This window comes from Campylobacter hyointestinalis subsp. hyointestinalis (assembly GCF_013372145.1).
GTDB lineage: Bacteria > Campylobacterota > Campylobacteria > Campylobacterales > Campylobacteraceae > Campylobacter > Campylobacter hyointestinalis.
Window position 1 is genome coordinate 857,318 of sequence record NZ_CP053827.1, and the last position, 230,686, is coordinate 1,088,003.

Sequence of the window (230,686 nt, forward strand, 5' to 3'; positions counted from 1 at the left end):
ATTATTGCTTAATAATCTCGATAAAATGGTAAATATTAGCATATTTTTTTACTTTAAAACAATAATTTTATATTATTTTAAAGAAATATATTTGTTTAATTTTGATATAATTTTTCATAAAACTTGAACTTTTGGAAGTTATAATGAATGATGATAAATTTAAAAGAGTGCGCTATCTAAGAGCTTTGGAGAAATACAGCAAGCTTGTTATTAGAAATTTAAAGCGAGAAGATTTTGATATGGATAAATTTACCACTCTTGTTAAGAAAAATCTTGAAATTTTATTAAAGGTAGAACCGGCATTTTTAGATCAACCTTATACTAAATCACTTTGTGACTTTGCAAATCTAACTTCAAGATCTACAGACAAAGAGGAGCTTTTAAGGGCTGCAAATAACCTAGAAAAGCTAAAAAATTCAAAAACTTATAAAAAAGAAAAACATAAAAAAGGTGGCTTAGATGAGTATTAAATGTGTTATTTTCGATATGGACGGTACTCTTATAGATAGTAAAAAAGCTATCTGCAAGACGATAAATCATATGAGAGCTTGTATGCAGATGCCTGAATTAGATGATGATTTCATAATGTCTATTATAAATGATCCTCAAAAAAACTCTATCAAAGAATTCTATGGTTTTGATGAGATAACTACCGATATGAGGTTAAAATTTGAAAAAGAATTTAATAAAAACTATGAGCTTTACGCTGTAGTTTATAAAGAAGCTATGGAGCTTTTAGAAGCTTTAAAAGAAAAAGATTATCTGCTTGGAGTAGCTACAAACGCGCCACACGCAACTATAGAAAATATCCTTAAAAATTGTGGCATTTTGGGGTATTTTGAGACTATAGTAGGAGCAAGTAAAGGCATTGCACCAAAACCAGATCCTGCTATGTTAAACATCATAAGAGATAAATTTGGCGTAGAATGTGCATTTATCGGAGACAGCGCGAAAGATTACTTGGCTGCGAAAAATGCCGATATGCGCTATATCCACGTTATATGGGGTAGAGATGAGATCATAAGCGAGATACAAAACTGTAAAACTGCAAAAGACGTCATAGAAGCTTTGCATTAAAATTCGGTAATGAGTCCAAAAAAAATAACTTAATTTTTTATAAAAATAAAAAATAAATAGGCTAATGGATATAAAAATTAACAAAATGTTTGATAGAATTATAAAAATTTAATAAAAAAGGAAAAAAATGGCTGATATAATCTACACTTACACAGACGAGGCGCCAGCACTCGCGACTTACTCTTTGTTCCCTATCATAAAAGAGTTTTTGTCACGCGGCGGCATTGATATAGAAACTATGGATATTTCTTTAGCAGCAAGAATACTTGCAAACTTTCCAGAATACCTAAAAGAAGAGCAAAAAGTACCTAATTTCTTAGAAATTTTAGGTGAAATGACAAAAGAAAAAACTGCAAATATAATCAAGCTCCCAAATATTTCAGCGTCACTTCCACAACTAAATGCTGCTATAGCAGAGCTTCAAAGCAAAGGTTACGCGGTTCCAAATTATGTTGAAAATCCTAGTAATGACAAAGAAGCAAGCATAAAAGCTAGATATGCAAAAGTGCTTGGAAGTGCTGTAAATCCAGTACTTAGAGAAGGCAACTCAGATAGAAGATGTGCTGCGGCTGTTAAAGCGTATGCAAAAGAATTCCCACATAAAAACGGAGCTTGGAGCAAAGATATAAAAACACGCGTATCATATATGAATGGTGGTGATTTTTACTCAAATGAAAAATCAGTCATAGTTAGCGGAGATACCAAATTTAAGATAGAATTTGAAGATGCTCATGGCAAAAAAGAGCTATTAAAAGACGGCATAAAAGCCGGACGTGGGGACATTATTAGCGCTACATTTCTAAGTGCTAATAAACTTGATAAATTTATAGAAGAAAGTATAAAAGACGCTAAAGACAGTGGTTTGCTTTATTCAGTACATCTAAAAGCTACTATGATGAAAGTCAGCGATCCTGTGATTTTTGGACATTTTGTAAAGGTATTTTTTAAAGAGATATTTGAAGAGTTTGCAAGTGAGCTTAAAGAGGCTGGAGTAAACCAAAACAACGGGCTAAAAGATCTATTTGCAAAAATAGAAAATCTACCTTGCAAAGCAAAAATTCTAGCTAAATTTGATGAAATTTACGCCACTAGAGCAGATCTTGCTATGGTAGATAGCGACAAAGGTATCACAAACTTGCACGTTCCAAGCGACGTTATAATCGACGCTTCGATGCCTGCAATGATAAGAAATAGCGGTAAAATGTGGGATAAGAAAGGTGATGCTAGAGATACTTTGGCCGTTATCCCAGATAAGACTTACGCTACCATATATGAAGCAACTATCGAAGATCTAAAAGCAAATGGAGCTTTAAATCCAGCAACCATAGGAAGCGTTTCAAACGTTGGGCTTATGGCAAAAAAAGCTGAAGAGTACGGAAGCCACGATAAAACTTTTATAGCAAAAAGCAATGGTAAATTTATAGTAAGTAGCGATAATGGCGATAATATGGAGTTTAAAGTAGAAGAGGGAGATATATTTCGCGCTATAGAGGCTAAAGATGAAGCGATCAAAGACTGGATAAAACTAGCAATAAATAGAGCTAAAGCTACGAAGTCTCCTGCTATATTTTGGTTAGATGAAAATCGTGCCCATGATGCAAATATGATACAAATCGTAACAGATGAACTAAAAAAATATGATCTTTCAAATTTAGATATAAGTATAGCTGAGCCGACAAAAGCTATAAAACGAAGTATATCTATCATAAGAAGCGGAAAAGATGCTATAAGTGTGACAGGAAATGTGCTAAGAGATTATTTAACTGATCTTTTCCCTATACTTGAGCTAGGAACTAGTGCAAAAATGCTATCTATCGTACCTTTGCTAAATGGAGGTGGACTTTTTGAGACTGGAGCTGGCGGAAGCGCACCAAAAATCGCATGGCAACTTATAGAAGAAAATCACCTTAGATGGGATAGCTTGGGTGAATTTTTAGCTCTTGGGGCAAGCTTAGAACATCTTGCAAATATAAGTGGTAAAAAAGAGGCAAAAATCTTAGCAGATACTCTTGATAAAGCAATCCAAAGTTATTTAAAAAATGACAATTCTCCACGTAAAAATATAGGTGAAAATGATAACCGCGGAAGTCATTTTTATCTTACTCTTTATTGGGCAAATGAACTAGCAAATAGTGAGCTAAAAGATAAATTTAGTGCTATGGCAAAAGAGCTTAGCGAAAATAAAGAAAGTATCGTAAATGAGCTAAATAAAGCTCAAGGCAAAAGAGTCGAAATAGGCGGATACTATAAATTTGATGATAAACTAGTGTCAAATATAATGAGACCTAGCAAACTTTTCAATGAAATTTTAGGAAAATGATTTGAAAATCGCAATTATAGGCGCTGGAAATGTTGGGGCTTGCACAGCAAGTTTGCTTATTTCCAGACAAGTGTGTAAAAAAGTAGCACTTATAGATATAAATAAAAATCTTGCGACTGTTAAAGCTATCGATCTAGCTCAAATGGTCGCTGCTTTAGATCTTGATATAGATGTAGTCGGCGGTGATGACTACTCTTTGATCAAAGATTATGATATAGTTGTCATAACAGCAGGTTTTGCTAGAAGAGAAGATCAAAAAAGAGAAGATCTAATAGCCACAAACGCCAAAATAGTAGCTTCTAGCGCGATTAACATTGCTAAATGGGCGCCAAATTCTATTATAGTAGTAGTGACAAATCCACTTGATATAATGGTATATGTAGCCTTAAAAGCTAGCAAATTTAGTCCTTTAAAAGTCATAGGTATGGCAGGAGAACTAGATAGTGCAAGGCTTAAGTATGAGATATCTTCAAAACTAGGAACGTCGTCCGCAAAATGCTTTGCAAAGTGCGTGGGAACACACAATAACGATATGATATGCTTAGAATCGTCTATGAAATTTGAAGATAAAAGCATAAAAGATATCTTTGATCCAGATGAGATAGAAGAAATAAAACAAAGAACCAAAAACGGTGGTGCAAATATAGTAAAATTAATGGGAACTTCAGCATTTTACGCACCTAGTGCAGGTGTTCTAAAGATGTGCGAAAGCATAAAAAACGGCGATGAAAAGCCTCTTAGTTGCTCTGTATTTAGTAAATTTGGCGAAGATGAAGTATCTATTGGACGCTTAGTAAAACTTGACAATAACGGTATCAAAGAGATCTTGGAGTTAAATTTAACACAAAAAGAGATGAAAAACTTTAAAGATAGTATCGAAAAAGTTATTAAAATTATAAGCTATATAAATATATAACCGTTGAATATTAATAATTTATAAAATAGATAATCTAGTTCTTAACTAATGCTTTTTTATCAACTTTTTTAAGTTAAATTTACATAAGCACAAAGCTTGGTGGAATCTATAGAATATCCATAGTTTTTAGACTAAATTTCCTTAAAGGATTTTGGGAGATTTTAGCCTTGATATTTTTAGATGGTTATAAAGTCCTTGGTAATGAGATCAAAGAATTAATAGGAGAATGATATGAAAGAACAACCAGTAGGTATGGCTGTTTGGGTAGATGAGGACAGATGCAAAGCTTGCGATATCTGTGTTAGCTACTGCCCAGCAGGAGTTTTGGGCATGAAAGAAGATATTCATGCTGTTCAAGGTATGATGATAGAAGTAAGTCATCCTGAATCCTGTATAGGATGTAGGGATTGTGAGCTTCATTGTCCTGATTTTGCTATCTATGTTGCCGACAAAGGCTTTAAATTTGCGAAAATTACCCCAGAAGCAAAAGAGAGAGCTGCTGCTGTAAAAGCAAATCATTTTAGGAAACTTAAATAAGTATAGCAAATGAGAAGTATAATAACAACAGGAAATGCACTTGTATCACGTGCAGCTGTGGATTGTGGTTGCAATTTTTTTGGCGGTTACCCTATAACACCATCAAGTGAAGTAGCACACGAATTAAGCGTTTTATTGCCTAAAAACGGTGGTAAATTTATACAAATGGAAGATGAGATAGCTGGTGTTTCAGTTGCTCTTGGCGCTAGTATGAGCGGTGCTAAGGCTATGACCGCTAGCTCAGGACCTGGTATTTCACTAAAATCAGAGCAGATAGGTCTTGGATTTATAGCTGAAATTCCTTTGGTTATAGTAAATGTTATGCGTGGCGGTCCATCTACTGGTCTTCCTACTCGCGTTGCTCAAGGAGATATTCTTCAAGCAAAAACTCCTAGCCACGGTGATTATTGCTCTATTGCAGTAGCCCCTGGTAGTTTGGATGAAATTTATACTGAAACAGTAAGAGCATTTAACCTTGCAAATCGTTTTAGTACTCCGGTTTTTTTGCTTCTTGATGAGACTATCGGGCACATGCAAGGAAAAGCCGTAGTTCCGGAGGTTGCAGATCTAAAGATAGAGCCACGTCGTGAGTTTAAAGGAGATCCAAAAGATTATAAGCCTTATGAAGCAAAAGAAGACGAACCAGCTACTTTAAATCCGTTTTTTAAAGGTTATCGTTATCACATAACAGGTCTTCATCACGGTGAAACAGGCTTCCCGACTGAAGATGGAAAACTAGTAGACTACAACATAAAAAGACTATTTAATAAAATAAAAGGTCATATAGATGAAATATCAAACTATGAAGAGTATAAATTAGACGACGCTGAAATTTGTATAATCTGCTACGGTAGCGTAAGCTTAGCGGCAAAAGAAGCAGTTGATAAACTAAGAAACGAAGGCATAAAAGTAGGTATTTTTAGACCTATTACTTTATGGCCAAGCCCAGAAGCCAAACTAAAAGAGATCGGCTCTAAATTTAAAAAGATTTTGGTGACAGAGCTAAATTTGGGTCAATATTTAGAAGAAATACAAAGATGTACTTTAAGAAATGATTTTAAAACATTACTTAAAGCAAACGGTCGTCCGCTTAGTCCAAGCGAAATCATAAATAAAGTTAAGGAGTTTTAAGATGGCTTTTAACTATGATAATTATCTAAGAACAAGTAAAATGCCTACACTTTGGTGTTGGGGTTGTGGTGATGGTGTCATCTTAAAAAGTGTTATAAGAGCTATAGACGCTATGGGTTGGAATATGGATGATGTGTGTGTAGTAAGTGGTATAGGCTGCTCAGGTAGATTTTCAAGTTATGTAAACTGCAACACAGTTCACACAACTCACGGTCGTGCGATAGCCTATGCAACAGGTATCAAACTAGCAAATCCAGAAAAACACGTAATCGTCGTAACTGGAGATGGTGATGGTCTTGCGATCGGTGGAAATCATACAATACACGGATGTAGAAGAAATATAGATATAAACCATATCTTAATAAACAACTTTATCTATGGTCTTACAAACTCTCAAACAAGCCCTACGACTCCACAAGGCTTTTGGACAGTTACGGCTCAATGGGGAAATATAGATCCAAATTTTGACGCCGCAAAGCTCGCAACTGCTGCTGGAGCTACATTCGTTGGGCGTGAAACTGTGATAAATCCTACTAGAATAGAAAAACTTCTAGTAGAAGGATTTAAACACGAAGGATATAGCTTTTTTGATATTTTCTCAAACTGCCATATAAATTTAGGTAGAAAAAATAAAATGGGTGAAGCTACACAGATGATAGACTGGATCGATCAAAGAACGATTTCAAAAGTTAAATTTGACGCTCTTAGCGATGAAGAAAAACATGGGAAATTCCCAACTGGTGTGCTTCATAAAGACGAGAGTCATATAGAGTATTGCAAAGCTTATCAAAAAGTTATTGAGGCTGCTCAAAACAAAACAAAAATCAACTTTGAGGAGATAAAATGAGTTCAGCAGAGTTAAGATTTGTCGGAGTAGGCGGACAAGGCGTTATCTTGGCTGGAGAGATTCTCTCAGCTGCCAAGATAGAAGCAGGTGGATACGGCGTAAAGGCTTCAACTTATACTTCACAAGTACGTGGCGGTCCAACAAAAGTTGATATCATATTAAGTGATGAAGAGATAAGATATCCTTATGCAAATGAGGGTGAGATAGAGTTTATGTTAGCTACAGCGCAAAAAAGCTATGATACTTTTAAAGAAGGCGTAAAAGACGGTGGTATCATCGTAGTAGAGCCGAATTTGGTAAAACCTAGCGAAGAAGACAAAAAACGCTGGAAAATATATGAGATTCCTATCATTTCTATAGCTAAAGATGAAGTTGGAAATGTCATCACTCAAAGCGTAGTAGCTCTTGGTGTAGCTATCAAATTTACAGGCGTAATGGACGCTGAGATAGTTCGTGCCAAAATGCTTAGTTCAGTTCCTGATAAAGTAAAAGAGGCTAATAATAAAGCCTATGATCTTGGGCTTGCATACGCTTCTAAATACTTATAAAATTACTCAAAGCCCTATATATGGGCTTTGTACTTCTATGATATTTTTCCGTAATATTTTAATATTGTTTAAGCACAATTTTTGTCTTATTTAGATATAATTCCACGAAATTTTATTTTTAAGGATGAAATATGTCAAAAATAGGCGTTATTTACGGTTCAAATGGTGGCGATACAAAAGAAGTTGCAGAGTATATAGCCAGTAAATTTGATAGCGAAGTTATCGATGTAAAAGATTTAAGCGTTGATTTTTTCGATAAATTCGATAAATTTATATTTGCAGCTTCTACTCACGGACACGGTGAGCTTCAAAAAGATTTCAAAGCTAAATTAAATGTAGTTGCTGAAGCAAGTTTTATAAATAAAACAGTTGCACTTGTAGGAGTAGGTGGTCAAGTAAAACATCCAAGTACATTCATAGACGGTTTAGTAGAGTTTTTACCACTGATTCGTGGAGCAAAACTTGTGGGTGCTAGTGATGTAGATGGATATAAATTTACACACTCATTAGCATTTATAAATGGTAAATTTGTAGGTGCTGCGATAGATTTCAAAAATGATCCAGAATGGAAAACAAGAGCTGACAAATGGGTCGCTTCTGTAAAAGGTGAGTTTTAAACTCGCTAAGGCTTAGCTATTTGCTAAGCTAAATTCTACAATCAAAACAATATGATTTTAAAACTTCATATGATTTAACTCAGAATATCAAATTTAGCCTAATTCTTGTTAGTTATTTATCTATTTTTTACTGCTATGATCTATATAATTTTCTAAATAAATGTAGTTTTATATATGTTTCGAGTTTAGGCTAAATTTGCAAAACGCAAGTAGTCAAAGCCACTGCGTTTTACTTATCTGAACTTACGCCCCTATAATGCCGCCATCATCTTTAGTTATCATTACGACTGCTGATTTTGGAGTATGAGAGCCGCCCTCTGGCCAGTGTGAGCCTTTTAACTCTTCACCTGGGTGCTGGACACTGATAAACATAGTCTTATAATCATCGCTAAATGCGATCCCAGTAAGCTCACAAGCCCTTGGACCAGTGGCAAATCTCTTGACCTCCCCACTATAAGGATCAGCGCAAAGTAGCTGGTTATTTCCCATATCTTCGTAATCCCCAGTATTTGAGTAATCCCCATCAGTAGCTATCCACAAACGACCGTCTTTATCAAAAGCAAGACCATCTGGAGAGTTAAACATATTATTTAAATTTATGTTATTACTACCTTTATAAAGTCCGTTTTTGATCTTTGGGTTTCCAGCCAAAATAAATGTTTCCCACGTAAAGTCGCCATTTGCATGATCGCCGTTTTTTGGTGCCCATTTTAGAATTTGACCATATTTGTTTTTTGCTCTAGGATTTGGAGCATCTACTTCTTGTCTTATTTTATTGTTTGTAAAAGTGGCATATAAAAACTCAGAGTTTGGATCCTTGCTTATCCACTCACACCTATCCATGGGAGTAGCTCCTACGAAAGTGCCTGCTTGCCTAGCTCTTATCAAGATATCTGCTTGTGAGATGAAGCCATTTTCTTTAGTAAGTCCGTTTTTGCCAAATGTTAGCTCTATCCATTTTAATTTACCTTTAAACTCTCCAAACTCACCTTCAAATTTAGCTACATAAAGCGTACCAAACTCAAGAATATCTAAATTTGCTTTTAAATTTGTTCTATTAAATTTATTTTTTGCGACAAATTTATAAACGAATTCGTTGTTTTCGTCATCGCCGCTGTAAGCTACTACGTTATCAAATTTATCTACTACTATTTCACAATTTTCGTGTTTAAAACGTCCTAACGCAGTGCGTTTTTTTGGCATACTTTTTGGATCAAACGGATCTATCTCCACTATCCAACCAAAACGATTTGCTTCATTTGGAGTGGCTTTTATGTCAAATCTATCATCAAAAAGGTGCCACCCATATACATCACCTTTTGCTTTTATACCATATCTTTCAAAACTTTTGCTAGGCGTAAATTTACTATCTTTTGATCCAAAAAAATCATCGAAATTCTCTTCACAAGTCAGATAAGTACCCCAAGGAGTTTTTCCGCATCCACAATTATTTAACGTGCCAAAAACAAGCTCTCCTTTTGGATCTGTGGCAGTTTTAAGAGCGTCATCGCCTTTTGCTTCTCCTGTTATCAAAATAGGTGTATTCATATTTATAAGGCGGTTATATTTGCCATCTATCTCGTATTTATAAAAGTTTGAGCCGTCTCTTTTGATGTTTAGTATGGTTACGCCAAGGCTATTTTGTTGATATTTTATATCATTTGCACTCATATTTTTACCATTGTGATTAAACATAAGTTCTGGATTGACGTATTCATTATTTGTAACTAAAAGTCCTTCTTTTGAGCCATTTATTGCAAAGTATTTTTGCCCATCGGCATTATCGCCAAATACAAAATTCGCATTTTTTACATAGTCATCGTCTATGTTTTTACTCTCATCAAACTTTCTTGCGTGACTAAAGATCGGATCGCTCCATTTTACAAGAACCTTTGCGCTGTAGCCTTTAGCTACCTTAAAATCATCATCTGTACTAATGGCGATCTGTTCAAATCCTATTAAACTTTTAGTATTTGCACCAAGTAAAGAACTGGTAAAAAATCCACTCATTAGCCCTAAGCTACCTAGTTTTAACACACTTCGTCTTTGCATTTTGTCTCCTTTAAGTTTTGTAAGAGAAATTTAACAAACCAAAGAAACAAAATGGATACATTTTTATAAAATGTCATACTTATATTGAAGAATAGGATATATATAAAGAAAGAATGGACGATTTTTATAAAACTTTATGCCCTAAGCGCTGCAAAATAGGGCATAAATAATGAGTTTAGAGGGTTATCTATTTCCAGTTTTTTCACTCTTCCTATGAGTTTGGTTGGTAGTTGTATGAAGCGACAAAATCTTTGTCCAAAATAGCGAACTTACCGCTAACTTAGTATCTCTTTTATTTATAAATTTCATTTATACAAAATCGTTCCAAGACGAATCATATTTGAGCCACATTTTATAGCTAGTTCGTAGTCACTGCTCATTCCCATAGAGCAGATCTTTGCTCCATATTTTTGCAAATTCTCATAAATTTTATATGTGCTCTCAAAGCTTTTTTGTATCTCTTTTATGTCATCACTATGAGCACCGATGCTCATCACTCCTACTAAATTTAGATTTTTGCAACTCTGTTTGATACGTAAAAATTCATCTATAGCTACATTTGGATCTACGCCTTGTTTACTCTCTTCGTGAGCCGAGTTTATCTGAAGCAAGCAATCCAAAGTATAATCAAGCCTTTTATCCACAGCTAGAGCCATAGAAAAACTCTCGCAGCTTTGCCATAAAGTAGGGTGTAGAGCTAGAAGATGATTGATTTTATTTGCTTGTAAACGACCTATAAAATGCCAGTTTAAATTTAGATTATGCAATACATCTTTTTTACGCTTTAGCTCTTGAACTCTGTTTTCCCCAAAGTCCATTTGACCTTGAGAGTATAGCTCCAAAACCTCGTTTTCGGTAACGTTTTTTGAAACAGCGATAAGTTTTGTACTTCCTATTTTGTTTAAAATTTCATCTAATCTCATTCATAAACTCCTGCAAGTCTTAATATATCATTTAATATAGTAAACGCCATCAACGCGAATAAAAACGCCATAGAACCGTAGCTTAACGCCGTAAAAACCTTTTCATTTACCGGTCTTTTAAACACCATCTCATAAAGGTTAAAAACTATATGTCCGCCATCAAGTACTGGAAGCGGAAGCAGATTTAAAACGCCTAAATTTACAGATATCAACGCCACTATCAAAAATAACACCGAAATGCTTATAGTTGAAGCTTTTGTCGTGATATCAGCCATAGCGACTATGCCGCCCATCTCTTTGATAGGAACTACGCCAGTTATCAGCTTTTCAAGCCCTTTATAAATGAGCTTTGAGCTTTCTAAAGTTTCATTAAATGCGTAAGAAATACTGCTTAAACCAGAGTTATACACTTTTGTTATCTCGCCGCTTGGGCTTATGCCTATGAGTGGAGTTTGAATTTTTTCTCTAAACATACTCATACTTTCGCCGATTTTAGGCGTTAAATTTATAGATAAACGCTCACCATTTCTATCGATGACTATATTTATCGGTTCAAGTTTAACTTGCTTTTTGATGTCATCCCATTGCTTTATAGATACGCCATTTATGCTTATTATCTTATCATCTTTTAAAATTCCTGCGCTCTTAGCAGCAGAGTCTTGCTGGATAGCTCCTACGACAGGAGCTAACTTATCTACGCCGATAAATCCTAATGCGATATATAAGAAAAATGCTAACAAAAGATTAAAAAACGGACCTGCAAAAAGTATGGCTATACGTTTTATAGGGCTTAAAACATTGTAGCTATCGCTATCATAATTTTTTAGCTTTGGGTCTAAATCGTCCTGTCCTTTAAGCTGTACATAGCCACCAAGCGGAATAGCGCTTAAACAATAATCAGTACCCCCGACTCTTTTTGTGTAGATTTTCTCACCAAATCCAATGCTAAAAGTATTGACTTTAACGCCAAAAAATCTAGCAACTAAAAAATGACCGAGTTCGTGGAAAAATATAAGAAAAGATATGGCTAAAATAGTCACTCCAAAATGCACACCCCAATACCAAAAACTAGCTATCAATAGGGCCAAGACTAAAAATATACTCTTCAAATTCATCCTTTTTTATTTTTAGTATAACATAAAATTGTAAAGAAGCTTTCAAGAGATATATTGTTTTATCTGAATTTATGCAATTAAATTGTAAAATTACGGCTTGAAAGGTAAAAAATGTATGTAGCACCAAGTATATTATCGGCAGATTTTGGAAGGCTAGATGACGAAGTAAAGGCTATCTGCGAGGCAGGAGCAGACTTAGTTCATGTAGATGTGATGGATGGGCATTTTGTGCCGAATTTAACCATAGGACCACTTGTAGTAAATGCAGTCGCAAAATCGTCCACAAAGCCTTTGGATATTCATTTAATGGTAGAAAACGTACCGTTTTTCGTAGATCTATTTTTGCCGCTTAAACCTAAATTTATAAGCTTCCATATAGAAGAAGAAAAACATCCTTTAAGACTCTGTGATCACATAAGAAAAAATGGCGTAAATCCTGCTATAGTGTTAAATCCACACACCCCTGTTTCTAGCTTAGAATACATAATAAACGATGTGGATATGGTGCTTTTAATGAGTGTAAATCCCGGCTTTGGCGGACAAAAGTTTATCCCATCAGTCTTAGATAAAGCAAAACAACTAAGAGAACTCATAGAATCCAAAAACGCAGCTTGTCTTATAGAAGTCGATGGAGGCGTAAATGGACTAAACGTTAGCGAACTTGATGAAGCGGGCGTAGATATAGTAGTAGCTGGAAATTTCGTATTTAGCTCAAGTGATTACGCAGAAGCTATCAAAGCGTTAAAATTATAAAAAGTTATAAATTTGGAACAAAAGCTAGAAAACTTTATAAATTTACTCGGCAAAAGTAGCTTAAATCATTATGATTTTTTACAAAAAGCCAACGATATAGATAGTATCAAAGAGCTCATTAATATAAAAAACTTTGATGATTGGCATATTTTGGGATTAGATCTTATAAGAACTGAAACCAAAAAAGTTACCCTAAAAACTAGATATACAGACTTTAAGGATCAAGTTTTTTGTGTAGTTGATATAGAAACAAATGGTGGTATCAAAGCAGGTCAGATCATCGAAATAGGGGCGCTAAAACTACTTGATGGTAAAGAAATAGACCGTTTTGAGAGCTTTATTTATGCTCCTGATATTCCAGAAAATATCAGTGAGCTTACAGGGATTTATCCTACAGATCTTATAGGCGCGCCCAGTCTTGCGAGCGTACTTGAAAAGTTCAAGCTGTTTTTAGGAGATAGTGTATTTGTAGCACATAATGTTAAATTTGACTATGATTTTATAAGCGTTAGCCTAGAAAAACAGGGCTTTGGTATGCTTTTAAATAGACGAATTTGCACTATAGATCTAGCTCGCAGAACCATACCTTCGCAAAAATACGGACTTGGTACTTTAAAAGAACTTTTAGGCATAAACAATGCTCATCATAGGGCTTTAAATGACGCTATAGCTGCGTCTGAGATCTTTAAAGAGTGTATAAAAAGAGTGCCTTGGAGTGTTCAAAGTGTTGAGGATCTTATAGTTTTTAGTAAAACTGCAAAAAGCCTAAAACTACCAAATATGATAATAAATCAGTAAATTTAGTTGAAATTTACCGGATCTATATCCACATTTGCAAAGTACTGCCTAGCTATCTCACCGGCTTTTAAGAGCGGTATATGCGAGCAAGAGCGTAGCATTATCTCGCGTCTGTACTTAGATGATATCTGCTCGATGAGAGCTTTTCCGTGTCCTATTATTTCCAAATTTTCTATGTTTTTTATTGAATTTAGTATATTTTCTTCAATGTGTACTGCGTTTACTTCATTTTTGTCTTGTATTATTATCCTAAGCAAACGACTAAATGGCGGATAGAGCGGATTTCTGTACTCTAACTCGTCTTGTATAAATTTATCGTAATTCTCTATATACTCACTAAAAAATTCACTTTGCAAGCTTTGCAAAACGACTCTAGCATGACCAGCTCTACCAGCTCTACCAGCTACTTGCATAGCTAGAGCCAGAGTTTTTTCTCTAGCCCTAAAATCGCAGTATTCTAAATGCTCATCAAGTCCCATTATAACGGCTAATTCTACGTTATGATAGTCGTGTCCTTTGCTTAGCATTTGTGTACCGACTAATATATCTATTTTTCCATCGTTAAATTTTTTAAGCAGGTTTATTAATTTTGAATGCGTAGTTATCTCGTCTTTGTCAAATTTGGCGATAGTAGCGCTAGGAAATATCTTTTCTAACTCACTTACTAACTCGCTAGTACCCATTTTTTTTGCTTCGAGCATTTCATTCCCGCAGTTTGGGCAAGTTTTTGGTAAAGGCAATGCAAAGCCACAGTAGTGACATTTCAAAGCATTTGCTTTTTTATGCATACTCATAGAAACACTGCAATATGGACATTTTATAGTAGAAAAACACTCTTTGCATACTATAAATTTAAAGTTTGCACGAGTAGGCAAAAACACGACTGCTTGCTTTTTTAGCTCCAAAGTACGCCTTAACTCATTTATGATAGTATTAGAAATACAAGTTTGATTGGCGTCGTAAATAAACTCCTTTTTCGATGAGAAAAATGTGCCTTTGAGACGAAAATATGGAAATTTATATACGCTCGTGATACTTGGAGTAGCGCTTCCTAAAATGACTTTTATGCCGTTTTCTTTTCCTAGATAAACACTAAGATCTCTAGCATTATAGTATGGTTTTGAGCCGTTTTTATAGCTATCGTCATGCTCTTCATCTACGATGATAAGACCTAAATTCCAAAATGGTAAAAACAGAGCCGACCTTGCTCCTGCGATGAGTTTTATCTCGCCATTAAAAAATCGCTCGAGTAAAATTTGCTTGTTTTTAGGCGAAATTTTAGAGTGCCAAACTCCAACCGATCCTCCAAAGTAATCCTCTAAACGTTTTTGCATTTGAGGTGTGAGCGAGATCTCAGGCATCAAAAGTAAAGCTTGTTTTCCACTATTTAAAACCTCTTTAATGCTTGTTATATAGACTTCACTTTTTCCACTTCCGGTGTCTCCAAAAAGCAATGATATATCGTTTGCATTGATGAAATTCAAAGCATCTTTTTGAGCATTGCTTAAATTTGGAGCTTTTATGAAAGATATATCTTTGTTTTTATACTCGCTAATAGGCTCAAACAGAGCCAAGCTCACGCCTATCTCGCAGAGATAATAATGCGATATGAACTTTGCTAAGCTTATTTGCATATCTGTGAGTTTTGTTTTTAAAATTTGAATTACATCTAGAGTTTTAAACTCAGGTTTACAAACGTTTTGCAAAACAAAACCGTTTTGGATACGATTTTTAACTCGGACTTTGACTTCGGTAAAAGGAGCGATGAACTCATCACTTTGATATGTCAGCGGCTTTAAATCCAAACCGCTTATAGCGATTTCATAATAGTTCATTTGAGTTATTTGTCTAAAAATTTACACAAATCATCGTTAATGTCGCATTCAAATTTTCCATTATTTTTGTCATAAGTAAAAGTAACACTTTTACTTGGCGTAGAAAAAGTGTATTTGTCGCCACTTTTGCTCCAGCCGTATTTTTGATCTGTTTTTGCTTTTATGGGACTATCTAATACTGCTGAAAACAGACCTTCTTTACCTTCTTCTTCTAAATTCGGATATTCTTGGCTTCCGCTGAGTTTTTTTTCATTTGCATAAAGCTGAATTTTAGTTCTGATAGTCGCGACTTGCGTTTTAGCTTTTACTATCTCTGCATCATCGCTGTTTCCAACTAGTTTTGGTACTGCAAGACTAGCTAAAACTCCTAGTATCACTATAACAAAAACTAACTCTATAAGTGTAAAAGCTTTTTTCATATTTTTACCTTTTTTTGATTTATAAATTTAAGATTTATTATAAGATATCTCGCCTATTTTAGAACATTTTTCAACTGTATCAGTACATAAAAAAGTACCATAAAGAGTATTTTTATTGCCTTTATCGTCTTTATCATTATAGCTAAAAGAACAAACTTGCGGATTAGAGCTACCTTTTTCTGTAGATTTTGAGCAGCAATCAAAACGTATACGTTCGCTTTTATCTGTTGTTCCAGGAAGTGTTAGAAAATACCTACCGGCAAAAGTGAGAGTAGCTCCACTCGTAGAATTGTTTCTTCTGCTCCAACCTATTAATTTTGTCAAATCTTCTTTTACATTAAATTTAGCCTTGGTGGCAATTATTGGTTGCGATAAGATATTGTTAAATAATTCATCGCTTTCATCTTTATCTTTTTCTAAATATAACGGATATATGTCGCTTTCTCCGGCTAAAATTTGTTTATTTACGTACGAGGTTATGCCTGCTCGTATCTGGGCTATTTTGGCTTTTGCTTTTTTTATTTCTACTTCATTTTTATTTGTAGCGAATTTAGGTATAGCTATACTTGCAAGTACACCTAACATCGCGATAACAAAAACAAGCTCAAGAAGCGTAAATGCTTTTTTCAAAGTTGCTTTTCCTTATTCAAATTTACCACCAAATAGCTCTTTGCAACCGCTTTCACATGTAAATTTACCGTTTGAGCTGTTATATTTAAAAGTAGCATTTTTGCCGCTTAAATTTATAGTGTAAGTATCGTTTGTAGTTTTGCTCCACTCTTTAAGAGCAGCGCCGGACAAAACTTTTGAAAAAAGCTGAGTGTCACCATCTTCTAAACTACTTGGATATGAGTCTTTTTCGTTCAGTTTATTACTGTCATTGTAGTTTTTTATGCCGGTTCTTATAGCCGATATCTGCTCTATGCTTTTAGCAATTAGAGCATCATCTTTACCAGTAATGAGCTTTGGGACTGCAAGACTAGCTAAAACTCCTAGTATGATTATCACGAAGACTAACTCTATCATAGTAAATGCTTTTTTCAAAATTTGACCTTATTTTAATGTTTTGTCTAAACTACCTAAAATTTGATCCATTTGAGAGCCTTGAGTGTAGCTTTCGTGGCATTTTTGGATAAATGCCGTTAGTAGATCTTTTACGCCAAATTGATATTTGTTTTGCAAAAGCTTTTCTATATCTTTAGAAAAAGCATCTGCAAAATCATCTTCTAGGCGGATAGTATAGTCTTTAGAGGCGATTGTTAGGACGATTTGTTTCATCTGCCAAGAACTGCTTCTACTTGTTTAAGAAGATCATCACTAGCTAAATTTTGTGTTTTTAGCTCTTCTTCAAGACGCATGATTTGGTTTGTTTTAGCTTCGTTTTGAGCTTTTACGCTAACTAGCTCGTTTCTTAAGGCTTCAGCTGTTTCGCAAGCTTCTTCGTACTTTAGCATCAACTCTGTTACTTTTGAAGCTAGGGTATTTAAAACTTTTTCATTTTCAAACATAATCATTCCTTTATTTTTTAAAAATATAATCTAATTTTAGCATACTTTTGTTCATAATTATCTGAAAATAGATATGTTTTTATAAAACTATAAGCCACATATAATGCAAATTTTTTATATTAGATTAATGTGTTTGTAATTATAATTTCGTTTGTAATATATTCTTAATAGATATATTATATATTTTTTATTTATATTTTTATAAATAACCAACAAATCCAAAAGGAGAAAAACGTGTTTGGCAGAAAACCAGAAGTCATAATCCCTAAAGAAGAAAAGCCCAATCCTGAAATAGACGAAGCTAAATTTGAAGCTTTAAGGCTGGAAAACGAGACTTTGAAAGCTCAAAACGAACTTTTGAAAGCTCAAATGGACATAGTTCATTTAATGATCAAAGGTGAAAAATCAAATTTTTCTTCTATACAAAAGAATTTAGAAAGACTCTCAAGAGTAAAATCGATAGCTCAAAAATCAGATCAATGCTTAGACGTGACAAAAGAATTAAGCGAGCTTACTAACGATCTTATAAAATCGATAGTATCTATAGCAGAAGCGACAAATAGATCAAAAGATGTAGCTTCAAATTTAAATAGAAGTGTAGAAGAGATAACAAACATTATAAATTTGATAAAAGATATATCAGATCAGACAAACTTACTTGCTCTAAATGCAGCTATCGAAGCGGCGCGTGCAGGAGAGGCTGGAAGAGGATTTGCCGTAGTGGCAGATGAAGTAAGAAAGCTTGCCGAAAAAACACAAAAGGCGACTGGGGAAGTTGAAGCAAATATCAATATCCTAAAACAAAATGCCGTAGAAATGATAGAAGTAAATAATAACGTAGATGCGAGTGCGAGCTTGGCAAATGAAAGTATAAGTGGCTTTAAGCTAAACGTAGATCAAGTTTATGATATATCAGATATGATAGGATTTGAGTCTATGTGCGCTTACTACGAGATATTTATATCACTAGCAAAATGCGACCACGTAGTTTTCAAAATAAACGGCTATAACAACGCTATAACGTATCCAAATAGCCTTGGAGATCATAAAAACTGTCGCCTTGGAAAATGGTATTTGGCGGATGCAAAAGAGGTTCTTGGAGACGCGACAAACTACGCACTCATAGATGAACCTCACGCAAATGTCCACAAATACGTAAATGGCGGACTAGATATAATAAACGAAGAGGGCAACCTAAGATCTGCTATAGATATGTTTAACTATGCAGAAGAAAACTCTAATCGTCTATTTGAGATACTAGACAACTTAGTTAATGAGATCATAGAAAAGAAAAGCAAAAACTACAAAAGCGCACATTTGGATTAGCAAATTTAGATTATGTTAGTAAGTTTTAAATTTACTAACATAACTTACCGTTTATTTCTACAATTTAAATTTAAATAATAACTTAGCTATAATTTCACAAAAAATAAAAAAGAGAATATATGGATAAATTTGAGATATCTAGTAAATTTAAGCCAAGCGATGATCAAGAAAAAGCCGTAACAAACATAGTTGATAGCATAAAATCTGGAAATAAATTTAACGTCCTCTTAGGAGTAACTGGAAGTGGCAAGACTTTTACGATGGCAAACGTGATAAAACGCCTAAATATGCCAACTCTCATTATGACACATAACAAAAGCTTAGCAGCACAACTTTATAGCGAATTTAAGGGCTTTTTTCCTAAAAATCACGTTGAGTATTTTATAAGCTACTATGATTATTACCAACCTGAAGCCTATATACCGCGTCAAGATCTTTTTATAGAAAAAGATAGCTCTATAAATGATGAGCTTGAGCGTTTAAGACTTAGTGCGACTGCAAATTTGCTCGAGTTTGATGATGTGATAGTAGTGGCTTCTGTATCTGCAAACTACGGTTTAGGAAATCCTGCTGAGTATAAAGGTATGGTTTTGTTACTAAACATAGGTATGAGCTTAAATCAAAAAGAGCTACTTTTAAAGCTTGTTGATATGGGATATAAAAGAAATGATTCGTACTTTGATCGTGGGGATTTTCGAGTAAATGGCGACGTGGTAGATATCTATCCGGCGTATTTTAATGACGAGGCTATAAGGCTTGAGTTTTTTGGAGACGAGCTTGACGCGATGTATCACTTTGATGTGTTAGAAAACAGACGTACAAAAGACGTTAGTAAATTTATACTATATGCGACAAGTCAGTTTGTAGTCGGAGAAAATAGACTAAAACAGGCGATAAAAGATATCGAACTTGAGCTTGAAGATAGACTTGCATTTTATGAAAAAGAAAATAGATTAGTCGAGTATCAAAGACTTAAGCAAAGAGTGGAGTTTGACCTCGAGATGCTCTCAAGCACCGGAAGCACAAAAGGCGTGGAAAACTACGCACGTTACCTAACTGGGCAAAAGCCTGGAGAGACGCCATACTCTTTGTTTGATTACTTTGAAGTCAGTGGCAAGGACTACCTTGTTATAGTAGATGAAAGTCACGTGAGCTTGCCGCAATTTCGCGGAATGTACGCAGGCGATAGAAGCAGAAAAGAAGTTTTGGTTGAGTATGGTTTTAGACTTCCATCAGCGCTTGATAATAGACCTTTGAAATTTGATGAGTTTATAGCAAAAAAGGCAAACTATCTGTTTGTTTCAGCCACCCCAAACGAGTATGAGATGGATCTCGCAAAAGGTCATATTTATGAGCAAATACTTAGGCCTACTGGACTTCTTGATCCACGTATAGAAGTCATAAGCAGCGATAATCAAGTAGAAGTTTTGTTTGATAGAGCTAAAGTTGTCATAGCAAGAAATGAGCGAGTACTAGTAACTACTCTAACTAAAAAGATGAGTGAAGAGCTAACTCGATATTACCTTGAGCTTGGTATCAAGGTTAAATATATGCACTCAGACATCGACGCAGTAGAAAGAAATGAGCTTATAAGAGGTCTTAGAAAAGGTGAGTTTGATATGCTTATCGGTATAAATTTGCTTCGTGAGGGGCTAGATCTACCAGAAGTCTCTTTAGTAGCAGTTTTAGACGCCGATAAAGAGGGTTTTTTAAGAAGTCGCACGAGCCTTATACAAACTATGGGAAGAGCAGCTAGAAACGTGAATGGAACGGTTATATTATTTGCAAATAAAATAACAAATTCGATGAAAGAAGCGATTGAAATAACCGAGGCTAGGCGAAAATATCAAGATGAATACAACAAAAAGCATGGCATAACTCCACGCTCAGCTAGTAGAAATTTAGAAGATAGCCTAAAAGAAGAAGATCTACCAAATTTATATAATAAAGCCAAAAAACTAGAAAAAATGCCAGTAAGCGAGCGAGCAAAGATCGTAAAAGAGCTAAGAAAACAGATGCTTGAAGCGGCCAAGAATTTGGAATTTGAAAAAGCTGCGGCCTTGAGAGATGAGATAGCAAAACTCAGAGAACTTTAAGGCTTATTTTAAAAGACATTACAAATTCAAACGACTATTTGGCTGTTTTATCAGCCTTTAAATTTACTTTTTATACAATGTCACATTTAAATTTGGAACTAATAATGATAAATCAAAATACGCTAGGCAAGCAAATTTCGCAAGATACGGATCAAAACGAAAGTCTTTTGCCAAGTATAAAACACAATAGAAAAAGCAAGATCATCAAACTTTATGTGAGCATAGCTCTTGCGATGATAGTTTGGTTTTTACCTAGGTCGATTTTTCCTTTTGAAGTAACGATAGTAGAACAAAGAGTTGCGGCGATATTTGTTTTAGCGGCTTGTCTTTGGATCACAGAAGCTATTGCCATCTGGACAACTTCTGTTATGGTTATAGTTCTTATGCATTTAAGCGTTTCTACTAGTAGTTTTAAATTTTTTATGCCCCCAAAAGACGCTTCTAGCCAAATTTTAAATCAATACGGTACTTTTATTTATTACAAAGACATTATGGCGACGTTTGCTGATCCTATCATTATGCTTTTTATGGGCGGTTTTATCCTTGCGATCGCAGCTTCAAAATACAAGCTTGACGTAGGGCTTGCAAAAGCACTTTTAAAACCGTTTGGAACCAACTCACAAATGGTTCTTTTAGGTTTTATCATTATGACAGCATTTTTTTCTATGTTTATGAGCAACACTGCAACTGCAGCGATGATGCTTGCGATACTCTCGCCTGTTTTGATCTCGCTTCCATCTGATGGTAAAGGTAAGATAAGCCTAGCTCTTGCTATCCCTATAGCCGCAAACGTCGGCGGTATCGGTACTCCTATCGGAACACCGCCAAATGCGATAGCTATCAAATACATAACAGAAAAATTAGGTACCGATGTAAGCTTTTTAGGCTGGATGATGGTTATGGTGCCAATTATGCTTATAATCTTACTATTTTCATGGTGGATTTTAAAAACGTTATTTCCTTTTAAACAAAAAGAGATAAAAATTCAGATACAAAGTGGATTTGAAAAGTCTTCAAAAGCTTATATCGTTTATGGGACTTTTGCACTAACCATACTTCTTTGGATAACAGATAAAATAACAGGCGTAAATGCAAACGTCGTAGCACTCATACCATTTGGTATCTTTGCAGTTACTGGAGTTATCACAAAGCAAGACTTAAAGCTCATAGACTGGGACGTGCTTTGGCTAGTAGCAGGCGGATTTGCTCTTGGAGTAGGGCTGAATGAAACTGGACTTGCCCAAAATTTAGTACAGCACATACCGTTTGACTCATGGCCTGCGATGCTGATGATGATAGGAGCAGGGCTTTTATGCTGTCTTATGTCTACTTTTATGTCAAATACTGCAACGGCGGCACTTTTGATACCTATATTAGCAGCAGCAGGAACTAGTATGAAAGATAGCCTTGACGCATTAGGTGGAATTCCTGCTTTGCTTATCGGTTTGGCTCTTTCAGCTTCTTTAGCTATGGCGCTTCCTATAAGCACTCCGCCAAATGCTTTAGCTTACGCAAAAGGCTTTATCAGACAAAAAGATATGGCAACAGTAGGTATAATAATCGGTGTTTTTGGTATGATAGTAGGCTACTTCATCTTGATAATGCTCGGTAAATTTGGATTATTATCGTTTTAGTATGATGCTGATATTTATATTAAATAACATTTTGTATAATTACTTAAATTTAAAAAGGTGTGATTTATGATGACTTACCGTTATACTTGTCAAAATAAATTGTATCTAAAACTAAATTTATACATACAAGCCATCAATGGAGTTTATTAGCGTTTTATTTTTTAAATAGCAACAAAATTTAAAAAATATGAGTTAATATGGACTTTAAACCTACAAAATTATTTATAAAATACGCTTTTCCAAATATGATAAGTACTGCTTTCATATCATTTTATTTTACGGTAGATACTATATTTGTCGGGCAGATGATAGGCACAAAAGCACTTGGTGCTATGGGGCTTACTATGCCTTTTATAATGATAAGCTTTGCACTCATAGATATGATAGCAGTAGGCTCATCCGTACAAATAGCGCTGCGCCTTGGAAGCGGTAGATTTAAGCAAGCTTGTGGGATATTTAGCTTTAGTTTGATGTCAGTTTTTATCTTTTCGTGTTTTGTGTTTTTATTTGGTATTTTCTTTATAGAACCGATTACTAATTACTTGATATACGATAAAGAATTAGCAGTTCTTGCTTCGCAATACACCAAAGTTTTTGCACTGTTTTGCCCTGTCATAATGCTATGCTTTATGCTAGATAATTACCTTAGAATTTGCAAAAAGCCTATGTATAGTATGTGTGTAAATATCTTTGTAGCATTTGTAAATGTTGTACTTGATTATATTTTTATAGTAGTTTTAGGTTGGGGACTTTTTAGTGCTGCTTTGGCTACTTGTATTGGACTTAGTTTAGGAACTTTGCTCGGATTTGCACCGTTTGTATTTGGAAACTTAGAGCTAAAACTAAGCAAAGCGTTTATAAATTTAAAAATTATAAAAAACATAATATACAACGGAAGCTCCGAGTTCTTGACAAATATCTCAACATCACTCTTTGTCATCGTAGCAAACGCTTTACTGCTAGATATCGCAGGAGTACAGGGCGTGGCGATACTTGAGGTAATTTTTGCTATAAATAGCCTTATGGCATCATTGATATTTAGTATGTGCGACGGCATTAGCCCACTTGTTACTTACTACTATGGCGCGAAAAATTTAAAATTCGTAATGGCTCTGTTTTGGCGTACATTTATAGGATCTATGATGATTGGGGTGATCATTATGAGCATAGTATTTTTTGGCGGAGATCTTATGATATCGTTTTTCAGTAGAGATAGCGATTTTATCACAGCTAGCAAAGAAGCTTTGATCATTTTTTCACCGATTTATCTATGTTCGTGGTTTATCGTATTTGCCAACTCGTTTTTCACGGCTTTAAATAAACCTGCTTGTTCTCTTGCCATATCTTTAAGCGCAAATTTATTACTGCCTTTACCATTTTTGTTTGCATTGTCAAGTTTTTTTAATGTAAATGGAGTATGGCTAACTCCTTTTGCGGCTAATTTTTGCGCTGTTTGGCTGGCTGTATATTTTTTAAAAAAGACGATTAAAGGTCTAAATTAGACCTTTAAATTTATAAAATTACCACCTGAATTTACACAATTTAATGACAATTCTATTTTAAATTTAAATATTAAGTGAATTTTTCACTCATTTTTAGTATAATCATCTCAAATTTAGAAGGGTTGAAATATGGAAAACAGAGATATTTTTATCAATCGCGAACTATCTTGGCTAAGATTTAATTCGCGCGTACTAGCTCAATGCGAAAAAGATCTTCCGCTACTTGAAAAGCTCAAGTTTATAGCTATTTATTATACAAATTTAGACGAATTTTATATGATCAGAATAGCTGGACTAAAGCAACTTTTTGCCGCTGGGGTCGTAGTAAGCGGAAATGATGAAATGACTCCGCTTGATCAGCTAAGAGAGATAAGAAAATACCTAAAAGATGAGCAACAAATTTTAGAAGATTACTATAAAGATACTGTTTCAAAACTAGCAAAAGCAGGGTTATACATCAAAAAATACGAAGATCTAGACTCAGATATCAAGCTTAGGGCTGATGAGTACTTTTTCTCAAATATTTTGCCAGTTATCGTTCCTATCGCAGTCGATGCGACCCATCCTTTTCCACATCTAAACAACCTTAGTTTTGGACTTGCAGTGAAACTTTGCGATGACGCTCATCCTGAGATAATAAAATTTGGAATGATACGTATCAGCCGTGTGCTTCCTAGATTTTACAACGCCGGAGATGGCATATATGTACCTATAGAAAGCATAGTTCATCGTCACGCAGAAGAGATATTTCCAGGATACAAACTACTTGCAAGTTGCGCATTTAGGGTAACTAGGAACGCCGATATGGTGATCGAAGAAGAAGAAGCGGACGATTTTATGATGATACTAGAACAAGGCTTAAAACTCCGCAGAAAAGGCGCTTTTGTTCGTTTACAAATCGAAAAAGATCCAGATCCAGAGATACTTGAGTTTTTAAATTTGCATATGAAAATATTTTATAAAGATATATATGAATATAGCATTCCTCTAACCCTTGGAGCTTTGTGGCAGATCATCGGCGATAAAGAGTTTTCAAATTTACTCTTACCTCAATATACGCCAAAGACACTTCCTCCATTTGGACAAAATGTTTCGATGTTTGATGCTATAGATAAAGAAGACGTTTTACTTTTTCATCCGTATGAAAGCTTTGATCCAGTAACTCAGTTTATCAAAGAAGCAGCAAAAGATCCAAAAGTAATATCTATACGTATGACGCTTTATAGAGTTGAGAAAAACTCAAGCATCATTCAAGCTCTCATAGACGCTGCAAGTGATGGCAAACAAGTGACCGTGATGGTAGAGCTAAAAGCTAGATTTGATGAAGAAAACAATCTTCACTGGGCAAAAGCGCTTGAAAACGCAGGAGCACACGTGATATATGGTATTACAGGATTTAAAGTTCACGCAAAAGTTTCTCAAGTCATACGCCAAATAGGCGACAAACTCAAATTTTATATGCATCTTGGTACTGGAAACTACAACGGAAGTAGCGCAAAGATCTACACAGACGTGAGCTACTTTACTAGTAGAGAAGACTTTGCAAAAGATACTACTACTTTTTTTCACATACTATCTGGATTTAGCAAAAACAGACGTCTAAACTCACTTTCTATGTCTCCTATGCAGATAAAAGAACGTGTTATAGATATGATAAAGAATGAAGCAAAAATGGGTGGCGAGGGCAAGATCATCGCCAAAATGAATGCTTTAGTCGATAGCGACGTCATAAAAGAGCTTTACAATGCAAGTAAAGCAGGGGTTCAGATAGATCTTATCATAAGAGGAATTTGTTGTCTTAGACCTGGTGTAGCTGGCATAAGTGAAAATATCCGCGTTCGCTCTATCATAGGAAAATACCTTGAGCATGCCAGAATATTTTATTTTAAGCATGCAAGTCCTAAATTTTATATATCCAGCGCGGACTGGATGCCACGAAATCTAGAGCGCAGACTTGAGCTTATGACTCCTATATACGAGCCTATGCTTCAAGATAAACTAAATGAAATTTTACGTTTACAACTTAGTGATAACGAGCTTGCTTACGAGCTTGGAAGCGATGGAGAATACACAAGTGTCATAAAAAAAGATAATGAAAAAGAGCTAAATAATCACGAATTTTTTGAGAATCATCTAAATAGAGTCTTTAAAACGCTTAAAAAAGATAGCGATCAAGATAAAGCTCAAATTTTAGCTTCAAAACTATTTAAAGAAAGCTAGTCGATTTAGCTAGCCAAATCGACTAGCTAAATTCCTTTTTATTTCGTACTGATTTTGATAACTAGAAAAATGCTCTACAAATATTTTATTTTCAGTCAAATTTTATATTTTTTTAGTTACAATCATCAAACTATTTTAAAAGTATAAAAAGGCGTAAGTATGAGTTGTCCCATGTGTATTAGCCTACAAAGCGATAAGCAAAGCACTAAAAAATAAAAAAGATTTCAAATTTATATTTAACTTAGAATTTACTTTTATAAGTGTATTTTCATATCTAGCTTTTATCGTTACGTTTCCTATCCATTGCAACTGTATTTTTAAACGCAAAACCCGCCTTACACTATTACATAAGCATTTTTTCTTATACTTAGATGATGATAAATTATTCTATAAACTCCACGGATTAAAACCGCCGTTAGTTCTTTTTGAAATGCGTAAATTCTACTAAAATAAACATTATATTTTTTAAATTTAGTTGGTCTAAGACCTTTTACACTATAATTATGTATTTTAATAAAGGATTAAATATGTCAAAAAGTTTTATAACAGGATTTCCTAGGATAGGTGAACAAAGAGAGCTTAAATTTGCGCTTGAGAGTTTTTGGGCTGGTAAGAGTGATTTTAGTGAAGTTGAACGCGTAGCAAAAGAACTAAAAGCGAGACACTGGAAGTATCAAAAAGACGCACATATAGATTTTATAAGTGCAAACGACTTTTCTTATTATGATTTGATGCTTGATAATATTATAACTTTTGGAGCGATCCCGCCGAGATTTGACGGGCTTAGTGGAACAGAGCTATACTTTTCAATGGCAAGAGGAAACAAAACAAGCGTAGCTATGGAGATGACAAAATGGTTTAATACAAACTACCATTATATTGTTCCAGAACTTAGCAAAGAGACTAAATTTAGTCTAAATCCTACAAAAATATTAAATGAATATAAAGAAGCAAAAGCTGAAGGCATCACTCCAAAGATAAATTTGATAGGACCTATAACGTTTTTAGCGCTTAGTAAAACAACTGATGGAAGCTGCGCACTTTGTCATTTAGACGCCCTAGTAGAGCAGTATGCTAAGCTTTTAGTTGAAATTTCTAAGCTTGATAATGAAATCGTAGTTCAGATAGACGAGCCTATCTTTGTCACTGATAAAGCTGAAAAACTAAAAGATAAAATAGCCCCTGTTTATGACAAGCTATGCGCCGAAGATAATGTTAAAATTATATTTATGACGTATTTTGAGCATGCAAACGAAGCCGTAAAAGAGATCGTAAAAACTAAAGTTTGGGGCGTTGGACTTGATTTTGTACATACAAGCTGCCAAAAAGCTTCTTTAGAAATCCTAAAAAATAGCGATAAAGTTCTATTTGCTGGACTTATAGATGGTAGAAACGTTTGGGTAAGCGATCTTGATGCTAAACTTGAGCTAATAAATAAGATCAAAGAGTATATCCCAAGCGAACGCCTAAATATAGGTACTTCTTGCTCACTTTTACACGTCCCATATACTCTAAAATACGAAGAAAAACTAAGCATAAAAGAGTGGCTTAGCTTTGCGTTAGAAAAACTAACAGAAGTAAATTTACTAAAAAAATTAGCAAACGGTGAGCATTTTTGTGAAGTAGGTGAGGGCTTGCTTGCTAAAAATAGATCGGCTATCGCTTCAAGAAAGACTTCTGAATTAGTAAACGATAAAGCTGTTCAAGAAAGAGTAAAAAACCTATCTAAATTTGAAAGAGATACTCCTTATGAAGAGCGTATAAAGGTTCAAAAAGCTAAATTTAATCTTCCAGAGCTTCCAACTACAACTATAGGTAGTTTCCCGCAGACTCCAGAGCTTCGTCAAGTAAGAAATGCTTATAAGAAATCACTAATCTCACAAGAAGCTTATGAAAAAGATATCAAAAAATACATCGACGAGTGCATAGCTTTTCAAGAAGAGTGCGGCTTAGACGTGTTAGTCCATGGCGAACCTGAGCGTAATGATATGGTTGAATACTTTGGAGAGCAACTAAAAGGATATGCATTTAGTACTAATGGCTGGGTACAAAGCTATGGTAGTAGATGTGTTAAACCACCACTCCTTTTTGGTGATGTTAGTCGTCCAAAAGCTATGACCGTAAACTGGATAAGCTACGCTCAAAGCAAAACAAGCAAGATCATGAAAGGTATGCTAACTGGACCTGTAACTATCCTAAACTGGAGCTTTGTAAGAGATGATAAACCAAGAAGCGAGATAGCAAAAGAGCTTGCGCTTTGTATTTACGATGAGATAGACGATCTTCAAAATGCAGGTATCAAAATCATACAAGTAGATGAAGCTGCGTTTAAAGAGGGTTATCCGCTTAGACGTGAAAACGTATCTGCTTATGAAAAATTTGCAGTAGATTGCTTTAAACTAAGCGTTTGCTCAGCAGGAGTGCAGACTCAAATTCACACGCATATGTGTTATTCTGAGTTTAATGACATCATAAAGACCATTGAAGCGATGGATGCCGATGTTATCAGTATAGAAACTGCTAGAAGCGGAAATGAGCTACTAAAAATCTTTAAATCAGTTGGCTATAAACAAGAAGTAGGACCTGGAGTTTATGATATCCATAGTCCAAGAGTTCCTAGCGTAGAAGAGATAGCTACTCAAATTCACGCTTTACTAGAAGTTCTTCCAAAAAGCCAACTTTGGATAAATCCAGATTGTGGTCTAAAAACAAGAAAATGGGAAGAGGTTAAACCTAGCCTTAAAAATATGACCGCAGCCGTTAAAATCGTTCGTCTAAGCTAAACAACTTGTCCCTTTTTGGGACAAGCCCTAAAGGTTTATCAATGCTAAAAGATAAGATCAAAGAAAACAAACCGGGCATTTTGCTTTACGGTATCACTCCGCCAAAAATAAATTTAAGTAAAGATGAAGCTTATCAAATAGCCAAAAAACAACTAGAAAGACTAGAAAACACCGGCATAGATGGACTTGTGATATATGACTTGCAAGATGAAAGTGCGCGAAATGACGAGAAGCGTACATTTGAGTTTTGCGGAACTATCAAGCCCGAGATCTACCATAAAGAGTTTTTAAAACTATCATATCCAGCAGTCATCTATAAAGCTGTAGGAAACTACACCAAAGAAGAATTTGCTAACTTTTTAAATACTTCTAATAATGATATGTTATCCGTTTTTGTAGGAGCAAGCTCAAAGAATGACTTGCTTAAATTTAATCTAAATGAAGCCTATAAACTCAAAAAAGAGCAGGGTGGAAACGTAACAGTAGGTGGGATCTGTATACCTGAAAGACATGAAAAAAAAGGCGATGAAGATCTAAGAGTGGCTTCAAAAATCATCAAAGGATGTGAATTTTTTATCACACAAGCGGTTTATAACATAGAAAATGCAAAGCGGTTTTTAGACGACTATGCAAATTTAGGAATAAAAAAAGTACCTATAATATTTACATTTACGCCTTGCGGTAGCCCTAAAACGCTTGAATTTATGAGATGGCTTGGTATTTCAGTGTCTAAACAGTTTGAAGATAGACTGTTTGAAAGCGACGATCCACTTAGTGCTTCTGTTGGACTAAGCCTTGATATGTTTGAGTTTTTATATAAATATGGACGTGCAAAAGGTGTAAGCGTTGGGGCTAATGTCGAGAGCATATCCACAAGAAAAGTAGAAATAGAAGCTTCTATAAATCTACTTTGCGGTATAAAAAATATCATACAAAATGAAAAAGAGTGCAATCTAGAAGAACTCATACAAAGCGCATCTAAATTTTACGAATAATAAATTTGGAGTTTTTTAGCTCCGAATTTATTTCTTGATTTATTTCTAGCAAAAATTGTATAAATATAAATCTATAAGATATACTATAAACATTTAGTTAAATTTACAAGATAAACGTCTTTAAATTTCTACAAAAGTAAACCATATAAAAAACTAAGCTTGTATAAAAAGTACGCTTATTTTGCTTAAAAAAGTAAAATACATGCTATTTTTATTATTTTGTATTGAAAACTATAATTTTCAAAGTTTTATAAATATACTCTTCTATCCCTATCTGCATATCAGCAAAGCTATGTTTTTATGAGTATTTGATGAGATTTACTTTTTGAGTTTTTAGAATTTATCCATTAAATTTATCATAGTTTTTTGATTTATACTATACATACTATTTTACATATTTTTATACGTATACTCTTCATCTAATTTTTTGATATTTTAATCAATGATTACATATTTATAAAAACCATAAAATTGAACCCTTCAATTTTATATATAAATATAAATAGATTTGGTATTTTTTCTAAAGAACTAGTTTATGTCAACTATAGATTTGAGAATATGATTTCGTGATATTTAGTTTTTGACCTTATATGGATTTTTATTAAGCAAAGATCAAAAAATGCAAGATACAAACTTGATTTTAAGTGTATTTATTTTTTGTTTTTATAGTAAAATGCCATAAAAACGGTTTTTGAGCTATCCCCTATTTTCTATCATTTGCACAATAAATCAAAGATGCTTTTTAGGATAGTCAAAAAATAGAGCATGTCCATGATGTGCTTTTAGATCTTTAAAACTACAACAATCAAATTTTATACAAAAGATTCCGCCAGTAGGTATATTTCCGATATCAGAATCACTTAAAAGCTCTGAGATTTGTGTTATACTAGGATTGTGACCTACAATAAAAATAGCATTATATTTATCATCAATAGAGTTTATGAACTCAAGCATATTTTCCAAACTTGCATTATATAGATCTTTGACTTGGATTATATCTTTTTTAAATTTAGTCTCACGCGCTAGTAAATTTGCACTTTTTATGGCACGTTTTGCAGGAGAGGCAAATATCATATCTGGAAGTACTTTATATTTTTTTAATCTTTTACCCATAAATTCGGCATTTTGTTTGCCTTTTTCAGATAGGTCTCTATCAAAATCACTGCTTCCTTCTTTTTTAGCCTTTGAATGTCTTATAAAATATATAGTTTTAACACCAGCTTCACTTGCTTTAAAAGGGCTTATAGACTGTTCTGTTGTGACTGCTTTGCTGGTATTTATACAAACATCAGCCTTTAAAGACTTTTGGCTTGTTTTTACGCACATACCGTTTTTTGTAGTTTCATTTTTCACTATTTATCCTTTTGTAGATACGAAATTTTTGTGATTTCAGACTCACTAAAACCGGCAAGAAGCCTATGTTTTTTATCTAGAACTCTTTTGGTGCTAAATGCGTTTGGATAATGTTTTAAAACTATATCTATCCATGAATTTGGATCTATACCGCACTTTGCAGATGCAAATTTAAACCACTTATCACCTTTTTTGACGTGATCTATCTCTTCGGCATGTATCACTTTTAAAACCTCCAAAAGATATCTTTTTTTAGAATCCGCTCCAAGCTTGCTCATCATAAATAAATTTGCGTCCAGCCCGTTTGCTTCCATATATCTTGGTAAAACCGCCATTCTATCTATGAGCGAGTTTTGCGTTTTTTGCATCGCTATAAAAAGCCCATTATGTACGCCAAAATCACCATATTTAGATCCTGACTTTTCTAGAAGCTCATTTATCATCTTAAAATGTTTTATCTCGTCATTTGCTACTTCTAACCAGTCAAAATAATACTCTTTTGGAAGCTCTCTAAATCTATAGCAAGCATCAAGAGCTATATCTATCGCGCTGTACTCGATATGTGCTATAGAGTGTAAAAAAGCTGCATTTTTGTTTTCGTTTTTATGATTTTTTAACTCTTTCATCTCATATACGGCGCAGTTTAGTGCGTAACTTGGAGCTACTAAAGGATTTGGCTTAGATACTGAGTTTAGATCGTAAAAACCAGAGTTAAAATCTGCAAATATACGTTCAAATCCACTAAATTTGCTTTCTAAATTTCCATCATTTTGAATTTTCCAAATATCTTCAAAAAAGTTCATCTAAAAACCTTTAAAAATCCAAACAGATAGCCTATACCAAATCCAAATATATGCGCATACCAAGCTATATTTACACCTAGTAAAAGCGGAGCGAAACTCATCAAAATCACTGCGATGAAGAGTCCTTTTCTATTGTATCTATCTAAGTTTGCCATAAAACCCAAAAGAACGCATATCGCACCGCTTGCACCCACTAAATTTACGTTTGCAAAAGCAAGATAACTAAGGCTAAGCAAGCTAGTAACGATACCGCCGCCTATATAAAGTAGCATAAATTTAAAACTACCAAGATATCTTTCTAAAATCGTACCGAACTGATAAAGTACAGCCATATTCATAAGTAGATGCATAAGCGATCCGTGCAAAAACATAGTAGTCAAAAGCTGCCAGTAAGCACCCAAAAAAAACAGTTCATTTAGCCCAAAATACATACCAAATACGTCGTTATTATAAACGTAATATTCTAAAAAATACACTACACAGTTTATAGCTATGAGCACTGGAGTCGTAAGCAAATTTATCCTTGAAACTATCAAATTTAGTCTATTTGAACGAATTTATCCACTTTACCAAATCCGGCGAATTTATTCGAGATAAGGCAAGCTGGGGTTTGACATTTTAGTATGATGTACGCATTGATTTTTTTACCATTTAGCTTATGTGTATTTTTGTGCTTTAAATTCATAACGCTTTTTATATTTTTACCATTTATATTATGTACAAAAGTTATGGTGCCGTTTGATTCTACTTTATCTATAATGCCAAGATGTGTTATGGCTTTATTTTTTGATTTATTAGTCCTAGAAGTAGTATTGTTGAAAAATACTAAATCTCCCGGTTTTGGATCTGTGTATGAAATTTTATTTTGTGATTTATAAAGATTGAAAATGGCTTGTGATTTTCTACCATTTTTATCATAAAAATTATTTACTATATTCTCATCAAAATACAAAGATTTGCTATCTTCATTGACTAAAGATACAAAACCAGAGCAATCATTTCCTAGTTTTTTATTAAGATATTTGCTTAAATTTATATTGTAAAACTCATCAGCGGCTTGACTATAATTAAAATTATATCCGCTTGTAGTGTCGTTTTTTTGATATTTTGAGCCTATATTATCGTAGCTGTTTTGTTCCCCATATGGATCTATGCTTTTTGTAGAACAACCACTTAAGATAAGTAACAAAGCAGATATGGTTAAAACTCCTTTAAACCACATAGTTTATCTCCATTTTTAAGTCATTTTGATGATTTTACCAAATATTTTCTTAAAATAAAAATATAAGAATAAGTATTGTATAATCACCATATTTTTTAAAGGCTGATAATGGATTATTTAGAGATAAAAGGCGGAAATAGACTTAGTGGCAAAGTGGATATTAGCGGCGCAAAAAATGCAGCTTTACCACTCATTGCTATGAGCATTTTAGGTAAAAATAATACAGAGTTTTCAAACATTCCGCGCGTTGCAGATACGCAGACTTTAGTAAAATTACTTGTAAATTTAGGCGCAAATGCTAAATTTGATGACTCAAATTTAGTTATAAATACATCAACTATAAATTCCACAAAAGCGACTTATGATATCGTACGAAAAATGAGAGCTTCGATCTTAGTTTTGGGACCGCTTTTAACACGGTTTGGACACTGCGAAGTTTCGCTTCCAGGAGGTTGCGCTATCGGAGCAAGACCTATAGATTTACATCTTAGCGCACTTGAAAAAATGGGTGCAAATATCGAGATAAAAGACGGATATGTCGTAGCAAAAGCTACTGGTGGACTAAAAGGCGCAAATATAGTTTTTGATAAAATAACAGTAACTGGAACTGAAAATATAGTCATGGCTGCAGCCTTGGCTAAAGGTAAAACAACTATATTAAACGCAGCAAAAGAGCCTGAAGTCGTGCAAGTCTGTCAAATTTTAAATGATAGCGGTATTAAGATAGAAGGTATAGGCACGAGTGAGCTTATAATACACGGAAATGGCGGAGAGCTTTTAAATTTAGCTAAAATTTGCGTAATACCAGACCGTATTGAGGCTGGCACTTATCTTTGTGCTTGTGCTATAAGTGGCGGAGAGATAACGCTAAATGGCGTAGAGCCAAGCCACTTGGTTTCAGTCCTTGATAAACTTAGCGATATGGGCGTTAGATTTGAATTAGAAAAAAATAGCATAAAGGTCATATCTGATGCCAAATTAGCCCCGGTAAATATAATTACTACTGAATTTCCAGGATTTCCTACAGATATGCAAGCGCAGTTTATGGCTTTAGCCGCGGTCGCTGATGGCGTAAGTACCATAGATGAGCGGCTTTTTGAAAACAGATTTATGCACGCTAGTGAGCTTAGTAGAATGGGAGCTGATATAAAACTAAACGGGCATATCGCGACTATCAGTGGATCAAGCTTAAATGGAGCGGATGTTATGGCTACTGATCTAAGGGCTAGTTCAGCACTGGTTTTAGCCGCACTTAGAGCAAACGGAATCACTAGAGTTCATAGAATTTATCATTTAGATAGAGGATATGAAAACCTTGAGAAGAAGTTACAAAATCTCGGCGCAGATATAAAACGACTAAGTGAATAAAGGATAAAATTTGTTAGTAGATGAAGCGTTAAATGTGATAAATTCCATAAAAGCACTAGATTATTGCGAAATCATCAGCTTAGAAAAAGCAATAGACAAGATCTTGTTTGAAGATATTTATGCTAAAAAAGCATTGCCCTGCTTTGATAACGCAGCACTTGATGGTTACGCTATAAATTACGATGATAGAAATTCGCCTCTAAACATAAAAGGAACTATATTTGCAGGAGATAAAGCCAAATACGAAATAAATAAAAACGAATGTTATAAGATAATGACCGGAGCTATTTTTCCTAAAGGAGCAAACAGCATAGTTATGTTAGAAGATGAAAAATTTGATGAGCAAGGAAGACTTTTAGTGCCTTCAAATTTAAAACAAGACAATGCAAGACGCATAAAAGGCGAAGAAGTGAGCGTAGGCGATATCTTACTTAAAGCAAATAACCGCTTAGACTCTGCTAAAATTATGCTTTTAGCGTCTCAAGGTATAAGCTACGTAAAAGTATATGCTAGACCTAAAATCGCCGTTTTTAGTAGTGGAGATGAGATAAATGAGCCTTGGGAGTTTTGCGATGAAAGATCCATATATAACGCAAACGCTTCTGGGATAATGGCGCTTTTACGAACTCACGGTTTTAAAAGCGAGTATAAAGGCATCTTAAAAGATGATAAAGATATTTTAAAAGCTCAAATAAACCTGCATGCTCATTATGATGCGATCATCACAAGCGGCGGCGCTAGTAAAGGCGAAGCCGATTTTATGCGAGAAGTTTTACTTGATCTTGGCTTTGAGGAAATGTTTGGGAGCCTAGATATCAGACCAGCAAAACCAACAAAACTATATAAAAAAGGCTCTCAGATAGTTTTGTTATTACCCGGAAATCCTATGTCGTGCTTTGTGGCTTGCTTTTTAGCCGGTATCCCTGCTCTTAAAAAATTAAGCGGACAAGCAAACTTCGCACACGAAACTTTTTTTGCTAAATTTAAAGGCGATATCGTTATGAAGAATAGTCGTGCAAATATAGTCATCGGACACTATGAAAATGGAGAATTTACTCCTATAAATGACAATAAATTTAGCCCTGCTATGATAAAACCTCTTGCTATGTCAAATGCCATTTATCTCTCAAAGATAGGAGAGTCATGGATTTCAAACGAAAATATCATAAAAATCTTAAAGCTATCTTGACATATGAATAAATTTATGATACAATCACTCTCTTTAAAAAAGATAAGCGGGAATAGCTCAGGGGTAGAGCATAACCTTGCCAAGGTTGGGGTCGCGAGTTCGAATCTCGTTTCCCGCTCCATTTTACTTTTTATATTTATCTCATATATTTTTTCAAATTTAGTTTTTGGCGCGACTTTGCATGATATTATAAAAGATAAAATTCAAAAAGAAATTCCAAATATCACTATAAATTCGTTATCCATACTAAAGCCAAACTCTATTCCAGAAGATTTTGACAAATACATTCTTATGGATGTAGTTTTGCTATCTATGAGAAATGAAGACGGAAATGTCAAAGCGATATATAAAATGCCAAATAATCTAAACAGAAGTATATTTTTTAAATTTAAAATAGATGCTACAGTAAGTGTTTTTGTCTCGCTTATAGATATGGATAAGGGACACATTTTAAATTTTAACGATTATAAAAAAACACAAATCAGCTTAAAAAATTTCGATAAAGACTCGATTTTAAGCATTCCAAAAGTAAGTCTTATCACAAAAACACGTATAAAAAGAGATAAAGTCCTAACAAATAGGCAGTTTAAAACTCTAAGCGATATAAAAAGAGGAGATACGATAAATGCCATTATAGTAGATGGCGGACTAAAAGTAGAAATTCAAGTAAAAGCACTTGAAGATGCAAATATCGGTGAGATAATCCAGGTAAAAAGCGATAATAATCAAATTTTTAAAGCAATCATAGTAGCAAAAAATAGAGCAATCATAAGGTAAAAATAATGAATAAATCTTGTATATATCCAGGGACTTTTGATCCTATCACAAACGGACATATGGACGTCATCAAACGAGCTTGTAAAGTTTTTGACAAAGTCATAGTAGCAGTTGCACTAAATGAGAGTAAAACGCCCTATTTTTGTTATGATAAAAGATTGCATTTAGCAAAAATAGCGACTAGCTCCATATCAAACGTAGAAGTCATGGGCTTTGATAACTTGCTTGTTGATTTTGCAAAATCAAATGGTATAAATACCGTAGTTAGGGGTCTTCGTGCAGTAAGTGACTTTGAGTACGAGCTACAAATAGGCTATGCAAACGCTTCTTTATGGAGTGAGTTCGAAACTATATATTTTATGCCGAGCCTTAAAAACGCATTTATATCAAGCTCCATAGTTCGCTCAGTTCTCACGCACGGTGGCGATATAACAAATTTAGTTCCAAAAACTGTTTTAGACAATATAAAGGGTGAAAAATGTTAATAACATTTGAAGGTATCGACGGTGTCGGAAAATCTACACAAATTTCTCTTTTAAAAGAATTTAAACCTAGCGCCATTATCACCAAAGAACCCGGCGGAACCGAGTTTGGTTCTTGGGTAAGGGAATTTTTACTTAAAAATGCCAGCAAAGTCTGCAATAAAGCTGAAATTTTACTATTTTTAGCTGATAGAGCCGAACATTACGAAAAAGTTATTAAGCCAAATTACGGAAATTTGGTTTTAAGCGACAGAGGATTTATATCTGGGATAGCTTATGCTATGGCAAATGACGATAATCTTGATATAAGCGAACTTTTAAATTTAAATAAATTTGCATTAAACGGAGATCTAGGAGATAAATTTATCTTTTTAAAAGCAAGCGAAGAGCTTATCAAAGATAGACTTTTTACGCGTGGAAATAGTGATGATATCGAAAAACGAGGCGTTGAATATTTAATGAGAGTTCAAGGATTTATGAGTATAATATTCGCCGACTTAAAATTTAATGTTTTAGAGATAGACGCAGGGCTTAGCGTAAGCCAAATACAAGAAGAAATAAGGAAATTTATATGATAAATGCGCTTCGCGGAATGAAAGATCTACTTGATGATGATGGAAAACTTTATAAATTTATAATAGAAATTTGTGAAAGTGTTGCCAAAAATTACGGTTATGAATTTTGCGAAACTCCCAAAATGGAAGAAACCGGGCTTTTTAAAAGAAGCGTAGGCGAAAGTAGCGATATAGTTGGCAAAGAGATGTATCAGTTTATCGACAAAGGCGGTAATGACGTATGCTTAAGACCAGAAGGAACTGCTGGAGTAGTTCGCGCATTTTTAGAAGCTAAATTTGATAAAGCCGGTGGAGTTAAAAAATACTTCTATCACGGAAGTATGTTTAGATACGAAAGACCGCAACGAGGACGTTTGCGCGAATTTCATCAGTTTGGTGTAGAGTGTTTTGGCGAATCTAGCGTATATGAAGATGCTAGCGTTATACTAATGGTAAGCGAGATCTTAAACAAACTCGATATAAAAGCTACCCTAAAACTAAATTCGCTAGGAGATAGCGACTGTATGCCAAAATATAGACAAAAACTTATTAAATTTATAGAAGCAAATAAAAATGAACTATGCGAAGACTGTAACAGAAGGCTTGAAACAAATCCGATCCGCATACTTGATTGTAAAAAAGAGCATTGTCAAATGTTGTTAAAAAACGCTCCACTTATCACTGAAAATTTAAATGAAGAGTGCGAAAAAGACCTTTCAAATTTAAAAGAAATTTTAATACAAAATGGAATCGAATTTGAAGTAGATCCTAAGCTCGTGCGTGGGCTAGACTACTACTGCAAAACTGCTTTTGAGTTTGTGAGCGATGAGATAGGCTCTAAAAGTGCAGTCGCAGGTGGCGGAAGATACGATAAACTCACGGAGTTCTTAGGCGGAAAACCTACTCCTGCCATAGGCTTTGCTATGGGTTGTGAGCGCATAATGGAGATACTCAAGCAAAAAGAGTTTGCTCCAAAAAGAGATGGAATTTATATCTGCGCTTTAGATGAAAAATATATAAAACAAATTTATTCTCTTGGATTTAATCTTAGAAAAAAACATAAAGTTGAAATTTCTTATGAAGCAAAAAGTCCAAATAAACATCTAAATTTAGCAGACAAAAAACTTGCTAAAATATTTTTATGTATAGGCGAAGATGAAGCCAAAAACGGCGAAATTTGGTATAAAAATTTAGAAAACAGAGATGAAAAACGTCTAAGTTTGGATGGTCTTAAGGGAGTGTTATGATAAATGATTATGGGCTTAGCCTTTGGGGGGATTCTAATTTTATAATTGATAGCGGGAAAATTTGCCTAAATACCGACTTTAAACCAGCTATCATCGACATAGTAAAAGACATAAGAAACGACGGATACAGAGGTCCTCTTTTACTAAGATTTCCACACTTGATTAAAAAGCAGATAGTTCAAGTCTATACTAGTTTTGATCGTGCAAAAAAGGAATTTGATTATTCTGGAAGTTTTAACGCGGTTTATCCTTTAAAAGTAAATCAATACCCTGGTTTTGTCGAAAATTTGACTAAACTAGGAGAGCCTTACGGATATGGCTTGGAAGCAGGAAGTAAAGCTGAACTTCTGCTTGCTATGGCGTATAACAATCATAGCGCGCCGATCACAGTAAATGGCTTTAAAGATAAAGAGCTTATAGATATCGGCTTTATCGCTGCTGAAATGGGACACAACATCACTCTTACCATAGAGGGATTAAATGAACTTGAAGCCATCATCGCGACTGCAAAAGAGAGATTTAAGCCAAAACCAAATATAGGACTTCGCATAAGACTTCATAGCAGCGGAACTGGTGTTTGGGCAAAAAGTGGCGGTATAAACTCTAAGTTTGGGCTGACTTCTACCGAGCTTATAGAAGCGGTAAATTTGTTAAAAGAAAATGGGCTTATCGAACAATTCACAATGATACATTTTCATATCGGAAGCCAAATAAATGAAATCCATCCACTCAAAAAAGCACTAGCAGAAGCCGGAAATATATACGCAGAGCTTAGAAAAATGGGAGCTTCAAATTTAAAAGCTATAAATTTGGGCGGCGGTTTAGCTATAGAGTATTCGCAGTTTAAAGAGCATCCTAGCAGAAACTATACGTTAAAAGAGTATGCAAATGACGTCGTTTATCTACTAAAAACTATAGCAAATCAAAAAAACGAGATCGAACCAGATATCTTCATAGAAAGCGGTAGATATATAGCTGCAAATCACGCTGTTTTAGTAGCTCCCGTACTTGAACTATTTAGTCAAGAATATACAGAAGAAAAGCTTGTGCTAAAAAAGAATAATCCTCCTTTGATCAGTGAGCTTTACGATCTTTATACCAGTATAAAACCTAGTAACGCCATAGAGTATCTTCACGATAGTATAGCCCATATGGAAAGCGTTTTGACGTTATTTGACCTTGGCTATGTCGATCTACAAGATCGCTCAAACTCTGAGATCTTAGTGCATCTCATTATGAAAAAATCGATCTCAATGCTAGGTAATAAACAAAACTACGCTGAGCTTCTTAAAATTCAAGAAGAAGTTCAAGAAAAATACCTAGTAAATTTCTCAATGTTTCAAAGTTTACCTGATTTTTGGGGTCTTGGACAAAACTTTCCAGTAATGCCTTTAGATAGACTTGATGAGCGCCCTACTTTATCGGCGTCCATTTGGGATATAACTTGTGATAGCGATGGAGAGATAAGCTTTGATGCAAATAAAAATCCGCTATTTTTACATGATGTAGATGTAGAAAAAGAAGAGTATTTCTTAGGATTTTTCTTAGTTGGGGCGTATCAAGAAGTACTTGGTATGAAGCACAATCTCTTTACTCACCCTACAGAAGCAACAGTGTATTTAGACCAAAGCGGAGGATATGAGATAAAAAATATATTAGAGTCGCAATCCATCATGGACATCTTAGAGGATTTAGACTACGATATACACGCTATCAGAGATACTTTAAACGAAAAGATAGAAAACTCTACTTTAGTAGATGAAAAACAAAAAAAACATATTTTAGGTGAATTGTATCTATTTTTAAATGATAATGGCTACTTAAAAACGATAGGATAAATATGGGTTTTTGGAATATTGTAAAAGAGGATTTAAATCAGCCTAAAGTGCAAGACCCTGCATATAGATGCTTTTGGGAGCTTGTATTTAACTATCCAGGTGTTTGGGCTATAGTAAATTACCGTTTTACTCATCTTTTATGGGAGAAAAAATGGCACAATATGGCCAGAATGCTTGCTGGAATTAGTAATTTTTTAACTAGAGTAGATATACATCCTGCCGCAAATATAGGCAGAAGAGTTTTCATAGACCACGCAACTGGAGTCGTGATAGGAGAAACTGCTGTTGTAGGAAATGATTGTTTAATATATCAAGGCGTTACTCTTGGCGGAGTTAGTCTTGATAAAGGTAAAAGGCACCCTACTTTAGAAGATGGCGTAGTAGTAGGAGCTGGAGCTAAAATACTTGGAAATATAACCATAGGAAAAGGCTCTAAGATAGGAGCAAATTCTGTCGTCGTAAAAGATGTAGCACCTAATTGTACCGCCGTGGGAGTTCCTGCTAGAGCAGTCGGCGGCTGCGCTAAGCCGTTAGAACACAACAAACTTCCAGATATAACAAAAGAGATGCTTGGATATCTTATAAAAAAGATAGAGTTGTTAGAAAAAGAGGTTTCAAAAAATAGTAAAAATATTTGTAAATCCGAAAATGATTTAAATGAGTGTTATAAGCAGTATATAAATTCGATAAAGGAGTAAAATAATGTTGTCTAAAAAAATAGGAGTGCTTTCAGAGAGCCTAACTATAGCTATCAGCTCAAAAGCTAAAGAGATGAAAGCAAATGGGCAAGACGTCATAAGCTTTAGTGCTGGCGAACCTGATTTTGATACACCAAATGTTATAAAAGATGCGGTAAAAAGAGCATTAGACTCAGGTTGCGGAAAATACACTCCGATCCCAGGACGCCCTGAAGTATTAAAAGCCATAGCTACAAAACTAAAAAGAGATAATGGCTTAGAGTACAAAACAAGCCAAATCATTACAAACGTAGGAGCTAAACACTCTTTATTTAATATCTTTCAATGCATCATAGATGAGGGAGATGAAGCCATCATCGCGTCTCCATACTGGGTAAGCTATCCTGAGATAGTTAAATTTAGCGGCGGAACTCCTGTCATAGTTCAAACAGATGAAAGTAGCAAATTTAAACTCACAAGTGAAGCTTTAAAAAAAGCTATCACTCCAAAAACAAAAGCTATTGTGCTAAACAGCCCTAGCAACCCATGTGGCGGCGTTTATACAAAAACTGAACTCGAAGCTATAGCAAAAGTTTTAGAAGGTACAAATATCGTTGTTCTAAGTGATGAAATTTATGAAAAACTTACATATAATGGCGAGTTCGTAGCCACAGCTAGCATAAGCGAGGATATGTTCAAACGCACCATAACTATAAACGGTCTTAGCAAATGCGGAGCTATGCCGGGCTGGAGATTTGGATATATGGCTAGTGTTATGGATGATATAAATGCAGCAGTTAAAAAACTACAAAGTCAAAGCACTAGCAATATTTCAAGCATAGTTCAAGACGGAGCCGTGCCTGCTTTGCTTGGCGAAGCAGATAAAGATATAGAGTTCATGCGCTCTAAATTCATAGAACGTCGCGACTACGCAGTAGATGCCATAAATGCCATAAAAGGACTTAATGTCGTAAAACCTGATGGTGCTTTTTATTTATTTGTAAATTGTAAAGAAGTAGAGCCAGACTCTATGAAATTTTGCAAAGATATGCTAGAAAATGCCCTTGTAGCCACAGTACCAGGCATAGGATTTGGTATGGATGGATACTTTAGACTAAGTTTTGCTTGCGATATGGATAGTATAAAAAAAGGAATCGACAGAATAGCTAAATTTGTAGAAAGCTATAAAAAATAGTGCCGAAAATCAGCGTGATAATCCCTTGCTTTAACGCGGAGGGATTTTTAAAAGAGTGTTTAGAATCACTGCTAAATCAAAGCTTTAAAGATATAGAAGTCATAACGATCAATGATGGAAGCAGTGACGATACTCTAAAAATCTTAAATAAATTTGCTATTATTGATAGCCGCCTTGTTATCATAGATCAGAAAAACAGCGGCGCGAGTGCAGCTAGAAATGCCGGTATAAAATTAGCCAAAGGCGAGTATTTAGCGTTTTTAGATAGCGATGATTTTGCCGCAAAAGATAGCTTATCTAAATTTTATGAAGCAGCAAAAAAATACGATGCCGACACTATTTTTGGAGATTTTAATACCTACAAAGATGGATATACTACTAAAGTAAATAATTATATTTGTGATGGTGGATTACTTGATAAAGAGAGCTTTTTATTTGATTATTTTACTATCAACAATGCTAAAAGCATATTTCCTACAATGTGCGCTAAACTCATAAAAACTAGCCTTATAAAAGAAAACAATCTACTATTTTTAGAAGATATCTTTATAGCCGAAGACTCAAATTTAAGTGCAAAAATACTCTGGCTTTCGCAAAAAATCGTAAAAATAAACGAAAGCGTTTATAGCTACAGAGTTGGTCTTAATAACAGCTCTAAAAGTATGAAGTTTAAAAACTTTGAAGATGTTAGAAAATGCGAACTTGACCTAAGAGAATTTTTTTCTAAATTTAAAAAAACAAAAAAACAAGAAGAGTATTTGGAATGCTACTTTTTACATCTTCGCTATGACGCTGCTTTAATTATAGAACCATATAGCTTTAAAGAGTATCAAAAAGCATTAGAGTTTGCTTGTGCAGATATAAGATCAGCTTTTAAAAGCAAAGGATTTAAATATCTTAGTTTAAAGCTAAAGATTCTTTACTATCTATATAGATTTTTTCCAAAATTATACCCAAAAATAATCAAGCTCAGATATAGATAGCTTATTTTTTCTTTGGTCTAAAAGCCTTTATTTTGCTTTCGTCAGTCTGCAAATATGCAGCACCTATCAAATCTAGGCAGTAAGGCACAGCCGGAAATATAGGCTCTAAACATTCTTTTATGGCTTTTGGCTGCCCAGGTAGGTTTATGATAAGAGTTTTGCCTCTGATACCAGCAGTTTGTCTAGAAAGTATAGCTGTAGGGACGTATCTAAGGCTAGTAGATCTCATAAGCTCACCAAATCCGGGCATCATTTTATCGCAAACTGCTTCAGTCGCCTCTGGTGTAACATCACGTCTAGCAGGACCTGTTCCTCCTGTTGTTAGTACAAGATCGCACTTTATATCATCACACATATTTTTTAAATTTAAAACTATCTGATCAAATTCATCAGGTATAACTTGGTATTTAAATTCTACTTCGCTAGTTATCCACTGACTTAAAATATCTTTTATAGCAACACCGCTTTTATCTTCGTAAATTCCAGCGCTTGCTCTATCGCTTAAAGTAAGTATTCCGATTTTTGCTTTCATTAACCCTCTTTTATTATATTTTTCATAGTTTGTATATCTATACTCTCGTTATTAAAAAGATAATTGCTCACTTTAAATAACTCTGCTTGCGTTTGAGCCATAAACTCAAGCATATCTTTATAGCTAGCACATAGCAATGAGCTAACTTCGGCATCATTTGACGAAAACTTTTCATTCATAGAGTAGTCAAGGATCAGCTTTTTAGCAATCTCTTTAGCAGCAATTAAATCCAAATTTGAGTTTGTGTAAAGCTCATTTTTATAAACTCTAAGCGCAGCCATACCAGCTAGTAAAACTTTTATCTTTGATAACAAAATAGTTTTTGACTCTAAAAAATCATCACTTTGTAAAATATGATCTTCTAAAATAGAAATTCGTTCAAATTTAATACCGAATTTATAAGCAGCAACCGCTCTTGCAGCTTTATATAAAGATTGGATCTCTTTTTCATCTTTGCTTAAAGAATGCAGTTTTTTCTTTCCAAAAAGCACTCTATTTTTAACTTCGTTAAAATCATCTTCATTTAAAAAATCTCTTTTATTTCTAAAAGCATTGATAGCAGCTTCATTTGTCAAAGTCGCAAGCCCTGCTCCGCTAAAACCTGTAGTATTCATAGCTAAATTTACTATATCTACTTGATGCTTTTTATCTTTAAGATATGATTCTAATATAGCCGTTCTATCTTTAAGATCAGGAAGTCCTAAAAATATACGCCTATCAAAGCGACCACTTCTAAGCAGAGCTTCGTCTATAACATCTATCTTGTTTGTTGCTGCTATGACTATGACTCCGCTGTTGTCTTCAAAGCCGTCCATTTCAGTAAGAAGCTGATTTAAAGTGGCTTCTCTCTCATCACTTCTACCGCCGCCCCTTGTCTTTCCTGCAGCGTCTATTTCGTCGATAAATATGATACTAGGAGCGTAAGCTTTAGCTTTTGCAAATAGCTCTCTTACTTTTTTTGCACCCATTCCGACATAGATCTGCACAAAGCTTGCTCCACTTTGGTAAAAAAATGGTACATTTGCCTCTCCTGCGACTGCTTTTGCCACAAGCGTTTTACCGACACCAGGAGGTCCTACCATTAACACGCCTTTTGGCATTTTAATACCCAAATCTTTATATGCTTTTGGATTTTTTAAGAAATCAACTATCTCCATAAGCTCAACTTTTACTTCGTCTATCCCAGCAACATCTTTAAACATAACGTTTGAAATAGAAGGCGTTATGGCAGATGTGACCATAGAGCTTAAATCATCTTGTGGCAAACTATTTTTAGTTTTTTTTGGTAAGTCTTTTTTTATAAATTTAAAACCAAAAAAGGCAAAAATCAAAGATGCAAAAAACAAGATCCAAATAAAAATATTAAAATCTCCAGATGATTTTATAGCCACTTTTTGACCAAGTTCATTTAAATTTATAGAATCTTTAAGAACGCAATAACTCCTACTCCCAACTTTAAGTATAACTTCATCGCCATCTACAACCGCATTTTGGATAGAATTTGACTGCAAAAGATTGTCATACTGCATCAAATTTATATTTTTAGGACTATTGCGAACTGCTACAAAAGTAAGCAACAAAAAAAGTATAATTCCAACTACTATAATTGTATTTTTTTTATTTAATTCAAATTTCGGCATAATTGACATCACTTTTTACCTCATAATTTTCGATTTTAATCCACTCTTTTGAAATATCATTGTTAGATTTGATCTTTATCTTGTTATAAAACTGATCAAATCCATCGTAAAGCCCATTTGCTTCTTGCTTTTCAACTAAAATTTCAAGAGCTGTTTTGACTTTTTTTCTAAATTCAAAATTATTTACGCTAACAATATCCTTTAAAATATTTAATCTTTTTTTCGCAGTTATACCATCTACGTCCATTTTCATCTGTGCTGAAGTAGTGCCACTTCTAGGGCTATAGATAAAAGCGTGAAGATGAGTGAGCGGAAATTTTTTAAAATTTATTAGAGCCTCATCCCATAACTCCTGGCTCTCTCCTGGATGCCCTACGATAAAATCAGTCCCCAAAGCAAAACCTAAATTTGAAAGCTCATTAAAAAGTTCGATATCTTTAAAAGCTTTATTTCGTCTTTTCATGATATTAAGCATTCTTTGGCTTGTATGCTGAAGTGCTATATGTAAGTGTTTTTCTAGCCAAGTTTCACTTAAAATTTCTTTAAAACTATCATCTATCTGACTTGGTTCTATACTGCCAAGACGAATTCTTTTTATGCCATTTATCATTCCTAGTTTTTGTAAGAGTTTTCCTAAACTAGAGTTATTTGTATAGCCGTAACTTCCTATATTTGTACCGGTCAAGACTATTTCGTTGTAGCCATTATTAGCTAGCATCATAGCTTCTTTTAAAATGATCTTCTCATCAATGCTTCTGCTAGAACCTCTAACTGAAGGTATGATGCAATAACTACATTTAAAATCACAACCTTCTTGAATTTTTATGAAAGCTTTTGTGTGATTTTCATAGTTGCTAATTATATTTTTATCTATAAAATTCAGATCCCCAAGCTCGAAAAATGGTTTATCTGAGTTTAAAAGATCATTGATTTTTGATTTATGACTTGCTCCAAGTACGCCAAAAACCGAACTGTTTTTAAATAGCTCTTCACCTTTACTAACAGCACCACAACCGGTCAAAATAACCTTTTTACCGATATTTTTCATACCATTTATATAGCTTCTTACTCCGCTATCTGCACCATTAGTTACCGTACATGAATTTACTATGATGATATCGGCTAGATTTTCGTCGTTTGTGATAGTTGCATTTTTGATATAGCTTTTCATAAGCTCGGTGTCGTAGATATTTGTTCTGCAACCAAAAGTTTTAAAATACACTCTCAATATAATATTTCCTTACTAACATCTGGTAAAGTTCTCACTTGATCAATAGGTTTTGCACCAAAATAAAGTGTCTGAGTAGGGAACGCGATCTTTATATCGTCTTCTAAATTTAGGGCTTCTACTATCTCACTACTTATAGTACTCCTAAGAGCCAAAGCGGCGTATGAGTTTGTCATATACCAAACGCTTATATTTATACCATAAGGCTCAAAAAAGCTATAAATTCTAGGCTCCACGTTTGGATTTTTGATGCTATACTGATCTCTTAGCTTATTCATCTGCTTTTTGGCTATGTCGGTATAGCCTTTCGAGTATTTTCTAGTGATATTTTTGATGATATACATAGCTTTTTTATGATTGCTATCAAAACTAAGCATTATGTCTATACCATCCCATACAGTTTTCATACCACTATGAGTATAATTTGCAATGAGTTCGGTAAATATATAGTTATTTGGTATAAAAACTATACGTCCGCTACGTCTATTTGTACGGTAGGTAGTAAGCGTGATATCTTCATATATAGTCATTCTAAGCAAACTTATATCGATGATATCGCCTACATAATCGCTATTTTGATAACGTACTCTTATACGATCTCCTACGTGAAAAGTACCGCCAAAAATGATAACGCTCCAGCCGAGCAAACTCATAAACATATCTTTCATAGCAATAGCAAGACCAGCCGAAGCAAAACCTAAGATAGTCACCATATAGCTTACGTTTTCTATATAAGCAAAAAGTAGAATAAAGATAATAATCGTGAAATTTAAAACATTTATAAATTTATTTATAGTATAAATTTTTTGATTATCGGAAATGTATTTTTTAGTTATAATCTTACATAAAAATCCAAGCAAACTCACTATAATGATAGATAAAACTATACTAAAAGCCTGTTTTATCTGATCTTTTACTTCCAAGCTGGCTCTATTTATGGCTTCATCAAGCTTTTTTTGGTACACACCAAATGTCGTAGTAGCTATGTCTTTTGCTATTTGAAACTCATTTATTTCTCTGCGTACTTCATATAATTTTGATGAGTTTAGACTTGTTTGATTTAGATCATAAAGCTCTTTAAACAAAATCTCTTTTTGTTTGAAAGATTCTAAAGCGTTTTCTAGCTGAAATAGCCTGTTTTGATAGTCATCTTTTTCATTTTTTAGCTTTTTTATATATGAAAAACCGCCTATCAAGGCCACTGGGTTTGTTATTTTTCCTATCTCCTCGATATCTGGGACTACTAACATACTTTGAAACGGAGATTTTTCATACTCTTTTAGAAATTCGATCTGCTCTTTTAAACTAGCGATTTTAGTCTTTAGCTCATCTATTTTTTGCATATCTTTTTTATCTGCCGACTCTAGCTCAGATCTTACTCTTTTTATCTCTGTTAGCAAATTTTGATACGTGTTATAGTTCGAATACCTAATAAGCCAAATATTATTTTTTAGTTTAGTATCATAATCTTTGATCTTGAGATTTATCTCTTCTATTTTGTCTGTTTGGCTACTATTTGTTTCTGCAAAAACACTAAAAACCACAAAGAGTAAAAGAACGATCAGCCGTTTCATTTAAATTCCCTCAAAGTGTCTAAAACTATCTCTTTAGAGATGTCGTTTTTCATACAAAAATCCCCAATACCTTTTGGTAGTATAAATTTGATCTTGCTATTTTGACTTTTTTTATCTAAGAAAAAAGCGTTGTAAAACTCAAACTCATCTTTTATCTCATAAGTCACAGGAAGTCCAAATTTACAAAGTAATTTTTTTACCGTTTCTAACTCATCTTTTGAGATAAGCCTAAGTTTAAGAGCCAAATGATTTGCCATATTTATACCGATCGCGACAGCTTCTCCGTGCAAAAACCCTGTATAATTCGTCTGCATTTCTATAACGTGGGCAAATGTATGACCGTAGTTTAACACCGCTCTTATACCACCCTCTTTTTCATCTTTTGCTACTACTGCGGCTTTTAAACTTACACATTTTGCTATGACATTTTTTAGGGCTTCATCATCATTAAGATCACTGTTTTGCATAAAATAAAAAAGATCTTTATCGAACATAACAGCCATTTTTATAGCTTCTGCAACTCCTGCGCTAAACTCCCTAGAAGGCAGTGATTTTAAGAATTTAGTTTCGCAATAAACAGCGCGCGGTTGATAAAACGTACCGATGAGATTTTTACCGAATTTATTATTTACTCCTGTTTTACCGCCCACGCTAGCATCTACTTGAGCTAAAAACGTAGTGGGTATATTTATAAATTTGATTCCGCGCTCATAAATGCTTGCTACAAATCCAGTCATATCACTTATAACTCCGCCACCAAGAGCTATTAACGTACTATTGCGCTCAAGTTTAGATATGAAAAGTTGCTCTAAAATTTGCTCGATACTAGAAAGATTTTTGTATTGTTCGCCATCAGGCAGAGTAACTACAAAAATTTCATCGGCTTTTATCAAATTTAAAATATCTTTAACGTACAGTCCGCCGACTTTTGAGTTTGTTATGATCGCAACTTTACCGCCGATATTAAGGGCTTTTAGCTCATCTATAAAAACTGGGTAGCTATTTTCTTTTAAATCAATATTGATTTGCATATTTTCCTCTTTGTAATTTTTATAATTATTGTATCAAAATCACATTAAAACATAGATATCTATTTTAACTAAAATTTATAAACACTATCAGAATTAAGCATTTATAGCATATATTTTTTTTCTCTCGTTTGAGCTTGCTATGCCTAGCATTTTTCTATATTTTGTTATGGTTCTTCTAACTAGCTTTATATCAAACTCTTTTTCTATAGAGTTTAAAATACTCTCATCGCTTAGCGGTTTTTGGCGATTCTCGTTTTTTATAAGATTCTTTAAGAATTCTTTTAAGGCAGCGTTTGATATCTCCTCGCTAGCAGCAGCAGCAAAAAAACTCTTAAGCGGTACAACTCCTCTTTGCGAACTAATAAATTTATTTTGTATGGCGCGACTTATGGTTGAAGGATTTCGCCCAAGGTCATCTGCTATGTCTTTTAGCTTCATAGGTTTTATATCGCCACCAAAAAAATAGTCATACTGATACTCTATAATCATAAGTCCTATCTTATAAAGAGTGGATTTTCTCATCTCTAAAGCATCAATCAAGTCTTTTGCTTCTTTGATTCTAGAAGATACAAAATCACATTTTTCATCTACGCCATCTACATCGATAATTATATCTGGATAATACTCGTCATTTATTTTAACTTCTATAGATCCATTTATATTATAAACAAAGATATCAGGGATGATCTCTCTTTCATCTTCAAGGTACCCTATGGCAGGCGGATTTTTAAATTTTTTTATGATCTTTAGTGCCGCTTCATAATTTTTATCTTTTGTATAAGAGCCGATATTTTCCATATCGCAAATGATTGTTTTTGCTAAAGCATAAATTTTTTCATCATCACACAATTCTTCAAGTTGAAACAAAAAACTCTCTTTGTAATCTTTAGCACCAACTCCAGTCGGCTCAAGATATGCAAATCTCGCTCTGATACGCTCTACTTCGTCTATACTAAATTCTTTTAAAATTTTATCGTCCCACTCAAAATACCCTTCGTTGTTTATACATTCGATGATTAAATTTGCTATTTTGCAAGACTTCGTAGTTGGAAAAAGTGGAGCATTGATCTGAGAATAAAGCTTTTCATATAAGCTTTCATGGTGTAAAGCTTGGCTTTCTAAGCTTTCATTTGGCGAACTTTTATAAAGCTCATTATAAAAGTTTTTAGGAAATCTACTCTTGTTTTGTTCTATACTAGCAAATGGATTATCTTTAATAAACGGCTCCAAAGCCTCTTTTAGCTCATCAACTGGTGCTTGAAGTATCGGTAACCAACTTCTTAGAGTTTGGTTTAATTTTGCTTTTTGAGTGAGCTTTTGTGTAAGTTTCATTAGTCTAAAAGTTTAAACTCTTCGCCAAGATAGTGAGTTCTGACAAGTTTATTATTTGCGACCTCACTAGAAGTTCCACTAGCAAGCAAGCTTCCACTTTTTATGACATACGCTCTATCACAAATAGCCAAAGTCTCCCTAACATTGTGATCTGTGATAAGTATGCCAATTCCTAGCTTCTTTAGATCTTTTATAATGCTTTGGATATCAGCGACTGCGATAGGATCAACTCCTGCAAACGGCTCATCAAGAAGCAAAAACTTAGGCATAATCATAAGACTTCTAGCTATCTCGCAACGCCTTCTTTCTCCACCACTAAGACTAAGTCCTTTTCTAGCCCTAATGGGCTCTATATTTAACAAATTTAGCATTTCGCCGACTTTATGATGGATCTCTTCTTTATCTTTATAAAAAATTTCAGCTGCTAAAGTCAAATTTTCTTCTACACTTAGATCCTTAAATATGCTACTTTCTTGCGGAAGATATCCTATGCCTTGTCTAGCTCTTTTATGCAACGGCGTTTTTGAAATATCCATATCATCAAGATAAATACTCCCGCTAGTTGGTGAAATAAGCCCACATATCATATAAAACGTAGTTGTTTTACCAGCGCCGTTTGGACCTAAAAGCCCTACTACTTCTCCGCTTTTTACATTTAGAGAGATATTATTTATAATTTTAGTTTTTTTGATAGTTTTTTCTAAATTTTTTACTTCAAGTTTATGCAAAGCTCACCTCGTAAATTCTTTTATTTTCTTTAGCCGTGATATCTACTATACACACGTCGATACCGTATTTTTTAAGCAAACGTACCAAATTTTCATCACCCCATTCAACTATATGAAGCCCATCTTCAAATAAATTTTCAAACAAACCATTTGCTTTTAGACCTTCAAAACCGTTTTGATATATGTCGTAATGATATATATTTTCATAATTTTGCATTATGCTAAATGTAGGCGAAGTCACGTTTGCTTTAATACCAAAAGATGCGACTATAGCTTTTGTAAGTGTAGTTTTACCGCTTGCAAGGTCTCCTCTAAGCACGATAACGCCAGTTTTAGGAAGCTTTTGTACTATAGCATCTAACTCATCAAGCCCAAGCTCAAATACACTTTGCATATTTTTCTTGCTCACTTTTTGGTACGGTTTTTAAATTCGGTATCCCTACGACTTCGTAATTTACGACTCTAGTAAGAAAAGTTATGGTTATCTTATCCCCTACTTTTACCTCTTTGCTAGGTTTGGCAACGACTCCATTTACTGATACGACGCCACTTTTGCACATATCTTCGCTTATGGCTCTTCGTTTTGTGATATTTACGGTATTTAAAAATTTATCTATTCTCATAAGATTTATTTTAGCTAAATTTGGCTGAATTTTTTATTGATAGTGTGGGGATTTTAGTAATTTTAAAGATCAAATTATAGTGGTAAAAAGTAAGTCTAAGCAAAAAGATCCCCTCTTAAAGAAGGGATTAAAAATCGGATTATTTCTTTTTAGATGCGCATTTTGAACTACCGCAGCTAACTTTAGCTACTGCATCTTTAAGGTTTTTTCCTACTTTGAATTTAACAGCTTTTTTAGCTGGAACTTTGATCTCTTTGCCTGTACTAGGAACTTTTGCTGTTCTAGCAGCGCGTTCAGTTATACCAAAAGTACCAAAACCAACAAAAGTTATACTATCACCTTTAGTTAGTACTTCACTAATGCTTTCTAAAAAGCCATCAAGTGCAAGTTCAGTATCTTTTTTTGTAAGACCAGCTTTAGAAGCGACCAAACCAACGAATTCTGCTTTTGTCATTTTAAATTCCTTTGATTAAAAATTGTAGCTAGTATTCTACACTATTTTTCAACCAAATTCAAGTATTTAGGCAGTTTTTGAGCACAAATCAGTTAAAAACTAATTTTTTATATTAAATTGTAACACTTCGGCTATAATTTTCTCAGCACCACCCTCTAAAATCGTATTTTTAAGAGAATTAGAAATAAAGTTTATATCAGTTTGAAATATAATATTAAGTATATGTTCGCTATTTGCATCTTTTTGTTCGCAAATAGTAGCCAGCTTTTTATCTTGTAAAAACTTAGCGTTAAAAAACTGATGATTTTTAGCAGCGTATGGAAACGGTATAAAAATGCTAGGAAGCGCGTTGGCTGCTAATTCCCAAAGAGTGCTTGCCCCTGCTCTACTTACGCAAATATCTGCTTTAGACATAAAGCACTCAATATTTGGACTAAATTTAAAAAGCTCCACTTTAATACCTAAATTTTCATAAGATTTTTGCAGGCTATCAAAATCTTTTTCTCCACATTGATGGATGATGTTGATATTTTTTTGATCTAATCTCGGCGCCAAACTTAAAGCTAGTGAATTTATAAAACTAGCTCCTTGCGAACCGCCTAAAAAAATTACCGTTTTTAAATCATTTCTTACCCTAGAAACCGCGAAAAATTTCTTATCCACCGGATAATCATAAGGGTTATTTCCATACGAACTAAAAAATTTCGTACAAAACGGCTTTAAAATTTGATTTAGTCTTCCGCAAATAGCATTTTGTTCATGTATAAAAAACTTTTTTCTAAAAAATAGAGCGGCAAATGAAGCAGGAGCAGAGCTGTATCCACCAACACTAATCACCAAATTTATATTATGTTTTTTAAAAATTTGACCACATTTTATTGATAATTTTAGTATATTTAGCAAGCTAGTTAACTTGCTTATGCCTTTTTTATTTACTACGCCACTACTTGATAAAAAGTACTTAAATTTAAAAATATTGTCATTTTCAAACCACATCTTATCTTGACCTCTTGATGAGCCTATAAATACTGTTTGAAAACCCCTATTATGTAGTTCTATAGCCAAAGTCTTTGCTATAGCTAGATGACCGCCCGTGCCTCCGCCTGTGATCGCTATCATGATAAATCCGCCTTTTTACTGATCATTAAAACCATTCCTATGCCGACGCATAGCGCTAAAACAGAACTTCCTCCATAGCTCAAAAACGGTACTGCAATACCTTTTATAGGTGTGATAGAAGTAATACCATAAGCGTTCATCAAAAACGCTAGCGTGATGATAGAGCCAACACCAAGAGCAAACAGATGATAAACTTTATTTTCACTTCTGGATGAAACTCTAAATATCCTATAAATGATATAAATCATAAGATAAGTTATAGCTAAAATTCCCACAAAGCCTATCTCTTCTGCGATACCTGCTAAAACAAAGTCTGTATGCACTTCACTCAAAAAACCGAGTTTAAACGTACCATTTCCAAGTCCAACGCCAAAAAAACCACCGTGATATATGGCATTTAAAGAGTGGGTTATCTGATAAGGCTCCTCAGCGTCACTTATCCGCATAAACTCAGCAATATTGCTAGGCAAGATAGATAGTATAAAGTCTTGATTTGTCACCCACCATGACTGAAAACGCCTGATTCTGTGAGGTTGAGATATGATAGCAAGAACTACAAGTATGATACCAACTACGCCTATAGTTCCAAAAAACTTTTTGCTAGTCCCAGCAAACGTGGCTAGTATCATCAAAACTAGAGTTAAAACGACGACTTGTCCTAGATCTTTTTGTAATATAGCTATCAAAAATACGGCCATACCAAAAAGTATAAAATACGGAAAAAGTATCTTAAACTCATCTTTAAGACGTTTTTTATTGTTATCTATTTTTCTAGTAAAACTCCAAGCTAGAAAAAATACAAAGCCTATCTTGAAAAACTCAACCGGAGATAAAGATATGCCCCCAAGCCTTATCCACCTCTTTGCTCCACCAGTTACAGGCACTATAGAAGCTGGCAAAAACTGCATAATAATCATAAGTAAAAATGAGCTAAAAAATATAAAAAACCCTATGACTTCAAAAGTACTTAAATTTCCAAGTATGATTCTATTTGGATTTAATCTTGATATAAACCAAATGATAAAAATTCCCAACATTCCAACTATTAGTTGCCTTATAAAAAAGTGGTAACTCGCATAATCTAAATATAAAACCGTAAATGCAGACAAAGAAAGCGAAAATACAATCCCGATTGCGATTAGAGCACTGATAGCATAAAATAATTTTATATCGGCGAACAAATTTGTCCTTATTTAAATTTAGGGATAGATTATACTCTGATTTGGCTTTAAAATGAATAAATCAGCGATCATTTAGATCCTCGGCTACTTTAGCAGCAAGCTTGAGTTTATCGCTATCAAAGTGAGTATATATCCTAGAAGTATTTAAGCTAGCGTGACCAAGAGCTTCTTGAACCAAAACAAGATCTTTCTGTTTTTTGTAGAGCATAGTAGCAAATGTGTGGCGAAGCATATGGGCGCCGTTTTTTTCTTTGCGGATTCCTGCTTTAAAAAGTATCTGCTCGACTATACGACTTATATAAGCTTGCGTGAGCTTAGTGCCTTTTTTATTTACAAAAAGATATCCGTCTTGATTTATGTAATTTATAGCTATATTTTGGAGATGTTCTTCTATGAGATGTTTTTTTATCATAACTACGCGGTATTTATTTCCTTTACCACGTATTCTTATGATAAATAGATCGCCATCTTCACTAAGATCTTTTCTTTTTAAATTCAGAGCCTCGCTTACACGAATTCCCGTAAAAATAATAAGTTTTATGATAAGTTTATTTCTGTTCCCATTTTGCTTAAAATCAGCTTCATCTATGGCTTTTAAAAACTCTTTTACTTCATCTTCACTCATAAACTCAGGCAGTTTTTGCCCTTTGTTTCCGGTGATCCCACCCCAATTTTTAAGCTCAATATCAAAAAGATGGGCTTTACCATCTTCTTCGTTTTGTTTTTCTATAAACTCAAAAAAGTTTATCACGGCGATCCGGTAGTTTTTCTTTGTGGCGTCACTGAGATTTCCAGTAGTACTTGCTAAAACTTCACTTATTAGCTCTTCATCGATCGAGGCAAGGCTTGTTAATTCATAAAATTTAAGTACTTCATAAATCTTTTTTAATGGATTAAAATACGTATTTATACCAGTAAGTCCTGCGTTTCTAGCCTTTTTTGCTAGACCATCAAGTTCATCTATGTTTTTTACACCTTTTGTAAGTGCAAAATTTACTGCAGCAAGAGCGGAGCCATCTTGAAGCTCTTTGTTTGAGAGTGAGTTTAGCTTATATTTGACAAAACGAGTCAGCCAAAACAAAAATGAGCTTTCAAAACTCTCTTTACAGTCTAATTTGTATTTCATATGTACTAAATTTACTCCAAATTTATGCTAAAAACTCATTTAAGTTTATGCCAAGTTTAAGATAAAAATAGCCTATATTTAGACTATTTTTATTTAAACTTTATAAAACGTTTTTAAATTTTAATACAAATTTTAACAAGCAAATAATTATTTCAGATTATTTGCTTTTTTGCCAAAATTTACGTCCATTTTTTCCAGCGATTATAAAGCGTAAAGCGTTAAGTTTTATAAATCCATTCGCGTCTTTTTGGTCATAAACGCTATCTTCTTCAAACGTGCAGTAGGCTTCATTAAATAGATTATCGGTCTTACTATCTCTACCGATCACCATAACATTGCCTTTATAAAGCTCAACCCTAACACTGCCATTTACGTTCTTTTGGCTCTCATCTATCGCAGCTTGAAGCATTTTACGCTCAGGCGAAAACCAGTATCCATTATATACTAAACTAGCATATTTTGGCATAAGTTCGTCTTTTAGATGTGCTGCTTCTCTATCCATAGTAATGCTCTCTATGGCTCTATGAGCTTTTAGCATTATAGTGCCTCCTGGGGTTTCATAACAACCTCTACTTTTCATACCTACATAGCGATTTTCTACGATATCAAGGCGTCCGATCCCGTGTTTTGCGCCTAGTCGATTTAACTCTGTTAAAATTTCATATGGCTTCATGATTTTGCCATTTATCGCAATGGGATCTCCATTTTTATATTCTATTTCGATGATTTCGCTCGTTTCAGGAGCATTTTTTGGACTGACACTCCATCTCCACATATCTTCTTCGGGAGCGTGATTTGGATCTTCTAAAACAAGTCCTTCATAAGATATATGAAGTAAATTTGCGTCCATAGAGTATGGAGATTTACCTTTTTTCTTGCTTATATCAATGCCATTTTTCTCTGCATACGCTAGAAGTTTTTCACGGCTATTTAGATCCCACTCTCTCCAAGGAGCGATAACTTTGATATTTGGATTTAGGGCGTAAGCTCCTATCTCAAAACGAACTTGATCATTTCCCTTACCAGTAGCACCATGACTTACACAGTCTGCTTTTGTGGCAGCAGCTATCTCGACAAGACGTTTTGCGATAAGAGGACGAGCGATAGATGTGCCTAAAAGATACTCGCCCTCATATATAGCATTTGCTCTAAACATAGGAAATACGAAGTCTCTTACAAACTCTTCACGTAAATCCTCTATAAAGATATTTTCAGGTTTTATACCTAAACTTATAGCTTTTTTGCGAGCTGGCTCGACCTCTTCTCCTTGACCGATATCGGCTGTGAAAGTCACAACTTCACATTTATACTCGTCTTGTAGCCATTTTAAAATGATACTTGTATCAAGTCCGCCGCTATAAGCCAAAACAACTTTTTTAACATCCTTCTTTTGCATCTACTGACCTTTGTGTAAAATTTCTAAAAATTGTAGCTAAAAATTTATAAAGGCGAAATAAAAAATTTAAAAAATACTTAATATTTGAAATTCATTTATAAGCTTATCAAGTGGAATTTTATCGCCGAAAATAGCATAAATTTCCATAGATACTATAAAGACTAAAGTCGGCAAAAGCACCGTTCTTTCAAAAGCTGAATTTGTATAAAATCTAAATTCCACAGGCAACAAAGCAAAAACTTTGCCTTTAAAAAATGGATAAAACGCATCTTTTATACCGCTTTTTGTAAGTGCGTCTCCTAAAATATGTAAAAAATATCCTATTATAAATCCAGCTCCGGCGACTGCTAAATTTAAATTTTTAGGTAAAAATAGTAGAAAAACTAGAGTAAAAATAGTCGGAATTATAAAAAAATGCGTAACACCTCTGTGTCCAAACACAGCTTTTATCAAATTCGATACACCAGTAAATTTACGGCCTATTTTTGAGCTTGGCTCATCTATATCAGGAAATAATGAACCTAAAAAAACGCTAGCCATAAAAATCCCAAGAAGTTCCCTATCTATCTCAAAATCAAGTGCAAAACTAGCTAAACTAATAGGTGCTAAAGCTACGCAAAGAGCGAAACTAACGTGAGTTTTTGCTATCATTTTGCTTTATTTATCTCTCTTATATGGCTTTCGTAGCTTTTGCTAAATGTATGTTTGAGCGTTTTTGGATTACGCACAAAGTATAAGAAATCTGTTTTTTTAGGAAAAATAGCCGCTTTTATAGCATCTAAACTCACGTTACAGACTGGACTAGGCGGAAGTCCTTCGTAAAGATAGGTGTTATATCTGCTTTTATCTTCCTTTATGCGCTCACTAGTAACTTTATCGTGGGAGTACAAATCATAGTTTAACGTTCCGTCCATTTGAAGCTTCATACCTTTTTTTAACCTATTATAGATGACTGATGAAACGATAGGCATTTCGCTCGCATCAGCAGCCTCTTTTTGGATAACTGAAGCTATAATTAAGAAGTTAAACCATTTTTTTTCATCCCACTCACCAAATATTTTTTGACTGATCTGGCGATGATATTTTGTGGATAAATTTACCATATAATATATCAAATGTTTCTCACTGATCCCTTTTGGCACTTTATATGTTTCAGGGACAAGGTAGCCCTCTTTTATAGGAGACTGCGCTTCATACTCTTTTATAAGAACAGTATAATTAAGATCTAGTTCGCCTGCGATCTGCTTTAAAAAATACTTAGTCGTTTCTCCTGGTATCAGTGTAATGCTTTGCATAGCAGCTTTTGCAGTCGTAAGCTTGTATAAAAAGTCAAATTTGCTTAATTTTTCAGAGCCGATCTCTATCCAACCAGACTGTGGAAAACCCATAAAAACTAAAACATATTTGTCAAATTTATTGACATTAAAGTTGCGCTGAGTTAAATATGATATAATTTCTCCTACACTTCCACTTGGAAGATACACAACTTTGCTAGTATATATAGGTCTTGCAAGCGTTGCAAATAAACTTAGGAAAATTATGAGCACGATTTCAAAAATTATCAAAAAAATACGCTTCTTTTTTGCACTATTTATCATTATAATATCTGCCTTGCTTCTAACTTTGATCAACGGAATAAAAATAGACAATTTTCATTCAAATATAATTGATATCGAAAAATTATATATAAAATTAGATAAAAAACTAATTGTAAATTTAAAAAATTTAGAAATTCATAAACAAAAAAATCAAAAAAAGAGCAACAAAGAGCTACTTGATATAAGCGATAATATAATTTGGCTAAATAGGCTATTTAAAGAGATAAATATAGAAAATTTAACTTACGGCGAAGTTAGTATTAAATTATTATATAAAGACAATATATTTTATATCGATACACCAAGGCTTACCATAAATACAGCCATAGAAAATAAAAACAAGATTTTGATAGTAAGTGCGAAAGAGATCAAATTTAAAGATTACAACGTTACTATTTGGGGAGATTTTAAAGCCGATATAATAGAAAATAAATATAGCTTTTTGGGAAATTTTACCTCTTATGAACTAAGTGGAAAGCTGTATTTAAATTTAAATAACGATATTTTGGATTATTACGTTTTTGATACAAAAGCAGATAGTTTAAAAAACTTTATAGAAAATTTAGCTATAAAAACTGGTCTTGACGAAGAGATAAAAAACTGGATATACGGATATATTATAGCAAAAGAATATGTATTGTATGAATTTGGTGGAAAGATAAATTTAAACAACTTAGAGTATTATCCAAAACAGATGTATGCAAAAGCAAGAGCCAAAGATCCGGTGGTAAAATTTCATCAAAACGTAACTCCAGCAGTAGCTGAGTTTGTAGATGTGACTTTGAAAAACGATACTCTTAGTTTTGCGCTTTCAAACCCAAAATTTAAAGATAAATCTATAAATGGAAGTAGCGTAAATATATATAATCTCCTAACTCAAAACTCGCATTTAGTACTAAATTTAAAAACAAATTCTTTGCTTGATTATGATATCCACGAAATATTAAAAGCTTATGAGATAGACTTTCCAGTAAGCCAAGATAGTGGAAAAATGGACGCAAATTTAACATTAGATATAAATTTTGATCCGTTTTTTATAAATAGTTATGGGGAATTTAAAGTAGAGAATTCAAACATTGATATAAACGGAGCTAAGTTTTATAGCAAACAAGGGCTCGTATATTTAAAAGATAATATCATAGATATAAAAAGCTCAGATCTCAAAAATGATATCTTTGAAGCAACTGTATCTGGAGCCATAGATACAAATACTAGTAACGCTAAATTTGGCACGTATTTTAAAAATATCTGTATAAATGAATGCAAGGTACTTGATATCAAAGATCAAAACGCCACTGTAAATTTGGACTTCAATGATGAAGTAAAACTCTCATCGCCAGAGCTAAACTTTAATATGAATATAACCAAAAAAACTATAAATTTAACAAACCTTGCAAATTTAAAAAAGAGTTCTCAAATAATGCAAGAGTTAGGTATTGAAGACGCAAATTTGAGTCTCAAAACAGATGATTTTTCTAAATTCAATATAAATCTTACGGGTACTAAATTTGATATGTCGCTTCAAAAACGTGATGGTACACCTTATAAAGAGGATGATTTTAGCATAAATTTAAATAAAGATATAAACATAACTAGCAAAAGTGAGCTTATGAAATTCGATATCTCAGGTAACTTGATAAAAGCGTATTTTAAAGATCTGATTCTCGTAGTAGATAAAAATATGAGCAATCAAAACGAGCAAAAAGATATCAAATTTTTTGCTACGAATTCTGCTTTATACTTAAAAGACTCAAACCGCACAATATCGTTTGATAAATTTAGCGGAAGTATTACTAAAAACGAGTTGGTATTTGATGGAAATAACAGTTTTGATTCAAATATAAGAGTGATAAAGAAAAACGGTGATTTAAAAATATTTGGGCAAAATCTCAGCTCTGGGTTCGCAAATGACTTTTTAGGACTAAACTCATTTAACGAGGGTAATTTTACTATAAAACTGTACGGCAAAGATTTTGATACCTTTCAAAGCGAAATAAAAGTAAAAAATACATATTTAAGTAGCTATAAATTCTATCAAAAATTTCTAAGCTTTATAAATTCCATCCCATCGCTTTTGATATTTAAAGTTCCTGATTTTAATGATAAAGGATTTACCGTAAATGATGGCGTGATGTTCATAGAGCGCGATAACAACAAACTAAATATAAAGGCTTTAAATTTAACCGGAAGTAGCGCAGATATCGCAGGACGTGGAAGTATAGATTTAGATAGCAAAGATGTAAATATAGATTTTGAGCTAAAGCTATTAAAAGACGCGAGTTCTATTATAAGCAAGATTCCATTAGTAGGTCATATATTTTTAGGAGATGATAAGACTATCTCAACTGTTATAGAAGTAAGAGGAACTTTAGATGAACCTAAATTTGAAACACAAATCATCAAAGACATCATCAAAACGCCGTATAATATCATAAAAAATACCTTACAGCTTCCATTTACTATATTTGACTAATTCAGAAATAAAATGATAAATTAGAGATGAAAAACTATTCCATCTCAAGGCGCATCAAATACATATCTTCACCAGCTACAACATCGAGCTTATTTGCACCGCATTTTGGACATAAAAAGCTATTTTCTAAGAGCACTCCTTCAAAACCGCAATCGCCGCATTTTACAATAACGTCTTGCGTACTAACGATGAGCTTTGCGTCATTGCAGATAGTGTTTATCTTAAAAGCATCAAATGCACTTTGTAGGTAGTGAGCCTCCACTCCACTTAATCTACCTATCTCAACTTCTACTTTAGTTATCTTTGTAGCATTATGCTTCATCGCATTTGTCTCACAAAGCTTAAACAGATCTTGAACTATAGCTAATTCGTGCATAATATCTCCTTTAGCAAATTCTAGGTAGCAACTCGCCCTTTGGCAGCTCCATAAATCTAGTGGCTCCATAGCTATTTTGTATAATTACATTTGATTTATTACTATCTAAAATCTCGCCAATGCTATTTGCGTTTGAGTTAAATTCTTTTAAAATCTCAACCGCTCTTATCTCATCTTTAGGCTCAACAGCTAAAAGAAATGTCCCCTCATTAGCTAGCTCATAAGGCTCAAAACCAAGAATTTCGCAAATCCCCATCACCTCATCACTCACAGCGATACTATCTTGGATAATTTTAATATCTCTCCCACAAGCCTTCGCCCACTCATTTAATACAGCTGAGAGTCCACCACGCGTAGCATCTCTCATAGCAAGGGGAGCAATACCAGCATTTAAAAGTGCTTCTACAATTTTGTATAAAGGCTTACAATCGCTTTGTAAATCGCTTTGTAATCTTAGCTCATTTCTACTTGCTAATACCACAGCACCATGCCTACCTACATCGCCACTTAATAGAATTTTAGCGCCACTTTTTAAATTCTCTATTCTAACTTCTTTGATTATCTCTCCCACGCCTGAGGTATTGATAAAAATTTTATCACAACTTCCCTTGCTAACAACCTTAGTATCGCCGCAAACTATAGCTACTCCAGCCTCATCAGCCGTGCTTTTCATACTAGATAAAATATCTTTAAGCTCATTTATATCAAATCCTTCTTCTATGATTAAAGCACAACTAATATATCTAGGCTTTGCTCCTACCATAGCTAGGTCATTTGCCGTCCCGCAAACTGCGATTTTACCAATATCTCCACCTAGAAATTTAGTAGGACTTACCACAAAGCTATCAGTGCTAAATGCTAGTTTTCCGCTTAAATTTAAAATCGCACTATCATTATTTTGAGATAAAATTTCATTATTAAAAATCTTAAAAATCAACCCATTAATAAGATCATTCATCTCTTGCCCACCACCACCATGAGCTAACATTATCTTTTGCATCTACCCTCTTTTACTATATTTATAATACGCCGCACAAGCACCCTCGCCGCTTACCATACAGCTACCAATTGGATTTTGTGGATTACAAACCTTACCAAATACCTTACAATCATATGGCTTAGCTTTACCACGCAAAATTTCACCGCAAATACAGGCTTTGGATTCTTTAGACTCGCCTACTTCTACATTAAAATATTTTTTAGCATCCAAATAATTAAACTCATCTCTTAGCCTTAATCCGCTATCTTTGATAACGCCTAGCCCTCTCCACTCAAAATCACACGGCTCAAAATACCTATTTATCAGCTCTTTAGCCTTTTTATTGCCATCTTTGCTAACTACTCTAGCATACTCATTATAGACTTTATAGGTGCCATTTTGGTGTTGATTTACTAAATTTAATATACTATCCATCAAATCTAAAGGCTCAAAGCCACTTACGGCAATTGGGGTCTTAAACTCATTAGCAAGCTCTTCATATATCTTACTACCAGTAATCACACTTACATGGCTTGGCCCTAAAAATGCATCAATTTTCACATCTTTATCGCTCATTATAGCCCTTACTGGAGCTGGGACTGTTACATGATTTAAATGTATAAATAGATTTTGTAAATTTAAATTTATGGCTTGTTCTACCACCACAGCACTCATAGGAGTAGTAGTCTCAAATCCAATAGCAAAAAATACAACTTTTTTATCTGGATTTTCTTTGGCTATTGTGATTGTATCAAGTGGAGAGTATAAAGCCCTAATATCAGCCCCACCAGCCCTAATATCAGCTAAAGAGCCCTTACTTCCAGGCACTCTTAACATATCAGCTAAAGTGCAAAATATCACCCCTTCTATACTAGCAATTGCTATAGCCTCATCAATGCGACTTCTAGGCATTATACACACCGGACATCCTGGGCCGTGAATGAAATTGATATGCTCCCCTACTAATTGCGGTAGGCCAAATTTCATTATACTATGAGTATGACCGCCACAAATCTCCATAATATTTAATGACCTTTTACTTCTTTGTTTAATTATCTTGCTTAAGGCTAAAATCTTATCTTTATCTCTAAAACTATTTATTAAATCCATTATCTGCCTAATTATTAAATTTAATCTTTCAACGCTGCTAGACCCATATCGCCTTCATCGGCTGATATTTTACCACTACTCATATCATCTGCTATTTGCTTATAAATCTCTAAGCTCTCTAAAGCATATTTAGTATCGATCTTTTCCATCGCAAATCCCACATGTATAAGCACATAATCCCCCACCGATACAGGCTCAGCTATCAAGTCTAGGCTCACTCCACGCCTAACTCCCATAGTATCAACTATGGCAAAATTATTCTCATCTATTGATATTACTTTTGATGGTATGCTAAGACACATTTTTATCCTTATTTTCACGCATTAAAAGCACTAATTCTAGCAAATATTTTTTTAATTTTCAATACGCTTTATTTACCAAAAGCTACGCAATAATCGTAAAATTTGAAATTCCAATCTAGAATTCCTAGAAAATTTGCTATAATTCCTGCTTCAAAGGATAAATGCTAGATTGTGCTAACTTGATGTGTTTTGTTTTAGCGACTTTAGTCTGCTATATTTGTTTATCAGTTAGTGCTTAGAGTTCGTTATCCTTTGGTTTTTAGTCCTTTATCACTTCTTTTGTAAGACTATATTTTTGACTAAATAGCTATCCACACCTTTTATACACTCTTTACTAATAGCTTTTATGAAGTTTTCCATAAAATCAAAATCTATTTCGCCGTTTTGGGTTGTTGGTAGTTTGATTTGAATATTTTTCGCTATACTCCAATGTCTAGCATATCCTAAATTTGGAATTCCTTTTTGCCAAATAGTAATTATAAACAAAATAGATTTTATATTAAAATTTTTTGGTTCTAAAACTTTTACATTATCAGCTACACAAAAATCATTTTTTGCTATGTTAAAAGCTCTCGTGTGGTCTCCAAAAATTACAAAAAAAGGTTTTTCATTACTAATCGTAAAAGCTGGAATTTCATTACAATATCCACAAATACCACCATTTTGACTTTCTGCTGAATAAATAGGGAATTTCCCATTTTCTACACTATCTTTTTTGCTTAATTTTTGTGAAGTAGTTTTAATATCAAACAAATCCCCGATTTTAAACTCTTTCCAGGTTTTAGAATTTAGCTCATACCCCCCCCCATTTTGCTTTTTATGCTTGTAGAATTCTAAAATTCCACGCTGTTTTTGTTCTATTTTATCAATAAAATTTTCCATAAAATCAAAATCAGGTTTATTGTTTTTTATAGGCAATTTAATTTGAGCTACTGCTATTTTTGATGAAACAAAAGCATCAATATAATTATAATTGCTAGAAAGAGAGTTTATTATAGAACAAATAAAAAGAGCAATTTTGCGATTAAATTTAATTTTAAAATCATCTTTTAGATATAGACGATATATTTTATTGCCTGTAAGAAAATCTTTTTCTTGATAAAAAGCTTTTGCGCTTTCAGCACCTATTATAATACAATTTGCTTTATATAATGTTTCTTTTGTATCAATATATTGGGTTATTCCATTATTAAAAATAGTTCTAGCTACATAAGGAATTTGTCCATCATTATACAATTTTGGATTATGATATTTTGAACATTCTATATCAAAAATATCACTTATTCTAAACTCTTTCCACTCGCTACTATTTATCATCTTTTTTAGCCTTAAAAGTAAAAGTAAAATTCTCGTTATCTTGCTTTATATCGCTATCATAAAGCAGGCTTTCTAGCATAGTGTTTTCAAAGTCTTTTTTATCTATTCCGTTTTCAAAAAGCATGTAGTCTAACACTACTTTTTTAAAGTCTTTTTCGCTTATTTCAAACTCTGGCTGTGGCTCTGCGTAGCATAGATTATCATTTGGGCTTATCCATTGACAGCTATCATCGCCACTTTGTTTATAAATCACATCCACCCAGTAGTCCTCTAAGGTTTGCTTCCAAATGCCTTTGCTGTCTTGGCGACCTTGATTTTTGATAGTTTCTAAGCCGTCTTTTTCTATATAACAAGCAAAAATAGGCTTATTGTTTTGTGGCTCGTGAGCTTTGAAAATAAAAATAGAAGTATCGCTATGACCTTTATTTGCTCTAAATAGCTCTGGTGGTAATTTTATTATTTTTAAAAGCGAGTGCTTTTTTAGCCATTTTGTGGCTAAATTTTTCTTTACTACTAATTTATTGCTAGGCAAAATAAAAGCACAAATTGCGCCATCGTTTACATTGTTTAGCACATTTTCTACTATTAAGCAACAGCCAAATTTTTCTTCATAAGGCGGGTTCATTAGCACCCTTGTAATGCCTTTTTCTTTTATCCATTTAGCTATTTCATCACTTCTAGCATCGCCGTGAGTTATGTTTGTTTTGCCATCTTTGTGTATTATCATATTCGCACAAGATAGAGCAAAAAGCTCTTTATCAAATTCCACACCAAAAAGCTTTTCGTTTTGAATTTGTGCCAATTTATCCTTTACATTTTCGCCGCCGATTTCATTTATCATATTATTCATAGCTTTTACCAAAAACGCACCAGAGCCGCAAGTAGCGTCTAAAACTTTATCTTTATAGCTAGTGGCTGTTATGCGATAAATAAGGCTTGTAATGTGGTCTGGCGTAAAAACTTGACCTACTTCACTTTTACCTTTGTAACGAGTAAATTCGTTAAAAAATATACCCATTACATCCTCGCCGTTCCACTCGCTAGATTTTATAAAACCTGAAATTTTAGCCACATCATCTATAAAATCATTTATAGCTTTTTGATTTTCTGTGTAGTTGAAATTTATAATATTAAATTGTTCTTTTATAATATTTAGTTTTATATTTTTAGCTATTTCTGCGCTGTATGATTTTTCTAGCGTTTTTATAATCTCACTTCGCAAAGTTTCAAAATCTCTGTTTTTTAGGCTTTTTAAATCTGCTCCATTTTTATCTGCCACCAAAGCACAAGCTGTAAAAATCATTCTATGTTTTAGATTATTTATGCCAAAATTGCCGTGTAAATTATCATTTATTGACTTTGTAAAATTATAAATTGCTACTTTATCAATACTAATGTTATTAAATAAGTTAAGATAATAATTTTTATCAAAAAGTTCTGTGGTTAAGCTATAAAGCTTCTCATCTTTATAAACAGCTACATCAAAGCCATTATACGAAATTCCAACTACATTTTTATATTTTTGTCTAGCGATTTCAATGTATTTTTTGATTTGTTCATCTTTTTTGATAAGGTCAGTTTTGCTATTAGCGCATTCTAACACTATAGCTGGGTGCGTGGTGTCCTTTGGAAAATACCAGCCATCAGGTTTATTTGGATTGCCTTTCCAATAATTTTTGTCTAAATTATTAAAAGTAGTTTGCTGACCTACGCCAGAAATTGCATTTTGTTCATCATAAAAATTCAAAAGCTCTCTTGCTTTATCTCTTACTTTATCTTCTTCGCACATTTTGTAGCCTTGATTTTTTTTTAAAAACTAAGATTATAGCTAAATTTTTTAAGCTATTTGTAAAAAATAAAATTTAGTTATGGAATTCTAGTTTCTAAAATTTTTGGAATTCCAAATTCTAAAATTTCTAAAAATATAAAAAAGAAAACCCCCGTACCCCCAAGAAAAAGATACTAATAAATTCTAGAATTCCCTAGAAATTTACTTTTTTAGCAAGGCTTTTTGCTCAGCGATAAACTCTATCCATGCTTAACACCAAGAGTATCAACTATGGCAAAATTATTCTCATCTATTGATATTACTTTTGATGGTATGCTAAGACACATTATCTAATCTCTTTTTTAAATTTAATATAATTTATCCATTTATCAATTCCAGCCCCGCTCTTGCTATCAACCTCTATAATATCAACCTTTGGATTTAGCTTTCTAGCTTCTTTTTTAACCTCGTCAATATTAAAGTCAAAATGCTCTAAAAGCGAAGTTTTAGTGATAATAACTATATCAGCAGCCCTAAACATAACAGGATATTTTGCTATTTTATCGCTCCCTTCTGGCACGCTGATTAAAACAGCATTTATATGAGCGCCGACATCGTAACTTGCTGGGCAAACAAGATTACCTACATTTTCTATAAATACAAAATCAAGATCATTTAAAGGTAGATGATGAAGTCCTTCATGAACCATAAAAGCATCTAAATGACAAGTCTGCCCAGTAGTGATCTGGTGTGCCGCAGCTCCTGTTTTTCTTATCCTATCTGCGTCTTTATTTGTCTCAAGATCACCCTCTACGACTCCGATTTTAAAAGAGCCATTTTTTATAGTGGCTTCTAAAAGAGTTGTTTTTCCAGCTCCTGGGCTACTCATTAAATTTATACAAAAAATACCTTTTTCATCTAAATGAGCTCTATTATGCTCTGCTTCATTATCATTTTCTTGCAATATTTTTGTTATAACTTCTACTGTCTTTTTCTCATTTAAAGCAGGATGAGAATGCTCGTGAGAGTGCCCACCAGTATGCTCGTGCGAGTGAGTAATGCCGCCATGGGTATGTTCAAGTGCACTATTTCCCATACTGCAACCACAATCTTTACACATATTTTATCCTTTAAATTTATATTTAATGTTTTGGCACTGCTGCTCTAGCAAGTTTTGAAAACTTAACACCTTTAAGACCAGCAATACTGTCGCTAAAAGCCTCTATTTCTTTAGCTTTACCTTTTAAAACCATATTTTCCAGACAATTATGATGATCTATATGAATATGATTCGTACATATAATATTTACGCTAGCATCATGTTCTATACTCATTTTTTTAGTCATTAGATCACCTTGATGATGATCATAAACTATAGTAAGGACACCTATGAGATCTTCTTTTTCATTTGACCAGCTATCTTGTACTATCTTTTCTCTAATAAGATCTCTAGTAAATTCGCTTCTACTAGCGTAATTTTTTGTCTTTATCATCTTGTCTAATTCGTCCAAAAGCTCTTCTGGCAAAGAGACACTAAATCTTATAACCTTATCTTCTTTATCCATCATACAACCTTTTTACTATTTATTTGAATTATAACCCAAAAAGTTTAAACCATAGTAAATTTGCCCCATAGCCAACCCTGAGTCATTTGCAGGCTCATCTTTAGGTAGATAAAACGTAATGCCCGCTTGCTTTAAATTTGATATCGTCTTAGTTAGTAAAGCTCTATTTTGAAAAACTCCACCACTAAGAACTAACGGCTTTTTATACATAAGCGCAACGTTTAATATAAGATCGGCTAAACCGTTTATAAATCCGGTCGCCAAAACTCTTGGACTGCCACTTAAAGCATTCAAAAACACGTCTTTATAAGTTATAACGTCATTTTCTATCTCAAATTTATATGAAATATCTAAATTCTCATCATACAAAGCTTCTAAGCTCATAGCAGCCTGCGCATCGTAACTTACAGTATCTATCTTAAGAGCTAAGCAGGCAAATGCGTCAAATATACGTCCAAGCGAGCTTGTTTTTACTAAATTTATATTGCGACTTAGTACCTTGTCTAAATTTAAAAGAGTTTTCTCATCAAATCTACTTTTAAATTCCGGCGCATCGATATCGTACTTTCTAAGAATTGCATAAGCCAAATAATATATATTTTTGATAGCCTTATCACCGCCTATAAGCTCAAACTCATCAAAATGTAAGATCCTTTTATAACCCTTTTGATCACATAAAAACAGCTCTCCACCCCAAATCTCTCCATCATCACCGTAGCCAGTGCCATCAAACGCTACTCCAAGTACTTCACTACTAATATCATTTTCTATCATTACACTAAGTAAATGCGCCCAGTGATGTTGGGCTTTATATAGCTTAAATCCTTGCTTTTCAAAATACTTTGTGTGTAAAAAATGTGGATGTAGATCGCCGATTATAAAGTCAAATTTAAAATCATAAGTTTGGCTAAATTTCTCAACTAAATTTAGAAATCTTTCAAAAGTAGCTATATTTTTTAAATCCCCGATATAAACAGAGCTAAATATCAATCCATCTTTATAAATAGCAAATTGATTTTTAAGCTCACCACCAAGAGCCAAAAAACAGCCTTTTTGACTAAATTTAGAGCGGATTATTTTTGGTTTTATACCCCTTGAAGTACGTATCCATTGAAGTCTATCATCTGCAAAAAAAGCGATACTATCATCACTTGGATTTATGATCTCTCTATCATTGTCAAGGATGAGATGAACTACGCCTCCTAGCTTTTTAACTATATCTATGGAATTTGTAATGATAGGCTCGCCGCTGATATTTGCGCTAGTTGCAACGATAGGGAAATCTATATATTCAAAAAGCAACAGATGAAGAGCGGTAGGAGCTAAAAATATTCCTATTTTTTGAAGTCCTGGCGCAAGCTCTTCTGGAAGAGCATTTAAATTTGAAGCTAAAACTATAGGCTTAATGTTTGAGTTTAAAAGTTCTAACTCTTTTTTACTAAATTTAGCATATTTTAATGCCATTTTTTCATCTTTACACATAAGCGCAAATGGTTTGCTTGGGCGCTGTTTTTTTTGTCTAAGAGTTCTTAAAACTTCGCTATCATCGGCTCTACAAACAAGATGAAAACCACCTATTCCTTTTATGGCTATGATCTTACCTTTTTTTAGCCAAGTAGCACATAGTTTTACCGCCTCTTCGTTTTTAGCCAAAATCTCTTCACTCATATCTTTTAAATAAACTTTTGGTCCGCAAGCATTACAAGCTATGGGCTGAGCATGATAGCGACGGTTTAAGGGATCTTTATATTCAGTCTCACACTTATCACACATTTTAAAGTTTTTCATAGTAGTGTTTTTGCGATCATAAGGCAAGGATTTGATGATAGAAAATCTAGGACCACAGTTCGTACAGTTTATAAATGGATGATGATAACGCGGATTAGTATGGTCATAAAACTCGGCTTTACACTCATCACAAATAGCAAAATCAGGAAGTATCGGGTTTAGTTTTTGGGTAAATTGTGAATTTACTATCTTAAAAGTATCAAATTTAAGCTCACTATGTAGTACTTTGAAATCATCAATCCTAGCAAGTGGCGGAAGTTCGTCAAATATAGCCTTGCAAAACTGATCGCAAATTTCATCTTTAGCGTAAATATCTATTTTAACACCTTCACAGTCGTTAAAAACTCTACCAAAAATCCCAAATCTAAGAGCAAGATTGTATATAAAAGGACGAAAACCTACGCCTTGAACTAAACCAAAAACTTCTATTCTAAGAGATTTCAAGAGGGTATTGCTCGCTAAATCTCGTTTTATAGTTTGAATTTGAATATTTTAAAACTAAATTTGCTATGGTTTTATGGCTAAAAAGTTCGCCGCTAAGTAAGAAATTTTGACATTCAAACTCATCTTTGATGATATCTCCAAAATCACTGACAAAAAAAGCCAAACTTTCAAAACAACCAAAACTAAGATTTTTAGGCTCTGCCCCGGCTAATCTAAAACTCATAGCAGAACGTATCAAAGCAATGACGTCAAATTCATTCTTACTTTTCATTTTATAGTCTATCCTTACGCCTTTTGAGCCTCCAAAATCTCTAGCAAAGTCAAATAACTTTCCATCAAAGCCCAAAATCTCATCTAAAATAGTATAAATAGAATAAAAGTTGTTTGGCAAACTAAACTTACCACTAGGTAAAAGAAAACTTTTTTTATAGTTTTCAAGCAGTCTATCTCCACCATTAAACGTAGCTATTTGCTCATAAATTTCTTCATAGCTTTTTGGAATACTGAGTTTAAACATATCAAACTCATCATTCCCCTTATAAACCTTGATAAAATCATCAAATTTATGACTAAAAAATAGTCTTGCTACGGTAGTATCCAGTAGACCAAATTCTTTTAGCATAAGTCCAAAAGTGGCTAAATTTTTATCACTTTTAGAGCCGATAAAATCCAAATCCTCTCTTTGTAAAAACTCACTATTTCTTACTATCAAAAAGCTATCATCTAAAACATTTATCTTAAACTCGTTTTGGCTTGATTTTACTTTTAAGAAATTTATACCTTTTGAGTTTAAAATGCTAGCTATCTTATAAATATTTATATCCCAAGCCGCTCTTACATCAAAAAACGTCGGTGTGTTTTTATGATTTGTTTTGAAAATAGCATTTGTTTTTAGAGATAAAACAGGTTTTTCAAAACTAGCTAATGCGATCAATGATTTTTCATCAACAACAAAGATTTTAGGAAGCGTATTTAGGTTTGTAGGCAAAAGATAATCCGCATCAAAACTATCGAATTTAGATATCTGAACACCTTCATATATGATACTTTCTCCATTTTCTATACGTTTTATAGCTTCATTTATAAATTCATCATCACAACCAAAGCCAAACTCATTTTTTCCATTTTTTAAAGATTTTGGAGTGATATTTTTAAATTTAAAATCAAAAATTTGCTCTTGATGAGATGGCAAATACTCAGCTACTTCAACTTTACTAGATTGTAAAAATATAGAGTGAGGAACTAAGGGAAGATACTCATCGCTAAATTTACCAAGCTCTTCATCTGTTCCGCTAACATAAAGTCGTATTATGTCTTTTTCGTAGTTTAAAGCATACTGCAAAGTACTTTGTTTTGCCCAAAAATCAAGAAAAAAAGCCAATGTCTTTAGACTACAACTAAATTTAAACTCAAAACAAAGTATCAAAACTGCTCCTTTTTCCAATCATTTGCGATATCACTAATGCTAAAATCAGCTACTTTTTCATATTTAAAACCGAGACTTTCTAAGTGTTTTAAAATAACTTTTTGCATGACCAGAACGCCTTTTTTTATCTCATTACTTAGCTCAAAACTCATAGGATCTATCCGTTTTGGAATTATGCCTAGAATTTTTGTTCGTGGTCTATCACCAACCAAATCCATCATTTCAAGCGTTTGTAGCATTTCGATTTCATGTGCGGAACCAGACCAATTTATACTTTTTGGCATATCTTCAAAATCAAAAAAATACACATCTGCGATATTTGCTTCATCAGCGTCTATGCAATCTACTACTATGACGTGATCAAAATCTGCTATGATAGGACTTAGCAAGTTTGCTAAAGTTCCACCATCTATGAAAGACAATGTATGCTCTGGGGATTTAAATTTGAAATTTTTTTCTATCATTTTGGTAAAATGAACGCCGATACCTTCATCGGCGAACATTACATTACCAATTCCTAACACAAGAACGCGCATTAATCTTCTTTAGGAAATTTATAACCGCTAACTATGGCGTCCATAGCACCGTTTTTACCTTTTATAGCATTATATATAGCCATATAAACATGAACTAAAACAAATATCATTATGATCCACATAGATATATGATGGACGACTCTAACATTTGCAAGTCCTCCCATCCACGCTTCTACAGCACGCATAGGATCATAAAGCAATCCGCCAAGCCCCTCATGATATACATGTACGTATAAAATAAGACCTGTTAAGCAGATCACGAAAAGTATTATATAAAAGAACAGATATGATACAAACTGTAAAGGATTGTAAGTACCTACTAAATGTGGATGTTTGCCCATAAACATATAGTATTTTATTTGATCTATCCAAACTTTCGGACTTAAAAAGTCTTTCAAGCTTACTCTTTCTATGTGACTTTTTTTGTCAAAGAAAAATAGATATAGCTTAAATATAAAGCAGCCTATAAGCACAAAACCGACTATTTGATGCACTGCACGCCATTTTGCATTCATAAAATTTGTAGGTTCGCTTGTGATAACCGGACTAACAAATACATAAGCTATATAAAAACCACTCACTATAAGAAGAACTATAGAAATAGCTCTTATCCAGTGAGTAAGTCTAAGTCCTATGCTAAACTCATATTCGGCGATATGTTTTCCATTATCTTTCATATTCGCTCCTTTAAATCAAATTCGGATTTACTTTATATTCACTTAGCTTATTACCCTTTGTATCCATAACGTGAACAGCACAAGCTATACAAGGATCATAAGAGTGAATTTTGCGAATGATTTCAAGTGGTTGTTTTAGATCTGCTATCTTCATACCGACTAGGCATGCTTCATAACTAGCCATCTCTCCTTTTGAGTCTTTTGGACTTGCATTCCAAGTAGATGGAACTACTGCTTGCCAGTTTTCTATGACGCCATTTTTGATTCTGCACCAGTGACTAAGCATACCGCGAGGTACGTTTCCTATAAATCTACCTTTGTATTCTTTATTATTATCTATAACGTATTTTGCACAAGTTGTTTGATCTACTTTTAAATTTTCAATCAAATTTTTAAATGCTACTAAGGCGTTATCTGCTACTATCTTAGCCTCAAGCATACGGCAAGCCGTTCTTCCTAGAGTTGAGAACACAGCAGTTATAGGAAGTCCCGTATCTTTTAGGAATTTATCTACTACAGGAACTACAAGTTTGTTTCCTTTTGCATAGTTTACTACTATATTTGCTAGTGGTCCAACTTGCATAGGTAAGCCATCATATCTAGGAGCTTTTATCCAGCTATATTTACCTGTTATATCAAATACTTTACTATTAACCATTTCGCCTTTTGCATTCATAGTTTGAGCATCTTTTAGTCCTGTGTAATTCGGCTCTGTTTGTCCATCATAGGGATGAAGTGCTGCGCTCTCTTTATACCAAGAACGAGTTGCTTCTTCTGTTATTTTGCTCTCATCTACTTCAAAAACTTTGCCAACATCGCCGTTTAAGATATAGCCACCATCAAATAAATAATCATTTACTCCTACTTGGAAGTCTTTATAAGTCATCAAATTCGGAGTTCCTACGTCATTTAGAACGCTTGGCTCACTAGCATAGGCTTTGCCAGCCATAACAAGATCTGGATAATAAGCACGGTTGATAAAATCAGCCATTTCTCCAAATTTAACCATATATTCACCAAATCTTGCCGGATCTTGTAGATCCATTATACAAGTCACACCGCCAACTGTTAAGCTTTGTGGATGAGGCTGTTTAGCACCGAAGATAGCCATAGCTTGAGCTATAGTTCTTTGAAGTCTTAAACACTCTAAGTAGTGGCTAAGAGCTATAAGATTTTGTTCTGGAGTAAGTTTATAAGTAGAGTGTCCCCAATACGCATTTGCAAATGGTCCAAGATTTCCTTTTTCGACAAATTTTTTAACCTTATCTTGAACTAATTTTAATTGATCCGCACCACAAGCATAAGGAGTATCACACCATTTAAACGCTTCTTCGCTAGCTTTTTTAGGATCTGCGCTAAGAGCACTAACAACATCAACAAAATCAAGTCCGTGAAGTTGATAAAAATGCACAGGGTGATCGTGTAAAAATAAAGCTGCGTTCATAAGTGTTCTAGTTAGTTTAGCATTAAGTGGAGGAACTATACCCAGAGCATTTTCAACAGCTTCGATTCCTGCTCTATAATGAGAAAATGTACAAACACCACAAATTCTTTGAGTCATAAATCCAGCATCCCTTGGATCTCTACCTTTTACGATAGTTTCTATACCTCTCCAAAGAGTTGAGCCACTATAAGCATCTTTTACGACATTATTTTCATCTACTACTACTTCTATTCTAAGGTGTCCTTCGATTCTAGTTATCGGATCTACTACTATTCTTTGTTCGCTCATACATTACTCCTCATCTTTTTTAGCTGTTGATATTAAAGCGTGTGCTGCTACTGCTACACCAGTTATCGCTAAAACACCTATACCGATCTTATCTGTTATAGCGTCTGCTCCAAGTCCGTCAAATACCGTATCAAAAAGTCTATCCCCAAGCGGTTTTTCAAACGGTCCCATTGTATCCCAAAAATCAGGTTCACTACAGCCTATACAACCATGTCCTGCTTGCACCGGCCAACTTGTATGTTGGTTAAATCTCTCACGTGAGCAGTTATTAAAAGTATATGGTCCTTTACAGCCTACTTTGTATAAGCAATATCCTTGTTTAGCACCCTCATCACCAAATTCTTGCACGAACTCACCAGCATCAAAACGACCACGTCTTTCACAAAGATCGTGAATTCTAAGCCCATAAGCCCATTTTGGACGATTATAAACATCAAGCGCAGGAAGACTTCCAAATAGCAAGAAATTTAACACGTTTCCTACTATATTTTTCTCACTTGGAGGACAACCAGGTACATTTATAACAGGCTTATTTGTGATTTTATAAAGAGGTTGTGAGTTTGTCGGATTTGGACGAGCAGCTTGGATACCACCAAAACTAGAACAAGTTCCTATGGCAAATATCGCTAAAGCATTATCGCTAGCATGGATAGCATGTTCTCTACCAGTAGTTCCCTCTGGTCCGACTGTTAGATAAAATGCGCTATCTCCATCATGAATTCCGCCTTCTACCATTAGAACGTATTTGCCTTTGTATTTTTCAATAGCATGTTCTAAATTCTCTTCTGCTTGCCAACCAGCAGCAGCCATAACTGTTTCGTGGTATTCTAAACTAATATAATCAAATATCAAGCTATCAATTGTAGGCGCATCGCTTCTTAAAAGACTTTCGCTACAGCCGGTACATTCAGCCATATGCAACCAAATAACTGGAAGTCTATCAGCAAGCTCTGCTGCTTTTGCAACACTTGGCGCAAAACTAGCAGGAAGTGCCATCATGGCAGTCATTGCTCCTGCCCATTTCATAAAATCTCTACGAGTGAAGCCGTTTTCTTTCAAAACAGCCATTATAGAACTATTTTTTTTAACTTTAGGCATCTTTGATAAAGCGTCTAACCTATCTTGTATGGTATTTAAGAGTTTATGCTCAACCATAAATTCTCCTTGGAATTAAGATTAAATTTATCTACAATAAATTTTTAACTTTGCTATTCTACACTTATTTATCTTAAAGTAATTAACAAATATTTTTTAATTATTTAATATAAAAATTTATTAAAAATTGTAATATTAAATTAAGTTTAGTAATATCTAAATGATAAAATCCCCTATTTTACAGGCTTTGTGATTAGTATAATTAAAATCTATAAATCAATATTTTAAAATAAATTTAAATAAAATAATTAGTAAAAATATAATAAAATATCATATTTGTTATATTTTTTGCAAATATTAACTCATATTTAATATATAAAAATGGCTATAAATATAAATTAACTTAGCATTCTAACTAACAACATATAAATAATAGTCGGAAGTACTATACTAAGAAGCGAGTTTTTCTTCCAAATTTGTAAAATAAAAACTAAAATCAAACAAAATATCGCAGCAGATCCTAGACTATAAGTAGAAAAGTCCATATTTATTAAAGCATAGATCAGTAAAACTACCATTATTATCAAGCTTATAGTTTTTTGCAAATATAGCAAAGTTTGATTTTGGGTACGCTTTTTAAACATCCAGTACGGCAAAAACCTAGTTAAAATAGTAGCAAATCCAGCTATCAAAATATATGGCAAGTATTCCATCATAAATTTCTTTTAATTAAATTTTTTCTTAAACATCAACAAAATAGCAGCTCCAGCTATAAGCGAACCAAATAAAAAATAACGCTCAGGAAATATAAAAAGTCCGACGATAGAGCAACCAAAACCTAAAAACAAGACTTTAGTGTTTGGATTATTTTTAAAAATTTGATATATCAAAACTGCAAAAAGCGCAACCAAACTAAAATCTATACCTTTATATGATATATTTAAATTTGAGCCAAGCAATGCACCAAAATTTACGCCGAAAAACCAGTAAATTTGATTTAAAAATGCAGTTAGGTTAAAAAGCAAATTTTTATTTTCGTCTATGTTTGATTTGCGAGCTTTTAGCAAAGCAAAAGTTTCATCTGTCAAAGCATAGATAAAATAAATACGATTTTTTAGCTGATTTATCTCTCCAAGTAACGCCATAGTATAGAAAAAATGCCTAAAATTCAGTAAAAACGACACTATAAAAACATCAACAAGAGATGCGCCTGTGACTATAAACGCGACTAGCACAAACTCTACACTTCCTGCGTAAATAAATATAGGTGTGAGGCTCATAACCCAAAGTGGAAGCCCAGAGCTTATACCATAAAGCCCGAAAGCTATACCAAGAGGAACGTATCCCATCATAACTGGGATAGTTGATTTAAATATTTCAAATTTAGACAATATAGTTTCCAATAATTTTTAAAATCGCTAATTCTATAGAAAATAAGCTTTGCATTCAATAAATATTTATATTAAAGTATAAATTTGCATTATCATTAATAAATAACGCTATTTTACGCTTTAAATTCATAGTTGCACTATACTAATTATTTTAAATTTATTTAAGATAATTGCTTTTTAAGCTTTCGGGTGTTAAGATTCTAAAATTAATATTAAAAGAATAAAAAAGTAAGTAGCATATATGAAAAATTCGGTTATATTAGAAGTTTTGTCAAATAAAAAGGTGTTATGCTTAGAAGACGAACCAGTAATACTAAGAAATTTAACCGAATCCCTAGAACTGTTTTTTGGCGAAGTAGTAAGCGTAAAAGACGGACTTGAAGCACTCGATGAAGTTATGACAAATTCATATGATGCCTTGATACTAGATATAGAAGTTCCAAATATAGATGGGATAGAGATAGCTAAAAAAGTAAGACAAACTGATCAGAAAATCCCTATAATCATACTTTCAAGCCACAATGAACAAGAATATTTATGGAGAGCGATCGAACTCAAAATAACAAAATATCTCTCAAAACCTTACAGTAAAGAAACATTTTTAAAAGCTTTAGAACAGATCGCCTTAGAATTGACTGGATATGTAGTGATATATAACATCAATGATGATCTAAAATACGACTTTAGCAAAAAAATCATTTATAATAAAAATGAAACTCTACATCTTTCAAAAAGCGAGAGTAAGCTCTTAGAATACTTTTTAAAAAATAAAAATCAAACGATAACCTATGATCAAATATCTGAATATATGTGGGATTTTGAATCACCCGGAAAAGATGCCATAAAAACCATCATAAAAGATCTAAGGAAAAAAGTCGGTAAAGATCTGATAAAAAATTTATACGGCATAGGGTATCTGTGTGAGATATAATTTTAAATTCCTAATATCTTTATTTGTAGTTTTATATATCATAATGACTGTTTTAGTTTTTAATTTTTACATAGGTCTAGCTTTGAAAGACGCAAAACAAGGAGCGCTTTATATACTAGATACTACAAACTCTGTGCGCGACTATATATCAAACGTTCAAAGACCAGTCATCAACGAACTAAAAGAAAAAAAGCTTTTAAATGATGATTTTTTTGATCCACGACTAATGTCTGCTTCATATATAACAAAAGAAATTTATAATATACAAAAAAACAAAAGAAAGGTTGATTACGAGTACAAACTGATAACTTCAAACGTCCTAAATCCGATGCGCAGGGGAAATGAATTTGAAAATAAAGTCCTAGAAGGATTTAAAGATAAAAAATACAGCGAATACTCAAAGATCATTTTTGACTCTAACAATTCTCTATCGTATTTTGTCGGACTTCCAGTAGCTGGATTGCAATCATCTTGCTTTGAGTGTCATAGTACAAATAGCCTACCAAAACAATATACAAATTTAACGAATTTTGATGGCAAGATAGGCGACACTGTAGCGATGATCTCTTATACTATACCTATTAAAAGCATTTTTACATATCATATTAAAGAATTTATAATAAGTGGATTGATAATTTTTATTTTCTTTTCATTATATATATTCTTTATTTATAAGATGTATATAAATGATAAAAAGCTAAAACAACAAACCGAACTTTTAATGATAAACCAAAACAGACTTGCGCTTATGGGCGAAATGATCGAAAATATATCTCATCAATGGAAACAGCCATTAGCACAGATCAGCTCTATCTTGATAAATGTAGAGCTATACTCTCAAAGAGATACACTTACCAAAGAAAAGTTAAACGAAAATATCAAAGAAACGCAAAAACAAGTAGAATATATGTCCGATACCATCGATGATTTTAAAAACTTTTTCAACCCAAATACACCAAAAAAGGAATTCACAAGCCAAGAAGCTATAAATCAAGCTTGTAAGATTTTAGGCTCATCTCTTAGAAAATACGGGGTAAATTTAGAGATCGACATCAAAAATAACTTTACTCATTTTGGTAATATAAATGAGATCATACAAGTCATCATAAGCATCATAAACAATGCAAAAGAGGCGTTTTTAGAGTCGCAAAATAGAGATAAAATGATCAAAATAACTTCATTCTTGCAAGACGATACGCGCAATATCTCCATAGAAAACAACGCTGGCAATATAGATGAAAAGCTGCTTGATACGATATTTAAACCACATTTTACTACAAAAAAGACCGGCAACGGGCTTGGTCTATATATGAGCAAAATGGTAATGAAAAAAAATAAAGGACAAATTTCTGTTAAAAACGTAAATAATTCTGTAATATTTACAATTATTTTTTTTAATTCATAATTCATTAAATATCTCTCTTTTTTACCACTTTTTATTGTTAGTATTCAAGATGAACAAAATTTTGATTTTGGATTCAAATTTATGAAGGAGAGCAAATGAAGAAGTTGAATAAAGCATTGCTTTGTTTAGCCGTTGGCATTGGTGTGTTTGGCTCATCAGCCTGTGGCGCCGAACACGTTATGCAGATGACCAAAGAAGCACAAGCTGTCATTGCAAATCCAAAGGGAACTTTGGAAAGTAGAGGCGTCGTTTCATTGCAAGACTACATTGTAGAAGAGCAAGAAATGTATAATTGGCTATTTAAAAACCATCCTATTTTTTCAAAATACGGCGGTAAAACAGTAGGAAAATTGGTCGTTGGAGACCGTGGACACGAATGGCTCGCAGAAGGACATGGATATGATATGTCAAAAGCTAGCAAACGTGAAAACGGTGAAGGACTCAGCTCTATGATGTATAGGATAGCTTCAACATCTACGCTAATGTTTCCTAACAAATTTATAGGCCCTGAAAAATGCGGCGAGTGTCACCCTGCACAATATGAAGTTTGGAGTAGATCTAGACACTCAACTACCATCCGCTTCCCAGGAGAACATCCTGAGTTCAATAACAACTTAACTGAACCAGTATTTGGCGCAGATACAGCTCCTATCTTACCAAAAGGTATAACTCCAGATGTAGTTTATGCTACTATAGGACACGTAAGAACTAAACTTGGCTACATTGATGCATGGCTACTTCGTGGAACATATCACGTTGAAGGCGGTTTGCTTAGAGACGGAACAGGTCAAATCGTAGCAGGTAGCAATCAATGGCAAAGAACATGGGCTTTAAATATGACTCCAGAAGTAGTCAAAAAAATCAGAGCTTGGATACCTGAGTTCCCTGAAAAACTAGAAGACTACGGCTCAAACACAGGATATGTAAGAGGTCTTGCGTCATACGCTGCAAAATATAAAACACAAATGTCTTTTCAAGCAAATTCATCATACTGTGAAGTTTGTCACCCTGTAAAATTTGACTTTAAGAGCAAAAAAGATTTCTATAATGCACTTGGTAATGCAAAAGAGCTTCAAAAACATACCATCTCTAAAGCTGTAAGCTGTGAAGAGTGCCATGGCGCAGGCGGACACTTAGATGGAGGAGTAGGACTTCGTACATCAAACTGCGAACGCTGCCACCAAAGATTTAACTACAGTCCAGATCTTGCAAAAAATCCTATAAATGCAGGAAAATTAGATCTATCTCTTAGTTCTAAATTTAAATCAATGGGACCAGGATGCGGTAGTGAGGGCTCACAAACATACTTTACAGCTCACTATGATAAAGGAATGCGTTGTGCTACTTGCCATGATCCTCATGATGTAACAGGACCAGTTGTAGGAGATAAAACCATAAAAGGACTTAACTATAACTCTGAGCAAGGCTATTTAAGTTCATTATATACTAAACCAAAAATTAGAAAAGATTGTAAAGATTGTCACAAAGAGCAAGCTTACATAGCTTCTAAAGCAGATACTCATAGTAAAAATAGTTGTGCATCTTGTCACATGCCATTTATGATGAGTTGTGAAAACTTCTATGCAGTTCAATTCCAAGATCAAGCCGGATTTGATACACAAAGAAGATCACATATATGGAAAATAGATGTAAATCCTACTAGAAAAACACTTGTTGCAGGTGCTGCTTCTAAAGACCCTAGAGACGGTAAAGACTGGTACTTCCAAAGAAATGAAGAAGGACATAACTTTGTCGATTTGATGTGGGCTTGTGCTAGAACATCTTGGGCTGATCAAGATATGGTAGAAACAAAAGGTTGCCATAGTCCTGTAGTTTCAGAACTAAAACCAACTTTACATTTCAAAAACCAACAACAAGTTTATGATGAAGTTATGGGATGGCAAACTCCTGTCAAAGATACCTTAACTCAAGTCAAAGTTGGAATTCAAGGACTTTACTCTATCCTTGAAGTTAAAAAGCTTAAACCAAGTGATAAAACAAGAGTTTATGAGCTAATAGAAAAAGCTCAAGAAACTGTTGATCTACTTGAAAAAGATGGTTCATTTGGTATGCACGGTTTTAAATATACCAAACAAAGACTTGATGCCGCTAAAGAATACATAGGCGAAGCACAAAGAATTATAGGTAATTAATTCATTAATTGGGCTATGAGTTTTCATAGCCCATTAAATTTGAAAGGTTAAGTTATGCAAAAACAACTATTAAAAAGTTTGGCGGCGATTTTTTGTCTAATGAGCTATGCATTTGGTGCAGAGCTTAATACGCAAGAGCAAAAAGAGTCTTATAGTATCGGAGCATCAACTGGCAATTACATATCAAACCAAATTTTTCAACAAGGACAACTTGGGGTAAAATCAGATATAAATGCCGTAGTACAAGGCTTTATAGATGCTCTTAAAAAAGAGCAAAAACTAACAGATGAAGAAGTGATCTCTCTTTTAAATTCAAGAGCAGATAGATTAAACAAAATAGTAGAAAAACAAGCAAAAGAAGAATTAGATAAAAATTTAAAAAACGGTAAAGAATATATGGCTAAAAATGCCAAAAATACAAAAGTTAAAACTACAAAATCAGGACTTCAATACGAAGTCATAACTCAAGGCAAAGGTGATAAACCAAAACCCGAGAGTATCGTTTTGATAAATTATAAAGCATATTTAACAAACGGAAACGTATTTGATGATACTTACGCGAAAAAATCTCCGGCTCATCTTTCGATGATAAACATCATAGATGGATTAAAAGAAGGCCTATTGCTCATGAACACCGGCTCAAAATATAAAATAGTGATACCTAGCGAACTTGCTTATGGTAATGATGGTATGGAAGAGATCCCAGGTGGCTCAACCGTGATCTTTGAAGTTGAACTTTTAAAAGTCCTAAAACCGGGCGAATTAGCAAATAGTGCAAAAGCATTAGATCAAAGTGATATGAAAAACTTTCATGACACAAATAAAACAAAATAAATCCTTGCTATGCGCAGATGGAGGAACTATGAAAAATAGAAGAACTTTTATAAAATATCTTGCCACCGGCTGGGTAGGTTTTGGCACGCTTAGTTGCTCAAATTTATTTGCAAAACAATCAAACGAGCAAGATAAAAAGGTATATAAAAAAACGCACTTTGGAATGATCTTTGATCAAAACAAATGCGTTGGCTGTACTGATTGTGAAAAAGCCTGTAAAAAGGTAAATTTAGTACCAAAAGATCAAATGAGGCTTTATGTAGAGGATAAAACAGATCCTAACAACAAAGCAGAAAAAAGATACGTAAGAGTATCTTGTCAGCAATGCGTTGATGCACCTTGCGTAAAAGTCTGTCCTACTAAAGCTTGCCATAAAGATACCCTAACAGGTATAACCACAACAAATATGGATGACTGTATAGCCTGTAAATACTGCATAGTCGCCTGTCCTTATGACGTTCGTTTTATAAATAAAGAAACAAAATCAGCCGAAAGCTGCAACTTTTGTTTAGATACAAATTTAAAAAACGGGCTTGAACCAGCTTGCGTAGAAGCTTGTAAATATGATGCTTTGGTATTTGGTGATCTAAATGACGAAGAAGCGCATATAAGCAAACTACTAAAAGTAAAAGATAGCGTTAGAATGAGACCTGAGTGCGGTACAAATCCTAGTTTGCGCTATATTCCTGTAGTAAAATTGGGGGTGTGATATGAATGGAGCTATAAATTTTACCTATACGTTTTCTCACGGCATTGAATGGGGCTGGCCGATAGCAGTTTATCTTTTGTTAGCCGGAATGTCTGGAGGAGCCTTAATAGTAGCTATCTTAGTAAGATATTATAAAAAACAACAAAATATCACGTCGCTATATAAAGCAGCTTCGTTGCTTGCATTCATAACGATAATGCTTGGTATGGTATGCTTAGTCGGCGATCTCGAAAAACCGCTATATTTTTGGAAGATACTCATAACTTACAATTTCACTTCGGTTATGTCGATCGGTGTTTTAGCGCTTTGTATTTATATACCGCTTAGTTTTATCATATGTCTTTACGCCTTTGAAAAAGAATTATTAGAAATTTTATCAAAACGTTTTACGTTTTTAAAAGATCTGTTTATAACCGTGATGAATATACTAAACTCTATACGCCCTTTTATAGAGGCTCTTTGCGTAGTTTTTGCGGTCATAGTTTGTGCATATACTGGATTTTTGATATCTGTTTTGGTTCGCTTTCCGATCCTAAATACAGCTATCTTACCTGCTCTTTTTGTGGCTTCTGGGCTTAGCGCAGGAATCGGTGGTTCTAGTTTGATAGCGGCGTTAGGATTTAAAGAGCATCATCACAGCGACGATCTTAAAACACTTCACACTATAGAATGGCCTGTAATGGCTATAGAAATAATGCTTATAGCGATGCTTTTTGTATCACTTATAGTAGGAAGCGAAGTACAAAAAATAGCTAGCGCAGCATTTATGGGCGGAGCGTATTCATCATTATTTTGGGTAGGCGTGATCGGTATAGGATTTTTACTACCTTTAGTTTTAAATTTTGCATTAGGTAAAAAGATCGGCTCATCATCGATAGCGTTTTACATAAGCTCTTTTGCAAGCGTTGTAGGAGTTTTACTGCTAAGGATATTTATTATCTACGCAGGACAAACATATGATATATTTATTTGACGATTTAGGAGAGATAGCATGGAAGTGATTTTAAATTTAAAGAAAATATTAATATCATATAAATTTATACTTTTTTTGCTATTTCTACTTGGTTTAGGAGCAGGCGTTGCGACATTTTTAGAGAGTATTTATGATACGCAAACGGCACAAATTTTAGTTTATAACGCTTTGTGGTATGAGATCTTGATGTTTGTTCTTTCGCTCTGCCTGACGCTTGTCATTATCCATACGAAAATGTGGAAGCATTTTGGAGCATTTGTGTTACACTTAGCTTTTATAATTATTATAATCGGGGCTTTTTTGACTAGGCATTTTGGATTTGAAGGTATCTTGCACATAAGAGAAGGTAATAGTGAAAACGAAATGCTTAGCGTAAAGCCATATTTTCAAATCAAATCCACAAACGACACTTTCATATATCCTTTAAATTTATCAAAACTCGGAGATAACTATTTTTCATTCACCAAAGAGATAAACTCAAAAAAGCTAACTATAAACTTTAGCGCATACGAACCTGCCGAAAGTAAAAATGAACGCTCTACTTTGGTAGTTGAAGCTTACTTCGACAAAGAAGAACCAAAAACGATAGATATAAAAGGCGGTCCTGGATGGTTTGGTGAACCGCATATAGTTGATTTAAACGGCGAAAATATAGAGCTATCATGGGGTTCTAAGCTCATCGAACTTCCTTTTTCTATAAAACTTGTTGATTTTAAGCTAGAAAGATATCCTGGTTCAATGAGCCCATCTTCTTATGCTAGCGATATCGAAATTTTAGATAAAAACAAAGAAAAGACCTTGGATTATAAGATCTTTATGAACAATCCTTTGAGCTTCGAGGGATACAAATTTTTTCAATCATCATACGACACAGATGAGATGGGAACTATATTAGAAGTAAATAAAGATCCGGGAAAATGGCCGACGTATTTAGGCTATCTTCTTCTTTGCGTAGGATTCATAGGAAATTTCTTCACCAAACAAAGTAGATTTTTAAAACTGATAAAATTCGTAAAAACAGCGCAAGTTGCCATTTTAACACCTTTTATTTTATTTGCTTTTTTAAGTACAGACCTAAAAGCAGATGCTAAAGACTTAGAGCAATTTAAACAAAACACGGCAAACCACGCTACAAACAACTTTTCTATGCTTTTAGTACAAGACTATATGGGTAGGATAAAACCTATCAGCACAGAAGCACACGAAATCATAAATAAGATAAGTATGCAAAACTCACTGTTTGGGCTAAGTCCTGAGCAGATTATCCTTGGTATGAGCACAAATCCGGCTCTTTGGCAAGACCTAGAGATCATAAAAATAAAAAACAAAGAGATAAAAAGATTATTAAATTTACCAGACGATAAGAATTTCGTTAGCTTTAAATTTATGTTTGATGAAAACGGTTATTATAAACTATCAAAAGAAGTAGATAGAGCAAACGAAAAAGCAGTCTCAAAAAGAACTACTTTTGACAATGAGATCATCAAATTCGATGAGAGACTAAACATCGCTTATCTTACGTTTAAGGGAATTTTCTTTAAATTTATACCTATTCCAGATGATGAAGAGAACAAATGGATCTCTCCAAACGACGCATTTAGCGATGATAGGATAAGCATAGAAACAAAAAGCATACTAAATGATTATTTTACAGGATTGCAAGAAGGTATCGCTAATAACGAGTGGCAAAATGCGAACGAAGCTCTAAGCAAGCTTCAAGAATATCAAAAAGTAACTTCTAAAAATATACTTCCAAGCGATATGCAAATACACATAGAAGTCATTTATAACCATTTATCTATATTTAAGAATTTAGTCTATTTTTACCTTATTTTAGGTTTATTTTCTTTATTTGTCGGACTTGTTTCGATATTTTTATCAAAACATTCTTCAAATTTAGAAAGACTTATATTTGCTATTTTTGTATTTGGATTTTTATTTCACACTTTGGGGTTAGCACTTAGATGGTACATCTCAGGTCACGCTCCATGGAGTGATTCTTATGAGTCTATGATCTATATCGGCTGGTCGGCTGCGCTTGCTGGAGTAGTAGTTTTTAGAAGATCTATGCTGACTTTAGCAGCTTCTTCTTTGCTAGCGGCGATAGTGATGTTAGTAGCTCATATGAGCTTTGTAAATCCTCAGATAACAAATTTAGTTCCGGTGTTGAAATCATACTGGCTTACGGTGCATGTTTCTGTTATAACCGCAAGCTATGGATTTTTAGGACTTGGAAGCTTACTTGGTATCATCGCGTTAGTTTTAATGATATTTAAAAACGATAAAAACAAAAAAGAGTTAAATTTCCAGATAAGTCGTATCGCAGCTATCGATGAGATATGTCTTATTATAGGAATTTCTATGCTTACAGTAGGAAATTTCTTTGGCGGAATTTGGGCGAATGAGAGCTGGGGAAGATACTGGGGCTGGGACTCTAAAGAGACATGGTCTTTTGTATCTATCATAGTTTATGCTATAGTTTTACATCTTAGATTTATCAATGTATTTAACAATGTTTATACGTTTTTAGTAGCATCAGTTTTTGCGTATCTATCTATCGTAATGACGTATTTTGGAGTAAATTTTTATCTAACTGGAATGCATAGCTACGCAGCTACAGGAGAGGCTCCACAAATACCAAATTTCGTATATTTTATACTTATTAGTTTAGTACTTATAAGTATCCTTGGCTTTAGAGGGCGTGGTATCAAATCAATATAAAGGAACAAAAATGAAAAAAACTCTGATAACGGTATTAGTTTGTATGACATTTGCTCATGCTGGTTTTATCAAAGACGGCATAGAAGCTAAGCAAAACGGCGATCATCAAAAATTGATAGAAATTTACGATAACGCTTGTTATAAAGAAAAAAAAGCTTCAGGCTGTTATAACCTTGGGGTATTGTATTTCGAAGGAACTGGCAATGTAGAAAAAGACTACAAAAAAGCTATAAACTTATATGAAAAAGCGTGTAAAGAGAACTTTGCTCTTGCTTGTAATAATCTTGGCTATGCATACGAAAGCGGTTCTGGAGTAGATCAAAACTTTACAAAAGCGATTGAATTTTATGAAAAAGCGTGTAAAGACAATGAGGGATGTACTTCTTTAGGACTTCTTTATGCAAATGGAGCAGGCACAAAAAGAGATATACAAAAAGCTCTTGAGCTATACACAAAAGCTTGTAATTACGGCGATATGATGGGTTGCAATAACCTAGGGTTTTTATATATGGAAGGTTTAGGAGTTCAAAAAGACTATAAAAAAGCAAAAGAGTATTACGAAAAATCTTGTGCCGGCGAGATAGGCGTAGGATGTGATAATCTAGGCTTTTTATACGCTTTTGGAAATGGCACCAAACAAGATTATAAGAAAGCTGCCAAGTACTATGAAAAGTCTTGTTCATTTGGCTATTATAAAGGTTGCAATAACCTAGCCATTATGTACGCTGAGGGAAAAGGTGTCAGAGTAAATAATGAAAAAGCAAAAGAGTTATTTCAAAAAAGTTGCGATAACGGCCTTAAAATAGGATGTGAAAATTTAAATTTTCTAAACACGATCACAAAATCAAAGTGATCTAATCTAAAGGAGCAAACGATGATCTCAAGACTATTTTTTATAGTAGTACTATCTACTTTGGCTTTTGGAGCACAAATGTTTCAAAGCGTAGAGCCTAGCAAGGCAACTATCGTGGGAAGTGGCGAAAATAAGGAGTTTTGTCTAAACTGCGGTATGAGTCTAACCAAATTTTATAAAACAAATCACGTACACTTAGACAAGCAATACTGCTCTTTGCACTGCTTATACGAATCGACAAAAGGAAATTTACCACAGATAGCACAAGTAGTCGATACTAAAAATCTAAATTTCATCGATGCTTACTCAGCTTTTTACGTAGTAGGAAGCAAGGTAAAAGGCACAATGAGCGTAAATAGCAAATACGCTTTTGCAAATGAAGATGATGCAAAAGAGTTTCAAACACAAAATGGCGGAACTATAATGAACTTCCAAAAAGCATTTGACGAGGCTAAAAAAGATTTTATAAATGACAAAAAAATGATAAAAGTCAAAAAAGAAGGCGGAATGTATGCAAAAGGTAAAACTGCATATGAAACCAAATGTCAAAAAACAAATGCTAAAGAATTTAGAAATATAGCTGCACTTAAAGAGAATTTAAAAAAGATCTGCGACATACAAAATGATGGCGAACTTCAAGCTGTAGCGCTTTATCTTTGGGATAATCCAAAAATAAATGAACAAAAACAAAGCTCTAAAATCGTAGTACCAAAAAATGCGAAATGTCCGGTTTGCGGAATGTACGTAGATAAACATCCTAATTGGGCAGCTGTGATAGAAGATGAGAATTTGTATTTTGATGGCGTAAAAGATATGATGAAATATATATTAAAAGAGAAAAAAGCTTTCGAAAAAGTCTTTGTGAGTGACTATTATAAGCTTAAAAAAATAGATGCAAAAGCCGCATTTTACGTTATAGGCTCTGATGTGTACGGACCTATGGGAAATGAGCTTATACCATTTGAAACTAAAAATGAAGCTATAACTTTTGCAAAAGATCATAATGGTAAAATGATAGTCACATTTAAAGAAATAGATGAAAAGCTACTAGAAGAACTATGAAATTTATAAGTATACTTAGTCTGTTTTTTGCAGTGTCTTACGCGCTTATAGCCATTCATTATATGAGTTTTGATAGAGATCAAAAACTAAAGCTAATAGACACTATAAGCAACAGCACAAGCGATATATGGCTATCTTTGAGTTTTATATCTAAAGATTATGAGGGATTTGTTTATGATAAGTAAAAATTTCATAGATTACAGCGTAACTTTGCTATTTAAAGACAAATCCGATCATATCTTTAGTTTCTTGATCTTTACGTTTATAGTTTTTATTTTTAGCGCTGTATTTTTTATATCTGGTTCATTGCAATCAGATATAATGCAGAGCATAAAATCAAAGCCAGACATAGTTGTCGAAGCACTAAGAGCCGGTAAAAAAGATACTATGCACGATGGTTATATATATGATATTTCAAAGATTACTGGCGTTAGCGATGTTCTTGGTGTGGTTGATGGGTATTATTATTTCGGACAAAAAAGAGTTTGGTTTCATATAGTAGCAGACGATAGGCTAGATGATTACGAGATGATCATAGGAGAAGGAGTAAAGAAAGCTATGAAAGAGCTTTACTACGAAGATGTTTTTAACTTCTTAACAGAACAAAAGCTAATACCTATAAAGATCAACAAAATCGCTCCGCACGAGACAAATATCATATCTAATGACGTTATTTATATGAATTCTTCAAATGCTAGAGAGGTGCTGAGCATAGATCAAAACGAATACACGAAACTCCACGTATATGTCCCAAATCCAAACGAAGTCAGTGAAGTAGCTCTTAAAATAGAAAATCTCTACCCGAATACAAAAGTTCTAAGCACCGAAGATATGGTGGCTAAACTAAGACATTTGTATTATTATAAAGGTGGAATTTTTATGGTTTTATACATTACTTCTATGGTTTCGTTTTTTATACTGCTAAAAAATCAAATTTCATTAGTATATGGACAAAAGAAAAAAGAAATAGCCCTGCTAAGAAGCATCGGATTTTGTATAAAAGATATCATAGCTCTTAAATTTATACAAAATGCAGTCGTCTGCCTTTGTGCTTATTTACTTGGTATATTGATGGCTTATATTTACGTATTTATATTTAGTGCGCCACTTTTACGAAATATTTTTTTAGGAAGCGAGCTTGAAAGCACCATCACATTTACGCCGGTTGTTGATTTTAGTATATTGTTTCTTATTTTTATATTTAGCGTGATACCGTTTTTAGCATTTGTTATCATTCCTGCTTGGAGAGTTGCGATCAGCGATATGAGTGAGGCTATAAAATGATGAATATAATAGAGATAAAAAACCTTTATAAAATTTACAACGAAAACAAACCTAATGAATTCTTAGCCCTAAATAACATAAACTTAGAAATCCAAAACGGTGAGATAGTTATCATCAAAGGAGTAAGCGGAAGCGGTAAAAGCACCCTACTTTGCTTGATCGCAGCTCTTAGCAAACCGACCAAAGGAGAGATCTTGGTAAATGGAGCGAATATATCAAAACTACCAGATATAATGAGCTCTTCATATAGGCATAAAGATATCGGATTTATATTTCAATCTTTTAATTTACTTGATTCTCTTAGCGTTTATCAAAACGTTTTAGCTCCGCTTGCTTTAACATCTTTAAAAAAAGACGAGCTAAACTCAAAGATCTTAAACGCTATGCAAATAGCAAATATAGCCCATAAAAGAGATCAGATAGTTTCATCTCTAAGCGGTGGCGAAAAGCAACGCCTAGCTATAGCAAGATCGCTTGTTATGGAGCCAAGCATCATCTTAGCCGATGAACCTACGGCAAATTTAGATAAAGAAAACTCTCTTATCTTTATAGAAATGCTAAAGAAATTTAAAGACTTAAAAAAGACAGTCTTAGTCGCAACTCACGATATTTTATTTGACGAGCTTGATTTTGTAGATAGATATATCCACATCAAAAACGGAGAAATGATATCGTGAGTATATTTTTATCAGATGAGATCATAGCCTTTTTATTGATAGAACTTATCGTTATAGTTCTTATGGCGATATCTGAGTTTCATATCGTTTCTATTATGAAATTTTGGGATTTTAACTCAACTTCAAGCTTACAATACAACTTAGAAAAGAAAAACTATCTTATAAATACGATACTATTTTTTGCGGTTATTTGTAAGATTATTTTGTTTATATTTTTTATACTATCATTAAATAAACTTGCAAATATCGTCCCTGGCGCTATGTGTTCAGCAGGAGTCGTTGGAGCAAACGAATATGGCGGCATTTTACTACTTTTAAAAATACTGCTTATTTTTGGCTTTGGATTATGGCTCATAATCAACAAACTAGACCTAAACGCTGTTAGTTTTCCATATCTGAAACGAAAATACGTCATATTTACTATACTTTTTATAGGAATTTTAATTGAATTTGTCTTAGAAATTCTATTTTTTACAAATATTCCTCTGTCCGTGCCTGTCTTTTGCTGCTCTGTAGCATTTCAAGCTCCAAAACTTCCTTTTGGCTACACCCAAACATTTTTAGCTTTGTCTTTTTACGCCGTTTTTACAACTATTATAATTCTAAATTTACTTAAACAATCCATATCTAGCTTTACTTGTAATTTGCTGTTTTTATTTATTGCATATTACGCTATCACGTACTTTTTTGGTCTTTACGTATATGAGATGCCAAATCACAAATGCCCGTATTGTATGCTACAAAAAGAGTATTATTACATAGGTTATTTCGTCTGGGGATCGCTATTTTTAGGAATTTTCTTTGGTATAGTACCATTTTTAGTTGAGCTTATAACAAAGACAAAGTACGATCATTTACTTAGATATTCGTCTATTTTTCTTATCATAAATGCGTTGATCTGTAGTTTTTACGTTATCAAGTACTATTTTAAAAGCGGAGTTTTATTATGATAAAACAAATTTTTGCAACAGTGCTACTTGTAGGCGTTCTTACTCTACTAATAATAGGCGCAGATATAAAAGAAGGAAATATTATCTCTAAAAGTGGCAACATCAAAAAAGAGCCGCTTGAAATAGTCCTAGGAAAATATCTTTGCAAAGAAAGCAATACTTTGATAACAGACCTTTATAACACCGCTCAAGCAGTAATGCCAAACGGAGATACGTATTTTTTTAACGATATAGCAAACGTTTTTATATGGCTGATGAGACAAGAAAATAGAGATGATATCGTAGTTTGGGTTTATAGCCAAGATACGCAAAAATATATTTTGGCAAAATCGGCGTGGTATTCAAGAGACGAGATAACTCCTATGGGGTACGGTTTTGGTGCATACGAGTTTCATCTATATGGAAAAAGCGACCACTATTATGATGAAATTTTGCTATGCGCGGCGCGTGGCGAAACACTCATAAACCCACTCATAAACATACTTATCACGGAAAATAGAATTTGATTTTATTTGTAGATATTTGTGGTTTTGATACTGGGCTAATTTGATATCAAAAACCACAAAAATAAAAAAGTGATGCTAATCTAGTTGACTAAATTTACCACTATTTCATCATTAAGCGCAGATATTTTTATACTATCGCCACTTTTTAGCTCATCGCGTAGTATCATCTCAGCAAGTTTATCCTCGACTAACTCATAAAGAGCTCTTCTAAGAGGACGCGCGCCATACACCGGATCAAATCCTGCTTTAGCTATAAACTCTTTAGCATTGTCATCAAGAACAGCTTTGATACCTCTGTTTTGAAGAGTAGCTTCTAGCTCTTTAAACATTATAGAAACTATGCCGCTAAGCTCGTTTGCGCCAAGAGGATTAAAGATTACACAATCATCTAATCTATTTAAAAACTCAGGTTTAAAATACTCTTTTAACGCATCTTTTACCGCATTTTCTCTCTCGTCTCCACTTAAATTTGCTATCGCAGAAGAGCCTATATTGCTAGTTAAAATGATGATAGTATTTTTAAAATCCACAGTAACACCTTTGTTATCTGTCGCCCTTCCATCATCTAAAATCCCAAGTAGTATATTAAATACGTCTTTATGAGCCTTTTCAACCTCATCAAAAAGTATCACGCTATAAGGTTTTCTACGAACTGCTTCGGTTAATTGTCCGCCCTCATCATACCCAACGTATCCAGGAGGCGCACCAAGCAGCCTTGAGACGCTGTGTTTTTCCATATATTCACTCATATCAAAACGAACGAGCGCTTTTTCATCGTCAAATAAAAACCTAGCTAACGCCTTTGCACTCTCTGTTTTACCAACTCCAGTAGGTCCTAAAAATAAAAAACTTCCAATAGGTCTATTTTGACTGCTAAGCCCTGCTTTGTTTCGTTTTATGGCGCGTGAAAGAGCGTGAAGCGCGGCGTCCTGCCCTACTACGTTACGCTTTAGATACTCTTCTACTTGTAAAAATTTCTCCTTTTCACTAGTTAGCATACGCTTCACCGAAATTCCAGTCCATTTACTAAGAATTCCAGCTACCATATCCTCATCGACTTCGTTTTTAAGTAAAACCCCACTTTTTTTCATCTCTTCCCATTTGGCTTCTAGCTCTTTTATCTTAGCGCTTGCTTCTGGGATCTTGCCGTACTCTATCTCTGCGGCTTTTTCATAAGCGTTATTTCTTTTTGCAAGCTCGGCTTCATTTTTAAGACTTTCTATCTGTTTTTTGGCTTCGCTTATACCGTTAAATACCGCTTTTTCATTTTTAAATTTAGCTTCTAGTCCGGATTTTTTTTCATTTAAATTTGCAACCTCTTTTTCTATCTCATTAAGACGTTCACTATTTTTATCACTATTTTCCATTTTTAAAGCTTCTTTTTCGACTATTAGAGTTTCGATCTCTCTTTTAGCCTTTGATAGCTCATAAGGTTCGCTTTCGATCTGCATTTTAAGCTCAGCTGCGGCTTCATCGATCAAGTCTATAGCTTTATCTGGTAAAAATCTACCACTTATATATCTATCGCTTAGCTTTGCAGCAGCCACAAGAGCGCTATCTGTGATATTTACGTTATGATGAACCTCTAGCTTGTCTTTAATACCGCGCAAAATTTGCAAAGCTTCATTTACACTAGGCTCAGCAACATTTACTGGCTGGAAACGGCGCTGCAAGGCTGCGTCTTTTTCAAAATACTTGCGATACTCTTTAAGAGTAGTAGCTCCAACAGCGTGAAGCTCACCTCTAGCAAGAGCTGGTTTTAGTATATTTGCGGCGTCCATACTGCCCTCGCTAGCTCCAGCTCCTACGATAGTGTGAATTTCGTCTATAAAAAGTATGATGTTTCCCGCTTTTTTGACCTCGTCTATTACTGCTTTAAGACGGTCTTCAAACTCACCACGGTATTTTGCTCCGGCGATAAGAGCACTCATATCAAGAGCAATGACGCGTTTGTTTGCAAGACTAGTAGGAACCGCTTTTTTTACTATAAGTTGAGCTAAACCCTCTACTATAGCGGTTTTTCCAACTCCTGGCTCACCTAGTAAGATAGGATTATTTTTAGTTTTACGTATGAGAATTTGCATCATTCTAGTTATCTCTTCATCTCTTCCGATAACAGGATCAAGCTCTCCCTCACTTGCTTTTTTAGTAAGATCTACTCCAAATTTAGAAAGACTATCAAGAGTTTCATCGCTAGTTTGACTATCTACGTTGCGACCGCCGCGAATGGCTTCTAGCTCTTTTTTAAGCTCTATTAAATTTATATATTTACTTAAAATTTCTTTCAAAGGCTCTTTGTCAAGATTACCTAAAATCCAAGTATCAACAGCGATATAACTATCGCCTAAGCTTATCATAACGGCTTTTGCATTTTCTAAGCTATTTACAAGCTCACTTGAAACTTTGATATTTTCCCTACTAACATTTGAACTAGTAAGAAGCTTAGAAGCACGACTTTTTATGTCGAGTAAAACTGCATCTTTGCTTACGTTTGTTTTATTAAAAATTTGATTTAGTATAGAGCTACTATCTGCGACTAATGCCCAAAGCATGTGCAAACTCAAGGCTTCTGGGTTTTTATTGCCTATAGCAAGGCTCAGTGAATTTTCAACTAAACTTCTAGTTTGATCGGTTAATTCTTCAAATATATTTGCCATTTTTGCTCCTTAAACTTTATATGAAGAGTATTATACAACTTTAGTCTATCTTTGTCAAGGTTGCAAAAAATTACGGCGCCATAAATATCATGGCTATAAATCCGTAAATACCAAATATTAAAACAAAAATATGCCTTATCAGCTCGGATCTTCCATATAAAAGCGTACTTAAACAACATAAAATCAAATTTAAAATTAATGCTTTTACATAAACACCCTCAAATTTAAATCCATAAAGATATGAGCTTAAATTTCTTATCTCAAACGGTAAAATCATCTCTTTTATATCTTTAGCAGTCGTTTCTCTAAGTATATCGTACTGGAATGCAGAGTTTATGGCGTAGTCATTATCTAGCTTATATCCTAATATTTTATCTTTTTTATGTATAACTACACTTTTACTAATAGGCGTTATATATAAGGCAAACTTATCGGTACTAGGATCATAGTCGCCACTTGGCAACTCTATTAGTTTATAGTCATCATAACTTATCAATTTTACGCTATTTTTAGAAACAATGGCTGCGTAAAACTCTTTTTTAGTATTTTCACTGACTATTACAAGATCACCGTCTTTAATGTCTGTCTTTTTAACAGACGGTTTACCATCAATCATTTTGAGATGATAAATTTGGTTTAAACTATCAACTATAAACGCTCCTTCATCAAACGGTTTTTTTGTCGTTGGATTTGTAAAAAAATGTTTTATGGGAAAGCTAAAACCACTGTTTTTAAGAGCATTTGTATAGACCCTACTAAGCTCTTTTTCTATTTTTAGGCTAAAGAGATTTACAAACTCCAAACTATCTTTTTTAGCTCTAATTGCATAATCATTAAAACTAAGCTTAAGATAAGGCGGATTTGACTCGAAAATCGTCCAAATTTCTAACGGTTTTTGATTATAAATACTCGGTTTTATCATAAAATTCAGCGAATTTGCCCTTATTTTATCTTCGTTTGCAAACTCACTAAAACGCTCAGGAAAAATACCTTTTGCAAGCAAATAAGAATAAAACTTAAATGGCAAATTCGCCATAAATTCATCTTTTGTGATATTTTTATCTCCTAGAATTTGATAATTCTGACCAGATTGAATTATAAATTTATCAAGTATTTCAGAGTAATATAAATTTACTTTTACATCACTCTTAGCAAAAATGCTATCGATAAATTTAGGCAAAAACAAAGCAAGTAAAACAACAACTATAAAAGCCTGAAAAATCCTTAAAAATCTCATTAAAGCCCCTTTCTATATGCGTCAAACGATAAAACTAAAGCGCTTAATGCATACATAAAAAATATCAAAAAATATACCATTCCAAGCTCATTTGAATGAAAGCTTTGTAGCTCGTAGATATCAGGATTTAGTTCAAAATACAGATAAAGAATCCCAAAAAATACGCCTAAATTTAGCGTAGCATTTTTCTTTAAAGGGGTGATGATAATAGCTCCTGTTAAAAGGTAAAAAATCAATCCAAATAAGAAATTTAATATCAGCCAGAAATTTATCACGCTCAAGATCTCGCTTACGTAGATATGACTTAAAAAAACATTTAAGATCAAAATCTCGCTCGCATAAACACCAAAAATAAAAATAAGCGGATAAAGCACGATATAAGCTATATTTTTAAAGATCTTGTTTGGAAAAAATAGACTAAGTCTAAGCCTTTCATTTTGTCTTTCGCGTCCAAAAACAAAGCAGCTAATTACTACGCTAAAAAGCAAATTTATATCGCCTAAATGATAAAAGCTAAAACCTTTTTGAAGTAAAAATATCAAATTTACTTTCAAATTTCCCTCATCTAAAACAGCACTTCTTAACTCAAAAAAGATATATCCCAAAAACGCAGCTATCAAAACAACAAAAATAAAAAATGCTTCTTTAAATTTATAAAACTCTTTTTTTATCATTAGTATCTCCCTACATATCCTAAAAATGCATCTTCAAAACTCAAGCTTAGCTCTTTAGCATCACTAAAAACTTCATCTAAAAAGCCATAAATTTGTACTTCGCCGTTAAGTTCGGTCTTGCTTTCTATACCTTTTATATTGCTTAGATCTCTGCTTTTATCTAAAGAAAATCCTCTAAGACCTTGTCTAAATTTGTCAAAACTTCCTACAAAAGGCTCCTTGTCTTTTCTTAAGATCACTACTTTATCAAGCAAATTTTCCAAATCATTTACGTTATGCGTTGTCATCAAAACACTTCTTTGCCCACTTCTTGCAAAATCGTGCAAAAACTCACAAAATAGCCTCCTATAGCCAGTATCAAGCCCTAAGGAATAATCATCTAAAATAAGCAGTTTAGGACTACTTGCTAGAATTAGTCCAAGCACGACTTGTGACTTTTGACCTAGTGAGAGCGTGGATATTTTTTGCTTTATACTTACTCCAAGCTTGTTAAAAAGTTCGAAAAATATCTCACGCTTAAACCTAGATTTATACTGACAAGAGTACAACTCTAAAAGATCTTTTATCATTAGATAGTCATAAGTCACGTATCCCTCATAAAGCAAACCTATCTTGCTTCTAACACTCACAGGCAGTGCGTGGCTATGGTGACCAAAGATCAAGCATTCACCGCTTAGCGGTCTTAAGTTTCCCATTAAAATATTTATAGTAGTACTTTTACCAACTCCGTTTTTGCCTAAAAGTGCGGTGACTTCACCCTCTTCTACGCTAAAACTTAGATTTTCATAAATTTTCTTTTTGCCATAAAATTGCGTCAAATTCTTACATTCAATAACATTTTTTACCATTTATATCCTACCTCCAACCAAATTTGTCTTCCTGTATCATAGCTCATAACTTCAGTACTATCGATAGTTCCTATATTTTTTCTATTTAATAAATTTGAGATATCTAAATTCGCAAAAAACGCACTGTTTTTTACTAAATTCTTTTCATACGAAAGCCTTATATCCCAGCTAAAAGCAGGACTGATTTTTTTACTTTTATAAGCGCTATAAGTCGTCCCGCCTATGGTTTGTTTAGCGTCTTTTATGATCCCATCAAATCCACCTTGAATGTTTAAAAAGTTACTTAAAGATAGTTTATACGGAAGCTTTGTAACTAAATTTGCATTGATATTCCAAGGGGTTTTATTTGTATTGTTTGGCAACTCACTTTGATTTATCAAATTTCCATTAAAGATAACTTTTGTCGCAGTAGTTTGATACTCATCAAATACATCTTCATAAGTATTAAAATTTCTTTTAGAATCTATATAGTTAAAGCTAAGACCAAATGCATTTGAAATTCCTGCTACAACAATATCGCTGATAGTATTTAAGCTCAAAGTATAGATATGAGATAGACTTTTTCCCTCGTTTGTATAGACAGAATAATCCTCTTTCAAAGTAGTATTATTTCCAAGATTGTAGCCCATTTTCTTTGCGCTTGAAGCTCTTATTAGATCCTTTCCCTCACGCCTTAGATACTTAGCTCCAAGCTCTAAATTTCCTATCTTTTGTGTAGCTCCTATACCGATTTCATCATCATAAGGTACATTTAGAGAGTTGAATTTAAAAGCGCTCGGCGCTGTGTTTTTTAGTATCCACTGGCTTTTTTCATCTTTTCTAGTATAAGTTTTCATTAGACTAGCCATTCCTTCTCTTAGCTTATAAGCTAAAATGTTCCTTCCATAATATCTATTAAATCCGCCAAATATATTTGTATTATTGTCATCAAAAACATCTAAATTTGCCACAAATCTAGGCGCGATATTTAGATCCCCCATATAATCATTCTTATCTAGTCTAACTCCGGGTTTTAAAGTTAAATTTGATATTTTTATCCTATCTTCGAGCCAAAATGAAGCTTGATTGTAATCAAACTCTATCTTTCCATCATATTTATAATGTGTTTTAAAATACTGGGCTTTCCAGTTTTCTTTACCTTTTGCGACAACGTCTCCTTCCAGACAAAAGATATCGCCTGCTACGCAAGTTTTCCCATTTTTTAATTCCACAGCACTGACTGCTCTTACATAAGGCTTCGTGATGTCGTATTTCGCATTTATTTTTTCTAGCTCAGCACCTAAAGAAAAGCGATTTGAAATTCCAAAGATATCTACATCTTCAAAATCTATAGAAGGGTTATATAAAAACTTTTTTTGGTTTTGTTCTATATCTCCACCCACTCCATCTATAACCGTATTAGTCTTGCTTGACGTGTAGCCTTGCATAGTTTTAGACTTCCACCAAACAAGCATTTTATCACTATTTGTTTGTCTATCCATAGAAGTAGTGTTTAGTCCGAAATTTTGCTTAAATAAAGCACTGTTAAACTCATAATCCACGCCTAAGTTTAAATTTACTCCACCGCCTTTAACCTCAGCTTTAGCATTTTCGCCTCCTATGCTGTAGTAAGTCGCACTGTATGGAGCATAAAGTATGCTAGGCGTGAGTTGTAAGCGATCATTTGTATAAACGCCTTTTAATAAATAATTTTCGTTCATCCTATACATATTTCTTTTTTCGTCTTTTTTACTTACGTCTATATCGTAATCTGCACTATATTTTCTTTGCAAAATAGTAGAATAAAGTCTATTATAATCAAACATTAATCCAAAATTTTCACTAACATATCCCTCTAAAGTAACTCCGCTTTTGTATTTTTTAAATTCAGGCTGATATGAGCTATTAGTAGCGTAGTCATAAGACTCTTGTTCCGTATCATCTATATGGACTTTTGTAAGATTATCGCTTGTATAGCCAAAATAGATTTTTCCACCAAACTCACGCTTTGGATCCCTTGTCTTAGCGTTTATCACGCCGCCTTGAAAGCCGCCGTATTTTGCAGAAACAAAACTATCTATAACTTCTATATTTTCAAGTAGATCTGTATTTACGCTAAGCCCTAAAGAAGGATTGCTTAAAAATGGAGTTATATTTGCCGCACTTCCAGTGCTTAAAATTCCACCCAAAGGATTTATGTCATTGTTGATATTTATACCATCAAGCGTGAAATTGTTTTGATAAACTTCAGCTCCGTTTATAGATATATTTTGCGGTGCGATCTCGCCACCGTTTTTACTAGTTCTCTCGCCACGACTCACTCTTGCATTTGGATTTTTCTTTATGATATCACTTATCGTACCATCTTTTGATAAAGAAGCATCGATCGCGTCTTTATCGTATCTTGTAGAGCCTAAAAACTCACCGTTACTAGCTATAGATTGCTCACTACTGCCTATTATATTTACAGCTCCAAGCTGAGCACTATCGCAAAAAGCGTAACTCGAAGCAAAAACAAAAGCTAAAGTTGCTTTATTCATCGTTATCCTTAAATTTAAAATTTACAGGCTTCTAACGATAAAGAATTTGGATTAAACGAATTTATAAAAAGTGTTCTAAAAAACAGTAATTTACGATTTTTGTACGTGATTTTTGTCATATGAATATTCAAATAATTACCTCGGTAAAATTCAGTTTTAATTTTCAATTATAATAAATAGCAAATAAATTATAACTTAAAATGATAATTATTCTTAATTTATAATCTTAGAGCGTCGTAAATAAATAGATATTTTATACATTTTATTTTTATACTTATTTAAATTTAGACTTTAATTATTTACTAAGCCATATAAAGCAAGCTTATTATTGGCTTCTTGCTCCGTACCGTATCTTAATATTTAAATACTTTCAGATCAAAATATCTCATTTGAAATCAATAAAAATCCCTTAGGTGCTCTGGTGTCAAATTATACTTCGATATACACATACTAGCAGTGCTTATAAAACAGCAATGTTTAGCTATTTCTTTGTTTTTACTTTAAATTTAGGCAAATTTAAATAAAATTGATTTTTTAAAAAATGGAGATAGAAAATTGGAAAAGAAAAATTTATTTCAAGCATTAGGATTTGGGACGGCTCTTGCCATAGGACTTTTTACGGCGGTAAATTTAAACGCTGGGACAGATACCGGGCAGTCAAATAAATTAGAAGCTTTAGCAAAACTTACCAAAACAATAGCAATAGTAGAAAAATATTACGTTGATGATCTAAATTTCACAGCTATAGTAGATAAAACTATAGCCGGTCTCATGACAAATCTTGACGCACACTCAAGCTTTTTAGATCAAAAAGCATTTAAAGATATGCAAATTCAAACAAGCGGCGAATTTGGTGGACTTGGTATCACTGTAGGTATGAAAGACGGTGCGCTTACAGTCATATCGCCTATAGACGATACTCCAGCGTATAAAGCGGGTATAAAAGCAGGAGATGTCATACTAAGGATAGATGGAAACTCAACTATCGGCATAACTATAGATGAAGCAGTAAATAAAATGCGCGGTAAGCCAAAAACTCCTATCACGATAACCATAGTAAGAAAAGGCGAGAAAAAACCATTTGATATAAATATGCAAAGAGATATCATCACAGTAGAATCAGTCGTAGCAAAACATATAAAAGACGAAGATATCTTATATCTTAGGGTTACTACGTTTGATCAACACGTTATAGATAAAGCAAAAGAATTTATTAAAAAATATCCAAACGTCAAAGGTATAGTTTTAGATCTTAGAAATAATCCAGGCGGACTACTAAATCAAGCAGTAGGACTTGTAAATTTATTTGTAGATAAAGGTACTATAGTTACGCAAAAAGGAAGAAGTAAAAGCGAAGATGAAGCTTACAACGCAAATCCTAGCCAAATGATCACAAAAGCTCCACTTGCTGTACTGGTAAATGGCGGTAGCGCAAGTGCTAGCGAGATAGTAAGCGGTGCTCTTCAAGACCTAAAACGCGCTGTCGTAGTCGGTGAAAATACATTTGGAAAAGGAAGTGTGCAAGTAGTCATGCCTATAGACAATGAAGAAGCCCTGAGACTAACTGTGGCTAGATACTATCTTCCAAGTAGCAGAACTATCCAAGCAGTTGGCGTAAAACCAGATGTTTTAGTATATCCTGGGAAAGTGCCGACTGAAGATGATAATGGATTTAATATCAAAGAAAGCGACTTAAAGCAACACTTAGAAAGCGAGCTTGATAAGATTGAGCCGCAAAAAGGTGGTAAAAAAGATGAGAGTGATAAAAATATCATCACAAAAAAAGAAATTTATGATGATATACAACTAAAAACGGCAATCGATATAATCAAAGTAAAAAATATCAAATAAGGAGAAAACGATGCAAAAGTCAGAGATGATTTACGAGGGTAAAGGTAAAAAAATGTGGTCAGTCGTAGGACATGATGACTTGTTGATAGCTGAATTTAAAGATGATCTAACTGCATTTAACGCAGAAAAAAAAGGTAGCGAAAGCGGAAAAGGCGCACTAAACAACAAAATATCAACTGCACTTTTTAAACTATTAACAAGCAAAGGCATACAAACCGCACTTGTTGAAACTATCAGCGACACAGAACAAGTCGTAAAAAAATGCAAAATCATACCTCTTGAAGTTGTAGTAAGAAACATAGCGACTGGTAGTCTTAGTAAAAGACTTGCGATAAAAGAAGGAACTGTTTTGCCATTTACTTTAGTAGAGTTTTATTATAAAGATGATGCTTTAGGCGATCCTTTAGTAAATGACGAACATTGTCTTATCATGGATCTTGTAAAAAGCGAAAATGATCTTGACAGATTAAAACATTTAGGAAGAGAGATAAACTCTATACTGCTTCCATTTTTCAAAGAAAAAGGTTTAAAATTAGTCGATTTCAAGATCGAATTTGGTGTGGATAAAGACGGAAATATCTTACTTGCAGATGAAATAAGCCCTGATAGTTGTCGTTTTTGGGACGCTGTAACAAATGAAAAAATGGATAAAGATAGATTTAGACAAGATCTAGGAAGCGTAAAAGTCGCGTATGAAGAAGTTCTTCGCCGCATACTTGCCTAAACAATGACTTGTGACTCGCTTGAGTAAATTTTAAGAAAGGTTTTATTTTATGAAAGTTACCGTAAACGTCTTTTTAAAAAATGGAGTTTTAGATCCTGCTGGAAAAGCTGTAGAGCATGCTCTTGGTTCGCTCGGTTTTGATGGCATAAATGAAGTAAGAATCGGAAAACAAATCGTCCTAAATTTAAAAGACGACATCAACGATGCGGATATCAAAACAATGTGCGAAGAACTATTAGCTAATACGGTCATAGAAGATTACGAAATCATCAAAGGCTAAAAATGAAAGTAGCTATCGTAAATTTTCCAGGAACGAACTGCGAAAGAGATACAAAATACGCATTTGATAAACTAGGTTGCCAAACACAAATAATATGGCATAAAGATACGACTATTAATGCGGATCTTATCGTTTTACCGGGCGGTTTTAGTTATGGAGATTATCTAAGAACCGCAGCTATATCTAAATTTAGTCCTGCGATGAGTGCTGTCGTAGCTCACGCTAAAAAAGGCGGACTAGTTTTAGGTATATGCAACGGTTTTCAAATGCTTTTGGAGACTGGACTTTTAGAAGGCGCGATGAGAAGAAATGAAAATATGAGCTTTATAAGCAAATTTCATCACCTAAAAGTTATCTCAAATAACAATAAATTTCTATCGAATTTTGCTAATAACGATGTGATAAATATCCCAATAGCACATGGAGAGGGAAATTATTATACTGATGAAAATACCTTAAAAAGACTATACGACAACGAACAAATTATTTTAAAATACTGCGATGAGAACGGAAATTTACTAAGCGTAAATGGATCGATAGACAATATAGCAGGAATTTGTAACAAAGAAAAAAATATCTTTGGACTTATGCCTCATCCAGAACGTGCCATAGAAGAAATCCTAGGAGGAACTGACGGGATGAAAATGCTAAAAGGTCTAGTTTGCTAAAGAGTATTTCTTTAATCGTTTTGCTTGCCTGCTTTATTTTTGCTAGAGATGAAGTAAGTGTGTTTGATATGGTGGGTGAGCAAAACACACCACAAAAGAAAACGATAAATATAGATGATATAAAAAAGATAGCGCCGACAGATGAGCCAGACTACAATACTGTGGGGACTCAAATTTATGAAAATATAGAGCCTAACGAAACTAAAATGTCGGTTTCTAAAATAAAAAAGTCTGTATACGTCCATCAAATTTTTAGCTTAGATCTAAAAGCCGACACAGGACACAATCTCGCTTTTGATCTAAATCTTAGCATAAATGCAAATGATATATCATGGCTAAATCCAAAACCAAACTGGATCCAGAGTAAAAAAGGCGTGTATGATACGACTCTTTGGTTTGAAGCAAATAAAGAGTCTGCAAATATCGAAGATATTACACTAATACTAAATAGAAACGGTGATTTTTTTCAAAAAGCAAGTATAAAGCCTAATCTTCCACTTATAAAAAATCTAAAACAAGCAGAGAATTTCTCAAATACTGTAGCCGATAATCTAGAAATTAAAAAAGTAAAAAGTTCTAAATTTGATGATGAGAATAATCTAATAACATTAGAACTCGAGATAAAAAATGGCAATCTCAGCTCATTTTTCATACCTTCAAACTTTCAAAAACAAGGCATAGAATCCATAAAAGGCGATTACAATAACCAAACTGGAAACTACTTTATCATTGCAAACAACAAAATAAAATCTATAGAATTTAGCTACTACAATCTAAAAGAAGCTAAATTCAAAAACTTTAATCTTGATGTTAATGTGCAAGATGACGATCTGAGTACTCAAGTAAATCTAAACCCTAAAGAAAGCGAGTTTGAGCTTTATAAAGATATAACTATATATTCACTTATAGCTATATTTTTACTATTTTTTATCTTTAAAAAAAGCTATTATTCTTTAATCATAGCAATAGTTTTTGGAATTTATTCATTTTATGATAACAAGCCTTTTAGTGACGCAACGCTAAAAGCAAACTCAGAAGTCAAGATACTACCTACAAATAATTCTACGGTATTTTACATATCAGACAAACCTCAATCTGTAAAAGTTATGTCTAAAAATGATAAATATACTAAAATATTATTAGAAAATAAAAATATCGGATGGGTAAAAAATGAAGATATGGAATAAAATAAAAACTGTCTTAATCGCGATAGAGCTAGTAATAAGCATAGCTATAGTAGTCATTTTAATGTGGATGTTCAACAAACATCACAGAGAGATCAGGAGAAAATGGGCTAAAGCACAAAGATTTTTTATGGATTATAAAATGCAGATCATAGGAACCCCGAATAAAGATGCAAATTTAGTCATCATAAACCATCAAAGTATGTTAGATATCATTGTTTTAGAAGATATACATCCTGCAAATTTATCATGGATAGCCAAAAAAGAGATCGGCGATATACCTATACTGGGCAAGATTTTAACCATACCAAAAATGATCCCTATCGATAGAAATAATCCAAGATCTATCACGACACTTATAAAAGACGTAAAAGATCGCACCCAAAACGGCCGCGTGGTAGCAATGTTTCCAGAAGGTACTAGAGGTAAAGGCGATAAACTTTTAAAATTCCATAGCGGCGCTAAGATTATCGTTTCCAAACTAAATTTAAAAGTTCAACCGATAGTTATAGTAAATTCAAGAAAAATACTAGATACAAAAAATTTCTCTTTTAACAAAGGTGAAGTAAAAGTTATCTATATGGACTTAGTAGATACCTCAAATGAAGACTGGGTAGAGATAACAAGAGCTAAAATGCAAAAAATACTGGACGAAAATATATGAGTTTTTTTTACCCTACTTTCCATAGGGTATGGCGGATTTTTAGGAGCTGTGTTTAGGGATTGCATAAATGGTTTAGTATCAAAAATCTTTCAAAACCCTACTCTTCCCTTAGGGACATTAAGCGTAAATTTAATAGGTGGATTTTTCATCGGTTTTATACTGAGCATTGCTAGCACTTATTCCATAAATCAAAATTTAAAATCATTTTTGATAACAGGATTCTTAGGTGGGCTTACGACTTTCTCAACTTTTACATACGAAAATATGCTGCTTATCAACTCAAATAATTATTTTATGGCTTTTGCAAATATAGGCTTAAATGTGGCTCTTTGTTTGGTGTTTTGTTATATAGGTCTATTTGCTGCAAAATTATTGATAGTGTAATTTTAGCATATCTTTTATATAAGCCAGCAAGAGCTGGTTTTGCCTTTGTTTTTAGGCTTTAAAACCACTTAACTTTTTCTATTTTTCAAATACGGTTGCTTTGAAGGAAGCTCGTTTAACAAATTTCATTTATTATCACCAAATCAAAAACAGACTATATGATCACACGACTATGCGTAATTTCTTTGCAAAAGCAGTTTTAATACAAATCTTAAATGCTGAAAGCAAGAAATTGAACTTAGATTTTAAGAATGATATAAAATAATATTATGGAACTGCTTTACCAAAAACAGATCCTTTTTGGGATACAAACTATCCACCAAATGGCTGGAATTGTAGATGCAAGGTGCAAGTCCTTACTAAAAGCGAAATAGAGCGTAAAGGGCTTACGCCACTAGCAAATAGCTCTATGCTTAAAAATGTAGCTGAGAAAGACTTTGCTTATAATCCAGGTAAATTTAATAAAAATAGAGCAAATTTACGAGCAAAAGATAGGTAAATTTAGCAAAGCAGATAGTGCTACTTCAAAGATATTTGTTAATAATGTCCTAGCTAAAACTAAAGATTTTAACCATCAAAGAGATCTATATGTTTGGCAGCGTGGGCTTAATAATGCTGTAGATGAGTTACTTGTAAAAAAGAATTTAAAATCGCCTATAAACGCATTTATGATAGGTAGATTAAATAAAGATATAGCAAGCAAGGCTAGTAAAAGTTTAGGAATTGATATACAAGAAGAGGGTATAACGTGTGATAAGCATTGTATCTTACATATTAGAGAAGATAGAAAAGGTGGGTATGGGCAAGATTTACGCATAGAAGAGATTAAAAAAGTAGTTAGCGTTTTAAATGATAAAAATACACCAGTTAGTGTAGATATGAAAAATAAAAATATTATTTTTTGGTTTGAAGATGAAAAAGATAGTAGTAAGATAAATAAAGTAGTTGTAGATTTAAATTATAAGTTAAAGAAATTTGGTCTTACAAATTATATGATTACTGCAGGTAAGGTTGATAGAATAAACAAGGATAAAGAAAAATATATTAAGATAAGATAGATAGGCAGGAATCGAACCTGCGACACTAAACCACTAAGTGGAGTTGCTCTACCGCTGAGCCTTACTATCTATCTTTGATATTATTATACCACAAGGAGATAAATTTATCAAATGAGCATAAAAGTAACCGGATTTGAGAAAATAGAAAAAAAGCTTGAAAACCTTGCAAAACTAGAAATAAATGTAAAACCGGCTCTTAGAACCATAGGGGAGATGGTAAGAAACAGTATAGAAGATAGCTTTGAGAAAGAGACTAGCCCTTTTGGTGAGCGCTGGAAACCACTTAGCTCATCTACTGTTTTTTCTGAAATTAGAGGTGGCAAAAAAGGCAGTACGATAAAAAGCGGGAAGCGACATAAAAAAGGCTTTTTGAAAAAGTACGGTGTAGGTGGCAGTAGAAGAATACTTAGAAGAGATGGCAATAATATGACATATTCTGCATTTTTCATTTAATGAAATTATGGAAATGAGCATGAGTGAATATAATGAGTATTTGCTACTGGCAAAAGAGATTTTAAAAGCTAAAGCCGGTGGGGTCTAGCTTTTTACACCATGGACAAAGCCAGCTAATAAAATGCAAACAAGAGCAAAGGTAAATGGGTTTATATCAAAAAGCCCATATAAAACACCGCCAAAAATAAAGCTTAATGGCGTAATCATTTCAACGATGTCTGATTTAGTATTATCTGTTCTCATAAGCAAATAATAACAAACTAGACTTTAAAAGTTCATAAAAAAGGACAAAAATATGGATAGCACACAATTTGGCATAGTTATAGGCTTAAAAACTGCTGGGTTTGGAGCACTTAGCGGAAATATATCATCATTTTAACTAATAGTCTTTAAAAAGTCAAGGAATAAAAATGGATAATACTATTTTGGGTCTTACTATAGCATTAAGTACAAAAGGATTTAATGCTATAGCTGGTAATGTAAAAGCATTAAGCCGCATGGCAGAACAAGCTAGTAAACCCGGTGCAAATATTGATAAACTAAGTAAAAAAATAGAAAAAATATCGGCTATTAACATCAAAATAGCAAATCACAAAAACGATATAAACTCACAAATATCAAATATAGGCTATAGCCTAGCAAAACTTACTAGCTTTGCTGTTCCAGTTAAAATAGCTATTGACCAAGAAGAAGCTATGGTGGACCTCAAAAAATACGTAGACTTTGCTAGCGAAGAAGAGTTTAAGGCGTGGCTCTCATAGGTCACGTTCTACACTTTTCATATAGTGAGATTATGAGTATGGATGTGGGCGAGTATAATGAGTATTTAAAGGAAGCTATGGAAATTATCAAATCTTTAAATGCGTGTGATAAATGATAAAAAGCGATAAAACGCATTATTTGTGCGAGCAGGCAATAAATCAACAATGTATAAAAAAAGATAGATAAGCGTAGCATAAATAATAGATGAAGCAATTATATACTCATCATTGTTTGTAAATAGCAAAACAATAAACGAAATGATGCAAAGTGCAATAAAAATTGTAAATCTTTTCATAGGTAAATTATACAAAAAAAGGATAAAAAAATGCAAGATATCGGAGTCGGTCTTAGTATTGGGTTAGCATTTCAAGGCATCGCATCAATAAAAACGTGCGAAACATCATTTAATAGGCTAAAAAAAGCTATAAATAATGTTGGAGGAAGTGTTAAAAATTTAAAAAGAGACTTGGCTGCAATAAAAAGGTATAGAAAAAAAGGAATATATTAAATTCATATGATAAGCTGCGCCACAGATAGCATGAAACATCATATTATGGAAAGTGATTTGTATGCTATCAATACACCCCTGATGGCGTGATGATCAAATAGTACTATATACAAGGAAATGAGCTGATATTTGTATCGTACAATCCTATCTATACATATATAAGATTTTTTATTGATGAGTGTAAAATTATTGGAAAATTTGCAGGGATACTTAGAGGGGTTTAGAGATTTATTTGCGTTTATAATCAAACTATTTTTAGTATGTTTTTGAAGCTGTTTGATTTTAAAAAGCGCTTTACAGCAATCTCAAAAAATTATTTTATCTAAATTTATAAATATACAAAAAATTAGAATATAAAAATATTTTTATATAAATTTAAGTAAGTTTAAAATATAATTTTTATGACAAACTTTGATTTAATATTTAGGAGTAATATTATGTTAAGGCTTTCTATTTTGATTATGCTATCTATATTTTTAATATCTTGCAGTACCACTAAATCAAATAACTATAAAGCTCCTAGGGTGCAATCTACTAATAGCAATAGCTCAGCTCTAAGCAATACTTTACCATCTAAACAGATATTATTAACAACTAGGGATAACCTAGGGGATAGCTCAATGCCATTAGCTATTATAAATCCAAGAGGCTCATCTTTAACTGTTTGGGCATTAGCTGAGGGTAACTGGGTATGGGGATATACTCTAGATAGATCAATAGATTTTGGTGGAGCTAGGCTATGGCAGGTAATAAATTTAGGCGGAGATATAGCTCTTATTAAAAATGTCCGCACAGGTAACTGCTTGCATGATGAAGGGCGTGGTGTAACTCATAGAACTTGCAATAAAAATAGTAAAAACCAACAATGGGAACTTTTTGCTATGGATAATGGTGCAGTTATGATTAGATCTACTGCATCAAACAATTGCTTAAGAACAGAGTATGGAGATATAGTCCAGATTGATAGTGTATTTAGCATTACGATGGAGCGATGCACGCTAGAGCCAAATTTAGATCAGCAGTGGATATTTATACCAGCACCAATTGAAGCCTCACCGCTTTTAGGAGATAAATAGATGAAAAGATTAGTTATCCTAGTAGCGCTACTTAGTGCTAGTTTACTATTTAGTGCTATTGATGATTTTAAAACAGCTACTTGGAATATGCAAGGATCAAGCGCAAGTAGTGAAGCTAAGTGGAGTGTTAGCATAAGACAGATGTTCTCAGGCGATAATGGTCTAGACATACTAGCAGTTCAAGAAGCAGGAAGCTTGCCAAGAACTGCAAGAGCTACAGGTAGGGTATTTGACTTTAATGGCACAGATGTAAATGTAACTGAGCATATATGGAATTTAGGAACAAACCTTCGCCCAAGCTTTGTATTTATATACTATGCTAGAACCGACCTTGGAGCCAATAGGGTAAATTTAGCTTTAGTTAGTAGAAATCCAGCTGATGAAGTATTCTTATTGCCACCTCCTACGACTGTTTCAAGACCAATTCTAGGTATTAGATTAAGAAATGACGCTTTCTTTAGCATACATGCTCTTGCAAATGGTGGAATTGATGCATCGGCTATAGTTCATAGTGTAGATAACTTCTTTAGAAACTCACAAACACTAATGAACTCAAACTGGATAGTAATGGGTGATTTCAATAGAGAACCAGGAGAGCTACTTAGCTCATTTGAGCTAGAGCTAAGACTTCGTGCTAGAATAATTACAAATAGTGCCATTACTCAAGTTAGTGCTAGAAGGACGTTAGATTACGCGGTAGTAGGAAACTCTAATAGATCTGTAGTTCCAGCTCCACTGCCACCTATTACAGCTAGCACATTCTTTAGCGGATTTAGATCACACTTAGCAAGTGATCACTTTCCTATAACATTTGGGAGATTTTAATGAGAACTATACTAATATTTATATCATCTGCTTTGTTTATAATGCTAAGCCTAAGCGGTTGCGTGGATAAAGAAAAAGTAGTATCAACAACTAAAAGTAACTTTTTAGTTACTAATGAGAGTTTGGGATTTGCTGGCCCACTAGCACCTAATGAGAATAGAGCTCCAGATAGGCTAGATGCTACTCCAAAGGTTCCTAGCATAGAAAAACTACTTAAACAATCAAATACCCCAAGCGATCCTTTTACTCCTCTACTTAGTCTAAGATCGCTTGAGAGCGGTATGACTTTAATAGTAAATTTCGCTCAAAGAGATGAGACATTTAACTGGAATATTCGTGAAGTAAAGTCATTTGAGCCAAATCTTATAAAAAATATTCAAAGAGTAGATGATTTTAAGTATCTTGAGTTTGAGTATATTCAGTTTGTAAGTTCTAATGACATTGATATGTGCTTAGCCATACAAGAAAGTGGATTTTTTGGGCTAAAAAATTGTGCTGATGATCTTGAAAAAGCTAAGTTTGAGAGTGTATTTCAACTAATCCCTATGAGTACAGACTCAGTCCAGATTAGATCATTGGTGCTTGGTGGAGGCGAATGTATAAGCACATTTGAAAATCCCAATCTTTTCCCATGGCAACGAATAGGTATAGATAAGTGTCAACTAATGCAAGGTTTTAATACAAACCTAGCAAGACTTTGGGCTATAATGCCAGAAAATAGACCTGCTAAGGTGCTGGTGTCTGTGAAGTGATGAAGATGAGCAAAACTAAGTTTTAAATGATGAAGTATTTGTAGCACCAAATGTGTCAAAAATAATATATTTTGTTTTAAAGACTAAATTTGCTACCAAAAATAACACTGATCTAAAGTTTTTTATAAAATAGTAATTTATAGATTACTATTAAACAATGTTTATATGTTAAGCTCAATACAAATCATATAAATTTAGACAAGTAAAGTGCGGCTAACACAAACCTATATATGTTTGCGTTTTAATATCTAAAATAACACACAAAAAGATTTTTTGCGACACACGAAGCTTATCTGCACTTGCTTACGCTTTACTACTATGAGCTTTCTACAAATGAACTGGATGCGAAATTTACTCAATACTTCTCTGATATCTCGCAAAAAACCATTTTAGCCGATATCGGTGTGAGTTTGGCGATTGAAGATAAGTGGCTGAGCTTCACTCCTGCTTTACAACAAGAGTTTATAAATGATAGCGAAGAGCTGATCTATCATTTTGGCGGCAATCCTTTTACCATAGATCCTAATGATAAAAAAACACGTATTTTAGACTTTTATTTGGTGTAGGCTACAATGAAAATGAAAAGATAAATTTAGAATTTAATATAAGCGGTAAACAAAAGCTATAAATACTAGAATTCGTATCCGCAATGACTAAACGTCGTTTGCGGATATAAAAAGCAGATAATTAGTGATTATTTCCTAGCTTCTTTGACTAGATCTGCTATCAAAAATGCAAGTTCTAAAGCTTGATCTGCATTCAGGCGCGGATCGCACTGAGTTTCATATCTACTTGCAAGCCCGTCTTCAGTTACTTTAAACACTCCACCCGTACATTCAGTTACGTCTTGTCCGGTCATCTCAAGGTGTACGCCGCCAGCTATCGTGCCACAAGCCTTATGTATATCAAAAAAGCTTCTTACTTCACTCATTACGTCGTTAAACTCACGAGTTTTAAAGCCGCTACTAGCTTTTTGAGTATTTCCGTGCATCGGATCTATACTCCAAAGGATATTTAACCCTTCTTTTTTGACGCTATTTAGCAAATTCGGAAGTCTATCTTCTATCTTTTTAGCACCCATTCTTACGATGATATTAAGACGTCCTGGCTCATTACTAGGATTTAGTTTGTTTGCTAAAGCCACGATATCTTCAGGTTTAGCATCTGGTCCTATCTTGCAGCCGATAGGATTTTTAACACCGCTTAAGAAATGCACGTGAGCGTCATTTACTCCTCTTGTTCTTTCACCTATCCAAAGCATATGAGCAGAGCAGTTATACCAGTCGCCACTTAAACTATCAATGCGAGTTAAAGCCTCTTCATAAGGAAGCAATAGTGCTTCATGAGACGTGTAAAGCTTTGTTTCGCTAAGCACTGGTGTATTTTGAGTAGTAACGCCGCATGCTTCCATAAAATTTAGCGTTTGTGTTAGCTGTGCTGCTAAAAGCTCAAATTTATCTCCGATCTCAGCTCTTTTTATAAAGCCAAGATTCCATCGATGAACTTCGTGTAAATTCGCAAGTCCTCCACGTGAAAATGCTCTAAGTAAATTTAGCGTAGAAGCGCTTTGGTAATAAGCCTCGATCATTCTTTTAGGATCAGGCACTCTAGCTTCATTTGTAAACTCAAAACCGTTTATGATGTCGCCTCTGTAACTTGGGAGCTTCACTCCGCCAACTTCTTCAAAATCACTACTTCTAGGTTTTGCAAACTGCCCTGCCACCCTACCTACCTTGACGATAGGACAGCCTCCGGCAAACGTAAGAACTATCGCCATTTGAAGCATTACTTTAAACATATCTCTGATATTATTTGCATTAAAATTCGCAAAGCTCTCGGCACAGTCTCCACCTTGAAGTAAAAAGCTATTGCCTAATGTCACATTTTTTAACTCTTCTTTGAGATTTCTTACTTCACCAGCAAAAACAAGTGGTGGAAGACCTTTTATCTTTTTTTCTACGTTGTTTAATTCATTCATATCTGGATAAGTAGGTTGTTGTAAAATATTATACTTTCTCCAGCTATCCGCTGTCCATTTTTCCATTATCATACCTTATTTTAGAAGTTTTTTGATTATATCCAAACGTTTCTTTTGTTAAATTTAAAAATTACCTTATTTTTACATAAGTTTTTTTGATTAATTTTTCTTTTATGAAATAATTATATAATTCGCCACTAAAAAATACTAAAAGGATCAAATATGGTTTTTGGAGCTATGTTTTCTATCTTTATACTTCTAGCGTCTGGATATTTGGCAAAAAAAACTAAAGTTTTAGCACAAAATCAAGCCATAATATTTATAGATTTTGTCTTATGTTTTGCACTTCCTGCTATGATCTTTGATAGAATTTATCACGTCAATATCGATATAAATTTGATAAATGTCATACTTACTGGTTTTGGCTCGTCTATCATAGCAGCTCTTATCGCAGTAGGGCTTGGGTTTTTATTTAAATTTAAAAAAACGACTATAGTGAGTTTGGCACTACTTAGTCTTTTTGGAAATACTCTTTTCGTGGGTATCCCTATCGTTCAGGGATTTTTTGGCGAGGAAGCTATAAATGAAGTTATATTTTACGATCAACTAGCAACTGGAATTCCTATATCTATACTAGGTCCACTTATACTATCGCTTGGTGCTCCTGCAAAGGTTTCTTTGATACAAAATACGGTAAAAATACTAAAATTCCCACCGTTTGTAGCACTTATATTAGGACTAATATGTAGAAATTTTGAACTTCCAGATATTATATTTCCACCGCTTAAAATGTTTGCTAGCAGCGTTGTGCCAGTAGCTCTTTTTGCTGTTGGAATAGGACTTGGATTTAACAGCGTAAAAAGTGCATGGAAAAGTACGAGCGTGGTTTTAGTGGCAAAAATGGTGATAGCGCCTGCATTATTTGTGGTAATAGCGTCTTCATTTGGCGTAAATTTCGATCAAAAATGGATGGTAGGACTTATAGAATGCGCGATGCCGCCTATGGTTTTAGCTAGCGCTATGATACTAAAAGCAAATTTAGATACCAACTTAGCTATTTCAAGTGTCGCTCTTGGTATAGTATTTACTTTCATAAGTATACCTAGCATATTTTTATTTCTAGCTTGATCTATGACCAAGCTAGGTCTTTTTAGTACTATTTAAAGCTCTCTACTAAATTTCCGACTAATAAATTCCATCCATCTACTAATACAAATATCAGTAGCTTAAAAGGCAAGGATATCATCGTAGGCGGTAGCATCATCATACCCATAGCCATAAGTACGGAGCTTACTACCATATCTATGACTAAAAAAGGAAGATAAAGTAAAAATCCTATCTCAAAAGCTGTTTTTAGCTCACTTATGACAAACGCAGGAGCAGCTACACTAAATGGCACGTCGTCTATAGTCTTTGGATTTGGCAGAGCTCTTATCCTGTAAAACAGAGCTAAATCCTTTTCTCTAGTATTTCTCACCATAAACTCTTTAAATGGTTTACTACCAAGCTCAAACGCTTCTTGATAGCTAATCTGCTCGGCTAAATACGGTTTTATACCCTCATCGTATGATTTTTTGGCTACTGGTTCCATAATGAAAAACGTAAGTATCAAAGCAAGCGAGATAAGTATGCTAGTAGGTGGCATCTGCTGTGTTGCCATAGCTTGACGCAAAAATGAAAATACTATAATAAGTCTCAAGAAACTAGTCATAACAAAGATCAAAGACGGAGCTAAAGCTAGTATCGTTAGGACTATTAAGACATTTAAGCTAGTAACTAGCTGCTGAGGCGTATCTGGTGCGCTTAAAGTTAAATTTATAGTAGGAACAGTGAGCGTATCGGCCGCAAAAACAGTAACAAAGCCAAATAAAAATAGTAGTAAAAACCTCAAAGTCTAGCCTTAAAATTGAATGGCTGATTTTATCAAATTTTGTCTAAATTTTTTCATAAACCCAGCCGTATTTAGTAACCATCTCTTGAACATATCAAATTTTGACGGTATTTTAAATTTACTTAATAAATTTAAAATCCATCTTAGCAACAGGATAGGCAAAACCCTCTTTTTTCATCATTTCATAATCATATCCCAGATCTTGTAAAAACTCGCACCTTGCTTTTTCTATAAATTTGACGTAATTACCGTGCCAAACGACGTTCATACTATCTACGTCGTAAAATTCGACTTTTGTTTTATAAGTTTTCATCATCACTCCAAATATCAAAAAAATTAAACCACATTTGCGGATACTCTTTACAATTTAGCTCTAGTAAATTTAGATAAATTTGAATATATTTTGCTATATTCTTGCGTTCTACATTTTGAGCTAAAAAATCCACTTTTATGTTGTATTTGCCAGATTTCTTAATGCACCAAAGAGTCCAAACTTCACACTTTAGTAAGCTTGCTAAGACAAAACCACCTTGCGGAAATTTAGCCATTTGTCCTAAAAACGGAATTTTGCAAATTTTATTTCCGCTCACAGGGATCCTATCGCCCATAGTGCAGATAAAACCACCCTCGTCTATGAACTTTGATAGTTCAAGCATAACGCCGATATCAAGGCTATCTACTCTGAAAATTTTTATATGGTTGTCATTTAAAGAGTTCAACATCTTACCGAAATTTAAGCTATTTTGGTCATAAACAAGCACTGCCATTTTCAAATCTTTATAATGCCTACTAAGTGCTTTTGCGATCTCGACATTGCCAAAATGACTTACTATGATCACCTTACCTCTTTTTGCGTTAAAAAAAGCTCATATAGCTCTTTTTCATTTTCCAAAACCAGATCATCATACTTGATCTTTCCTAGCCAAACCGATATTTTATCTACTATACTTTTTGAAAATTCAAAAAAATTTCTAAACACATTTTTATGGTTCGTACCAAACTTTTTATTTAAATTTAAATAAAACCTTTCTAAATTTTTACGTTCATTTTTAGAGCTTAAAAAGTACAAAAAAGATATGAAAAATACTATAGGCGTGAGTAAAAATCTAGGCATAAAGCAGACGAGATAAAACGTAAGCTTAACCCAAAAAAACGAGCCTTTTTCTTTTTGTTTATACCAATCATTTGCCATATTTAAGTCTCTTATGTATAAAAAATGGAAGAGAAAAGAAAGCTCTAACTTGCATCTTACTTATCAAAATATTATCCTTAAACGCCCTAAAATGCGATATAGAACCATACACAACACCAACTTCTATCCATAAAATTTCAATATTTGATTTATAGTAATTCATCAATATCTCTATATCAAATTCCATCGCATTTGATAAGGTTTTATCTATGATATCAGTATTTAAAGGATAAATCCTGATGCCTGTCATTGCGTCTTTAAGCTTGCCTCCAAAAGTGTTGATATAAACCCAAAAATCAGTGATCTTTCTGCCATAAAGCCTTGATTTTGGTGCACTTTTATCGTATTTGCCATATCCGCAGATCAAGGCTCTCTCATTGTTTTTAGACATTTCAAGCATTGCTGGTACTACGCTTAGATCGTGCTGCATATCAGCATCTATTTGAAAAACGTGCGTAAAGCCGTTTTGAAGTGCGTATTTCATACCTGTTTTAACAGCCGCGCCTTTTCCTTGGTTTGTCTTATGGGTTATGATTTTGATGTCCAAATTTTTTAGTGCTTCTTTTGCCTCTTTTGTGCTACCATCATCTACTAAAACAGTAAAAATATCATATTTTTTAAGTACACTTGTGAGTTCTTTAATTTTTTTAGGATGATTATAATACGGTATCAAAAAGCAGATTTTATACAACTTTGATCCTTCCTGAGCAACACTGAGTTTCATTTGCAAATATTTTAAAATTTATATTTTTATCGGTTATACAAATTTCAATAATACATCTATCAAAAGGTCTTAAAAATGCCATAAATTTAAGATTTTCTAAAACATAACCACCATCTATCTTTATACCATATATATCCAAACACTCAAACACAAATCCAAGCTGTATAAATCCAGGAGTAAGAGGAAATTCTCTAAAATGCCCTTCGAAAAAAAAGCAATCTTCACTCATAAAACAGCTAAATTTGGCTATTTTTTCATCACTTTGTAAAAGACTAAATGACGGTATTTTCTTTTCATCGTAGCATTTTTGAAACTCGCTAATACTAAACTTACCATAAGAGTTTTTCGGAATTTCGCTTATGATCTTAAAAGATCTTATATTTGTTTTAAATTTAGGATAAAGATACTTCTTTATAGTATCTACAATGCCTAATTTCCCGTTGTTTCTAAACTCATTTTTACCATCATCGCTCAAAACTAAAAGAGCTTTTACTCGCTTATCATTTTTGAGTAAAGCACACTTTGCATCTTTTATAAAAGTGTGATCTTTCAAAAAACTCTCCGCTTCATCTAAGCTAAACCTAGTTTCGTTTAGCTTGATTATCCTATCAGATCTGCCGAGTAATTTTAGATCTTTACCATGGATTTCAGCCATATCAAAGCTTAAAAAATTATCACACCATTTTGAGTTTATAAATAATCTATCATCTTTAATATCGGCATTTACAGCGTCAAATATGACAAATCCAGAGCCAAAATTGCTAGCCACTACGCCCGTTTCGGTACTACCATAAATTTCCATTATCTTAGAAGTAAACTTATCCCTTATATCATCACTAAGTTTTGAGCCTGCACTCACTATCAAACTCGCGGTATTTAGACAAACATTATCATATTTTGATACTACGCTAAGCACGACTGGAGAAGATATAAAAATAGAATCCGTAAAATCATAAGCAAATATAAGTTCTGGATAATCCAGCCTTGAAGATAGCACTTTCATACCAGCAACAAGCGGTAAAAAAACCTTAAAAGTGAGTCCGAACATATGTTGATGAGTTACACTCGTATATACTTTTTTACCATCCATTTTTATAAAATTTCGCAAAAAATTCGCCTCTTCAAACATATCTTTTATGGATTTTTCTATGATCTTTGAAGAACCACTACTACCTGAAGTATAAAGATAAAATTTATAGTTCGTATTAAGAAAAAACTCACCCTCTTTATCCCCTTTACACTTAGCAAAATTCAAATCTCCTATATCGCAAAGTCTCTCATCTGAAACAACGTGGGCTTTGGTGTTTGCCATCATAGCACCAAATAAAGCTGCGCAAAAATCAAACGTAGAGCTTAGAAATATTTTTATCTCTTTTTTGCCACACTTTTTCAAGTATGAAGCAAATTTTAAACTCTCGCTAGTAAGCTCTTCAAACCCTGCATTTTCTTCTATAAAATATATATCTTTATTTATCATTTTATAAAAAACTTTCTATATAAAATTTCCACCACAAACAACAAAAAAACCAAAACATAACTCACAAATCCGCAATATATCAGCCATAACCGTTCATCTATAAATCCAAAGATAAGAGTAACTATCGCATTTATCATAAAAAAACATATCCAAATTTTAGTTAAATTTCTTGTATAAATTACTGCTTTATTTGGCAGATTTTTATCTTTAAGTCTAGCAAATTTAGTTATGATAGCTTCACCTTTTAAGCTGTATAAAAAGATAAAACAAAATAGTAAATTTACCATAACTGGATACAGGAATTTAGCATCATCAAACATCATAAGTGATATAAAAAATACACCCAATACAAAAAAAGCTCTATTTTCAAAAATAGCTCTTATAAACCACAAAATAGCCAAAATAGTAGCGATATAAAGCGTAAAATTAGACTTCATCACTACTAAGAAAGGATAAGCCAAAGTAGTTAAAAACGTAAGAATTCGTACCGTATTAATCAAATTTTTTAGCTACCGCATCAACTATATCACCGAGTGTTTTTACATTCTTAAAATCATTTGGTTCTAGCCTATGACCAGTCTGTCTTTTGATATAGTCTATCAAATCGATAGCATCTATACTGTCGATATCTAGGTCTTCGTAAATTTTTGCTTCTAAAGTGATCTTTTCTTTAGGCATCTCAAAAAGCTCAGTTAATGCATTTGAGAGAATTCCAAAAATCTCATTTTTATCCATCATTTACTCCTACTATTTTCTATAAAATTAGCTAACGTCTTAACACTACGATAAATTTCTTTGACATTATCTGTTTTTGGATCTAAAACAATACCATATCTCTTTTGTATAGAGAGCCCAAGCTCCAAAGCATCGACACTATCAAGTCCCAAACCGTCCGAAAAGAGCGGCGCATCTTCATCTATATCAGATGGTTTTACATCTTCTAAATTTAGATCTTTTATGATCATTTCTTTGATCTCATCGATCATTTTTAAACTCCTCATTGTAAATTTCTTGTAAATACGCATTTAAGAGCCTAGCTCTGATGGGCGCCGATTTTTGCGGATAAAACGTATCTAAATCAATACTTTTTAAAATATTAAATTTATAATTTATAGTGATATCTGGTGTATCATACCAAGCCACTCCTTTTTTTAGACTCTTTGGATTCATATGTAAAAACACAGGTGTTAACGTTTTAGCTGATTTTATAGCTATATATGCAGCTGCTTTGTGAAACACTATCTTATCTTTTGTCCTGCTGCCTTCTGGAAATACTATCAAATTCTCTTGCTCTTTTAAAGCTTTGCAAGAGATCTCCAAGCACTCTTCATTTTGCGTATTTAGGATATATCCACAAGCTTTTATGGCACTAGATAAAAATATATTTTTTGCTAACTCTCCTTTGACTATGCAGTTGCTATCTTTAACAAATGATAAGAAAAATACTATATCAAGTAAGCTAGTATGATTGCAGACTATGATCTCTGAATTTTTCCCGAGTGTTTTTAAAATGTCTGCATTGGATCTTGCATACCCTAAGATATCTGTACAAAAAATAAAAAATTTCCACGCATTTCTAACTAAAAATCTACAAAAATTTCTTATAAGTTTATATTTTTGTAGACCAAAAAACAGAACCGGCACAAAAAATATATTGCCTAAAATACAGATAACACCGAACCAAAAAAACAAAAATCCGGTGATAAAAATCTTAAAAATCGGCATTAAATTTCCACTTATAGCAGATCTCATCGTCGAAAAAATAGAAATCTTTTCCTATGTTTTTGATAAAATTTTCTGTGCTGTTAAGGCTATTACCTAAACTAGGCATTTTAGCGATACTAAGCTCACTACTAACTCCATTTTTAAGTATAAACGCCGCGCAAATTTGCATTTTATCATGAACGCTTTCTTCATAAGATATAACGCAAATTTTATCAAACTGATTTAATTTAGAAGCTGCAGATATCGTCCGCCATCTCTACTGGAGCAGACGAGCTAATGGCAAAGATAGGAGCGTGAATTTGCTTTTGTATAGCCACGCTAGCAACACTAGCATTTAAAACAGACAAAGAAAAAGATGTCGGAGATACTAAACCAGATAAACTAAGCTCGCTTAAAAGACCTATACATCTATCTATTTCTCCAAAATTTGTAGCAAAAACAATAGGACAGTCTAAATTCCCAAAACCGCTTATACTAGTGTAGATAAATTTCGCAGCATTGCTCATTTTTCTACGATTTATAGGCAAAACATTATATAAATTTATCTCATTTTTGTCTTTGCAAAAACCAAATTCGGCTATATCAAATTTCATTATTTGGCTACGTCTCCTATGAGAGTAACTCCTGCCATTATGCTTCCTGCGCCGCATTGGAACTCTGTTTTAGAATCAAATTCGTTTTTATAGTAATAACCAGTAATGTTTATAACCTTTGTACCACCGTCTTTTTTTGCTCTTTCTTGAAGCGATTTTAAAGCAGAGAGCAAAGCCCATTCGCAAGCTTTTTTATCGGTTTTACCAAAAGCGTTCGTTTTTTTGTTTGTTCGAACTTGTTTTGTGACTATTTCACCGGTATTTCCACTACCAAATATCAGCTCGATAGATGGATCTATGATCTCTTTTGCTTTTTCGCTTTCTAAGACGTCTTTAAGTGGAAAATATAAGATATCGTTCCTAGCAAATAGCGAACTTGCAAAGATAAAGCCGAGTGCGAAAATTAACGCTTTTTTCATATTATTTAAGTATCCTTTTCTTTCAAATAATTATAGATATTTCTGTTATAATTATATTATATTTTTGTATATTAATCAATGTTTTATAATCTATTTTCCAATATCTAAAATATATAAAAATTTAATAATAAATTAAATATTAATTAAATTTATTATTTCTATTTTTTTAAATAAATGTAAATAAAAAATCGAAAAATAACGAAAAAGATATCATTTAAATTTAAAATACACACGACAAAAAAACTAATATTTTTTAAATATTTATACGACTATTATTTTAAAAATTTCAATATATTTTATGCTTATCTAGGGTACAATATATTCACCAAATTTAAAGAGAAAAAAGATGAATGATATAAGTATAATAATCCTAGCAGCCGGTAACGGTACACGTATGAAATCAAGCAAATCAAAGGTTTTGCACGAGCTTTGTGGTGAGCCTATGATAACTCACATACTAAAAAAATCCTATGAAATAACTAGCGACGTTAGAGTCGTCTTGTCATATCAGTTTGAAGAGGTAAAAAGTGTAGTTTTAGCAGAATTTGAAAATACTAAAATTTGCAAACAAGATACAGTAAATTTCCCAGGAACCGCGGGAGCACTAAGAGCCGCTATAAATGATCTAAATTCAAAAAAAACACTCATCATCTGCGGAGATATGCCTTTAGTGCAAGTTAATGAGCTAAAAGCGCTTTGCGAAAACAGCTCAGACGTCACGCTTAGCACATTTAAAGCTATAGATCCAAACGGATATGGCAGAGTCATAACAAAAGATAAAAAAGTAGTAAAGATCGTAGAGCAAAAAGACGCAAACGAAAATGAGATCAAAGTAGATCTTTGTAATGCAGGAGCATACTGTTTTGATACGAATTTACTTAAAGATCTTATCCCACTTATCAAAAATAACAACGCTAGTAAAGAATTTTATCTCACCGATGCTATAGAACTAGCTATAAACAGAGGTTTTAGCGTAAGTTTTAGCTTGGTTAGCGAAGCAAATTTTATGGGTATAAACGATAAATTTGCTCTAAGCTTGGCCGAAGAGATCATGCAAAACTCCATAAAAGAAAAACTTATGAAAAATGGTGTCATAATGCACCTTCCAAAAACTATTTTTATAGATAGTAGAGCAAAGTTTGAAGGAGAATGCATAATCGAGCCAAATGTTATGATAATAGGAAACTCTGTGATAAAAAACTCGGTTATCAAAAGCGGCTCGGTCATAGAATACAGCCAAGTAGATAGCAGCGACGTAGGACCTATGGCTCATTTAAGACCAAACTCAAAGATCAAAAAAACACATATCGGAAACTTCGTCGAGCTTAAAAACGCTAACTTAGATACCGTAAAAGCTGGGCATCTAAGCTACCTTGGAGATTGTGATATAAGTAGTGGTACAAATATAGGATGTGGCACTATAACTTGCAATTACGACGGTAAAAAAAAGTATAAAACTATCATAGGCAAAAACGTATTTATAGGAAGCGATACTCAGTTAGTCGCTCCAGTGAGCATAGCTGATGATACTCTAGTAGCAGCTGGAAGCACTGTCACAAAAGATAGCAATAAAGGAGATCTAATCATCACTAGAAATGCTCAAATCAACAAACCCATGTATTTTTACAAATTTTTTGGTAAAAATGATGAAAAATAAAAGAGTTTTACTAGCAGTTTGTGGAAGCGTAAGCTTTTATAAGGCTTACGAAATTCTAAGTATGCTAAAAAAAGAAGGGGCAAATGTCCGTGTTATGCTAAGTGATGGAGCTTTAAAATTTACAAATATTTTAAGTTTTGAAGCACTTTGTGATGAAAAAGTACTTTCTAGCGTGAGCGAAGACTGGCAAAAAGGAGTAAACCATATAAACTATAGCAAAAATGACCTTATCATCATAGCGCCGGCTTCTGCAAACACTATAAATAAAATAGCGTATGGCATCGCAGATAGCGTATTTTTACAAACCATACTAGCTTCTACTTGTCCAAAGCTTATAGCGCCTTCAGCAAATAACAATATGCTTGAAAACTTTGCAACCAAAAAAAGCTTAGAGATACTCTCACAAAACGGTTATGAGATCTGTGAGCCAGTCTCAAAAACTCTAGCTTGTAAAGACTTTGGAAAAGGCGCTTTGAATGAACCTAAAACTATAGTTGCTATGGCTAGAAGAATTCTAAACAAAGACGAGTTTTACGCAAACAAAAAAGTCATTATCACAGGCGGAGCCACAACAGAGAAAATAGACGACGTAAGAGGTATCACGAACTTTTCTAGCGGTAAAATGGCAAAAGCCCTAGCAGACGCATTTTACTACGCTGGAAGTGAAGTTATTTTCATCAGTTCAACACAGTTTGAAGTGCCATATAAAATAGTTAAATTTCAAAGCTCAAATGAGCTTTTAGAGACTATAAATTCACAAAAAGTAAAGGGTAATGATTTGCTCGTTATGTGCGCAGCAGTCAGCGACTATATACCAAAAAATAAATTCAATGGTAAGATGAAAAAAGATGAAAATGGGCTAAATTTAGAGCTAATTTTAAATAAAGACATACTAAAAAATATAAATTTGAACTGCAAGAAAATCGGCTTCAAAATGGAAATGGATAAAAAGACAGCAGTACAAAATGCTTTAAATTTACTAAAAGATAAAAACCTAGACGCTGTTTGCTTAAATGTTTTAGGAGGCGATATACACTTTGGAAGCGACGAAACAAGCATTTGCTTTATCACTAAAACGGATTCAAAATCCACAGAACTAAAAAGTAAATTTGAAGTCGCAAAAGACATAGTGGAGTTTAGCAAATCTATATGATAAGTAAAATTTCAAAGATCCAAACTCAAAATACGCCAAATAGTACTGCTATCATAAATGCAAGCCTTCCAGTCATCATAAAAGTCATAGAAAAAACTGGATATAATAGATATAATCTCAAATTTGGAAGCAAATTTCTAAGTACAAAATCACAGCGAGATCTTGAAGTCGGTGGTGAATATTTCGCAAATATAGGTTCTCAAAGCGGCGGCGTGATAAATATAAACGGACTTATCAAAAGACAATCTCATCACTGTTTAGAAGACGGAGCGAGTTTGGTAGAATACCTGCTTGCAAATGGCGATCCAGATCTATTTGCTAAAGAGATCAAAAACCGCCTTGCTACGGCAAAAAATAGTACGAATTTTAGCATATACGCATCTATGATACTAGCCTTAGAAAATGGGATAATCAGCGTTCCATTTCTATATGAGAATAGATACGCGCTAATACAGATAAAACTTGGAGATCCACTTGAGCTGTATCTACTTTTTGACAATTTTGCACCATTTAAAGCACTCATAAGCGAAGGTAAATTTATAAAGATAACTACTCCATATAAGAGCTTTTCGTCAGCATTTTATAATATTTTTGGTTGTAATTGCGAAGTAGGAAATGTAGAGCCGTTTTGGCAACAAAAAGAAAATTTTTTAGATTTTAGGGGTTAAGACTTGAACAAACTAGATCACTTGGCTATCATAATGGACGGTAATGGCAGATGGGCTAAAAACCACGGACTTATCCGCACAAAAGGACATGAAGTAGGAGCTAAAGCCGTCACGGATATCGCTAAGTTTTGCATAGAAAATTCTATTAAAAATTTAACTCTTTACGCATTTAGCACAGAAAATTGGAAAAGACCTAAAAAAGAGGTAGATTTTCTAATGAAATTACTAAAAGATTTTCTAGTATCAAAACGAGATCTATTTATACAAAATAGCATTAAATTTCACACTATAGGAGACATCGAGCCTTTTAGCAAAGACTTAAAAGACGAGATATTAAATTTAAAAAATCTCACTTCTAAATTTGATAAACTAAATTTTATTTTAGCTATAAATTACGGCGGTAGAGATGAGATAATTCGTGCCGCAAATAAAGCCCTGGGGCATAGCAAAGATGGAAAACTTAGCGAAAAAAGCTTAAGCCAGAACCTAGATACAAGCGAGTTTGGCGACGTAGATCTACTCATTCGCACCGGTGGTGAGCAAAGACTCAGCAACTTTTTGCTTTGGCAAGCAAGCTATGCGGAGCTCTGTTTTACGCCGACGCTTTGGCCAGATTTTAAAAGCAGTGAGCTTAAAGATATCATCCAAAAATATCAAAAAACGCATAGAAAATTTGGAGGTCTGTAGTGGAAATTTACTATACGTTATTTTTTATATTTGGAGTTTGTATCGGCTCATTTTGCAATGTTTTAATTTGCAGAATGCCACTTGGCGAAAGCACTATATATCCACCTAGTCATTGCCCAAAATGTAAACAAAATCTCAAATACATCCATAATATACCGCTGTTTTCTTGGATATTCTTGGGCGGACGCTGTGCATTTTGTAAAACAAAAATTTCTATTATTTATCCGCTAGTCGAGCTTGCTTGTGGTATATTTGCTATGACTGGACTATATTTGGGCGAAGGCTTGGTAAATTCGGCATTTTTAGGACTCTGCTTCATACTACTTTTTACGTTAAGCATTATAGATTTTAAACACAACGCCGTACCAGAGATCTTGCTTATATCTGCATACTTTTTTGCTGTTTTTAGTGTTTCAAATCTAACCTTTAATATATTAGATGGCGACTTTTACAGATCTCCTATCATCGTTTCTTTTATATTTGCCGGAGGTATTACTATCATCAAAAACATTGCAAGCGCTTGGATAAATAGAAAAAATAACGGTGAGATAATAGAAACCATGGGAGACGCAGATAGCATCATTATAGCGATCATCGGACTACTTTTAGGAGTAAAACTTGGTGTTATAGCTATACTTTTAGCAGGTATTTTGCAGATAATTTTACATATAATTTTACGCATAAAATCAAACCGAACAGAAGCGCCTTTCATACCGTCATTAAGTTTTGCACTATTTTTAGTTATGATTTTTAGAGACTTTTTCTTAGAACTTTTTGACATTTATACTAAATTTATGGGGTTAAAATGAACAGAGTAAATAGATATCTTTTTAATAGCTTTTTGAGTACTTTTATATCTTTATTTGCTACTCTTTTTCTTATTATGTCGATTGTATTTTTTTTGCAGATAGCTCGCATTACAAGCTATATAGAGATAAGCTTTGTAGAACTTCTTAAACTGTATTTATTTATGATGCCTCAAATCCTACTTTTTACTGTACCAATAGCATTTTTTGTATCCGTTGCTATGAGCTTTTTTAGACTATCAAAAGAAAACGAAAGTATAGTTTTATTTACACTTGGGTACAATCCGAAAAATATAGCGAATTTTTTTATATTTATATCATTTTTGCTTTCAGTCTTACTGCTCATAAACTCTCTTATACTTATGCCTATGGCTCAAAATTTAAATGATAATTTTATAAAATACAAAAAAACAGAACTTAGTCTAAATATAAAGCCTAGTGAATTTGGACAAAAATTCGGCGACTGGATGGTGTTTATAGAAAAAAGAAACGAGCAAAAAGATCTACCAGAGTATGAAAATATAGTCATGTACAACACAGTAGATGACAAAGAACGATTTATAATGGCTCATAGTGGAGATATAAAAAATAACAACTCAAATTTAGAACTTTTACTTCTAAATGGAAAAATGTATGACATATATGATGATAAATGGCACATAAGTACATTTGATGATATGACTATCAGAACATTTACGAAAGATACCACTAAAGAAGATTACTCTTTAAAAGAGTATTGGCAAAAAGCATTTAGCGACGATAAAAGAGCCAAAGATCTAAGCATTTACACGCTTGTGGCTATATTTCCACTAGCTTCAGTATTGTTTGCTCTAAGCTTTGGTATAGTCACTTATAGATACGAAAAAGGCATTATATATTTTGGAATTTTCGGTGTTTTGTTTGTATATTTTGCTCTAATAATGATCTTTGCAAAACAGGTGTTTTACGCGGTGCCGCTTATATCTCTTGGCTTCATTATATCTTCTATGCTGATCTTTAGCAAGAAAATACTTAAAAAATACTAAATGAAAATCACTCTTATCTATTCTTACGATGGTTCTAAATTTAGCGGTTCACAGTCTCAGCCAAATCTACTAAGCGTTGAAGATAAGCTAAACTCGGCTCTAAAACGCGTGGGTATATTTGAGCGCATAGTATCAAGCTCACGCACCGATAAAGGTGTCCATTCTTTAGCACAAGTATCTAGTGTGGAGTGCGGTGAGTTTTGGAAAGATAGACTTAAATGGCTAAAAAAAGAGCTTAATAAACACTCTGCGCCTTATATTTTTATAAAACAGCTATATGAGGTAAGTAGTGACTTTCATCCTCGTTTTTTTGCAAAAGCTAGAAGCTATAGATATATTTTACATCACGGAAAATTTAACCCTTTTTTAAGTGATTATGTATGTTTTTATGATGAGCTGCACTTAGATAGATTAAACAAAGCTTTAGAATACTTTTTAGGGCGACACGATTTTAAGCCTTTTTATAAAGTAGGAAGCGGCGAAAAATCAACCATAAGAGAGATATACCTGGCAAAGGCTTACCAAATTTATAAAGATAAATTCGGTAAAATCAAACGTATAAAAAGTAGTTTTCCGCTACATCAAAGCACTATATCTACACAAAACTTAAATACAAAACCGACCTTTACTATTATAAATTTCAAAGCAAACGGATTTTTAAGAGCACAAGTAAGACTGATGGTAGCAAATGCTTTGCAAGCTTGTAAAAGTGATGAGAGCTTAGCTAAATTTATCTCGAATTTTAAAGAGCAAAAACCGATTACTAGAATGCCCTCACCGCCAAACGGCTTATATTTGAAACGTGTATTTTATTAAATTTAGCTAGTAGTAGATTTTATTTTATTATTTAAATTTATATAGTTTTATCAAAGCAATTCAAGAATTTGTATCTAGTCTAGACACGTAAGACTAAGCTAGATACGACGTATTAAAACTCTTGGGTAAATTCATATCCTGCTGAAGTTAGAGCCAAAGCCACTTTTTCTTGATGTTCCTTGCCCTTAGTCTCAAGAGTGATAGTTATAGACGCGTCGCCGTAACTTAGCTTAGTTGAAAACCTATCATAGTCTATCTTTACGATATTTGCTCCAGAGCTTCTAAGAACATCAGTAAGTCCCATAAGAGCGCCTGGTTTGTCTATCAAAGTAACATTTATGATCATCTTTCTACAGCTTCTTATAAGACCTTTTTCGATGATGACGTTTAGCATTTGAACGTCGATATTTCCGCCGCTTAGTATAGCGCCTATCTTTGCGCCATCAGGAAATTTGAACTTACGCTCTAAAAGAGCAGCTACTGAAACTGCCCCAGCTCCTTCAACTACTATCTTTTGTTGCTCTAAAAGATAAAGTATGGCGTTTGCTATCTCATCATCGCCTACTTGTACCATCTCATCAACGCTCTCAATGATATTTGCCAAAGTTATAGGACTAGCGTCACGCACGGCGATACCATCGGCTATAGTTCTAACGGATTTTGAGTTTAGCTGTTTTTTAGCTTTAAAACTATCAAACATCGCCGGAGCTCCTTTTGCGCTTACACCGATAACTTTTATGTTTGGATTTATCTGTTTAGCACAGCTCGCCACACCACTTATCAGTCCACCACCACCCACAGGAGCTACTATATAGTCAAGATCCGCAACCTCATCAAGCATCTCTAAAGCGATAGTTCCTTGACCAGCTTGAACAAACTCATCATCAAATGGATGTACAAACGTCATAGAGTTTTCTTTAGCATACTGCAAAGCGAACTCATAAGCTTCATCGAAATTATTTCCTTTTAAGATGACTTCTGCCCCTAAAGCTTTTGTCCCTGCTACTTTTGAGAGCGGAGCAGCTTCAGGCATAATGATGACAGCTCTAACACCAAAATGTCTTGCGCTGATAGCTACGCCTTGAGCGTGATTTCCAGCGCTTGCAGCTACCACACCGCACTTTTTGGCTGCTTCATCTAAATGAGCTATTTTATTAAACGCACCCCTAACCTTATAAGCTCCAGTCGTTTGAAGATTCTCTTTTTTAAGATAAATCTCGGCTCCAGTTATCTTGCTAAGTCTTGGAGCAACCGAGAATGGAGTTTTAGAGATAAATCCATCTACAGTTCTTTTTGCTTGGATTATTTTATTTAAGCTTACCACTATTTTTCCTTTTTGTGCTCTATCATTATGCAAGCATCTTGGATGAAATTTATACCAAATTCCTCGGCTTTTTGCTTCGCCTCATCGTTTATTATACCTAGTTGGAGCCAAAAATTCTTTGCACCTACTGCTTTAACCTCTTCTAAAAGCGTGAGTGCAAACTCGCCTTTTCTAAACATTACAACCGTATCTATTTTATCTTTGATATCAGTTAGTCTTTGATATATCTTATGTCCTCTTATCTCGCCCTTTTTTGGATATACAGGATAAACATTAAAGCCTTGATCGATAAGATAGTTTCCAACTATATTACTAGATTTGCTAGCATCCGGGCTAAATCCTACTATTGCTATGTTTTTCATGGAATTTAGAATATCTCGCATAATCGCTCTTTTTAAAAGTAAAATTGAAAAATTGTAGCTAAAAAAAGTTAAAAGAATTATAAAGAAAATGTTTTATGTAAGCTTTGGTGGATTATTAAAATATTCCACCAAATTTTGGCTATTTTACCTTAGAGATATATTTTACATCGATCTCGTTTCTTTCTAACATATCATTATCTACCTCGCCTTTGATCTCAACTAAGTCCTCACTACCTACAAAAAGTCCTCTCCATACATCATCGTCTATCTCTACTATGATACTTCCAGTACCGTCGCTAAACTCGTATTTATCGTGCTTTATCTGTTTTACTATCTTTCCTTTTAAACTTACCATAGTATCGTCTCTAGCACTAAGAGCCTCTTTTACAGAGATATTTTGATAAGCAGCAGAGCCTACGTAGCCGCCCGATTTTCCAGGAGTTATAGCACTTTGTCCGTTATATCCACCAGCACCAAAAGCTAAAGATGCAGCGACCAAAGATAAAACTAATATTTTTTTCATGTTAATCCCTTTTTATATAAATTTTATAAAATTATTGTATAAAAATTTTGTTAAAATATTGTTAAGGGTTAAATTAATTTCAAATTTCTCAAACACTTTAATAAATTTAAAATATTTTTGAATAAATTTTGACTATAATCTAAAGAAGCTTTTAAAACACATAAAGGATAAAAATGATAAAAGAAGATAGCTTAATAAGCAATATTAAGGAGCATTTTAACACTCTTTTAAATGCTAGAAGCTTAGCAATTAGCAATGATAAGAGAATTTTAGAATTCCTACTAGAAAAATCGAGATTTAAAAATGAGTATAAAGAGAGATTTTTTCAGACACAATATGGAGCTTTAATCTTTAAAAAAGATGAGTTTTTAAATTTTTTGGATTTGAGATTGCTTAGTCATAGCTACACAAGCTTTTCAAACAAAATAGGACTTGGAGCTAGCGAGAAAAAATTTCTTAAAAACAGCCAGGATATCGTGCTAAATTTCCCTTTTAAAGATTGCATTTTAAAAGGCGCACAAAGCAAAGATGATGAGAAAAACACGGAATTATTTTTTAATAATATCTTAGCTAAAAGTGAAATTGATGTGCTTTTTGCCCCAAAAGTGCTAAATAACTTTGAGCTTATAGGGGGGGGGCAGAACGATACTTTAGAAAATGTGCTTAAAAACAAGCCAAATTTACTTATAAAAGGCAATAATCTAATCGCCCTACACACTCTAAAAGAGTATTTTCGCCACCAAAGCGAACAAAACAAAGTCAAACTAATCTACATAGATCCACCTTATAACACCGGTAGTGATAGCTTTAACTATAACGATAGATTTAATCACAGCACTTATTTAACCTTTATGAAAAATCGCCTAGAAATCGCAAGAGAGCTTTTAAGGGATGATGGGGTGATTTTCGTCCAATGCGATGATAACGAACAAGCCTATTTAAAAGTGCTTATGGATGAGATTTTTGGGAGAGAGAATTTTGTTTGTAATCTTATACCATTGATGAATCCAAGAGGCAGACAAGAATCAGCATATCCAATAGCAAAATCACACGAATATATTTTGTGTTATTCTAAAAAAGAAGATGCAGCTACATTTTTTAACTTTGGCATAACTAAAAACGAAGAAATAAGCGATGAAATAAGGCTTTTATCTTTGAGAAAATCTGGCAACGCTTCATTAAGAAAAGATAGACCAAATATGTTTTATCCAATTTTTTATAACACAAAAACAAATTTAATTTATACAAAGCAAACAAACGATGAATTTGAAATTGCTATTTATCCAATAAAAACAAATGGAGATGAAGGCAGATGGAGATGGCAAAAATCAAATGTAGAAAATAACATAGACTTATTAGTTTGTAAAAAAAATTCAAAAGATGAATATGATATTTATGTAAAAGACTATATTATTAAAGACGGACAAACAAGAGGTGAAAAAACAAAAACTTTTGTTATTGATAAAAATATTATTAACGATAAAGCCAAAGAACATTTAGAGCAACTTTTTAATAATAAAGAAGGTTTTTCTTATCCAAAAAGCGAATTTTTACTTCAAAGAATAATTGAAATCTCTACAAACGAAAACGACCTAGTCTTAGACTTTTTTGCTGGCTCTGGCACTACGCTAGCAGTGGCGCATAAGATGAAAAGACGCTATATAGGTATCGAGCAAATGGACTATATTAAAAGCATTACAAAAGAGAGATTAAAAAAGGTAATTGAAGGCGAGCAAGGCGGGATTAGCAAAGCTGTAAGCTGGAGTGGCGGTGGAAATTTAATTTATTGCGAATTAGCTAGTTTAAATGCCAAATTTATAGAAAAAATAGAAAATTCAAGCGATGAAAATGAGCTAAATCAAATTTATGAAAATTTACAAAAATTAGCTTTTATAGATTATAGAGTGGATATCAAAAATGATTTAAAAGATATGGAATTTTCAAATTTAGATTTTATAGATAAAAAGAGAATTCTCAAAAAATGCTTAGATAGAAATATGGATTATATCCCTTATGCTGATATGGATGATAGCGAGTATAAGATAGATGAGCAAACTAGAATTCTAAATGACATTTTCTACAAAGGTGGCAATGATGAGTAAGCTATATGAAGAGATAATCTCTGAATATGGCAAAAAGCCTTTAAGAGATATGGAAATCCCAAACCACATAAGAGATAATATCAGTAAAGAGCTTCGCCCATATCAAATAGAAGCTATAAAATACTATCTAGCAAACAAAGAGACATTAAAGAAAAATCATCTAATGTTTAACATGGCTACAGGCAGCGGCAAAACGCTTGTAATGGCGGCTTTAATGCTTGATTGCTATAAAATGGGATATAGGAATTTTATATTTTTTGTAAATTCTACTTCTATTTTAGAAAAGACAAAAGCGAATTTTTGCGATATTTTCTCATCCAAATATCTCTTTACTAACGAGATAAATATAGATGGCAAAAGAGTAGATATAAGGGCGATTAGCAACTTTGGTGAGAGTGATGAAAATGCTATAAATATCTATTTTAGCACTATTCAAGGGCTTTTTAGCCTTTTTAAAGATGAGAAGGAAAACTCACTTACACTTGAAGACTTGCAAAACTATGAAATAGTATTTTTAGCTGATGAGGCTCACCACTTAAATAGTGAAACTAAAAAGACTTTAACTCAAAGCGAACAAGATAACAAAGATGGCTGGGAAAGTGTGATAAATAAAGCATTTAAAAGCCACGCAAATAATCTAATGCTAGAATTTAGCGCTACGATACCAAATGATAGAAAAGTCTTAGCAAAATATGAAGATAAGATTGTTTATGAGTATGCTTTAAGAAAGTTTTGCCTAGATGGATACTCAAAGAGAATTTTTCTAGTAAAATATGATAATACCGAGCTGAAAGCAAGGCTTTTGGGGGCTTGTTTGCTTAGTGCTTATAGGGAGCTTTTGGCAAGGGATAATAATATAGAGCTAAAGCCAATAGTGCTATTTAAAAGCGAAAGTATAAATCTCTCAAAAGAGAATCAAAAGCTATTTAATGAGACACTTCAAGAGTTAAATGGCGATGATATAAGTGAATTTTATAATAATGTAGATAAGGATGATGAGCTATTTAAATATAGCTTGGAGTTTTTTATAAGGCAGTTTGGAGAAAACTACACAAATGTTTTAGCAGAGCATATAAAAAATGCTTTTAAAGAGATTTATCAAATAAACGCAAATGATGAAAAGGAGATAAAAGACTATCAAATCAAGCTAAACACCCTTGAAGATAAAGAAAATGTAATAAGAGTAATTTTTGCTGTAGATAAGCTAAATGAGGGCTGGGATGTGCTAAATCTATTTGATATAGTGCGTTTAGGCTCAGCCGTAATCAAAAATAGCTCAAAAACAACCACCAAAGAAGCCCAACTAATAGGTCGTGGAGCTAGATACTATCCCTTTGGCAAAGGCGAAGAGAGATATAAACGAAAATATGATGATAAGCAATTTAGCGAGCTTACAATGCTAGAGCGCCTTAGCTATCACGCTTTAAATGATGTAGAGTATATCCAAAAGATAAGAAATGAGCTCAAAGAACAAGGCCTAATAGACAAAGACAAGGGTATTACAGAGCTAAAACCTAGCCAAAAAGCCAAATCAATCACAGATAAAAATGAAATTTTTTATGTGAGTAATGAAAAAATATTTTTAGATAAAATCTCTCTTTTTAACAAAGAGAATTTCAAAATAGCCTTAGAGACAATCAAAATACCATATATAGGGCATAAAATTAGCAATAACGAAGAGAAATTTGATGGTGTTGAAGAGCTAAATACAAATTCCCAAAAAGTCTTTAAAATAGGTGATAAAATCGAATACAAAATCTTTGCTAAAGCTATGAATATTTTGCAAATAGGCATAAATAAGCTAAAAATCTATGATGAGAGCTTAAAAAGCAAAGTGGAATTTTACAGCGATATCATCGCACCGCTAAATTTGGTATTTAATAAAAATCAAGATTTTACAGACCCAAAAATACGGCTAGAAATTGCCAAATATATCCTTAATTGCTACAAAGATGAGCTAAATAAAGAGAGCAAAAACTTTGAAATAACTGAATTTAAAGCTCAAAAATTAGCTAGTATCGGCAGTAGAAAAATAGTCAAAAATGTAGAGTATAATGAAAATAATGAGCCAATTTTTAAAAATATAAATAATAGCCCATATGAGTGGCTTTACTATGATAAATTCTCTACTGATAGTGATTTAGAAAGAGAGTTTTTAGACTTTATAGAAGAGAACAAAGAGAGAATCAACGCCAAATTTAGCGAGTGGATAATTATGCGTAATGAGGGCTTTGAGGAGTTTAAAATTTATGATAATAGAGTGGATTTGCCTACTTATGGCGAGGGTTTTGAGCCTGATTTTATATTTTTTGGTAAGCCAAAAGAGCATACAAGCACAGACCATCTATCAGCGCAAATAATAATAGAAAGCAAAGGCGATGTGTATTATCCAAAAGATAAATGGAAAGAAGATTTTATCTTAGATGGGAAGATTTTAAACAACAAAGTATTTAAAGCTACGAAAGATTTTGATAGACAAATAGAGCTTAAAGTCTATGCTTTGCCATTTTTCCTTGATGAGAATAAAGATAAGGATAAAAATATAAAATTCAAAAGGCAATTTGATGAATTTTTTAAAATTTAGGATAGAATTTGTTATGTATTTGTATTTTATAGTAAATTTATTGCTATTAGCTCAAACAAAAAATAGACAAAGTCGCTAAAAAGAGCTCAAATAGAGCTTTTTGCTATATTTTATTAAATTTAGATTATGCTTTTTAGTTTTAATCTAGCTCTTTTATAAATCATAATTAAAATATATTTAAAAACAACAATGAGCTATTATGCGATAAATATTAAAGCAAATTTTTTAGTGCTTTTTTTGCTTTTTCATCAAAATTTCCAGCTTTAAAATGAGTTTTACAAAACTCAACTATAAGCCCGTGATAACGAGCAAAAAGCTCATTGTCACTTACAGAGCCTACTACTTTATAAACAGCGTTTCTATCGATATCTTCTAGCCACTGCCTAGCTTCATCATAACTCTCAAAAGTAAAATCCAAAAACTCAAATATCCTAAGCGTGTATTTATCCACCACCATTATATCACGCGAACAAGCATAACAAAGTATGCTATCAACACTCTCAAAACCCAAACCTTTTTGAGAGATCAGCCATTTTCTGCTGACATTTTTCATAAATTCCTCAAATGAGCCAAATTTATCCAAAATATTTTTACAAAGCATACTTAGCCTTTTGGCTTTCGTATTATAAAATCCACTTGGCTTTATCAAATTCGCTAAACTTGGTTCGCTTAAATTTGCCACGTCTTCAAGGCTTTGAACACCTGCATTTTTTAAATTTACAAAAGACTTCTCTACATTTTCCCATTTTGTATTTTGAGTTAAAACAGCTCCGATGACGACCCAAAATGTACTAAACTCTGGCCACCAAAACGGATTTGCATTAAAGTCAAATATCACATCTTTATCCAAAACTAAAAACAGATCCTCACTTCTCAAACTCACTCCTAACTGATAGCCAAAACTGCTTTGCGCTTCTAGCGCTTCTTACGCCTTTTGATGAAGCGTAAATAAGAGCTTCTTTTCTTAACCACTCTTTATCTACATCTATATCTTTAAAATAGCTATCAACTACGTCAAGATACTCAGATACTTCCATCTCATAAAAGCTTATATGAAGACCGAATCTATCTGCTAAGCTTAAACTTTCTCTATTATGCTCTTTTTCTATTATATAATTTTCGTGGTTTTTTTCACTTTTTATGATGTGCTTTCTATTGCTTGTAGCATAAAAAATTGCATTTTTTGGTGGAGCTTGAATACTTCCTTCAAGCAGCTTTTTAAGCTCTCCTAGAGTTTTATCACTAGTTTCAAAGCTAAAATCGTCGCAAAATATTATAAATTTAAAACGTTTTTTATCTCTTATCTTGTCTAAAACCTTATATAAATTTACGAGTTCAAATTTGCTGATCTCTATCAATCTTAAATTCCTATCCATAAATTTACAAAATACAGCCCTAACAAGGCTTGATTTCCCACAACCCATTTCACCCCATAAAAGCGCGTGATTTGCACCTTTATCATCTATAAAATTTAAAGTATTTTTGATAAGCTCGTCTTTTTGTCTATCTATGCTTACAAGTTCATTTAGATCACTGATTAATATATCTTTTATAGGTTTTAGTTTTCCATCTCTTAAAGTGGCGGCTTTAGTCTTTTTCCAGTCTATCTTCAAAATATCTCCTTTACCCTAAAATAATCCGATAACAGTTGGGATATACGTATTTTGCTCATATGGATTTTTAGTACTGTTTTTACTATTTGAGTTAGTAGTAGAGCCATTACTTTCATTATTGTTGCTATCTTGCTGAACTTGTTGCATCTGAGCCTTAGCAGAAACTTCCATACTAGCCGCATTTGCTGCTATTTTAAGGTCTGCTGGACTAGGACTAGATGGAGCCAAAGCGGCTCGTTTTATCTGCTGTGCTTTTTGGATAGTTTCTTCTGGGGTTTTACCTGGGCTAGTATCTATCCCAACTTCGCCACCCACGGCATACATTTTTGAATCAGGTCCTTTTTGATACGTAAAATCTGCTCCGCTAGTAAGCCCAGCGCCTGCTGCCATATGTGAAGCTTCGTGAGTTCTGACCTCAGAGTCTCGTTGCTGCAATTTTGCTACTTGGAGCTTTTCTTCGTCGCTTAGCTGAGTGATATTTTTTTTATCTTTATTATCATTTTTACTAGAAGAATCATCGCTAGTTTGACTAGTTTTTACAGTATCTTCTTTATCACTACTATTTTTAGTGCCATAATCCAAATAAGGGCTAGTAGTAGAAAAAGAATTTCCTATGATCACGTTTTATTTTTCCTTAGATAAGCTAAAATTTCAGCTAGCAAATCATCGTCGTCCTTGCTGCGTGATTTTAAAATCACTTTAGTATCATCATTTTTTGTAAGAGCAATATTTTGTTCGTAATTGCTTATAGCCTTAAAACCTTGCTTGCTTGCCAAAATTTTTATAATAATTATATCTAAAAACTGCTTTGTATATATATCTAATTTACCAAATCTATCTTCTATCTCAGCGCCTATCTCATAGACTTCATTTATCTCTTCGCATTTACTAAGACGCCTATAAAGCTCTAGCCTTAGTCTGTCTTCGCTTATAAGATCACTGTTTAAAAACGCATTTACGCTAAGTTTTAGATCTATATCTTTGAGCTCAAATGTTTTTTTATTTAAAAGCGAGTTTATCTCATCTTCAAGCATTTTTAAATACAGAGAATAACCTATAGCTTCTATGTGCCCACTTTGAGCTTCTCCTACTAAATTTCCACCGCCTCTGATCTCTAAATCATGATAAGCTAGCAATGAACCAGATCCTAAAAACGAATTACTCTCAAGCGCCACTAGTCTTTTTATAGCATCGCTACTAAGACTAGCTTTGTCTTGCACTAAGAAATAACAATATCCTTGAACACTGCTTCTACCGACTCTTCCTCTTAGTTGATGAAGGTCTGCCATACCAAATTTATTTGCATCGTCGATGATGATAGTATTTGCATTTGGAAGATGTATCCCGCTCTCAACTATGCTCGTACAAAGCAAAACATCATACTTTTTATCAGCGAATTTTATCATCTCGTCTTCTGTGGTTTTTGCATCTATTTTACTATGAAGCGTCAAAATCTTTAAATTTGGCATCAAAGCTTTTAGCTCTGCTTCCACGCCACTCATATCTTTTATCAAATTATGCACATAAAAAACTTGTCCGCCACGTCTGATCTCTCTTAAGATTATCTCTTTTATGAGTTTTTCATCCCACTGCTTTACAAATGTTCTAACATCTTGCCTATCAAGTGGTGGAGTTAAAAGCGTAGAGTAGCTTTTGACTGAGCTCAAAGCCATATTTAAACTTCTTGGAATCGGAGTTGCTGACATAGAAAGTATATGAGAATGCTCGCTGACTTCTTTTAACTTCTCTTTTTGTTTAACGCCAAATTTATGCTCCTCATCTATGATGATAAGCCCCAAATTTTTAGCTTTTAAAGATAATAAAGCGTGAGTTCCGATAACCACCATCGGTTTTGAACCCTCTAAATCTTTTATAATAAGCGATTTTTCCTTTGGATTAGTAAAACGATCAAGCCTTCTAACATCTATATCAAATTTACTTAAACGCTCTTTTAAGCTTTTGAAATGCTGAGAACTAAGCAGTGTAGTAGGCACGAAAAATAGAGCTTGATAACCACTTTTTACACATAGATAAATAGCATTCATCGCGACTTCAGTCTTACCAAAACCGACATCTCCACTAAGAAGCCTATCCATAACACGACCACTTTTTAAATCATTTTCTATATCATTTATGGCTTTTTCTTGATCACTAGTATAAGTAAATCCAGCACTTAGCTTAAAATCGTAATATCCTTTGCTAGAGTTAAATTTAACCGCTTCTATGAGCTCTCTTTTTGCTGCTAAAGATATGATCTTGCTAGCTATGATAAATAGTTTTTCCCTGACCTTTTCTTTGATCTTAGCAAAACTAGCTTTTCCTAGTCTATCAATAGCAACGACCGAACCGCTTCCTGCAATGTAGCGATCTATCATATTTAGATGTTCAACTGGTAAAAGAAGCCTATCATCATTTTGATAAGCGATAACCACAAACTCTTTTTTGCTACCTAAAACGGTGATGAGCTCAAGCCCTAAAAACTTACCTATACCATACTCACTATGCACAACAAAATCATCTTTTTTTAGCTCATCTATTACTAAACTAGCCTTTTTTACGCGCTGCCTTTTTTCATATGAATTTAGCGAAACTATAAGTTCATTGCTACTGATCACATTTAATACTAAAGGGCTTATCTTAAGAGAAACATTACTAAAGTGGGTCAAATTTAGAGCATTGAAACTACTCTCGTTTTTGCTAAGTATGGTTATTTTTTTGTCACTATGAAACTGAATCAAATCACTATTTATACTGACTTCTAAATCTTTGAAATGCTTTGGTTCGGGCAATTTCGCAACTGAATTTAAAAAACTTAAATCTTTATCAAAAATGCCATCAGTATCCAAATTCCCTGCTAAAATACATTTGAAATTTTCAAAATAATCAATAAATCCATCTATAACCCAAAAACCAAATGAGTTGATATCATTTATCAAAGCATTTGACTGAAATGCCTCTGTTTTTTGACTCACTTCATCAAATTCATCTTTGCTAAGACTTGCTAAAAACGGAGTTATCTCTATACTTTCAAGCTCGTTTTTATCTGATTTTTGGCTACTAAGATCAAAAGTCCTTATGCTTTCTATAGTATCAATATCGAGCAATATCCTAAAAGGCTGATTTGCATCTACACTAAATATATCGATGATATCGCCACTGACTCTAACTTCGCCTTTGCTTTGAACGATATCTACAAAATTATATCCAAAGCCTAGCAACTCATCTTTTAGTTCGTTTAAATTTATCTTATCAGCGAAACTAAGTTTTTTAGTTTTAAGGTGAGTTTTTGCCGGAAGTTTGTTTAAAAGAGTTCTTATAGGAGAGATCATAAGAGCGCCACCGCTCTTGTCTTTATAAAATTCGCTTAAAGTCTTACTGATCTCTAAAAGTTCGCTATTAAAAGCTCTTAGATCATCTCCTTTGACAGCTCTAAAATCAGGAAGAACGTAGCATTTTTTACCTGCAAAACTTGCGGCGTTGCTAGCTTTTAGTGCTTCTTTATCATCATTTACTACTAAAATTTCATAATCGTTTTTTATCTCTTTGAAAAACTCATAAATCCTTGCTTGCACTATTATCCTCGATAACTTCTAAATTTAAGGTCGCTTTTGAATGATCTTTTAATATGCTTTGTCCGCTAAACTTAGCACCGTTTTCTATGCTTAAATTTAAAGACGATATCTCTCCTTTTACGATTGCACCACTTAGTATCTCGACGAACTCAGCGTCGATATTTCCCTCAAAGCAGCCATTTATGACGATTTTTTGTGCATATACGCTACCTATTATATTGCCACCTTTTCCGATAACTATAGTGCCATCACTATGCAAGATACCTTCGACTATACCATCAACGTGAAGCATCGAGTTTAGGTTTAACTCACCTTTTATATAGGCTCCATTTGAGATTATTGTTGTTTGGGCATTAAAGTTGTTAGAGTGTTTACTAAAGACTGCCATGATACTCTTTGCTCCTTGTTAAATATTTCTTCATAATTTTTACTATTCCATTTTATAAAATTTATAGGGTCTAAAGGACGTTGAATAAATCTGATCTCATAATGCAAATGTGGCCCTGTGCTAAGTCCTGTATTTCCACTATATCCTATTAAGTCGCCCTTTTTGACAAACTCGCCTTCTTTTACTACGTCTTTTCTGCTCATATGTGCAAAGCGTGTTTTAAAACCAAAATTGTGCTCTATAATAACTAGATATCCAAAACCGCCGTTATTATACCCGGCAAACTCTATAACTCCATCTGCTGGAGCATAGATAGGGGTTCCTATATCAGCTCTTAGATCAACTCCTTGATGAAATTCTTTTTTGTTCAAAATCGGATGAGAACGCCACCCAAATTCCGCGCTAATACCATTTGATTTTATCACTTCTCCATTTGGTATCATAGAAAACATAAGCTGCTTCTGAGAGCTAGTTAAAATCAGAGTTTCAAGCCTACTTTCCATAGTTATATTATTATCAGTATTAAGTCCTAACCGATCTTCAAGTAGAGCTATCTTATCTTCTATAGCTGCAAATTCTTCACTGCTAGCAGCTAGTTTTTCTTGCATTTTTTCATTTTCTAAAAATAGTTCGTTTTTTATTTTAGTAAGCTCATCACGCTTTTGTTTTAAGCTATCCGTTTTATTTTCCAAATAACTTATATAGGCCAAGCCGATAAAAAAACTAACCACAGCTATAAGCATGATATAAACAACGATCCTCTTTATAAGTTGGTGCAACAAATAGTTTTTAGAGCCGTTTATGTCGGTTATAGTTATTATAAATTTATTTTTCAATCACTTCCTTTATAAAATGTTCCACTAATACAAAAGAGCCAAAAACAAGATAATCCTTATCTTTATCGATACGAGAAAATTTAGATACGCTTATGCCTAGGTTTTTAGCAATACCTTGTATTTTTGCACCGGCTAATTTTCGATCCAAACTTTCATACTCGTAAATCAAAACTTCGGTAATAATATCTTTTAGCTCATCAAAAACAGCTTTTATATCCTTATCATCAAAAGCATTATAGATCAAACTCACTTTTTTAGTACCAAACTCAGCTTTCAAAGCTTTTGCTGCGTGAGCATTATGTCCTACGTCTATAGTGATGTTTGGAGCTATTTTTTCGCATCTTCCTCTTAAACTTAAAGCATCTAAATTTAAAATAATCTCATCTAAACCTTGAACTCCTAAAAACTTTGCGCTGTGATAAGCAAGATTTAAATTTGAAGCTAAAAAACTGGGTAAATTGAATTTAGAAGAGTATAAATTTACACTATTTTCTATGGCTTTTGGCGATAAGATAAGTTTAGTATTTTTTAAATTTGCAATCTTCTTGGCTAAATTTAAACATACAAAGTCTTCGCAGACAATGGCGAATTTATCCATAGAATTTAGTTTTGTAGTAGCTATGGCTTCTAAGCTATCTCCAAGCATAGCCGTATGGTCAAGACCAACGGGCGTAAAAACGCTAAGTTTTTTGCTAAAAACATTTGTCGCGTCAAACTCGCCTCCCATCCCTGCTTCGCATATAACTTCATCAAGTCCGCTAAATAAGACTGCTAAAAGCAACGTCGCCCATTCAAAATAGCTTAACTCGGCAATAAACTTATCACCGTCTTTTACGGCTTTAAAATATAAAAGCAATTTTTCATGAGCCAACTCAAGCTCATCATCACTTACATTTTTTCCATTTATCCAAAATCTTTCATTAAATTTAAAAATATGTGGACTCGTATAATGCCCTACTTTTTTTCCACTTTTTAGTAAAATTTGAGCTAAAAATCTTCCGGTGCTACCTTTACCGTTAGTTCCTACTATATGAATGACTTTTGGCAAGGAAAAATTGCTTTTTATGGCGTTAAATGCTTTTGGAAATCTTAAATAGTCAATCGTATCATAATAAAGCGGTTTTGAGTTTAAAAAACTGTACATCATCAGGCTTTTATACAGTTTCTACCGCTATTTTTTGCTAGATACAGCATCTCATCTGATTTGGTTAGAGTCTCGGTATCGCTCGCATTATCTTGTCTTGAAGAGATACCGCAACTAATCGTTAAATTTATTTCTTGGTCTTTATACATAAATTTATAGCCAGATATACTTCTTAAAATCTTATTTGCAAAAGAGACTGCGCCTTCTTTACTTGTTTTTGGCAAGATAGCAACAAACTCTTCGCCTCCATATCTTGCTATAAAATCAAAACCTCTAGAGTATTTTTTTAATATTCTACCGACAACAGATAAAACTTTATCTCCTGCTTCGTGTCCATAACTATCATTTACGTTTTTAAAATGATCTATATCAAAAAAACAGATGCAATACTCTACGCCGTATCTTTTATAAGCCTCTTCTATGCGGATCAGCTCACTTTCAAAAGCTCTTTTTGTTCCTACGCTAGTTAAAAAGTCGTTGTGGATCTCTTGATTTGCTTGGTTTAGTCTGTTTTCTAGATCTCGTATACGCTCATTTAGCTCTTTTATAGTTTTTTCATTATTTAATAGCTTTGATACAAAATCAGTGATCTCTAAATCAAGCGTATCTGCGATATTCAATAGTTTATTTTTTACCAAAGTATAATCTGCATTTGCACCCATCTGAGCTATATCGTTTTTGATATTTCTAACATCTGCTTGATTTTTGTTAAAAATAGATATAAAGTATAGAATTTTATCATTTATACCGTTTAAAATATCATCTAATATAGCGATTTTTTGGGCAAATTCACCTTTGTCTAACTCTACGCGCTTTAGTATTATCTTTTTTATATCACCTTGCATCGCTTTACTTTGCAAAAGCTCCGGCTTGGCTTTTATCTCTTCGCAGATAGCAGCTAACTCATCATTCATACTTGAAGCTATGGAAGGAACAAGGGCTGCTATCATCAGATCGGCTAAAGACGCTAGCTCAGGGTCTTCTTGTTCGCTTATTTTTGAGTTTAATATAGTATTTATTATCTTTTGTAGATCATCGCTTTGCTTCACACCATACATCTCTAAATGTTTTAAATAGCTATCGTCATAGTTGTTTAAAAAATCAAACCATTTATCTTTTATGATCTCCAAATTTTCTACGCTTACTCTTTTATCTATGGTCTCTAGGCTAATGTTTGCTAAATTTCTAGCTTCTTTGTTATGCAATAAACTAATGCTTTGTAAGATTCTTTTCGTAAGAAGTATAAATACCTTTGTTATATCAACCGAGCTTTGCCTATTTAACCTTGAAGTTATAAAAGCAAAAAGCTCATCTATAGTATTTACGTTCATCTTGCTAAGCTGAGTTTGGTATGAGGGATCAAGTTTTGATATAAACTTAGATAATTTTTGGCAATCTTCTACTATAACGCCTTTTTTCTTTGCTATATCACAAAATACATTCATATAATTATCAGGAGTTAGTACTAGCTGCCTTGTATTTGCTTCTTTTATAGCATCTTTTATAACTTCATTAATTATACTTGCCATTTTTTAAACCCTCTATAGCTAATTTTGATATAAACTCACTAAACGCTTCAGAAGACGCATTTTTTATAGCTTCATATCTATCTTTATCACTTATAACACTATCGGTGTATCTTGTATTTTTAACACGTTTTGTTATCTTAAAGTCATATTCACCAGATGTCAATATATCTTTTGTTTGTGAGTTTGAGAATTTAACATTATATAAAACAGTTAAGTTTGCTTTATAAGCCGTAACATAGCCAAATTGATCATAAAGTATAGGACTAAAACTCAAAGATCTTATACTTGCTAATATAGTAGTATCTGCATCTTCTTTGTCTGCTAGATCTTTGCCTAATCTTTCTATCATACCTGCTCTAATGCTGTCTTTAATAGCAACTGTATTTTGTGGATCTGTTTTGCTCATCACGACATCTACCCAAATTCTATCTCCTAAGATCTCTTGCGAGATCTTATAAACCGGTTTATATCCGCAACCTACTAGCAAAAACACTGCTATTAAATTTAAAAGCGTCTTCACTTTAGTCCTTTATAACCAAATTTATCAGCTTATTCGGCACATAAATTTCTTTTATTATCTCTTTGCCTAAGATCCATTTTTCAACTTCTTTTTTAGCTATTTGCAGAATTTCGTCTTTGCTTAGGCTTTTTTCTACTTCGATCTCAGCACGTCGTTTTCCATTTACTGTTATGGCTAAATTTATACTATCTTGAACGAAAACCTCATTTTTCAGCTCTATCTTTGTAAAGTTTTTAAGCCCAAAAAGCTCACTACTAAGCTCATAGCAAACATGTGGAATGATAGGCTCTAGTAGGCTTAGGATTATAAAATATCCCTCAGTCCATACGTCTTTATTATTTTGAGCGTTTAAGGCATTTAGAGCTTCCATACAAGCTGCGATTAAAGTGTTAAAAGTAAAACTATTTTCAAAAACATCACTTGATTTTTTGAGCGCTTCATAAACTTTTAGTCTTGCATATTTTTCGTCTTTATTTAAATTTAAATGATCTATGACAGGAATTTGTTCTGTTTTATAAGCATTTGAGCTTCTATCATAAAGCCTATTTATAAATTTAAACGCACCTTCGACAGCACTATCGTTCCACTCAAGTTCTTTTTGTGGTGGAGCTGCAAAAAGTATAAATAGTCTTGCAGTATCAGCGCCATATCTATTTATGATGTCATCAGGATCTACGGTATTTCCTTTACTTTTACTCATTTTAGCACCGTCTTTTAAAACCATACCTTGAGTAAGCAAACTAGCAAAAGGCTCATCATCATGCAAATATCCAAGATCTCTTAAAACTTTTTGAAAAAATCTAGCGTATAAAAGGTGAAGTATAGCGTGCTCTATCCCGCCGATGTACTGATCTACATTCATCCAATAATCAACGCTTTTTTTATCAAAAGCTACTTTTTCCCAAGTTTTTTCATCGCTTGCATATCTTGCAAAATACCACGAACTTTCAAAGAAAGTATCCATAGTATCGGTTTCTCTTCTGGCTGCGCAACCGCATTTAGGGCATTTGCAATTTTTAAAATTTGGGTGAGTATCTAGTGGATTACCCTCTCCTGTGATAACTACATCTTCAGGTAATTTCACAGGTAAATTTTCGATTTTTTCAGGAACAACACCGCATTTATCACAATGTATCATAGGAATAGGAGCGCCCCAGTATCTTTGACGAGAAATCCCCCAATCTCTAAGCTTATAATTCGTAACTCTTTTACCTAAGTTTTGCTCTTCAAATTTAGAAATGATAAACTCTAAAGCTTCATCATAATGCATACCATTTATAAGATCTGAGTTTATATACGTACTATTTTTTTCAGGATAAGGCAATGAGTCTGCTTTTATAACCTGTTTGATAGGCAAACCAAATTTACTAGCAAAATCAAAATCTCTCTCATCGTGTGCAGGTACTGACATCACCGCGCCGCCGCCGTATTCGTTTAAGACAAAATTCGCACACCATACTGGAATTTTTTCACCCGTTAAAGGATGAATAACATTTAAATTTAAACAAACGCCGTCTTTATCACTAGCTTGTCTTTGTTTTGGACTTTGGTTTAAAATAGATCTTAGTTTTATAGACGCTTCATCGCTTAAAAGATCTTTATCAAGTAGTTTTTTTACGACTGCGTGCTCTGGTGCGAGTGCTGCGTAAGTTACTCCATAAATAGTATCTGGGCGAGTCGTGAAAACCTTAAAACCATCTATTCCACCTAGTAATGTTCTACTCTCATCATCAAATTTAAACTCAAACTCAAGTCCAAAACTCTCGCCTATCCAATTTTCTTGCATAGTTAAAACTTGATTTGGCCATTTACCTTTTAGCATTTCTAAGCAGTCTAAAAGCTCTTTTGCATAGTCGGTGATCTTTAGATAGTATCCTTGCATTTCACGTTGCACTACTTCATTACCACATCTCCAGCATTTTCCATCTTCAACTTGTTCATTTGCTAAAACAGTTTGGTCGCTCTCGCACCAATTGACAACGGCTGATTTTCTATATACCAACCCTTTTTCATACATTTTTATGAAAAACTCTTGTTCCCATTTTGTATAAAGCGGATCACTTGTAGCCAAAAGGCGTTTTTTAGAAAAGCTAAATCCCAAAGCGTCAAGCTCTTTTGTCATATAATCTATGTTGTCATAAGTCCAAATTTTAGGATGAATTTTATGTTTTATAGCTGCATTTTCTGCTGGCATACCAAAACTATCAAAACCGATCGGTTGAAGAACATTGAAGCCTTGATTTCTATAGTACCTTGAAAGCGCATCACCTATACTATAGTTTCTAACATGACCCATATGAAGCCTACCACTAGGATATGGAAACATAGAAAGTATATATTTTTTAGGTAAAGTATAGTCGTCTTTTGGTTCTGCATAACCATTTTTTTTCCAAATTTCTTGCCATTTGTATTCTATATTTTTAGCATTATATTCCATAATATTCCTTAGAATTCATCTCTTGTTTTATTTGCTTCAGTAAGCAGTAAGCACATAGAAAATATATTTGCTATGATTCCACCTATGACTAAAGAATAGACAACGGTCATATTGCCAGAAACCACTAAAAATACAAAAGCAGGTATCAAGTGCAAATCAGCCACCAAAGAGCTAGCAAAAAGCTCGGCTGAAAGCGTATTTCTCACGCCTATTTTAAGAAGCGTAGAAATAAGGTTTATGCTGGCCGCTATAAAAAGAGCGATCTCATTTTTATCATATAAAAATCCAGCCGTAGTAGTTAAGCTCATAAGAGCAAAAAACGTATATATTACCTTACCCCAGTTCATTTGCTACCTCTCAAACTGTGCCTTTTTCATACATAGCACGTATTTTTTCTTTTTCTTTTTTTCTACGATCTTTTTCTGCAAGATGAGCTCTATAACGCTCAACGTTAAATTTAAACCAAACAAGCATTGGAGCTGCTATAAACACAGAACTTATAGTTCCTATGATGATACCAACTATCATAATAATAGAAAATCCGTGTATCATATCTCCACCGAAGAAAAATAGCACTAAAACAGTTAAAAATGTAGTTACAGAAGTCATAATAGTCCTTGGCAACGTTAGAGATACAGACTCATTTATGATCTCTGTTAATTTTATAGAATGATCTTCTTTGATACCTTCTCTAATCCTATCAAATATGATGATGGTATCATTTAATGAATATCCAAGAACAGTTAAAACAGCTGCTAAAGTATCTAAATTTACGTCTATCATAAACAAGCTAATGGCACCAAGTGTGATAACTACATCGTGTATTTCACTAAAAATAGCAGCCAAAGCAAATCTCCACTCAAATCTAAAACCTATATATATAAGAATCAATACAAGCGATACAGCTACTGCCATAATGCCTTTTTGCCTGAGTTCGCTACCTACTTTTGGTCCTACGATATCTACTCTTCTTACTTCAAATTTACCAGTATCAGCAAGAATACGTGAAACCGTAGTCGCAGGATCATTTCCTAGGCTATCGCTACTTCCAGCATATCTTATGGTTATCTCCTCAGCTGATCCAAACTCCGTTACGTTTGCATTTTTTAAAGCTTCATTAGTAGCAAGCTTAGCTCTTATCTCATCAAGAGGTGCAACTTTATCATATTTTATCTGTATCAATGTACCGCCTGAGAAGTCGATACCGTAGTTTAAACCTCTTGTTGTAAGTAGCGCGATAGAACCAAAAAACATTATAAAAGATAGAGCAAAAAATATCCATCTTTTGCCCATAAAATCATAAATTTTTCCATTATCAAATATCTGCATTAGTCTGCCTTTCTTATCTTATAACCAAACCAAAGGACCGTGCTTTTGCTTTTTTCTATCTTTTTACCAAGAGCTTCAAACATTCCATGAGTTCCTAAAATAGCAGTAAGCATAGAAGCTATTATACCTATACTCATAGTAACAGCAAAGCCTTTTACCGGGCCTGTTCCATAAGCATAAAGCGCGATAGAAGTGATAAGAGTGGTCAAATTTGAGTCAATTATAGCACTCATAGCATTTTCATAGCCCTTTTCGATACTCACATGAACGCTCTGCCCAGCTTTTAAAAGCTCTCGTATGCGTTCATTTATGATAACATTTGCATCGACTGCCATACCTATAGTAAGAAGTATTCCTGCCATACCAGGAAGTGTTAAAGTAGCTCCAAATAAAGCCATAACTCCTATCAAAATGAGTATATTTACAACCAAAGCTATATTTGCAAGAATACCTGCTAAACCATATGCTACCATCATAAATAAAACGACCAATATAGCACCACCGCTAAGAGCCACCATACTTTGATCTATGCTTTGTTGACCAAGACTTGGACCTATACTTCTTTTTTCTAATAATTTTACAGGAGCCAAAAGTGCACCACTTCTAAGAGCGATAGCTACGTCATGAGCTTCTTCTACACTAAATCCGCCACTTATCTGACCGCTTCCGCCGCCTATTCTTTCATTTATAACAGGAGCTGAATAAACTTTACCATCAAGTACTATGGCAAGACGTTTGCCTACGTTTGAACCGGTAAAGTCTCCAAAGATCCTAGCGCCTTCAGCATTTAAAGTGAAATTTATGATAGGAGAATTTGTTTTATTATCAAACGCCACTCTAGCATCAACTAGCATACTGCCATCAAGTACTGGTATATCTTTTATAAGGTATTTAAATTTAGGATTTTTTACATCCGGATAAAGAATATCGCCATAAGCTTCAGCTTCAGCTTCGCTTATGCTATTTGCTTGGTCTTGACGTTTTTCATCAAGCGCCATAAGCTGCAAATGAGCCGCTTTTGCTATAAGATCTTTTGCTCTTTGCTCATCTTCCATAGTTTTGATACCAGGAAGCTCAACTAGGATTTGATTTTCCCCTTGTTTTGCGACAGTCGGTTCGGCTAGACCAAACTGATCAAGTCTATTTCTGATGGTTTCTACTGCTTGATCTATCGCATACTTTGCGGTATCTATTTTCTCTTGTTCGGTTAAAGATATAGTATAAACTAAATTATCTTTTTTTATAGAAAGACCTTTTATATCTTTTAACATCTCATCTATTTTTTTAGCTTCATCGCTATCTAGTATCTTTAAAGTTACTTTTTCTTTATCAACTTTTAGCTCATCAACCAAAATATCATTTTTATTTGTAAAATATTTTATACTTGAAGCTACTGATTTTACCTTAGAAGCCAGAGCTTCATCGGTCTCTACACCAAGGAGCATGTGCAAGCCGCCTTGCAAGTCAAGACCTAAGCTTATTTTGTGTCCGCCCTGTGTTTGAAGGAAACTTGGCATAGAAAAGCCAAGTCCAAATATCAAAGCTAGAATAAAAATAACAAGTCTATAAGTTATTTTTCCACTACGCATCGCTCTTCTCGATTTTGTCTAGTTTCTTTGCAACAAAGCTTCTATCTATTCTAACGATTACTTCATCATTAAGCTTAACTTTGATAAAATCATCTTCTGGTTTTACAACCTCACAAACAAGACCGCCGTTAGTAACTATCTTATCGCCTTTTTCAAGTGCTTCAAGCATAGCCTTGTGAGCTTTTTGCTGTTTTTGTTGAGGTCTGATAACTAAAAAATAAAAAATTGCGAATAACACAACTAGAGGTAGTAATGAAGTTAAAATATTTCCTTCTTGCATGGGTTTCCTTTGGTAAAAAAAATTTAAGAAGCTATTTTACCTTAAATTTTATAATAAAAGGCTTTGGAGTTGCAACTTTACTTTCGATTTTTATTTTTTTATCCATATTTGAAATAAGCTATTTTAGCCTTGTAGGCTGCTTTTTAGCGATATTTGGTCTGTATTTACTACTCAAATCAGATAAGCAAATTTGGTTTTGGAGTGGATTTTTTAGCGGAATTTTATGGTTTTACTGGATAAGCTTTAGCCTTATTTATTATGGTTTTTGGTACTTGATACCAGTAGAAATTTTGGGCATAGGATTTATATACGCTTTCATATTTTTAGTATGTGGATATTTTTCAAATTTAATTATCAGAGCATCTTTACTTGTATTGCTTGGATATTTTTATCCGTTTAATTTTAATTGGTTCAATCTCGAGTTGATATTTGTAGATACGATCTTTAAACCACAAATTTGGACTTTAGCAGCTGTTTTAGCCGGCCTAGTATGTACAATTAAATTTAGATACGGAGTAGCGGTTTTGATCTGTGCTTTACTCATAAGTATAAATTTAGATAAAAAAACACCAAATTTGCTGCCTTTTAGCGTAGAATTAGCAAATACAAAAATACCTCAAAGTATAAAATGGGAGAGAAGCTATAAAGATGAGCTTATATCTGAAAATTTAAAAATCATAGATAATGCCATAGGTAAAAACGCATCTTTAGTTGTCTTACCAGAAAGTGCGTTCGCGCTATTTTTAGATCATCAAAAAGAGCTTCTTGAATATCTAAAAGAAAAATCTAAAAGAATAAGCATAGTAACTGGATCTTTAGGATATGAAAATGGCACTTCTTATAACTCGACTTATCTGTTTTTAAACGGAGACGTAAAAAGACTAGATAAAGTCATATTAGTACCATTTGGAGAAGAAATTCCGCTTCCAAAATTTGCTACAAATTTAATAAACAAAATATTTTTTAACGGAAATAAGGATTTTGGAGCCGCAAAAGAGGTAAGTGATTATGAGATAGGTGGCGTAAAGATCAGAAATGCGATCTGCTATGAAGCTACTAGAGATGAAATTTATGCGAACAATCCTAAATTCGTAATAGCCATCACAAACAACGGCTGGTTTGTCCCATCAACCGAGCCAACTTTACAAGAAATTTTACTTAAATACTATGCTTATAAGTATAATACTACCATTTATCATAGCGTAAATGGTAGCCCTAGCAAGATCATAACGCCCTAAATTTAAAATATATCAAAGATAAAATAAAAAATAGAGCTTGAAATAAAACTATCAAGGCTTGAGTGCTAGTGTCGCTATGAAAGCTTACTATGACGCCAAAAAATGAGCTAAGTAAAGCAAAACTTACTGAAATTATCTGCATAAGCCAAAATTTGCTAGTTATCAAAAATGCTGTGGCTCCAGGAAGTATCAGCATCGCAACGACTAATATTATACCCACTGCACTAAAACCAAAAACCACTACAAAACTAAGCAACAAAAGCATCAAATAATAATAAAATTTAGGATTTATACCAACTAACAAAGCATTTACTTCATCAAAAAATATCGCAAAAAATCTCTTAAAAAATAGCAAGGTAAATACCAAAACCCCGCCAAAAACAGTAACTGAAGTCTGCATATCGCTCTTACTAACACCTAAAAGATTTCCAAATAAAACTTCATGTATATGAAGTGGGCTTTCTACTTTACTATAAAGCAGAAGTCCAAGCGCGAAAAATCCCGTAAAACAAATGGCTGTTGTGGCGTCATTTCTCAGTCCACTACGCTCTTTTAAAAACTCTATAAGCCAAAGACAAACTATACTGGACAAAAACGCCCCAAAGCCAAGCGGCAAACCTATAGCGTAAGCCACTATCATACCTGGCATTACAGAGTGCGACAAAGCGTCTCCTAATAAAGAGTATGATTTTAGCACTAAAAAACAAGACAAAACAGCACAAACTACACATGTACTAAATGCTAGATACAAAGCGATCCTCATAAAATCATATCTTAAAGGTTCAAGCAAAAACTCTATCATAAACGACCCTTTTATACATAAAACATATGGCAAATATAAAAAGCTGAGTTAGAACTATCATAGCCGAAGCGTAAGTATCTAAAAAATAGCTTAAATACACACCGAAAAATCCGCTAAAACCAGCAAATATAGTCGCTAAAAAGACTATCTTATCAAATTTTTTACTTATCATAAAAGCGCTAGCTCCAGGTGCTACTAACATAGCAGTGACAAGCACGGCTCCTACGGTTTTTAGACTTGCTACGGTACAAAAACATAGCAAAATAAAAAACATAATCTTATAAAAGCCCACGTTTAATCCTGCTACAAATGCGCCTAATTCATCAAAAAATATAAATTTAATCTTTTTATAGCTTAATAAAATAAAACAAAAAAGTGATCCGAGCAAAATGGCAAGCTCAAAAACTTCACTATCTTCAAGACTTAAGATATCTCCTAAAAACAGACTTTCAAGCTTAACTGGGATAGTGAATATCGAAACTAAAAATAAGCTTAAAGCAAAAAATGATGAAAAAACTATGCCTATTATCGTATCTGTTTTAAGTTTTGAACTTTTTGAGACTATAGCCATACTAAAAAGTGCAAAAAGTCCACACAAAAAGCTAGAAACGGTGTAAGAAAAGCTAGTCGTGTAAGCTATGACTATACCAGGAGTTATACTATGAGAAAGAGCGTCAGCTAACAATGAGTATGATTTTAGTATCAAAAAAGACGATAAAAACCCACAAAATGCACATAAAAATAGACTGACTAAGTGTGCTTTTAAAATATAAGCGTAACTAAAAGGCTCTATTAACCATTCCATCTTGCACCTTTTCATCCACCATTATAAGTGGTTTTTCATCATCACTAATGAGAGCTATATTGCAACTCATATTATCAACTTCAACTTTAAAATACCTAAGACTTCCGCCAAAAATTTGACCTAAGTTTTGCGGAGTTAAAACTTCGTTCGTAAATCCAAAGGCCAAAACTTTTCTTTTTAGCAAGATAGCTCTGTTACAATACTGCGCCGCCATACCTAGATTATGAGTAGAGATGAGTATGAGATGACCGCTTGATCTAAGAGATATAAGAAGATCTAATATCATACTTTCACTCTTAGCATCAACGCCGTTAAAAGGCTCATCAAGTAGTATTATTTTTGCACCGCTTGCTAAAGACCTAGCTATAAATATACGCTTTTTTTGACCTCCACTAAGCTTTGAAATTTGACGATCTTTAAAGTCGTACATATCCACTTTTTTAAGAGCTTCACTCACGATATGGGCATCTTTTTGACTAGGATTTTTGAAAAAACCCATATGAGCGTATCTACCCATCATCACAAGCTCCCAAACACTTATAGGAAAATCAAAATCTATCTCTTCGTTTTGAGGAACATAAGCTATCAAACATTTTTTTATCGCTTCTTTAAGACTTAAAGAGCAAATTTTTATAGAAGCGTTTTTCGGTCTTATGACTCCCATTATGGATTTAAAAAGAGTGGATTTTCCGCTTCCATTTGTCCCGATAAGTGCGCATATATTACCACCTTCTAGTTTAAAATTTACATCTTCTAGCGCCGTAAGATCTGCATATTTGACGTTTAAATTTGATACTTCTAGACTAATTTTTTGCATCTTTAAATCCACTTTCTATGGTTAAAATCGTAGTTTCTAACATTTTTTCATATGTATCAATATCTTTGCTAAGACTATCTACGTAAAGCACACCACCATACTTAGCACCGCTTTCATTCGCGACTGTTTTAGCAGGTTTTGGACTGATGGTACTTTCGCTAAAAATAACTGGAATTTGATAAAACTTTACTTTATCTATCAGATCTTTTATCTGTCTTGTAGTTCCTTCTTCATCGCTATTTATACCCCATATATAAAGCTCTTTTAAATCATAATCCCTAGCCAAATAACTAAAAGCTCCCTCGCTAGTAACAAGATATCTATTTTGAACTCCGCTAAACATAGTTTTAAATAAAATATCTAAATTCCGTAATCTTTGTATATACTCATCTGCATTTTTAGCATAAATTTCACTATTTTTAGGATCGTGCCTAGAAAATATCTTTTGTATGTTTCTTACGTAAATTTCACCATTTTTAAGACTCATCCAAGCGTGAGGATTTGGTATGAGTGAATTTTCGTCTGCGTATATCACGCTAACTCCACTACTTACGTCATAGCTTGGTTTTTTTGTTCTATCTAAAAATTTACTAAGCCATGTTTCTAAATTTAGTCCATTAAAAAGTATAATATCTGCTTTTCTAGCTCTTAGGATATCTTTTGGGGTCGGCTCGTATGAGTGAATTTCTGTACCTAATTTCGTAAGACTTTGCACATCAGCGCTATCTTTTGCTACGTTTTTTGCTATGTCTGCTATGATGTTAAAGCTTGCTATGACTTGCAACTTTTCAGCATTTAAAAATGAAACAGATAAAAATAGTAGTAGGATTGCTATTTTAACCATATCTTTCCTTGATAAATAATATGGCGCATTATATGATAATTTAGTTTAAATTTAGCTAAGTAATTAATAAATTTTATTATTTAAAAATTTTAATGGTTTAGCACCAAAAAAGGTGCTAAATTTAGAGTTATTTTAATTTTTCAAAAAGTTCTATAGCATCTAGCTTTTCCCATGGATAGCCTGAAATTCCAACTTGTCCTTTAGCAGCAACCTCAGCGTATAAAAATGTATCTTTATTAGGCTTGTCTAGTCCAAATTTATTTGTAATCCATCTTGGAGTTAATGCAAAGTTCTCATGAACAAATTTAGATAGTTTATCATCATTTACACTCTTGTTTGTTCCCATACAATCCACACTCACACTTACTGGTTTTGCGACGCCTATAGCGTAACTTAGCTGTACAATACATTTTTTAGCAAGTCCTGCCGCAACTATATTTTTTGCTATCCATCTCGCCGCATAAAGTCCACTACGATCGACTTTCGTATAGTCTTTACTGCTTTGAGCACCACCACCTATAGGTGAGTATCCGCCAAAACTATCTACGATAAGCTTTCTACCTGTTAGTCCACTATCATGGAGCGAGCTATGATTTACATAACGTCCTGTTGGATTTATGTAGATGATAGTTTTATCTTTGTTATAAAGCTCTTTTGGAAGCCCAGCATCATCTATCAAACTTTGGATTAAAGCTCTTACTTCTTCTATTTTTAGGCTCTCAACGCTTGGAGCGCTTACTACTATAGTATGGATAGACTCTGGTTTACAATTCTCGAAATTTGATTTTGTACCATAGTCTATAGTTACTTGAGTTTTTATATCTACACCTAGTTTATCTGGATTTTTAAGAGCGTAATCATAAACTTTATCGCAAAGCACTCTTGCGTAAGTTATCGCCGCTGGCATCAAATTTTCAGTTTCACTTGAAGCAAATCCAAACATGATGCCTTGATCTCCAGCGCCTATTTCACCGCTACTTTGATCAACTCCTTGATTTATATCTGGACTTTGCTGATTTAAAAATACATCTACTTCAATGTCCTCAGGGTGCAAACATTGAGCTCTTGTGAAATACGGATTTCCGTTATATCCTATCTTCTTTAATGTTTCTTTTACGATATTTCTATAATCTTGATGAGTAAAATCAACCTTAGCATTTACTTCGCCACCTATTACGATGTGTTTTCCAGCAACAAAAACCTCACTTGCAACGCGACCATTTGGATCTTTTTTAAGTATTGCATCGACTATGCTATCTGCGATGATATCTGCACATTTATCTGGATGGCCAGGGCTTACTACTTCGCTTGTAAATAAATACATTATTTAGAATCCTTATTGTTATAAATTTGGGGTGGATTGTAGCATACAAAAATTGAAATGTAGATTAATGTTTTTTTATAAAAAGCTTATATTTTGACAATGTCTACTAAATTTAATTTTCATTTAATAACAATCTAACTATAATAAATACCTTAATTTAATAAATACAAAAAAAAGGGTTAAAATGGGAATGCTTAGAGGGATAACAAAACGTTATATGGATGGCAACTTAATACTTCAAATAATAATCGGCATAGTGCTTGGTGCTGTGCTTGGATTTATAGCAAACTCGGGCAATCAAATGGCTCTTTCTATCGCAAATAGTATGTCTATACTAGGAAGTTTGTTTGTAGGCGCACTAAAATCAGTAGCTCCTATCTTGGTTTTTATACTAATATCATCTTCTATAATAGTAAAAGAGTTTGGCAATGCGAATGGACTTAAAAAGATCATTATGCTATATCTCATAGGTACGTTTTTAGCATCTCTTTCTGCTGTTATCGCTAGCTTTTTGTTTCCAACGACTTTAGTTCTCCAAACAAACAATGCCGAACTTCTAGCACCGCAAAGCATAATAGTCGTGTTAAAAGATCTTGTTTTTAAAATGGTAGATAACCCAGTTCACGCTCTAAGCACAGGAAATTATATAGGAATTCTTACTTGGGCTATAGGTATGGGCATAGCTCTTCGCCACTGCGCCATAGAAACAAAAAAAATGTTTAAAGATATCAGTGAGGGCGTCACTAAGGTAGTTAAATTTATCATTCGTTTAGCACCATTTGGTATATTTGGACTTGTTAGCACTAGCGTAGCACAAACAGGTTTTGAAGCGCTTGGAGGGTACGCTAAACTTCTTATTGTTTTGGTGGGCACTATGCTTTTTGTAGTATTTGTGATAAATGCTCTCATAGTTTATTTTGTAACAAAGAAAAATCCATATCCACTCATAATGACTTGCGTAAAAGAGAGTGCGGTCACTGCATTTTTCACTAGAAGCAGTGCGGCAAATATCCCTGTAAATATGAATCTTTGCAAAAAGTTAAATTTAGATGAAAAACTCTATTCTATATCTATTCCTCTAGGAGCAACTATAAATATGGCTGGAGCTGCTGTAACCATAGCCGTTTTAGCACTAAGTGCTGTAAATACGCCAAATATCCAAATAGGCTTTTTAGACGCCATTTTACTTAGCGTGATCGCCGCAATAGGAGCGTGTGGAGCTAGCGGGGTAGCTGGAGGATCACTTATGCTTATTCCGCTTGCTTGTTCGTTATTTGGTATAAGCAACGACATAGCTATGCAAGTAGTAGCAGTAGGATTCATAATCGGAGTCATTCAAGACTCAGTCGAGACCGCGTTAAACAGTTCAACAGACGTACTTTTTACAGCTATAGCTTCTAAGAATTAAATTTAAAGGATTTGCATAATTTGCAATTCCTTTTTTTACTCTTTTTTGATATAATATTTTCTTTAAATTAAAGGAATATTATGACTTGGGATCTAACTATATTTTTTAAAAACTTAGATGAACTTGATAAATTTTCTAAAATCACGGAAGAAAAAGCACTTAAATTTAACCAAACATACAACTCAAATTTAAATAATCTAAATCCGGATGATTTTTTACTTGCGATAAAAGAGTATGAAGATATCGCTTGCAATTTAAATAAGATTATGAGTTATGCGCAGCTTAGCTTCGCAAAAGATACTTCAAAAGGTGCGCTTTTAGCAAAATATGAAGAAATTTGCACGAAGATAGAAGAAAAAATGCTGTTTTTTATGCTTGAATTCAACCAAATTTCAAAAGAAAAACAAGATATTTTCATAGAGTTTTGTAAGCCGTACAGCTACTATTTAGAGCTAAGCTTGAAAAATAAACCTCATCAACTAAGCCTAGCTGAGGAAAGGATACTGCTTCGCACTTCAAATACAGGCGCAGACGCATTTTCAAGACTATTTGACGAAAGTATGGCAAAACTTAAATTCAAATTTGAAGATAAAGAGTTAAGCGAAGAAGAAATTCTCTCAAAAATGTTTGATAAAGATAGAGAGATAAGAAAAAAAGCCGCCTTGTCTCTTAGTGATACTTTAGGTAAAAATCAGCATCTTTTGACCTTTATCTACAATATGATAAAAACTGATCTAAAAAACGAATGTGAGCTGCGAAATTACGAATTCCCAGAAACTCCCCGTCACCAAAGCAACCAAATAGATAAACTCAGCGTAGATTCACTCATAAAAGTGACTGAAGAAAACTTCGATTTAGTCTCTAAATTCTATAATAAAAAACGCGAGATTTTAGGTTATGAAAAGCTTTATGACTACGACAGATACGCGCCACTTGACGATGATGCAAAGTTTGATTTTAAAGAGGCAAAAGATATAGTTTTAAAAGCATTTACTGATTTTAGTCCTACATTTGGAAATTTAGCCCAAAAAGCGTTTGATGAAAACTGGTGTGATGTATATCCAGTGCAAAACAAACAAAGCGGAGCATTTTCTTGCTCTTCTAGTGCAGACACACATCCATTTGTACTTTTAAACTATACTGATAAAAGAAGAGACGTTTTTACGCTAGCTCATGAGTTAGGACACGCAATTCATCAATATCTTAGCTATCAAGTAGGACTTTTGAACTCAGATACCCCTCTTACAACAGCAGAAACAGCTTCTGTTTTTTGCGAAATGCTTGTTTTTGAATACATCAAAAACAAAACACCGCAAAATAAGCGTATTGGTCTGCTTGCAGGAAAATTAGAAGATATATTTTCAACTCTTTATCGTCAGATAAATTTTACTACTTTTGAACGCAAAGTCCATGCTTATGAGGGCGAAATTTCAAGCGATGAGCTAAATAGAATTTGGTTAGAAGAAAGCAAGAAGATGTTTGGAGATAGTCTTGTTTTAAATGATTATTATAAAATCTGGTGGAGTTATATACCACATTTCATCCATTCTCCGTTTTATTGCTACGCTTATGGTTACGCTCAATTGCTTGTTTTAGCTCTATTTGGACTATATAAAAGCGGAAAATGCGAGGATTTCGTTCGAATTTATACAGAGTTTTTAAGCCTAGGTGGAAGTAAAAGTCCAAAAGATATGGTAGCAATGTTTGGTTTTGATATAAACAAAGAAGAGTTTTGGGATATAGGAATGAATGAGATAAAAAAATTAGTAGATGAGTTCATCGTAATTTAAAAAAAGGAAATATCATGATAGAAAATATTTTAAAAAACGAAGAGTTTGCAACACTTATGAAAATGCATGTGTATGAGTGTTTAGAGTATCTTTTAAGAAAAGACGTAACATTTTCTATCTTGGCAAATATAAATTATACTAAATTTGAACCGAAGCTCCCAGATGATATAAATAAAAATCTAAGCGCTCCAGTTATTTTATTTACTCTTGGTGGATATACCTTAGATAGCGCAAATTTATCACAAAAGCATATCAGTTTTGAAGCTGGATTTGGTAACGAGAACTTTGCTAGTTTAGTTACCATACCGCTTGGCGCTGTAGTTCAAATACTTATAGAAGAAAGCCCTATACTCATAAATTTTGCAGTATATGAAGAAAAATCAAATGAGATAAAGACACAAAAATCAAAGCATATTTTTATGTCTAATCCAAAAAATAGAGATTTTTTTAATAAACAATAGTAATTTCCATATTTCCTAATTTTTCAACTATATCTTCGTTCTCTTTAAGTCCTGCTATATATATCTTTCTTACTATCTTTATATCTTCTATCTCTACTAAAAACACATCTTCGTTTTCCAGCTCTTTTTCTATTATAAATTTAGGTAAAAAAGCGAAATATTCTTTTGTTTTATTATTCATAATAGCTGATTTTACCGCGATAGAACCGTCGATAACATAAGCAGTAGGAATGTTTTCATAGTCTATGCCGAATTGATCAAAATATGCATTTATAAAAGTTTTTGTTCTATCTTTTATAAAAAGATGTTTTTCTAGATCATTGATCTTTATAGCCGAGTTTTGTTTGAAATTTGATACAAGGACGACGTTGTATTCAAATAGCTCTTTAAACACGAGCTGTTCGTTATAAATTTTATCAGTCATCAAAACAAAATCACATCTTCTATCTAGCAAATAAGGAAGCAAATTCGTATGATCAGTGATCTTTATATCCAAACTACTATCTGCTATATCACAAATTTTATCAAGCATCATAGGCAAAACAGTCTCTCCTAATAAAACATTCGTAGCGACTACGATCGGAGTTTTCGCATCTTTGATATGTCCAGCCTCTTCTTTAAATCTGAACATAGCACCTTCAAATTTCAAACAAAGCTTATAAAACTTTTCACCTTCTTTTGTTAAGATGATACCGTTTTTCTTTCTCATGATAAGAGTAGTTTGAAGCATCTCTTCTAACTTTTTTATCTGCAAAGTAACAGCAGGCTGAGAAACGCCCAAGATTTTTGATGCTTTAGAAAAGCTTCTTTCTTTTACTATAGCCATAAAAGTGTAGATCTTGTTGAATTCATTAACCATATTTATCCCTTATGTCATCAATTATTTTTATATTTTTGAACAATTATATAACCATAGCTTTAAAATTAGTTTTAAAATCGCTATTTTGGCAACTTATCTCTATTATATTAAATATTGTGTTTAGTTATGTAACAAATTAGATATAAAATTACAAGATAATTTTTATCCTTAATGTATTAAAACGTTTAAAAGTTTAGCTATGATATAATGAAATACTTAAATTTAAAAGCGAAAATGATAGTATGGATAATTTATTAGATTCTTTAAATAAAGCTCAAAGAGATGCTGCTACGCATATAGATGGTGCGATGCTTATCCTTGCAGGTGCAGGGAGCGGCAAAACAAAAACAATCACTTCACGCTTAGCTTATCTCATAAGTGAAGTAGGCATAGACCCTTTAAATACTCTAACCCTTACTTTTACAAACAAAGCCGCTAGCACTATGAAAAATAGAGCTATGAATTTACTAAATACAAATTTACCATGTGCGCCCCTACTCTGTACGTTTCATAAATTTGGGCTTTTGTTTTTAAAGTTTTACATAAACGAACTAGGTAGAAAAAACAACTTTGTTATCATAGATTCTGATGATAAAAAAAAGATCATAAAAGATATAGAAACAAATATTCCAGCTTCTATTATCTCAAACGAAATTTCTAGATATAAGAACTTGCTTTTGAGCGAACAAGATATTTTAAATAGTTCAAAACTAAGCGCAGAAAATGAATTTACAAAAGATAATTATGAAAAAATAGCAAATGCCTATAAGCTATATGAAGAGTATCTAGTATCAAATAATCTCGTCGATTTTGACGATCTTTTAGTGCTAACTTATAAAATCCTTAGTTTAAACAATGAGCTAGCAACCCAAATATCAAATAGATATCAATATATAATGGTAGATGAGTATCAAGACACAAACGATTTGCAATACAAACTCCTTAGAAAACTCTGCTTAACACACGAAAATTTAGTTGTAGTCGGAGATGATGATCAAAGCATTTATGGTTGGCGTGGCGCAAGGATAGAAAATATACTAAATTTCAAAGATCAATTTAAAGATGTCAAACTAGTAAAACTAGAAGAAAACTATCGCTCAACTCCATCTATCTTAAAAGCTGCAAATGATCTCATAGACCACAACAGAAGTCGTTTAGGCAAAAAGCTTATAAGCACCAAAAAAGATATCAACCCTATCTTAATCATAGAAAACGCAGACGAAAATATAGAAGCCAAAGTCATATCAGAGCATATCACAAAGCTACTTTCTAGCGGAATAAAAGCTAATGAGATCGCCATACTTTATAGGGTAAATGCTCTATCTCGTAGCTTAGAAGACGGCTTAAATAAAGCCAAAATCCCATATAAAATGGTTGGCGGAGTAAAGTTTTATGAAAGAATGGAGATAAAAGATATAGTCGCGTATCTAAGACTTGTATTAAATCCAAATGATGATTTTTCACTAAATAGAGTCATAAACAGACCAAAACGCGGACTTGGAAAAGTAAGTCTTGCAAAGCTGGAAAAATTTGCTTATGAGAACAAGACTTCTATTTACAACGCTTTATATATGATAGACGATGACGTAGTAGGCAAAAAACTACGCTTAAATTTACTAGATTTTGCAAACTCACTAAGAGATCTAAAAGATAAAACACCTTATGATCTTTTAAGCGATCTAGATAAGAGTTTTGGTATAAAAGAATACTATAAAAATATGCCTGATGGCGTCGATAGAGTAGCAAATATAGACGAATTTTACGCACTTTTAAAAGATCAAATTCTAAACTCACCAAATTTCGAGCTAGAAGAGTTTTTAAACGAACTCTCTTTGCAAAGCGAACAAGATAGGATAAGTGATGATGCTATCTCTATAATGAGCGTTCATGCCAGCAAAGGGCTTGAGTTTGAGCATCTTTTTGTCATCGGGCTTGAAGAGGGATTTTTTCCACTTATCGGAGATGGAAGCGATATCGAAGAAGAAAGACGCCTTGCGTATGTCGCCATCACAAGAGCAAAAAGTGGGCTTAACCTATCATATTCAAACTCACGCTTTTATAAGGGACAAAGAACTAGACTTAATAAATCAAGATTCTTAAGTGAAGCTGGACTATGCGAAGGCTCACTTGTCATAGAAAGTAGCAATGAATTTAAAAAAGGTGATCTTATCAAACATAAGATTTTTGGTATAGGCAGAGTTATGGAAGTAACAAAGGTCAAATCAGAGTTTAAGCTTAGAATAAATTTTGGCGGAAACGTCAAAGATATAATGTCTAGTTTTGTGGAAAAAGTACTGTGATAGAGCGACTATTTGTAGCAAATAAACCGACCGCTGTTTCTAGTAACTATTTTTTAAGCAGGTTAAAAAGAAAATACGGCGTAAAAAAAGCAGGATATTCTGGCACTTTAGATCCTTTTGCAAGTGGAGTTTTGATAGTGGCTTTTGGAAATTATACAAGGCTTTTTAACTACCTAGCAAAGTCTCCAAAAGTATATGAAACAACTATCTGGCTAGGGGCATTTTGTGAAAGTTTAGATAATGAAAACATAACAAAAGTCGATATTTTAAAACCATTTTCTATGCAGAGTTTAGAGATAGTCAGATCAGATTTACTAGGAAATATAAAGTATATCCCGCCTAAATTTAGTGCAAAAAAAATTGACGGAAAAAGGGCTTATGAACTAGCAAGAAAAGATGAGGAATTTGAGCTAAAGCCTTGCGAAATGCAGATTTTTAGCTGTGAAATTTTAAACTATTCACATCCGTTTTTAACACTTCGTCTAAGCGTTAGCGAAGGCTCTTATATAAGATCTTATGCCCAGATTTTTGCTAAAAAACTAGGCGTAAATGCAACTTTAAGTGCATTAAAAAGAGTAAGTGAGGGGAAGTTCGTCTATGAAAATGAAAAAGAGCTAGATCCTACTAAATTTCTTAGTCTAAAAACAAACTCGTATCTTGGTGATCCAAAAAATATAAAAGATGGCAAAAAGCTAGAAGTTTTTGAATTTAGCATAAAGACAGATGGGGTTTATTTGGTTAAATTTGATGAGTTTTTTAGCATAATCGAGATAAAAAACGGCGTGATTTCATATCGTTTAAATAAGGTAAAAAATGCTGATATTAACTAGAAAAAATGGTGAAGCCGTGCAAATTGGCACAGATATAGAGATCAAAATAATAGAATCTTCAAAAAATAGCGTAAAAATAGGCATAGAAGCACCTAAAAGCATTCTTATTTTAAGAAGCGAACTAGTGAGTGAAGTAGCAATCTCAAACCAAAAAGCTAGTGCAACTGGTAAAAATTCGCTTGATGAGCTAAGTAAAAAGTTTCAAAAATGAGAAGTTACGCAAAGCTAAATATATTTTTAAAAATAATAGGAACTCGTGGGGATTACCATGAGATAATCTCGCGTTTCGTGCTATTTGAAGAATTATATGATGAGATAAATTTTATAAAAAAAACAACAGATGAGTTCATCAAAGATGACTACATACCAGAAAATATCATCAAAAAAGCAAGAATTTCCCTAGAAAACTTAGGCTTTAAAAACGAACTAGACGAATTTTTTACAACTCATCAAGTAAAGCTCATAAAAAAGATCCCTTGTGGTGGCGGACTTGGTGGTGGAAGCTCTAACGCAGCGGCTTTTTTAAATTTAGCAAATGAAGAGTTAAATTTAAAAATACCAAAAGAAAAGCTTATGAAAATCAGCAAAAATATAGGCGCAGACGTTGCATTTTTTGTTAGTGAGTTCAAAAGTGCAAATGTCAGCGGAATTGGTGAAATAGTAGAAAACTTCTATGATGACGTACCAAATTTAGGGATTATAACAAGCGATATTTTCTGCTCTACTCCAAAAGTGTTTAGAGAATTTAGACAAAACTTTTGCAAATTTGATCTAAACTTAGCTAAAAATTTAGAACAACTTAGCTCAAATGAGATTTTACATTCATATCAAAATTATGAATTAAACGACTTATTAAGACCTTGCTTGAAGCTTTATCCAAATTTAATCATTAAGCAAAACGAGTTTTTAAGCGGAAGTGGAAGTACTAAATTTATTTTAAAATGAATTTAGCGCTAGATATTTGAGTGATTATTATAAGCTTTAGCGTTTGATTTTAATCGCTACTTTAAGCCTTTAAACTTCTAATTTTAGTGTAACATTAAAAGAACAAAAGTAGTAAATTTATAAAATATTTTATCATTTTTTGATATAATCATCAACCTTATAGAAAGAGAGTTTATGGCAAAAGATTTAGCAAGAAATAAAAAAGCATTTCACGACTACACCATACTTGAAACTTTTGAAGCTGGAATTGTGCTAAAAGGTAGCGAAGTCAAAGCCTTAAGAGCCGGTAGAGCAAATTTAAAAGATAGTTTCGTGCGTATAATTCGCGGTGAGATATTTTTGCTAAATGCTCACATAAGCCATCTTAATACCACAAATATGCACTTTAAACCTGACGAAAGAGCTCCTAGAAAACTTCTTATGCATAAAAGGCAGATAGATAAACTATTTGGTCAAGTAAGCACAGAAGGACTTACTATAGTCGCTCTGTCGCTGTATCTTAGCAGTAAAAATATAGTAAAAGTTACCATCGCTCTTGCAAAAGGTAAAAATTTACATGACAAAAGAGAGGCGATAAAGAAAAAAGAAGCAGATTTAGAAGCTCGCGCCGCCATAAAAAGATATTTATAAAAAAGGAAGAAATATGAAAAAAATAGTGTTTATGCTTAGTTTTTGCGTTATGCTCCTAACAGGTTGTAGCCAAAGTGATGTTTCAAGCGAACCTAGTTTCAAACCATATAAAGTAGGCGATGAGATAGAGCTTACTAGCGTAGTCGGTGCTAAAGCTACCTTAGTTAGAAGTGAGCACGGATTTAAACTAAAAGGAAGCGATAAAATAGTTATGATAGATATATTTGGAACCTACTGCGTTCCATGCCAAAAAGAAGCGCCTCATCTTATGGATTATCAGCTTAAAAATAGTGAGAATTTTATGCTTATAGGACTTATACACTTTGAAAAAATAAGCGACAAAGACGTCGTAGAGAACTTTTCAAAAAAATATAATGCATATTATTTTATAGCAAACAGCGATGAAAACGCGCGTATAGTTGATCAAATTTTAAAAGATATAGACTATAAACACGCTTTGCAAATTCCATTTAAAGTCGTATTTAAAAATGGAGTTTATCAAATACTCACAGATACGCTAGAAGGCAAACAAGGAAATAAATTTTACCTAGGAAGCATAAGCACAGATGTGATAAGCAAAGATATAAGTAGGATTAAAAGTGCAAACTAAAAAAGCATCTTTACTAAAACTAAAAACAAAAGATTTTAAACCAAATTTATATAAAGTGATACTGCTAAATGACAATGTCACGACTATGGATTTTGTGGTATTTATCTTAGTAGAGATATTTTCTAAAAGCAGTAATGAGGCTATAAATTTAATGCTAAAGATCCACGAGATAGGAAGTGCGGTTTGTGGCGTATATACAAAAGAAATTGCTAAAACAAAACAACTACAGGTTTTAAATTTAGCCAAAACAAACGGTTTTCCGTTAAAATGTATTTTAAAAGAAGAGTAATGCTAGATCCTAAATTATCAAATATCATAAAAGTAGCAAATCAAATAGCCACGCTTAAATCACACGAATATATCAGCATAGAACATATAATCTATGTTTTGATGGATGATGAAGAGTTTTTGCAAAAACTATCAAATTTAAACATAAAAGATCATGAAGCCTTAAAAGCGGACTTAGAAAATTTACTTAGCGGATTTCCAAAAGCCCTTCCTAACAAAAACCCAATACCTACGTACAAGCTAAATGAAATTCTCTCAAAAGCAGTAAATAAAGATAAATTTGATTTAGATGATTTTTTTGATTCTATTTTAGAAGACAAAGATTCTACGGCTTATGAGATCCTTAAATTTCATGGTTTGCAAGAAAACTTAGATGATGATATAGAGTATTTTGCTACAAATTTAAACGAGATAGCAAGTAGTTTTGATCCCATCATAGGCAGAGAAGACGAGATAAATACAGCCTTACAGACACTTTGCAGACATAAAAAAAATAATCCTATCTTTGTAGGAGAAGCCGGCGTTGGAAAAACAGCTATCGTTCAAGGAATAGTAAAAAAGATATTAAACGGCAATGTACCTGATAAGCTAAAAAATAGCGTCATATACTCGCTTGATCTTGTTTCTCTTTTAGCAGGAGCAAAATACAGGGGCGAGCTTGAAGAGAGATTAAAATTCCTTATCGATAAACTAAAATCCAACCAAAACAACATACTTTTTATCGATGAAATCCACACAATACTAAATCAAAATGGTGGCGAAAGTGCAGTAGATATAGCAAGTGTGCTAAAACCATACCTTGCAAACGGCGCCATAAGATGCATAGGAGCGACTACATATAGCGAGTTTAGAAACTTTAACAAAGATAAAGCCCTGCTTAGAAGATTTGCAAAAATAGACGTAAGCGAACCTAGTGAAGATGAGTGTTTTTTGATACTAAAAGGACTAAAATCAACCTATGAAAAATTCCATAACGTTACTTATAACGACGAAATTTTAAAACTTAGCATCAGCCTTGCAAAAAGGTATTTGAGCGATAAATTTCTACCTGATAGCTCCATAGATATCATAGATGAAGCAGGAGCAAAAGCCTCTATAAATCACAAAAAGCAGATAAGCAAAAAGCTAATACTAGAAATAGTTTCAAAAATAGCAAATATATCAAATTTAAACAATACTGAGGATAGCACAAAATTATTAAAAAATTTAAGAAATAATCTAACTTCAAAAATTTACGGTCAAGATGAAGCCATATATTGCATAAATGACGCTCTGCTCTGCTCATACGCTGGACTAAATGAAAAAAATAGACCTATTGGAGTATTTTTATTTACCGGAAGTAGCGGCGTAGGAAAAAGTGAGCTAGCACGCGAGCTAGCAAATGCTTTAAACGTGCATTTTGAACGCTACGATATGAGCGAATATATGGAAAAACATGCAGTGTCAAGGCTGATCGGCTCACCTCCTGGATACGTCGGATTTGAAAACGGTGGACTTTTGACAAATATGGTAAAAAAGCACCCTTACAGCGTTATTTTATTTGATGAGATAGAAAAAGCAAACGACGAGCTTTTAAATATATTTTTACAAATTTTTGACAACGCTAGTCTAACTGACGGGGCAGGAAACAAAAGCGACTTTAAAAATACAATCATTATAATGACGTCAAATTTAGGTACAAAAGAGGCTCCTATTATGGGCTTTAAAAAAGACGAAGAGAGTAAAACAGGACGCGCTATAAACAACTTCTTCGCATCCGAGTTTAGAAACCGTATAGACAAAATCGTATATTTTAATCCTCTAAACAAAGATGTACTTGAAAAAATAATCACAAAAATTATTAGCGAGACCAGCGAAGAGGCAAAAATAAGCATAAAACTTAGCAGCAAAGCCGTAACAGAGCTCATAAGAATCGGCTATAACCCTGAGTTTGGCGCTAGAAATTTAAAAAGAGTTATCAAAGATAAGATAATAAATACTTTAGCAAAAGAGCTACTTTTTGGCAAGCTTAAGACTAGCAAAAAAGTCGCTATAGACTTTGATAAAGAGTTTAAATTTGATTTCAAGGACAGATCATGAAGATCCTAGCCATACTATTTGTTTGTTTTGGTCTGATTCATGCGCAGAGCTTTAGCGGCGAGTTTATATATGCGGCAAACAAGAGCTATAAGGTTTATATCCATGATTTTAAAGATAATAATATCATAAAAAATTGCGGCGACGAAAATAGCGATGAAACTATAGATCTAAATAGTTTCATATTTTATGTAGGAGATAAAAGATATGAGGGCAAAAAAGATGAGAGCGGAATCGTATTTTCTCCTATAGCAAAAGTTTCGTATAATGATGAAAACGTAACGATAAAAATGCTAGTTAAAAAGATAATCCTACCAATTATCAAAAAACAAAACATCAAAGTATTGAGTTACTATGATGAAAATACATGCTTCATAAAAAGCGAATTTGATGAAAACCAAACTATGGTTTATGAGCCTTACTCAAACTATTCGTCTATAAGTTATATAAATTATATAGACGAAAATGTGACAAACTATCAAACTTTTATATCAAATTTTAACGGAGTTCATCCTACTTTTCAGACTAAAAATAGAGTTATTTCAAACAAAGATCTGAGTGATTTTGATATAAAAAGCGTTTATGATCTAAACTCAAGCGAAGCTATAAATTTACTAAAAAGCAAAATTCTAAGCAAATTTAAAGCAGATGCCGCAGTAAAAAACGACTCAGAAGCAAAAGATGAATTTTTTGATTTTAACAACATAACATTTAACGAAAATTTCAGTATAAGTCCGCTTGGTATAACGTTTTATTATCCAGAATGCGAACTTATGCCTTGCATAAACGGCGGTATAACAGTATTTTTTGACTTCAAAGAACTTTTTAAATTTAAAAAATGATGTATAACTTTCCAGACCCAAAAAATGCACCAAAACACTCTCCTATCGCCTATGGTGGCGATCTTAGTAGCCAAGCTCTGCTTGGGGCTTATAAAAAAGGTATTTTTCCGTGGTTTATGGAAGGCGAAGAGATACTTTGGTGGTCGCCTGATCCTAGAGCTGTTTTATACCCAAAAGAAGTGAGAGTTCAAAAAAGCATAAAACCGTTTTTAAAAAAATATAAAGTTAAATTTGACAGCGATTTTACAGGACTTATAACGCTTTGTAAAAATGCAAGAAGCGAGCCTACTTGGATAAGCGACAAAATCATCGCTGCTTATACAAATTTACACAATTTAGGCTTTGCTCATAGTGTAGAAGTTTATGAAAATGACGAGCTTATCGGTGGGCTTTATGGCCTCATTTTAGGTAAGATCTTTTGCGGGGAAAGTATGATAAGCATAAAAACAAACGCATCAAAAGTGGCTCTGATAGCTCTTTGTAAAGCTTTGGATAAATTTAATTTTATCATTGATGCTCAAGTTATGAATCCTCATCTTAAATTTATGGGTGCATTAAATTTAAATAGAGATGAATTTTTAAATATTTTAGATATTAAAAAAGAGGAATTTTGCGGATTTGATAAATTTAGTGAGTTGATTTCCTAAATTTAGGAACAAAATTTGCTTATTTTGATTATAAATTTATAAGGAGAAAAGATGTTTGTAGGCTTTCAAACAAGTAAGTCAAGACCTTTAGTAGCAGCCGCTCTTGAAGGTAGAGTTTTACGTCAACAAATCATTTCAAGCAATATAGCAAATATCGATACTCCGTACTATAAATCAAAAGACGTTGATTTTGAATCGGCTCTTATAGCCAAAAAAAATGAGATCTATGGACAAAATGGAGATTATGGCGTATTTAAGATGGCGACTACAGATCCAAAGCATTTTGGAAATATCGACTTTCCTGCTAGTAATCTACCGACTATCTATCTAAGAGATGGTCACACAGCAAGAAATGATGCAAACACCGTAGATTTAGACGTAGAAACAACAGAGCTTAGTAAAAACGCTATAATGGTTCAAGCCATAGACTACGCCAGCAAAAAACAAGGCGAGATATTTAAAAGCGTTATAGATTCAAGTAGCAAACTTTAAGGATAAATGATGGCATACTTAAGTGATTTTGACATAAGCGGTTACGGACTTAGCGCTCAACGTTTTCGTATGAACGTTATAAGCTCAAACATCGCAAACGCTAACACAACTAGAACTGCTGAAGGCGGTCCGTATCGTCGCAGAGAAGTTATTTTTAAAGCTATTGATTTTGATAAACAACTAAATAACACTATAAATTCTAAAAATGACTTTTTGCAAAATGAAAATCCTTTGGACGATCCGGACGCTCCTGATTTTCCAAAGCCAGCTTTGATGAGCGTTATAGTAGATAAAGTCGTACGCGATGATAAAGATTTCAAACTCAAATTTGATCCAAATCATCCAGACGCCGACGCAAAAGGATATATAATGCTTCCAAATATTAATCCAGTTATTGAAATGGCCGATTTAATAGAAGCAACAAGAGCTTATCAAGCAAACGTGTCTGCATTTCAAAGTGCAAAGACTATCGCAAATAGCGCTATAGATATGTTAAAATAAAAAGGTAGATGATCATGAATATCTCTGAAATATCAAATTTAAAAGAACAGAGTCAAACCAAAAAAACAGAACAAAATGGTTCTGGAAGTGGATTTTCTGATATGTTAAATAAAGCTCTAAATGATCTAAACGATACTCAAGTAAAAGCCGATAAAGCAGTAGCCGAACTAGCAACAGGTGAAGTCAAAGACTTACACCAAGCAGCGATCGCCATAGGAAAAGCCGAAACTAGCATGAAACTTATGCTAGAAATTCGCAATAAAGCCATAAGTGCATATAAAGAAATTTCAAGAACCCAACTATAATAATGAATGAACACCACAGCCAAGGAAAAGTATATGTACTTTTTGGTTTTATTATTTTTGGAATAACCCTATTTCTCATAGTTATATTTTATAGAGCCTTGCTTGATCGTCATCTACCAAAACTGCAAAGCAGTGATTTCGACAGTGCTTTAAGAGGTTCTATCATCACGCAAGACGGATTTAACATAGCAAGTAGCCAAAAACTATATAAAGCTATGCTAGATACTAGAAACATAGATCCAAACAAAAAAGAGCTTTTTATCAAACTTTACACTCTTTATAGTGGAGATGATCCAAAAAAAATAAGAAAAATTTTAAGCAAAAAAGGTACGGTAACTTTATCTTATGAGATAGATGCCAAAGGCGCAGCGTATCTCAAAGAGCTATCTAGAAAATTATATAGAAAAAAAGTTTTCGTACCTTATGAAGATCCAAAAACAGGGCTTGTAACGACTCAAGGTATGAGCATAGTAGAAAGTGGCGAAAAAAGAATTTATATGGCAGAAGATACCTTTACGCCCTCCATTGGATATATAAAAAAAGTAGAAAAAGACGGGATAACAAAAGTAGAAGGCGTAAAAGGGATAGAAAAAGTATATGAAAACTTGTTATCTTCTACTCAAGACGCTCTTATAAAAGGTCCAAGAGATCTTGCAAATACGATCATTTTATCAGGTGACGCTGATCTGTCTAAAAGGATTGATGGCTATAACGTAGTTTTAAATATATCTCTTAAACTCCAAAAAATCATCGAAAAAATGGCAAATGAAAGAGCCAACGATCTCTTAGCAAAAGAAGTTATCGTAGGTATTATGGATAGTAAAACCGGCAAAATTCTATCATTAGCATCAACTGAAAGATACAACCCTTCAAATATAACCAGAAATGATTATAAAGCGCTAAATTCATCATCTAGCGAGTATGCTTATGAAGTCGGATCCGTCATGAAACCTTTTATATTTTCTTTATTGCTAAAAGAAAATAAAGTAAATCCTTTAGAGATCATAAACACTTATGGTGGTAAATATAAACTAGGTCAAAGGATAATAACAGATAGCCACAAAAACGCATTTTTAAGCGCTGAAGATATCATCGTAGAATCATCAAATATAGGAATGATACAAATAGTAGAGCGTCTTAGTGAAGTGGATCTTTACAACGGTCTTTTAGACTTTGGATTTTCGAAAAAAACAGGCATAGACTTAAGCTATGAGCAAGTCGGACTTTTACCATCTATAAATGAGCTAAGAAACAAAACTTACCGTGCTACTTTAAGTTACGGATATGGTCTGCAAGCGACATTTATGCAGCTTTTAAATGCGTACAACACCATAAATAATAACGGAGTTATGATAACTCCGAGGATCGCAAGTCATTTAGAAAAATACGGTAAAGCCTATAAGATAGAAGAACAAGAGATAAAAACCGTTCTTCCTATAGAAGTCGCAAAAACTATGAAAAGAATTCTTATCAAAGTAGTCGAAAGCGACAAAGGAACAGCTAGAAAAGCTAGGATAGACGGACTTAGTATAGGCGGAAAAACAGGAACTGCTCACATAGCCACAGTCGGTGGGTATAGCGACAAAAGATACAACGCAAGCTTTTTTGGTTTTGTAAATGACTCTAAAGGCAACAGCTATACTATAGGCGTTTTAGTAAGAGAGCCTATGAAGCCTTATCCGTATTATTTTGCTTCATGGAGTGCATTACCTATATTTAAAAACACGGTAGAGCTAATGATAGAAAATGGATATTTGTTTCCTATGCCTACTATCAAAAAATCCCAAAAAGTAGATGAGCCAGAAGTTGGGATTATATTAGACTAACTTTTTTGGCTATAAAATTTACAAATTCATCGCTATCATTTGGTGCTTTTACCACTTCGTAATACTCAAATCTATTTTCATTTGCCACATGTCTATACTCAATACTAAGCTCAAAATCGGTTTCTGAGTTATCTATACAAAAACTGATCGGATAAATAAGTGCTTTTTTACTCTCAAGTTTAGGCAAAACTTCATTTAAATTTGGACCTAACCACTCTACTGGTCCAAGCCTTGATTGATACGCTAAAGATACGCTTTTAAATTTGATCCCAGCTTTATTTAACATACCAGCTAAAATTTGAACATGTTCTTTTGTATGCTTTTCGTACAAATCTCCGCTATCTATGATCTTTTTAGGCAAAGAGTGAGATGAAAATATCAAATCAATATCTTTAGTATCTAAATTTAAAGTCTTATTTTTAATATTATTTACTATGATGTCATTATAATTTTCATCTTTGTAAAAATAATCAACTATTTTGATATTAGCTTTTATACCAAGATCGCTTATAGCTTTTTTAGCCCCGTCAAGACTTGAAGTGATCGTCGTAGAAGAGTGCTGAGGATACAGTGGAAATAGTACTATTTCATCAAAATTTATATATTTTTTGAGCGTATCATTTGCAAAAGGTGGGGTATAATTCATAGCATAATCAAATTTGATCTCGCCAACTTTAATTTTTTGATTTAGTTTGGCCACTAATGATCTAGTTATATCTCCTATAGGGGATTTACCACCAAGCACCACATAGTTGCTAGTAGCGCTTTTTAATCTCATTTTTGTGATGAGCCACGCCAAAATACTTCTTATTTTTGAATTTTTTATAGTCAAAATATATGGATCGTTAAACATATTTTTTAAAAACATCTCAACTTGAGATAGATCGTCTGCTCCACCCATATTTAGCAAAATAATTGCTTTTTTCATATAAATCCTTTTTATTTTGATTTTATCATATAAATATCAATATATCGCAATAATTACTTAAATTTTGTTTTTAACTTATTTGTGCTAAAATTAAAACTATTTTTGAATTTAGGAAATTAATTATGGATATTAGAAAAGAATATTTGGATTTTTTTAAAAGCAAAGGACATGAGATTATCCCATCAGCTCCGCTAGTCCCAGATGATGCGAGCTTACTTTTTACAAATGCCGGAATGGTGCCTTTTAAAAGCATTTTTACAGGAGATGTGCCTCGCCCTACTCCGCCTATTCGTACAAGCTGTCAGACTTGTATAAGAGCTGGTGGAAAGCACAACGACTTAGATAACGTCGGCTACACGGCTCGTCACCATACGTTTTTTGAAATGCTAGGAAATTTCAGCTTTGGCGAATACTTCAAAAAAGATGCCATAGCTTACGCGTGGGAATTTGTCACAGAAGTGCTAAAGTTGCCAAAAGAAAAGCTTTATGTCACAGTTCATGAAAATGATGATGAAGCCTATGAAATTTGGCAAAAATTTATACAAAAAGATAGAATTTACCGCTTTGGCGATAAAGATAACTTTTGGGCTATGGGAGATACTGGACCTTGCGGACCTTGTAGTGAGATATTTTATGATCAAGGAAGCGAGCATTTTAACAGTGACGAAGATTATATGGGTGGCGATGGAGATAGATTTTTAGAAATTTGGAACCTTGTATTTATGCAGTTTGAAAGAAGCAAAGACGGCACTATGACTCCACTTCCAAAGCCTTCAATTGACACTGGAATGGGACTTGAGAGAGTAACTGCTATAAAAGAGGGTAAATTTAGCAACTATGACAGCTCTTTATTTATGCCTATAATAAACGAAGTTGCAAAAATCGCAAATTTAAAATATGAGTATGAGAGCGGCGCTAGTTTTAGGGTTATAAGCGATCATATTCGCTCAACTACATTTTTACTAGCTCAAGGCGTAAATTTCGATAAAGAGGGCCGTGGATATGTCCTAAGACGCATACTAAGAAGAGCTCTTCGCCATGGATACTTACTTGGGATAAAAGAGCCATTTATGTATAGATTAGTTGATAAAGTAGTAGAATTAATGGGTGAGCACTATGATTATTTAAAAGAGAAAAAAGAGTATGTAAAAGAGCTGATAAAACTAGAAGAAGAAAGATTCTTAGCCACTATAGCTGCTGGGCTTGATCTATTTAACGAAGAATTAGCAAAAACTTCAAGCAAAACTTTTAGTGGTGAAGTAGCATTTAAATTATATGATACTTACGGATTTCCACTTGATTTAACAGCTGATATGCTAAGAGAAAAGGGACTTAGCGTAGATGAGGCTAAATTTGATGAGCTAATGAATGAGCAAAAAGCAAGAGCTAAAGCTAGCTGGAAGGGTAGTGGAGATACTGCAAAAGAGAGCGGAGACTTTAAGGCTTTGCTTGAAGAATTTGGCGAAAATGAGTTTATCGGATATGAAAATTTAAAAAGCACTAGCAAAATTTTAGCCCTTTTAAATAGCGAATTTAAAAGAGTAAATGAGCTAAAAAATGGAGAAATCGGATACGTGATGCTAGACTCTACTCCATTTTACGCACAAAGCGGCGGACAGTGTGGAGATATAGGTCTGTTAGGAGAAGATCAAGTTCTTGATACTAAAAAATATTTCGGTCTAAATTTAAGCACTATAGAAGCAAAAAATAGCATAAAAATAGGAGATACCGTACTTTGTGAAGTTAGCCTAGATAGGCTAGAGATTCGCCGTCACCACTCAGCCACCCACTTGCTCCATGCAGCACTTAGAAGTATTCTTGGAGCTCACATAGCTCAAGCTGGAAGTAGTGTAGAAGCAAACAAACTTAGATTTGACTTTTCTCATCCAAAACCAGTAACAAAAGAAGAGTTAGAAAAAATTGAGAATTTCGTAAATGAAGCGATCTTAAAAGGTGCTAAAGCAAAAACAGAAATAATGGACATAGAAGAAGCTAAAAAAAGCGGAGCGATAGCTCTGTTTGGTGAAAAATACGCAGACAAAGTCAGAGTCTTAACACTTGGTCCATCAAAAGAGCTTTGTGGAGGAACTCACGTAGAAAATTTAAATGAGATAGGAAGCTTTTTCATCGTCCGTGAAAGCGGAGTCAGTGCTGGAGTAAGACGTATAGAGGCGGTTTGCTCTAAAGCAGCGCTTGAGCTATCAAAAGAGTTTAGAAAAGAGATAAACGATATAAAAGATAGTTTAAAAGGTGCAGATCCATTGCTTGCCATCAAAAAGCTAAAAGATGAGATAAAAACGCTTCAAAACGATCTAAAAAACGCTTCAAACACAAAAGATCTAGACATAAAAGATATAAACGGTACAAAAGTCGTAGTATCCAAATTTGATGGAGATATAAAAAGCAAAATAGACGAAATAAAAAATAAATTTGATAAAGTAGTAGTATTTCTAGCCAGTGCAAAAGACGGTAAAGTGAGCTTAGGAGCAGGAAGTAAAAACACAAGCATAAAAGCAGGAGAATTAGTAAAAAAAGTAGCTCCGCTAGTAGGCGGTGGCGGTGGCGGAAGAGATGACTTTGCTACTGCTGGAGGTAAAGATGAGAGCAAAATAGACGAAGCTCTAAATGCTGCTACTAAATTTATAAGTGAGAACCTTTGAACACAGCATTTGCAAGACTCGACCAAATAGCGCCGTTTATCCATATAAGTAGTTCGGCGCTATTTATAGCAGTTCAGCTTAGTATAGTGATTTTTGCAAAATATTTTTTTAAAAATATTGAACAAAATCCGAATTTATATAAAACCATACTAAAAGAATTTGGATATTTTGTGAAATTAGAACTAGTCGCTATCTTCGTACTCTGTATAAGTGGAGTATTTGCCGCATTTACTGGCAAGATCAGGATATCAGACCCTATGGTTGAAGCCATTATGCTTACAAAATGGGCGCTTCTTGCATTTATTTTGCTAAATATAGTCTATATGTGGTATAAATTCGGCAAGGCTAAAAAAGCATTTTCTAGCGGCGATCTTTTAAGTGTTCATGAGAATTTCGTTTTGATAATATATTATTTCACACCGCTAAATATCGTATTATCATTTATCAGTATATATCTTGGGGTTACATTTAGAGGATTTCAATGATAGTTCTTGCTTCTAGCTCTGAGAGTAGAGCTCAAATTTTACGTGATTTTAATATACCATTTATTCAAATAAGCATGGATTATGACGAAACTAGCACTCAAAAAACATCGCCCAATTCATATTCTATGAATGTCGTTATCCAAAAATCAAAACAGTTCTTTTCCAAATTTAAAAAACAATACGATAATGTTTTATTTGCCGACAGCAGCGTTATTTGTAAAGGTCGAATTTTAGGTAAAGCAAAAGATGAAGATGAAGCGTGGCAAATGCTCGATTTGCAAAGCGGATCTCTAGTTAGCGTATATACGGCTATGAAATTCGTCTCTACTAAATTTGATATTGACGCTCTTAGCGTTACTACTTTTAAATTTGATATTTTTCAAAAAGATGATTTGGAAAAGTACATAAAAAGCGGTCTTTGGAAAGATAAAGCAGGAGCGATGATGTGCGAAGGATTTAATAAAAAATATATTTTGCAAACTCATGGCAATAAATCCACCGCCATGGGGCTTAATGCTCAAATTTTAAAGGCGTTTTTATGAAGCATATTTTTAGCTTTTTTACCATAATCGCGATCTGCTTACTAGTTGGATTTGTGTATTTTTATTCACAAATCAGAGTAGATATATCAACTATAGTTGATTATAAACCAAAGCTAACTACGCAAATTTTTGATAGGAATGGCAATCTAGTAGCAAACATATTTGACGAAGAAAATAGACAGTACGCACAGTATGACGAGATCCCACAAAGAGTCATAGAATCACTCGTAGCCATAGAAGATACTAGTTTTTTTGAACACGGCGGTATAAACGTTGAAGCTATTTTTAGAGCGGCCATAAAAGATATCAAAGCTATGGCTCTTGTAGAAGGAGCCTCTACCCTCACCCAACAACTCATAAAAAATATGGTTTTAACAAGAGATAAAAAATTTACTAGAAAACTTAGAGAAATAATACTCGCTATAAAGATCGAAGATGAACTGACAAAAGAGCAAATCATCGAAAGATATCTAAATCAAGTATATTTTGGACATGGATATTACGGAATTAAAACAGCAGCGCTAGGATACTTCAAAAAAAATCTAAACGAACTAAGCTTAAAAGAGATAGCTATGCTTGTAGGTCTTCCAAAAGCACCTAGCAACTACGATCCTACTAGACATATGGATCTATCAATATCACGTGCGAACGGTGTTATATCAAGGCTATTTAACCTTGGATGGATAACACAAGATGAGTATGAAGCGTCTTTAAAAGAAACTCCTATGGTATTTGATGAAACATTGACTCAAAATAGAGCGCCGTATTTGGTAGATGAAGCTATAAAAGAAGCTATAAAACAGTATCCAGATATTAAGTATGGAGGATATAAAGTCACTTTAACGGCGGATTTAAAAATCCAAAGTATCGCCCAAAATGCACTTAAATTTGGATATACAGAGATATTAAAAAGAGATAAAAATGCTGATGAAACTTATCTAAATGGAGCCATTATAGTAACAAATCCGACAAATGGAGAGATTTTAGCATTAGTCGGTGGTGTTGATTATGCTAAAAGTAACTTTAACCGAGCAACACAAAGCGAGCGCCAACCAGGTTCTAGCTTTAAACCGTTTATATATCAAATCGCGCTTGATCTTGGCTATTCTCCTATGAGCAAGGTCGCAGATATATCTCGTGTATTTGAAAATGCCGGAAGAAATGAAGAAGACAAAGACTGGAAACCTAAAAATTACGGCGGAAATTTTGAAGGATACATAACCCTAAAAGACGCACTCAGACAATCTAGAAACCTAGCAACCATAAATTTGCTAAACTCAATAGGGCTAGATATAGTATCTCAAAAGCTTTCAAATTTTGGTTTTAAAAATATCCCACAAAACCTATCTATCGCGCTTGGAAGCTTTGGCATAAGTCTTATAGAGTTTAGCGAACATTACTCTATGTTTGCCGGACTTGGTACTACTAGCAAATCAAACTTGATAAAATCAATACAAAAAGATGAAGTCATCACTGAATTTAGCTCAGAACAAACCGTGATGATAAAACCAGAACAAGCATATTTGATGATAGATATGCTAAAAACAGTAGTAGAAGAAGGAACTGGACGAGGCGCAAAGGTCGCAGGTATAGAAATCGCCGGAAAAACAGGCACTACAAATAACAATATTGATGCATGGTTTTGTGGATTTACGCCTGAAGTACAAGCTATAATCTGGTATGGAAACGACAATAATATGCCTATGAGAAAGATAGAAGGCGGAGGTAGAACTGCAGCGCCAGTATTTAGAGAATTTATACAAAACTATATAAAAGAATTTCCAGATACCAAACGTAAATTTGATACCCCAAAGGAGGTTTATCATAAGATTTATGAAGGAAATGACGCCATATATACAGATACTTCACCACTTCCAAAACAACAAATAAACGCTATAGATATGCAAGAAGGTGGACTAATCTTTTGATTTAGCCCACAACCTTAAATACGCGGCTCTCATTATCTATTTTTGAAAGACTAAGTCTGATGATAGAATCTTCCAAAGCTAGAAGAGAATGCTCTGCATCTGCTTTTAATGTTATCAGATCAAACTCGTCTAGTCTTACTTCTTGATTATCCTTTTTAAACATTATAGAGCCTTTTAAAACTTGTACGATTATAGGAGCTGGCGCTTTATGTTTATCCATAAAAGAATTTTTTGCCATACTTATCCTGATCTCTTTTGAAAACTCGGATTCTGCTAGCTTAATAGCTTTAACACCGTCAAACAAAGATGTTTTAAAAATAATTTTTTCCATATAGATCCTTTTTTATTTAAAAAGATTATATTAAAAAATGATATGAAATAAATTGATTTTGATTAAGAAAAGATTGAGAGAAAGTCGTCGCAATTGCAAAGTGCAAAGCGACTTAGATAATTATTTTTTAAGTTCTTTGATTCTAGCAGCTTTACCACGTCTATCTCTAAGATAAAATAGCTTAGATCTTCTTACGCGTCCTTTTCTAAGAACTGTAATGCTTTCTAGACTTTCACTAAAAATAGGGAAGATTCTTTCTACGCCTACGCTATTTGCACCTATTTTTCTAATGATAAATGTCTCGCCGACACCGCTACCGCGTCTAGCTATACAGATACCCTCAAAATTTTGGATTCTAGATTTATCACCTTCTTTAATGCGAATAGCAATTCTTAAAGTATCGCCAGCACGAAAATCAGGCACAGACTTATTTGAAATTTGAGCACTTTCGAATGCTTCTATATATTTGTTTCTCATCTTTTTTCCTTCTGTTTTTTTGGCGATTTAATTTTTTGATATAAATCAGGGCGGAAGAACCTAGTTTTACACAACGCCATATTGTTTTTCAAAACGCTGATTTTATCATGATTACCCTTTAAAAAAGCTGAAGTAGCACTCAAGCCTTGATAAACAAACGGCTTCGTAAAACTTGGAGCTTCTAGAATTCCCTCTTCGAAACTTTCAACTTCTAAAGAATCAGGGTTGCCTAAAACGCCATTTAAATTTCTTGATATAGCATCGCACATGCAAAGCGCGCCAAGTTCTCCACCAGTAAGGATAAAATCCCCTATGCAAAAAACCTCATTTACCTTTTCTTCTATGATCCTCTCGTCGATCCCCTCATATCTTCCACAGATAAAAGTAACATCGCTAAGTTTAGATAGTCTTTTTGCATCATTTTGAGTAAATTTTTTACCTGATGGCGTGAGATAAATGATATGTGTGTCTTTTAAAGAGTTTATAGCTTCAAATAACGGCTCTGGTTTCATAAGAAGTCCAGCTCCACCACCTATCATATAGTCATCGACTTTTAAGTGTTTATCATTGCTAAAATCACGTGGATTTATAAATTTAAGTTTTACAATGCTATTATTTACAGCTCTACCAAGGATGGAATCCTTAAAATAAGGCTCTACTAAATTTGGAAAAATAGTTATAAAATTAAATCGCATAGTTTATGAATTATAAAGAATCTGAATCGAATTTTTAACTTGTATCTTTTTTAAATCGATATTTACATCTATTATAAAGTTATCAAGATACGGTATATAAAACTGAGTACTTAAACCTTTAGAAACAAGATTTGCAGCCGTTTGGATACTAAATAAAAATCCGCTACCCACTTCTATGATATCTAAAATTTCACCGAGTAAGGTATCGTCTTCATATACAAAACAACCTATAATATCAAAATAAAAAAACTCATCTTGTTTTAATTTACAAAAATGCTTTGTATCTTCGATAGTCCTATATAAAACAGTATTTACCAGACTTTTGGCTAGTTCTATATCTTCATAATTTTGAAATACTATGAGAGAATTTGTCTTATCAAAGCTTTTTATGATAAATTCTTTACCTTTTTTATCATAAAATTTAGCATCTTTTTTAAATTGCTCTGGAAAGTCACTGCGGTTATGGAGCTTCATGGCTCCTTTTAAACCAACAGTTTTTCCAAGTACGCAAACCTCTACAAAATCACTCTTCAATAGCTTTTACCGTAATTCTATATGAGGTTGGGTCTTTCGCTTTGCAACCAATGATCACTGTCTTGATAGCATTTATCATCTTGCCGTCTTTACCGATAAGCCTTCCGGTATCAGCTTTGCTTGCATGCACAATAATTTCATCAAAATTTTCACCCAAACTAACTCTTTCTACTTTGATAAGTTCAGGGCAATCTGCTATGAGTTTTGCATACTCTTTTAAGAATTCTTCTACCATTGTGATTATTTTGTTATTTGAGCAACTCTATCGCTAAGTTTAGCACCTACGCTTTTCCAATACGCAAGTCTTTCAGCATCAACTTTTACGATCTCTGGTTCTACCATAGGATTATAGTATCCTATACTCTCTATCCAGCCGCTATCACGTCTTTTTCTACTATCTGTAACAACTATACGATAAAATGGTCTTTTTTTACGTCCCATTCTTGTTAGTCTAACTACTGTTGCCATTATTTTCTCCTAATTATTTTTTTGATTAAGGCTTAATTATAGCTAAATTTTAGCCATAAGTAAGCCCTAAATTTATCTAGGGCGATTTGCGTTTGCCATCATTGAAGCAAACCCTTTCATACTATCTTTATTTGAAAATCTTTTAGCAAGTTTTGCAGCGTTGCTAAATTGTTTTAAGAATTTATTTACTTCTATCTGTCCAAGTCCTGCTCCAGCTGCGATCCTACGTTTTCTAGCATTATTTAAAAGGTCTGGATTTTCACGCTCTTTTTGAGTCATAGAGTCGATCATAGCTTTTATATGTTTTATCTCTTTACTATTATCAAGATCTATATCTTTTATCTGATTTGCCATATTTCCAAGACCTGGTATCATACCTATCAAACTCTTCATGCTTCCAAGTTTTTTAACACTCTCAAGCTGAGTTAAAAAATCGTTAAAATTAAACTCGCCTTTTTTGATTTTTTTATTTAATCTTTTTGCTTCTTTTTCATCTATTATCGTACTTGTTTTTTCAGCCAGCGTTGCCAAATCGCCCTCGCCCATTATGCGACCAACGATCCTATCTGGTATAAAACTCTCTAAATCTGCTGGTTTTTCACCTACACCGACAAATCTAAGCGGAACGTTTATCTGTTTTGCTATACCAATAGCAACACCGCCTTTAGTATCAGCGTCAAATTTACTTAAGATCACGCCTGTTATACCAAGAGCATCATTAAAACTAGCAGCGGTTTTTACACCATCTTGTCCGCTCATAGCATCAGCTACATAGAATATTTCGTGTGGATTTAATGCGGTTTTAATCTCTTTTAGCTCACTCATTAAAGCCTCATCAATTGCCAAGCGACCAGCAGTATCAACTAAAAGCACATCATAAAGAGCATCTTTAGCCTTTTTAAGTGCCTCTTTGGCTACATTTACTGGATTATTCTCTCCATCAATGCTAAATAACTCAATCTCATTAGCACTACATAGCTGTCTAAGCTGCTCAACCGCTGCTAAACGCTGCAAATCAGCAGCAGCGACAAGAACGCGTTTTTTACGAGCTTTTAGATAACTTGCTAGTTTAATAGTAGTTGTGGTTTTTCCACCACCTTGCAAACCAGCCATCAATACAATAGTTGGTGGATTAGAAGCAAAGACAAAGCCACTACCTTTATTTCCATCATTTGGGGCGGTTAAGATATTTATTAAATTTGATTTTATACTATCTAAAAATTGTTTTTGACCTATTGCACCATTTTTTAGATCTGTTTCTACTAAATTTACGAGCTCTTTAGTAACTTTGTGATGAACATCAGCTTTTAATAGCGACTTTTTAAGCGTCTCTAACGCATTTTTTAAAGCCTTCTCATCATCGACAAATTTAAGTTTATTTACAGCTGATTTTAGCGACTCGCCAATAAATTCAAACACAATTTACCTTTATTAATTTTTATTAAAAGGAGCTAATTATATCTTTTATTTACTTTGAAATTGTTTAAATACTATTCTGGCATAAATATATTTTGATTTACGATATTTTTGATAGTGTGATAGCTAATAAATAATATCATAGCCACAAGCAAAATAAAAATCAAATTTGCTAAATTTAAAAAGAACATACTATTTGTTATCTCATACGCTTTAAAACAAGCTATACTTACAGCAGCTGTTGGAAATGTAAATGCCCACCACGAAATGAAAAATTTAAGATGAAAGAAATTTTTATACATAAAAATCACAAGAAAAGTAAAAAATATAGCCAAATTTAAAAGAAAAATAGCTACTAAATCAAAGCTATTTGTAAGCTTTATATAATCTAAAAAGCCAACAGCAGGAGGAGCTATCATAATAAAAAGCGTTGGCATAAATTTACTTGGAAGCTGGTCATGAAATAAAATCCTATAAAATACCAACGAAAACAACACAATCCAAAAAAACATTGCCACACTAAAATAAAACCACATCCAAGAAGAAATTTCTTTAGCACCAACGATGATTATTAAGTTACCAACAATTGGGATAAACCACGCTGGATTTGAGTGTTTTATCTCTAAATTTTTATTTATCCAAAATGAAATTACATAAAATGTAAAATATGTCTGGCAAACAACTCCGATATAAAATAAAATCTCATAAACGAGCTTAAAGTCTTGCCATAAATTTGCTAAAATAAGCGTTGAAATAGGCACAGTGGCAAAGAAATTTATCTTTATAGGATGAGATAACTCTTCTTTGACTTTATCTAAATTTGTAAATATTTTTAATATGTAAAAAAATACTATCAATATAAAAATCGCACTCACAAAAACCCTAAATACTACAAAACCACCATCATCAAATTTCATAATCTCATTTAGCTTTTTATAAGCCATTCCAAATCCGCCAAGCCCCATAATAACAGCAAAAAACATTATATGAAAATTTGCTAATCTACCCATCTTTTTCCTCTTTTAAATTTAATTTTTTAGCCTCATCTACTCCGTCTTTCCATAAGCTATGTCTTTGGATAGTGTATTTTGCATCTACCTTTCCACTAAACATAGATGGCAAAAGCTTACGATTTACCTTTGGCATGAAAGCCATCAAGTGAGCTATTATTAGCAGTATTATCATAACCATACCAAGGTTATGAAGCTGTGCAGCCCAAAAATACAGCTCATTTGATATATCAAATCCTAATAAATTTTTATATGTTTTTATAAGCCCAGTCACTACCAACATTAAGATCGTAAAAGCTATAGCTATATATGCCAAACGCTGCTCTGGTAGGTATTTACTAGATGGTGGCTCATGCGATTTTGTAATCATAGACTTTATAACCAAATAGCTATTTTTTATATCTCCTTTTTTAGGAAATATATCAAATTCCCTTCTCATAGTATGAAATACAATATGATAAAGTCCAAAAAACACAAGCAAAAAAGCAAAAATATAGTGCAAATTTAAAGTAAAATAATAATCTCCACTCCACTCAAAAAGCTGAATTTTAGTGATATTATAACGCTTTGCGATAGGCATTTGAAATAGTCCGCTCATAATCAAACCAAATATGCTAAAGGCCACGCCCCAATGAATAATGCGATTTTGTAAATTTTGTCTTTTGATTTTCATTTTTAATCCTTATTTCTAGCTTTATATACAGCGATTCCAGCACCGATGACACCTGCTATTGGAGCTAGTAAAGTAGCCGTTGCAAGTGTGGTAGAATCCCTTAAAGGGCTATCAACACGGCTCATATGTGGTGTGCCAACCTTATTTTGCTTGTCTTTGTATTTTTGGCTAATTGCCATATCGATATCTTCAAATTTAACACTAGAGATATAAACCGTGCTTGTTCCGCCATTTTCATTTAGTCCATAAATTTCTCTTTTTTCACCTTTTAAACGCTCTAAAATTATCTCTTTTTTATCAAAAATAATGGCATTTTTCGGACAAGAAATTTGGCATTTTGGCTTTTCATTTTTACAAAGCAAGTCAGCGCACATATCGCATTTATACATTACGCCTCCACCAGCTAGCTTTGGAGCGATCTTAAGATATATCCCAACCCCAGCTTGTCTTTGTGGGATCTGCCACGGGCAGGCATCACGGCACTTTGCCCCACCAAAGCAGAAGTTTTTATCTATATCTACAGCACCTTCATCACTCTTACTAATCACACCAAAAGGGCAGAGCTTTTGACAAGGCGGATTATCGCAGTGCATACAACGACGCGGAATAAAAACCTCTTTTTGCCCTACTTTGACACTCTCGACAAAGGTCCAATTATATGGTGTTAGGCGATTGATATTGTCCTTTTGATTTTGGTAATCTTCAAATTTAGTTTGTGGAAAATATGGCATAATCGGATTTTGTGGGCGTGGAAAATTTGGCTCATTTTTATCTCTGCAAGCTTTTACGCAAAGCGGTATAGGCTCATTTTTACAGCCATCGCAAAGGTCAAGATCGATGATACTCATTATCTTTTTGTCTTCCAAATTTGAAGTTGCAAAGAGAGAAGAGCTAGCAGCAACAGCACTAAATTTAAAAAAACTTCGTCTATCCATAATATACCTTTAATATATTTTTTAGACAATTATAAGTAGAATTGCATAATTTTTCTGTGATAAAATCACACAAATATCAAATTTAGTAGGTGAATTTTGATAGATAATACTGACAAATTGATGATTAGAGATAAATTTAAATCGTTTGATATTAGTCAAGAAGACATAAAACTCATAGAAGAAAACGCTTATTATAGTAGTTTTGACAAAAATGAAATAATATATCAAAATAAGAAAAAATGTTATGGCTTTGTCATCGTAAAAAGCGGAAGCTTAAGAGCCTTTATACTATCACAAAATGCTAAAGAGATAACGATTTTTAACCTAAAACAAGATGATGAGTGCATACTTTGCTCAAGCTGTATATCAGACTCGTTGCAACTTGAGATAAGCCTAGAGGCAAAAGATGGGCTATGCCTACTAGTCATTCCAGCTAAAGTCTTTTCTAATCTCAAACAAAAATATATAAAGCTATCAAACTATGTGCTAGAACTTCTATCAAAAAGATTTGCAAATAGCGTGTTTGTAATGCAACAAGCACTTTTTTTACCACTATCTAAGCGAATTCAAGATTTTTTGCAAGAAAATGCAGTAAATAAAGAGCTAAATCTAACCCACGAAGAGATAGCTAGGCATCTAGGAAGTGCTAGAGAGGCTGTATCTAGAATTCTAAAAGAGATGGAAAAAACTGGAAGCATAAAGCTTCTACGAAATCAAATAATAATCAAATAGCACTATTTTAGTGATAATGTTACTGAAAAAATCATTTAAATCAACTATTATTGTCAAACCAAACCAAAAAAAAGGATTGAAAATGGCTGATTTAAATAGAAGAGATGCTCTAAAACTCTTTGCAGCTACTACAGTTGCTCTAAGTGCTACGACATCTCTAAACGCACAGCAAATAGCCGAAAACAAAAGCATAAAATCAAGAATTCTAATCATAGGAGCAGGTCTTGCTGGCATATCCTTAGCTGCAAGGCTAAGAAGTGAGCTGCCAAATGCTAAGATAACCTTGGTTGATAAGGATGAGATATTTTACTATCAGCCTGGATTTACTCTCATAGCAGCTGGGATTTACACCACTGATGATGTGGTATTTCAAAAGTCAGATTATATCCCAGATGGCGTAGAGTGGATAAAGCAAAATGTGATTTCTCTATCCCCAAGCACAAATATAGTAAGATTTCAAGATGGAACAAATCATAGCTATGATTATCTTGTATTAGCTACTGGGGTTGAGTATGACTTTGAGACGATACAAGGCTTGAAAAATGAAGATGTGCTAAATGATACAAATATCAGCTCTGTGTATCTGCTAAATAGCTCCATAAAGACAAATGAGCTTATGCAAAAACTAGCAAATAAAGGCGGAGTTGGTCTATTTTGTGAAAATAAAACGCCTATGAAATGCAGTGGCGTAAATAAAAAAGTAATGATGCTTAGCGAAGATAGAGCAAGGTTAGCAAATAATAGAGATAAGGTATCTATAAACCTATATAGCGGAGGAGCAAAAACATTTTCATCTTCTGTCTATGCTAAGGTAATGGAGCAAATGTTTGAGCAAAGGGATATAAACTACAAACTAAATCATCAAATAATAGCAGTAGATAAGGCAAGAAATACAGCCATATTCGAACATACTATGAAATACAAAGAAAACGGACAAAACAAAATAGTAACAGAGCAAATAGAAGCAAAATTTGACTGGCTTCATGTTGTCCCAAGACAAAGGGCGGCACTTATGTATAAAGAAGCTGGTCTTAGCGTGACAAATGGCGATACAGATGGAAACTGGATAAGTGTAAATAAAGAAACGCTCCAATCAACGCAATTTAAAAACATCTTTGCTATCGGCGATATATGTGGCTTTCCTAACGGAAAAACTGGAGCTAGTATCAGAAAAATGTATCCTAAACTAGCAACAAATTTGATAAATGTAATAAAAGGTCTAGAACCAAGCGAAAAATATGATGGATACACAGCTTGTCCTCTTGTGACAAGGTATGGAAAAGCCGTCATGGTAGAGTTTAACTGGAGCAAAAAGCCTACGCCTTCTATGCCTTGCTTTAGTGCTACAAGGGAGAGTTATCTTAACTGGTTTATAAAATTAAATTTATTTAAACCAATGGTAATGCAAGGTATGCTTAGAGGACTAGTATAAGGAAAAAAGATGAAAAATTTAGATAAAACAATTAGATTATTTATAGCAGCGGTTATATTTTTTATATTTGGATTTGTATGTCAAAGCTGGTGGTGGCTAATAGGACTATGGCCTTTGCTTACGGCTGTTTATGGTTGTCCGATATATAAATTTATGAGAAAAAAAAGTGCATAAATTTGAAAATTTAAACAGTGCTTCTGTGACTAATAATCGTTTTTTAATGTTACAAATTTACGCAACTAAGAGTAAAATAATCTTTTAAATTTGAAAAAGTTTAAATTTATTTATTATTACTGATAGTTGATTTAAGGGTTTGATCTGCCAAAATCCATAATGAAGAATTTGATATGAAAAAATCATTTTTTTTATATGGTTTTTGGCTGCAGTTACCTTTGCAAATGGATTTTCTCAAGATAAGATAGAAAAAATTTCTATCAAGGTTGTAAGGCTTGTCCATCCTGGCATATAAATCATGCCAATCTACAGTAGATGGCAAAAGAAGCAATAGCATTAAGATACATTACTAAAATCATATCTGAAGCTTGATATATGCTCAAGTTCATTTTTAATGGGCTTTGATCTATAAATTTCAAATTTAATATAGAATACAATAATAATAGATAAAATTTGAAATTCAGCTATAATTATAAAAAATTAAGGAGAAAATATGTGTAAATTTGAAAGAGTTTTAAGAGTAGTAGTAGGCGTTTTAATAATAGCTGGAATATGGTATTTCTATGCTAGTTGGTGGGCTTTACTAGGTTTGGTGCCACTCATAACTGGACTAGTTGGTTTTTGTCCGATCCATAGAATGATAGGAAAACAAAGTTGTCCATTTAAGAAAAAATAATTCACAAATAGAGTTTGGTTAAGCTTCCAAACTCAACCCGCCTTTAGTCAAAAAATATACCTTATCTACTACTTTATTTATAAATTCTTTATCGTGTGAAACAATGATCTGAGCTATATCTAAGCTGCCAAGTATGCTTGCTACTTTTATCTGCATTTCATAATCAAGCGCAGTCGTTGGCTCATCAAGCAAAAGGATTTTAGGCTGAGCTATCAAAACTCCAGCTAATGCTACAAGCTTTTTTTCACCTCCTGAGAGATAAAAAACTATCTCATTTTTCAAGTGCAAAATTCCAAGTTCTGCTAGTACAAACTCAGCTCTTTTTCTAGCCTCATCTTTACTTGTTCCTCTTGTTAGAAGACTAAAAGCTACATCTTCTATGACGCTCGGCGCGATAAACTGATCATCGCTATTTTGAAACAAAAACCCGATCAAATTTCTATATTTTTGAAAATCTTCTAAACTCTTCATAGACTCGTGAAATATCTCCACACTACCGCCACAAGGCATCTTAAGACCGCCTATTATCTCAAGCAGCGTTGATTTACCAGAACCATTTGAGCCTATGATGGCGATTTTTTCTTTATGTAAAAGATTTAAATTTAGGTTATCGAACAAAATCCTATCGCCGATTTTAGCTTTTATACATCTAAGATTTACCGAACAGCTCAAATTATTATTCCTTGTTTAAAAATTACCGAGATCAAGACTAAAATCATAAGTAAAATATCATAAAACCCCAGCCTGATCTTGTCTTCAAATTTATAGAATTTACCGTTAAATCCTCTTGCTTGCATTGTTTTTTCTAACATTTGTGATTTTTTAAATGCACTCAAAAACAACATAGCAACCAAATTCGCATACGTTTGATATGTAAAAATAGAAGTTTTATGCTTAAAAGCTCTGATTTTTAAAGTACATTTTAACTTATAAAAATCTCTTTTGCCTATCTGTATAAATCTAATACAAAAATAAAACAGATAGCTGATCTTGCTCCCAAGCCCAAGACTCGATATACCAGAAGCTATACCATACGAGTCCATTTTATGAAATAGCAACAGTCCAAATAAAATAATCAAATTTGAACGTATAAATATAAGCAATGCCAAATGAGAATTATCTGATAAAAGTACACTTATAATAACTAAGATTATAAAGAAATTTAGAAAAAACAGTCTCTTTAAGATCTCAAAAAAATATCTGAATTTTATTAAATTTAAAAAAATAAGCGGTAAAAAATACGTTAAGTAAATTTCACTGCTAAGTGCTACAAAAAAACTAAAAATAGTAAAACACAGTATAGATATTGATGAGTTTATCATTTTCTTTTTATAAAATACAAAATTCCAAAAAATATAATAAGTCCAAGTATACAGCCGATTATTTTTATTGTATACGTTAGATCGCTATCATCTTGATTGGCAATAGTAATGTTTTTATCTGTAGAAAATGTTATTCTTTTTTCATGGGCAAGAGAACCATCAACTAAAATATCAAATTCATTCATCATTAACTTAACTCTAGCAGTACCGTTCTCATCTGTTTTTGTATTTTGTATAATTTTACCATCTTTAATAATATCAACATTACAGCCATTGCAAGGAGAATTTCCATAAAAATAGCTTTTGATAACTACAAAATCACCATCTTCATCAGCAAAAACTTTCAAAGAATGAGCATTTGCAACTACACTTAACAAAAATACTAAAAATAATTTTATCAATTCAGTAGCCCCCTATTTACCTTATAAATAAAACTTATAGCAAATAAGCTTATTATGCCTTCTATAACCATTAAAACTAAATTTGAAGCTAAAGCAAGCCCTGCTATCGCAAAGAATTCTTTACCATTTAAAACTAAAATTATACTTAGAACAAGCGCTGAAACCAAAAGTGAAACGAATCCAACAAGAAACCAACATATAGATTGATACACTCTTTGATGTTTACACTCTTTAAGAGATAGTTTTACAAAATATCTACCAAGTATAGCGGGCGTACCTATCATAAGTAAATTTACACCCAAAACGCTTATACCTCCATATCCAAAAAACAGTGCTTGAAGCAAAAGCCCTACAAATATAGCAAGCATTGCATTTACACACAAAAATGCACCAACTAAACCACCTAATATCAAATGTATCGATGTCGGCCCCAATGGAACATGTATAAAAGATGCTACAAAAAATATAGCACTCATACAAGCGATTTTAGGAATATCTTTAAAATTCAATTTATACAAAAGATATACCACCCAAATTCCAGCAACAACCGCTGCTGGAATAATGATTTCTGGTTTTAAAACACCTTCGCTAATATGCATTATTTATAATCCTTAGTTTCTACCCAGATAACAGCTCCGATCTCCACAGGATAATCTTTACCGTCTTTTTTTATCTTTTCATCGTCCTGGCTCAAAGCAGAAAATCCCCACCATCCAGCAAGGGGCATAGCAAAACTAAACTCTCCGAATTCGTTTGTTTTGACTTCTTGGGTTATATAGTCCTCGCCAGGAGCCTTTAGTCCTTTTAAATTTAAATATTCTACTTCAACGATGCTGTTTTTAGCAGGTTTCCCTTTGTATAAAACCTTGCCTGAAAATATATTTCCTTTATAAAGCGCATAAGGTCTAGTAAGTGGAATAATTTCTGTTTTTAGCCCTATTTGTTCATCCCAGCCTTCGCCGTATCCATAAGCATCAACCACTGTTTTTGTTATATGTCTTATAAATATATTTTCAGCAGGTTCAAAATAAGGTTTTGGATCCATATAAAATTGATAAATTCCAGGATTTTTAACATTATATTCGGCTTCATAATAGCTCATTTTACCATCTTTTTTTTCTACTAAATTTGAAATAATTTCTTTTTTTCCATTTACAAAAACTCCAGCTTCAATTGGCTTATCTAAATTCATCATCATTCCTTCAAACGGATGAGTAAATTTATATGTAATTTTTTCTTTCGCCTGACTAGGGTCATCTATAGTAGAATTAGATGGAATAACTACACCAAAATGAGCCGAAGCAACAGAAGCAAGTAATGACAGTACAAGTAATGATTTTAAATTCATTATTATCCTTTTTCAAAAAATATTACGTGCAATTATGCTATTTTTGCTCTTTAATATTACTTAATTTTTAAAATTAATAATTAAATGGAATTATTTATGCATAAACTCTTTTGGCGGCTCAAAGCTATAAGCACAAAAGCTTCTATCTAAATGAGCTCTAAATTTATATCCAAGCAATGAGGTTTCATAGCTATGTAAATACATTCTATTTGCGCTACTTTTTGCATACTTTTCATCTCCCACAACACCATAACCGGCGTGAGATAAATGACATCTGATCTGATGAGTACGCCCTGTTTCTATGACTATTTTTATGAGAGATTTCTTTCCTTCTACCATGAGCGGACTTACGTGAGTTATCGCAGTTTTACCCCTACTTAGATCTATCTTCGAAAATGCACCACTTTTTGTTTTTATAGTTGTAATAGGAAGTTCTACGCTAAAATCCTCCACAACAATACCTTTTACAATAGCTAAATACACTTTTTCTACTTTATTTGTGGCAAACTCTTTTATGGCGACTTGTCTAAATTCTTCATTTTTATACAGCAAAACAACTCCGCTCGTTTCTTTATCTAGTCTATTTAAAAGAGGATATTTAAACTCGCTAGCCACTTTTTCACTTGTCATAAATGGCGGCTTATTGATCGCTACTATATTTTCATCTTCAAAAATATTAACCGGTTTAGGAAATCTCGAAATCTTAAATTCCGTAGTCTCGCTCACTAAGCCTCTAGCTAAAACTACTTTCATTCCTCTCGCACTCACAAGTCCTGCATCTATGAGATCTTTTGCTTCGTTATTTGAAATTCCCTCTTGTTTTGCAAGTAGTTTATACGCTTTTTCTTCTTTCATTTTTCACCTTTTAACTCTTTTAAAATCTCATCAAAATTTGCCGGATTTCTTATGCTAGAACTCTTTAAATTTGAGTCTAAAAGCATAGGAATATCACTATAATCAGCCAAATTTATACCATCAATACTAGCATAAAGAGATTTTTGATTATCTATAAATTTACCGCTTATGATTTTACAGCCAAACTGTGCTGCTTCGATCACATTATGTCCACCGATACCCGGCTCAAAACTACCACATAAAATAACAATATCGCAAATTTTATATAAATTTACCAATTCTCCCAAAGTATCAACCAATACAATCTTACTTTTAAACTCTAAATTTTGGCTAAACTTTTCATAGCCAAATCCAAATTTAGAAGCGAAATCTTTAGCTAAAACATCTACTTTACCAAATCTCTCAGGATGTCTTGGAGCTATAAATAGTTGATCGCCATCTTTTAAATTTAAGTTTTGAAGTATTCTTTTTTCTTCATTTTCATGACTGCTTGCTATAATGATAGAACGCTCAAAATGCTTTGCATAGTTTTTTGTAGGCTTAGGAAGTTTTGTTGATTTTATATTTCCTACTACCTTTACATTTTTCGCACCTAGACTTTCAAGTCTAGTCTTGTCGTCATCACTCTGCGCCAAGACTAGATCAACATAAGAAAATAGATATCTATAATAAAATCCAAATCTAAGATAAGATTTATACGATTTATCGCTTATCCTCGCATTTAGAAGAATGGTTCTAGCTCCACTTATTTTTGCAAATTTAAATAAATTTAGCCAAAGCTCAGCTTCAAAAACTATCAGAGTATCACATTTACTAAACCAAAACGGTAAAAAACATTCAAATGGTAAAAAACGTACGTTTTTAGTGACACTCGTTGCTTTGTTAAAACCAGTTTGCGTGATAACAGAAATTCTAGCGTCTCCCAAAGCTTTTACGATGGGTTCTATGCTAGAAACCTCGCCTAAACTACAAGCATGAAAATGATATTTTGAACTTTTAAATTTTGGATTGTTTTTTAAAAAAAATCTTGCCGGAATACTTCGCTTAAATTTCGATCTTAAACAAAGTAGAGCCAAAAAAGGCGCTACTACACATAAGACTATAAAACAAAAAAATGTATAGATCACTCGCTATCTTTGTATAAAATACGTCCGCAATGAGGGCAAGTAACTATATCTTCACTTTTAATAACATTTGCATAAGTTTTATCATTTATCTTCATAAAGCAACCATAACAAGCTTGTTTTTTTACAGGAACTACGGCAGTATTCTTAGCCCATTTACGAATTTTTTCATAAAAAGTAAGAACTTTTTGATTCATTTCTAATAAAAGCTTGTCTTTTTGCTCATAAACCATATTTCTATCATTTTGTAGCTCATTTAACTTAGATAGAGTTTCTTTCTCTAACTCCGCAAGGGTCGCATTTAGCGCATCTTTTTTTTCATTTAGTTCTGTAGTAAAGAGTTTTTTCGTTTCTATGATTCTTTCTAGTCTAGCTATCTCTTCATTAGCCGCTTCAAGCTGATCTTTTGCTAGATCTTCTTCTAAATTTAAAGCCTTGATCTCTTTTTCTGTTTTTACAGAACCGCTTTTTTTACCGACTTCTTTTAATTTTAAATTAAACTCCGATATATGAGCGTTTGTACTATCTATTTGAGATTTTAACTCAGATATTTCATTTAGGGTATTGCTTATTTGATTATCTATGGATTCTATCTCTTCTTTTTTTAAATTTAAGCTTCTGTTTATATCGTCGATGCGTGGGGCATAGCCATCTATCTTTTTATCTATTTGCGATAGAGTAACTAGCTGTTCAAGGTATTGATTCATAATTTTCCTTCGTAGTATGTAAATGGATTGATTGAATTTGTGATTGTAGCAAAAAGTCCATTTTTTTGCAAGTGGATCGCCAGACAATCCCCAAAATACCGCTCACTCTCAAAGTGTCCCATATCTATTAAACTTAACGAATTTTCTAATGCTTCAAGGGCTGTATGATACTTAAAATCCCCACTTATAAAACAGTCGGCTTCAAAACTACCTATTAGATCAGCTCCGCTTCCAGTGCAAAACGCAGCATTTTTGATAAAAGAATTTGCTTTGACTACTCTTAAATTTGGTAGTTTTAGCTTAGATCTTATCTCGCTTGCAAACTCATCAAAGCTCTTATTTACATCAAATTTAAGTATAAAACCCTCTTTTATAAAATCTTTATATCCCAACACTTCGCTTAAAACATATCTATTTAGTAAGTGCAGATCAAAATTCGTATGCATAGATATAAGTTTTATCTCTTTTTTTATCATCAAAGATATCAAATTTGATGGAAATTTATCAGGATTTATAGACTTTAAACCCTTAAATATCAATGGATGATGAGTTATAAAAAGAGTATTTTGTTTGGCATTTTTTATCAAATTCGTATCTAGATCAAGGCTTAAAACTATCTCATCAAAATTATCACCAAACGAGCCGATCAAAAGCCCGGAGTTGTCCCAGCTCTCTTGATCGCTAAATGGTGCTAAACTATCTAAAAGTGAGTAAATTTCAGATATTTTCACTTGCTTAAACTCTCTTTATAGGCTATAGCACAGCCTTTTGCAAGCTCTCTGATCTTTAATATAAAATCTTGCCTTTGAGTGACACTTATAGCGCCTCTTGCATCAAGCACGTTAAACGTGTGAGCTGCTAGCATACAATAGTCATAAGCAGGAAGCGCTAAACCTTGCTCTAAGATCATTTTACACTCTTTAGCATAATCATCAAAATGTTTAAAAAGCATAGAAGTATCTGCTATCTCGAAGTTATACTTGCTAAATTCAAATTCGCTTTGTTTATGCACGTCGCCGTACGTGACGATTTTGCCATCTCTTTCATCCCAAACTATATCATACACGTTATGTTTATCTTGCAAATACATAGCCAAACGCTCTATGCCATAAGTAACTTCTGCGCTAACTAGCTCACAAGGTATGCCACCTACTTGTTGAAAATACGTAAATTGTGTAACTTCCATACCATCAAGCCAAACTTCCCAGCCAAGACCCCAAGCGCCAAGCGTAGGGCTTTCCCAGTTGTCTTCTACAAAGCGAATATCGTGTTTATTTACGTCTAATCCTAAACGCTCTAAACTCTTTAAATACAACTCTTGTATATTTTTAGGGCTTGGTTTCATTATAACTTGAAACTGATAATAGCTCCCAAGACGGTTTGGATTTTCACCGTATCTTCCATCAGTCGGTCTACGAGACGGCGCTACGTAAGCTACATTCCACGGTTTATCGCCAAGACTTCTTAAAAATGTTGCTTGATGGTAAGTTCCAGCACCAGCAGGCATATCATATGGTTGAACTATGATGCAACCTTGTTCATGCCAATAAGTTTGTAATGTAAGTATTATCTCACTAAAAGTCATAAAGTTCCTTTGTCAATTTAAATTTACAATAGCTTAGGATTTGAAATTTTCTACTGCTTTATTCCACATAAGCTTATATTTTCTTTTTAAAAACTCAACTTCATCTTGAGCGATTTTTAGCTGATTTGTAAGAGTTTCTACCGTTTTTCTATCCTCATCATAAAGATCTTGCATAGAATAAAGCGCTTCTTTTAAAAATTTATTTTCATTTCGCAAAGCCTCAAGCGTTTCATCTTTGGCGTCTAAAACTTTTTCATGTAAATTTAAAATCGTTCCTATGGTTTTTTCAACGAAACTCTCTCCTGGTAAAGTAGGATTTAAGCTAAGAGTAACATCATTATTTGAACTAGGAACTATACTCATCGTTCCTTCGTTTGCCTCGATATAAACTTTATCGTTTTCATTTTTTGTCTTAAGAGCGCCTCTTTGTATCATATCATCTACAACATCACGATTTAAATGAACCAGCTTACAAAATTCATCGATTTCAAGATAGGTCTTCATTTTTATCCTTTTTTATCCAAGTAAAACTTCGATCTTTTTAGAGTCTTCTTCTAGTATTTTTGCTTGTTTTTCTCTATCTTCTAATAATTTAGAATTTAAGTTTTCATCATTTAAAGCTAAAATTTGCATAGCAAGATAAGCTGCATTTTTTGCTCCAGCTTTTCCTATAGCAAGAGTTGCTACAGGCATACCTGCTGGCATTTGCACAGTCGAATACAGTGCGTCCACACCATTTACGGCAGATCCTCCCATAGGTACGCCGATAACAGGTTTAGTTGTATTTGCTGCTACTGCTCCTGCAAGGTGAGCTGCCATACCAGCAGCACAGATAAATACTGCAGCACCTCTTTTATCGGCATCTATAACATAGTCGTGAGTTCTTTTTGGGCTTCTATGAGCCGAACTGATAATCATCTCAAATTTAACGCCAAAACTTTCTAATATCTTAGCAGCTTCATTTACGATCTCATAATCACTCTTGCTTCCCATAATAATACTAACAAATTTCATAGTTCTCCTTATAATCCGTATTTACAAATTAAAATATTTTTATAAAAAGCTGCGTTTTTTGCAAACACTGCCTTTTTAAAATTCAAGATCCTTAAAAACCCAGTAGTCGCTCTTTTATAAATCAAATTTCTTTCCTCAAAAAACTAAACTCAGGTAGCCTAAATGGAAGCTTTATCTCGTTTTCGTTTCCGCTATGGATCTCGCTAAATTCTTTACCTTTTTTGTTTATAAGCTTTGTAAATTCCATAAAATATCTGCCGTCTTTTTCATAAACCATTCCAAGCTTATTTTGACCTAAATTTATCTTTGAATCAAGCGGAGCAAATACCTCATAGGCAACATTAGGAGTTATTTTAAATTTGGTTTTAAAATACTCTCCATCTTCGCTTATAGCATGGACTTGATGAGTTCCTTCTTCTAAGCTTGAAACGTGATTTTGAGTATTTGTTCTTTCGTAAGGTTTATGTATCAGATATCCGTCGCTAAAACCACGATTTTTAAGTGTATTTAGCTCAGTTTCATACAAATCAGGATTAAATTTACCGCTAAGCGCGTCTTCAATTGCCATTTTATATGTTCTTGTCGTGCAAGCAACGTAATACTCGCTTTTCGTACGCCCTTCTATCTTTAGGCTATCTATTGCGCCAGTTGCCATTATCTTTTCTATATGAGTAGCTAAATTTAGATCTTTAGAGTTCATTATATGAGTCCCATTTTCATCTTCTTCTAGCCTAAAAAGTGTTCCGTTATCTTCGCTTTTAGCATACAATTCATATTTAAATCTACAATCATTTGCACAACTTCCACGGTTGCTCAGTCGTCCGCTTTGCACAGCTGAGATCAGACATCTGCCACTATATGCAAAACACATAGAGCCATGACAAAAAATTTCTATCTCAAGGTTTGGAATTTTTTCTTTTATCAAAACTGCGTCTTTTAAGCTCATCTCACGAGCAGCGACTATGCGGCTAGCTCCCATTTTATGATAAATTTCAGCGTCAAGATAGTTCATAACATTTGCTTGAGTCGAAAGATGCACTTCTATATTACTAGCCAACTCTTTAGCTAGACTCATAACTCCAGGAGTTGCGATTATAAAGGCATCTACACCAAATTCAGCTATAGTTTTGATATGACGCTTTAAAGGCTCAATTTGTCCATTAAATGGAAATCCATTTATAGTAGCGTAAAATTTAGCATTATGTTTATGAGCTAGTCTTACGCCCTCTTCAAAACTTTCTAGATTAAACTCTTTAGCACTTCTTTGACGAAGTGAAAAGCTACCTACGCTAGCATAGACGGCGTCTGCACCATAAGCCAAGGCTATTTGAAGTTTTGTCAAATTTCCTGCTGGGCTTAGAAGCTCTGGTCTTTTCACTTTTTACCCAAACTTTCTATGAGGGCTTCTATATCTTCGTTACTAACTACGTTTTCAGTCGTTGTATCGCCCTCGATATGCACAGCAGAACTTACACGTTTTTCATCTTCGACTTTGCCCTCAAACAGACTATTCATGTATTTGCTAAGAGCTCTCATAACGTTTATAACACGTTCTATTTTTTGACGGTGTATATCTTGATATTGCATCATATCCATAGTCATCATGACTTCATCTTGACCCATTTGTAAGTTACTTATGATGTCATCAAATTTGTTTCCTAGCTCTTTGTTTGACTCTAACATATCTGAAAATGTTGCAACATTTGGAAACTTAGCCGTTAGTTTTTCAAATACTTCTATATTTTTACCATTTAGTTCTTTTGCTTCATTGCAGATATTTTCAGCGTCCATAAAGAAGTTGTTTATGGATTCTAGCTTATCAAACATCTGAGTAGCTTTTTCTTCACTATCTTTTGTCACATCATCTAGTTGTCTGACCATTTTGTGATCATCAGTAGGAGGCGGAGGTGGCCACGCTGCAGTTGAAGTTACTCTATAGTTTTTATTTTCATCAAAAGATTCTTCTTTTTTTTGCGATTTTTCTTCCAAAGGCTCACTATCTTTAGACTCTTCTTCTATGATCTCTTGGGTGTCACCTTGTGTATCTAAGCTCTCATCTAAATTTAATGGGCTTTGTTCATCAGCGCTTTGCTCGTCTTCTAGGCCTTCAGCCATCAAAGCGTCTAACTCTTCTTGCGTCATAAGAAACTCCTAAAACTTAATTCGCATATTCTAGCTTAAATTATCTAAAAATTGAATTACGACATTAATATTTTTTACAGTAATTTATCGATATTTATCTATATATAGGTAATAAATTATTTTAACTTAAATTTGCTAAAATACCACAGAAGGAGTAAAGATGTTAATAGACTTACACAATCACACCGAGCTTTGTAATCACGCTTCAGGTACGCCACTACAATATGCCAAAAAAGCCTATGAAATGGGCTGTAAATACTATGGATTTAGCGATCACAATCCTATGAAATTTGATGAAAAATACAGAATGAAATTTGAACAAATGTCGCTTTATAAACAAATGATAGATGAAGTCAAGGCTAAATTTGATGGAAAAATGGAAGTATTATTTGGCTATGAGGTTGATTTTTTAGAAGGATTTATGGACAAAAGAGTTCTTAGCGTAAAGTGCGATCATCTCATAGGCTCAGTACATTTTTTAAACGGTTGGGGGTTTGATAATCCAGAGTTTATAGGCGAGTACAAAAACAAGGATATAAACCAAATTTGGGAGCAGTATTTTAATGCTATAGAGAATTTAGCAAAATGCGGAAAATTTGATATAGTAGGTCATATAGATCTTATAAAAGTATTTAATTTTAAACCGACAAAAGAGATAAAAAGCATAGCAAAAAATGCCATAAAAGAGATAAAAAAAGCAAATTTAGTAGTCGAATTAAACAGCGCAGGATATAGAAAACCGGCAAATGAGTTATATCCTAGCGATGATATCTTAGAAATGTTAGCTGAGTTTAACATACCTATAACCTTTTCGAGTGACGCTCACGAAGTAGCTCAAGTAGGACAAAATATGGATAAAAGTATGAAAAAAGCAAAAGAATTTGGATTTAGCGAGGCTGCAATTTTTGTAAATAGAGATAGACAAATGATTGAAATTTAAAAAAGACTATATTTTTAATATAAAACTAAGCTTAAAATTTAAATTTTATGGTATAATTCCCGAAATCTAAATTTTAAAGGAGCCGATATGGGCAAATTTGTAAATAATGTAAAGGAATTTTTCGAATTTTGTAAAGAAAATGAAGTCAAATTTGTAGATTTTCGTTTTACGGATCTAAAAGGAACTTGGCATCACGTATCTTATAATATAAAAGCCGTGAGCGAAGACTCATTTAATGGACTTCCATTTGATGGTAGCTCAATAGATGCTTGGCAACCGATCCATAAATCAGATATGATGCTAAAACCAGACGTAGAGACTGCATTTTTAGATCCATTTACTGCCGATACCACTATCATAGTAATATGTGATGTTTATGATATCTATAAAGGTGAGTTATACGAAAAATGCCCTAGAAGTATAGCTAAAAGAGCAATGCAATATCTAAGAGATAGCGGTATAGGCGACGTTGCTTACTTTGGCCCTGAAAATGAATTCTTCGTATTTGATAATGTTCGTATCATCGACAAACAAAACTGCGCAATGTACGAAGTAGATACTGAAGAAGGTGAATGGAATGACGCTAAAGAGTACAGTGATGGTTACAATACCGGTCACCGCCCACGTGCAAAAGGTGGATATTTTCCTGTTCAACCAGTAGATAGTATGGTTGATCTAAGAGCTGAAATGGTAAATGTACTTGAGCAAGTCGGACTTGAGACTTTCGTAGTTCATCATGAAGTCGCTCAAGGACAAGGTGAGATAGGCGTCAAATTCGGTACTCTTGTAGAAGCTGCAGATAATGTTCAAATTTATAAATACGTAGTAAAAATGGTAGCTCATTTAAATGGCAAAACAGCTACATTTATGCCAAAACCACTTTATGGCGATAATGGAAGCGGTATGCACGTACATCAAAGTATATGGAAAGACGGTAAAAATTTATTTTATAAAGCAGGCGAATACGCAAACCTTAGCGATATAGCTCGTTGGTATATAGGAGGAGTTTTAAAACACGCTAGAAGTGTAGCCGCGTTTACAAATCCTAGCACAAATAGCTATAAGAGATTGATCCCAGGCTTTGAAGCCCCAAGCATTCTAACTTACTCTTGCCAAAATAGAAGCGCAAGTTGTCGTATTCCTTATGGTGCAGGTGAAAAAAGTGTTAGAGCAGAATTTAGATTCCCTGATAGTACTGCTTGCCCATATCTAGCTTTTAGCGCTATGCTTATGGCTGGACTTGATGGTATAAAAAACAAGATAGAACCAGTCGGTCCTATGGATGAGGATCTGTTTGAACTAACCCTTGATGAGATCAGAGAGCGCGGCATCGAGCAGCTTCCCCACACTCTAAGAGGTAGTCTTGAAGCAGTTATCCGTGACAACAAATACCTAAGTGGAGTAATGAGCGAGTTATTTATAGATACATATCAACATTATAAATTTGAAACTCAAGTATGGCCTTATGAGCAAAGACCAACTCCATTTGAGTTTAAGACTTGCTACTCTTGCTAAAGTAAATTTGGCATATCGATCGATATGCCAAAACACTTTATATACTAGACAAAAGAGATTTTAAGCTTCCTTTTTCTAGGTTTTTATCCTCTTTTTGTTCTGCTAGTTCTTTGATACGAAGTTTTTCAAGTAACTCTTTTTCATAATTATCCAAAGCTTTTTCTATGTTGGCAAGTGCTTTTGTTTTGTCTTCATCGCTTAAATTTTCTACATCAAGCACCGACATAAGCTCTTTTCTTTTTTCTTCTAGTTTAGCTTCTATCTTTTCGAGATTAAAAGCTATAAGAAACGCAGCAGATCCAAGCTCACTTAGTTTGTTTGCAAACTCTTCTGTGTTTGTGATACTTGTAAGATCACTGTCTGAGCTATTGCTTTGTTTTAAACTCTCTAAAAGTTTTTCAAAATAACTATCTTCATCATTGCTTTGTTTTGATGAAACGTTACTACTTGAGTTCATACCAAATAAAACATCATTATTTACTTGCATTTTTTACTCCCATATGATAAAAATAACAAGCAAAAAATATTCCTTAAAATAGAAAATAAGTTAAAAAAACGTAAGATTAAGTAGGGAATTTAAAGCCGCATAAACGGCTTTAAATAAGGCATTAAAGTGCTGCTTGCAAATTCGAGTGAGATTTTTTACTAAAAAGTTTAATAAGTTTTACACCAATTATTTTTAAAATGCTTCTTTTTTTGCTTTTGCTTAGTAAATAAGAAGCGATCTCACTTCTACCAAACATTATAGCAAAACTATACGGAGTAAGTCCCATACCGTTATTTGCATCGATATCGGCACTATTTTCAACTAAAAGTTTTACCATTTCAAAGTTGCCTTTAAAACATACTCCAGCAAGTGGAGTTTGACCTCTGTCGTTTCTCTCATCTACTCTAGCACCTTTTTGGATAAGCATTTTTGTAGCTTCTAATGATCCGTTATATGCTGCTAGCATAAGCAAACTATCACCTTTATGATTTTTTAAATTTGGACTAAGCCCTGCGTTTATCATCTTTTCGAGCTCACTTGCTTCATTATTTCTAGCGAAATTAAAAGCATATCCACAAAGCTCCTCGTATCTTTTTTCTTCTTCTGGAGTTATATTTGTGTTTTTCATAATAATTCCTTTTTTAAATTTAAAAAACTTCTATAAAAAGACTTTTAAATTTAAAAAGCCGCATAAATACGGCTTTTATGGTTATTTAGAGCAGCAGCATTTGCATTTTTCAAGTGCGGCTTTAACACCTGCTGCGTAAGTCATATCGATCTTCTCAAAATGATCCAAAGCTCTTTTTATGATGAAATCCTCTACTCCATCCATACTCTCAGCAATATTTGAGTAAAGTCTATTTTTTTCATCAGTTGGAAGAATGTTATATAGAGATCTTGCGTCAGTATAATAATCTGCTATATCATCTCTATGATTAAACCTTGCTGCCTCGCTACCTATAGCAAGATTAGGCTCAAGATAAGTTTTACTCTCAGCAGGACCGCCAAAACTATTTGGCTCATAATAAGCGTGTGGTTCTTGCTTATAGCTACCATTATTCATAGATCCGCCAACATAGTAGTTATTTACATCTACTATAGGTTTATTTACATCTAGTTGTTGGTAATGTACACCTATTCTATATCTTTGAGCATCTGGATAGCTAAAAATTCTAGCTTGAAGCATACGATCTGGACTGTAACTAATACCAGGAACTATATTGCTTGGGCTAAATGCTGCTTGCTCTACTTCGTTAAAGTAGTTTTCAGGGTTTTTATTTAAAGTCATAACACCAACTGGTATTAACGGATAATCAGCGTGAGGCCAAATTTTTGTTAAGTCAAATGGGTTAAATTTACAGTTATTTGCTTGCTCTTCAGTCATAATTTGTATTTTAAAATCCCATTTTGGAAAATCGCCTTTATCTATGCTATTATACAGATCTCTTTGGTGGCTCTCTCTATCTTTTGCTATTATATTAGCCGCTTCTTCGTTTGTTAAATTTTTTATACCTTGGCGAGTTTTGAAGTGGAATTTAACCCAAAATCTCTCACCTTTAGCATTTATAAGACTATAAGTATGAGAGCCAAATCCGTGCATATGACGATAACTAGCAGGAATTCCACGATCGCTCATAAGGATAGTTACTTGGTGTAATGTTTCAGGGTTTAAAGTCCAGAAGTCCCATGCTGCGTTATTTGATCTTAGATGAGTTCTAGGATCTCTTTTTTGAGTATGAATGAAGTCTGGGAATTTTATACCATCTTTTATAAAAAATGTTGGAGTGTTATTTCCTACTAGATCCCAGTTGCCCTCTTTTGTATAAAATTTGATAGCAAAACCGCGTACGTCTCTTTCAGCATCAGCCGCTCCAGCTTCGCCTGCAACTGTTGAAAATCTTAAGAATAATTTTGTTTTTTCACCTTTTTGAAGAACAGAAGCTTTTGTAAATTTAGATATATCTTCTGTGATCTCTAGCTCACCATAAGCTCCACTACCATTTGCATGTACTGTTCTTTCCGGAATTCTTTCTCTGTTTTGAAATGCAAGTTTTTCAAGTAGTTGATAATCTTGTAATAAAACCGGACCTCTTGCGCCAGCAGTTAAACTGTTTTGGTTGTCAGCTACTGGATTACCACTAGCAGTGTTTAATAAGTTTGCCATATTTTCCCTTCACTAATAAAATTTATTATTTAGGAATTATAATCTCTAAATAATAATAATTTTTAAATGAAGATAAATTTTATTGATTGTATTTTTGTATCTTCATCTCCTATTTTTACCCGCAAAATTTGTTAAATTTAGGTTATTATAACTTAAATATGGAGTTATGAAGTATGATTTTAGAAGTAAATGATCTCGCATACCAAATAAAATCAGATATATAGTATACAAGATCCTTATAAATTTAGAAATGTGCTTTAAATTTTACCCAAAAGCTTCGTCCTGGCTCATAAACTCTAGTAGTAGCTGGTATATCTAAAGTAGAAATTGCTGCTCCATTTTTAGAATTGTGATAGCTATAAAGCGTATTATTTAAGTTTTCAGCTGCGACTAGGAATTGATAATTTTTATATTTATATCCTCCATATAGTCCAATAGTCCAAAAATCATTGCTATATCCTAAATCTTTTCCAATAGCATTTCCATAACCTTCTTTATAGCGATGTTGAGCTGCATTTGCATAAAACTGTGCATTAGCAAACCATGATTTTTGCTCAAGTCCAACTAAAAATCTAAATGCAAGAGGTGAAATTTGAGGTAATGGATCGCCGTCTCTCAAACCGTTTGTATTTTTTAAATTTTTTCCGTACGTATATGAGGCGCCACCGCCTATTTTAAATAGATTTTGTAGCAGTACTTTAGCGTCCAACTCTCCACTAAGCATCATAACATCGGTATTAAAAGCTTTAACTGATGAAGTATTGCGATAATCAAGCATTATATAATCGTCTATTTTATAAGCAAAAAGATTAAAACTAAGTTCAGAGATATCATCTTTAAGTACGCTTCCTAAGTCGATTTGGCTATTTTTTTCTTTATTTAAATCCATACCGCCTACTTTTGAAAACTCCCAAAAATCAGCAATTCTCTGAGCATGTCCCAAACCAGCGTATAAAGTCAAAGCATCTAGGTAACGTTCATATCTGATGAACGCAGATACTGGATTTTGATCTCTTGTCATAGATAAATTTCCAGAAGTATATTTATCTACACTGACATGATCTATCCTAACACCACTAAATACGCCATAATCATCTTGCATATACTCGCCTTGCATAAAGCCTGAAGTGTAGTCTATGATGGCATTTTTTGTATATGGCTTAGATAAGGCTAAATTTATTGCTTTATCTGCACTTGACGTGCCACCGCTTACTCTTGAACTATGCTCATCTGTGCTATATGATGCACCTATATATCCGGTGATATCTCCAAAATTTAAAACTCCCTTGGCCCTGATGCCTTTTATCTCTCTTTTTTGGGTTATTATACATATAGCTAGTTGCACTGTTGATATTTGGTCGTAAAGAAAAGTTATCCATCACGTGGTCTATTTCGTGATAAAAAGCTTGCATATTTAGCTGATGCTCACCAAAGCCTTGCTCTAGTCCGATACCAAAAGAAGTACGATCAAACTTTACTCCGTCCATAGCCCTATCTGCGTACGTTGCTTTTCCACTTCCAAAATCAGCGCTAAAACTCAAAGCAGTATCATCTAAAGGCGTAAATGTGGCTATAAGAGCGCCCGTCTTTTTTGAATACCTAGAATGCACATCTTTTCCATCACCGTCTTTATAATCACCACTTTTATAAATTCCACCAGTTGCTTGCAAGCTTCCTAGCTCATTTCCACCTAGTAAATTTACGCTTGTTTCTCTTCTATCAAAACTACTATAAAGAACATTTAAATTTCAGCTAAATGTAGTTTGGCTAAGACGTAGTATATCCCTATCAAACAGCACCGCACCACTTATAAGAGCACCAAATCTCACGTCTTGTTGCCTTTTGATGATTCTAACAGATCTATAATTTTCAGGAGATATATAAGTGATGGTAGTATCCATTCTACCACCACATCCTCCTTGTAATAAAGAGTTATCTATAAATATAGGAAGTCTTCCAGCGCCTTGTGAGCGATACAGAATTTCACTTCCACCACCGCCTTTTCTAGTCATCGAAAATCCACTAACGTTTAAAAGAGACTTTGCTAGATCAGGAGATTCTAAAATGGTTTCTTTACCTGCAACTTCCACTTTTGTAGGTTCATTTTTTAAGAAAAATTAAGTAATGATTTATTTTACAGTAAACTTAAATACAGATTAAATATAAGTAGAATAAACGCCTTTAAAAAGGCGTTTAAATTTGGATATAAAAGTGCTTTTGTCTATCTTACTAACGCGTGTTCTAAGACGTCATTTATATTATCGACTGGGATTATCGACATATTGTCTTTGACCTCAGCTGGGATCTCGTCTAAATCTCTATCATAGTTTTTACGCGGTATCAAAGCTGTTTTGATCTTTGCTTTGTATGCAGCTATAAGTTTTTCTTTAAGCCCACCTATAGGAAGAACTTTTCCGCTTAATGTTATCTCTCCAGTCATCGCTACATCGCTTTTTACAAATTTATTACTCAAGATTGAAGCTATAGCCGTACTCATCGTGATACCAGCACTCGGTCCGTCTTTTGGCGTAGCGCCCTCAGGGACGTGGATATGAAGATCATAAGCATTATAAACTGCTATTTCTTTACCTTTATCATCTTTGAAATTTAATGTTTTTGGTATGATTATGGTTTTGTTATCTATCAATGTTTTTATAAGGCTAAAAGCTATTTGTGCTGATTCTTTCATCACGTCGCCTAGCTGACCTGTTATTTGTAAGCTGCCTTTTCCGCGTATTTTTATGGCTTCTATCTTTAAAACATCTCCGCCGACACTAGTCCATGCAAGTCCATTTACTATACCGATTTGATTTTTCTTATCTACACTGTCTATCTCGTAAATTTTTTTCTCTAAGAACTCTTTTAAATTTTTAGGAGTTACGCTGACTTTCTCACTATCTTTTAAAAGAATTTTAAGTGCGACTTTTCTTAAGATATCTGCTATCCTTCGTCTTAAATTTCTCACTCCGCTTTCTCTTGTATACTCTTCGATGATCAAATTTAAAGCGTCTTTTGTGATACTAACTTCACTTGGTTTAAGACCGTGTTTTTTTAGCTCTTGAGGAATAAGATACTTTTTTGCTATCTCAAATTTTTCTTGCGGAGTATAGCTATTTAGTTGTATAAACTCCATCCTATCCCTAAGTGGTGCTGGTATCAAAGATATGTCATTTGCCGTAGCTATAAATATAACTTTGCTAAGATCTATATCAAAATTTAGATAATAATCTCTAAATTTAGAGTTTTGCTCTGGATCTAGAATCTCTAGCAAAACAGCAGTAGGATCGCCTTTATAAGATCTTGCTAGTTTATCTATCTCGTCTAATACAATTACTGGGTTCATACTTTTAGCTTCTATAAGCCCTTGTGCTATACGTCCTGGCATAGCTCCTATGTATGTGCGACGATGACCTCTTAGCTCATTTACATCTTCAAGGCCACCTAAAGCTATACGTACGAGCTCTCTTTTTAAAGCTTTTGAAATAGAGTTTGCAAGGCTTGTCTTACCCACGCCAGGAGGTCCTACAAAACATAAAATAACACCGTTATTTGTCTTACTAGCAAGTCCCCTGAGCTCTAAAAGTTCTCTAAGCCCAAAATACTCTACTATACGTCTTTTTGGTTTTTCAAGTCCATAATGATCACTACCTAGCTGAGTTTCTACGTCATTTACGCCAAGCTTCTTTTTAACCAAACTTCCAAATGGCACGTCTAACGCCCAGTCAAGATATCCGCTAGTCATACTAGACTCAGATCCATCAGGATGCATACGAGAAAGCCGATCTATCTGTTTTTTGATCTCCTTATAAGCGTCTTCTCCCATATATGGTTTTTTAGCTTCTAGCTTATCTCTATACTCGCTTATCTCTTCTTCTCGACTACTATCGCCGCCTAATTCTTTTTGTATCTCTTTTAGCTGTTCTTTTAAAAAGTATTCTTTATTTACCTTATCGATTTTAGAATGAACCTTTGTTTTTATCTCTTTTTGGAGTTTATAGGCCTCTATCTCTTCTATGATGTAATCAACTATCTTTAGAATTCTGTTTTCTAAATTCTCCTCGATAAAAAGAGTATAGGCCATACTTTTTTTTAGCCTTAAACTGCTTAGTATAAGATCACAAACTCTAGTTGCTTCCATACTTTCATCTATAGTTTTTAGAAGATCTGGCGGGAAAAAATGGTTTAAAAGACTTAAGCTTTTAACCTTTTCTCTCAAAACACTCAAAAGCGCATCTACTTTTTGAGATGATGGCCTTTGAACATCAATAACATCAACAGTAGCTATCATAGGATCTACGCTTACTCGTTCAGTTATCTTACCTTTTAAACTTCCTTGAAATAAAATTTTTACTCTACCATCTGGAAGCGGTACTTTTCTCATAACGCTTCCTATGACTCCAGCATTATAGCAAGCATCAAAATCCCTTATAGTTTCATTTTGCGGTTTTGATGAAACGACTAAAATTTGACTACCTTCTTGCAAAGCTACATCAAGAGCTTTTAAATTTTGCTCATCGTTTAAAAACAATGGGGTTATCATAAAAGGATATAAAAATAGCTCATCTTCTACTATAACAGGAAGATTTGCCGGAAATGTTTTAGAACTCTTTATCTGCATTATTTCTCCTATTCAAAGGCTCTCATATACCAAGGGAGCGTAGGCTCTATCATATCTATGCCATTTAGTGGCGAAACATCTAACTTGTCTTTGTAAATAACAGCTGATTCTTGTCTGTCTATCCTCTCATACAAGCTATAAATTTGCGTATCTAAGTAATACTGCGCAAGTTTAAACTTAACAAGCATAGTTTCAATGAGCGGTCTATACTGAGTAGTTGGATAGTTTTTTAAAAAGTTTTCTATCGCGGCTATACTGTCTTGCATAAGCTTTTGGTTGCGATTTGGTTTTGAAAACGAATCGAAATTTGCCTTTATCTTCATATAGTTTGCAAACTCTATCTTCTCTTTTGTGCCGTATCTTCTTATATATTCATCGAGATAGGCATTTGCTGTTTCGTACTTTTCGTCATTTACATTTGCTTGAGCTAAGATAAGCAACATTTGCTCTAAAAGAGGAGACGATATATGCTCACTAGAAAACGATATATAATGTTTATCCGCTTCTTCTAAATCCGAATTTTGTATATCTTTAAGAACTTGCGAATACCACTCTTCGGGGCTGAGATTGTAAAGCTCAATATCGTTTTTATTTCCGCAACCGACAAAAACCAATAAAGATATTATCAATAATGCTTTTTTAAGATATGTTTCCATAAGTTTCCTTTTTTTATTGTTTATATATTTTACTGTAAATTTGATAACTACTCAATAAATCAAATACAATTTATATTCAAATTTAGCTTTTTTGCTCGCTTAAATTCGACTTTTTGAAAAGCGAGAGTCTATGTTTAGCCTCTATAGTTATACTCTCTTCCATATCATAATACTCAAAAGTAGCGCCGTGCTGAAGTCTGCCATCTAAAATATCCCCTGCTTGTCTATTTCTAAGATCGATCTCAGACACTAAAAATCCATCAAGCGTAGATGCAAATTCCTTTAATCTCGGCGGTATATTTTTAAGTTTAGTATAAAGATAGCACCAACCTTCTCCGCCGTTTCGCCCGACTCTACCTCTGAGCTGATGAAGCGAGGCAAGCCCCAAAAGCTCAGCTGCTACAATGACTATCGTACTAAGTCTAGGAAGTGATATGCCCACTTCAACAACCGTCGTCGTAAGCAAGATGTCTCCACGTTCTTTAAAATCTTTTAGAACTTCATCTTTTAGTTTATCTTTCCCGTGAGTTATGAAAATATTTTTAAATTTAGACGTCCAAAAAGAACTAGCTTCACTTAAGCTTTGATAGTTACTAACTTCGCTAACCTCAACCAAAGGATATACGATGATAGCTTGCTTACCAGCTAAAATTTGAGCTTTTATATGAGACATTAAAGAGTTAAATCCATCATTTTGAATCAAAACCGTATGAATATTTTTCTTAAACGGTATCTCTTTTAAAAAACTAAAACTGACTAGTTCTGAGCGGATAAGACTAAGTGTTCTAGGGATCGGCGTAGCGCTAAACTGTAAAAAATGAGCTTTAGTAAGAGTGCTTTTTGTAAGCTCATCTATCTTTTGACGCTGATTTGAGCCAAATCTATGCTGTTCATCAACCATTACTAGCGGAACTTTAGGTAAGCTTTGATAAAGCAAAACGTGCGTTCCTATGATCAAATTTACTCCTCTAAAATCACTATCTTTTGCACCTTTTTTGACTAGCATCACGTTCATAAACTCAGGTAACAACCTTTTTGCCTCACTATAAATTTGTTCAGCCAAAATGCTAGTCGGCGCCATTAAAATCGCTGTTTTTGGATATACCATAAGAGTAGCTCCTAAGATAACCAGAGTTTTTCCACTACCCACATCTCCCATAACAACGCGTTTTGAAGCCTCACCCTTTAAAAAATCGTTTTTTATGTCTTGCAAAGCATTTATTTGGTCGTTCGTAGGCTTAAAAGGAAGTGAACTTATCCAGCTTGCGATGTCAAAAACATCAAATTTTTCAGCTTTAAAATTTATTTTTTTACCGTTAAGCTTTTTCATATAATTATAAATTTCTATAAATTTAAGTATATTTACGGCATTTTTGTCCTGTTTCAAATTTGATATAATATTTACGCTCTCAGAGCCGTTTTCGTGAATTTTTAAAAGCAAATTTATCTCATTTTCATTTAAGCCTTCATTACTAAGATTTTGATGAGTTACGTATTTTCGTATCAGTTTAGCAAGCTTTGAGTCTTGCATACTTGTTTTATAGTGTGGCAATATAGAGCCTATTTTTGTGACGACTTTTGGATTTATAAACTGCCAACTACCATAAGCATAGACCGATCTTGCATTTATAAAAACGATCTTTTTACTTCTAAAAGTAGAGTAGTGCCACGGTTTAGCGTTGAAAATAACAACTCTTACTTCTACGTTCCAAGTAGTACAAAAAGCGATCACACTTAGCATAGAAGCACTTCTTTTGCTAAATTTGATCTCTATTTGGACGGTATTTATACCTTCATTTGGTCTGTCTTTGATGCTTAGATCATCATAACTTTTAGGGAACCTAAGAGCGAGATCTAGCAAAGAGCTTATGCCTATACCCCTAAGCTCTTTTGTGTCGCTAGTTTCAAATTTCATTTGTGATTATTGCAAATGATTGATCTAATATCTCTTTATGAGAGAGGATAAAATCGTTGAGCGTTTTTAACTCAAGATTTTTGATTTTTTCTAAATTTTTATCAAATTCACCGAGTTCATAACCCATATAATAGTCATTTTGAGCTATATCCAAACGCTTAAAAAGCGTCTCTTTGCTAAGCGGCTCACTACCTAGTAAAAAGTTCTTAGCCGCGTCAAGCTCTTTACTTGTTACACCGAATTTTACAAATTTCTCAAGCTCGCTAAGCACCACTTTTACCGCTTCATCTTTGCTTTCATTTTTTGTTTGCAGATATCCCATCGCCGAAGTATTTGATAAATTTAGAGAATTTCTTATATAAACAGAGTATGCCAAGCCTCTTTTTACACGAATTTCTTCCATAAATCTAGATCCAAACCCACTACTTCCTAATATAAACATAGCCACGTTAGCCATAAATTTTTGCTGTGATGGCACATTAAACGGAGCTCCAAAATACACGTAAGCTTGCTCACTATCTTTTTTTATAATCTTTTTTTGCTTAGCACTACTTGTAGTGATCTTTTCAAGTTCTCTTTTTTTACCTAAATTTAGCGGCTCTAGTAAATTTATAAAATGAGCAAGATCAAATCTAACATCTCCACCTAATACTAAAAATAAATTTGATATATCCAAATTTGAGCTTATAAAATCTCTGATATCTTCTAAATTTATAAGCTCTACGCTACTTTTAGTGCCGATGCTAGGATCTGCTAGGCTAGAGCCTTTAAAAAGAATTTTATTTAGCTCTATTTTTGCTTGATAGTCAAAGTCAGTAGCATTTGCTGCTATATCACCTAGAGTTTGAGCTTTTAGTTTTTCTAGTGTTTCTTCAGTATAGTTTGGATCTTCTAAGAGCTCTTTTAAGCTGTCAAGAGCAAATTTAAAATACTCTTTTAAGCAGTCTATCTCTATAACAAATGTTTCAAAACCAGCAGATATGTTTAGATATACAGCTCTCTCATCAAGGCGTTTATTAAACTCATTTACTCCAAGTTTTTTAGTTCCCTCACTTAAAAGCTCAGCGCACATAGAAGCAAGACCGGGCTTTTTGTTTTGTATACTTCCAGCTACTTTAAAAACAAGCTTAAAGCTTACTAATGGCAAAGTATTGTCGTATTCGTAAATAACTGGGACACAAATATTTTTTATATTTAATTCTAACTTTTCCAAACCGTCTCCGTTATATAGCAGCGTCTAAATAATAATCTATTTGATCTTTTTTCAGTATTCTTATAAAGTTTGTACTTCCTATGGCTCCTGTTGGATAACCAGCAGTCATTATATAGGTACATTCGTCGCTTATAAGACCTTTTTTATAAAGTCCTTGAATTGTATTTGCAAGTAAGATATTTAACCTACTTTTTTGTATGACAAGTGACGGTTTAACACCCCAAACTATAGTCAAGCTTCTAGCGGTTTCCTCATCGTGAGTCACAGCTATAATATCCATATTTGGACGATTTCTAGCCATTTTAACAGCACTTTGACCAGAGCTTGTTATAGACACTATAGCACAAACTCCTATCCTAGTAGCTAGTCTTGAAGTCGAGCTTGCTACCATATCGGTTTCATCTACAAATGAAAACTCATCAAATTTACCATAAGGATATATCTTTTCGCTCTCTGCTATGGTTGCGCTCATTGCTTTTACGACTGCGACTGGATTTATACCTACGGCGCTTTCTTCGCTTAGCATAACCGCATCCGTTCCGTCTAAAACGGCGTTTGCCACGTCGCTGATCTCGGCTCTTGTTGCGCTTTCATTTTTTGCCATTGAGAGCATCATCTGAGTTGCTGTGATGACTGGCTTATTTGCTTCATTTGCCTTTCTTATGATACTTTTTTGGATAGATGGTACTTTGTAATAAGGAACTTCTATACCAAGATCTCCACGAGCTACCATTATACCGTCACTCACGCGCACTATCTCGTCTATATTTTCGACTGCATCAAATTTTTCTATTTTGGCAAAAACTTTAGCGTGTCCGCCAAATTCTTTTATAAGATCTTTGGCTTTTTGCACATCTTTTGCATTTTGTACAAAGCTAACTGCTACAAAATCCACACCGTTTTTCGCACCCCACTCTAGATCTTTTTTATCTTTGTCTGTGATGACTTCGATATTTAGCTTTGTATTTGGAAAATTTACGCCTTTATTTGAATTTAAAACTCCGTCATTTTCTATAATCGTCTCTATTTGATCTGCTACTTTTATGACTTTAGCTCTGATCATTCCATCATATAGATATATATACTCGCCCTCTTTTATAAGGTTTGAGATCTCAGGATGATTTATACTAAGTTTATACTCATTTTGAGAGACTTGAACTCCAATAATATCATCTTTTACAACTATAAGTTTATCTCCGGCTTTTAGTTCAAACGGATTTTCAAGCTTTCCTACTCTTATCTTTGGTCCACAAATATCTTGCAAAATTCCAAGTCTAATGCCTAAATTTTTTTCAGCTTGTCTTACTTTATCAAGAGTTGATTTATGATATTCATGTGTTCCGTGAGAGAAATTTAGTCTAAATACATTTACACCCTCTTTTGCTAACGCCTCTATAGTCTCCAAACTATCGCTTGCAGGACCGACCGTAGCTACGATCTTTGTTCTTTTGCTTGTCATAGAATTTGCTCCTTGTTTTTTATTATAAATTATAACAAATTTAAATAACAATTTGGTTACTGAAACTGTTTTTGAAATATATAAAGTACCTTATCGGCAAGATGGTCGCTAAAAAGATTTACGTTTAGTCTTTTTATTTGCTTTAAATTTGATGCTTTTGATAGTTCTAAAATATCTTTTGAAGTATGATAATACTGGGTTATATGAAATACAGATCTTTTATATAAATCGCCATTTTTTGCAAAATAAATAAAATCGGTCTCTAGCATATTTTTATCAAATTTAGCATCGATGACGAGATCATTTTGCATATCTTTTACATAAAGACTTCCGCTTGCAACCTCATCAAATCCAAATTTGGTATTTACATCAAATATAAGATAACCGCCTTCATTTAGTTTTTCAAAACTATCTGCAAAAAAGCTCATTAGCTCATTTTTATCTAAATAGTTTAAAACATCACTTACTGCTGTGATAAGATCAAATTTAGCATCTATGTCTTGCAATGATCTGTTTGTAGTACGTATGGACTTGCAAATTTCAAGCATCTTAGGGCTTTTATCGCACCCCAAGACATTAAATTTAGGAGTTAAAAGAGAGCCAAATCTACCGTTTCCACAGCCAAAATCAAGCATATTAGGCTTTGGTGCATCAACTCTATTTTTAAATTTAAAAAGTAAATATATCTGTTTTATATAGATGTCATAAAGCCTATCATAAGCATCATAAAACCCAAATAACGGCTCTATCTTTGCATAAAAATCAAGGCTTTCATGAGAGTATTGCGCATCATCATTCTCGTCTTTGTAGAAATCTTGGTTTGCGCAAATACTACTCTTATTTTGTTTATCGTTATTTTTCAAATTTAATCTTGATCAACCAACTCTTGGTTAAATTTCTCTTCATTAAAGTTTTTATTAAGGAATTTGCATACTTCTTTTACGTCGCGTTCTGCATTTCCTAAGCAGCTAGTAGCTCCTGGGCTTGGAGTCATATTAAAGATAATACCTTTTCCAGTATTTATACTAGCCTCACCGAGCATTAATTTTTTCTCTGTTTTGTTTAAGACTTGAGGTCTTACACCGCCAAATCCTCTTGCGTAGTAAATATCGCTGACTTCTAGACTAGGCACTATCTTTCTAGCATCTTTTACAAATAATTTTTTATTGAAATATGGAACTTCAAACATAAAATTTCTAAGAACGTAATTTCTAATCTCGCTATCTTTTAGTAGATCATAAAATATCTTAACTATGTCGCCGTCAAAATTTAAAGTTTTACAAAAATCCATAAAACTTCTATAAGTACCATGATATCTTTCTAGTTTTGGCATAGCAAGAGCAGTTGGTCCAAAACGAGTACAGCCGTCCGCTAAGATATCAGGATCTCCGTGCAAAGCAGCAAAAGGCAATTTTGGATTTTGCACCATATAAACCTTGCCATTTAGAAGTTTTTGTTTTGTTAGATAAAAGCTTCCTGCCATAGGCAAACAACCAAAATTCAAACCATACCCCATTCTGTGAGCTAAAAATAGTGAGTGAACACCGGCATTTACTACAACGAAATCAGCACTTATGGAAAGCCCATTTTTTGTGGTTATGTAGAATTTATCTCCGACTTGATTTATATCCGTAACTTCACTATTTAGATATACGTCGCACTCTTTACCCTCTTTTTTTGCATTATCTACTAACGTAGACGTAAATGCTCCAAAATCAACAGTAGTATAAACCCCACTCTTAACGCCCATACCTACTACATTTTCGCTTCTTTGATTTCCGTTTTTGTCATAAATAATTTTAGGTTCTATCTTAGCTAACTCTTCTTTGTCGTAGAATTCTATATATGGATATAATGGCTTAAACTCTTCGTAACGTTTTTTTATGTATTCTACTTCGCTATCGCCGACGCCGATAGCCATTTTTTGACCATCAAACATATATTTGCCTTGAAGATCATGCTGAATACCATATTTTACAACCATTGCAGCTGTTCTTCTGACTTTACTAGCTTTCTCGAAAGTATAGTTGGTTTCTATATCACCGCAATGCACGGTTTGAGAATTCGCAGTTCCTTTTGAATTTAGGGTTGCAAGCCCACCATATTTTTCTATCAATGCTATGCTATTTATATCAGTATATCTTGCAAGCTCATATAATAATGCCGCACCGCTGATACCGCCACCTACTATGGCGACTTCATAATGCTTTTCTTTCATGATTCCAACTCCTAAAATTTTGTTAGCTAGTATATATAAAACTTTATTAAATTAATTTGAAAAAAATAACGAAAACTAGCTTAAAAGGTTTGTATTAGATTTGAAAATACTTCATACAAACGCTGCACTTCATCTACATTGACGCGTTCATTTGCTGCGTGAATTCTATCATTTACGACACCAAACTCAACTACTGGGATACCAAACGCAGCAAAATATCTTGCATCGCTTGTACCTCCTGCCGTGCTTAGAACCGGTTTTATGCCACAAACCTTATAGATACTATCTGATAAAGAAGTTACTATTTTTGAATTTTCACTCGTTAAAAACGGTTTTGAACTTTGTTTCAAATTTAAAACAAAATCAAACCCGTGAAAAATATGTTCGGTGTATTTTTTGACATCTTCGTAGCTAGTTTGATCTGAATTTCTTACGTTAAACATTATTTTTATGCTACCAGGAGTAACATTTGTAACTTCCATACCGCCCCTGATGTCTGTTATGACTATTTTACTCTCTTCAAAATACTTACTTCCACTATCTAGATTAAAACCTGCAAAATCAGCTAACACTGAAGCTACTTGATGAGCTGGGTTTATACATTTTTGCGGATATGCCGCGTGACCTTGCACACCTTTTACTACGACAACTCCATTTATAGAGCCTCTACGTCCTACTTTAAGAGAGTCGCCCATAATTTTTTCACAAGTAGGCTCTGCAACTATCGCAAAATCAGGAAGCCTATCTTTTTCTTTTAAATATTTTAAAGCCTCAAAAGTACCAAAAACCCCATCACCTTCTTCATCACTAGTGAGTATCACGCTAAGAGTTCCATCAAATTTAGTAGCGTCTTTGCATGCACATAAAAAAGCTGCAACTCCACTTTTCATATCTTGGGCGCCCCTTGCGTATATAAAACCATCTTTTAGCTCAGGCTCAAAAGGATCGCTGTCCCAACCTTCTCCAGCTGGAACAACGTCTATGTGCCCTGCAAAACATAAATGAGCACCGCTTCCAAATTTTTTTGTTAAAATGAGATTTTTTACGCCACTCACTTCTACAAACTCTGCAGAAAAGTCATCCATAAACATATCTATATAATTCATAGCTCCATCATCATCAGGAGTTATGCTTTTGAACTTTAAAAGTTCTTGAAATATCTCTATAACTTCCATAATTTAGCCTTTAAAAAATGTATTATAAATGAGTATAAAAGCAAAAACAACCATAAGTAGCGCAGAAGCATAAGCAAATATCTTTGCCGTAGTTTGAGATATAAAACGCTTTGACTTACTAACGACCAAAGGCAATCCTAAGATCCAAAGCCCGATAGAGATGATAAGTCCGCTAAGACTCATAAGAGCGTTACTTGAACTAGCCACAAAACTAGAAACCGATATCCAAAATCCTATAATATATGGATTTACTAAATTTAAAAGCACACCTTTAGTATAGCAAGACCAAAACGAATTTTCTTTTAAATTTAAATCCTCAATTATAAGTGAATCAGCGCTCTTATAAGTCAAGTACGCAATGTATAATAAAAATAAAAAACCAAATATAGAGAGTAAATTTAAAAATATCGGTTGATTTAAAAATTTAAGCACACCAAAACTCATAAGCAGCATATAAAATATATCCACGCTCATCGCTCCTAAACCGACTCCCGTGCCAAGTGCGTATCTCTTTAAAGAATATGACATGATAAGTATATTTACAGGACCGACCGGAACTGCCGCACCAAAACCAAGAAGTAAGCCTTGGATAAAAGATTCCATATTTAACCTTTAAATATTTTTTATAAAACCATCTTTTGGATCACTTAGATAAAACCCTTGAAACTCATCTACTCCAAGAGCGACGCATATATCAAACACCTCTTTAGAATGTACAAACTCGGCGATAGTTTTTATACCGAGCTTCTTTGCAAAGGCGACTATAGCACCAGCTATGGTGTATGAATCTTCGTCTTTATCTATATTTTTGATGATAGATCCATCTATTTTTAAATAATCTGGCTTTAGTTTTAGTATATATGAAAAATTACTATATCCGCTACCAAAGTCATCTATAGCTATCCTTACTCCCATTTTTCTAGCTTTATCCAAAAAGTTATCAACTCTTTGAGAGTCTGTTATATTTTCATCTTCTAATATCTCAAAAATAAGCCTATCTGATATCTGTAGCTTACGGAGCATATCCATCAAAAATATGCTCACGTCGCCATCAGTCATATCTACTATGCTTAAATTTATAGATATAGTCACATCGGGGTTTTCTTTTAAGGCTATTAAACTTTTTTCTATAAGTATTTTTTCTATCTCGTTATAACGCTTGATATCTTTTGAATCTTTTAGGAAAATTCCCGGAAGTATTATGCCTCCATTGCCGCTCTTTATCCTAACTAAAGTTTCGTATTTAACTATATTTTTATCCTTGTCGAAGATAGGCTGATAGTACGGAACTACTTTATTATTTAAAATCGCGTTTTGTATAAGAGATGAATTTTCTATCTTTGATTTGTATTTATACTTATTGTTTATATTTTCAAAATAGCATAGAAAATCCTTATGCGCGATTGATGCTTCGTTTAACGCTACAAGAGCTTTGTTTAATGTATCTTTTTTTTCTATACAAAATCCTATAGTACAGCGCACTTCTACACAGATACGCTCATCTTTATCTACTTCTATGCTGCGTCTTTTAAAACTATCTATCATATCTTTTGCTATGCATTCATAATCTTCAAAAAATAAATCGCTATCCCCGCATACAGCAAATTGACTATCTGATATCTTATATGCTTCCATATTTCTTTGCCGTGAAAAATCCCTTAATAGATCTGAAAATATAATCAACACTTTGTTAAAAATCTCATTTCCATAATAACTAAGTGTATTTATATAATCATCTATTTCGATCACAAAAACTTTGGGATTTTCCATAGTTTTGATCTCGTTTTCTAAAACTGATCTATTTGGTAAATTTGTTATATGATCGATGTTTAATAATCGAGATAATTTTTTATTTTCATTATTTACAGATTCTATATAGTTTTGCTTTTCAATCCTTTTTTTCTTATCTTTTTTAAATTTATATATCAAAGCAAGCATCAAGATAAAGCTAAATATAAACGTAATTATCATATTTGCAAAGAACCACGACATAAAATCTTTTACCACAAATTCATTATCTTCTACAGATGCATTAAATTTATATCCTACAAAAAGATTGTTGCTTATCTCATCAAAATGCAAGATATCAACTCTGTTATTTAACAAAAACTTTTCTTTATAAAAGCCGTTTTCAAAAAACATTTTATTTATTTCGATCTCATTTAGTGGTAATTTGACATTTTTGTTGCTAAATATATAAGATATGGTCTTATTTTCATCAAATTTAACTATCCAACCATCTACTTGAAGATGGTTAAACAGCTCGGTGATTTTGCTTTTGCTGATATTTTGATCTTTCAATGATGATTTTAGCATACTCATCATAATCTCAGAATCCATTTTATTGCTTCTATTGTTATCAAAATTATAAGCGGTTTCAAATTTCACAGTAAAAATAACGATATTTATAATAAGAAATATCAAGAATGCGTAAATAACCGGATGTTTAACTACCCTAACCATCATTAACCTTTTTTAAATTTTTATATTTTATCATAAAAATAATTCTACTTAATAATTTAATTTTATAATTTCACGACTTTACTGCCAAAGCCGCCCTCGCTTGGCGCTCCGTCTTTGAAAGCCTTTATGCTTGGATGAGCTTTTAAAAACTCTTTTACGGCGTAAGCGAGTTTTCCAGTACCGATCCCGTGTTTTATCAAAACCTCATCAAATCCAGCTATCAAAGCATCTGAGATAAATTTATCTAATTTATCCATAGCTTCCTCGCTCCTTAGTCCGTGAAGATCTAAAACCACACTTGCGCTCACCGGACGAGATACTTTTACGCTTATATTTTTCTTTGTTAAATTTGGAACGTTTCCACTTCTTTTTAAAAGACTTATAGGAACTCTTAGTTTCATTCCATCACTTAAGATAGTAGCTTCATTTTTATTTAGGCTAAGCACTTCGCCTTTTATCTTTTCGTATTTTACTTTATCGCCTATTTTTAGCTCCAAAGGCTCTCTTAAATTTTGCGGTTTTTCTATCTTTGAAACTAGCTCATTTGCTTTATTTATACTTCTTTGCTTCTCTTTTATATCTGTTAAGCTTACTCCTCTTTTTGCTTCATTTATAGCTTTATAGTACTCAAACTCTAGCTTAGAAACAGTTCTTTTTAAGTCATCATCTACTTTTTCTTTTTGATCTTTTAAGCTTTGCAAAAGCGAGTTTAGTTTCTCTTCTTTTAAATTTGCATCATTTAGCTTGACTTTTAACTCCATTTCTAAGTTTATAGCCTTGCTTATAGCTTCATTTAAATTTTCTTTATCTTCACCGTAAGTTTTTTTAGCTAAAGCTACTAAATTTGATGGTATTGCGTAACGAACAGCCGTTTCAAAAGCGTAAGATTTGCCTATAGTTCCAGCTAAAAACTCATACTTTGGTCTTGAGTTTGCTTCATCATAAAGTGCTGCTAAAAGCTCCACATCGCTATTTTTAGCAAGCAACATCGCAAGACGCTTATGGTGAGTAGTTATGACCATTTTTATATCATTTTCTAAAAGTTTGTCTATGATCGCACTATAAAGACTGGCCGCTTCTTCAAAGTCGGTTCCTAGCTCTATCTCATCAACTCCGATGAGCAAAGATTTTTTACCAAAGATTTTAGAGAAATGTAGCATTCTACCTGCAAACGTAGATATATCGTTCTTTGCATTTTGTGGATCTTCTATGATAGCATCAAACTCTTTAAATGTGCCTATGCGACTACACTGCGAGTTTATACTCATAGGAAGAAGGTATTTTGAGAGCAGAGCTGCACTTAGTATGCTTTTTAGTAACATACTTTTTCCGCCGGCATTCACGCCTGTTATAAGCAGAACTTTGCCTTTAAAACTCACGCTAATTCGTTTAGGATTTTTAAGTGCAGGATGAGCAAAATCCTTTAAAATGATATCTTTACTACTATCACTAAGAACAAAATCCAAATCACCTAATTTTGCCATCGAAGCTCTTGCCATAAGAGCATCGATATGATCAAAAGCAGAGTTTATAAATTTTAAAAACATAAGATTTTTATGAAATACAGAGCTTATATTTTTAGAGTATTCATATAGAATTTCATCTTTTTTATCAAGCAGATCGCGCTGCTCACTTTTTAATTTTGAGATATTTGCAGGCAATACGTAAAAATATCCACCACTACTTCTAGCTATCACGCTACCTTTTAAAACGTGGTTAAATCCACCGCGTACCAAAAGAGCTTCATTATCATTTATAAAGTGAATTTGAGTATCAACGAGATATGGAGCGATACTTTTTGTATAAATAAGCCTTTTTAGCTCGGCGTTTATCTCATCTTTTTTGTTTTTAAAAGATAAGTTTATAGCACTCAGCCTATCATCTACGCTATCTTTAAATTCGCCATTTTCATCAAAATAATCACAAATTCCAGATACCAAAACAGGAATGTCTATCTTATCAAGATAGGCTTTCATCTTATTTTCAAATTTAAGCTTTTTTAAGTACAAAAAATAACGAACAATCTTGGCAAATTCGTAAATTTCGCTGATATGTAAAATAGCTTGTTTGCTTAGTCTTACTAGAGCATCGTCTAAATTTATCACGCTTGGTGGATATCTTAGCTCCATATTTGAGATTTCAGATAGTTTTTCATAATTGACCTTGCTATCTCCACTAACAAAAAGCGGTTTAGGTCTAGCCAAAAATGAGTTAAATTTATCCAAATATTCATTTAGATCAAGTTTTCTAAATAGTTCTTCCATAAAAATTATAAATACACTTTCAAAATTAAATTTGTGGATTTTATCATAAAAATACTTATGAAGCTTTTATTTACGGCTTATTCCAAATTTTATTTTAAATATATACTATATAAATAAATATTAACAAATTATGATTTTATTGTTATAATCTCAACATAAAAAAGATAATATATCTTTTAAATATATTAATAAAGGACACAAAATGGCAAATTGCGCTATCAATTCTTGTACAAGACTAGACCCTATAGATAAGGCCGGTCTTGAAGCTCTTATCAAAGCCGGAAAAGAAAATCCAGATGTTATAAAGACACTTAAGTGTCGCACAGTTGCAGAAGGTAAGTTTCGCCATGCAAACTACATAAGAAATCTACCTGCATACATAGTAGATGAGCCACCTACATTGCTTGGAGAAGACACTGCACCAAATCCTAGCGAAGCTGTTTTAGCTGCTCTTGGAAGCTGTATAGCTGTAGGAATTCACGCAAACGCGATCGCACAGAACGTAGTTATAACAAAACTTGAGCTTGAGGGCGATTTAAATATAACTGCGGTTTGGGGAACAGGCGATCTAAGCCAAAAGCCTCTTGGATTTACCGACGTTAGAGTAAAAGTTGATCTACAAAGTAATGCAGACAAAGCTACAAATGACGCTCTTATCGCTCACGCGCTTAAGTATTCACCTGTTGCAAATACTCTGCTTAGAAACGTAAATTTAGAAGTTAAATAATTAAAAGTTAAATAAAAGGATTGAAAATGGCACTACAAAAATTAGCAAACCTTGCACCTCGTATCGACGCAGAGGGAATTTATGCAAAAGATATCATAAATGAACTCGGAACTAGCGGATATTTTAGCGTTTTAGATCAGAGAAATGATCTATTTAAAGCTATACTAAACATATCTAAAGTAGCTGAAGTTTGCGGGACGACCGGATTTTGCATGTGGTGCCAATTTGCACTTATCTGGTATCTACTAAATAGCGACAACGAAAACCTTAAAAATGAACTTTTACCAAAATTAAAAAAAGCTGAAATTTTAGGTGGAACCGCTCTGTCAAATCCTATGAAAGCATTTGCTGGTATAGAAAAAAACCAGCTAAAAGCGACAAGAGTAAGTGGTGGATATATCATAAATGGAACTCTTACTTGGGTGTCAAATATCGAACAAGGAAGCGTATTTGGCGCTATAGCTTTAGATGAAAACGAACCGATAATGGGAGTTATAAGGTGTGATGAGAGAGTAAAACTCGCAGAACACATAAAATACAGCGCGCTTGAAGGCTCAGCGACAAAATCAGTAACCCTAAAAGAGTACTTTTTGCCTGATAGTGATATCTTAACAAACGATATCTATAGCTATTTGATCAAGATCACTCCGGGATTTATCTTGCTTCAAGCAGGAATCGCCGCTGGTATCATAAATGCTAGTTTAGAAGTGATAGAGCGCTCAAACAAAACTCACTCTCATATAAACGCGTATCTACCTTTTAGTTATGATAGTTTAAAGATTGAGCTTGATGAATTACTAAAGAGAGTCGAAAATACGGCTTTTAATATAAATTTAGTAAGTTCACTTGAGATTTTACAGCTCAGACTTGACGCGTCGCTTCTAACACAAAAAGCGACAAATGCAGCAGTTTTGTTTAGTGGAACAAAAGGGTATTTTAAAAATGCAAAAGCAGCTAGAGTGCAACGAGAGGGAAACTTCGTACTTATAGTAACTCCTAGTATAAAACATCTATTAAAAGAGATAGATGATATAAAAAAGGTAGTGGTTGTGTAACAAAATGGAAGCATAAGGTCGCCTCATGACAAGGAGATACGCACTTGGATTTTTAGCAAGTTTTTTGGCGTTTCACACATCAAAAACTCTAGCTAGCGAGCTTAAAATTCCTATAAAAGTAGGATTTTTACCCATAACAGATCATCTCATCATCGTAGCAAAAGAGCTTTACAAGCACCCAAACTATGAGATAATCCCAGTTAAGTTTTCAAACTGGGCCGATCTTAGCGAAGCATTAAGAAGCAAAGCGGTAGACGCAGCGTTTTTACTAGCCCCTCTTGGACTTATGCTAAGAGCAAGCGGAGTTAAGATAAAAGCCGTCCTAGCAGCACATAAAAACGGCTCAGCGCTCGTAGCAAGAAACGATATATCAAATTTACAAGACTTAAAAGGTAAAAATATAGGAATTCCATCTCGTTTTAGTACACATTATTTTTTACTAGATAAACTTTTGGAGAGTTCAAATTTAAAAAACAAGGTAAATATCATAGATATGGCGCCTACTGAAATGCCTTTTGCTCTGCTTAGCAGAAGGCTTGATGCATACATAGTCGCAGAGCCTTTTGGTCAGTTAGCCGTATCCAAAAAAAGAGCTAAGAATTTGATTTTCAGTAAAGATATAGAAAAATCTCATATATGCTGTATTTTAAACTTTCACGAAGATATATTAAATTTAAACGGCTTTGATAAAGTCTTAGAAAACTTTAAAAAAGCTGCTCATTTTATATCTAAAAACCATGATGAAGCAGGTCTTTTAGGTGAAAATTTGCTAGGGCAAAATCATAAAATCATAAAAAATATACTAGATCAAAATATAGCCTCTTATGATGATTTGAGTATTAAAAAAGAGGATTTAGAGCGACTTAAAGAGTTTTTGATAAAAAATAATCTAGCTAGTAAAGCTCTTTTAAACTTAAACATAGATAGCTATTTGGCGGTATGAAATGAAATACTTTTATCAAATTTTAACTATTTTTGTCCTGCTTGGACTATGGCAGCTTGGAAGCGACGAGCTTATACCATCACCAAAAGAGAGTTTTATAGCCCTATGCGAGATAGTGCAAAAAGGCGTACTTCAAATAGGCATTATAGACTCACTTTATCGCTATTTTTGGGGATTAGTCGCTGGACTAAGCGGTGGGATTTAGTAGGATTTATCTTTGGATTATTTCCAAAAGTAAGCGTAGCTTTTGATCCTATCATAAATTTACTGCGTCCAGTATCGCCCATAGCTTGGGTGCCACTAGTTCTTATCATTTTTGGTATAGGAGACAAACCTACTATATTTATCATATCTTACGCCGTGTTTTTTCCTGTACTTTTGCTAGCTTCAAAAGCGGTGCAAGATGTCCCAAAAGAACTGATAATCGTATCAAAAAACTTTGGCGCTTCAAAGTGGCAAGTACTAAGCGGAGTGATATTTCCATCTAGTTTTCTTATGCTTATATCAGGACTAAAATTAGCAGCATCTTTGGCGTGGATAAACTTAGTCGTCGGCGAAATGTTAGGAGCACAAACAGGACTTGGATACTTAATCATAGATGCTAGAAATCAGCTTAGAATAGACATAGTTTTAGCCGTGATCTGCGTCATAGGCGTAGTAGGTTGGGCGATAAATCAGCTATTTTGTCTGATCGAAAAACAAATTTCAAGGAAGTTTGGATATGATAAAAATCTCTAATCTAAAAAAATCGTTTGGAACTACACAGATCCTAAATGATACAAATTTAAACATAGAAAAAAATGAATTCTGCGTATTGCTTGGAGCTAGCGGCTCTGGAAAGACTACCTTGCTTAAGATTTTAAGCGGTCATAGCTCTTTTGATAGCGGCGAAATAAAAATAGACAGCGTCAAATTTAAAAAACAGATCACAGCTCATAAATCGCGTCAGATCATAACTCAAAATTACTCTTTAATGCCGTGGATGAAAGCAATCGATAATATAAAATTTGCTCTGAAATACTCAGGTGTAAAAGACAAAAACGAGCTTGAAAAAACAGCTAAAAAATTCTTAAATTTAGTACATTTAGGTAGTAAATAGAGCTTTTACCCCCACTCATTAAGCGGCGGTCAGAGTCAGCGAGTAGCCATAGCAAGAGCTCTTAGCCTAAATCCAAAAGTGCTATTTTTAGACGAGCCGTTTTCTGCACTCGATCCTATAACTAGAGCAAATTTACAAACCGAACTTAAAAATATAGTCGAAAACAAAGCCGTGATATTTGTAACTCACGATATAGATGAAGCACTGTTTTTAGGAGATAAAATAGTAGTTTTACATAATGGAAAGATTATAAAACAGCTTAAAAATCCAAAATTTCAGCCAAACTCCGCGAAATACTTCGAGATAAAAGCAGAGATCTTTAGACTCATAAGCGGTGAAAACGATGAGATAGAATACGTGATATAAATGCCAAATAGAGTAAATTTGGTATTTTATAAAATCTACTCTATCTATCCATACATTTTTCTATAGGGATTATTACTGCGTTTAGGTTGTCAAATTCTCTCTTTGCTATAAAACTTTGCGTTCCATACTCATAGTTAAAATGTTTTTTATCGACCTCGTATCCACTACAAGTCACGGCTCTTCCTTGCATAAATTCTTCTAAAATTCTATTTATACCTTCTTCTTTATTTTGCATACCTTCATTGTAAAAAAAGGCTATCAAAAACAGAGCCGTACCGCCGACTAAAATAATAATTTTCGATCTTAAATTTAACTTTTCATTGCCTATAGCAAATAACAAAATAATAAATAATAGAAGTATTAAAAATAAAACTATACGCAAATCAAACTCCTCTTAATTGATAAGTGATATCTCCAGCTCCAAAGCCGATGACTAGACCACTACTAAGCTTGTGTTTTACACCAAAACTATCAAAAAATTCGATAGTTTCACCATCTCTTTTGACAAAATCGGCAAAAACCGCATTTTCAAATTCATCTTTTAAAACTATATCATTTGGCTCTTCTCCAGCACTATAAACGGGCAAGACGACGAGCTCATCTACATCTTTAAAACATTCTTTAAAGCCATCTAAATTTGCTTTTAAACGAGTATAACGATGTGGTTGAAATATAGCAGTTATCTTTTCTAACCCCAAGAGTTTCGCATACTCTTTTGCACTTTTTAACGTAGCTTTTATCTCTGTTGGGTGATGTCCATAGTCATCTATGAGAGCGAATTTTTCATTTGCGACTAAGATATCAAATCTCTTTTTTATCCCTTTAAATTTCTTCAAATTTGTTCTAATCGTTTCAAGTCCAACTTCTGAGTTTGCTGCTAAAATAGCAAGACTAGCATCGATCGCTATATGCTCACCCATACCCCAAGCTTCGAATTTACCAAGCCCTTTTAGGTTGAAACTTGTATATGGCTCATAGTTTCTAAGAACCATTTTAAGATCTGTTATGTCGCTTTTATATAGTTTTATGCAATCCATTTTAAGTGAATTTAAAAACTCATCATCAGCGTTTATAACCCTTATCTTTGCACGCTCTAAAAAACCTTTATATGCAGAGTGAAATTTATCAAGATCAAAGTCGTAATGCTCCATATGTTCAGGCTCGGCGTTAGTCACGACTGCAAGATATGGATTTGAGTTTAAAAAGCTGCTGTCGCTCTCATCGGCTTCAAATATCACATTTTCACTCGGCTCGTATTTCATATTTGAGCCAAACTGTTTGCTTATCGCGCCTATTATCACGCTTCCATCTAAAAGTGTGCAAAGCATGGCTGAAGTAGTGCTTTTACCATGAGCACCAGCCACTGCAAATACTCTTTTACCTTCAAGGATAAAAGGAAGTGCCTCTTTTCTAGATAAACACTTTATACCTTTTTTTCTAGCTTCTATAAGCTCTACGTTATCGCTCTTTATGGCCGCACTATAAACTACAAAATCCGGATCTTCTATAGCGCTGGTGCAGTGCGGGACAGTGATCTTCATACCGCTTTGCCTTAGCTTTTTAGTCGTGCTGCTTTCTTTAATATCAGAACCGCTTATGATAAAATCTTTCTCTTTCAAAAATCTAGCAATCGCAGATATTCCGATACCTCCGATACCTATAAAATGTACTTTTTGCATTATAAACCCTATAAAATATTTTTGTAATACTATCTAAATTTGACTTAAGATTATGTTTTTTTAATTTTAAAAGCAATACAACTATGCCGATATCATATAAAAATATTAAGGAGCAGATCATGGGTATGGAAATAAACATTTCATCTATAAATACTTCATACACAGCGCAAAGCAGCACAAAAGCAGCTACGCAAAGCAGTAAAACAAACAATACTCAAACAAGCCAAGCTACTAGAATAAGCCAAAGCAGCACCACAAGTACGGCAAAAGAGCTACAAAAACAACTTGATAAACTCAAAGAAAAACTAGCAAAAATAGAAGCTCAAATATCAAAATACCAAAATGACAACAATCCATACGCAAAAGAGATGGCTGCAAGTCTAAACTCACAGCGTTCTTCTATCATGGTTCAGATTCAAGCTATAATTGCTCAAATGCTAGAGGCTTCAGGAGCTAGCGCCTAGCACGCACGAAAAATAATATAGTTTGAGCTATAATCATAATTTTCATAACTATTTCACTAGTTTTATGTACGCTCGCAAAGTCGTTTGTAGTAGTTGCCAACTCACCTAAACTTTGAGCATTGACAATATATGGCGTGAAATAAAAAGCAAATGAGCTAGCAAGCCCTAAAACTATAAAGCTAAGCATAAATGCACTAAATTTAAAGTTGAAACTATCTTCTTTATTTTTTATCAAATTTATAAGTTCATAGATTATTGATACTAAAGAAACAACGATCAAGAGCATGTTATATTTCAAAAATACCTGAGTCATAAGCAAACCGCTTTGAAATATACTCAAAACGCCCTCGCCTATGTATTTTGCAGGAAAAAATACCACAGGAGCCAAAAAAGCGCCTATAGATATCTCAACGCCGATTATCAAAGCCAACAAAAACAGATAACTATTTTTTAAATTTCTCATTATATTTCCTAACTTTTATTTAAATTTTTTGCTACAAAACCACGATCAAATCCGGCAAGATCTTTATAAAACACATAGCTAAACCCAGCTTTTTCTAGCTCTAAAGATAAACTTTGTTTTTGATCATAGCCTATCTCACAAAGTAAAAATTTAGCTCTATTCTTTGCAAGATTTATGATGTCTTTTAGTATTTCATCACCGTTTTTTCCGCCAAACAAAGCCTCTCTTGGCTCACTCAAAACCCACTTATCTAGTTTATAGTC

General features: G+C 33.5%; 238 protein-coding genes, 2 tRNA genes and 5 pseudogenes (1 of these 245 only partly in view). 108 read left to right on the forward strand and 137 right to left on the reverse strand.

The annotated features are described in order from the left end of the window. The first annotated feature begins 143 nt into the window (after positions 1 to 143). The 9 genes from CHHT_RS04535 (at position 144) to CHHT_RS04575 (ending at position 7,993) form a co-directional block, all read left to right on the forward strand. Complete coding sequence (locus tag CHHT_RS04535; RefSeq protein ID WP_034961302.1) at positions 144 to 470, forward strand: hypothetical protein; 327 nt, start codon at positions 144 to 146, stop codon at positions 468 to 470. Then, entirely contained in the window at positions 460 to 1,077 is a 618-nt protein-coding gene (locus CHHT_RS04540; protein WP_034961299.1) for an HAD family hydrolase, read from the forward strand. Before CHHT_RS04535 ends, CHHT_RS04540 begins: the two co-directional genes overlap by 11 nt. 127 nt (positions 1,078 to 1,204) lie before the next feature. Further along, positions 1,205 to 3,397, forward strand: coding sequence for an NADP-dependent isocitrate dehydrogenase (locus CHHT_RS04545; RefSeq protein ID WP_034961297.1), 2,193 nt, complete (start codon positions 1,205 to 1,207; stop codon positions 3,395 to 3,397). 1 nt (position 3,398) lies between these two features. Further along, complete coding sequence (locus tag CHHT_RS04550) at positions 3,399 to 4,313, forward strand: malate dehydrogenase (RefSeq protein WP_034961295.1); 915 nt, start codon at positions 3,399 to 3,401, stop codon at positions 4,311 to 4,313. Positions 4,314 to 4,544: 231 nt separating this feature from the next. Then, positions 4,545 to 4,850, forward strand: a complete 306-nt coding sequence (locus tag CHHT_RS04555) for a 4Fe-4S binding protein (RefSeq protein ID WP_034961291.1) — start codon at positions 4,545 to 4,547, stop codon at positions 4,848 to 4,850. 9 nt (positions 4,851 to 4,859) lie between these two features. Next, entirely contained in the window at positions 4,860 to 5,981 is a 1,122-nt protein-coding gene (locus tag CHHT_RS04560) for a 2-oxoglutarate synthase subunit alpha (protein ID WP_034961289.1), read from the forward strand. A 1-nt stretch (position 5,982) separates the two neighbouring features. Beyond that, positions 5,983 to 6,828, forward strand: coding sequence for a 2-oxoglutarate ferredoxin oxidoreductase subunit beta (locus tag CHHT_RS04565; RefSeq protein WP_034961286.1), 846 nt, complete (start codon positions 5,983 to 5,985; stop codon positions 6,826 to 6,828). Then, a complete protein-coding gene (locus CHHT_RS04570) occupies positions 6,825 to 7,376 on the forward strand; it encodes a 2-oxoglutarate:acceptor oxidoreductase subunit OorC (RefSeq protein ID WP_034961284.1) in 552 nt (183 codons plus the stop codon). Before CHHT_RS04565 ends, CHHT_RS04570 begins: the two co-directional genes overlap by 4 nt. A gap of 131 nt (positions 7,377 to 7,507) precedes the next feature. Further along, positions 7,508 to 7,993 carry a flavodoxin domain-containing protein gene (locus CHHT_RS04575; protein WP_034961282.1) on the forward strand — a complete coding sequence of 162 codons (486 nt, stop codon included), beginning with the start codon at positions 7,508 to 7,510 and terminating at the stop codon, positions 7,991 to 7,993. Between the two features lie 243 nt (positions 7,994 to 8,236). Here the strand turns inward: CHHT_RS04575 and CHHT_RS04580 are convergent, their stop codons facing one another. From CHHT_RS04580 to rseP, 3 genes are all read right to left on the reverse strand, one after another. After that, on the reverse strand, positions 8,237 to 10,045 hold the full coding sequence (locus tag CHHT_RS04580) for a PhoX family protein (protein ID WP_034961279.1): 1,809 nt from the start codon (positions 10,043 to 10,045) through the stop codon (positions 8,237 to 8,239). Between the two features lie 305 nt (positions 10,046 to 10,350). Further along, positions 10,351 to 10,968: a YggS family pyridoxal phosphate-dependent enzyme gene (locus tag CHHT_RS04585; protein ID WP_034961277.1), complete on the reverse strand. Its 618-nt coding sequence runs from the start codon at positions 10,966 to 10,968 to the stop codon at positions 10,351 to 10,353. Continuing rightward, entirely contained in the window at positions 10,965 to 12,077 is a 1,113-nt protein-coding gene (rseP, locus tag CHHT_RS04590) for an RIP metalloprotease RseP (protein WP_034961275.1), read from the reverse strand. Before rseP ends, CHHT_RS04585 begins: the two co-directional genes overlap by 4 nt. Before the next feature lie 117 nt (positions 12,078 to 12,194). Between rseP and rpe the strand changes: the two genes are divergently transcribed. Beyond that, the gene (gene rpe, locus CHHT_RS04595) at positions 12,195 to 12,836 is read left to right on the forward strand and encodes a ribulose-phosphate 3-epimerase (protein WP_034961274.1); all 642 of its coding nucleotides are present in this window, start codon (positions 12,195 to 12,197) and stop codon (positions 12,834 to 12,836) included. A 12-nt stretch (positions 12,837 to 12,848) separates the two neighbouring features. Beyond that, positions 12,849 to 13,634 carry a 3'-5' exonuclease gene (locus CHHT_RS04600; RefSeq protein ID WP_034961271.1) on the forward strand — a complete coding sequence of 262 codons (786 nt, stop codon included), beginning with the start codon at positions 12,849 to 12,851 and terminating at the stop codon, positions 13,632 to 13,634. Positions 13,635 to 13,636: 2 nt separating this feature from the next. Here the strand turns inward: CHHT_RS04600 and CHHT_RS04605 are convergent, their stop codons facing one another. From CHHT_RS04605 to CHHT_RS04630, 6 genes are read right to left on the reverse strand one after another with little or no spacing between them, the layout of a single operon-like run. After that, on the reverse strand, positions 13,637 to 15,469 hold the full coding sequence (locus CHHT_RS04605; RefSeq protein WP_034961268.1) for a primosomal protein N': 1,833 nt from the start codon (positions 15,467 to 15,469) through the stop codon (positions 13,637 to 13,639). Positions 15,470 to 15,474: 5 nt separating this feature from the next. Then, complete coding sequence (locus CHHT_RS09280) at positions 15,475 to 15,888, reverse strand: type II secretion system protein (protein ID WP_034961266.1); 414 nt, start codon at positions 15,886 to 15,888, stop codon at positions 15,475 to 15,477. A 27-nt stretch (positions 15,889 to 15,915) separates the two neighbouring features. Then, positions 15,916 to 16,518 (reverse strand): type II secretion system protein, encoded by a 603-nt coding sequence (locus tag CHHT_RS04615; protein ID WP_051663695.1) that lies wholly within the window; start codon positions 16,516 to 16,518, stop codon positions 15,916 to 15,918. Between the two features lie 12 nt (positions 16,519 to 16,530). Next, positions 16,531 to 16,932 (reverse strand): type II secretion system protein, encoded by a 402-nt coding sequence (locus CHHT_RS09285; protein WP_051663694.1) that lies wholly within the window; start codon positions 16,930 to 16,932, stop codon positions 16,531 to 16,533. Between the two features lie 9 nt (positions 16,933 to 16,941). Further along, complete coding sequence (locus CHHT_RS04625; RefSeq protein WP_034961263.1) at positions 16,942 to 17,166, reverse strand: hypothetical protein; 225 nt, start codon at positions 17,164 to 17,166, stop codon at positions 16,942 to 16,944. Further along, complete coding sequence (locus CHHT_RS04630) at positions 17,163 to 17,396, reverse strand: hypothetical protein (protein WP_034961261.1); 234 nt, start codon at positions 17,394 to 17,396, stop codon at positions 17,163 to 17,165. Before CHHT_RS04630 ends, CHHT_RS04625 begins: the two co-directional genes overlap by 4 nt. A gap of 612 nt (positions 17,397 to 18,008) precedes the next feature. Here CHHT_RS04630 and CHHT_RS09410 point away from each other — a divergent pair. The 6 genes and pseudogenes from CHHT_RS09410 to CHHT_RS04655 form a co-directional block, all read left to right on the forward strand. Beyond that, positions 18,009 to 18,272, forward strand: a pseudogene (locus CHHT_RS09410) (methyl-accepting chemotaxis protein); the annotation flags it as partial. 60 nt (positions 18,273 to 18,332) lie between these two features. After that, positions 18,333 to 18,722 (forward strand): CZB domain-containing protein, encoded by a 390-nt coding sequence (locus CHHT_RS09415; protein ID WP_370510341.1) that lies wholly within the window; start codon positions 18,333 to 18,335, stop codon positions 18,720 to 18,722. 119 nt (positions 18,723 to 18,841) lie between these two features. Next, positions 18,842 to 20,818 (forward strand): excinuclease ABC subunit UvrB, encoded by a 1,977-nt coding sequence (gene uvrB / locus CHHT_RS04640; protein WP_064019744.1) that lies wholly within the window; start codon positions 18,842 to 18,844, stop codon positions 20,816 to 20,818. 104 nt (positions 20,819 to 20,922) lie between these two features. Beyond that, complete coding sequence (locus CHHT_RS04645; protein WP_051663693.1) at positions 20,923 to 22,452, forward strand: SLC13 family permease; 1,530 nt, start codon at positions 20,923 to 20,925, stop codon at positions 22,450 to 22,452. Between the two features lie 197 nt (positions 22,453 to 22,649). Continuing rightward, a complete protein-coding gene (locus CHHT_RS04650; protein WP_064019745.1) occupies positions 22,650 to 23,954 on the forward strand; it encodes an MATE family efflux transporter in 1,305 nt (434 codons plus the stop codon). Between the two features lie 129 nt (positions 23,955 to 24,083). Further along, positions 24,084 to 26,174 (forward strand): RNA degradosome polyphosphate kinase, encoded by a 2,091-nt coding sequence (locus CHHT_RS04655; RefSeq protein ID WP_034961257.1) that lies wholly within the window; start codon positions 24,084 to 24,086, stop codon positions 26,172 to 26,174. A 183-nt stretch (positions 26,175 to 26,357) separates the two neighbouring features. Here CHHT_RS04655 and CHHT_RS04660 read toward each other — a convergent pair whose 3' ends face one another. Next, the gene (locus CHHT_RS04660) at positions 26,358 to 26,501 is read right to left on the reverse strand and encodes a hypothetical protein (RefSeq protein ID WP_155589500.1); all 144 of its coding nucleotides are present in this window, start codon (positions 26,499 to 26,501) and stop codon (positions 26,358 to 26,360) included. Between the two features lie 200 nt (positions 26,502 to 26,701). On the opposite strand from CHHT_RS04660, the gene metE reads away from it, so the two are divergent. Further along, on the forward strand, positions 26,702 to 28,957 hold the full coding sequence (metE, locus tag CHHT_RS04665; RefSeq protein ID WP_034961249.1) for a 5-methyltetrahydropteroyltriglutamate--homocysteine S-methyltransferase: 2,256 nt from the start codon (positions 26,702 to 26,704) through the stop codon (positions 28,955 to 28,957). A 41-nt stretch (positions 28,958 to 28,998) separates the two neighbouring features. Beyond that, positions 28,999 to 29,952 carry a methylenetetrahydrofolate reductase gene (locus tag CHHT_RS04670; protein WP_034961246.1) on the forward strand — a complete coding sequence of 318 codons (954 nt, stop codon included), beginning with the start codon at positions 28,999 to 29,001 and terminating at the stop codon, positions 29,950 to 29,952. Between the two features lie 729 nt (positions 29,953 to 30,681). On the opposite strand, the gene CHHT_RS04675 is transcribed toward CHHT_RS04670, so the two are convergent. Genes CHHT_RS04675 through CHHT_RS04690 form a run of 4 tightly spaced genes read right to left on the reverse strand, consistent with a single transcriptional unit; the run spans position 30,682 to position 33,330 of the window. Continuing rightward, positions 30,682 to 31,305 (reverse strand): SixA phosphatase family protein, encoded by a 624-nt coding sequence (locus tag CHHT_RS04675; protein WP_232051106.1) that lies wholly within the window; start codon positions 31,303 to 31,305, stop codon positions 30,682 to 30,684. Next, positions 31,305 to 32,108, reverse strand: coding sequence for a ferritin-like domain-containing protein (locus tag CHHT_RS04680; RefSeq protein ID WP_034961244.1), 804 nt, complete (start codon positions 32,106 to 32,108; stop codon positions 31,305 to 31,307). The genes CHHT_RS04675 and CHHT_RS04680 overlap by 1 nt, the downstream gene beginning before the upstream one ends. After that, the gene (locus CHHT_RS04685) at positions 32,105 to 32,623 is read right to left on the reverse strand and encodes a rhomboid family intramembrane serine protease (protein WP_034961241.1); all 519 of its coding nucleotides are present in this window, start codon (positions 32,621 to 32,623) and stop codon (positions 32,105 to 32,107) included. The genes CHHT_RS04680 and CHHT_RS04685 overlap by 4 nt, the downstream gene beginning before the upstream one ends. A 23-nt stretch (positions 32,624 to 32,646) precedes the next feature. Beyond that, a complete protein-coding gene (locus CHHT_RS04690; protein WP_034961239.1) occupies positions 32,647 to 33,330 on the reverse strand; it encodes a CHAP domain-containing protein in 684 nt (227 codons plus the stop codon). A gap of 108 nt (positions 33,331 to 33,438) precedes the next feature. Here CHHT_RS04690 and murA point away from each other — a divergent pair, with 108 nt between their 5' ends. From murA to CHHT_RS04745, 11 genes are all read left to right on the forward strand, one after another. Then, positions 33,439 to 34,698, forward strand: a complete 1,260-nt coding sequence (murA, locus tag CHHT_RS04695; RefSeq protein WP_034961237.1) for a UDP-N-acetylglucosamine 1-carboxyvinyltransferase — start codon at positions 33,439 to 33,441, stop codon at positions 34,696 to 34,698. A 10-nt stretch (positions 34,699 to 34,708) separates the two neighbouring features. Next, the gene (locus tag CHHT_RS04700; RefSeq protein WP_034961235.1) at positions 34,709 to 35,887 is read left to right on the forward strand and encodes a molybdopterin molybdotransferase MoeA; all 1,179 of its coding nucleotides are present in this window, start codon (positions 34,709 to 34,711) and stop codon (positions 35,885 to 35,887) included. 46 nt (positions 35,888 to 35,933) lie between these two features. After that, positions 35,934 to 36,008: transfer RNA gene (locus CHHT_RS04705), tRNA-Gly, on the forward strand. Between the two features lie 56 nt (positions 36,009 to 36,064). Then, positions 36,065 to 36,664: a flagellar basal body P-ring formation chaperone FlgA gene (gene flgA, locus CHHT_RS04710; protein ID WP_064019747.1), complete on the forward strand. Its 600-nt coding sequence runs from the start codon at positions 36,065 to 36,067 to the stop codon at positions 36,662 to 36,664. 5 nt (positions 36,665 to 36,669) lie between these two features. Continuing rightward, the gene (gene coaD / locus CHHT_RS04715; RefSeq protein ID WP_034961233.1) at positions 36,670 to 37,149 is read left to right on the forward strand and encodes a pantetheine-phosphate adenylyltransferase; all 480 of its coding nucleotides are present in this window, start codon (positions 36,670 to 36,672) and stop codon (positions 37,147 to 37,149) included. Beyond that, the gene (gene tmk / locus CHHT_RS04720) at positions 37,143 to 37,721 is read left to right on the forward strand and encodes a dTMP kinase (protein ID WP_034961230.1); all 579 of its coding nucleotides are present in this window, start codon (positions 37,143 to 37,145) and stop codon (positions 37,719 to 37,721) included. Before coaD ends, tmk begins: the two co-directional genes overlap by 7 nt. Next, complete coding sequence (gene hisS, locus CHHT_RS04725; RefSeq protein ID WP_064019748.1) at positions 37,718 to 38,947, forward strand: histidine--tRNA ligase; 1,230 nt, start codon at positions 37,718 to 37,720, stop codon at positions 38,945 to 38,947. The genes tmk and hisS overlap by 4 nt, the downstream gene beginning before the upstream one ends. Then, positions 38,947 to 40,785, forward strand: a complete 1,839-nt coding sequence (gene speA, locus CHHT_RS04730; RefSeq protein ID WP_115600658.1) for a biosynthetic arginine decarboxylase — start codon at positions 38,947 to 38,949, stop codon at positions 40,783 to 40,785. Before hisS ends, speA begins: the two co-directional genes overlap by 1 nt. Positions 40,786 to 40,787: 2 nt before the next feature. Then, on the forward strand, positions 40,788 to 41,483 hold the full coding sequence (gene cysE / locus CHHT_RS04735) for a serine O-acetyltransferase (RefSeq protein WP_034961225.1): 696 nt from the start codon (positions 40,788 to 40,790) through the stop codon (positions 41,481 to 41,483). 4 nt (positions 41,484 to 41,487) lie between these two features. Further along, positions 41,488 to 42,657: a pyridoxal phosphate-dependent aminotransferase gene (locus tag CHHT_RS04740; RefSeq protein WP_034961223.1), complete on the forward strand. Its 1,170-nt coding sequence runs from the start codon at positions 41,488 to 41,490 to the stop codon at positions 42,655 to 42,657. Beyond that, entirely contained in the window at positions 42,657 to 43,640 is a 984-nt protein-coding gene (locus tag CHHT_RS04745) for a glycosyltransferase family 2 protein (RefSeq protein WP_034961222.1), read from the forward strand. Before CHHT_RS04740 ends, CHHT_RS04745 begins: the two co-directional genes overlap by 1 nt. Position 43,641: 1 nt before the next feature. Here the strand turns inward: CHHT_RS04745 and mog are convergent, their stop codons facing one another. The 16 genes from mog to mltG form a co-directional block, all read right to left on the reverse strand. Beyond that, positions 43,642 to 44,172, reverse strand: coding sequence for a molybdopterin adenylyltransferase (gene mog / locus CHHT_RS04750; RefSeq protein ID WP_064019749.1), 531 nt, complete (start codon positions 44,170 to 44,172; stop codon positions 43,642 to 43,644). Then, positions 44,172 to 45,821, reverse strand: a complete 1,650-nt coding sequence (locus CHHT_RS04755) for an ATP-dependent metallopeptidase FtsH/Yme1/Tma family protein (RefSeq protein WP_082864076.1) — start codon at positions 45,819 to 45,821, stop codon at positions 44,172 to 44,174. The genes mog and CHHT_RS04755 overlap by 1 nt, the downstream gene beginning before the upstream one ends. Then, complete coding sequence (mtaB, locus tag CHHT_RS04760; RefSeq protein WP_051663691.1) at positions 45,799 to 47,040, reverse strand: tRNA (N(6)-L-threonylcarbamoyladenosine(37)-C(2))-methylthiotransferase MtaB; 1,242 nt, start codon at positions 47,038 to 47,040, stop codon at positions 45,799 to 45,801. Before mtaB ends, CHHT_RS04755 begins: the two co-directional genes overlap by 23 nt. Beyond that, positions 47,037 to 48,614 (reverse strand): mechanosensitive ion channel domain-containing protein, encoded by a 1,578-nt coding sequence (locus CHHT_RS04765; RefSeq protein WP_034961220.1) that lies wholly within the window; start codon positions 48,612 to 48,614, stop codon positions 47,037 to 47,039. The genes mtaB and CHHT_RS04765 overlap by 4 nt, the downstream gene beginning before the upstream one ends. Next, complete coding sequence (aroB, locus tag CHHT_RS04770) at positions 48,611 to 49,645, reverse strand: 3-dehydroquinate synthase (protein WP_034961218.1); 1,035 nt, start codon at positions 49,643 to 49,645, stop codon at positions 48,611 to 48,613. Before aroB ends, CHHT_RS04765 begins: the two co-directional genes overlap by 4 nt. A 93-nt stretch (positions 49,646 to 49,738) precedes the next feature. Then, positions 49,739 to 50,977: an RNA polymerase factor sigma-54 gene (locus CHHT_RS04775; protein WP_034961215.1), complete on the reverse strand. Its 1,239-nt coding sequence runs from the start codon at positions 50,975 to 50,977 to the stop codon at positions 49,739 to 49,741. Then, positions 50,977 to 51,705, reverse strand: coding sequence for an LPS export ABC transporter ATP-binding protein (gene lptB / locus CHHT_RS04780; RefSeq protein WP_064019751.1), 729 nt, complete (start codon positions 51,703 to 51,705; stop codon positions 50,977 to 50,979). The genes CHHT_RS04775 and lptB overlap by 1 nt, the downstream gene beginning before the upstream one ends. Next, positions 51,698 to 52,099, reverse strand: a complete 402-nt coding sequence (gene tsaE / locus CHHT_RS04785) for a tRNA (adenosine(37)-N6)-threonylcarbamoyltransferase complex ATPase subunit type 1 TsaE (protein ID WP_034961213.1) — start codon at positions 52,097 to 52,099, stop codon at positions 51,698 to 51,700. Before tsaE ends, lptB begins: the two co-directional genes overlap by 8 nt. After that, entirely contained in the window at positions 52,083 to 52,328 is a 246-nt protein-coding gene (locus CHHT_RS04790) for a S4 domain-containing protein (protein ID WP_034961211.1), read from the reverse strand. Before CHHT_RS04790 ends, tsaE begins: the two co-directional genes overlap by 17 nt. Before the next feature lie 139 nt (positions 52,329 to 52,467). Next, positions 52,468 to 52,782 carry an HU family DNA-binding protein gene (locus CHHT_RS04795; RefSeq protein ID WP_034961209.1) on the reverse strand — a complete coding sequence of 105 codons (315 nt, stop codon included), beginning with the start codon at positions 52,780 to 52,782 and terminating at the stop codon, positions 52,468 to 52,470. Positions 52,783 to 52,881: 99 nt separating this feature from the next. Next, on the reverse strand, positions 52,882 to 53,901 hold the full coding sequence (locus tag CHHT_RS04800) for a UDP-N-acetylglucosamine--N-acetylmuramyl-(pentapeptide) pyrophosphoryl-undecaprenol N-acetylglucosamine transferase (RefSeq protein WP_034961208.1): 1,020 nt from the start codon (positions 53,899 to 53,901) through the stop codon (positions 52,882 to 52,884). Beyond that, a complete protein-coding gene (locus CHHT_RS04805; RefSeq protein ID WP_034961205.1) occupies positions 53,898 to 55,082 on the reverse strand; it encodes an FtsW/RodA/SpoVE family cell cycle protein in 1,185 nt (394 codons plus the stop codon). Before CHHT_RS04805 ends, CHHT_RS04800 begins: the two co-directional genes overlap by 4 nt. Positions 55,083 to 55,143: 61 nt before the next feature. Continuing rightward, the gene (locus CHHT_RS04810) at positions 55,144 to 56,208 is read right to left on the reverse strand and encodes a tyrosine-type recombinase/integrase (protein ID WP_034961203.1); all 1,065 of its coding nucleotides are present in this window, start codon (positions 56,206 to 56,208) and stop codon (positions 55,144 to 55,146) included. A 157-nt stretch (positions 56,209 to 56,365) separates the two neighbouring features. Next, positions 56,366 to 57,604 (reverse strand): argininosuccinate synthase, encoded by a 1,239-nt coding sequence (locus tag CHHT_RS04815; protein ID WP_034961200.1) that lies wholly within the window; start codon positions 57,602 to 57,604, stop codon positions 56,366 to 56,368. 66 nt (positions 57,605 to 57,670) lie between these two features. Further along, positions 57,671 to 58,255, reverse strand: coding sequence for a metal-dependent hydrolase (locus tag CHHT_RS04820; RefSeq protein ID WP_051663690.1), 585 nt, complete (start codon positions 58,253 to 58,255; stop codon positions 57,671 to 57,673). Continuing rightward, a complete protein-coding gene (gene mltG / locus CHHT_RS04825; RefSeq protein WP_370510342.1) occupies positions 58,252 to 59,247 on the reverse strand; it encodes an endolytic transglycosylase MltG in 996 nt (331 codons plus the stop codon). Before mltG ends, CHHT_RS04820 begins: the two co-directional genes overlap by 4 nt. Between mltG and CHHT_RS04830 the strand changes: the two genes are divergently transcribed. Beyond that, on the forward strand, positions 59,144 to 61,675 hold the full coding sequence (locus CHHT_RS04830; protein WP_082864077.1) for a YhdP family protein: 2,532 nt from the start codon (positions 59,144 to 59,146) through the stop codon (positions 61,673 to 61,675). The two genes, mltG and CHHT_RS04830, sit on opposite strands and share 104 nt — an antisense overlap. Positions 61,676 to 61,709: 34 nt before the next feature. On the opposite strand, the gene hypA is transcribed toward CHHT_RS04830, so the two are convergent. The 17 genes and pseudogenes from hypA to CHHT_RS04915 form a co-directional block, all read right to left on the reverse strand. Further along, on the reverse strand, positions 61,710 to 62,051 hold the full coding sequence (gene hypA / locus CHHT_RS04835; protein ID WP_034961196.1) for a hydrogenase maturation nickel metallochaperone HypA: 342 nt from the start codon (positions 62,049 to 62,051) through the stop codon (positions 61,710 to 61,712). 10 nt (positions 62,052 to 62,061) lie between these two features. Continuing rightward, a complete protein-coding gene (gene hypE, locus CHHT_RS04840; RefSeq protein WP_034961193.1) occupies positions 62,062 to 63,051 on the reverse strand; it encodes a hydrogenase expression/formation protein HypE in 990 nt (329 codons plus the stop codon). Next, positions 63,052 to 64,140 carry a hydrogenase formation protein HypD gene (gene hypD, locus CHHT_RS04845; protein WP_034961191.1) on the reverse strand — a complete coding sequence of 363 codons (1,089 nt, stop codon included), beginning with the start codon at positions 64,138 to 64,140 and terminating at the stop codon, positions 63,052 to 63,054. 20 nt (positions 64,141 to 64,160) lie between these two features. Further along, positions 64,161 to 64,442, reverse strand: coding sequence for a HypC/HybG/HupF family hydrogenase formation chaperone (locus tag CHHT_RS04850; RefSeq protein ID WP_034961189.1), 282 nt, complete (start codon positions 64,440 to 64,442; stop codon positions 64,161 to 64,163). Positions 64,443 to 64,712: 270 nt separating this feature from the next. Beyond that, a complete protein-coding gene (locus tag CHHT_RS04855) occupies positions 64,713 to 65,759 on the reverse strand; it encodes a restriction endonuclease subunit S (protein WP_176318068.1) in 1,047 nt (348 codons plus the stop codon). Continuing rightward, a complete protein-coding gene (locus tag CHHT_RS04860) occupies positions 65,749 to 67,548 on the reverse strand; it encodes an HsdM family class I SAM-dependent methyltransferase (protein ID WP_034961185.1) in 1,800 nt (599 codons plus the stop codon). Before CHHT_RS04860 ends, CHHT_RS04855 begins: the two co-directional genes overlap by 11 nt. A gap of 248 nt (positions 67,549 to 67,796) precedes the next feature. Next, positions 67,797 to 67,874, reverse strand: a pseudogene (locus CHHT_RS04865) (HypC/HybG/HupF family hydrogenase formation chaperone); the annotation flags it as partial. Then, a complete protein-coding gene (gene hypB, locus CHHT_RS04870; RefSeq protein ID WP_034961183.1) occupies positions 67,874 to 68,647 on the reverse strand; it encodes a hydrogenase nickel incorporation protein HypB in 774 nt (257 codons plus the stop codon). The pseudogene CHHT_RS04865 and the gene hypB, both read right to left, overlap by 1 nt. Positions 68,648 to 68,669: 22 nt before the next feature. Next, positions 68,670 to 69,092: a nickel-responsive transcriptional regulator NikR gene (gene nikR / locus CHHT_RS04875; RefSeq protein ID WP_034961182.1), complete on the reverse strand. Its 423-nt coding sequence runs from the start codon at positions 69,090 to 69,092 to the stop codon at positions 68,670 to 68,672. A gap of 15 nt (positions 69,093 to 69,107) precedes the next feature. Beyond that, positions 69,108 to 71,324 carry a carbamoyltransferase HypF gene (gene hypF / locus CHHT_RS04880; RefSeq protein ID WP_034961178.1) on the reverse strand — a complete coding sequence of 739 codons (2,217 nt, stop codon included), beginning with the start codon at positions 71,322 to 71,324 and terminating at the stop codon, positions 69,108 to 69,110. Further along, the gene (locus CHHT_RS04885) at positions 71,311 to 72,750 is read right to left on the reverse strand and encodes a hypothetical protein (RefSeq protein WP_034961176.1); all 1,440 of its coding nucleotides are present in this window, start codon (positions 72,748 to 72,750) and stop codon (positions 71,311 to 71,313) included. The genes hypF and CHHT_RS04885 overlap by 14 nt, the downstream gene beginning before the upstream one ends. Beyond that, positions 72,747 to 73,286 carry a HyaD/HybD family hydrogenase maturation endopeptidase gene (locus tag CHHT_RS04890; RefSeq protein WP_034961174.1) on the reverse strand — a complete coding sequence of 180 codons (540 nt, stop codon included), beginning with the start codon at positions 73,284 to 73,286 and terminating at the stop codon, positions 72,747 to 72,749. Before CHHT_RS04890 ends, CHHT_RS04885 begins: the two co-directional genes overlap by 4 nt. Next, positions 73,286 to 73,963 (reverse strand): Ni/Fe-hydrogenase, b-type cytochrome subunit, encoded by a 678-nt coding sequence (gene cybH / locus CHHT_RS04895; RefSeq protein ID WP_034961172.1) that lies wholly within the window; start codon positions 73,961 to 73,963, stop codon positions 73,286 to 73,288. The genes CHHT_RS04890 and cybH overlap by 1 nt, the downstream gene beginning before the upstream one ends. 10 nt (positions 73,964 to 73,973) lie before the next feature. Then, entirely contained in the window at positions 73,974 to 75,695 is a 1,722-nt protein-coding gene (locus CHHT_RS04900) for a nickel-dependent hydrogenase large subunit (protein WP_034961170.1), read from the reverse strand. 3 nt (positions 75,696 to 75,698) lie between these two features. Then, on the reverse strand, positions 75,699 to 76,850 hold the full coding sequence (locus tag CHHT_RS04905) for a hydrogenase small subunit (RefSeq protein WP_074898767.1): 1,152 nt from the start codon (positions 76,848 to 76,850) through the stop codon (positions 75,699 to 75,701). A 338-nt stretch (positions 76,851 to 77,188) separates the two neighbouring features. Beyond that, positions 77,189 to 77,506: a branched-chain amino acid transporter permease gene (locus CHHT_RS04910; RefSeq protein ID WP_167540843.1), complete on the reverse strand. Its 318-nt coding sequence runs from the start codon at positions 77,504 to 77,506 to the stop codon at positions 77,189 to 77,191. Between the two features lie 9 nt (positions 77,507 to 77,515). Then, on the reverse strand, positions 77,516 to 78,181 hold the full coding sequence (locus CHHT_RS04915) for an AzlC family ABC transporter permease (RefSeq protein WP_034961168.1): 666 nt from the start codon (positions 78,179 to 78,181) through the stop codon (positions 77,516 to 77,518). Between the two features lie 241 nt (positions 78,182 to 78,422). Here CHHT_RS04915 and CHHT_RS04920 point away from each other — a divergent pair, with 241 nt between their 5' ends. From CHHT_RS04920 to CHHT_RS04985, 14 genes are all read left to right on the forward strand, one after another. Beyond that, positions 78,423 to 79,112, forward strand: a complete 690-nt coding sequence (locus tag CHHT_RS04920; protein WP_034961165.1) for a response regulator transcription factor — start codon at positions 78,423 to 78,425, stop codon at positions 79,110 to 79,112. Continuing rightward, positions 79,102 to 80,517: an ATP-binding protein gene (locus CHHT_RS04925; RefSeq protein ID WP_034961161.1), complete on the forward strand. Its 1,416-nt coding sequence runs from the start codon at positions 79,102 to 79,104 to the stop codon at positions 80,515 to 80,517. The genes CHHT_RS04920 and CHHT_RS04925 overlap by 11 nt, the downstream gene beginning before the upstream one ends. A gap of 95 nt (positions 80,518 to 80,612) precedes the next feature. Continuing rightward, a complete protein-coding gene (locus CHHT_RS04930) occupies positions 80,613 to 82,670 on the forward strand; it encodes a cytochrome c (RefSeq protein WP_034961159.1) in 2,058 nt (685 codons plus the stop codon). 54 nt (positions 82,671 to 82,724) lie between these two features. Continuing rightward, positions 82,725 to 83,504, forward strand: coding sequence for an FKBP-type peptidyl-prolyl cis-trans isomerase (locus tag CHHT_RS04935; RefSeq protein WP_064019760.1), 780 nt, complete (start codon positions 82,725 to 82,727; stop codon positions 83,502 to 83,504). A 28-nt stretch (positions 83,505 to 83,532) separates the two neighbouring features. After that, on the forward strand, positions 83,533 to 84,213 hold the full coding sequence (locus CHHT_RS04940; protein ID WP_034961551.1) for a 4Fe-4S dicluster domain-containing protein: 681 nt from the start codon (positions 83,533 to 83,535) through the stop codon (positions 84,211 to 84,213). A gap of 1 nt (position 84,214) precedes the next feature. Next, positions 84,215 to 85,186, forward strand: a complete 972-nt coding sequence (gene nrfD / locus CHHT_RS04945) for an NrfD/PsrC family molybdoenzyme membrane anchor subunit (RefSeq protein WP_034961156.1) — start codon at positions 84,215 to 84,217, stop codon at positions 85,184 to 85,186. An 18-nt stretch (positions 85,187 to 85,204) separates the two neighbouring features. Further along, complete coding sequence (locus CHHT_RS04950; protein ID WP_172506184.1) at positions 85,205 to 87,907, forward strand: cytochrome c biogenesis protein; 2,703 nt, start codon at positions 85,205 to 85,207, stop codon at positions 87,905 to 87,907. Positions 87,908 to 87,917: 10 nt separating this feature from the next. After that, positions 87,918 to 88,760, forward strand: coding sequence for a cysteine-rich Sel1 repeat protein (locus tag CHHT_RS04955; protein ID WP_034961154.1), 843 nt, complete (start codon positions 87,918 to 87,920; stop codon positions 88,758 to 88,760). Positions 88,761 to 88,781: 21 nt separating this feature from the next. Next, a complete protein-coding gene (locus CHHT_RS04960) occupies positions 88,782 to 89,822 on the forward strand; it encodes a nitrous oxide reductase accessory protein NosL (protein ID WP_034961152.1) in 1,041 nt (346 codons plus the stop codon). After that, a complete protein-coding gene (locus CHHT_RS04965) occupies positions 89,819 to 90,007 on the forward strand; it encodes a hypothetical protein (protein WP_034961149.1) in 189 nt (62 codons plus the stop codon). The genes CHHT_RS04960 and CHHT_RS04965 overlap by 4 nt, the downstream gene beginning before the upstream one ends. After that, entirely contained in the window at positions 89,997 to 91,106 is a 1,110-nt protein-coding gene (locus CHHT_RS04970; RefSeq protein WP_034961146.1) for an ABC transporter permease, read from the forward strand. Before CHHT_RS04965 ends, CHHT_RS04970 begins: the two co-directional genes overlap by 11 nt. After that, positions 91,106 to 91,783: an ABC transporter ATP-binding protein gene (locus CHHT_RS04975; protein ID WP_034961546.1), complete on the forward strand. Its 678-nt coding sequence runs from the start codon at positions 91,106 to 91,108 to the stop codon at positions 91,781 to 91,783. Before CHHT_RS04970 ends, CHHT_RS04975 begins: the two co-directional genes overlap by 1 nt. Beyond that, positions 91,780 to 92,733 (forward strand): hypothetical protein, encoded by a 954-nt coding sequence (locus tag CHHT_RS04980; protein ID WP_034961144.1) that lies wholly within the window; start codon positions 91,780 to 91,782, stop codon positions 92,731 to 92,733. The genes CHHT_RS04975 and CHHT_RS04980 overlap by 4 nt, the downstream gene beginning before the upstream one ends. Continuing rightward, positions 92,730 to 93,239: a hypothetical protein gene (locus tag CHHT_RS04985; RefSeq protein WP_034961142.1), complete on the forward strand. Its 510-nt coding sequence runs from the start codon at positions 92,730 to 92,732 to the stop codon at positions 93,237 to 93,239. The genes CHHT_RS04980 and CHHT_RS04985 overlap by 4 nt, the downstream gene beginning before the upstream one ends. Before the next feature lie 80 nt (positions 93,240 to 93,319). On the opposite strand, the gene CHHT_RS04990 is transcribed toward CHHT_RS04985, so the two are convergent. The 5 genes from CHHT_RS04990 to CHHT_RS05010 all read right to left on the reverse strand — a co-directional run bounded on the left by CHHT_RS04990 (position 93,320) and on the right by CHHT_RS05010 (position 101,174). Continuing rightward, positions 93,320 to 95,896: an ATP-dependent Clp protease ATP-binding subunit gene (locus CHHT_RS04990; protein WP_034961139.1), complete on the reverse strand. Its 2,577-nt coding sequence runs from the start codon at positions 95,894 to 95,896 to the stop codon at positions 93,320 to 93,322. A gap of 70 nt (positions 95,897 to 95,966) precedes the next feature. Then, positions 95,967 to 97,133, reverse strand: a complete 1,167-nt coding sequence (locus tag CHHT_RS04995; RefSeq protein WP_034961137.1) for a DUF4857 domain-containing protein — start codon at positions 97,131 to 97,133, stop codon at positions 95,967 to 95,969. After that, complete coding sequence (locus tag CHHT_RS05000) at positions 97,133 to 97,807, reverse strand: hypothetical protein (protein WP_034961133.1); 675 nt, start codon at positions 97,805 to 97,807, stop codon at positions 97,133 to 97,135. The genes CHHT_RS04995 and CHHT_RS05000 overlap by 1 nt, the downstream gene beginning before the upstream one ends. Further along, positions 97,807 to 98,655: an ABC transporter ATP-binding protein gene (locus CHHT_RS05005; protein ID WP_034961131.1), complete on the reverse strand. Its 849-nt coding sequence runs from the start codon at positions 98,653 to 98,655 to the stop codon at positions 97,807 to 97,809. Before CHHT_RS05005 ends, CHHT_RS05000 begins: the two co-directional genes overlap by 1 nt. After that, a complete protein-coding gene (locus CHHT_RS05010; protein WP_034961129.1) occupies positions 98,649 to 101,174 on the reverse strand; it encodes a TonB-dependent receptor plug domain-containing protein in 2,526 nt (841 codons plus the stop codon). Before CHHT_RS05010 ends, CHHT_RS05005 begins: the two co-directional genes overlap by 7 nt. Before the next feature lie 555 nt (positions 101,175 to 101,729). Between CHHT_RS05010 and CHHT_RS05015 the strand changes: the two genes are divergently transcribed. From CHHT_RS05015 to CHHT_RS05055, 9 genes are all read left to right on the forward strand, one after another. Further along, entirely contained in the window at positions 101,730 to 103,025 is a 1,296-nt protein-coding gene (locus CHHT_RS05015) for a S41 family peptidase (protein ID WP_034961126.1), read from the forward strand. A 10-nt stretch (positions 103,026 to 103,035) separates the two neighbouring features. Next, a complete protein-coding gene (gene purC / locus CHHT_RS05020; RefSeq protein WP_034961124.1) occupies positions 103,036 to 103,749 on the forward strand; it encodes a phosphoribosylaminoimidazolesuccinocarboxamide synthase in 714 nt (237 codons plus the stop codon). Positions 103,750 to 103,798: 49 nt separating this feature from the next. Further along, on the forward strand, positions 103,799 to 104,029 hold the full coding sequence (gene purS / locus CHHT_RS05025) for a phosphoribosylformylglycinamidine synthase subunit PurS (RefSeq protein ID WP_034961122.1): 231 nt from the start codon (positions 103,799 to 103,801) through the stop codon (positions 104,027 to 104,029). A 2-nt stretch (positions 104,030 to 104,031) separates the two neighbouring features. After that, complete coding sequence (gene purQ, locus CHHT_RS05030) at positions 104,032 to 104,697, forward strand: phosphoribosylformylglycinamidine synthase subunit PurQ (RefSeq protein ID WP_034961120.1); 666 nt, start codon at positions 104,032 to 104,034, stop codon at positions 104,695 to 104,697. Beyond that, positions 104,691 to 105,884, forward strand: a complete 1,194-nt coding sequence (locus CHHT_RS05035) for a hypothetical protein (RefSeq protein ID WP_051663686.1) — start codon at positions 104,691 to 104,693, stop codon at positions 105,882 to 105,884. The genes purQ and CHHT_RS05035 overlap by 7 nt, the downstream gene beginning before the upstream one ends. Continuing rightward, positions 105,868 to 106,545 (forward strand): lysophospholipid acyltransferase family protein, encoded by a 678-nt coding sequence (locus tag CHHT_RS05040; protein WP_034961118.1) that lies wholly within the window; start codon positions 105,868 to 105,870, stop codon positions 106,543 to 106,545. The genes CHHT_RS05035 and CHHT_RS05040 overlap by 17 nt, the downstream gene beginning before the upstream one ends. A 21-nt stretch (positions 106,546 to 106,566) precedes the next feature. Further along, the gene (gene crcB, locus CHHT_RS05045; protein ID WP_034961116.1) at positions 106,567 to 106,929 is read left to right on the forward strand and encodes a fluoride efflux transporter CrcB; all 363 of its coding nucleotides are present in this window, start codon (positions 106,567 to 106,569) and stop codon (positions 106,927 to 106,929) included. A 346-nt stretch (positions 106,930 to 107,275) separates the two neighbouring features. Next, complete coding sequence (locus CHHT_RS05050; protein ID WP_159428476.1) at positions 107,276 to 107,428, forward strand: hypothetical protein; 153 nt, start codon at positions 107,276 to 107,278, stop codon at positions 107,426 to 107,428. Next, the gene (locus CHHT_RS05055; RefSeq protein ID WP_051663685.1) at positions 107,367 to 107,987 is read left to right on the forward strand and encodes a hypothetical protein; all 621 of its coding nucleotides are present in this window, start codon (positions 107,367 to 107,369) and stop codon (positions 107,985 to 107,987) included. The genes CHHT_RS05050 and CHHT_RS05055 overlap by 62 nt, the downstream gene beginning before the upstream one ends. On the opposite strand, the gene CHHT_RS05060 is transcribed toward CHHT_RS05055, so the two are convergent. Continuing rightward, positions 107,984 to 108,058, reverse strand: a tRNA-OTHER gene (locus CHHT_RS05060). The genes CHHT_RS05055 and CHHT_RS05060 overlap by 4 nt on opposite strands. A 40-nt stretch (positions 108,059 to 108,098) precedes the next feature. Between CHHT_RS05060 and CHHT_RS05065 the strand changes: the two genes are divergently transcribed. After that, positions 108,099 to 108,440, forward strand: coding sequence for a phage virion morphogenesis family protein (locus CHHT_RS05065; RefSeq protein ID WP_051663684.1), 342 nt, complete (start codon positions 108,099 to 108,101; stop codon positions 108,438 to 108,440). Positions 108,441 to 108,524: 84 nt separating this feature from the next. On the opposite strand, the gene CHHT_RS05070 is transcribed toward CHHT_RS05065, so the two are convergent. Further along, positions 108,525 to 108,683 (reverse strand): hypothetical protein, encoded by a 159-nt coding sequence (locus CHHT_RS05070; protein WP_159428477.1) that lies wholly within the window; start codon positions 108,681 to 108,683, stop codon positions 108,525 to 108,527. A 167-nt stretch (positions 108,684 to 108,850) separates the two neighbouring features. Between CHHT_RS05070 and CHHT_RS05075 the strand changes: the two genes are divergently transcribed. The 7 genes from CHHT_RS05075 (at position 108,851) to CHHT_RS05100 (ending at position 112,929) form a co-directional block, all read left to right on the forward strand. Then, positions 108,851 to 109,201, forward strand: coding sequence for a hypothetical protein (locus tag CHHT_RS05075; protein ID WP_064019766.1), 351 nt, complete (start codon positions 108,851 to 108,853; stop codon positions 109,199 to 109,201). Beyond that, positions 109,189 to 109,317 (forward strand): hypothetical protein, encoded by a 129-nt coding sequence (locus CHHT_RS09160; protein WP_255199051.1) that lies wholly within the window; start codon positions 109,189 to 109,191, stop codon positions 109,315 to 109,317. The genes CHHT_RS05075 and CHHT_RS09160 overlap by 13 nt, the downstream gene beginning before the upstream one ends. A 210-nt stretch (positions 109,318 to 109,527) precedes the next feature. Beyond that, positions 109,528 to 109,710 (forward strand): hypothetical protein, encoded by a 183-nt coding sequence (locus tag CHHT_RS05080; RefSeq protein ID WP_034961113.1) that lies wholly within the window; start codon positions 109,528 to 109,530, stop codon positions 109,708 to 109,710. Between the two features lie 620 nt (positions 109,711 to 110,330). Further along, positions 110,331 to 110,786, forward strand: coding sequence for an RICIN domain-containing protein (locus tag CHHT_RS05085; RefSeq protein ID WP_159428478.1), 456 nt, complete (start codon positions 110,331 to 110,333; stop codon positions 110,784 to 110,786). Then, positions 110,787 to 111,611 carry a cytolethal distending toxin subunit B family protein gene (locus tag CHHT_RS05090; RefSeq protein ID WP_034961107.1) on the forward strand — a complete coding sequence of 275 codons (825 nt, stop codon included), beginning with the start codon at positions 110,787 to 110,789 and terminating at the stop codon, positions 111,609 to 111,611. Then, entirely contained in the window at positions 111,611 to 112,363 is a 753-nt protein-coding gene (locus tag CHHT_RS05095; RefSeq protein ID WP_051663683.1) for an RICIN domain-containing protein, read from the forward strand. The genes CHHT_RS05090 and CHHT_RS05095 overlap by 1 nt, the downstream gene beginning before the upstream one ends. A 299-nt stretch (positions 112,364 to 112,662) precedes the next feature. Further along, entirely contained in the window at positions 112,663 to 112,929 is a 267-nt protein-coding gene (locus CHHT_RS05100) for a hypothetical protein (RefSeq protein WP_034961103.1), read from the forward strand. Positions 112,930 to 113,057: 128 nt separating this feature from the next. Here CHHT_RS05100 and CHHT_RS05105 read toward each other — a convergent pair whose 3' ends face one another. Further along, the gene (locus tag CHHT_RS05105) at positions 113,058 to 114,407 is read right to left on the reverse strand and encodes a class II 3-deoxy-7-phosphoheptulonate synthase (RefSeq protein WP_034961101.1); all 1,350 of its coding nucleotides are present in this window, start codon (positions 114,405 to 114,407) and stop codon (positions 113,058 to 113,060) included. Between the two features lie 156 nt (positions 114,408 to 114,563). Between CHHT_RS05105 and CHHT_RS05110 the strand changes: the two genes are divergently transcribed. After that, positions 114,564 to 115,469, forward strand: coding sequence for an AEC family transporter (locus tag CHHT_RS05110; protein WP_034961099.1), 906 nt, complete (start codon positions 114,564 to 114,566; stop codon positions 115,467 to 115,469). A gap of 28 nt (positions 115,470 to 115,497) precedes the next feature. Here CHHT_RS05110 and fliP read toward each other — a convergent pair whose 3' ends face one another. From fliP to CHHT_RS05175, 13 genes are all read right to left on the reverse strand, one after another. Further along, a complete protein-coding gene (gene fliP, locus CHHT_RS05115) occupies positions 115,498 to 116,232 on the reverse strand; it encodes a flagellar type III secretion system pore protein FliP (protein ID WP_034961096.1) in 735 nt (244 codons plus the stop codon). Between the two features lie 118 nt (positions 116,233 to 116,350). Continuing rightward, complete coding sequence (locus CHHT_RS05120; protein WP_051663682.1) at positions 116,351 to 116,545, reverse strand: acyl-CoA thioesterase; 195 nt, start codon at positions 116,543 to 116,545, stop codon at positions 116,351 to 116,353. Further along, the gene (locus CHHT_RS05125; RefSeq protein ID WP_034961094.1) at positions 116,532 to 117,071 is read right to left on the reverse strand and encodes a hypothetical protein; all 540 of its coding nucleotides are present in this window, start codon (positions 117,069 to 117,071) and stop codon (positions 116,532 to 116,534) included. Before CHHT_RS05125 ends, CHHT_RS05120 begins: the two co-directional genes overlap by 14 nt. Next, a complete protein-coding gene (locus tag CHHT_RS05130) occupies positions 117,068 to 117,424 on the reverse strand; it encodes a hypothetical protein (RefSeq protein ID WP_034961091.1) in 357 nt (118 codons plus the stop codon). The genes CHHT_RS05125 and CHHT_RS05130 overlap by 4 nt, the downstream gene beginning before the upstream one ends. Further along, positions 117,414 to 118,115: a glycosyltransferase family 2 protein gene (locus CHHT_RS05135; RefSeq protein ID WP_034961089.1), complete on the reverse strand. Its 702-nt coding sequence runs from the start codon at positions 118,113 to 118,115 to the stop codon at positions 117,414 to 117,416. The genes CHHT_RS05130 and CHHT_RS05135 overlap by 11 nt, the downstream gene beginning before the upstream one ends. Continuing rightward, positions 118,108 to 119,625, reverse strand: coding sequence for an ApeI family dehydratase (locus CHHT_RS05140; RefSeq protein WP_051663680.1), 1,518 nt, complete (start codon positions 119,623 to 119,625; stop codon positions 118,108 to 118,110). Before CHHT_RS05140 ends, CHHT_RS05135 begins: the two co-directional genes overlap by 8 nt. Then, a complete protein-coding gene (locus CHHT_RS05145) occupies positions 119,622 to 120,062 on the reverse strand; it encodes a COG4648 family protein (RefSeq protein WP_082864080.1) in 441 nt (146 codons plus the stop codon). The genes CHHT_RS05140 and CHHT_RS05145 overlap by 4 nt, the downstream gene beginning before the upstream one ends. A 55-nt stretch (positions 120,063 to 120,117) precedes the next feature. Continuing rightward, positions 120,118 to 120,360 (reverse strand): acyl carrier protein, encoded by a 243-nt coding sequence (locus CHHT_RS05150; RefSeq protein ID WP_034961084.1) that lies wholly within the window; start codon positions 120,358 to 120,360, stop codon positions 120,118 to 120,120. Beyond that, a complete protein-coding gene (locus tag CHHT_RS05155) occupies positions 120,360 to 120,611 on the reverse strand; it encodes a phosphopantetheine-binding protein (RefSeq protein ID WP_214096832.1) in 252 nt (83 codons plus the stop codon). Before CHHT_RS05155 ends, CHHT_RS05150 begins: the two co-directional genes overlap by 1 nt. Next, entirely contained in the window at positions 120,601 to 121,350 is a 750-nt protein-coding gene (locus CHHT_RS05160; protein WP_034961080.1) for a lysophospholipid acyltransferase family protein, read from the reverse strand. Before CHHT_RS05160 ends, CHHT_RS05155 begins: the two co-directional genes overlap by 11 nt. Then, a complete protein-coding gene (locus tag CHHT_RS05165; protein ID WP_034961077.1) occupies positions 121,337 to 121,519 on the reverse strand; it encodes a hypothetical protein in 183 nt (60 codons plus the stop codon). The genes CHHT_RS05160 and CHHT_RS05165 overlap by 14 nt, the downstream gene beginning before the upstream one ends. A gap of 58 nt (positions 121,520 to 121,577) precedes the next feature. Then, positions 121,578 to 121,943: a beta-ketoacyl synthase chain length factor gene (locus CHHT_RS05170; RefSeq protein WP_034961074.1), complete on the reverse strand. Its 366-nt coding sequence runs from the start codon at positions 121,941 to 121,943 to the stop codon at positions 121,578 to 121,580. Beyond that, positions 121,943 to 122,362, reverse strand: coding sequence for a hypothetical protein (locus tag CHHT_RS05175; RefSeq protein ID WP_034961071.1), 420 nt, complete (start codon positions 122,360 to 122,362; stop codon positions 121,943 to 121,945). Before CHHT_RS05175 ends, CHHT_RS05170 begins: the two co-directional genes overlap by 1 nt. 346 nt (positions 122,363 to 122,708) lie before the next feature. Here CHHT_RS05175 and glmU point away from each other — a divergent pair, with 346 nt between their 5' ends. From glmU to CHHT_RS05210, 7 genes are read left to right on the forward strand one after another with little or no spacing between them, the layout of a single operon-like run. Further along, positions 122,709 to 124,019 (forward strand): bifunctional UDP-N-acetylglucosamine diphosphorylase/glucosamine-1-phosphate N-acetyltransferase GlmU, encoded by a 1,311-nt coding sequence (gene glmU / locus CHHT_RS05180; RefSeq protein ID WP_034961068.1) that lies wholly within the window; start codon positions 122,709 to 122,711, stop codon positions 124,017 to 124,019. After that, positions 124,006 to 125,172, forward strand: a complete 1,167-nt coding sequence (gene coaBC, locus CHHT_RS05185) for a bifunctional phosphopantothenoylcysteine decarboxylase/phosphopantothenate--cysteine ligase CoaBC (protein WP_034961533.1) — start codon at positions 124,006 to 124,008, stop codon at positions 125,170 to 125,172. The genes glmU and coaBC overlap by 14 nt, the downstream gene beginning before the upstream one ends. Continuing rightward, positions 125,169 to 125,840, forward strand: coding sequence for a hypothetical protein (locus CHHT_RS05190; protein WP_051663677.1), 672 nt, complete (start codon positions 125,169 to 125,171; stop codon positions 125,838 to 125,840). Before coaBC ends, CHHT_RS05190 begins: the two co-directional genes overlap by 4 nt. A 3-nt stretch (positions 125,841 to 125,843) precedes the next feature. After that, complete coding sequence (gene uppS, locus CHHT_RS05195; protein ID WP_034961066.1) at positions 125,844 to 126,527, forward strand: polyprenyl diphosphate synthase; 684 nt, start codon at positions 125,844 to 125,846, stop codon at positions 126,525 to 126,527. After that, entirely contained in the window at positions 126,527 to 127,336 is an 810-nt protein-coding gene (locus CHHT_RS05200) for a prepilin peptidase (protein WP_115600614.1), read from the forward strand. Before uppS ends, CHHT_RS05200 begins: the two co-directional genes overlap by 1 nt. After that, on the forward strand, positions 127,333 to 128,358 hold the full coding sequence (locus tag CHHT_RS05205) for an LptF/LptG family permease (protein ID WP_034961064.1): 1,026 nt from the start codon (positions 127,333 to 127,335) through the stop codon (positions 128,356 to 128,358). The genes CHHT_RS05200 and CHHT_RS05205 overlap by 4 nt, the downstream gene beginning before the upstream one ends. Next, a complete protein-coding gene (locus tag CHHT_RS05210; protein WP_034961061.1) occupies positions 128,359 to 129,174 on the forward strand; it encodes a tRNA pseudouridine synthase A in 816 nt (271 codons plus the stop codon). A gap of 112 nt (positions 129,175 to 129,286) precedes the next feature. Here the strand turns inward: CHHT_RS05210 and ilvA are convergent, their stop codons facing one another. The 3 genes from ilvA to CHHT_RS05225 form a co-directional block, all read right to left on the reverse strand. Then, the gene (gene ilvA / locus CHHT_RS05215) at positions 129,287 to 130,498 is read right to left on the reverse strand and encodes a threonine ammonia-lyase (protein ID WP_034961058.1); all 1,212 of its coding nucleotides are present in this window, start codon (positions 130,496 to 130,498) and stop codon (positions 129,287 to 129,289) included. Then, positions 130,498 to 130,881, reverse strand: coding sequence for a CoA-binding protein (locus CHHT_RS05220; protein ID WP_034961056.1), 384 nt, complete (start codon positions 130,879 to 130,881; stop codon positions 130,498 to 130,500). Before CHHT_RS05220 ends, ilvA begins: the two co-directional genes overlap by 1 nt. A gap of 118 nt (positions 130,882 to 130,999) precedes the next feature. Beyond that, a complete protein-coding gene (locus CHHT_RS05225; protein WP_034961053.1) occupies positions 131,000 to 131,383 on the reverse strand; it encodes a YgiW/YdeI family stress tolerance OB fold protein in 384 nt (127 codons plus the stop codon). Positions 131,384 to 131,556: 173 nt separating this feature from the next. Here CHHT_RS05225 and CHHT_RS05230 point away from each other — a divergent pair, with 173 nt between their 5' ends. Further along, the gene (locus CHHT_RS05230) at positions 131,557 to 133,485 is read left to right on the forward strand and encodes a site-specific DNA-methyltransferase (protein ID WP_176318069.1); all 1,929 of its coding nucleotides are present in this window, start codon (positions 131,557 to 131,559) and stop codon (positions 133,483 to 133,485) included. After that, on the forward strand, positions 133,478 to 136,069 hold the full coding sequence (locus tag CHHT_RS05235) for a DEAD/DEAH box helicase family protein (RefSeq protein ID WP_034961051.1): 2,592 nt from the start codon (positions 133,478 to 133,480) through the stop codon (positions 136,067 to 136,069). The genes CHHT_RS05230 and CHHT_RS05235 overlap by 8 nt, the downstream gene beginning before the upstream one ends. 211 nt (positions 136,070 to 136,280) lie before the next feature. Here CHHT_RS05235 and CHHT_RS05240 read toward each other — a convergent pair whose 3' ends face one another. The 14 genes from CHHT_RS05240 to yajC are packed head-to-tail and all read right to left on the reverse strand — an operon-like array spanning position 136,281 to position 151,306. Continuing rightward, positions 136,281 to 136,946, reverse strand: coding sequence for a 3-methyladenine DNA glycosylase (locus tag CHHT_RS05240; RefSeq protein ID WP_034961049.1), 666 nt, complete (start codon positions 136,944 to 136,946; stop codon positions 136,281 to 136,283). Then, entirely contained in the window at positions 136,936 to 137,676 is a 741-nt protein-coding gene (locus CHHT_RS05245) for a DUF815 domain-containing protein (protein ID WP_234945116.1), read from the reverse strand. The genes CHHT_RS05240 and CHHT_RS05245 overlap by 11 nt, the downstream gene beginning before the upstream one ends. Before the next feature lie 21 nt (positions 137,677 to 137,697). Then, positions 137,698 to 138,303, reverse strand: a complete 606-nt coding sequence (locus CHHT_RS05250) for a putative metalloprotease CJM1_0395 family protein (protein ID WP_034961045.1) — start codon at positions 138,301 to 138,303, stop codon at positions 137,698 to 137,700. Beyond that, on the reverse strand, positions 138,300 to 141,254 hold the full coding sequence (gene mfd / locus CHHT_RS05255) for a transcription-repair coupling factor (RefSeq protein ID WP_034961042.1): 2,955 nt from the start codon (positions 141,252 to 141,254) through the stop codon (positions 138,300 to 138,302). Before mfd ends, CHHT_RS05250 begins: the two co-directional genes overlap by 4 nt. Beyond that, complete coding sequence (locus CHHT_RS05260) at positions 141,235 to 141,642, reverse strand: bactofilin family protein (protein ID WP_034961040.1); 408 nt, start codon at positions 141,640 to 141,642, stop codon at positions 141,235 to 141,237. The genes mfd and CHHT_RS05260 overlap by 20 nt, the downstream gene beginning before the upstream one ends. Beyond that, positions 141,591 to 142,478, reverse strand: a complete 888-nt coding sequence (locus CHHT_RS05265) for a peptidoglycan DD-metalloendopeptidase family protein (protein ID WP_034961037.1) — start codon at positions 142,476 to 142,478, stop codon at positions 141,591 to 141,593. Before CHHT_RS05265 ends, CHHT_RS05260 begins: the two co-directional genes overlap by 52 nt. Further along, positions 142,468 to 143,625 (reverse strand): folylpolyglutamate synthase/dihydrofolate synthase family protein, encoded by a 1,158-nt coding sequence (locus CHHT_RS05270; RefSeq protein WP_305954505.1) that lies wholly within the window; start codon positions 143,623 to 143,625, stop codon positions 142,468 to 142,470. Before CHHT_RS05270 ends, CHHT_RS05265 begins: the two co-directional genes overlap by 11 nt. Next, complete coding sequence (locus CHHT_RS05275; protein WP_034961033.1) at positions 143,625 to 145,151, reverse strand: GGDEF domain-containing protein; 1,527 nt, start codon at positions 145,149 to 145,151, stop codon at positions 143,625 to 143,627. The genes CHHT_RS05270 and CHHT_RS05275 overlap by 1 nt, the downstream gene beginning before the upstream one ends. Next, positions 145,135 to 145,671 carry an LPS assembly lipoprotein LptE gene (lptE, locus tag CHHT_RS05280; RefSeq protein ID WP_034961030.1) on the reverse strand — a complete coding sequence of 179 codons (537 nt, stop codon included), beginning with the start codon at positions 145,669 to 145,671 and terminating at the stop codon, positions 145,135 to 145,137. Before lptE ends, CHHT_RS05275 begins: the two co-directional genes overlap by 17 nt. A gap of 1 nt (position 145,672) precedes the next feature. Further along, a complete protein-coding gene (leuS, locus tag CHHT_RS05285; protein WP_034961028.1) occupies positions 145,673 to 148,108 on the reverse strand; it encodes a leucine--tRNA ligase in 2,436 nt (811 codons plus the stop codon). Positions 148,109 to 148,116: 8 nt separating this feature from the next. Continuing rightward, the gene (locus CHHT_RS05290) at positions 148,117 to 148,455 is read right to left on the reverse strand and encodes a DUF6394 family protein (RefSeq protein ID WP_034961026.1); all 339 of its coding nucleotides are present in this window, start codon (positions 148,453 to 148,455) and stop codon (positions 148,117 to 148,119) included. 10 nt (positions 148,456 to 148,465) lie between these two features. Next, on the reverse strand, positions 148,466 to 149,437 hold the full coding sequence (gene secF, locus CHHT_RS05295; protein WP_064019782.1) for a protein translocase subunit SecF: 972 nt from the start codon (positions 149,435 to 149,437) through the stop codon (positions 148,466 to 148,468). Then, entirely contained in the window at positions 149,437 to 151,026 is a 1,590-nt protein-coding gene (secD, locus tag CHHT_RS05300) for a protein translocase subunit SecD (RefSeq protein ID WP_034961023.1), read from the reverse strand. Before secD ends, secF begins: the two co-directional genes overlap by 1 nt. After that, a complete protein-coding gene (yajC, locus tag CHHT_RS05305) occupies positions 151,019 to 151,306 on the reverse strand; it encodes a preprotein translocase subunit YajC (protein WP_034961021.1) in 288 nt (95 codons plus the stop codon). Before yajC ends, secD begins: the two co-directional genes overlap by 8 nt. Here yajC and CHHT_RS05310 point away from each other — a divergent pair. Next, positions 151,279 to 152,544: an apolipoprotein N-acyltransferase gene (locus CHHT_RS05310; protein ID WP_034961019.1), complete on the forward strand. Its 1,266-nt coding sequence runs from the start codon at positions 151,279 to 151,281 to the stop codon at positions 152,542 to 152,544. The two genes, yajC and CHHT_RS05310, sit on opposite strands and share 28 nt — an antisense overlap. Here the strand turns inward: CHHT_RS05310 and CHHT_RS05315 are convergent. From CHHT_RS05315 to metK, 5 genes are all read right to left on the reverse strand, one after another. Beyond that, a complete protein-coding gene (locus CHHT_RS05315) occupies positions 152,531 to 153,346 on the reverse strand; it encodes a metal ABC transporter permease (protein WP_034961016.1) in 816 nt (271 codons plus the stop codon). The two genes, CHHT_RS05310 and CHHT_RS05315, sit on opposite strands and share 14 nt — an antisense overlap. Beyond that, positions 153,327 to 154,151 (reverse strand): metal ABC transporter permease, encoded by an 825-nt coding sequence (locus tag CHHT_RS05320; RefSeq protein WP_034961014.1) that lies wholly within the window; start codon positions 154,149 to 154,151, stop codon positions 153,327 to 153,329. The genes CHHT_RS05315 and CHHT_RS05320 overlap by 20 nt, the downstream gene beginning before the upstream one ends. After that, entirely contained in the window at positions 154,126 to 154,968 is an 843-nt protein-coding gene (locus tag CHHT_RS05325; protein WP_034961012.1) for a metal ABC transporter ATP-binding protein, read from the reverse strand. Before CHHT_RS05325 ends, CHHT_RS05320 begins: the two co-directional genes overlap by 26 nt. After that, positions 154,955 to 155,812 carry a metal ABC transporter solute-binding protein, Zn/Mn family gene (locus tag CHHT_RS05330; RefSeq protein ID WP_034961010.1) on the reverse strand — a complete coding sequence of 286 codons (858 nt, stop codon included), beginning with the start codon at positions 155,810 to 155,812 and terminating at the stop codon, positions 154,955 to 154,957. Before CHHT_RS05330 ends, CHHT_RS05325 begins: the two co-directional genes overlap by 14 nt. 127 nt (positions 155,813 to 155,939) lie before the next feature. Next, positions 155,940 to 157,136, reverse strand: a complete 1,197-nt coding sequence (gene metK, locus CHHT_RS05335) for a methionine adenosyltransferase (RefSeq protein WP_034961008.1) — start codon at positions 157,134 to 157,136, stop codon at positions 155,940 to 155,942. A 184-nt stretch (positions 157,137 to 157,320) separates the two neighbouring features. On the opposite strand from metK, the gene sstT reads away from it, so the two are divergent. The 3 genes from sstT (at position 157,321) to CHHT_RS05350 (ending at position 160,795) form a co-directional block, all read left to right on the forward strand. After that, positions 157,321 to 158,544, forward strand: a complete 1,224-nt coding sequence (sstT, locus tag CHHT_RS05340) for a serine/threonine transporter SstT (protein ID WP_083427816.1) — start codon at positions 157,321 to 157,323, stop codon at positions 158,542 to 158,544. Positions 158,545 to 158,621: 77 nt separating this feature from the next. After that, positions 158,622 to 160,334: a M3 family oligoendopeptidase gene (locus CHHT_RS05345; RefSeq protein ID WP_034961003.1), complete on the forward strand. Its 1,713-nt coding sequence runs from the start codon at positions 158,622 to 158,624 to the stop codon at positions 160,332 to 160,334. A 14-nt stretch (positions 160,335 to 160,348) separates the two neighbouring features. Continuing rightward, positions 160,349 to 160,795: a hypothetical protein gene (locus CHHT_RS05350; protein ID WP_034961001.1), complete on the forward strand. Its 447-nt coding sequence runs from the start codon at positions 160,349 to 160,351 to the stop codon at positions 160,793 to 160,795. Here the strand turns inward: CHHT_RS05350 and CHHT_RS05355 are convergent. Continuing rightward, a complete protein-coding gene (locus tag CHHT_RS05355) occupies positions 160,782 to 161,654 on the reverse strand; it encodes a LysR family transcriptional regulator (protein ID WP_059432214.1) in 873 nt (290 codons plus the stop codon). The genes CHHT_RS05350 and CHHT_RS05355 overlap by 14 nt on opposite strands. 242 nt (positions 161,655 to 161,896) lie before the next feature. On the opposite strand from CHHT_RS05355, the gene CHHT_RS05360 reads away from it, so the two are divergent. The 14 genes from CHHT_RS05360 (at position 161,897) to CHHT_RS05425 (ending at position 173,946) form a co-directional block, all read left to right on the forward strand. Beyond that, positions 161,897 to 163,954, forward strand: coding sequence for an ATP-dependent helicase (locus CHHT_RS05360; protein WP_034961000.1), 2,058 nt, complete (start codon positions 161,897 to 161,899; stop codon positions 163,952 to 163,954). Further along, positions 163,954 to 164,784: a tRNA pseudouridine(55) synthase TruB gene (gene truB / locus CHHT_RS05365; RefSeq protein ID WP_034961525.1), complete on the forward strand. Its 831-nt coding sequence runs from the start codon at positions 163,954 to 163,956 to the stop codon at positions 164,782 to 164,784. The genes CHHT_RS05360 and truB overlap by 1 nt, the downstream gene beginning before the upstream one ends. Further along, positions 164,768 to 164,995 carry a carbon storage regulator CsrA gene (csrA, locus tag CHHT_RS05370; protein WP_034960997.1) on the forward strand — a complete coding sequence of 76 codons (228 nt, stop codon included), beginning with the start codon at positions 164,768 to 164,770 and terminating at the stop codon, positions 164,993 to 164,995. The genes truB and csrA overlap by 17 nt, the downstream gene beginning before the upstream one ends. Then, on the forward strand, positions 164,992 to 165,729 hold the full coding sequence (locus CHHT_RS05375; RefSeq protein ID WP_034960995.1) for a 4-(cytidine 5'-diphospho)-2-C-methyl-D-erythritol kinase: 738 nt from the start codon (positions 164,992 to 164,994) through the stop codon (positions 165,727 to 165,729). Before csrA ends, CHHT_RS05375 begins: the two co-directional genes overlap by 4 nt. A 174-nt stretch (positions 165,730 to 165,903) precedes the next feature. Continuing rightward, entirely contained in the window at positions 165,904 to 166,359 is a 456-nt protein-coding gene (smpB, locus tag CHHT_RS05380) for an SsrA-binding protein SmpB (protein WP_034960993.1), read from the forward strand. A 13-nt stretch (positions 166,360 to 166,372) separates the two neighbouring features. Then, positions 166,373 to 166,969: a thioredoxin domain-containing protein gene (locus CHHT_RS05385; RefSeq protein ID WP_034960990.1), complete on the forward strand. Its 597-nt coding sequence runs from the start codon at positions 166,373 to 166,375 to the stop codon at positions 166,967 to 166,969. Continuing rightward, complete coding sequence (locus tag CHHT_RS05390) at positions 166,959 to 167,258, forward strand: ATP-dependent Clp protease adaptor ClpS (protein WP_034960988.1); 300 nt, start codon at positions 166,959 to 166,961, stop codon at positions 167,256 to 167,258. The genes CHHT_RS05385 and CHHT_RS05390 overlap by 11 nt, the downstream gene beginning before the upstream one ends. Next, positions 167,258 to 169,336, forward strand: coding sequence for an AAA family ATPase (locus CHHT_RS05395; protein ID WP_034960986.1), 2,079 nt, complete (start codon positions 167,258 to 167,260; stop codon positions 169,334 to 169,336). Before CHHT_RS05390 ends, CHHT_RS05395 begins: the two co-directional genes overlap by 1 nt. Then, positions 169,333 to 170,175, forward strand: a complete 843-nt coding sequence (locus CHHT_RS05400; protein ID WP_034960983.1) for an RsiV family protein — start codon at positions 169,333 to 169,335, stop codon at positions 170,173 to 170,175. Before CHHT_RS05395 ends, CHHT_RS05400 begins: the two co-directional genes overlap by 4 nt. Then, positions 170,172 to 170,822: a leucyl/phenylalanyl-tRNA--protein transferase gene (gene aat, locus CHHT_RS05405; protein WP_034960981.1), complete on the forward strand. Its 651-nt coding sequence runs from the start codon at positions 170,172 to 170,174 to the stop codon at positions 170,820 to 170,822. The genes CHHT_RS05400 and aat overlap by 4 nt, the downstream gene beginning before the upstream one ends. 51 nt (positions 170,823 to 170,873) lie before the next feature. Next, positions 170,874 to 171,314: a flagellar basal body rod protein FlgB gene (gene flgB / locus CHHT_RS05410; protein WP_034960979.1), complete on the forward strand. Its 441-nt coding sequence runs from the start codon at positions 170,874 to 170,876 to the stop codon at positions 171,312 to 171,314. Positions 171,315 to 171,323: 9 nt separating this feature from the next. Further along, positions 171,324 to 171,815: a flagellar basal body rod protein FlgC gene (gene flgC / locus CHHT_RS05415; protein ID WP_034960977.1), complete on the forward strand. Its 492-nt coding sequence runs from the start codon at positions 171,324 to 171,326 to the stop codon at positions 171,813 to 171,815. 14 nt (positions 171,816 to 171,829) lie between these two features. Beyond that, positions 171,830 to 172,120 (forward strand): flagellar hook-basal body complex protein FliE, encoded by a 291-nt coding sequence (gene fliE, locus CHHT_RS05420; RefSeq protein ID WP_081046490.1) that lies wholly within the window; start codon positions 171,830 to 171,832, stop codon positions 172,118 to 172,120. Between the two features lie 2 nt (positions 172,121 to 172,122). After that, the gene (locus CHHT_RS05425) at positions 172,123 to 173,946 is read left to right on the forward strand and encodes a peptidoglycan D,D-transpeptidase FtsI family protein (RefSeq protein WP_034960971.1); all 1,824 of its coding nucleotides are present in this window, start codon (positions 172,123 to 172,125) and stop codon (positions 173,944 to 173,946) included. On the opposite strand, the gene hemH is transcribed toward CHHT_RS05425, so the two are convergent. Next, a complete protein-coding gene (gene hemH, locus CHHT_RS05430) occupies positions 173,933 to 174,874 on the reverse strand; it encodes a ferrochelatase (RefSeq protein WP_034960968.1) in 942 nt (313 codons plus the stop codon). The genes CHHT_RS05425 and hemH overlap by 14 nt on opposite strands. Positions 174,875 to 174,996: 122 nt before the next feature. On the opposite strand from hemH, the gene alaS reads away from it, so the two are divergent. Genes alaS through CHHT_RS05450 form a run of 4 tightly spaced genes read left to right on the forward strand, consistent with a single transcriptional unit; the run spans position 174,997 to position 180,489 of the window. Then, positions 174,997 to 177,534 (forward strand): alanine--tRNA ligase, encoded by a 2,538-nt coding sequence (gene alaS, locus CHHT_RS05435; RefSeq protein ID WP_064019788.1) that lies wholly within the window; start codon positions 174,997 to 174,999, stop codon positions 177,532 to 177,534. Then, positions 177,531 to 178,019, forward strand: coding sequence for a hypothetical protein (locus tag CHHT_RS05440; protein ID WP_034960966.1), 489 nt, complete (start codon positions 177,531 to 177,533; stop codon positions 178,017 to 178,019). The genes alaS and CHHT_RS05440 overlap by 4 nt, the downstream gene beginning before the upstream one ends. Further along, a complete protein-coding gene (gene maf, locus CHHT_RS05445) occupies positions 178,016 to 178,561 on the forward strand; it encodes a septum formation inhibitor Maf (RefSeq protein WP_034960965.1) in 546 nt (181 codons plus the stop codon). Before CHHT_RS05440 ends, maf begins: the two co-directional genes overlap by 4 nt. Beyond that, positions 178,558 to 180,489: a transglycosylase domain-containing protein gene (locus CHHT_RS05450; RefSeq protein WP_034960963.1), complete on the forward strand. Its 1,932-nt coding sequence runs from the start codon at positions 178,558 to 178,560 to the stop codon at positions 180,487 to 180,489. Before maf ends, CHHT_RS05450 begins: the two co-directional genes overlap by 4 nt. Before the next feature lies 1 nt (position 180,490). Here CHHT_RS05450 and CHHT_RS05455 read toward each other — a convergent pair whose 3' ends face one another. The 10 genes from CHHT_RS05455 to CHHT_RS05500 all read right to left on the reverse strand — a co-directional run bounded on the left by CHHT_RS05455 (position 180,491) and on the right by CHHT_RS05500 (position 187,028). Continuing rightward, positions 180,491 to 180,820 (reverse strand): cupin domain-containing protein, encoded by a 330-nt coding sequence (locus tag CHHT_RS05455; protein WP_034960961.1) that lies wholly within the window; start codon positions 180,818 to 180,820, stop codon positions 180,491 to 180,493. Positions 180,821 to 180,940: 120 nt separating this feature from the next. Further along, positions 180,941 to 181,297, reverse strand: a complete 357-nt coding sequence (gene rplS, locus CHHT_RS05460) for a 50S ribosomal protein L19 (protein WP_034960960.1) — start codon at positions 181,295 to 181,297, stop codon at positions 180,941 to 180,943. Continuing rightward, the gene (gene trmD, locus CHHT_RS05465) at positions 181,294 to 181,992 is read right to left on the reverse strand and encodes a tRNA (guanosine(37)-N1)-methyltransferase TrmD (RefSeq protein WP_034960958.1); all 699 of its coding nucleotides are present in this window, start codon (positions 181,990 to 181,992) and stop codon (positions 181,294 to 181,296) included. The genes rplS and trmD overlap by 4 nt, the downstream gene beginning before the upstream one ends. A 3-nt stretch (positions 181,993 to 181,995) precedes the next feature. Further along, a complete protein-coding gene (gene rimM / locus CHHT_RS05470; RefSeq protein ID WP_034960956.1) occupies positions 181,996 to 182,526 on the reverse strand; it encodes a ribosome maturation factor RimM in 531 nt (176 codons plus the stop codon). Beyond that, the gene (locus CHHT_RS05475) at positions 182,516 to 182,761 is read right to left on the reverse strand and encodes a KH domain-containing protein (protein WP_034960953.1); all 246 of its coding nucleotides are present in this window, start codon (positions 182,759 to 182,761) and stop codon (positions 182,516 to 182,518) included. The genes rimM and CHHT_RS05475 overlap by 11 nt, the downstream gene beginning before the upstream one ends. Before the next feature lie 5 nt (positions 182,762 to 182,766). After that, positions 182,767 to 182,994 carry a 30S ribosomal protein S16 gene (gene rpsP, locus CHHT_RS05480; protein ID WP_034960951.1) on the reverse strand — a complete coding sequence of 76 codons (228 nt, stop codon included), beginning with the start codon at positions 182,992 to 182,994 and terminating at the stop codon, positions 182,767 to 182,769. Positions 182,995 to 183,066: 72 nt separating this feature from the next. Further along, complete coding sequence (ffh, locus tag CHHT_RS05485) at positions 183,067 to 184,413, reverse strand: signal recognition particle protein (RefSeq protein ID WP_034960949.1); 1,347 nt, start codon at positions 184,411 to 184,413, stop codon at positions 183,067 to 183,069. A gap of 71 nt (positions 184,414 to 184,484) precedes the next feature. After that, on the reverse strand, positions 184,485 to 185,420 hold the full coding sequence (locus tag CHHT_RS05490; protein ID WP_034960947.1) for an SLAC1 anion channel family protein: 936 nt from the start codon (positions 185,418 to 185,420) through the stop codon (positions 184,485 to 184,487). Then, positions 185,413 to 186,093 (reverse strand): formate dehydrogenase subunit gamma, encoded by a 681-nt coding sequence (locus tag CHHT_RS05495; protein ID WP_034960945.1) that lies wholly within the window; start codon positions 186,091 to 186,093, stop codon positions 185,413 to 185,415. The genes CHHT_RS05490 and CHHT_RS05495 overlap by 8 nt, the downstream gene beginning before the upstream one ends. 2 nt (positions 186,094 to 186,095) lie before the next feature. Beyond that, the gene (locus CHHT_RS05500) at positions 186,096 to 187,028 is read right to left on the reverse strand and encodes a 4Fe-4S dicluster domain-containing protein (protein ID WP_064019789.1); all 933 of its coding nucleotides are present in this window, start codon (positions 187,026 to 187,028) and stop codon (positions 186,096 to 186,098) included. A 96-nt stretch (positions 187,029 to 187,124) separates the two neighbouring features. Between CHHT_RS05500 and CHHT_RS05505 the strand changes: the two genes are divergently transcribed. From CHHT_RS05505 to CHHT_RS05520, 4 genes are all read left to right on the forward strand, one after another. Beyond that, a complete protein-coding gene (locus CHHT_RS05505; protein ID WP_232051107.1) occupies positions 187,125 to 187,760 on the forward strand; it encodes a Crp/Fnr family transcriptional regulator in 636 nt (211 codons plus the stop codon). A gap of 82 nt (positions 187,761 to 187,842) precedes the next feature. Further along, positions 187,843 to 189,192: an NAD(P)/FAD-dependent oxidoreductase gene (locus tag CHHT_RS05510; RefSeq protein WP_034960943.1), complete on the forward strand. Its 1,350-nt coding sequence runs from the start codon at positions 187,843 to 187,845 to the stop codon at positions 189,190 to 189,192. Between the two features lie 9 nt (positions 189,193 to 189,201). After that, entirely contained in the window at positions 189,202 to 189,366 is a 165-nt protein-coding gene (locus CHHT_RS05515; RefSeq protein ID WP_074898768.1) for a YgaP family membrane protein, read from the forward strand. Positions 189,367 to 189,859: 493 nt separating this feature from the next. Further along, positions 189,860 to 190,042 carry a YgaP family membrane protein gene (locus tag CHHT_RS05520; protein ID WP_034960941.1) on the forward strand — a complete coding sequence of 61 codons (183 nt, stop codon included), beginning with the start codon at positions 189,860 to 189,862 and terminating at the stop codon, positions 190,040 to 190,042. 18 nt (positions 190,043 to 190,060) lie between these two features. Here CHHT_RS05520 and CHHT_RS05525 read toward each other — a convergent pair whose 3' ends face one another. The 14 genes and pseudogenes from CHHT_RS05525 to CHHT_RS05590 form a co-directional block, all read right to left on the reverse strand. Continuing rightward, on the reverse strand, positions 190,061 to 190,714 hold the full coding sequence (locus CHHT_RS05525; protein ID WP_034960939.1) for an energy-coupling factor ABC transporter ATP-binding protein: 654 nt from the start codon (positions 190,712 to 190,714) through the stop codon (positions 190,061 to 190,063). Continuing rightward, positions 190,711 to 191,364: a CbiQ family ECF transporter T component gene (locus tag CHHT_RS05530; RefSeq protein WP_051663672.1), complete on the reverse strand. Its 654-nt coding sequence runs from the start codon at positions 191,362 to 191,364 to the stop codon at positions 190,711 to 190,713. The genes CHHT_RS05525 and CHHT_RS05530 overlap by 4 nt, the downstream gene beginning before the upstream one ends. Continuing rightward, a complete protein-coding gene (locus CHHT_RS05535) occupies positions 191,361 to 191,741 on the reverse strand; it encodes a hypothetical protein (protein WP_167540845.1) in 381 nt (126 codons plus the stop codon). Before CHHT_RS05535 ends, CHHT_RS05530 begins: the two co-directional genes overlap by 4 nt. A 20-nt stretch (positions 191,742 to 191,761) precedes the next feature. After that, positions 191,762 to 192,364, reverse strand: coding sequence for a cobalt transporter CbiM (gene cbiM, locus CHHT_RS05540; protein ID WP_034960934.1), 603 nt, complete (start codon positions 192,362 to 192,364; stop codon positions 191,762 to 191,764). After that, positions 192,364 to 193,113 (reverse strand): DUF4198 domain-containing protein, encoded by a 750-nt coding sequence (locus CHHT_RS05545; RefSeq protein ID WP_034960931.1) that lies wholly within the window; start codon positions 193,111 to 193,113, stop codon positions 192,364 to 192,366. Before CHHT_RS05545 ends, cbiM begins: the two co-directional genes overlap by 1 nt. A 90-nt stretch (positions 193,114 to 193,203) precedes the next feature. Then, positions 193,204 to 193,968: a pseudouridine synthase family protein gene (locus CHHT_RS05550; protein ID WP_034960929.1), complete on the reverse strand. Its 765-nt coding sequence runs from the start codon at positions 193,966 to 193,968 to the stop codon at positions 193,204 to 193,206. After that, positions 193,965 to 195,095 (reverse strand): lipid IV(A) 3-deoxy-D-manno-octulosonic acid transferase, encoded by a 1,131-nt coding sequence (gene waaA / locus CHHT_RS05555; protein ID WP_051663671.1) that lies wholly within the window; start codon positions 195,093 to 195,095, stop codon positions 193,965 to 193,967. Before waaA ends, CHHT_RS05550 begins: the two co-directional genes overlap by 4 nt. Then, positions 195,092 to 195,616, reverse strand: a pseudogene (locus CHHT_RS05560) (zinc ribbon domain-containing protein); the annotation flags it as partial. The pseudogene CHHT_RS05560 and the gene waaA, both read right to left, overlap by 4 nt. 179 nt (positions 195,617 to 195,795) lie before the next feature. After that, complete coding sequence (locus tag CHHT_RS05565) at positions 195,796 to 196,530, reverse strand: Nif3-like dinuclear metal center hexameric protein (protein WP_034960925.1); 735 nt, start codon at positions 196,528 to 196,530, stop codon at positions 195,796 to 195,798. After that, positions 196,527 to 197,384 carry a glycine--tRNA ligase subunit alpha gene (glyQ, locus tag CHHT_RS05570; RefSeq protein ID WP_034960923.1) on the reverse strand — a complete coding sequence of 286 codons (858 nt, stop codon included), beginning with the start codon at positions 197,382 to 197,384 and terminating at the stop codon, positions 196,527 to 196,529. The genes CHHT_RS05565 and glyQ overlap by 4 nt, the downstream gene beginning before the upstream one ends. Positions 197,385 to 197,417: 33 nt before the next feature. After that, the gene (locus CHHT_RS05575; protein WP_034960920.1) at positions 197,418 to 197,888 is read right to left on the reverse strand and encodes a DUF3972 domain-containing protein; all 471 of its coding nucleotides are present in this window, start codon (positions 197,886 to 197,888) and stop codon (positions 197,418 to 197,420) included. A 12-nt stretch (positions 197,889 to 197,900) separates the two neighbouring features. Further along, complete coding sequence (gene purE, locus CHHT_RS05580) at positions 197,901 to 198,398, reverse strand: 5-(carboxyamino)imidazole ribonucleotide mutase (protein ID WP_034960918.1); 498 nt, start codon at positions 198,396 to 198,398, stop codon at positions 197,901 to 197,903. 121 nt (positions 198,399 to 198,519) lie between these two features. After that, entirely contained in the window at positions 198,520 to 199,776 is a 1,257-nt protein-coding gene (locus tag CHHT_RS05585) for a peptidase U32 family protein (protein WP_034960916.1), read from the reverse strand. Continuing rightward, positions 199,773 to 200,540 carry a hypothetical protein gene (locus CHHT_RS05590; protein WP_059425652.1) on the reverse strand — a complete coding sequence of 256 codons (768 nt, stop codon included), beginning with the start codon at positions 200,538 to 200,540 and terminating at the stop codon, positions 199,773 to 199,775. The genes CHHT_RS05585 and CHHT_RS05590 overlap by 4 nt, the downstream gene beginning before the upstream one ends. A 160-nt stretch (positions 200,541 to 200,700) precedes the next feature. On the opposite strand from CHHT_RS05590, the gene CHHT_RS05595 reads away from it, so the two are divergent. Beyond that, complete coding sequence (locus CHHT_RS05595; protein ID WP_034960914.1) at positions 200,701 to 201,480, forward strand: histidinol-phosphatase; 780 nt, start codon at positions 200,701 to 200,703, stop codon at positions 201,478 to 201,480. Between the two features lie 87 nt (positions 201,481 to 201,567). Further along, the gene (gene glnA / locus CHHT_RS05600; protein ID WP_034960912.1) at positions 201,568 to 202,995 is read left to right on the forward strand and encodes a type I glutamate--ammonia ligase; all 1,428 of its coding nucleotides are present in this window, start codon (positions 201,568 to 201,570) and stop codon (positions 202,993 to 202,995) included. Between the two features lie 37 nt (positions 202,996 to 203,032). On the opposite strand, the gene CHHT_RS05605 is transcribed toward glnA, so the two are convergent. The 17 genes and pseudogenes from CHHT_RS05605 to CHHT_RS05685 all read right to left on the reverse strand — a co-directional run bounded on the left by CHHT_RS05605 (position 203,033) and on the right by CHHT_RS05685 (position 223,627). Further along, positions 203,033 to 203,482, reverse strand: coding sequence for a hypothetical protein (locus tag CHHT_RS05605; RefSeq protein ID WP_034960910.1), 450 nt, complete (start codon positions 203,480 to 203,482; stop codon positions 203,033 to 203,035). Positions 203,483 to 203,603: 121 nt separating this feature from the next. Continuing rightward, a complete protein-coding gene (locus CHHT_RS05610) occupies positions 203,604 to 204,110 on the reverse strand; it encodes an ankyrin repeat domain-containing protein (protein WP_034960908.1) in 507 nt (168 codons plus the stop codon). Positions 204,111 to 204,191: 81 nt separating this feature from the next. Beyond that, positions 204,192 to 205,646, reverse strand: a complete 1,455-nt coding sequence (locus CHHT_RS05615; RefSeq protein ID WP_034960906.1) for a catalase — start codon at positions 205,644 to 205,646, stop codon at positions 204,192 to 204,194. 244 nt (positions 205,647 to 205,890) lie between these two features. Beyond that, on the reverse strand, positions 205,891 to 206,991 hold the full coding sequence (locus CHHT_RS05620) for a TonB-dependent receptor domain-containing protein (RefSeq protein ID WP_159428479.1): 1,101 nt from the start codon (positions 206,989 to 206,991) through the stop codon (positions 205,891 to 205,893). After that, positions 206,882 to 207,316 (reverse strand): hypothetical protein, encoded by a 435-nt coding sequence (locus tag CHHT_RS05625; protein ID WP_034960903.1) that lies wholly within the window; start codon positions 207,314 to 207,316, stop codon positions 206,882 to 206,884. Before CHHT_RS05625 ends, CHHT_RS05620 begins: the two co-directional genes overlap by 110 nt. Before the next feature lie 78 nt (positions 207,317 to 207,394). Next, positions 207,395 to 207,739, reverse strand: a pseudogene (locus CHHT_RS05630) (TonB-dependent receptor plug domain-containing protein); the annotation flags it as partial. 128 nt (positions 207,740 to 207,867) lie between these two features. Then, positions 207,868 to 210,264: an endopeptidase La gene (lon, locus tag CHHT_RS05635; protein WP_034960897.1), complete on the reverse strand. Its 2,397-nt coding sequence runs from the start codon at positions 210,262 to 210,264 to the stop codon at positions 207,868 to 207,870. Positions 210,265 to 210,272: 8 nt separating this feature from the next. Further along, complete coding sequence (locus CHHT_RS05640) at positions 210,273 to 210,920, reverse strand: outer membrane protein assembly factor BamD (protein WP_034960895.1); 648 nt, start codon at positions 210,918 to 210,920, stop codon at positions 210,273 to 210,275. Between the two features lie 82 nt (positions 210,921 to 211,002). After that, the gene (gene recG / locus CHHT_RS05645) at positions 211,003 to 212,835 is read right to left on the reverse strand and encodes an ATP-dependent DNA helicase RecG (protein ID WP_034960893.1); all 1,833 of its coding nucleotides are present in this window, start codon (positions 212,833 to 212,835) and stop codon (positions 211,003 to 211,005) included. After that, a complete protein-coding gene (locus CHHT_RS05650) occupies positions 212,825 to 214,048 on the reverse strand; it encodes a M16 family metallopeptidase (protein ID WP_034960890.1) in 1,224 nt (407 codons plus the stop codon). The genes recG and CHHT_RS05650 overlap by 11 nt, the downstream gene beginning before the upstream one ends. A 10-nt stretch (positions 214,049 to 214,058) precedes the next feature. Further along, the gene (gene pyk / locus CHHT_RS05655) at positions 214,059 to 215,507 is read right to left on the reverse strand and encodes a pyruvate kinase (protein WP_034960888.1); all 1,449 of its coding nucleotides are present in this window, start codon (positions 215,505 to 215,507) and stop codon (positions 214,059 to 214,061) included. Positions 215,508 to 215,563: 56 nt separating this feature from the next. Beyond that, entirely contained in the window at positions 215,564 to 216,370 is an 807-nt protein-coding gene (locus tag CHHT_RS05660; RefSeq protein WP_167540846.1) for a class I SAM-dependent DNA methyltransferase, read from the reverse strand. A 2-nt stretch (positions 216,371 to 216,372) separates the two neighbouring features. After that, positions 216,373 to 217,725, reverse strand: coding sequence for an FAD-dependent oxidoreductase (locus CHHT_RS05665; protein ID WP_034960885.1), 1,353 nt, complete (start codon positions 217,723 to 217,725; stop codon positions 216,373 to 216,375). A gap of 80 nt (positions 217,726 to 217,805) precedes the next feature. Further along, positions 217,806 to 218,900, reverse strand: a complete 1,095-nt coding sequence (gene dapE, locus CHHT_RS05670) for a succinyl-diaminopimelate desuccinylase (protein WP_034960883.1) — start codon at positions 218,898 to 218,900, stop codon at positions 217,806 to 217,808. A 3-nt stretch (positions 218,901 to 218,903) separates the two neighbouring features. Continuing rightward, positions 218,904 to 219,503 carry a LysE family transporter gene (locus CHHT_RS05675; protein WP_034960880.1) on the reverse strand — a complete coding sequence of 200 codons (600 nt, stop codon included), beginning with the start codon at positions 219,501 to 219,503 and terminating at the stop codon, positions 218,904 to 218,906. Between the two features lie 9 nt (positions 219,504 to 219,512). Then, the gene (locus tag CHHT_RS05680; RefSeq protein ID WP_051663670.1) at positions 219,513 to 221,363 is read right to left on the reverse strand and encodes an EAL domain-containing protein; all 1,851 of its coding nucleotides are present in this window, start codon (positions 221,361 to 221,363) and stop codon (positions 219,513 to 219,515) included. Between the two features lie 62 nt (positions 221,364 to 221,425). After that, positions 221,426 to 223,627: an endonuclease MutS2 gene (locus CHHT_RS05685; RefSeq protein ID WP_034960876.1), complete on the reverse strand. Its 2,202-nt coding sequence runs from the start codon at positions 223,625 to 223,627 to the stop codon at positions 221,426 to 221,428. Between the two features lie 202 nt (positions 223,628 to 223,829). On the opposite strand from CHHT_RS05685, the gene CHHT_RS05690 reads away from it, so the two are divergent. From CHHT_RS05690 to CHHT_RS09425, 7 genes and pseudogenes are all read left to right on the forward strand, one after another. Further along, positions 223,830 to 224,354, forward strand: coding sequence for an OsmC family protein (locus tag CHHT_RS05690; protein WP_034960873.1), 525 nt, complete (start codon positions 223,830 to 223,832; stop codon positions 224,352 to 224,354). Positions 224,355 to 224,380: 26 nt separating this feature from the next. Then, positions 224,381 to 225,409 carry an acyl-CoA dehydrogenase family protein gene (locus CHHT_RS05695; RefSeq protein ID WP_232051108.1) on the forward strand — a complete coding sequence of 343 codons (1,029 nt, stop codon included), beginning with the start codon at positions 224,381 to 224,383 and terminating at the stop codon, positions 225,407 to 225,409. Between the two features lie 25 nt (positions 225,410 to 225,434). After that, positions 225,435 to 226,352 carry an ABC transporter substrate-binding protein gene (locus tag CHHT_RS05700; RefSeq protein WP_034960868.1) on the forward strand — a complete coding sequence of 306 codons (918 nt, stop codon included), beginning with the start codon at positions 225,435 to 225,437 and terminating at the stop codon, positions 226,350 to 226,352. Position 226,353: 1 nt separating this feature from the next. Beyond that, positions 226,354 to 226,557: an ABC transporter permease family protein gene (locus tag CHHT_RS09165; RefSeq protein ID WP_232051109.1), complete on the forward strand. Its 204-nt coding sequence runs from the start codon at positions 226,354 to 226,356 to the stop codon at positions 226,555 to 226,557. Further along, entirely contained in the window at positions 226,521 to 227,090 is a 570-nt protein-coding gene (locus CHHT_RS05705; protein ID WP_232051129.1) for an ABC transporter permease, read from the forward strand. Before CHHT_RS09165 ends, CHHT_RS05705 begins: the two co-directional genes overlap by 37 nt. After that, positions 227,074 to 227,496, forward strand: a pseudogene (locus tag CHHT_RS09420) (ATP-binding cassette domain-containing protein); the annotation flags it as partial. The gene CHHT_RS05705 and the pseudogene CHHT_RS09420, both read left to right, overlap by 17 nt. 33 nt (positions 227,497 to 227,529) lie before the next feature. After that, positions 227,530 to 227,817 carry a hypothetical protein gene (locus tag CHHT_RS09425; RefSeq protein WP_232051135.1) on the forward strand — a complete coding sequence of 96 codons (288 nt, stop codon included), beginning with the start codon at positions 227,530 to 227,532 and terminating at the stop codon, positions 227,815 to 227,817. 40 nt (positions 227,818 to 227,857) lie between these two features. Here CHHT_RS09425 and CHHT_RS05715 read toward each other — a convergent pair whose 3' ends face one another. Both CHHT_RS05715 and murC read right to left on the reverse strand, forming a co-directional pair. Continuing rightward, a complete protein-coding gene (locus CHHT_RS05715) occupies positions 227,858 to 228,199 on the reverse strand; it encodes a hypothetical protein (protein WP_034960865.1) in 342 nt (113 codons plus the stop codon). A gap of 1 nt (position 228,200) precedes the next feature. After that, positions 228,201 to 229,496, reverse strand: coding sequence for a UDP-N-acetylmuramate--L-alanine ligase (gene murC / locus CHHT_RS05720; protein WP_034960863.1), 1,296 nt, complete (start codon positions 229,494 to 229,496; stop codon positions 228,201 to 228,203). A 125-nt stretch (positions 229,497 to 229,621) separates the two neighbouring features. Here murC and CHHT_RS05725 point away from each other — a divergent pair, with 125 nt between their 5' ends. Beyond that, complete coding sequence (locus tag CHHT_RS05725; protein ID WP_034961509.1) at positions 229,622 to 229,960, forward strand: hypothetical protein; 339 nt, start codon at positions 229,622 to 229,624, stop codon at positions 229,958 to 229,960. Here the strand turns inward: CHHT_RS05725 and CHHT_RS05730 are convergent. Both CHHT_RS05730 and prmC read right to left on the reverse strand, forming a co-directional pair. Further along, entirely contained in the window at positions 229,950 to 230,423 is a 474-nt protein-coding gene (locus CHHT_RS05730) for a DUF4149 domain-containing protein (protein WP_034960862.1), read from the reverse strand. The two genes, CHHT_RS05725 and CHHT_RS05730, sit on opposite strands and share 11 nt — an antisense overlap. Positions 230,424 to 230,431: 8 nt before the next feature. Then, positions 230,432 to 230,686: the 3' end of a peptide chain release factor N(5)-glutamine methyltransferase gene (prmC, locus tag CHHT_RS05735; RefSeq protein WP_034960859.1), read on the reverse strand. It continues 546 nt past the right edge of the window; 255 of the gene's 801 nt are visible here — the last part of the coding sequence; its start codon lies off the right edge, out of view — the gene reads right to left on this strand; it ends in the stop codon at positions 230,432 to 230,434.

Bases quoted from the DNA above. Each gene is read 5' to 3' on its own strand.
- CHHT_RS04990 (WP_034961139.1), bottom strand. From the start codon at position 95,896: ATGGCAAATATATTTGAAGAATTAACCGATCAAACTAGAAGTTTAGTT.
- CHHT_RS05450 (WP_034960963.1), top strand. From the start codon at position 178,558: ATGAAGCATATTTTTAGCTTTTTTACCATAATCGCGATCTGCTTACTA.
- rplS (WP_034960960.1), bottom strand. From the start codon at position 181,297: ATGAGAAACAAATATATAGAAGCATTCGAAAGTGCTCAAATTTCAAAT.
- CHHT_RS04920 (WP_034961165.1), top strand. From the start codon at position 78,423: ATGAAAAATTCGGTTATATTAGAAGTTTTGTCAAATAAAAAGGTGTTA.
- CHHT_RS05270 (WP_305954505.1), bottom strand. From the start codon at position 143,625: ATGATGTACAGTTTTTTAAACTCAAAACCGCTTTATTATGATACGATT.
- flgB (WP_034960979.1), top strand. From the start codon at position 170,874: ATGTTTGTAGGCTTTCAAACAAGTAAGTCAAGACCTTTAGTAGCAGCC.
- CHHT_RS04810 (WP_034961203.1), bottom strand. From the start codon at position 56,208: ATGAAATACAAATTAGACTGTAAAGAGAGTTTTGAAAGCTCATTTTTG.
- CHHT_RS05155 (WP_214096832.1), bottom strand. From the start codon at position 120,611: ATGATCGATGAGATCAAAGAAATGATCATAAAAGATCTAAATTTAGAA.
- CHHT_RS04910 (WP_167540843.1), bottom strand. From the start codon at position 77,506: ATGATGGAATACTTGCCATATATTTTGATAGCTGGATTTGCTACTATT.
- CHHT_RS05130 (WP_034961091.1), bottom strand. From the start codon at position 117,424: ATGGCAAATGATTGGTATAAACAAAAAGAAAAAGGCTCGTTTTTTTGG.
- purC (WP_034961124.1), top strand. From the start codon at position 103,036: ATGCAAAAGTCAGAGATGATTTACGAGGGTAAAGGTAAAAAAATGTGG.
- CHHT_RS04950 (WP_172506184.1), top strand. From the start codon at position 85,205: ATGGAAGTGATTTTAAATTTAAAGAAAATATTAATATCATATAAATTT.
- CHHT_RS04560 (WP_034961289.1), top strand. From the start codon at position 4,860: ATGAGAAGTATAATAACAACAGGAAATGCACTTGTATCACGTGCAGCT.
- CHHT_RS04565 (WP_034961286.1), top strand. From the start codon at position 5,983: ATGGCTTTTAACTATGATAATTATCTAAGAACAAGTAAAATGCCTACA.
- CHHT_RS05260 (WP_034961040.1), bottom strand. From the start codon at position 141,642: ATGGCAGTCTTTAGTAAACACTCTAACAACTTTAATGCCCAAACAACA.
- CHHT_RS05210 (WP_034961061.1), top strand. From the start codon at position 128,359: ATGAAAATCACTCTTATCTATTCTTACGATGGTTCTAAATTTAGCGGT.
- CHHT_RS05065 (WP_051663684.1), top strand. From the start codon at position 108,099: ATGAGCATAAAAGTAACCGGATTTGAGAAAATAGAAAAAAAGCTTGAA.
- hypB (WP_034961183.1), bottom strand. From the start codon at position 68,647: ATGTGTAAAGATTGTGGTTGCAGTATGGGAAATAGTGCACTTGAACAT.
- CHHT_RS05730 (WP_034960862.1), bottom strand. From the start codon at position 230,423: ATGAGAAATTTAAAAAATAGTTATCTGTTTTTGTTGGCTTTGATAATC.
- CHHT_RS04670 (WP_034961246.1), top strand. From the start codon at position 28,999: ATGCTAAAAGATAAGATCAAAGAAAACAAACCGGGCATTTTGCTTTAC.
- CHHT_RS05105 (WP_034961101.1), bottom strand. From the start codon at position 114,407: ATGGAAAAATGGACAGCGGATAGCTGGAGAAAGTATAATATTTTACAA.
- CHHT_RS05170 (WP_034961074.1), bottom strand. From the start codon at position 121,943: ATGAAATTTGATATAGCCGAATTTGGTTTTTGCAAAGACAAAAATGAG.
- CHHT_RS05095 (WP_051663683.1), top strand. From the start codon at position 111,611: ATGAGAACTATACTAATATTTATATCATCTGCTTTGTTTATAATGCTA.
- CHHT_RS05355 (WP_059432214.1), bottom strand. From the start codon at position 161,654: ATGGTTAATGAATTCAACAAGATCTACACTTTTATGGCTATAGTAAAA.
- CHHT_RS05315 (WP_034961016.1), bottom strand. From the start codon at position 153,346: ATGATAGAGTTTTTGCTTGAACCTTTAAGATATGATTTTATGAGGATC.
- CHHT_RS05205 (WP_034961064.1), top strand. From the start codon at position 127,333: ATGAACAGAGTAAATAGATATCTTTTTAATAGCTTTTTGAGTACTTTT.
- murC (WP_034960863.1), bottom strand. From the start codon at position 229,496: ATGCAAAAAGTACATTTTATAGGTATCGGAGGTATCGGAATATCTGCG.
- CHHT_RS04960 (WP_034961152.1), top strand. From the start codon at position 88,782: ATGATCTCAAGACTATTTTTTATAGTAGTACTATCTACTTTGGCTTTT.
- CHHT_RS04795 (WP_034961209.1), bottom strand. From the start codon at position 52,782: ATGACAAAAGCAGAATTCGTTGGTTTGGTCGCTTCTAAAGCTGGTCTT.
- CHHT_RS05590 (WP_059425652.1), bottom strand. From the start codon at position 200,540: ATGACGCAAGAAGAGTTAGACGCTTTGATGGCTGAAGGCCTAGAAGAC.
- CHHT_RS05225 (WP_034961053.1), bottom strand. From the start codon at position 131,383: ATGAAAAAAATATTAGTTTTATCTTTGGTCGCTGCATCTTTAGCTTTT.
- CHHT_RS04630 (WP_034961261.1), bottom strand. From the start codon at position 17,396: ATGTTTGAAAATGAAAAAGTTTTAAATACCCTAGCTTCAAAAGTAACA.
- CHHT_RS05520 (WP_034960941.1), top strand. From the start codon at position 189,860: ATGTGTAAATTTGAAAGAGTTTTAAGAGTAGTAGTAGGCGTTTTAATA.
- CHHT_RS05165 (WP_034961077.1), bottom strand. From the start codon at position 121,519: ATGCAAATTTGCGCGGCGTTTATACTTAAAAATGGAGTTAGTAGTGAG.
- CHHT_RS05455 (WP_034960961.1), bottom strand. From the start codon at position 180,820: ATGGAAAAAATTATTTTTAAAACATCTTTGTTTGACGGTGTTAAAGCT.
- cbiM (WP_034960934.1), bottom strand. From the start codon at position 192,364: ATGCATATTAGCGAAGGTGTTTTAAAACCAGAAATCATTATTCCAGCA.
- CHHT_RS05085 (WP_159428478.1), top strand. From the start codon at position 110,331: ATGCCATTAGCTATTATAAATCCAAGAGGCTCATCTTTAACTGTTTGG.
- CHHT_RS05595 (WP_034960914.1), top strand. From the start codon at position 200,701: ATGTTAATAGACTTACACAATCACACCGAGCTTTGTAATCACGCTTCA.
- nrfD (WP_034961156.1), top strand. From the start codon at position 84,215: ATGAATGGAGCTATAAATTTTACCTATACGTTTTCTCACGGCATTGAA.
- metE (WP_034961249.1), top strand. From the start codon at position 26,702: ATGTCAAAAAGTTTTATAACAGGATTTCCTAGGATAGGTGAACAAAGA.
- glmU (WP_034961068.1), top strand. From the start codon at position 122,709: ATGAATGATATAAGTATAATAATCCTAGCAGCCGGTAACGGTACACGT.
- CHHT_RS04930 (WP_034961159.1), top strand. From the start codon at position 80,613: ATGAAGAAGTTGAATAAAGCATTGCTTTGTTTAGCCGTTGGCATTGGT.
- CHHT_RS05665 (WP_034960885.1), bottom strand. From the start codon at position 217,725: ATGAAAGAAAAGCATTATGAAGTCGCCATAGTAGGTGGCGGTATCAGC.
- CHHT_RS05375 (WP_034960995.1), top strand. From the start codon at position 164,992: ATGAGAAGTTACGCAAAGCTAAATATATTTTTAAAAATAATAGGAACT.
- CHHT_RS05040 (WP_034961118.1), top strand. From the start codon at position 105,868: ATGAAGATATGGAATAAAATAAAAACTGTCTTAATCGCGATAGAGCTA.
- CHHT_RS05070 (WP_159428477.1), bottom strand. From the start codon at position 108,683: ATGAGAACAGATAATACTAAATCAGACATCGTTGAAATGATTACGCCA.
- CHHT_RS04800 (WP_034961208.1), bottom strand. From the start codon at position 53,901: ATGATAGCGATCACAGGCGGAGGCACGGGCGGTCATCTAGCTATAGCA.
- CHHT_RS04860 (WP_034961185.1), bottom strand. From the start codon at position 67,548: ATGTGCGAAGAAGATAAAGTAAGAGATAAAGCAAGAGAGCTTTTGAAT.
- CHHT_RS05360 (WP_034961000.1), top strand. From the start codon at position 161,897: ATGGATAATTTATTAGATTCTTTAAATAAAGCTCAAAGAGATGCTGCT.
- CHHT_RS04680 (WP_034961244.1), bottom strand. From the start codon at position 32,108: ATGAACTTTTTTGAAGATATTTGGAAAATTCAAAATGATGGAAATTTA.
- CHHT_RS05080 (WP_034961113.1), top strand. From the start codon at position 109,528: ATGCAAGATATCGGAGTCGGTCTTAGTATTGGGTTAGCATTTCAAGGC.
- CHHT_RS04940 (WP_034961551.1), top strand. From the start codon at position 83,533: ATGAAAAATAGAAGAACTTTTATAAAATATCTTGCCACCGGCTGGGTA.
- alaS (WP_064019788.1), top strand. From the start codon at position 174,997: ATGGATATTAGAAAAGAATATTTGGATTTTTTTAAAAGCAAAGGACAT.
- CHHT_RS05400 (WP_034960983.1), top strand. From the start codon at position 169,333: ATGAAGATCCTAGCCATACTATTTGTTTGTTTTGGTCTGATTCATGCG.
- dapE (WP_034960883.1), bottom strand. From the start codon at position 218,900: ATGGAAGTTATAGAGATATTTCAAGAACTTTTAAAGTTCAAAAGCATA.
- CHHT_RS04545 (WP_034961297.1), top strand. From the start codon at position 1,205: ATGGCTGATATAATCTACACTTACACAGACGAGGCGCCAGCACTCGCG.
- tmk (WP_034961230.1), top strand. From the start codon at position 37,143: ATGTTAATAACATTTGAAGGTATCGACGGTGTCGGAAAATCTACACAA.
- CHHT_RS05150 (WP_034961084.1), bottom strand. From the start codon at position 120,360: ATGGATAAAAATGAGATTTTTGGAATTCTCTCAAATGCATTAACTGAG.
- fliE (WP_081046490.1), top strand. From the start codon at position 171,830: ATGAATATCTCTGAAATATCAAATTTAAAAGAACAGAGTCAAACCAAA.
- CHHT_RS04645 (WP_051663693.1), top strand. From the start codon at position 20,923: ATGATAAATCAAAATACGCTAGGCAAGCAAATTTCGCAAGATACGGAT.
- CHHT_RS04975 (WP_034961546.1), top strand. From the start codon at position 91,106: ATGAATATAATAGAGATAAAAAACCTTTATAAAATTTACAACGAAAAC.
- CHHT_RS05075 (WP_064019766.1), top strand. From the start codon at position 108,851: ATGGATAATACTATTTTGGGTCTTACTATAGCATTAAGTACAAAAGGA.
- flgC (WP_034960977.1), top strand. From the start codon at position 171,324: ATGGCATACTTAAGTGATTTTGACATAAGCGGTTACGGACTTAGCGCT.
- CHHT_RS05275 (WP_034961033.1), bottom strand. From the start codon at position 145,151: ATGGCAAGTATAATTAATGAAGTTATAAAAGATGCTATAAAAGAAGCA.
- maf (WP_034960965.1), top strand. From the start codon at position 178,016: ATGATAGTTCTTGCTTCTAGCTCTGAGAGTAGAGCTCAAATTTTACGT.
- glnA (WP_034960912.1), top strand. From the start codon at position 201,568: ATGGGCAAATTTGTAAATAATGTAAAGGAATTTTTCGAATTTTGTAAA.
- CHHT_RS05090 (WP_034961107.1), top strand. From the start codon at position 110,787: ATGAAAAGATTAGTTATCCTAGTAGCGCTACTTAGTGCTAGTTTACTA.
- CHHT_RS05725 (WP_034961509.1), top strand. From the start codon at position 229,622: ATGGAAATAAACATTTCATCTATAAATACTTCATACACAGCGCAAAGC.
- mog (WP_064019749.1), bottom strand. From the start codon at position 44,172: ATGAAAGCAAAAATCGGAATACTTACTTTAAGCGATAGAGCAAGCGCT.
- CHHT_RS04575 (WP_034961282.1), top strand. From the start codon at position 7,508: ATGTCAAAAATAGGCGTTATTTACGGTTCAAATGGTGGCGATACAAAA.
- CHHT_RS04580 (WP_034961279.1), bottom strand. From the start codon at position 10,045: ATGCAAAGACGAAGTGTGTTAAAACTAGGTAGCTTAGGGCTAATGAGT.
- CHHT_RS04850 (WP_034961189.1), bottom strand. From the start codon at position 64,442: ATGTGTCTTAGCATACCATCAAAAGTAATATCAATAGATGAGAATAAT.
- murA (WP_034961237.1), top strand. From the start codon at position 33,439: ATGGATTATTTAGAGATAAAAGGCGGAAATAGACTTAGTGGCAAAGTG.
- CHHT_RS05140 (WP_051663680.1), bottom strand. From the start codon at position 119,625: ATGATAAATAAAGATATATATTTTATAGAAGAAAATGCAGGGTTTGAA.
- CHHT_RS05385 (WP_034960990.1), top strand. From the start codon at position 166,373: ATGAAAAAAATAGTGTTTATGCTTAGTTTTTGCGTTATGCTCCTAACA.
- CHHT_RS04935 (WP_064019760.1), top strand. From the start codon at position 82,725: ATGCAAAAACAACTATTAAAAAGTTTGGCGGCGATTTTTTGTCTAATG.
- CHHT_RS09165 (WP_232051109.1), top strand. From the start codon at position 226,354: ATGAAATACTTTTATCAAATTTTAACTATTTTTGTCCTGCTTGGACTA.
- purE (WP_034960918.1), bottom strand. From the start codon at position 198,398: ATGAAATTTGTTAGTATTATTATGGGAAGCAAGAGTGATTATGAGATC.
- CHHT_RS05330 (WP_034961010.1), bottom strand. From the start codon at position 155,812: ATGGTTAAAATAGCAATCCTACTACTATTTTTATCTGTTTCATTTTTA.
- CHHT_RS04905 (WP_074898767.1), bottom strand. From the start codon at position 76,850: ATGGTTGAGCATAAACTCTTAAATACCATACAAGATAGGTTAGACGCT.
- CHHT_RS04970 (WP_034961146.1), top strand. From the start codon at position 89,997: ATGATAAGTAAAAATTTCATAGATTACAGCGTAACTTTGCTATTTAAA.
- CHHT_RS04985 (WP_034961142.1), top strand. From the start codon at position 92,730: ATGATAAAACAAATTTTTGCAACAGTGCTACTTGTAGGCGTTCTTACT.
- CHHT_RS04650 (WP_064019745.1), top strand. From the start codon at position 22,650: ATGGACTTTAAACCTACAAAATTATTTATAAAATACGCTTTTCCAAAT.
- CHHT_RS04755 (WP_082864076.1), bottom strand. From the start codon at position 45,821: ATGTCAATTATGCCGAAATTTGAATTAAATAAAAAAAATACAATTATA.
- CHHT_RS05695 (WP_232051108.1), top strand. From the start codon at position 224,381: ATGGCACTACAAAAATTAGCAAACCTTGCACCTCGTATCGACGCAGAG.
- CHHT_RS05320 (WP_034961014.1), bottom strand. From the start codon at position 154,151: ATGGAATGGTTAATAGAGCCTTTTAGTTACGCTTATATTTTAAAAGCA.
- hypD (WP_034961191.1), bottom strand. From the start codon at position 64,140: ATGGATTTAATAAATAGTTTTAGAGATAAAGATAAGATTTTAGCCTTA.
- CHHT_RS04605 (WP_034961268.1), bottom strand. From the start codon at position 15,469: ATGAACTATTATGAAATCGCTATAAGCGGTTTGGATTTAAAGCCGCTG.
- CHHT_RS05395 (WP_034960986.1), top strand. From the start codon at position 167,258: ATGCTAGATCCTAAATTATCAAATATCATAAAAGTAGCAAATCAAATA.
- CHHT_RS04955 (WP_034961154.1), top strand. From the start codon at position 87,918: ATGAAAAAAACTCTGATAACGGTATTAGTTTGTATGACATTTGCTCAT.
- CHHT_RS04890 (WP_034961174.1), bottom strand. From the start codon at position 73,286: ATGCGCGTTCTTGTGTTAGGAATTGGTAATGTAATGTTCGCCGATGAA.
- secF (WP_064019782.1), bottom strand. From the start codon at position 149,437: ATGCAGATATTTGATAATGGAAAAATTTATGATTTTATGGGCAAAAGA.
- CHHT_RS04995 (WP_034961137.1), bottom strand. From the start codon at position 97,133: ATGAGATTTTTAAGGATTTTTCAGGCTTTTATAGTTGTTGTTTTACTT.
- metK (WP_034961008.1), bottom strand. From the start codon at position 157,136: ATGTATTTATTTACAAGCGAAGTAGTAAGCCCTGGCCATCCAGATAAA.
- CHHT_RS05510 (WP_034960943.1), top strand. From the start codon at position 187,843: ATGGCTGATTTAAATAGAAGAGATGCTCTAAAACTCTTTGCAGCTACT.
- CHHT_RS05145 (WP_082864080.1), bottom strand. From the start codon at position 120,062: ATGAAGTCTAATTTTACGCTTTATATCGCTACTATTTTGGCTATTTTG.
- CHHT_RS05160 (WP_034961080.1), bottom strand. From the start codon at position 121,350: ATGCCGATTTTTAAGATTTTTATCACCGGATTTTTGTTTTTTTGGTTC.
- CHHT_RS05680 (WP_051663670.1), bottom strand. From the start codon at position 221,363: ATGGTTAGGGTAGTTAAACATCCGGTTATTTACGCATTCTTGATATTT.
- hisS (WP_064019748.1), top strand. From the start codon at position 37,718: ATGATAAATGCGCTTCGCGGAATGAAAGATCTACTTGATGATGATGGA.
- CHHT_RS05685 (WP_034960876.1), bottom strand. From the start codon at position 223,627: ATGGAAGAACTATTTAGAAAACTTGATCTAAATGAATATTTGGATAAA.
- pyk (WP_034960888.1), bottom strand. From the start codon at position 215,507: ATGACAAGCAAAAGAACAAAGATCGTAGCTACGGTCGGTCCTGCAAGC.
- CHHT_RS05500 (WP_064019789.1), bottom strand. From the start codon at position 187,028: ATGGATAGACGAAGTTTTTTTAAATTTAGTGCTGTTGCTGCTAGCTCT.
- CHHT_RS04585 (WP_034961277.1), bottom strand. From the start codon at position 10,968: ATGAGATTAGATGAAATTTTAAACAAAATAGGAAGTACAAAACTTATC.
- CHHT_RS05010 (WP_034961129.1), bottom strand. From the start codon at position 101,174: ATGAATAAAGCAACTTTAGCTTTTGTTTTTGCTTCGAGTTACGCTTTT.
- tsaE (WP_034961213.1), bottom strand. From the start codon at position 52,099: ATGCAAAGTGTATTTGAGCTTGGGCTTGATGAGTTAGATGCTATAGTA.
- CHHT_RS05475 (WP_034960953.1), bottom strand. From the start codon at position 182,761: ATGGTAGAAGAATTCTTAAAAGAGTATGCAAAACTCATAGCAGATTGC.
- CHHT_RS05230 (WP_176318069.1), top strand. From the start codon at position 131,557: ATGATAAAAGAAGATAGCTTAATAAGCAATATTAAGGAGCATTTTAAC.
- CHHT_RS04655 (WP_034961257.1), top strand. From the start codon at position 24,084: ATGGAAAACAGAGATATTTTTATCAATCGCGAACTATCTTGGCTAAGA.
- CHHT_RS05190 (WP_051663677.1), top strand. From the start codon at position 125,169: ATGATAAGTAAAATTTCAAAGATCCAAACTCAAAATACGCCAAATAGT.
- hypE (WP_034961193.1), bottom strand. From the start codon at position 63,051: ATGCAAAAGATAATGTTAGCTCATGGTGGTGGTGGGCAAGAGATGAAT.
- CHHT_RS05290 (WP_034961026.1), bottom strand. From the start codon at position 148,455: ATGAACTGGGGTAAGGTAATATATACGTTTTTTGCTCTTATGAGCTTA.
- CHHT_RS05615 (WP_034960906.1), bottom strand. From the start codon at position 205,646: ATGGCAAACTTATTAAACACTGCTAGTGGTAATCCAGTAGCTGACAAC.
- lon (WP_034960897.1), bottom strand. From the start codon at position 210,264: ATGCAGATAAAGAGTTCTAAAACATTTCCGGCAAATCTTCCTGTTATA.
- nikR (WP_034961182.1), bottom strand. From the start codon at position 69,092: ATGGATAAAGAAGATAAGGTTATAAGATTTAGTGTCTCTTTGCCAGAA.
- CHHT_RS04740 (WP_034961223.1), top strand. From the start codon at position 41,488: ATGTTGTCTAAAAAAATAGGAGTGCTTTCAGAGAGCCTAACTATAGCT.
- CHHT_RS09415 (WP_370510341.1), top strand. From the start codon at position 18,333: ATGTGCGCTTACTACGAGATATTTATATCACTAGCAAAATGCGACCAC.
- secD (WP_034961023.1), bottom strand. From the start codon at position 151,026: ATGCGTAGTGGAAAAATAACTTATAGACTTGTTATTTTTATTCTAGCT.
- CHHT_RS04790 (WP_034961211.1), bottom strand. From the start codon at position 52,328: ATGAGAATAGATAAATTTTTAAATACCGTAAATATCACAAAACGAAGA.
- hypA (WP_034961196.1), bottom strand. From the start codon at position 62,051: ATGCACGAATTAGCTATAGTTCAAGATCTGTTTAAGCTTTGTGAGACA.
- CHHT_RS04535 (WP_034961302.1), top strand. From the start codon at position 144: ATGAATGATGATAAATTTAAAAGAGTGCGCTATCTAAGAGCTTTGGAG.
- CHHT_RS05675 (WP_034960880.1), bottom strand. From the start codon at position 219,503: ATGGAATCTTTTATCCAAGGCTTACTTCTTGGTTTTGGTGCGGCAGTT.
- csrA (WP_034960997.1), top strand. From the start codon at position 164,768: ATGCTGATATTAACTAGAAAAAATGGTGAAGCCGTGCAAATTGGCACA.
- CHHT_RS05350 (WP_034961001.1), top strand. From the start codon at position 160,349: ATGATAGAAAATATTTTAAAAAACGAAGAGTTTGCAACACTTATGAAA.
- rpsP (WP_034960951.1), bottom strand. From the start codon at position 182,994: ATGGCAACAGTAGTTAGACTAACAAGAATGGGACGTAAAAAAAGACCA.
- CHHT_RS04815 (WP_034961200.1), bottom strand. From the start codon at position 57,604: ATGCAAAAGAAGGATGTTAAAAAAGTTGTTTTGGCTTATAGCGGCGGA.
- hemH (WP_034960968.1), bottom strand. From the start codon at position 174,874: ATGAAAAAAGCAATTATTTTGCTAAATATGGGTGGAGCAGACGATCTA.
- purS (WP_034961122.1), top strand. From the start codon at position 103,799: ATGAAAGTTACCGTAAACGTCTTTTTAAAAAATGGAGTTTTAGATCCT.
- CHHT_RS05220 (WP_034961056.1), bottom strand. From the start codon at position 130,881: ATGCGAGATATTCTAAATTCCATGAAAAACATAGCAATAGTAGGATTT.
- CHHT_RS05575 (WP_034960920.1), bottom strand. From the start codon at position 197,888: ATGAAGACCTATCTTGAAATCGATGAATTTTGTAAGCTGGTTCATTTA.
- CHHT_RS04830 (WP_082864077.1), top strand. From the start codon at position 59,144: ATGAGCACGATTTCAAAAATTATCAAAAAAATACGCTTCTTTTTTGCA.
- CHHT_RS05000 (WP_034961133.1), bottom strand. From the start codon at position 97,807: ATGATAAAAAAAGAGTTTTATAAATTTAAAGAAGCATTTTTTATTTTT.
- purQ (WP_034961120.1), top strand. From the start codon at position 104,032: ATGAAAGTAGCTATCGTAAATTTTCCAGGAACGAACTGCGAAAGAGAT.
- CHHT_RS05550 (WP_034960929.1), bottom strand. From the start codon at position 193,968: ATGAAAGAAGAAAAAGCGTATAAACTACTTGCAAAACAAGAGGGAATT.
- cysE (WP_034961225.1), top strand. From the start codon at position 40,788: ATGGGTTTTTGGAATATTGTAAAAGAGGATTTAAATCAGCCTAAAGTG.
- coaBC (WP_034961533.1), top strand. From the start codon at position 124,006: ATGATGAAAAATAAAAGAGTTTTACTAGCAGTTTGTGGAAGCGTAAGC.
- CHHT_RS09280 (WP_034961266.1), bottom strand. From the start codon at position 15,888: ATGAAAAAAGCTTTTACACTTATAGAGTTAGTTTTTGTTATAGTGATA.
- CHHT_RS05690 (WP_034960873.1), top strand. From the start codon at position 223,830: ATGGCAAATTGCGCTATCAATTCTTGTACAAGACTAGACCCTATAGAT.
- coaD (WP_034961233.1), top strand. From the start codon at position 36,670: ATGAATAAATCTTGTATATATCCAGGGACTTTTGATCCTATCACAAAC.
- CHHT_RS05425 (WP_034960971.1), top strand. From the start codon at position 172,123: ATGAATGAACACCACAGCCAAGGAAAAGTATATGTACTTTTTGGTTTT.
- CHHT_RS05495 (WP_034960945.1), bottom strand. From the start codon at position 186,093: ATGAAAATCAAAAGACAAAATTTACAAAATCGCATTATTCATTGGGGC.
- smpB (WP_034960993.1), top strand. From the start codon at position 165,904: ATGGCAAAAGATTTAGCAAGAAATAAAAAAGCATTTCACGACTACACC.
- sstT (WP_083427816.1), top strand. From the start codon at position 157,321: ATGGGAATGCTTAGAGGGATAACAAAACGTTATATGGATGGCAACTTA.
- CHHT_RS05120 (WP_051663682.1), bottom strand. From the start codon at position 116,545: ATGAAAACTTATAAAACAAAAGTCGAATTTTACGACGTAGATAGTATG.
- CHHT_RS04540 (WP_034961299.1), top strand. From the start codon at position 460: ATGAGTATTAAATGTGTTATTTTCGATATGGACGGTACTCTTATAGAT.
- CHHT_RS04775 (WP_034961215.1), bottom strand. From the start codon at position 50,977: ATGAAACTTACACAAAAGCTCACTCAAAAAGCAAAATTAAACCAAACT.
- CHHT_RS05545 (WP_034960931.1), bottom strand. From the start codon at position 193,113: ATGAATTTAAAATCATTACTTGTACTGTCATTACTTGCTTCTGTTGCT.
- aroB (WP_034961218.1), bottom strand. From the start codon at position 49,645: ATGCAAATCAATATTGATTTAAAAGAAAATAGCTACCCAGTTTTTATA.
- rpe (WP_034961274.1), top strand. From the start codon at position 12,195: ATGTATGTAGCACCAAGTATATTATCGGCAGATTTTGGAAGGCTAGAT.
- CHHT_RS05610 (WP_034960908.1), bottom strand. From the start codon at position 204,110: ATGAAAAACACAAATATAACTCCAGAAGAAGAAAAAAGATACGAGGAG.
- CHHT_RS05530 (WP_051663672.1), bottom strand. From the start codon at position 191,364: ATGATAAACTCATCAATATCTATACTGTGTTTTACTATTTTTAGTTTT.
- CHHT_RS04555 (WP_034961291.1), top strand. From the start codon at position 4,545: ATGAAAGAACAACCAGTAGGTATGGCTGTTTGGGTAGATGAGGACAGA.
- CHHT_RS05310 (WP_034961019.1), top strand. From the start codon at position 151,279: ATGAAGTTAAAATATTTCCTTCTTGCATGGGTTTCCTTTGGTAAAAAA.
- CHHT_RS04965 (WP_034961149.1), top strand. From the start codon at position 89,819: ATGAAATTTATAAGTATACTTAGTCTGTTTTTTGCAGTGTCTTACGCG.
- recG (WP_034960893.1), bottom strand. From the start codon at position 212,835: ATGAAATTTGAAACTAGCGACACAAAAGAGCTTAGGGGTATAGGCATA.
- CHHT_RS05325 (WP_034961012.1), bottom strand. From the start codon at position 154,968: ATGCAAAAAATTAGTCTAGAAGTATCAAATTTAAACGTCAAATATGCA.
- CHHT_RS05005 (WP_034961131.1), bottom strand. From the start codon at position 98,655: ATGGTAAAAAATGTTATTGAATGTAAGAATTTGACGCAATTTTATGGC.
- CHHT_RS04570 (WP_034961284.1), top strand. From the start codon at position 6,825: ATGAGTTCAGCAGAGTTAAGATTTGTCGGAGTAGGCGGACAAGGCGTT.
- cybH (WP_034961172.1), bottom strand. From the start codon at position 73,963: ATGAAAGATAATGGAAAACATATCGCCGAATATGAGTTTAGCATAGGA.
- CHHT_RS05175 (WP_034961071.1), bottom strand. From the start codon at position 122,362: ATGAAAAAAGCGTTAATTTTCGCACTCGGCTTTATCTTTGCAAGTTCG.
- CHHT_RS04625 (WP_034961263.1), bottom strand. From the start codon at position 17,166: ATGAAACAAATCGTCCTAACAATCGCCTCTAAAGACTATACTATCCGC.
- CHHT_RS04900 (WP_034961170.1), bottom strand. From the start codon at position 75,695: ATGAGCGAACAAAGAATAGTAGTAGATCCGATAACTAGAATCGAAGGA.
- CHHT_RS05235 (WP_034961051.1), top strand. From the start codon at position 133,478: ATGAGTAAGCTATATGAAGAGATAATCTCTGAATATGGCAAAAAGCCT.
- CHHT_RS04820 (WP_051663690.1), bottom strand. From the start codon at position 58,255: ATGATAGCAAAAACTCACGTTAGTTTCGCTCTTTGCGTAGCTTTAGCA.
- CHHT_RS05515 (WP_074898768.1), top strand. From the start codon at position 189,202: ATGAAAAATTTAGATAAAACAATTAGATTATTTATAGCAGCGGTTATA.
- CHHT_RS04690 (WP_034961239.1), bottom strand. From the start codon at position 33,330: ATGTGGTTTAAAGGAGTTTTAACCATATCTGCTTTGTTACTTATCTTA.
- leuS (WP_034961028.1), bottom strand. From the start codon at position 148,108: ATGGAATATAATGCTAAAAATATAGAATACAAATGGCAAGAAATTTGG.
- uvrB (WP_064019744.1), top strand. From the start codon at position 18,842: ATGGATAAATTTGAGATATCTAGTAAATTTAAGCCAAGCGATGATCAA.
- CHHT_RS05640 (WP_034960895.1), bottom strand. From the start codon at position 210,920: ATGGAAACATATCTTAAAAAAGCATTATTGATAATATCTTTATTGGTT.
- trmD (WP_034960958.1), bottom strand. From the start codon at position 181,992: ATGCGATTTAATTTTATAACTATTTTTCCAAATTTAGTAGAGCCTTAT.
- yajC (WP_034961021.1), bottom strand. From the start codon at position 151,306: ATGCAAGAAGGAAATATTTTAACTTCATTACTACCTCTAGTTGTGTTA.
- CHHT_RS05700 (WP_034960868.1), top strand. From the start codon at position 225,435: ATGACAAGGAGATACGCACTTGGATTTTTAGCAAGTTTTTTGGCGTTT.
- aat (WP_034960981.1), top strand. From the start codon at position 170,172: ATGATGTATAACTTTCCAGACCCAAAAAATGCACCAAAACACTCTCCT.
- CHHT_RS04765 (WP_034961220.1), bottom strand. From the start codon at position 48,614: ATGAAACGGCTGATCGTTCTTTTACTCTTTGTGGTTTTTAGTGTTTTT.
- CHHT_RS05490 (WP_034960947.1), bottom strand. From the start codon at position 185,420: ATGGGTAGATTAGCAAATTTTCATATAATGTTTTTTGCTGTTATTATG.
- glyQ (WP_034960923.1), bottom strand. From the start codon at position 197,384: ATGACTTTTAGTGAGATAATACTTACATTACAAACTTATTGGCATGAA.
- CHHT_RS05110 (WP_034961099.1), top strand. From the start codon at position 114,564: ATGGTTTTTGGAGCTATGTTTTCTATCTTTATACTTCTAGCGTCTGGA.
- CHHT_RS05605 (WP_034960910.1), bottom strand. From the start codon at position 203,482: ATGCAAGTAAATAATGATGTTTTATTTGGTATGAACTCAAGTAGTAAC.
- CHHT_RS04855 (WP_176318068.1), bottom strand. From the start codon at position 65,759: ATGATAAATAGTAGCGAGTGGAAAGAGTTTAGAATAAGTGATATTTTT.